The sequence below is a fragment of the Chryseobacterium sp. KBW03 genome (genome assembly GCF_003852415.1).
GTDB classification, from domain to species: domain Bacteria; phylum Bacteroidota; class Bacteroidia; order Flavobacteriales; family Weeksellaceae; genus Chryseobacterium; species Chryseobacterium viscerum.
On sequence record NZ_QAJO01000002.1, the window covers coordinates 1 to 230,686 of the forward strand.

Here is a 230,686-nt window from a genome sequence, read left to right on the forward strand (position 1 = left end):
CCGAAAACCCGAAACGCGAACCGCGAAACTATAATTCATAACTCATTATTCATTATTCATCATTCATAATTCATAATTAGACCTCCCCTAGCCCTGATAGGAATGGTTACCCCGCAGCTTGCGTTGGAGGGTTGGTAGGTTTGAGGGTCGGAGAGCGCTGGGGCGAGGAGTAGAAATGGATAGCAGGAATAGCTCCTAAATAAAAATCATATATTATATATAGTATGGAAAAAACATGTTTACCTATCTTAATCCCCCTTCAATAATGGTTATTTCTTTCTGATGATTCACCTTTTCAACTATAATAATAGATGTAATAGTCATAAAAACAGGTGAACATTTTTTTTGATTCATTACATTTGTACTGCATTCCGGATTCTAAGGAATGAAATGTGTTTTATATATGATAGAAAGAAAATATAAAGAAACGGTACATACTGATAAAAACCACAACGAATATATTACAGTAACCCACGACGAAAATAACGTCAGAATCTATACTTTGAAAAATGGGTTAAAGATTTTCCTTGCTCAAAATTTTGATGCTCCGAGAATACAAACCTTTATTCCGGTAAGAACGGGAAGTAATAATGATCCTGCTGATAATACAGGGTTGGCCCACTATCTCGAACACATGATGTTTAAGGGAACTTCTCAGCTGGGGACTCAAAACTGGGAAAAGGAAAAAGAACTTATTGACCAGATCTCGGGATTGTATGAAGAGCATAAAGCTGAACAGGATCCTGAAAAGAAAAAGGAAATCTATAAAAAGATAGACGAAGTTTCTCAGGAAGCCAGCCAATATGCCATTGCCAATGAATATGACAAGGCTATTTCTTCTTTGGGCGCCAGTGGCACCAATGCTCATACCTGGTTTGATGAGACGGTTTATAAAAATAATATTCCGAATAACGAGCTTGAAAAATGGCTGAAAATAGAGAAAGAAAGGTTCTCCGAAATTGTACTCCGCCTTTTCCATACAGAGCTGGAATCTGTATATGAGGAGTTCAACAGGGCTCAGGATAATGATACAAGACTTGTGAATTATGAATTGATGGATGCTCTTTTCCCGACCCATGCTAATGGGCAGCAAACAACATTAGGAAGGCCTGAGCATTTGAAAAATCCTTCCATGAAGGCTATTCACAAGTATTTTGATGAGTATTATGTTCCTAATAATTATGCTATAGTAATGGTTGGGGATCTGGATTTTGAAGAAACTATTCAATTAATTGACCAATATTTCGGGACCTTACCTTATAAAGAGCTTCCTAAAAAGACACCGGTTACTGAACAGCCTATTACAGAAGTTGTAACCAGAACGGTAAAAAGCCCTACTACTCCACGGACTCAGCTGGCATGGAGAACAGATAGCTACGGAACAAGAGAAGCCATGCTGGCAGATATCGTTGCCAACATTCTTAGCAACAGAGGGGAAGCCGGATTACTGGATCTTCACATCAATCAGACGCAAAAAATGCTTTGGGGGCAGGCCTTTTCTGTAGGTTTAAAGGAATACGGCTATTTCTCCATCGTTGCGGTTCCCAAAGAAACCCAAACCCTGGAGGAAGCAAAAGATCTGGTATTGGAAGAAATTGAACTGATCAAGAAAGGTGAGTTTCCGGACTGGATGCTGCCAGCCATCATCAATGATTTCAAACTTCAGAGAATGAAAGCTCTTGAAACAACGGAAGGACTGGCCACCAATCTTTACGACACTTATATAAAAGGCAGAACCTGGGAACAGGAATTGAATGAAATGGATGAGTATGCTGCTTTTACGAAGGAAGAAGTAATCAGCTTTGCCAATGATTTTTTCAAGGAAAACTATGTTGTCATTAATAAAGAAAAAGGAGTTAACGACAGGCTGATCAGAGTTGAAAATCCGGGTATCACTCCTATTAAGATTAACCGTGACAGCCAATCTGAGTTTTTACAGGAAATTTTATCTGAGAAAACTGAAGATATAAAGCCTGAATTCATCAATTATCAGAAAGAGATTACCACTGACGATGTGAAAGGAAAAAAGCTGAGCTTCGTTACCAATAAATATAATGATATAGCACAGCTGCATTTTATCTTTTCTTTTGGAAGTGACAATGACAGAGATCTTGCAATTTCAACTCAACTGCTTCAATATTTGGGAACGGATACTCTTTCGCCTGAAGATTTAAAAAACGAATTTTTCAAAATCGGGATCAGTAATGATTTCAAAACCACACATGATCAGCTGATCATCACATTAAGCGGGCTGGAAGAGAATATAGAAAAAGGAATTGCCCTTCTGCAACACTGGATGCATGAGGTGAAACCTGATCAGGAAATCTATAATCAGTTTGTAGGAACTGTTTTGGAAAACCGCCAGGCCATAAAAAAGGATAAAAACCGTATCATAACAGCCCTAAATAATTATACAAAACTGGGCAGCAACTCTCGTTTTACAGATGTTATTTCGAAAGAAGAGCTTGAAAGCAGCAATTCTGAAGTATTCACCGACAGAATGAAAAAGCTTTTCAAATATCCTTATCAGATATTTTTCTATGGCAGAAATTTTGAACACTTCAAAGGATATATCGGTCAGTATATAGAAACTGAAAGCCTTCAGATAGCTGAAGCCAAACAATATCCGGAACCTGCAACGGGAGGAAATGTCAATTTCATCAACTACGATATGGTTCAGATGGAAATGAGCAAAATCGGAAAAGGAAATCTGGTGAACCCGCTTCAATTTGGAAAGGTCAATGTCTTCAATGAATATTTTGGAAGAGGATTATCCTCTATTGTTTTTCAGGAGATCCGAGAAAGTAAAAGTCTTGCCTACTCTGCCTACGTTTCTTACGCAGCCAACTCTGAACTAAACCATCCTGACTATGTGACCACTTATATCGGAACACAGCCGGACAAATTGATGATTGCTGTAGATACTCTGAATGAACTCATGGAAGAACTTACTGAAGTGACTACCCAGTTCGAGAATGCGAAGAATGCGGCTCTGAAACAGATTGCCTCAACAAGAGTTACCCGAAATAATATCTTTTTCAATACTTTGAGGTTGAAGAGGCTGAATATTTATCATGATTTCAGAAAGGATATCTATGAACAGATCCAGAATTTGAAATTTGAGGATATTAAGTATTTTTATCAGACAGAAGTCAAATCCATACATTTTAATACAGCCATTATCGGTAAAAAAGAAAACCTCGATATGGAAGCTGTTCAAAAAATGGGAACATTTAAAGAAGTAAGTCTGAAAGATATTTTTGGACATTAAGAATAAAAAAACCGCTCAACATTGCTGTCGAGCGGTTTTTTTATTTTTAAATGAATTGCAATTCATGATTCATAATTCCTTTACGTCATCATACAATCCCCATCTCCATCCTGATAATCCGGATTAAAATCTTTGGGAAGCAATTCCAGCAACTGTTGGTGAAACAGATATTCTCTTTTAAAATTACGTTCATAGATGTAAGAAAATTCTCTTGACTGCTGTATCGCTTCGTTCAGTCTGGTCTGATAACTGGTAAAACCTTTCACTTTATTTTTAATCATGAAATATTTTAAAAACCGTACTACCTCATCTAATTCAGAATCTGAAAAAAGGTAAGGAATTTTAAGGTATCCATCGCGAAGCTGCAGCAGCAAACAAGCTTTAAGCTTATTATTCTGATCTAAAATCTTCACCCAAAAATACTTAAATGTGTCAGCAAAACTTGAAAAGAGATATTTCTCGTCTTTCTTACCTTCCAACACCCATGGATTGTCTATAAAAATATTGATTTCTTCAGCACTGCGCCTGCCTGAAAATCTTGGCAGAAAATCTGCACTTTCCTTGTCAATCCTGTCAAGAACTTCATAGTTGAAGTCCGGTTTCTGTGTCGATAAGTTTTTTATTGAGATCAGACCATTGGCAGCAGTATCCAGGATTTGAAAAAGAGGTTTTAAGGATTGGGTTGCTGGTTTTTTTTCAGGAATCATCTTAGCAGCGTCAGTTCTGAAGTAATACCTCTTCCCTTCTTTAGGAAAGACATATTCAAAAACACCCATAATATTATAGAGAGCCTCTGCTTCTTTGGTGAATTCAGTAATGGCAATTCTCCCTTCATACTCTTCAAAAACCTTTTTTAACAATGCTTTTGCCGGTCTTTTTTTTCTGTATTCAGAGTTTACATACAAAGTGCTTAGCCATGCGTAACGGATTTCTTTTCCATCAATGATGAAACTATCCGGAAAACATCCTACATACCCAATCAGTTTTTCTTCAAAGAAAGCCAGAATAAGCAAAGTGTCTTCGTCTGATGCTTTGGGATTTCTAATGTGAGACAGCGCACGATGCTTGGTAATCGGAAGAAAATCATAGTGCTGGAAAGTTCCGGAGGATATAAAATCTTCCAGTTCTTTTCTGTTGAATGTTTTCAGCGCTATCATTCTCTTATAATCGTGTTTTTATTGATCAGCTTTTTCAGTCTGAAGTAAGCTATTTCTTTTTTCAGGATCTGTTTTCCGCTCTCTCCCATTTCCATTGGTATTCTTTGGAAGTTTCTACTCACACTGTCCAGTTTTACGCCTGCACAACCAAAACTGCAATAGATTTCTTCATTTTTAAAGAGTTCATCAAAGAAATCTTTCTGTACTTCAAAATCGGTAAACGGAAATGCAAAACTTTCATAGAGGAATCCGTTTTCTTTTAAATAAGCAAAAGTCTTATCCGTTGTTTCCATCTGTTCTTTCAAGGATAAATCTCCGTATTTAGGATGATCCCAGCTGTGCGAAGAGATTCCGAAACCTTTTCGGGTAAGTTCTTTTAATTCTTCTGTGCTTATATAAGGCTGATATTCTTTTGAATACGCTTTAAAATCTACCTCAAGTTTTTCGGCAAGCCAGTCTAAAGTATCTTTTTCCTGATAATTGATTGCTAAAATTTTCTTTTGTAAAAAGCGTCTGTCTACATTTTTAAGCGATAAGACAAAATAAATTTCCGGGTCTATGGTTTTCTTTCTCTCAGCAGCATCTGCAAGAAGGCTGGCCTTGCATCTGAACATCATATCTTTATTGTCTATGAAAGCCGGATTTACAAAATTGCAGGCATAAATTCCCTTCCTTTCCAAAATGGGAGCCGCAATATCATAAAACTCTCTGAAACCATCATCAAAAGTCAGCAGGGCAATCTTTTTCTTAGGTTTAAAATTTCCGGACATAAATCCTTTGAACTCCTCCCAGTCTACAAACTGAAAGTTCTTTGCCATATGATCCAGATCGTCTTCAAACTGTTTTGTAGTCTTATAACGGATCACATGTTTTATATGCGGAAGTTCTTTGTCTGAGACACTGTGATAAAGAGGCAGACAGTAATCCAGCGGAAAAGATTTCCCGATATTATCTGATTCAAAAGCTGCCAAAGCATTGATGATCCTGTCTTTCATCTTATTTAAAATAAAAAAGAATCTATTCAAAACTCAATTCAAATAGATTCTTAAAGGTATAACTTTTATAAATTATTTTATCACCTTCATTTCATCAACAAGCCACTTTGAGTCAGCGAACTTCTCGATGATGAAAAGGATATATTTTGTATCTACCATGATGTTTCTGCTGAAACGCGGGTCATAGTTGATGTCACTCATCGTTCCCTCCCACTGTCTGTCAAAATTCAATCCAACAAGGTTTCCGTTGGCATCAAGAGCAGGACTTCCGGAGTTTCCTCCTGTAGTGTGGTTGGTTGCGGTGAATCCCACAGGAACATCACCCGTTTTATCTTTATAGTTTCCGAAATCTTTTTTGTTGTAAAGGTCAATCAGTTTCTTTGGAACGTCAAATTCATAATCTCCAGGAACGTATTTTTCCATTACTCCTGCAAGGTGAGTCTGATACCCATAAGAAACGGCATCTCTAGGAGTAGAACCTTTTACTTTACCATACGTTACACGAAGCGTAGAGTTAGCATCCGGGAAGAATTTTCTGTCTTTATCCGTCTGCATCTGCTGAGCCATGAACTTCTTCTGTAAAGCATCAATTTTTGCCTGCATTGAAGTATATTGAGGATCTGCAGTTTTCATATACGTTTCTTTCATAGAAACATACAACTGATAAATAGGATCTTTCTTTAAAGTTTTGATTAATTTATCCTGATTAGAAAACGCTTTATCAATATCAGTAGTCAATGCTGCTCCATTTACAGCCGTTCTTCCTGTGATGATAGAGTTTTTAGACATTTCTTCTATTACAGGCATATTCGGACTTTCGTCTTTATACTTGTTGAATCCGGCAGGTAAAAATTGTGGCGCTGTTTTATTAACGTACAAAGCCAATAGTTTTGCTGTTACTTTAGCATCAAGTTCAGCGCTGTAATCTTTATAGAAAGAGGTTAATTTTGTTTTTAACTTCGATACTTCCTTTTCATCCATTCTCCCTGCTTCCACAGAGGCAACAAAGTCATAATAATCACCAGCAAGCTTCAATGTTTCAGCATTTCTGATCACTTCTGTGTAATAAGCATTGTTTAATGCATAAGGAGCCTGGTCGTTGTACAATTTGTTCAACTGATCCAAAGTCGTTTTAATCTCTGGGTTTTTAGCCACCAAAGAACCTTCATACATTACTTTTTTCTCAACAGCATTTGATTTTTTCAATCCTTCTACTTCACCGATCCATTTTTTCCAATAGTTCGCTACTGAAGCAAATTTTGAAGCATACTTGATACGTGTTTCATTATCAACACGCATTTTTTCGTCTAATGTTTTCAAAGCGACATCACGTACAGCAATTCTTGCAGGATCAATATCCTTCATGATTTTCTCTACGCCTATTGCAGGAAGATATTCTGTAGTTTTTCCCGGAAATCCGAATACAAAAGTAAAATCGTTTTCGTTTTTATCTTTTATAGAAACCGGTAAATAGTGTTTTGGAACGTAAGGTACGTTGTCTTTTGAGTATTCTGCAGGTTTATTGCTCTTGTCTGCATAAATTCTGAACATAGAGAAGTCTCCGGTATGTCTAGGCCAAACCCAGTTGTCTGTATCACTTCCGAATTTCCCAATGCTTTGAGGTGGAGCTCCTACCAGACGGATGTCTTTATACGTTTCGATCGTGTAAGCATAGTATTTGTTTCCATAATACATAGGCTTTACCAGAATCGACTGGTAAGATTCAATTTTCTGAGCATTTTTATAAACCTCAATATTATTGTTGATCTTTTTAGTAAGTTCCGGCTCTGTAAGGTTATCCGTACCTTCTAAAATCTGATCGGTAGCTTCTTTTATATCTACAATAAAATCTACTTTTACTCCCGGATTAGGAAGTTCTCCTTCTGTATTTTTTGCCCAGAATCCATTTGAAAGGAGGTCATTCTGAACCGTAGAATGTGCCTGGATCTGACCGAAACCACAATGGTGATTGGTTAAAAGCAACCCTTTAGGCGAAATAATCTCTGCAGTACATCCGCCATTAAACTGTACTACCGCATCCTTTATACTTGGTTTCTGGGTATTGAAAATATCTTTTGCAGAAATCTTCATTCCCAAATCCTTCATTTCCTTTTCATTCAGCTCTGTAGGAATCCACATTCCGCCATATTGTTGTGCAAATGCCATTGCAGCCGGCAAAAGAAATACAGATAAAAGTATCTTTTTTGTCATAATCAAAATTTTGCCCGAATTTACGAAGAAAAATAAGAATAGCCTTTATAAAACGGGCGGAAAAGTTCTTAAGAAGTGGTTTTTGTAAAATGGGTTGATGATTGTGTTAAAAGTAGAAATCTGAGTCAGGATCTATCTAACGGACAACTTTCAGTCAGCAACTTTCCCCTTTGAACGTATCTAAACCTCTCCTTCTATGGCTCAGTTTTTGTTCATTGGAGGTAACTTTATTATTAAAAACATATTTAAATCTATTATTATGATGAAAAGCAAAGTACTCATGCTGGGAATTGCATCCACTCTATTCCTTGCTTCATGTTCTAAAAAAGAAACCACTGAAACAAACGGTACTACAGATTCTGCAACAGCGGTTCAACCTGCTGCTACAGACAGTATAACAAAAGCAACGCCTACAGCAGCTGGTGATACTTCGGAAAATGCATTGGACTGGGCTGGTACTTATGAAGCGACTGTTCCATGTGCTGACTGCCCGGGAATCAAGACTTCTTTAACATTGAACAATGATAAAACATTTAGTATTACTGAAGAATATCTCGACAAAAATTCAAAGAATCAGGATAAAGGATCTTTTGTATGGGATACTACAGGAAGCATGATTACTTTAAAAGGAAAATCTGTAAATTATAAATATAAGGTTGGTGAGAACATTCTGTTCCAGCTGGATATGAACGGAAAAGAAATTGACGGTCCTGTCTTCAAGAAAAAATAAAGGCTCAGGCCTTTATTTTTTTGTTCTTACATCATTAAAATTGATACCCTTTAATTTTAGGATCATCTACCAACCGTTTGGTTAATTCTTCATGATGGCTATTTCTGCCTGTAACTCTCCAGATAACGGTAAAGCCCTCCTGTGAATACTGCTGTCTGATCATCAGATAGGCTAAACGATTTTCTTTAAAGATATTTTCACAATATTTAATATCCCCTGAGCTGCTCACTGCTATTCTGTATTCTCTTACTTTATTATAATTATCAATAAAACTCTGAAGATAAGTTAAGGCACTTAGAATGATCAGAACCAAAGCAGTTCCCAACATTGCAATATAAACGTATCCGGAACCTACCGCCATTCCGATGGAAGCTGTTGCCCAAATGGTAGTTGCTGTCGTAATACCTTCAATTTTATTATCTCCTTTGAAGATGACACCTGCACCCAAAAATCCAATTCCGGTAATGATATTGGCAGCAAGGCGGTCCGGATTGGCGACTCCTATTTTAATGGAAAGAATGGTAAACAGGCAGGCTCCGAAGCAGACGAGAATAAAAGTTCTGAGACCCGCAGATTTATTACGGTATTCGCGTTCAGCACCAATGAACAGTCCTAAAATAACAGAAATAAGGATAAGCAGTAATTCATTTTTGACAGCGTAATGGTCCTGAAGAAAATCCATAATTTTTAATTTAAACCTAGAATAAATTTACAATAAAATACGATCGAGAAACGATTTTTGCTGCGGAGATTTTGTGCTTTCACCTCAAAAAATTTATTTCACAAAAAAACTTTTGTAATTTTACATTTTAATAGTTACAATTCTCTCATATAAAAGAGTTACAAAAGAGAATCAACAAAAAGATTGTAATCAGAACCCTCCTATGAAAAGCCTTATTTTTGCATTATTTACGGTATTATCCGGAATGACATTTTTACATGCCCAAAAAGTATTTAATGAGAATTATTCTTTTAAAAGTAGTGGATCAACCATTGCTTTTGTACCCATTATCAACAATTTTAAAGATAATGACGATATTACAAAGAAAATTTTAAGGGATACTCTTCAATTAAAATTTAATGATGCAGCTGTTTTACGGGCTAATATGGATACAAAGGTGATGGATATTTTAAAGAAAGTCGCTGAAAAAGATTATAAATCCAAAGAAGTAAAAATGTTTCCCAATCTTACAACTATAATAAGTACTGAGGAAATGAATTATATTAAAGAAAAATTCGGCAGTGCGGATTTATTGCTGCTTCCGGTTGTTTTCAATGTCAACCAATCTATGGGAATGACTTTTGGGAATTCACTATTCCGGCTATATGACCTTAATAATGGCGATTTTATTCAGCAGTTTTCAGAAAAAATCAATGTTAATATAGGAGATCATGCCGGTTTTGCAATAATGACCGGTATGCTTATCAGCGGTGAAAAATATCACTTGCTAAAAAATATCAAAAAATAATACTTATATAAAATTATGGATAAAGAAATTTCACACTTCTGGTTAGGGTATTTTAAAAATGAAGAAGACTTTTATAGTTTCGTAGAGGAGGATGAAAATTATTATATAGAAGAGGAAAGCGAAGATCAGTATGTTTCCAAATTTGCAGAATCTCAGAACATCAAATGGTTTGATGATGACTTTATAGAGTATGGTTTTGAGGATGAAAGACTTGGACTTTATGACAAGTTTGCAGAATATTCTTACGCTGACCAATGGCTTCCGATCCTGGAACAAAAACTGAATGAACTAAGTCTGGATACTCCAGTGAATGCCATTATTTTTGCAACCAGATTTGCTATTCCTAATCCTGTTTCTACAGAAAATGATGATTTTTCCCTGCATTATGTAGGTCAAATAGAATACGACGTTTAATACCTAGAGATAGATACAATAAAAAACTTCCGCCAAAAGACGGAAGTTTTTATTATATCATTAAGGTATGATGTAGTATTTATTAATGCGCTTCTAACCAATTATCCCCTACTCCAATCTCTACTAACAAAGGAACCTGTGTTTTTAAGGCATTTTCCATTTCAGTTCTGATTAGTTTTGAAGCGGCTTCAATCTCATCCGTTGGAGATTCAAATATCAATTCGTCATGTACCTGAAGCAGCATTTTCGTTTTTAGCTGTTGTTCACCGAGTTCCTTATCTATTTTAATCATGGCAAGCTTTACAACATCTGCAGCGCTTCCCTGAACGGGTGCATTGACTGCATTTCTTTCTGCGTGACCTCTTACCACAAAATTGTTGGAATTGATATCTTTCAGATGGCGTTTTCTGCCTAAGATAGTTTCCACATAGCCCATCTCACGTGCTTTACTCACCTGCTCTGCCATATATGCTTTCAGTTTTGGATAAGTTTCGAAGTAAGCTTCGATCATTTGCTTGGCTTCTGTACGGGATAATCCGGTTTGTTCTGCCAATGCAAAAGCGCCCTGTCCATAGATGATACCGAAGTTGACGGTTTTAGCCTGACTTCTTTGGGTTTTGGAAACTTCTTCCAAAGGAATTTTAAAGAGTTTTGCGGCTGTGGAAGCGTGAATATCCTCTCCATCCTGGAAAGCTTTGATCATATTATCTTCTCCAGAAATTTCAGCAATTAAACGAAGTTCAATCTGTGAATAATCGGCAGAGATAATTTTCTTTCCTTCTCCAGAAACAAAAGCGCCACGAATCTGCTGCCCTCTCACAGTACGGATCGGAATATTCTGCAGGTTCGGATTGACACTTGCCAAACGTCCTGTAGCAGCTGTCGTCTGTGAGAAATTGGTATGTACTCTGTTGTCTTCCTTATCAATCTGTGAAGGCAAAGCGTCTACATAGGTAGATTTTAATTTCTGATAGGTTCTGTATTCCAGAATATGTTTGATGATCTCGTGTTTTGAGGACAATTTCTGCAGAACATCTTCTGAGGTTGCATATTGCCCTGTCTTTGTTTTTTTAGCTTTTGGATCCAGCTGCATTTTTTCAAACAGAATTTCGCCCAACTGTTTAGGTGAATTCATATTGAATTCTTCTTCTGAAAGTTCAAAAATCGTAGCTTCTAATTGCTTCAGATCATTTTCAAGGTCAATACTTTCCTGTGCCAGCCATTTTTCATCCAGAGAGATCCCCTCCAGTTCCATTTTTGCCAGTACTTCCATCAGCGGCATTTCAATATTGTAGAAAAGTTCTTCCAGATTTTCTTTTTTCAGCTGTGGTGCGAAAAGTTCATAGAGTTGGAAAGTTACGTCTGCATCTTCTGCCGCATAATCGGTCTGTGTTCTCAGATCTGCATCTCTGAAGCTGCCTTGTTTCTTACCTTTCTTTCCAATAATGGTTTCAATAGATACTGGCTTATAGTTCAGGTATACTTCCGAAAGATAATCCATCCCATGTCTTCCATCCGGATTCAGCAGGTAATGGGCAATCATCGTATCAAACATAGCCCCTTTGACGGTGATGTCGTACTGTTTTAAAACTTTATAATCGTATTTCAGATTGTGAGCAATTTTCAACAGGTTTTCTTTTTCAAAAAACGGTTTGAAAATCTCCAATGTCTGCAAAACTTCTTCTCTGTTTTCAGAGAGAGGAATATAGTAGGCAAGTCCTTTTTTATAAGAGAAACTCATTCCCACCAATTCTGCTTCCAGTTCGTTTAGTGAAGTAGTTTCTGTATCAAAGCAAACTACTTTTTGCTGCAGCAGGTTATCTACAAGCTTTTTCTGTGCTTTTGGATTATCTATAAACTGATACAGATGATCGTTCTGTTCAATGCTGGATTTTGTAGAAGTTGCCTGTTCCAGCTCTTCAAAATTGGCAAAAAGATCCAGCTGCATTGCCTGCCCTTTCAATTCTGCTCCGGTAGGAGTCTGCTTCACTTCCACTTCGCTCACGACCACTGTTTCGGCAGGTGCAGAAGCAAAAGCTCTGTAAAGATTTTCGTACAGTCTTCTGAATTCTATTTCATCAAAGACTTCTTTTACTTTTTCAAAATCCGGAGTTTCAAGATCGTATTGTTCCTGGTGAAACTCTACGGGTACATCACAGATAATAGTTGCCAGTTTTTTAGACAAAATACCACGCTCTGCAGAGGCCTCCACTTTTTCCTTCAGTTTTCCTTTAAGCTTATCAGTATTAGCTAGCAAAGTTTCAATATTTCCGAATTCTTTCAGGAATTTCATCGCTGTTTTCTCCCCTACTCCTTCCAGTCCTGGAATATTATCCACCGCATCTCCCATCATGGCAAGGAAATCAATAACCTGTTTAGGGTCTTCAATCTCATATTTTGCCTTTACTTCTTCCACTCCAAGAATTTCGATATCGCCTCCTTTTAATCCTGGCTTATAAATTTTAATTTTATCGGTCACCAGCTGTGCAAAATCTTTATCCGGCGTTACCATGAAAGTGGTATATCCTTCTTTTTCGGCTTTACACGCTATAGTACCTATGACATCATCAGCTTCATATCCTTCTACTCCCAGAATCGGAATATGCATGGCTTCCAGAATTCTATGGATGTATGGAACAGCAATTTTGATCGCTTCAGGAGTCTCGCTTCTGTTGGCTTTGTACTCTGAGAAATCAACAGTTCTCACACTCGCCTGCCCTACATCAAAAACAACTGCCAGGTGGGTAGGTTTTTCTCTTCTGATCAATTCGATCAAAGAATTCGTAAAACCAAAGATGGCAGAAGCATCCAGTCCTTTGCTGGTGAGTCTCGGATTCCTGATTAATGCGTAATATCCTCTGAAAATCATCGCATAGGCATCGATGAGAAACAGCCTTTTATCTTGTGTTGCGTCCATATTTTGAATAATGAACAAATATATGAAAATAGGAGTAAAAGTTGGTAGTACAGGATAAGGGTTTCGGGGTATTGAGTTTCGGAATGAAGGTTACTAGGCTTGAGATCGTGAATAGTGAATTTACTTTACTTGTCAATTTTTTGTATTAGCAATCATTCGCCATCTAACAGTCATGGTTTTCGAAATTTATCTGCTCCATTTTGCTTCGGTATTTTTCCATTTCTTTGGTGCTTACTATTACTTTCTTCAGCTGTACCGGAAGTTGTTTTTTGCCGTCAGGAGCTATCCAGGTTCCATTCATCATGTCACCTTCTTTTTTTATAATCATCAATCCGGTGAAGTGTTGTTCTACCATTGCAAACTGTTTTTGAGTACCTTCTGTAACATTAAGTTCTAACCAATTGCTAACGTTATCATACTTGTACATTGCGTTGTAATAAACACCACTTCCACAGTCACTGTCTACGGACTGAAAAAATAATGTGATCGCCATTTTCCCATTAACAGTTCCCTTGTATAAAGTAGAAGAATTTTGTGCCTGTAAGGAAATAAAAGTCATTGTAAAAGCAAGAATAAATAGAATTTGTCTGAACATGTTTGTTAGTTTTTAATAGATGGTTTTTGATTATTGATAAAAAAACAAACAGCATACCAATGGTATACTGTTCTTTTTTTCTTTAAGCTGCAATGGATTATTTACCTCCTGAAGAAGGCCATAGTCCAGCGTACTGAGAAGTACCGTAGTCAATAGTTTCAGCACTGATTACGAAGCTGATCAGCATACTGTTGCTGTCTACTGCATCGAAATCTACTTCGTGCTGAATTACATATCCGTTCTCCCAGTTCAAAGTGATCAATGTTCCTTCTTCGTGAGATTTGTTGAATGTAATTTCTCCTTTTGTTGGCTTGTATTTACCGTTTAACAAGCTTTCAAGGATGTCAGATTTTTCAGTAGCTTCTACTGTTACTTTGATCAATGCGTTAGAAGGATCTGATGCTACACGTCCTGATACGTCTGTAGATCTGGATACGCTGTAGTTCATTTTTAATAATTTTTGTCCTTCTCCTCCGTTGAATTTTAAAATTCCTCTTGAATTTCTTTCTGCCATGATTGTAAATTTTAGTCGTTAGTAATAAATTGTTATTCGATAATTATATAACAAAGATAACCTCCTTACTTTTGAAAAAAAAGCTTTTGAACAGAAATCTGAAAAAGTGTAGTAGTTCTACGATTTCATGTCGTAATTCTACGACAAAAGGATTAAAATAAAAACCCAACACACTATAAATAAACACCTTAACTGCAACTAAAAATCAAAAACAAAACACATAATATTACACTAATAAGAGATTTTTTTTGTTAAAAAGCGTCTTTTTATGAGGTAAAAAATCTCTTCCACTGATCTCCCAATTATACAGTTTGAAAACCAAAAATAAAACTCTGATGGGTTGTTATTTTTTATAATTCTGCATAAAAAAACAGAACAGTATACTCGGATGAGTGTACTGTTCTGTACCAATTTTATTTTTACTAAGATGATGAATAGGCTTAATTACCTGCTGAAGGCCATAGTCCAGCGTACTGAGAAGTACCATAGTCAATGGTTTCTGCACTGATTACGAAGCTGATCAGCATACTGTTGCTGTCTATTGCATCGAAGTCTACTTCGTGCTGGATCACGTATCCGTTCTGCCAGTTCAAAGTGATCAATGTTCCTTCTTCATGAGATTTATTAAAAGTAATTTCTCCTTGTGTAGGCTTGTATTTACCGTTTAGCAAGCTTTCAAGGATGTCAGATTTTTCAGTAGCTTCTACTGTTACTTTAATAAGAGCGTTAGAAGGATCTGATGCTACACGTCCTGATACGTCTGTAGATCTGGATACGCTGTAATTCATTTTTAACAGCTTCTGTCCTTCACCATTATTGAATTTTAAGATTCCTCTTGAATTTCTTTCTGCCATGATTGTAAATTTTGATCGTTAATAATATTTTGTGATTCGGTGATTGTCTAGCAAATATAGAGGCTCTTTTCTGCTAAAAAAAACTTTTGAATATAAATCTGAAAAATTGTAGTAGTTCTACGATTTCTTGTCGTAATTCTACGACAATAGATTTAACAAACCGACTCAAAACTCGATCAATAAATGATTTTAACTTATTGAAAAAGAATTGTAAAAATGATAATTTTACACATAAGTGAGAAATATTAAGATTTTTTTAATAGAAAATTAGTCTATTTTAACAGATCAATTTTTCACAAAAATAGCAACCAGTCAACACTGATTGCTACTATTATTTTTTATCTGAAAATATTTTACTGCTGCGTGTTTCTTCCTTCTTTTATGGAACGAACCAATATTTTATTTTTTCTTAGCAGAAAATCAGGCATCAGATCCACCGGAAGATAAAAAGGACTTTCTCCTTTTTTCTGCAGCTCTTCTACAATACCTGGGTTCCAGACAAGGATTTTATCCATATCTACATTCAGTTCATCGGCAACTACTTTCAAGCTGAAACCTGCATTGATCTCCGTTTCTGAAAGTGCAGCATCGGTTACTTTTCTGTTTCCATCCTCAAAGAAAACCTTATTGATTCTCGAGGAATTGTAGTTACTCAATACACTCTGAAGTTCTCCGGTAGCATAGCATGCGTTCAGGTATTTCTTCACATGATTAATGGTTTCTCCCGGAAGATATTTGTAGAACTCATGGTATTGAGAGGAACCGGCAGCCTGCATTGCTTTGGCAATATTTCCCTCACCACAGTTATAAGCAGCCACAACGGTAACCCAATTGTTATATTTTTTATAAAGGTTGCTTAAAGAAATAGCCGCCGTTTTGGTACTTTTATAGAGATCGGTACGGCCCTGCTCTGTAAGTCCATACTGGTTGGCATGTGCCGTCATCAGCTGCCAGACCCCTACTGCCCCTGCTCCGGAGGTGATATTTCTGTTAAAATGAGACTCTATCAGGGCAAGATTTCTCAAGTGCTTGGGAAGCCCCTTCTGAAGAAGTAACTGTTCAATAAATTCTACAAGATCTTTATTCGCATTGATGATTCCTTTGTACTTTTTCACACTGCTTTCCGAGGTATCGGAAGCGGCAAGAAACTGTCCGTTTACCAAGATAACGGATCCTAATAATAGAAAACCTGTAAAGATATTTCTGACAATTGTTTTCATTTTAATTTTATTTATAAGCAAAAAGGCAAAAAACTGATGTGCAGATCTGCCTTTTTGCTTCATCATTTAATCTACTTTCCAGCTTAGCTGTTCTTCTTCATTATTCCAATCCACATGAATGGTTTGTCCGGATTTCACTTCTTCTCTTACAATCATTTTAGAGATCGGTCTGGCAAGCTGTGCCCGAATCACTCCGGAAATCTGTCTAGCTCCATATTTGCTGCTGAATCCTCCCAGCGCAAGGTTTCTTACAGCATCTTCAGTGATTGTTAAAGCAATTCCCAATCTCGTTAATGAAGTATGAAGCGATTTCAACTGAATATTAAAGATTCTTTCCGCAATTGATTCTGTGATCGGTGCAAAAGGAATAATCTCTGTAATTCTTGCAAGAAATTCAGGTCTGAATCGTCCTGAATTTGACATGATCTGCATCAGTGATGATGATCCCGGGATTTTACCTTCTTCAAACTGTTTTACAATTTCTTCACTTCCGATATTGGAGGTGAATAGGATCAATGCATTGCTGAAATCTCCTTCTTTTCCTAATTTATCATGAACTTTTCCTTCGTCCATAATCTGAAGGAATACATCAAAAACAGAATGGTGGGCTTTTTCAATTTCGTCAAACAAAACAACGGTATAAGGCTGTTGTCTGATTTTATTCACAAGCATACCTCCTTCTTCGTATCCTACATATCCCGGAGGCGCTCCGTATAATAATGCTGCGGAATGTTCTTCTTTAAATTCTGACATATCAAAACGTACCATTGCCTTTTCATCATTGAAAAGCAATTCTGCCATTGATTTTGCCAGCTCTGTTTTACCGGTTCCTGTAGGCCCCAGAAGGAAGAAAGATCCTATAGGCTGCCCCGGTTTATTCAATCCGCTTCGGTTTTCAACGATAGCATCAGAAAGGATTTTTAATGCATGATCCTGCCCTACGACTCTGTTCAGGAGAAGAGATTCCATATTCAGGAGTTTTTCTTTTTCCTGAGCCTGAATCTTCCCGATCGGGATATTTGTTTTAGCAGCCATTACAGCAGCCAGTTCCAGTCTGTCTACTTTTTCTCTTTTCTTCGCAGCATGCTGTAGAAGCTCTGTATAGGTATCTTCAATAATCTTCTGAATCTGATCTACCGGCATAGAATTGTCTATTGACGGCTGTTCGCTCAAGGAACCCCAAAGAATTGGGCTTATCTTGTCTCTCAGCAGGTTATAGGTCCAGATCAGTTCATCAGCTTTATCTTTGTTGTCTGCGTATTCTTCTTTTAATAGGGCATCATAGCTTACTTTCCAGCTGTCAAGTTCTTTTTCAGAAAGCTCATCAAGCATTTTGATGGCCGCCATTGTTCTGTCTAATAAGTCGATTGCAGCATCCGGTAATTTTTTACCTTTTGCATATCTTTTTGCCAGACGTACACATTCCGGAATAGCTGTTTTTTCCACTTCAATACCGTGGTGTTTTTTGTATCCTTCAAGAAGGACATCAATCATTTTCACACAGGTCTTCTCATCCGGCTCATGAACGGTTAGCACTTCAAAACGGCGGTTAAAAGCCTGTTCCGGCTCTATAATTTTTCTATATTCTTCCTGAGTTGTAGCTCCAATTACGGTAATCTCACCTCTGGCGAGCTCAGGCTTGAGAAGGTTTGCAACGTTTCCGATGCTTCCTTTCGGGTCTAGAAGGGTATGTATTTCATCAATGAAAAGAATAGCTTTTTCAATTTTCTTACATTCATTGATTACTTTTTTCAGGCGGTCTTCAATTTCGCCTTTATAAGAGGTTCCGGCTAATAATGCTCCGGTATCCAGTTCCAAAAGAGTACCGTTTTTAAGCATTTCAGGGACATTTCCTTTGGTAATTTCAGTAGCAAAACCTTCAACCAATGCCGTCTTTCCTACGCCCGGTTCTCCAATGATAATCACATTCGGTTTGCTCCTTCGGCAAAGGATCTCTACCAGCATTCTGAGTTCTTTATCTCTACCGATAATATTTTCAACTTCTCCTTTTCTCGCCTGTGCGGTTCTGTCTACACAATAGCTTTTAATGGAAGGGAAAGAAGAATCTGAATAGTCTGAACCATTTGAAAATAGTGAAGAGAAATTCCCATCCTCTGGGACCGTAAACGGTGTATCTTTTCTATATAGATTGAATATCTCATGCTCCCGCAATGGAAGTGATTTCAGCTGCTGAAGTGAGAATACAATCTGTGGTTTTACGATTGCTGTAAGAATACATATTGGAGTAATTTCATCCAATCCTAACTTTAAACGGATATCGTCAGCTTCTTCTACAAGGGTATCTACCGCATCATCCTGCCCTACTTCATCAGGAAGATGATTGGTCTTGGGATATTCTTCAATGCGGACATCTGCCCATTCATAGAAATAACCTGGATCTTTATCTATACTTTTCAGGAATTCATTCAGCCCGATATCTTTATGCATTAAAGCCTGCAGGATATGCGGGCCGCCATAAGTTCCATTATAATTTTCTTTCGCTATCGACTGAGCAATGTGAAATAGCTGTTTTACTGTTTCGTTGGTTACTAGTACTCCCATTTATAATTTTCTTATATTAATATATTTGCGTTCTGTTTTAATGTGCTTCAGATTTGATGGTATTGATCTGTATTTTTCATCCCTGATTAACAGAGAATCAAAAAACGTTCTTTTATCTAGCTAAAATTAAATATTTTATTCTAAACGACATAAAGATAGTTAATTCTTCAATCAGAGAAGTAACAACCGTATTTTTTTCTTTTTCAGGATGATTCCGGTATTATAATATCCTCACAAATTCTTCTCCTGAATCCTATTTTATTTACATATTCAAAAAATATAACAGCATCAGACTGATCCACTGAAGTCCTATGTAGATATAAAATATCATCGCTGAGGGTTCTGCCAGTTCATTTAACTTTTCAATAAGTGTTGTTTTAATGATATCGGAAAAGTCCGCGTTTTCTGCTCCCAGATTCAATTCATCAAACTTTATTTTATTTAAAGCATAGCCTAAGATGCGTTTGAGAATTTTATTTTCTGAACTGTTTTTAAATTCATTCAACAGTTTCACTTTGGCAATGGCAAAATCTGCACTGGTTCGGATTACCGTTGGCTGTTTTGCTTTAAATATATTGATGATTTTATCTATAAAGGGAACAACAATGGTCTTTGAATGATCCTGCAACAGTTTATTGATCACCACAGACATCACATATTTTGTGGCAAAAACAATCGTAAAAAACGGGGCAATAATCATCAGCAAATAAAAAACAGCTGCAGAAACGGGTTTGGCCTTAATTGTTATTATTAAAAATGCAGGAATCCCTGTATGCCCCAATGCCGGACCTAAACGGTCTGACAAAATATAAATCCCCAATATAAGGGTGATGAGCGTGGAGAGAATTCCTATTGCATAGATTTTCAATATACTGAAGATGAATACTGCGGATAATTTGGAAAAGTATTTCAGGTGATCAGTGATTTTGTTCATTATTGCTTTTTCGGTTATTATAGTTTTTGCTGCACATTCAAGTCAAAAAAGACCGCCTTAAATAGGGACAGTCTTTTTCTTATGAATGTTGATAATGTGTATAAATTCTAGCTGGATGGCCAAAGTCCTGCATATTGGGAAGTACCATAGTCAATGGTTTCAGCACTGATTACGAAGCTGATCAGCATACTGTTGCTGTCTACTGCATCAAACTCAACCTGATGCTGGATAACATATCCGTTCTGCCAGTTCAAAGTGATCAATTTTCCTTCTTCGTGAGATTTATTAAAAGTAATCTCTCCCACTGTAGGCTTGTATTTACCATTTAACAGGCTTTCAAGGATATCAGATTTTTCAGTAGCTTCTACGGTTACTTTGATAAGAGCGTTAGAAGGGTCTGATGCTACACGTCCTGATACGTCTGTAGATCGGGATACGCTGTAGTTCATTTTTAACAGCTTTTGTCCTTCACCATTGTTGAATTTTAAGATTCCTCTTGAATTGCTTTCGGCCATGATTAGTAAATTTTAATCGTTAGTAATATTTTGTGATTCAGTGATTGTTTAGCAAATATAGAGGCTCTTTTCCTCTAAAAAAAACTTTTGAATATAAATCTGAGAAATTGTAGTAGTTCTACTACTTATTGTCGTAATTCTACGATAATAGATTTACATATGTTTTTATAACATCCATGAATAAAGCGTTTTAAGATATATCCCATTTTTAAGATAAAAATGATTTTTACACCTGAAAGAGAAATAATCACAGGATTCAGGATTTAAATTTGCCCTCATAGTTTCTAATTTCATCTTCACAGCACAAAAAAAGCAGAAGTATCGACTTCTGCTTTTGATATCATAAAATGAATTTCTTAATGCTTAGTATATTCCGGTTGTTCTCTCGGAATTCTTGTCGGTGTAAAATACTCATTAAGCCAGTAGAACGTCTGCCCGTTTTGCTGGATCTTTACAGCAGGGTTATTTCTGTTGGCAAGCATTCTGTCTGCCAGATTTTTATAGTGTTGGAAATAATTTCTTACCGTTTCATTAGGAACAATTTTCGATTTCTTCCAGCCTTTCAGTTTGTACTTAGCCATCAGCTCTTCTTCAGAAAGATCAAAACCTGTACTCATACCAATAGCATAAGACATTGGCAGCTCATAAAGATCTCCTTTATCCAGGAATTTGATCGTTGGATTGTACTTCTTCAGCAGTTTCACATACTCTTTCACTGCTCTCGCCTGATTAAAGTCTGCACGGTCTGCCTGAGTATTTCTGTATACTTCGGTATAAAAAGTTTTTAAGTTATCATACTCAGATTCAGAAATAAGAATTCCTTTTTCTATTCCCGGTGTAAAGTCTTTCAGATCTTTTGGAATGTAACCTTTTACAAGGAAAGGACTTCCGTAGTTGATCAGCTGGGCTGCAATTCCCGCAGAAACCGGATTGGTAAGTCCTGGATATAGATATTTATATTTTAAATCAACATCTGTTCTTCCTGCTCCTACCGATGAGTGGAAATATTCATTAAGTGACTTATCAACAGTCTGATTGTCTAAAGTAACCTGTGAAATAAGACTGTCAACAGATTTTTTCAGGAATCCTGGAGTCGTTATATCTCCTTTTTTAGGGAAAATAACAAATCCCTGAGACATACTCTGTTTAGGATAAGCCAGAGAGAAGAATCCGGCGTCACCTTCTACCAGGCTAAAATTATTCTTGGTAAGAACATCATACTGGTTGATGATCTTTTGCTTTTTAAGTTCAGCAATATTTTTGGCGGTATTGGTAACCACATTTTCTGCCATCAATACAAAATCATTATAGTTGTCTGATGATCTTGCATTGGTCTGGAACATGATCAACCTTGCCTGAGCCTGAGTCAATGAGCTGATTACACTGTACATATTTCCGCTCTGGTTGGCAGAGGTTCCTACAGTGACTACAATATTGGTTTCATCAGAAACGTTTGAAAGAAGGTTTCCGGCTGCCGTAAGAGCTTCTCCTACCGGCTGATACCCATTATTGCTTGCGCAGTTCATTTCATTCGTTTTCTGATCAATAAACGTAGAGATCTTACTGTAATCTGTACTAAGATTGGACACAGAAATATTCTCTCCACAAGGGTTATTTTTGTATAAAACCACACCGTATTTAACATTATTAAAATAGGATGGCTTTTCGAATCTAAGCTGTAGATCCTGCAATAATGATTTTACGATAGGGGCATAAGGTGCATTTCCTGCACTTACATCCAACGCAAAGACAATATTGATATTTTTATCTCTTTCTGTAATCTCTCTGTAGCGGTCAAAATAAATAGGTTCACCCAGAACATTGGATACAAAGTTCTTGCTGTAATCTAAAATATTGGTGAAGTATTTTGTTTTGGAATCAAGGGTTGGGGCTTCTTCTAATGGCAGGCTTACAGGGAAAATATTTTCCAGAGGTTTTCTTTTGTTCACATCTGTAAGAAGAATTGCCGTTTTGTTTTCGGCGTCTGATGCAGATCCTCCAGGATATCCTTCATGAATTCCCAAGGCAGAATCGTTGATCCCTGTTGTATTTTTAAGTTTAATAGCGGAACGTTCTCCCCAGGTAGAGATCACATTGGAACTCACCCATCCGTAAAGACCTTTACCGATGCTGTCTATATCTATTGAAGGTTTTTTACCTACTAAAAATCGTTTGTTATTTTCAGCCTGTTTGTAAACATATACAATTTGTCCGTTTGGAATTTTCACCTTGGCTGCTTCAATAAGACTTGGTGAATTGAACACCATAATGGAGTCATTTTTATAGTACCTTTCAGCATTCTTGATGACTTCGCTGTTACTTGGCACTACTGCTACTCTTACAGGATACCCTGTTTTTTCACTTTTTAAAGCATTGTTCCAAAGAAGAAGGTCAGATTCCGGAATCCAGCCATATGTTTTGATTGATTTTGACGAAACTTTTTTCATTAAAGCATCCGGAACATATTCCGCTACTTTTACCATCCCGTCTCTATGTTTTAAAACCATTAATGGCTCAAGGAATTTCACTTCTTTGTAAGACTTCTCGTCATCTTTATCCAAATAAGCTGTATTTCTTGATCTGTCTGAAATAACAATCCATGGAACTGACTTTTTAGGATAACCGTTAACGACAGGGGAAGCATCCACCTGCCCGTACTGTGACGGCTCCGGGGTTTTCTTTGACGGTAGCTTTACCTGGCAACTCGTCAATAATACTGATAACCCTATATAATATGCTGCTAGAGGAAATTTATTTTTCATCCTATTTTATCTTTTAATGATTGGCGCATCCGTAATATCGGACGATATTATTTGCTTTGGTTGATTTCTACTTTTGTTACACACTCCTGCTTATCATCCAGGTTTACTTTTACCGTCTGGATAACCGTGTTTTTATCAAACTGAAGACCTGCACAATACATGTAGAAGTTATTCACTTTACTGTCATTTACCTTTACTACTGTATTTTCATTGTTACACAGGTAAGTTTTCAAAAGGTAATTATAATGCATATTGAAGCTGTTTCCATTGGCAATCTGCTGCAGGTGATACTTGAAATCATTATCTACTTTTGCATAAGAGTCTTCTACAGACACTTCATCTTCTGCAAGAGCATCATAAGCCGGAAGAATTTTGATACGGTGATAGATAGGCTCCTGAGTTTCTTCAGTGTACAGGGTTACCAGATAATCTCCAGGTTTTTTATAAGAATAGATCGTAAATTTATCCTTGGCATCTGTATTTCCCGATTCTCCGAATTTCCATGCAAACTGCTTGGCATCAGAAACGGCCCGAAAAGTTACGTTCTCATTTTGCATAGCCTGAGTGACAGCTTCGATAGTTGTTGTCGATTTTGCACTATCTTTAGGCTTCGGAACGCTTCTTGCGCCTACCATTACAGGGAAAGATTTCGTATACTTATTGTCAACGATCAAGCTCACCTGATAATACCCCGGTTTATTATAGAAGTGAATTCCACTGTTTTTATCTGAAGTTGTCCCATCTCCGAAATTCCATCTTTTGGTTTTTGCAAACTGGGTTTTATCTTCGAATAAAAGGGTGTCTCCTACCGCCAGTGAAGACGGATAAACCACTCCAACAATATCATCGGCTGAATGGATTACTTTTTTCTGCAGCCATAGAACAACCAATGCTGCGATGAGCAAAGTTGCAATAACACCGATAATAATGTTCTTCTTGTTCTTTTGAAAATAATTCATAGTTAATAATTGTGATGTGTTTTATGTGTAGTTCCTAGTATTTACTGCTTATTGTATTCTTGCTTTCAGATCCTGCTCACGCTGATAAAGCTTATTCTGTTTATCTTTAAATCCAATTCTGCATTCATCTACCTGTTTCTGGAAAATTTTGATGTCTTCCGAGGTTGTTGAAATGACTTTTTTATCATCAAAATACATTTTGTAGAATTTGGCGATCTGAGGGTAGGCATCTTTTCGGATATCAACAACGTCGGTACCATTGAAATAGCTGTTAAGGTCGTTTACCCCTAATTGAATATTATTTTCCACAAAAGGCTGTGGTCCATCATTGGTCAGTTTTGTGATCATGGTATACGTACTGTCCATGATTGGCAGAACAACTTTTTGGTGTTGTTCAAATTCGGCTTTCTGCTCAAGGTTCTGAATACCTCTTACATCTTCATCTGAGAAGGGAGATACAAATCCTTTTAAAAAGATCACTCCCAAAAATAACATCGCAGTCACAAGCATCAGTATTAAATAAAAAAACTGATAATGCCTTTCTTTCTTAGATAGTGTGATTTGTCCTTGCATATCTTTTCTTTTTATCTTCTTCTTTTACTTCCGGTGAAATTTCTCGTAGGGTCTTTTCTAAGCTCATTGTTGGTCACTTTTATTTTACCCATACATTCATCGAGATCTCTTAAAACGGTTTTCTTCTGATACTCCACTTCAATGATCTTAGCTTTCAAAGTCATCATCGGTACAATCTGCTTCATCAGTACAGCATAATGCTTAAAGCTTTGTACGCTGTCTTTACCCATAATATTTTTAGCATCCCTCACATTATCCATAATACTGGTTCTTAGGAATACATCATTCTCCACCTTATTGATACTAAGCTGGTTCATTTTGTCGTAAATATCATCAATGTGATCTCTCAGTACGTCACTTCGAAGCATCAGTTCTTTATACGCTTCGGCTTCCCGGCTGATCCCTTCCCGCTGTATATCATAACTCTTAAAAAAGAGAAATAAGCAAGCAAAAGTTACAACCGACAATGCGACAAAAGACAGTATAAACTTCCAAATGCCTATTCTGACGTCAGATTTGTTTAATTTTTTTTCCCTGTTAGAAGACATAATTTGCGATTTGTTTGGCCTGTGAAAGTATAAAAAAAAAATTTTATGCACAATACGTAATTTCCCTAAGCCTGTTTCGTGAAAACCCTGATTAACTTAATATTAATTTCCTCTTTGATAAGTTTTTCATACATTAGACCTCTAAATTTTAAATATCATTTGCCAAATCGATATTAAGAATGAGCAAAATATTATCTAATACCGTACGTTTTTCCATCGCTGACAGTGATTTTTATTTTAAAAAAATAATGATCAAAACACTGATGGAAAATCCTTTCTATATGCTTCTGAATGATTGTAATAATGGACATGAGCTGGTCAACAGAATCTACAGAAGACAGGAGGATGTGTTCATTATTGAACTTTTTATGCCGGTATTAAGCGGGATTGAAGCAATCAAATACATCAGAAAAAATAATTCGGAAACTCCTATTATCACCTATTCCGGTACTTATCAGGAAGATATGGCCGAAATTCTTTCGAAGATTCCTAATATCTATTACTGTCAGAAAAAAAGCACCATCATCAAGGACATTATCAAAGGGGGCATTGCTTCTGAAGATTTTGACTACCAAGCCTATTCCAAAGAATGGGAGCAGCAACCCCTTGCTGTACAGGAATATATGGACAGGCAGAAAAAAGGACAGGAAGAACTTTCTCCGGCAGAAATACAGCTGATGAGATTCTGCTATGAAGGATTCAGTAATAAGGAAATAGCAGAAAAACTTAACCTGAGCACCAGGACTATTGACACCTATATCAACCGGCTTACAGAAAAGCTGGGACTGAAAACCAAGCTCCATCTTATCCGTTTCTGCGTGGAAAATGGATATTACAATTCCAGTTTATAAAAAATTCTGATTTCAGATTCAAAATTTTAAATTCCGGATATCGGGTGAAGGCAGATTATTTTTTTTTTCAAACGCTGCATTTAAGATAAAAATCCCCTCAACACCTATTATTAAGCCATTTATTAAATTTTATTCATCAAAATTCTGTACCTTTATACCGCTATATTATTTTATTATTAAATTAACTTAGCCCTGCATTAATATGGTGTATACATTCAAAGCGCAAGTATTTGAATAAAAATATTTTGTCACTAATTTGCTAGTATTCAATTTTTTTAACTAAATTTGCACACCTAAAATTTAAAATTAAAATAAGGAAATGACAAAGGCAGAATTGGTAAACACCATCTCAAATAAGTTGGGAACAGAAAAGAATGAAACACAGAAAGTTGTAGAAGCTTTTATGCAGGAGATCAGAACTTCTATGTATAATGGGGATAACGTTTATCTAAGAGGTTTTGGATCTTTTATCATTAAAACAAGAGCTGCTAAAACAGGAAGAAATATTTCTAAGAACACTGCAATTGAGATTCCTGCTCATAACATTCCTGCTTTCAAACCTTCAAAATCTTTTGTTGAGAAAGTAAAAACTAAAGTTGCAGTAAAATAAGAACATTAACTGAATATTAACTAGTTACTAAAAAATTAAAATTATGCCAAGCGGAAAGAAAAGAAAAAGACACAAGGTTGCGACTCACAAAAGAAAGAAAAGAAGAAGAGCAAACAGACATAAGAAAAAATAATCTCTTTTTTTCGAGATTTACAATATAATAATATAGTTGGTGGATTTAAATTTAAAAAAGTTCACTGACTATATTTTTGTTTGCAACTATATAAGATTCTTCGGATGATGGAGGGTTTAAAATATTATTTTAATAAACATATAATGGTTTTCATTCAAAATCCTTATATTTAATAGATGAATTAATCGACAAAAAACATCCAATCCCTATAATCTTAACAATTTTATCTTATTAAAAAATGAAGAAAGAACTAATAGTTTCGCATGAAGATGATCTTACAAAGATTGCACTGCTGGAAGACGGAAGACTATGTGAACTTCATGAGCAAGAAGACAAAAGCGATTTTATAGTTGGAGATCTGTTTATAGGAAAAGTAAAAAAACTTGCGCCCAATCTGAATGCAGCATTCGTCAATATAGGATATGACAAAGATGCATTTCTGCATTATCAGGATTTGGGACCTCAGTATCTTACATACAGAAAGTTTTTGAAAGATACTATTTCTAAAAAACAAAGCACTTCGAGCTTAAAAAATTTCGAGATACAACCCGAAATAGACAAAAACGGAACAATAGATAAAGTAATTGCCAAGGACGATCTGGTCCTGTTACAAATTACTAAAGAACCAATTTCTACAAAAGGTCCTAGAATCTCTACCCAGATTTCACTGACAGGACGTTTTCTGGTTTTAATTCCTTTTGACAATAAAGTTTCTATATCCAAAAAGATCAGAAGTTTTGAGGAAAAAGAAAGACTGAGAACCCTGATTGACAGCATCAAACCTGAGGGATTCGGCGTTATTATCAGAACTGTAGCGGAAGGAAAAAAAGTAGCCGACCTTCACAATGACATGAATCAACTGGTTCAGAAATGGGAAAGCACTTTTAAAAACATCCAGAAAAATAAAGTTCCGTCTAAAGTTTTAAGCGAAGAAGACAAAGCTTCAGCTATTTTAAGAGACAATTTTAATCAGGATTTCGTGAGTATCATCTGCGACGATGAACAGATGGTAAGCGAAATGACAAATTACGTAGAAGTAATTGCCCCTGAGAAGAAAAACATTGTCCAGTTTTATGATTCTCATATTCCTCTTCTGGAATATTACAATGTTGAAAAACAGCTTAAACAGAGCTTTGGAAAACACGTTAACATTCCAAGTTCTAAAGGCGCTTATCTTGTTATTGAACACACAGAAGCACTTCACGTCGTTGACGTCAACTCCGGGAACAATATTACCACCGGAACCGCTGTCAACAAAGAGCATGCACTGAAAGTGAACAAAATGGCCGCTACTGAGATCGCACGACAGCTTCGCCTCCGCGATATGGGAGGGATCATCGTTATCGATTTTATAGATATGCCAAATTCTGATCACCGAAGAGATCTCTACGAGCACTTAAAAGAGGAAATGAATCGCGACAAAGCTCGCCACAAAATACTTCCTCCCAGTAAATTTGGTCTGATCCAGATCACCAGACAAAGAAACCGTCCGGAAAAACAGATCGAAACCAAAGAAGAAAACCCGAACAAAGACGGAGAAATTGTTGCTCCGATTGTCATCGTGGAAAGAATGGGTGAAACCTTAAGAAACATTCTGCAGAAAGAAAAAGGAAAAGTCTACCTGCATGTACACCCATTTGTGGAAGCCTACCTTACAAAAGGCATCAAAAGTATCCAAATGAAATGGTTTATCAAATACAAAAAATGGGTAACCATCGTTCCAAGAGATTCTTTTAAATATTTAGAATACAAGATCTACAATTCCAAAAAAGAAGAATTGATAGAATTTTCTAATTAAGACAAAATTCAAACCTCCGAATAATCGGAGGTTTTTTTATTATGTTTGCCAATAACAAAGAAAACAAGACAGCTCCCACAGTAATTTTTATATCAAAATTAACGACCACCGGGACCATTGATACTGCTTTCGAAAATGGCACTTTAGTACATAAAAAACTGATTAAGAAGTAAAACTCATTTCTTTTCAAAAGTATTTACTTAATTTTAGTAAATACTTTTTTATTTATCATGAGCAGAGAACATCACTACAAAACGATCATTCAGTGGACAGGAAATAAAGGAACCGGAACAAGCGGTTATAGAGACTACGAAAGAAGCCACGTAATTTCAACAGAGAATAAAACCGTAATTGACGGCTCTTCTGATCCTGCATTCCGTGGTGATAAAACGAAACATAATCCGGAAGATCTGTTTCTGTCTTCTCTTTCTGCCTGCCATATGCTTTGGTATCTTCACTTCTGTTCTGAAGCCGGTATTATTGTAACCTACTATACTGATGAAGCAACAGGCATAATGACGGAAACAGCAAGTGGAAGCGGTCATTTTACAGAAGTAACTTTACATCCTGCAGTAACTGTTGCGGAAGCATCAATGATAGAAAAGGCAGAGCAGCTTCATCACAAAGCCAACGAATATTGTTTCATTGCCAATTCGGTTAATTTTCCGGTAAAGCATATCCCCATTATGTTAGTTAAATAAATTAATAATCAAAAATTATATCTAAAAACAATGATGGATAGTATACTTTAACAATAATAACTCTAAAAAACTCCACAAAAAGAGAATTATTTAATGAAAAATCAACAATAATAACGTTTTACTATCAATAAAAACACAATAAATTGAAAATATTTATCAATTTTATTCAAAATGTAAAGTTTTTTTCCTATTTTTATATAAACAAAACAAACCATGATGAAACCAAGATTGACCATTTTTGATGAACCCATGCTTTACACTGAGGGATTATCAAGACTGCTTACACAAAGCAAAATTTTCAGCACAATTGACACTTGTAATTCTTTAGAAACCCTCTCCAAAAACTTAAAAAAAGATCCTCCGGAAATGCTTGTTATGAGCTCCAATATGCTAATGCTCACGGAAATCTGCAAGTTGGTAGAAAGTATTATCTCTGAACATAAAAGTACTAAGATCACTATCATTGGAAACTCATATGATATGATCGATATCCGGAAACTCTTCAACAAAGGGATTAAGGCTTATCTCGACAAAAACTGTACATATGATGAGTTTCTGAAATCCATTAATGTTTTACTTCTTAATGAGATCTACATTTGTGACCATGCGAAGGAAAGAATGATCAATTTCATCAGTAGTGAACAGGAAAAACCCAATCCTCACATCAAAGAACCGCTTACCCGCCGCGAAATGGAAATCCTTAAACTGATATGTGACGGAAACAGCAGTAAAGATATATCTGAAAAACTTTTTATCAGTATCAACACGGTAGAAACACACCGAAAAAGAATTCTTTTGAAACTCAATGCGAAAAACTCAGTCGGAATTGTAAAATATGCTATTGAAAACCATATTATTGACTGAAAATCTCCCATGAACAACTCAAAAAATTCCAAACTTTACAGTCTGGAATTTTTTTATGCCTGAATTCGGTCTTATGAATCAGACAGACAGCTCATTATTAAACTTTATTTTTTTAAGGCCGAAAGTGAGGCAAAGAGATCAGAAACTGAGGAATGAAAATGTGTGTGTTACTTTTATCCTTGATGTTTTATCTGCAAACAACTCAAATTTCTAATCTCAAGCTCACATCCTGGAACTTTAAACCTTAAAACCCGGACTTTATAGTAGTAATAATCATCTTTTATTTGAAAAGCCCATCTATATAAATGTCAATGAAAATGATAAACAATATTAAACTTAAAAACATTAAACCTTACTCATAATCCGGCATTTCTCCATTGCTGAAAAGTGAAGCACGGGTAAGATCTGTCAAGCTACTGGTCAGGTCGATTACCATCACATCTCTCTGGGAAATATTATCATTGGAAGTATTCATAAAAATGACCTGTGCATTATTCGGTGAGAATCTCGGATCAAGATCATTGGTACCCATCACTTTTTCGCTTTCAGCAGAGATATCACTTACGACATCGCTAACCATATTATAAATGAAGATATGTGAATCAAGCTGACGGTAGTTTCCGCTTCCATCCACATACCCTGAAACATCACGGGTAAACAGAAGAAGCTGTCCATCTACAGAAAAATTCAGCCCACCACTCGCTCCTACAGAGCCGGACAATACCGTTTTAATGATATTTCCTGTGGTATCTATCACATAAATTTTCGTGTTATAACCGTTGTAATCATTGGTTTTCAAAGCAATTTTACTTCCGTCATAGCTCCAGTCACATTCGGAGATCAGACTTCCGTCCGGAGTGGTATAGACCAGGCTCAGGCCGCTTCCGTCTTTATTGATCCTGTACAGCTTATTAAAGTTTGAATAAATAAGCTCTTTACCATTTGTACTCCAGGCAAAATCCATCTCATAGTTATTAAAACCTGCCACAGGCACCGTTGTTACTTTAAAAGGATTAGAACCATCCGGATTGGCAGTATAAATATGAGTGCTTCCGCCTTCTGTACGGAGAAATGCTATGAGACCTGCATTATTGTTTTTACGTGGCCGCCAGCTGTTGTAGGAAGAATTGGTAAACTGGAAGTTATTTCCCTGATCGTCGCTGGATATGATGACGAAGTTTCCATTCTGTTTTTGTGCATAATGATACCGGTTGGATGGAACCGTGTTGGTCGTAAATTTACTGATAGAGCTTAAAACTGGCTGGTGAATGCCGTCCGAAACAGACACCTGCCAGAAGTAACTTACACCAAACTTCAGATTTGAAAGCGTATAATGATTCGCTTTCAAATCATTAACCTGAATCACATTAGTGTCAAGATTATTTTTAATTGTCAAACTGTATTTCAAGACATCCGCTGTATCGGGATCTGTTGCGCTCCAGGTTAATTCAACGCTCAAAGGTTGATTGACTGCGTTATCTATCGGACTTAACAACTGTGGTGTAGCGGGAGGAGAATTCAATGATGTATCATCATCCATCTCAAAAACTACCGTTACCACCTGATTTTGATTCTGTATATTGACAGACTGGAAGCTGGTAATGTATCCTGAAAGTTCTGCTTTCACAGAGTAATTACCTACGGGCATGGCAGCGATCTCAAAAGAACCGTCCGTACCACTGAATACCGTCTGTGTCGTAGGATTGGTAAAAATTTTCACATTAGGAATCGGCACATTACTGCCTCTTTTTACGACTTTTCCTTTTAACATTCCTGTTTGAGCCTGCTCTACAAGGTCTTCATTGCATGAAAACAGACAAAAAGCAAAGATGAATATGCTGAGTATTTTAATTATAGTTTTCATAATTCGTGTTTTTATTTGTTTCCGAAGTAAAAGTTGATTCCTATACCAAAGCGTAAAGCCTGATCTTTTCTTTTTCCATTCACAAGGCCTTCCCAATTGTCTTTGAAGCCCAGGTCATATTGAGCGGAAGCTCTCAGTGAAACATTCTGGCTGATCATATATTCCAGCCCGCCACCGACTTGTGCTTTATATTGAGGTTTATATTTTGAATACATCGCTCCTGCCCCACCGTATATGTATGGGCTAAATCTGTATTTTGGGAAAAGCAGATATTCCAGGTTCACTTCAGGACCGTAATAGTTTCTTTTCACAATATTTGAATTTTCCAGCGTAAAATAATTACCGTTCACTTCTACATTCAGGTAAGGAGTAAGGAAATATTTGAATCCTACTTTGCCTCCAACGTTCATTTTAGGGTCTACATAATCGTCTCGGACTTTCTGACCTTCAACATTGGCAAATACGGAAAATTTCTGTCTGTAATTATCTGGAAATCTGCCACCGACTGCTCTTCCGTTATTTTGTTCCTGTTCACTATTGTATTCGTTAATTAATGCCTGATATGGCCCATTAGCATCCACAGCTTTTCCCCATATTTTATCTCTTATCCCTTCTACAATAAGAGATTTCACAGCTTTTTCAATAGCTTCGGTTACAGCTAGCTGAACGGGCTCATTCTGGGTGAGACCTACCTCAGCTTCCAGGAGTCTTTCCGTATCAATATATCTGAAAAAACTTCCGTTGACGCTGGTTGAAAGTATTGTTTTGGAGGTATAAACAGTCTTAAGAATCTCTCCGTTAAGCGTAGAAACAGCACGAAGGTAAATCGTAATCCTGTCCTGGCGGTACTGTGTGGAAGCTCCGATACCGAAATATCTTGCTCCAAGTCCTCCGGTCAGAATATTGCTGTCATAAGAAATGACACCGCCTTCAAGAAGAATTCCGGCGTACAAAAGAGGGGGAAGTGACTGGCTGTTTTTGTCTGCATCCTTTATATACTCCTGTCGTGTGGAGCGGATGATTTGTCTTTCATTGAGAAGATTGGCAATATTTTCCCTTTCGATAGGGATAAACCAATGGCTGTCTTCTAATGCTTTGATGAGGATGGTAGTGGTTCCCTGAGGAACTGCCGTACTCCAGTTGTTTCCGTTTTCGGAAGGCTTATACTGGCCGGTCTGGTCTCGGAATTTGTAGACTCCTATTACAATCTTCTCTTTGGGAAGCGGGAGGTTTTTCAATTCTGCGGTAGAAGATGTGACCTCTCCCATCGTTGGTTTTTCGGGATCCGAAGGTAAACCAAATATTGAACTACAAGCCTGCAGAATGCATAGCAGGAAACTACAGAAAAAGATTCTGGTGTAAGTGTAGGTTGTCATGGTAAGTTATTTTTAGTTATTTCCTATTTTGGGATTACGATCTCGGACTGATCGCCATTGCTGGTATCCAAAATATTGATTAAAAGTCCCTGATTAGTATTGGTGATCTGCAAATAAAGTGATCCAAAAAGATAATTTCCGGGCTTTATATTTCCGTCACCAAACTGTTCATCAAACAGTTTTCTTGAAAGTTCACTGAGAATTTGTCTGTTGAGACTCTGGGTAAAGCTGTCAAGAGAGTTTACACGATCCAGCAAGTTGCTGTAATCATTTTTTTCATCAAATTGATTTTGTGCATTAGCAGAGCTTAAAAGCCACTGATAATTAAACGTATCTCCTCCAAAAGCCGGATTTACCGGTTTATAGACGAGCTGCTGAGATTTTCCGTAGAAAATACCCGCGATAAAGGTCAAAATAATGATAAGGGTTTTCATGGCGGACATTTTTAGTAAATGAATTCATTTTTAATAAGGTTTTTCTTTGCGTTAAATTCTTTGATATATTTTAAGCTGTAGGTCAGCTGTTCTTTTAAATAATCTTCTGCAGGATTGGTCATAAAACTGTAAATAATTTTATCCTCAATCTGAATATTGATCTGGCCGCTTGTCCCACGAAGGGGAAGTTCTGTAATGGTAACGGCACTGCTGCTCTTATCCGGCAGCTGGCTATACTGCATATAAAACAGATCATAAAAGTCTTTCCCAACCTTTGTTTTGGTTTCATCAATGGTAAGTCCTCTCAGCTCATAGGCAGCGTCTTCTTCTATCTTTGCTGTTTTCTTTTTAAAAAGATCGCTGTTAAGCTCCAGGCTGTCTTTGGCTACCAATTTCTGGGTTTCTTCATCCCTGATATAAAGGAAAGCTTTCAAGGCATCTTTTGATTCAAGATTGACGCTGATCTCTGACAGTACTTTGACTTCATTGGGATTAACCGAAAATTTACCACTCTGCTGATTGTTTGAAAGGTTTCCTCCGTTTCCTTTTTTAATAGAAACCAATAGATAATTCAGTTCCTTATAAACGGCGGTATTATTCATTACAACTGCTTTCAATATAATCTGATTTTCAAGGAGACTGCTCTCTATCCTTGCATTTACTTTTTTATCTTCCTGCCCATAAGCCCATACAGACAGGAAGGTAAAAAAAGTGCTCAGGCTTAGGGAATATAAAATTTTCATCATTCGTGTTTTAATAATTTCTCATGAAAACTGTTTTATTGTCTCCCTTTACATTGATCTGAATTCCATCCGAAATACTGTTGCTTCCTGTAACATCAATAATATTATTGTTCCCTTGTGCAGTAACGGCGGCTTTTGTTTCTTTATCTGTAAATGAGTTGATAAAATAGAGGGTATTGAAATCTCCCAGCTGTTTTACTACAATATTTGTATGGGCGTTAAGAGAAAGCTCGGCATTGTTATAATCTCCTATCTGAATGATATTGGAACCGTAAGAACTCTGATCAATCTGCTGCCTGGCTATAAGATTTAAGATTGTATTACTGTTGACCTTATCCCAGTCTATTTCCTGTGCCTGCAATCGCAGTAGCGCGAAAAGAGTAATAGCACTCCATTTTAAAGTAGACATGGCCTATTTTTGTATTATACATGCATGCAAACCGGAGAAAAGTGAAGGTAAAAAAGGAGAAACCCTGTAGTTTCTCCCTTACAATTTCTAAGATTTACAGTATGTGTTATAGGGCTTAATTGGACTGATTCACAATCATTGAGTTTCCATTACCCATCTGAGTTCCTACATGGATGTGAGAATCACCACTTTGAGTTACCCAGGTAAAGTTACCGTTACCCATTTGAAGGTCAATAGCTGTGTTAGAATCTCCTATCTGGAACTGATAAAGTTGGTTGGCATTACCGGCTTGTATTCCCACAGAGGTATTATCATCTCCTACCTGAACTGAAGCAGCAATATTTCCATTACCTACTTGTGCGTGAGTAGCACTGTTATCATTACCATCCTGATACTGAACGAGAACGTTATTGGCTCCTACCTGAACTCCGCTAGCGTCATTTCTTCTTCCCAACTGAATTTGATATGCATCATTACCACTACCTAGCTGAATAGCTGAAGCGTCATTTCTTCTTCCGTCCTGATATTGAACGACAGAGTTACCCAATCCGATCTGTACTGAAGAAGCATCATTTCTTCTTCCGATCTGAGTTTGCTCTGTAGAATTAAGTATTCCAAGCTGCCAAGTTGAAGCAGAGTTTCTGTTTCCCATCTGGCTCACATCATTTGTGTTTCCGACACCTACCTGATCCACATCTATAGAGTTTCTGTTTCCGATACTTTGCGCAGTGTTGACATTCAAAATTCCAACCTGATCAATGTCTGCAGTATTACGATTCCCTGTTTGTGTTAAAGAATTGATGTTTAAAAGACCAGTCTGGTCTACAGTAGCAACATTTAAGTTTCCTGTTTGGGTAGTCACATCAATATTAAATTGAGCAAACCCGAAACTCATGGCGAATAGTGTAAGTACACCTGTAAGTAAATTTTTCATCTTAGTAAAAATTAATTGGTTAATAGTAAGGCAAAGGTAGCTTCTCCATCAAAGTGAAAAACCACCATCAAAGTGTAAATTTCAAAAGTCACTGTTTACGGGTGCAAGGGTCACCAATTGCCGTTGTAAGGAAATCATTGTTTTCAGTGAGGGGAAAACACGATCCCCATTTTCAGTGCTAAAAGTAAGTCAGTTCATGGTGAATATTGAGGTTGCGTTGACCATTATTCTCACTCATTATCCCCAATTTCCCATCAGCCTTGAAACATCACAGTTAAGGGTTTTAAACACTTTACAGTCATCAGCTCCTCAAATTCACTTTCAAAATAAAATTGACTATTGCTATTAAAAATTAAGGTTTAAAGTTTAAGATGTAACGTTCTTTATTCTTTGCTAGCTGCTCATCATCCATTTGTGGAACAAAATCGATCACAAAACATCTTTTCACGCTAATATTTGCATAGGTTAATTAATGTTAAGGCCCTTATTTCTTCAAGATATATTGCTAAATTTGAGCTATGGAAAATTTTGGAAAAGATTTATTGAGAAAAATAAAAAGCGTGGAACTTCCCGGTGAACACGCCCATGGAGTCTTCTCTCCCCCCTCCCGTCCCGTTTTTACTTATGATGAAGTATTGGCAAAAAACCCCAAATTTGCAGCTGTCAATATTGTATTATATCTGAAAGACAACGAGTGGTATTTTCCATTGATTCAAAGAACGATTAATGAGCACGACAGACACAGCGGACAGATATCGCTGCCTGGAGGAAAGCGTGAGGAAATGGACAGGGATTTTGCTGAAACCGCAGTAAGAGAAACTTCTGAAGAAATCGGAATTGATAAACATTATGTAAGGATTATCAGAGAAATGTCTCCCATCTATATTCCGCCAAGCAATTTTTATGTATACCCCTATATTTCCTATACTAAAAAGAACCCTGCTTTCGTTCTACAGCATAGGGAAGTTGTTGAAACCATAGAATTTCCTATCACTTCCTTCTTAAACCTGTCGGATACCCCCGAAATGATGGACCTTCCGAATGCAAGCGGACATGAAGTCCCAGTCATTAATTTCAACGGATATATTATCTGGGGAGCTACAGCGATGATATTAAGTGAATTCAGCCAGTTGCTGAAAAAAATGTAACTTTGCACTACCGTGTTTAATTGAGAGATGGCGAAGAAAAATATTTTCACCGATGCATTCGGAACCCCTTATTTTTTGAAAAGGTTTATTATTTTTATTTTAGGAGTTGTATCATACAGAAGATTCAACGGCTTTAATAAGTTAAAAATAACCGGGACAGAGCACCTTGTGGATCTTCCGGACTCTAACGTACTTTTTGTATCCAACCATCAGACCTATTTTGCAGATGTGGCAGCCATGTACCATGCTTTCTGTGCTGTAAACAATGGATACCTGAACACGATCAAAAATCCGATCTATCTCTTGAACCCAAAGATTGATTTTTACTATGTTGCAGCTGAAGAAACCATGAATAAAGGAATTCTTCCCAAAATCTTCAAAGTTGCTGGTGCTGTAACGGTAAAAAGAACATGGAGAGCAGAAGGGAAAAATGTCAACAGAATGGTAGACATGAGTGAGGTAGACAATATTATGAAGGCATTGGACAATGGCTGGGTAGCTACCTTCCCTCAAGGAACTACTTCCGCTTTTGCACAGGGACGAAGAGGAACAGCCAAATTGGTGAAAAATCAGCGTCCTATTGTCATTCCTATTAAAATAAACGGATTCAGAAGAGCTTTTGATAAAAAAGGACTCCGCGTAAAGGTAACCGGTGTAAAACCTACGATGGAATTCAAGGCTCCTTTGGATATCGATTACGATAACGAAAAAGCACCGGAAATTTTATTGAAAATCATGACTGCCATTGAGCAGACAGAGGATTTCAACCTATTACACAGTTATGATGAAGAACTTAAAGCTAAAAAATTAGAACAAAAGGACTCAAATAATTAAAGTAAAGACAAAAAATTATGAACAAAATACTTGGAATCTTATTCGCAGTCATAGTATTAGTTTCATGCAACAGCCAAAAGGTATATTCGGATTTTGATATCAGCTATTCGAAAAGTGGCGGCATTGCTCCTATTTATGAAAATCTGCTTATAAAGGGTAATAATGTACATTATTCTTTTGAAGGACAAGGAAAGAAACATAAGCAGGATTTTAAAATTTCCGATGAAGATTTAAAGAAACTGGATCAGGTTCTTTCTCAGAATAATTTCAGAAGAATACAGGAAGACCGTAAAAAATTGTACGACAATATTTCAACTTCCATCAACATCAAGAAAGGTCCTAATGAAGGCAGTAAATCAGATGCCAGTATGATCATTACAAACTATCAGACCAATTGGAACAATATTCTTGAAGCTTTCCAGCAGATCATTAATACTAATGTTAAAAAACAGTAAATACAATTGAAAACCCACTTCATTGCTATTGGCGGAAGCGCCATGCATAATCTTGCGATCGCATTAAAAGACAAAGGATATCAGGTGACAGGTTCTGATGACGCTATTTTTGAGCCTTCAAAATCCCGATTAGAAAAGAAAGGAATCCTACCTCAGGAATTAGGCTGGTTCCCGGAAAAAATCACTCCGGATATTGATGCTGTCATTCTTGGGATGCATGCACATCAGGATAATCCTGAGCTGGCAAGAGCAAAGGAACTGGGACTGAAAATATATTCTTATCCGGAATTTTTGTACGAGCAGTCTAAAAATAAAACCAGAGTTGTCATTGCAGGGTCTCATGGTAAAACAACCATTACCTCAATGATCCTTCACGTTTTGAATTTCCACCAGAAAGAGGTGGATTTCATGGTAGGAGCTCAGCTTGAAGGTTTCGACTGCATGGTAAAGCTGACACAGGATAATGATTTCATGGTATTGGAAGGTGATGAATACCTTTCTTCTCCTATCGACCTGCGTTCAAAGTTTTTACTGTATCAGCCGAATATCGCTTTAATGAGTGGTATTGCATGGGATCACATCAATGTTTTCAAAACATTTGATGATTATATTGATCAGTTCAGAAAATTTGTGGCAAGCATTACAGCAGGTGGAGTTCTGGTGTACAATGAAGAAGATGCTGAAGTGGTGAAAGTAGTGGAAAATGCTGAAAACTATTTCAGAAAAATTCCTTACAAAACTCCTGAATACGAAATCAATAACGGTAAAGTCTATTTAAAAACCGAAATGGGAGATGTTCCGCTTTCTGTTTTTGGGGCACACAACCTGTTGAATATGGAAGGAGCAAGACATATCTGCCGACAGCTCGGCATTATGGATGAAGATTTCTATGAGGCTATTATGAGTTTCAAAGGAGCATCCAAGCGTCTTGAAAAAGTAGAAAGAGAGGATAAAGGAATACTTTATAAGGATTTTGCCCATGCACCTAGTAAGGTGAAAGCAGCTGTAAAAGCATTTGCAGAACAGTTTAAAAAGGATAAGAAATATGGATTTCTGGAGCTTCACACGTATTCCAGTTTAAATCCGGCTTTCCTTGAGCAATATGACCATGCAATGGACGGTCTGGAAGAGGCTGTAGTTTTCTATTCTGAAGATGCGTTGAAGATCAAAAGAATGGAGCCTATCTCTCCGGAGTTTATCAAAGAAAAATTCAAAAATGAAAAGCTAAGGGTTTTCACAAATGCTGAAGATCTTCATGCCTACTGGAATACATTGGATAAAACAGATGGTGTTTATTTAATGATGAGTTCCGGGAATTTCGGTGGTCTAGATTTAACAAAATAATGGTCATCTATACAGAGATAATTTAAAATTCTCAACATAATAAAAAACTCCTTTCAGCTGAAAGGAGTTTTTTATTTTTTTAACAAAACAAATTATCACAATAATTCGAATATGATTTATTTATTTTATCATAAAATATTTATTAATATGAAATATTCATAAATAAACAAATACAAATATAAATTTAATTTTAACAAAAAACCACAATGCATTAACAATCAGTATATTGCATTTATTATCGTAAAATATTTTTATATATTTGGTACACAAAAAAGCATAAAATGAAAAAAGCTATCTTGTTTATTATTTTACCTTTTACCGCAAGTGCTCAAGTTGGGATTGGAACAAATACTCCGACAAAAACCCTTGATATCAACGGAGAATTACGTATCCGTACTTTACCTATAGGGGTAGCTGCCGATGATATACTCTCTACTGACGCCTCTGGAAATGTAAGAAGGGTTGCCAGAACTGACCTTAGTGGCGGATCATCATCCGGATTCAATAATTCCATACTAGGATATGATCCTAAACCAGTCGCTACGAGACCTCAGCCACCAGGTTCAGTACCGGGAGGTGGTACTGCCACTGAACTCGGCTGCAAGAAATGGGCAGGAAATAATCACACCTATTGTGCCTATCAGCTTTCACAGGCTATTAACTGGTTCAACGCATACAGCTTTGGGAAGCAAATGGGCGGATACCTTGTTACCATGCCTAATGACGCTGAGAGAACCTGGGTGAATACCAATATCGTAGCTTCCGGAACAGGCTATAACTTAGCCAACAATGTATGGATTGGCTTTAATAAAATTCAGAGACCAGGAAATCCGGATCAGCTCCAGTGGATTACAGGGGAAGAATTCAGAATCAACTGGTCTACAAACCCTGCCACTACAGAAAACTGGTTTAATCCCGGAGAGCCTAACAATTCAGGAGGAGTGGAAGGAGCCACCCACATATTTGCAGGCAGTGCAAATGCTGAAAGAAGATGGAATGATTTGAATGGTTCACTGACTGCCAATTCCAGTATTTCTATGAACCAGCTTATTATTGAGTTTAATGAATAATAATCGCACCTATGAAAAAATCAATTTTACTATTCATTATATTACCTTATCTCGCAAGTGCCCAGGTTGGAATTAATACAACCACTCCTGCAAAAACACTTGACATCAATGGAGAGCTGCGAACCCGTACTTTACCCCAAGGTACTGCAGCTGATGACATACTCTCTGCCGATACCAATGGAAATGTAAGAAAGATTGCCAGAACTGACCTTAGTGGTGGAACAGCATCCGGATTCAATAATTCTATATTGGGATATGATCCTAAACCAGTCGCAACAAGACCTCAGCCACCAGGTTCAGTACCGGGAGGGGGTACAGCCACTGAGATCGGCTGTAAAAAATGGACAGGAAACAACCATACTTATTGTGCTTATCAGCTTTCACAGGGAATCAACTGGTTCAATGCATACAGCTTTGGGAAGCAAATGGGAGGTTATCTTGTTACCATGCCTAATGATGCAGAAAGGATCTGGGTTGCAACCAATATCGTAGCTTCCGGAACAGGCTATAACCTGACCAACAATATATGGATCGGCTTTAATAAAATTCAAAGACCTGGTAACCCGGACAGACTTCAATGGATCACCGGAGAAGAGTTCAGAATGAACTGGTCTACCAATCCTGCCACTACAGAAAACTGGTTTGCAACAGGAGAACCTAATAATTCCGGTGGAACTGAAGGATCCACTCATATTTATAATACTGCCGGAAACACAGAAAGGAGATGGAATGACTTAAGCGGAGCAACCACTACTTTTACCGGCTCAGCAATGAACCAGCTTATCATTGAATTCAGTGAATAAAAAATAATAAAAAAGCTTCAGATTATATTCTGAAGCTTTTTGGTGAAAATATAAGTATTGTGTTTTAATAGGTTATAAATTTTTTTGATTATTTTATCCAATACTGAATAATACGGCCTTCATAATTACCTGATTTAAGATTTAAATTATGTGGTCTCCAGTTTGCCCAGCCGTTATTACAGAAGCTTGCGCCTCCATAATCATCTGTACTGTTTGAACAGGTTCCAATATGATGGTTAAGCTGGCTTTCGTTATTCATATATAATCCAAAAAGATCATTCACATAATATTTATTGAAAGTGTAAGTCTGCCCACCCGGATAGGTATAAGTCAGATTATTGGCAGGGGTATTGTTGGATGCATATCCATTTCCTCCAAAAATTCCGGTGAAGAAATTAGCCTGACTGTACAGCCCTGGTATATTCAATTGAAAGTCAACACCATTTAATTTATATAAAGTAACCCCTGTAACAGGTTTCCCAAAATCAAATCCGAATATTTTTCCTTTGGTTGTATTTCCATAGGTAGTATAGTTCCCCGTTGCCAGGTTGCCGTCCGCAACAATGGCGTTCAAATAATTATTTTTTACCCAGTTATCATTTATAGGAGCAACTGTAGAGCTTTCTATATCAGATACAGTAGTACCTGTCTGCCCTTTTTCTTTGATTGAAAAACGATATTCTTTTGAAGTGGAAGTACTATTACCTATATTACTCACAGCTGCCGCCGGTAAAGAAAATGCATATTCATTAAAGATCCCGGTTTCTGTAGTTACTGCGTTTCTGGCTGCCTGAGTAGCCCATGACTCATTCTGTGTTTGTTCTACTACCAAAATCTGTCGTTCGGAAAGAGATTTAATTAAGGTCCAGCCGCCATTAGACATATCACAATAGGTTTTATAGGGGTTGGAACTTGCATCCTTCACCCAATAGTAGCCGTCTGTTGTTTTTCCGGCACTAAAAATTTCAAGGCATCGGTTGGCAGGGTTGGCAAAGGTTCCTACTGTGGTACCAAAAGTAACATTAAAAGTACATACCTGAGGATTTGCACCATTGGTGGTAAAAGAATAGGAATAAGTCCCGGCTCCGGCTGGAATTCCTACTCCATGCAGTGTAAAGCTGGTACTGGCTGCTGTAATATTTTCGGTTGTTGTAAAACTTACACCGTTATTAGTGGAGGTAGTAATATTAACAGTTCCTGCAGTATTTACATTAGAAAGAGGAATACTCACTGTATTGGTATTATAGTCAAGCTGTACCGGACTGTTATAGATTCCTGAGACAGAAGATCCTGAGCAGATAATACCGTAACTTACCTGAGAGCTTAGGACGTTTACCGTTTTAGAAGTACATGTGGTATCTGTAATTCCTTCATATGAAAAAGAAAGGGTATCTGTTTGCGGGCCTGTAACAGGTGTACCTACCCCATTGAGATTGATAACATATGTTCCTGCCCCGGGAAATACTCCTGATTTTTCGAAATAATATCCATTGGGTGTTTTGGCGAGAATATTATAAGTACCACCAATGGTTACTGTAACTGATACTGACACGTAATTATTATTATTTAATGGTGTTCCCTGTGTATAGCTTCCATATACTTTAACTGAATTACAATCTGTTGTATAGGCTGCTTTCTGACCGTTCCCACACAAGCTTATCCACGCTGTATTTCCAGCATTATAATAATTATAACATTTCTGATCTGTATTATAAATAATAAGACCGTCTTCTGTTGCAGCCGCACCAATAGCATCTCTTTGTGCAGTTGTAAGAAGTGGAAAAAGAATTCCGGTATTATTATTTTTAGACATTACATGAAGGGCTGCTTTCGGATTAGGGGTTACTGTATTTATACCTACCTGAGACAACAATCGCAATGAGATTAAAAAGATAAGAAGAGAATAGAGTTTTCTGTGTTTTTTCATTTATTTGAAGATTATTAAAATATTAGAACATCAATTGTAGTATATTTTACAGGGGTTATGTATCCTGCAATAGAATACTTTATATGAAAACTTAAATTCTACTAAAAAATATCACCTGAATATTTTTACTAATTTTATACAGCTTTAGTATTTTTATTAATTTTACAGCATCAAATAATCGTAGAAATTTTATTGGTCTTTATTTATATTGATTACAACCTCAGTAAACAATCAATTTGTATTTGCTGCAAATCTAGAGGTTTGTATAAATCAGGTAAACAGAAAATCAGTCAAAATTCAATATCAACTGAATAAAAGATAAGATATTGTTTAAAAGATATTTAAATAAAATATTTTTGAAAATTATTTGGAAAACACTTTTTAATGGAAAATTTTTATTTAGAAAATATTGAAAGTCTTAAAAAAAGATTTATTCAGCAGTACAATATTCTGACCTATTGTATACTCATTATACTCATTTTTGTTTTTCAGTTCTATATTTATATCCCCAGGATGTCGCATTATCTTTTAGGCGGACTTATTTTCCTGATTTACAGTAATTTTCTGATAAAAAACAGATATACTGCCAACCAGATCATAAGAGCATACATGATTATTGCACCAGCCTATCATTTTTATATTATGCTTACTTTTTGGAATAACTCAATCAGTTTATTTGCAACCTTATTTCCGCTTCCCCTTGCCGCTTATGTATTCTTTTCAAAAAAATCAGCGGTCAGGTATTTATTCTATATGCTGGGGAATATTTTGGCGTGTTACATCACCTTAACTGTGTTTGACATACATTTTCCAAAATACGCTCACAACGAGGTCATTTTTTCGGACATTCTCAACTTCATATATACTTTTTCGGTCATCATTTTGCTATTTATTTATCATGACAAGCTTAATAAATTCCAGATCCTTACCGGTAGCAAAACTGAGCTGGATTTCAATGTCCAATCAATAGATCAACATTCAGAATTTCAGGACACGGACAAATCAGTAAAAAAAGAAAGTACAATAGATCAGAAAACCGTTAATGAGGTATTTGAAAAACTCAACTACATTATGAGTACAAAAGAACTATTCAAGGATCCAAAGCTTAACATTTCAATGCTGAGTATCCAGTTGAATATGAATTATAATTATCTTTCCAAAATCATACGAAATAAAGGATATCAGAATTTCAGTGCTTACCTGAATGAATATAGAATTAATTATGTAAAAAAGCTTATATCCGAAACTGATCTTCAAAAAATCACCCTGATGTATATCTACACTGAGGCTGGATTTTCAAACCAAACTACCTTCAACAGGGTATTTAAACAAATAGAAGATATAACCCCTTCAGAATATATTCATAAGAAATTTCCTTCTCAGGATATTCAACACCCAATTGATATTTAATCAATACAGCAAAAAACAATACAATATTTCATTGGTATAATAAATTACAAGATTATTCCTTAAAAAAATAAAGATTATTTTTAGTTTTTATATTCTTATCTTATTTTTTTATTATTGGTCAGCTCAATACTTTTTATGGAGCCTAACGGTGAAATTTTTATCGTTTTACTTCCTTTAGCCAGATAAATATAATACATACTGTTGGATCCTATCAGATGAACCAGCTCAGATTTTTCATCGCCATAATCTAATGTATAATCATATTTAAGTCTGTTTTCCTTTATTCTTTTGGTTAATGTCATTCCTTCGCCCCATCCTATTCCTACGAAGAAAGACAATAGCATCATGGCCAGAAATCTTACAAACATATTGGTAAAATGATTCTCAATAGCCTCTTTACTCATACTTTCATGCTCTTTAAGAGATGCCATTTTCAGTGCCCATTTTTTATTCTTACTACTTTGTTTTGATAAATAAGACGGAAAGGCAAATGAAGACGCCACTATAATAAGGAGAGCGATCAATATGGCCGGGTGAGATGCCAACGTAGCAATGGGGCTGATCAGGATGTCCATTATGGTGGAGTATTTTAGAATATTAATGCCTATCTGGTAGTAGAAGACACTTTCCTTTAATATTCCCATCACGACAAGAAAAAGATATCCGAACGGAAGTGATCTTTGAATTCCTTCTGAAAATTTCATGTATATTTTCGCTGGTTTTAGTTTTAATATTTGATCAAATTGATATTCCTGAAAGATTTTAACAAAAAACTTAACTTTCCAGTACATCAAATGATTCTTATCCACGAAAATATAAAATTATCCTCAATTTGAAAGTATATTGATCTATCTTTCACATTCTCTGATCAGTTTTCTCAATATTTCCTCTGTAGAAAGTTCACTATATTGATGAATAGACTGTCCTATCCAAATTCCTACGAATTCAAGATTCTGCAGAGATTTTGCTGCTTTGCGTAAGGCGTTGGTCAGTTTGTTCTGATAAGGATATGGTAAAATGTATTCTGAGTCCTCAACTATCTCTATAAATTTGTTTCTCACTCCTCTGGCATACCTTCCGGAGAAACTTTTCGTTAACATAATCTCATCTTCCCCTACCCTTTTAAGCCGTTCTTTTTCAAAAGGCTGCAAGGCACTTTCCTGAGAAGCCAACAAAAGATTCCCCACCTGAAATCCTTGTGCTCCCAAATCTTTCACAGCCTGTAAGGTTTTTGCTCCATAAATTCCCCCAGCATAGATCAAAGGTACTTTTACATGATCATAGACTTGTGATAACAAAGACAATCCTCCGATCTGAGGAATATTTTCAGCTTCGAAACTTCCTCTGTGGCCACCCGCTTCTATCCCCTGAACACAGATGATATCAATACCGGATTTTTCAAGAAGTAAAGCTTCTTTTACAGAGGTACAGGTTCCGATAAGAATGACTCCGTTTTCTTTTAATTTTTGAATACTCTGATCATCAAGATTCCCAAACGTAAAGCTTACAATCTTGCAGTCTTCCTCAATAATGGCATCCACCTGCTCATGATAGCCGTTTATGCTGAGGTCCTCAAGATCCGGAAGCTTTACATCAATATGATTCTCTTGGGCAAGCTGCTCGATAAAGCGTTTGGTCCTAACAAATTTTTCTTTTAAAGCCTCTGTTACTTCAGGAATGTGATGGACAAAAATATTCGCGGCAAAAGGTTTGTCTGTAAATTTCTTCGTTTCCCTGATAAGCTCTATAGATTGATCCCCTGACAGATCTGCCAGTGCCAGTGATCCTAAACAATCTGCTTTTGCAGCTGCAGCCACCATCTGTACCGTACTTACTCCAAACATCGGAGCCTGAATCACAGGATATTTCACCCCTAATCTTTTACTGATTGTATCCGGCCAAAACATAAGAATTATTTTTATAAAAATTTACGAAGAATGAAGCAATCCCTATGATTAAATAACATGATATTGCTCACAATTTATCGTTTAAGGTTCTTGAAAAGTGGTAAAGGCAGGCTTATCTAGCCTTCCTGAGCTCTTTGTAATACAACTTTGATTCTGGATCAAGTTTTTCTGTAGCATAAGAAAATATGACAGCGGGCATTGTTTTCGCGTAAGTAGTAAGAAAACTTTCTAATTTATTTTTGTCTTTTTTCCCAGCTTCTCTTACCCAGCTTCCTACCGCTTTATTCACGAGTTCGTTGGGATCATTCACAAGTATTCCCGCAATAGCAAAAGTATCATGTACATCATTTTCCCTGATAAATGCATGAGTACTTACAATAGCTGTTCTTCTTTCCCACGGACTATCGGACTGGGCAAGCTGGTATAAAATATCCCTGGGCTTATCAATAAGGTATTTTCCGATAACATGACAGGCTGCTCTGTCAACAAAATCCCAGTTATTCAATCGGTCGTGGCGGTTCAGATACAGATCATACAGCTGTTTCTTTTGATCTTCAGACGTCTTTTTATTTCTGGCCTGAAAATCCATAATACTCACCGCTCCCATTCTTACTTCATAGAAATCACTATCAAGAAGTTGATTGATCTCTTCCAAAGACATTGCAGAAAACTCTTTAGCCGTAGTAAAGACATCTCCGAATTTTACTCCGAAGCTTTTGGTAATACCATCGTTTCCCTTGAAAAATTTCTCAACTTTATCGGTCTCTTTTTCATTCTTAAACAAGGCGAGTGTATCTATAAATTCTTTTGCAGTCATGGGTAGTATTTATTTAAAATCCCACAGACTTCAGAATACCTTAGATTTTTGATCTGTACATTCATGAAAGCTGTGGGAGCTATTGTATTTTAAATTTTCAAGACTAAATATCTGCTACAGAATTTAGCATTTTTTGTTCCCATTCAGGATCTTTAGGATCAAAGAATAATCTTTTTCCTGTATCTAAAGAACGGACAACATTCATTTCATCTTCTGTCAGTTCAAAATCAAATACATTAAAGTTTTCTTCAATTCTTGATGGTGTCACCGATTTTGGAATGACTACAAATCCTTCCTGCAGGTGCCATCTCAGGATTACCTGAGCAACTGTTTTACCATATTTCTCTGCGATCGCTTTCAGATCCGCATTACTTAAAAGATTGGCATTTCCATTTCCTAGCGGGCTCCACGGCTGCGTTACGATATTATTTTCTCTGTCATAGACCTGCAATTCTTTCTGCTGGAATACAGGGTGCAGCTCAATCTGGTTGATTACAGGCAAAACAGTAGAGCCGGCTTTTAATTCCTCCAGTTTTTCGATTGTAAAATTACATACCCCTATTGCTTTGATCTTTCCTTCCTGATAAAGTTCTTCCAAAGCTTTCCATGTTCCCAGGAAGTCTCCATACGGCCAGTGAACAAGATACATATCAAGATAATCCATCTGTAATCTGTCTAATGTTCTCTGGAAAGCGCTTTTTGTCTTTTCATATCCATGATCCTGAACCCATACTTTTGAGGTGATAAACAAGGCATCTCTGTCTACCCCGCTATTTTTTACCGCAGCACCCACTGCTGTTTCGTTTTGATAAATAGCTGCAGTATCAATCATTCTATATCCTGTCTGAATCGCTTTGATTACTGCATTCTCACATTCTTTCAAGTCTTCCATCTGCCATACTCCAAAGCCTAAAGCTGGAATATCCACTCCGTTATTTAAAGTTACCACAGGCTGTCCTGTATAGGTTTTCTTTTGCATAAGTCTTTATTTTAGTTATTAATATAAAGTGATAAACAAATTTGCGACAAAAAATCGAAAATTCTGCTTACCAATTTTACTGTTTCTGTTAAAAAATTGTTATTTGATGGGTAATTAATAATCAATGAAAATTTATTTTGCTAAACTACCCCGTCTTTTTGCTTTGCAAAAATCCACCCCTTCAGAGAAAGGGAATGGATACTCAACACAATACCTCTACTCCCGCTTCTAACTTCTAATGTATGCTCCAACTGGTATCCCATCGCTATTTTCTTTATTTTTGTTTAAATTTTAAAAATCATGTCACAAAATATCAGACTGGCTGCTGCAGAGGATTATCCGAGAATTATGGAAATCTGGGAATCGGCTGTAAAAGCAACCCATGATTTTCTTACTGAGGAGGATTTCAATCATTTCAAGGAAGTTATTCCGAGAGATTATCTTCCCAATCTGGAAGTCTATTTAATTATTGAAAATGATGAAGCGAAAGGTTTTGCTTCTGTAGCGGAAGGGAATCTGGAAATGCTTTTCATTCATAATGACACCCGTGGAAAAGGCTATGGAAAAAAACTTTATCAGTTTATGAAAGAGCAGACAGGTCTTACCAAAGTAGATGTCAACGAGCAAAATCCACAGGCTGTCGGGTTCTATGAAAAAATGGGTTTCAAAAAAGTGGGAAGATCAGAAAAAGATGGCTCAGGAAAGGATTATCCACTTATTCATATGAGCTTGTAAATGGAAAAATTTGCTTTTAAAAAATTAAATTCTGATGTAGAAATACCTTATCATTTACTACTGCTGGCCGATGAAACCAAAGAAGCTATTGATCAATATATTTTCAAATCCGACCTTTATCTTTTACATGACGGGATCGAAAACATTGCGGTGATGGCATTGTACAAAAACAGTGATACAGAACTGGAAATTAAAAATGTGGCAGTGATTGAAAGCTACAGAAATAAAGGAATAGGAAGTATCCTGATTAATAAAGCCAAAGAAATTGCGAAAGAAAACCATTATAAAACACTGACTGTTGGAACGTCGGATACCGGCTTCCAACAGATCAGATTTTATGAGAAAAACGGTTTCATCAAACAAGGAATTCTGAAGGATTTTTTTATCGAAAATTATCCATTCCCTATCTATGAAAACGGTTTGCAGATGCGGGATATGATCTTACTTGCCCATCACCTTGCGGAATAGTCCTTTGATATGTTCTATTTCCGTTTGGTAATTGGTATTTTTTCTACACCCGAAATAAAGTGTGTTTTCAAGCTTTTTCTTTCCTTCCCAGATCAGCTTCACATCACCACTTTCGATTTCATTTTTACACAAAAAGTCTGGGATAACCGCTAATCCGGTTCCGCCTTTCAGACAACGGATGATTGAATTGAGGTTAGGAACGATATAATTCGGGCGGAAATTCGGTTTATGACCGAAATTCAAGGTCCAGAATTGGAAAAGGTGCTCCATATCTCCGGTTGTTCCGTACCATTTTTCGTTCTTCAGCCATTCCTCGATCTGCTCAGCATCTTTTGTTTTCAACACTTTATTGAAAGCTGCTTTATCAACATCTTTTCCCCCTACCAGAATAATCTGCTCAGAAGAGAATGCTTCATGTTCTATATTGGGTGAAGATCCTTTTTTCGGTGTAATGATAAGGTCCAGAATTCCTTTATCCAGCTGATCAAGCATTTCAGGATATTCTCCAAAACTGATGATCAGGTTAAAAGGTAATGAAGAAACATATTGCTCCAGCGTTGTCTGGAACGTCTCAAAACACATCCCCACACTAATGGTTGGGGTATGCTTCTCTGTGGATTTCTGAAAATTCTTCTCTACATCCTCCAGTTTGGTAAGAGGCTCAGCCACTGCATTGAATAATACTTTTCCACGCTCTGTCGGAAGCATTTTTCTTCCGGTTCTGTCGAACAATTTATATCCTACATAAGCCTCTAATGAACTTAAGTGAAGGCTTACTCCCGGCTGGGATATGAATAAAGCGTCCGCAGCGCCCGTCAATGTCCCGGTTTTATAGATCGCCTTGAAAGTACGATACCATTCTAAATTGACCATGACTTAATTATTAATATTATAATGCAAAATTACAAAATAATTATAATACTGATATCATTTTTTAAAACATATCAATTTGTTGATCATTTTAATGCACCATTTTTTTGTTTTAGTAAGGTCGGAAAACTTGAGCCTGAAAGAGGGAAGCCGTAACTTCCCTCGTATGTCTGCCAGACTCTTCATTTTTATTACCTGAGCTCCTATTATTTTACGATCTGAATAATCGTATTCTGAAATTTTTCTGGTTCGTCTTTATGAATCTGGTGGCTCGACTTTTCAAATAAGAATAAGTCCTTTTTAGGTGCTTTTACTTTTTGAAAATATTCAGTGGTAACTCTGGTAGAAGTTTGGACATCGTTTTTACCAACAAAAAAATAAATAGGACATTCTACTTTCTTTAAAGTTTTTGGAAGGTCAATATTCATGACTTCGTTCCATGCTGGAGACCATGTTTTTGACCACTGCAGAAACCCTTTTTTGAAATCGTCACCTGTCACATACTTCTTACCATCTTTATAAAAAAGCCATTTTCTTAAATAAAATAAGTCTTCATCAACTTTGAAAGGAATATGTACACTTGCCAATTCTTTGCTGGCAACAGGGTCTTCTTTAAAATAATCTTTTAAAATTCCAAGTAACTCTTTCTCACTCACCAATTGGCTGACAACCGGATTTACTGCAAAATAGGCGTGTAAAAGCTCTGGATGATTTCTAACAATATAAAAACCTAAAGCATTTCCCCAAGAGCTTCCCAACAGATATATTTTTTCCTGTTTTAATTCTTTTCTCAGAAAATTAATAACCTGATAAGTATCTTTTCCCATGAGCTCAACGGAAGGCTGAACGGGAGAGGGGTTCAGTTCAAGAGTTTTTCCGGCATCTCTCTGATCCCATTGAACAATGGTAAATTTATCTTTTAAGAGATTCGTAAAAGAGTCTGCATTTTTCCGCATTGAACTTCCCGGACCACCTGATAAGAATAAAAGTATAGGTTTACTGGCGTCATCTGTTTTAATATCTATGGCTTGTTTTATTCCACCAATTTCAGGGGTAAGAAGGGTATCTATTTTTACTTTCTGTAATTGTGCTAAACTCAATACGGATAATAGTAAAAAAATAAAAAGAACTGCTTTTTTCATGATTTCTAAATTTTAATTTGACTTGAATAATCTATTGCAAATATCCTTCAGAGAATCTTCAAAAAAGTATCAATAAAAATAGTCGAACTGATTTTAATGAATAAATGAGTTCGACCATTTACATAGAATAGTACGAATAATTACAAAACACTGAAAATCAATTATTAAAAACCAAAACAAGGGTTTAAACTGGTCTATTTTCAATGCAATATGAAAAGACAATTTCGAATTAAAATTTGTTGAATATAGATGTAAAAACAAACAAGCGGAAAAATACAGTCCTAAAAAAGGAAGCAAATATTCTATTTATTATTTTACTGATGCCTTTTTATTGCTTAAAAAATGAGCATAATAATTAGGAATCCCACTTTTCTCAATCCCGAGCAAAGTTTGTTCGAGTGGATAGGCTATCTGTACAATTTCCGGAGTAATATTTTCCTCATCTAAAGTTAAAATAAGATAAGAAGCCAAACGGTTGTCTTCTTTGGACCTGCCTACAGAACCGGCATTCACAGCCCATCCATTATTTTCAAAATGTTTTACAAATGATAAATGGGTATGCCCCATCACAATGACATCAGATTGAGACTCTTTCAGCATGTCGGAAAAAACCTCGTCATTTTCAGATTCATACAGATAAGTATCATTGCTGGTAAGACTGGAATGTACAAGTTGGATATTCCAGTGCCTGTTCCCTATCTTATAGTTTAATTTTAAATGAAAAGGGAGTGCTGATAAAAACCTTTTGTTTTCTTCTGTAATATGCTTTTTGGAATGATCAATGGCAATAAACCGGGCTTCAGTTTCTTCTTCCGAATGTTTAGATAAAGGAATAACAGGAATATCAAAAGCAATTCTTTCATCATGATTTCCCATCAGACAAGGGATATTTAAGCTTCTTATCTTTTCAATCACTTCATTTCCCCAGGGAGCAAAATCCACCAGATCTCCAAGACAGAATTTCTGACGAATCCCTCTTTTCTCTATATCCTTCAACACCGAATCCATCGCAGGAAGGTTTCCATGCACATCACTAAAAACTGCAATCTGTATCATATTCACTCTATTTGTCACAACAAATTTACAAGAGAGCCCTGATAACAGGATCAAAAAGCAGTATGACATTTCACATGATTGACAAAATTTAAATTATCATTATTATGATAGTAACGTATAATTTATATTATTTTTATTATACAAAGATCCATCCTAACTTTGCAGAGTAAAATTTAAACAATCATAAAAAAATGAAAAAAGTATTAATCATCAACGGAGGACAGAATTTTGGACATTCCGGCGGAAAATATAATCAAACGATTGCAGAAAATACATTAGCCGTTCTTAAAGAATTTGATAATGTAGAAGTAAAGATAACCAATGTAAGCGAAAACTATGATAAGAATGAAGAAGTACAGAAGTTTGTCTGGGCAGATTATATCATTTACCATACTCCGATCTGGTGGTTCCAGCTTCCGAATGGATTGAAAAAATATATCGATGAAGTTTTCACAGCAGGTCATGCCAAAGGAATTTATATGAGTGACGGAAGAAATGCCGAGAATCCTGAAATCAACTATGGAACAGGTGGAATGCTTGGCGGCAGAAAATATATGCTGACTACAAGCTGGAATGCTCCTGCAACAGCCTTTACTTTACCCGGAGAGTTCTTTAGTGAAAAAAGTGTAGACGATGGACCATTATTTGGTTTCCATAGAATGAATGCTTTTGTTTCTTTAGAAAAAATGGAAAGTTTTCACTTCCATGATGTAGAGAAAAACGCAAATATAGAGCGTGACATGAAGCTTTATAGAGACCACGTAAGAAACGTATTTGAAAAAGAATTGAAACCGGAACTGGTATCATGAAAAAAGTACTGATCACAGGTATTACCGGCTATATTGGCGGAACTATCGCAAAAAAACTCCTTGACAGGAATTATGAAGTAATAGGGCTGGTTCGTAATGAAACTCATGTAGAGGAACTGGAATCATTAGGAATCAAAACTATTGTGGGGAATATCCATGATGAAGATCTTATAAAAACAGCTGTTTCTGATGCAGATGCTGTCATCCATAATGCGGATTCTGCTGATGATGCCTATACAGCAGATAACTTTATCAAAGCATTGGAAGGAAATCATAAAACTTTCATATTCACTTCAGGTTCAGCTATTTTTGGAGGAAAGGAGAATGGTAAAAAAAGTGACTTTATCTTCAGAGAAGATTTTCCTTTGCAGCCAAGATTGGAAATGGCATCAAGGGTATTGATCAACAATTACGTCCTGCAATCGGCAAACAAAGGGATAAGAAGTATTGTTATTGTTCCTACAATGGTTTACGGAGAAGGTCTGGGAATAAAAAAAGACAGTATTCAGATTCCGGCTCTTATCAATTTTTCTAAGGAAAAAGGACATGGTGTCTATTTTGGTGAAGGTGAGAATATCTGGTCTAACTTACATATTGAAGACCTGTCAGAACTGTATGTACTTGCCTTGGAAAAAGCAAAAGGAGGCTCTATCTATTATGCTGAAAATGGTTCATCTTCTTTAAAAAACATTGCAGAAAACATCAGCAAAAAGTATAACTTAAAACCTGCAAAGTCATTAAGCATTCAAGATGCTGTTAATAAATTTGGTCCTGCAGGAGGCTATTTCGGCTTTGCATCTAACAGCAGATGCAGCTCAGATAAAGCCAGAGCAGAACTGGATTGGAAACCTATCTATAACTCAATTGAAAATTTTATTTAATTATGAAAATTCACCTTACAGCCATTATAAAAGCCAAAGAAGAACATCAGTCAGAAGTATTGGAAGTTCTTCAGAATATGGTAAAAGAAACAAGAAAGGAAGAAGCCTGTGAGCTTTACAACCTTCATCAGGGAATTGAAGACAAAAACGAATTTGTTTTCTACGAGATCTGGAAAAGCGCGGAAGGATTGGCTCAACATAATCAGCAGCCTTACATCCAGGCATTCGGAGCTTTGGTAGATGAAAAGCTTCAGGAAAAACCACAGATTTATACCACCAATATTATTTAATATGAAAAAATTAGCGTTTTTAATGCTGGCTATCTTCACGATAGGATTCATGCAGGCACAAACCAAAAAATCAAAAAATATGAAAAAGAAAATTTTATTCGTCGTAACCAGTCATGATAAAAAAGGGAGCACTGGTGAAGATACAGGATATTATTTGGGAGAAGTTTCTCACCCGTGGGAAGTTCTTCACCAAGCAGGATATGAAATTGACTTTGTAAGCCCAAAAGGCGGAACTCCTCCGGTAGATGGATTTGATTTGAAAGATCCTGTAAACAAAGAGTTCTGGGAAAACAAAGAATATAAGAACAAGATTGATCATTCTATGACACCTTCGCAGGTAAATCCAAAAGAATATTCAACCATCTTTTATGCCGGAGGACACGGAGCTATGTGGGATTTTGCAGATAATACGGAACTGGCAGATATCGCTTCAAAAATTTATGAAAACGGAGGTATTGTAGCAGGGGTATGTCATGGTCCGGCAGGTTTGGTGAATATCAAACTGAATAACGGAAAATATCTTGTAGACGGAAAGAAAATCAATGCTTTTACCAATGAAGAGGAATCTGAAGTAAAACTGACAAATGTTGTTCCTTTCTTATTGGAAGATAAACTGAAAGAAAGAGGGGCAAAATTTGAAAAATCGGGACTTTGGCAGAATCATGTTGTTGCAGATCAGAGAGTGATCACAGGTCAGAATCCACAGTCTGCAAAAAGCGTTGGAGAAGCAATTTTAAAAGAATTAAAGAAATAACAGTCAATTTTCAACCACAACAAAATAATCGATAAACTGATTGAGATTATCTCAACAATCAAATTATTTGGACTTTGTCATTCTGACGAAGGAAGAATCTCATTAACAATCAATCATCTGAGATTCTTCATTACATTTCATTTCATTCAGAATGACATTTTAGCAAATAAAAGGTTTGACGGGGTGGTAAATAAAAACAATCAATTTTAAAACAAACAAAATGGAATATAGAAAACTAGGAAACACTGATTTGGAATTATCAACAATCACACACGGTGCTTTTGCTATCGGAGGTAATATGTGGGGAGGTAATGAAAAACAGGACTCTATCAACTCTATTCACGCATCATTGGATCATGGAGTAACTTCTATCGACACGGCACCTTTCTATGGTTTCGGATTGAGTGAGGAAATGATCGGGGAAGCCATTAAAGGAAAAGACCGTTCAAAAATTCAGCTTTTAACAAAATTCGGGCTGGTATGGGACGGAAGCAACAACGGAAAAGGAGAGTTTTTCTTTGATGCTGAAGACGAAGGAAAAACGATTCCGGTCTATAAAGTAGCTTCTAAGGAAAACATCATCAAAGAAGTTGAAGAAAGTTTAAAAAGATTAGGAACAGATTATATTGACCTTTTACAGCTTCACTGGCCAGACAGTACAACTCCTATCTGCGAAACAATGGAAGCAATGGAATTATTGATCCAGCAAGGAAAAATCCGTACCGCAGGGGTAAGTAATTACAGTGTAGCCCAGATGGAAGAAGCCAACAGAACCTTAAAGCTTGCCAGCAATCAGGTTTCTTACAGTATGCTGAACAGAGCCATTGAAAACGATCTTGTTCCTTATTCTTTGGAAAACAATTCAGGAATTATTGTGTACAGCCCTATGGAAAGAGGTCTTTTGACCGGTAAATATTTCAAGGAAACTCAATTAAAAGATAACGATCACAGAAACGGATATTTTTCACAGTTTGATTTGAATAAGGTAAAAACTTTCTTAGAAAAAATTGAACCTATTGCACAGGAAAAAGGAGCCAGCCTTTCTCAGCTGGTTTTAAGATGGACTACGCTGCAGCCGGCAATTACAGTCGTATTGGCAGGAGCAAGAAATGCACAGCAAGCCATCGAAAACGCAAAAGCAATGTCTATTGACCTTTCACAGGAAGAATTGAACTTTATCAATTCAGCTTTAAGCGAAATTTAAATATAAAGGCTGGAAGATGGAAGAAGGAGGAGGAAATTACTATCAGCCTTTTGACTAATAGCATTTATCTGATTCAATAAAGATTTAATTTAAACAGAACCTTGCTTGTATCAGACTTCATAAACTTCCCTCTCCCATCTTCCAGCCTCCTTCCCCTAAACATCATAGAAAATGAAAAAGAATCTGATCAAAATGTTCGGGTTAGTAACTTTATTGACCTTAAACAGCATTACATTAAAAGCTCAAACGCTTGTCAATCCGGAAGATCAATCATGGTATCCTTCTGCTTACGGAGCACAGGACGAAATCGGAGCTGCCAATCTATTGACTCCGGAAGTTGTAAAACAGGCTTTAGGACTGGTAAAACATGGTAAAACGCTAGCACTTGCTGTTCCTATTGATAAAAACCTTCCGGCTTTCAGACACAGAAGCTTCAATCTATACAATATTCAGCCTGGAGAACAGGGAGGGAAAAGCATAGGCCCCAATAAATTCACCTTCAATGATGAATTGGTCAATGGATGGACCGGAGTGGGAACACAGCTTAACGGTATCGGGCACATTGGTATTGACAACACGTATTACAACGGAAATAAAGCAACAGATTTTGTAACCGTAGAAGGCGTAAAAAAGCTGGGTGTTGAAAAAGTACCGCCATTCGTTACCCGCGGTGTAGTCCTTGATATGACTGCTCATTATGGAAAATCAATTGTACCCGGAGGAACAGAATTTACTGTAGAAGACATCAAATCTGTTTTAAAGAAACAGGGACTTACCCTAAGAAAAGGAGATGTCATTCTTTTCAATACGGGATGGCTTGAATTGATTGGTAAAGACAACAAACAGTTTCTGGAAACAGAACCGGGAATAGGAATGGAAGCTGCAAAATGGCTTGCCGATCAGGGAATTGTTGCTTTTGGTGGAGACACCTGGGCTTCTGAAGTGTATCCCAATCCGAAAACCAAAGAAGAATTTCCAATCAATCAGTTTATGCTCGCTAAAAAAGGAATCTATAATCTGGAGCTGATTGACAGCCGTCCTTTGGTGAAGCAAAAAGTCTGGGAGTTTTTATTCGTACTGGGACAGCCTCTGTATGTAGGATCTACTCAGGTGAATGTGAATCCTGTCGCAATTTATTAATTTAAAATACTTACAGTATGAGGTTGTTTAAACTTTTATATTCATTACTTTAGACACAAAAGTTTTAAACATTTAAGTTTTTTCAGAATCAGGCCTTATGCGTAATAAGTACACCTAAGTTTTGTGAAAATCTTTGATTTTCATCTTGTGTGAACTTTTCTGCGGTATCATTTTAAACTTACTTAAATGAACTCAAGTGTTTTAAGATGAAACCTTTTGTGACTTTTGTGGTTTGGTAAAATTCAAACAACTTTTATATCCGAGAAACGGAGAGACAATGTAATTCCGGTTTAAAAAATAAAATTAACCTTTAGATTTATTTTTAGAATTAATACCCAAACCGTGTTACACTGTCACTTTGCTTCTTGCATTAAAATGGCCTTTCAAAACTGAAAGGCCATTTTGTTAAATAAAGTAAATATCCGTAGATAATGCAGTCTTCCTTATTTTCCAACCGGAAGATGAGTACTCACTGCAATTCTGTTCCATGCATTGATCGTTACAATAGCCATAATAATCTGTGCAATCTGGTTATCATCAAAAAACGACTTTGCTTTTTGATATGTTTCTTCAGTTAATCCTTTGTCGCTTATCAATGTAATTTCCTCTGTCATCGCCAAAAGCACCTGCTCTTCTTCTGTAAAGAATTCTTTTGCTTCTGTCCATCCGTTCAGAATAAAAATTCTTTGAGGGGTTTCCCCATATTTGATGGCATCTTTTGTATGCATATCAAGACAAAAAGCACATTTATTGATCTGTGAAGCTCTGATCTTAATCAGTTCCTTCTGAATGTGTGTCAATGAAATTGTTTGTAGATATCCTTCCAATCCAAGCATCGCTTTATACGCTGCTGAGTCTACTGTTGCAATATTTAATCTTGCGCTCATTATATTATTATTTTTTGGTTAATTGATCTATACTTAAAGAATATTGTTGTTGAACGGCCAATAAAAGAGCCGCAGCACTTGCCACCCAAACAGAATAGTTCAATGGAGCTTTTGGTCCTGATGCAATGGTCATGGATATGGCAAAAATCAACAGCAGCAGACTACTTCCGTAAGCAGCAATTTTAGTTTTAAATCCTACAATCAGCATCAGAGGAAAAAGGATTTCTAAAAAGGTAGCGGCATATGCTGAAAATGTACTTAAAGCTTCCGGCAGAAAAAACGTCAGCTGTCTTGTATATTCTTCAAAACTGGCCATGTTTCCCCATGATGAGTTTTCTTTGCTCCATAACCCAAATCGGTCTGCCACTGCAGAAAGCATGGTTACCCCAAGAGCAAGTCTTAAAAATAGCTGCGGAAATTGATTTTTTGTATCTGTCATTGTATTGGCTTTTAATAACATGACAAATTTCCGGTTTCTGATCCGTAAAAATCTTAAACTGGTTTAAGAACGTAATTTTGCCCTGATTTCACTCAGATATTCTGGCGTAAAACCTAAAAAGGAAGCAATTAAGTATTGTGGAATTCTTTGGATGAACCAAGGATACAACGTACTGAAATGCACATAATATTCTTCTTTTGTCATCTCATAAATATAACGGATTCTTTTTTCGGCAGCAGCATACGCTGTTTGATATACCATTCTGAAATAACGTTCCATAATGGGATGCTTTTCCAATAGAAGTTCCTGAGACTGAAAATCAATGGTTAAGATTTTGGAATTTTCTACAGACTGAATATTAAAGCCTGATTTCATCTGTTTTTCAAAAGCAAAAGTATCTGACATCCACCAGTTTTCGATAGCAAACTCCGTGGTTTGTTCTACTCCTTTTTCATTGACAAAATACTTTCTCAGACATCCTTCCAAAACAAAATACTTCAACTTACAAACATCACCTTCAACCATCAGGTTTTCTTTCTTTTTCACTTTTAAAACCTGAAAAAAAGAAATGATGGAAGCAAATTCCTTGTCATTGACCGTAATGAATTTATCTAAATGTGCTTTGAAAGTTTCCATTGTAAAATTTAGTAACCAAACTTAACTTTATTTTTTTAGTTTTACAATGAGAAAATATTGAATCATGGAAATCATTGCTAAAATTCTGATCGCAGTCGTTGCACTGGAACATATTTATATTCTTTGGATGGAAATGTTTGCATGGGAAACAAAAGGAAAAGAAGTTTTTAAAGCTGCTCTTCCTGCGGAAATGTTTAAACCCACCAAAGGATTAGCCGCTAACCAGGGCCTTTACAATGGTTTTCTGGCTGCCGGATTGATCTGGTCATTTCTGATTAAAGATCCGCAATGGCAAACGAATGTAGCACTCTTCTTTTTAGGATGTGTAGCCGTAGCAGGAATCTATGGAGCTATTTCAGCGACTAAAAAAATATTTTTCGTTCAGGCTTTGCCCGCTATCTTGGCCATTATTGCCATTTTACTAAAGTAATTTCATTGTCCCTATTTTTAAAGATCTTCTTAAAAATATTTACATGATCAATACCCTCTTATCTTTTATGATAAGGGAAAAATTGCCATGAATATCTCCTTCCTTCATAAGACTTAAAACCAGCTTCTTACGGCTCAAAAAATCCATTTAATATAAAATTCGTAAATTTGCATCGTCATAAAAGATTGATACACAGTTTTTTTATATTGACCTGCATTGTGATGAGGTGCAGAAATTCAAGTTGTTCAGTACACATATCCGTAATTACTTCATCAGTAATTTAATTGTAGAATCGATGTAAAAGATTAAGTTCTTTTTACACGATACACTCTTTTTCTAGAGTATAATCTATTGAAATATTTAAAATAAACATAAAGCTTAGATGCTTTGTGGCTTTATTTTTTTGTGAAAAGCTTCTATCATGATAAGAAGCTTAGTAGATTATTTTATGCTATCGTCATCACCAGAACAACAACGTAAAATGGGGTATAATGAATTGGTGTACAATTTTTTATACCATTAATTAAAAAAAATCTGAATATGGAAAAAAATGAAAACAGTAGAAAAGTAAAACTTAAAGTTGAAGATCTGACTATTATTTTTGGTAAAAACAAAGAGAAAGCACAGGAACTTTTAGACAAAGGTTTTTCCAAAAAGGAAATTCTTGAAAAAACAGGCTGCACCATAGGAATCAACAAAGCAAGCTTTGAAATCTATGAAGGTGAATTCTTTGTCATCATGGGATTGTCAGGAAGTGGAAAATCTACTTTACTGCGCTGTCTTAACAGGCTGAATGAGCCCACTTCAGGAAAAGTATACATCAATGACGATGATATTACGAGTAAAAACAATAAAGAACTTCTGGAAGTAAGAAGAACGGAAATGAGTATGGTGTTTCAAAAATTTGGATTGCTGCCTCACCATACTATTTTAGACAATGCCGGTTTCGGGCTGGAAATCAGAGGAGAAGACAAAGCTTCCCGTGATGAAAAAGCACAGAAAGCACTGGACATTGTAGGATTGAATGGTTTCGAAAATCAGTATCCTTCCCAACTTTCAGGAGGAATGCAGCAGAGAGTAGGATTGGCAAGAGCTTTGGCCAACGATCCTGAAGTCCTGCTGATGGATGAAGCTTTCTCCGCACTGGATCCTTTGATAAAATCTGAAATGCAGGATCAAATGCTTGAGCTCCAAAATACATTGCAAAAAACCATCGTCTTCATTACCCATGACCTGGACGAGGCCATTAAAATTGGTGATCGTATCGTTATTATGAAAGATGGTGTCATAGAGCAAATAGGAACAGCGGAAGACATTTTGACTAATCCTGCAAGCGACTATGTAAAAGCATTTGTAGAGAAAGTGGATCGTAAAACAATTATCACCGCCAGATCTTTGATGTTCGACAAAGCTACGGTGGTACGTTTCAGAAAAGACGGTCCTGAAGGAGCTTTAAGAAAAATGAGAGCAACAGGATTGGAAAACTTACCTGTTGTAGATTTTCAAAATAAATTTCTGGGGTTTGTGACCCTTAATGATGTCGTTCAAATTGCAAAAAAGAAAGAACCTACGGTAGAATCAATTATCAACAGCAATGTTCCTTCAGTCTATCCGGAAGTTACTGTAGAAGAAATGCTACCGTTAATTTCAGGAAATAAATCGGCTATCGCCGTGGTAGACGAAAACAATAAATTTTTAGGTCTTATCACTCAATTATCTCTCATCATAGAAGCTACTAAGTTTAACGAAGAAGAGATCATTGAATTAAAAGAAATCGCAAACAATCAATAAGATGAATAAAACTATAGATATAGGTCAATATGTAGAAACTGCAATCAATTGGCTCACAGAAAATGGAAAACCTGTATTTGATGTCATAAAACACGTGGGAAACTCTTCTATTATGGGAATTGAATGGGTTTTGGTACACACTCCCTTTTATGTTATCATTCTCTTTTTTACGTTGCTGGCATTATGGAAAGCCGGAAAAGGCATCGCTGTTGTCACGGCAGCCGGACTAAGTTTAATATTTTTAATGGGATTATGGAAAGAAACCATGGAAACCCTGGCCCTTATTTTTGTAGCAACCATTACGGCCCTTATTATTTCTATCCCTCTGGGAATTTGGGCTGCCAAAAGTAAAATAGCCGCAAAAATTATCCGCCCTTTACTGGATTTAATGCAGACAATGCCTGCATTTGTCTATCTGATTCCAGCTGTACTGTTTTTCAGTATCGGTAAAGTACCCGGAGCTTTTGCAACCATCATTTTTGCAATGCCGCCTGCGGTACGATTAACAACATTGGGAATTGAAGCCGTTCCGAAAGATATCGTAGAAGCAGCCAGAGCTTTTGGAGCTACCAACCGCCAGATTCTGTTTAAAGTAGAACTTCCTTTAGCCATGAAAACGATTTTAACAGGGATCAATCAAACCATACTGTTATCCCTATCCATGGTTGTTATTGCAGGAATGATTGCTGCAGGTGGTCTAGGTGAAAAAGTATTGGAAGGAATTAATAATCTGGATATCGGATTAGGATTTGAAAGTGGTTTATCCGTTGTGATTTTAGCCATTATCCTTGACCGGATTACCCAGGGATTTGTAAAGAAAAAACAATAAGATGAAACAATTAAAATATCTATTTTTTCCCTTTTTAATAGTGGCATTTGCTGCCTTAAATTCGTGTGAAAATATAAAAAACTCTAAATACATCACCATAGGAATGGTAGATGGCTGGGCGGAAGATGTTGCGATGACCCACGTTGCTAAAGCCATTTTGGACCAGCAGGGATATCATGTTATTATCCAAAAAGCCTCTACAGATATGATTCTGGCTTCGATGAACAATGAAGATACAGATCTTTTCATGGGAGTATGGCTTCCATACACGCACGCTAAAAAACTCGCTAAATTTCCGGGATTAGTTCATCTTGGAACCAATTACAACAACGGCCGTATAGGATTGGTCGTTCCGGAATACGTTCCGGTGCATTCCATTGAAGAACTTAATCAACATCAGGAGCAATTCGAACATAGAATCATTGGAATTGAGAAAGGAGCCGGATTAACAACCGGAACGGATAAAGCTATTATTGATTATAAACTGGATTATAAACAGATCAACTCCTCTACCATTGCCATGATCACCGAGTTACAGAATGCCATACAACGCAAACAATGGATTGTGGTAACAGGATGGCAGCCCCACTGGATGTTTGGTAAAATGAAGCTTAAGTTTCTTGACGATCCCAAAAAGATCTTTGGTGAAGCAGAACAGATTAAAACCTATTCCAGAAAAAGCTTTGGTAAAGACCATCCGGATTTAGCCAAATTCTTTTCCAAAGTCCATTTTGATGATGAAACGATGTCTGATCTTTTAATGAAAATGGAACAGAGTAAAAATAAAGAAGCCACCGCTAAGGAATGGGTGGAAGACCACTCTGAACTGGTCAAATTATGGCTGGATAAAAATTAATATAACGATACAATTTGGTATTACTTAAAATCCTCAACTCTCCATGAGTCTGAGGATTTTTTCATCAACATAGATTATTTGATCTTTTCTCTATGAAGCAATATTTATTAGTAATCGCAAAGGCGCAAAGAAATTTAATAACATACTGCTTTAAGGCGCAAGAAAATCAAAGATTTTCAGCAAGTTTGTTTCAATTAAATTCAACAGAACTAAATTTTATCAAAGATAAAATCCTTGCGCCTTAAGACATATTTAAAGCAAAATTCTTGCGTCTTTGCGTTTTCCAATATCTCATAACGATCCCATTGATTCTTTAATTTTTTCCCGATGGATTATTCCCCAATTGACTAATGTTTCTGTTACAGGAAATACAGATTTCCCATATTCTGTCACCGCATACGTTACCGTGATGGGTTTCGTATCCTGAATGGTTCTTGTGATCAGGAGATTAGTTTCCAGTTCTTTTAATTCTTTGCTCAGCATTTTAGCGGAAATCCCCTCAATACTGCGTTCCAGTTTTTTAAAATGAATCATCTGATCCGGTCTGTTCGTCAGATATCGTAAAATCATCAGTTTCCATTTTCCTCCCAATACATCCAGGCTGTCACGCATTGCGAACAATTCTTCTGTACAGTTTGCTTCTCTTTCGATGCCGTTTTCTATGATTTTTGCCATAATAGTTTCATGAAGGTAACTAGTTACCATTAGTTAACTAGTAGCAAATATAAACTATTCCCTCTTTACATTTGTGTATCAAATTAAACGTATGAAATTGCATGATTTCTAAAATATAAATATCTACGTATGAAAGCAGTTATTTTAAATAAAAACGGAAAACTGGAAGATGGTTTTGCCGAGCAGCCCCAACCCAAAGGCAATGAAGTTTTAATCCAGATCAAAGCAAGCGGTTTCAATCCTATCGATTACCAGATGCTTGAAAACGAACTCGAAAGAAAACTGATCAGTTCCCCGATATTGGGAAGAGAATCATCGGGAATTATAGTTGACAAAGGTCCCGAAGCGACACAATTTAATATTGGTGACGAAGTTTATTGTGGCAGCGGTTCCATGGGAAGCAATGGGACTTATGCAGAATATATAACAGTCCCTGAATCCATTGTTTCGTTGAAACCAAAGAATATTTCGTTTGAACAGGCGGCTTCCATTCCTTCGGTAGGACTTACTTCTTTGCAGATCTTTAACCGTTTGAAACTAAATCCCGAAAATACCATTCTTGTAACAGGTGCAACCGGAGGAGTCGGTTCATTTTTAATCAAACTTTTATTAGCTCATGATATCCGGCAGATCACAGCAACTGTTGGCAGTGAAGAAAACAGACGGGTTCTTCTCAATATGGGACTAAAGGATCATCAGATTATTAATTACAGAGAAGAAAACCTTATTGAAAACATTTTAAAAGCCAATAATAATCAACCTTTCGAGTTTGGGATTGATCTGGTAGGAAATTACATGTCAGAAGTGACTGCAGAAGTTTTGAAGATCAACGGAACTTATGTAGATGTAACTGCTTTAGTCACCAAAGACGCTCATGAAACCCTTTTCAACAAAGGAAGCATGATTATGAATATCTCCAATTATACTTATGGAATGATCAAAAAATATGAGTATTACAAAAACAGTCTACTTGAAATAAAAAGCCTCATCGAAACCGGAACTATTACCCCACCTCAGCATAAGATAATAGGAAATCTTTCTTTGGAAACCGTTCTGCAGGCACATTCTATTTTAAAAAACAATCAGACCCAAGGTCATAAACTCATCATGAAACATTAATCTATGAACAAAATACCAAGACGAATCGTAACAGGAATTAAAGACGGAAAATCTATCATTATAGAAGACCAGCAGGTAGAAAATGCAGTGGAGCATTTTCCGGGACTTATCATTTCAGATGTTTGGAATACGCAGACAATGCCGGCAAGCTTAGACATTGAGACCAGAATTCCCAACACAGGATTTCCACAGACTCCTAAAAATGGCACTTACTTTCGATATGTAGTCGTTCCTCCCGATAAAGATTTAGGGGTTGAATGGAAGAAAAATGAGCCTCATCCCATGATGCATCAGACTCCGACACTGGATTATATCATCATCATTTCCGGCGAACTCTACCTCATCATGGAAGAAGGAGAAACTCTTCTAAAACCTGGAAATATTGTCATTCAAAGAGGGACTAATCATGCATGGAGCAACCGCTCTGATGAACCTTCTATTCAGCTGGCGGTTTTGATCGATGCAGAGATTTAAATTAAAATTTATTTTGTTGGAAAAACGCAAAGGCGCAAAGAAGAATAAATTATATGTTATTTTTAAGACGCAAGAAAATCAAAGATTTTCAGCAAAAAATGATCTATAAAGTATTAGGAATGTACAATTTTATCGCAGAGAAAATCCTTGCGACTTAAAGACGGATAAAAAAAGAAAAACTTTGCGCCTTCGCGTTTTCCAACAAAACTTAGAAACATAAAAAAACTCACGCAGATTTTACATAAACATCTGCGTAATCTGTGCAATCTGCGGGAAATAAAATATAAACAGTATTCAATTTTATCGCAGAGAAAATCCTTGCGACTTAAAAACGGATTAAGGAAAAATAAAACTTTGCGCCTTTGCGTTTTTCCAACCAAAACCATCCGATTACAAAGCCGAAATTTCCAACAGTTTCTGCTTCATTTTTTCAGGCGTCATCTGCCCTTCCTGATAATAGACCAAATTCTGATGCTTATCCAGGAATACCCATAACGGATACACAGGCTGATTTTTATTCTTAGACAAAGCAAGCGCCAACTCATGAATTCCGGAATTTCCATTCTGCAGATATTCAAACTCCCGATTCTGGAAATGGATTTTCTCCTTCGTTTTCTCTGCCTCGAAATTGACAAAATAAAAATGATCGTTTAATATATTGACCAGCTCTTTATCTTTACTCAAGCGAAAAGATTCAATTTTACAAACGGCACACCAATCGGTATAAAGATGAATGACAACCGGCCTCGGATTTTCTTTTTGCTGAACCTCAAGATCAGAAAAAGTGCCTGTCTTCATCTGAGACAGATAAAAACAGGGCACTAACATTAAAAATAAAGCTATTTTTTTCATCATAAGGTATATTTTACCCCAAGAAATCCTCTGATACGCTGCATGGGTGCATAGCCGTATGCGGTATCAAATGTATAATGGTTGGGATTGTTGATAGGGTCATCGACATGTTTATCAAATGGGTCAAACGGTCTCATCAAAGGGTCTTTAGGAGTAAAATTGAATAAATTTTTCACTCCGCAATACACCTCAAATCCTGATTTGAAACTCTTGGACACCTGAATATTGGCCAAAGAATAGAATGGTGAATATTCCGGGCGGTAGTCATTTACTAAAACAGGAAGTCGCATCGGTCCGTAAAACTGTCCGGTAAAATCTACCGTCAGATTGTTCGGAAATTTATACGTCAGGTTATAAGTTCCACTCCACTTTGGAGCATGCAATTGCTGTGTTTTCTGATTTTCATTATCAAATTTTTGATAGACATCCAGATAAGTCACTCCCAGATTGACACTCAGAGGAAACTGAAAACTAAAATCCACATTCAATGAAGCTCCTCTCGAAATTCCATATCCATGCAGGTTGTCATAAATAATTTTAGTAGGATCAGAATCAAAATCACCTACAATTTTATTGCTGAAATAGGTATAAAATGCAGAAGCATCAAGATTCACCATTCGGTTTCCTACAGGAATTTTCCAGATATAATTTAGGTTTCCGTTGACAGATCTTTCGGGTTTCAGGTCTGTTTTTACAACCACTTCCCGGGAGCCTGTCAATGCTGCATGATCTTCTGTAAATAAATTGACAACTCTGAATCCTGTTCCGAAATTGAAACGCAGGGTGTGATATGGGTTTGGGGAAAACTTCCATGCGAATCTCGGTGAATGAATAGAATGATGTACTTTATCATAATCATATCTGTATCCCAGCAACAAAGTGTTTTTTTCATTGATTTCCCATTGATCCTGGATAAAAGCTCCCCAGATCGGAGACTTCATCGGTGCATTTGTGATCCCGTCTGGCGCTAAAGTTCCCGGTGTATTATCATCATAAAATGTTCTTTTAAAAGTAAGTCCGGCCGTGATATCGTGTTTTCCGAAACTTCTGTCCCAATAGGTCTGAACAAAAGCTACCTTTTGTGTGGCATTGAAAGGATTGGTTCCGTAAAACGAATTCTGGTCATGGTAATTGTAAGAAAACTGGGTCACGATATGTTCTTTCATAGGCCACTCGTACAATCCGAAAACCTCTGCCCTGTTCGTATAAATACTTTCTCCGTAGACCTGATCACTACCACGGAAAGATTTGTTCCATTGCATTTCTCCCCCAAAACGATCTTCATACAGGTATCTTAAAGCGAAACTTGCCTGGCGGTTTTCTTTTCTTTTAAAATTCCATTTGTTGAAGACAGAAATCCTACTCTGCAAAGTAGCATCTGTAAAATTATCTTTATTCTGATCTATTCTTTCTTGAAAGCTGAAATAATTTAAACTTAATAATGAAGCTGCATTCTTTCCTACATTGAATTTGGTCGAAAGATCCACATTGTTTTCAAACCAACCGGTTGTCATCAGATCAACACTCAGCTTGGGAGCCGTCAGTGCATTTTTGGTGATAATATTGATCACTCCTCCCATTGCTTCAGAACCGTAAATGGAAGATGCAGGACCTTTTACCACTTCTATTCTATCCACCAGGCTATTCGGAATTCCGCTCAGTCCATATACCGTGGAAAGAGAACTTACAATCGGCATTCCATCAATCAGGATCATAGTGTATGGCCCTTCCAATCCGTTGATATGAATATCTCCTGTATTGCACACAGAACAATTCAGCTGAGGTTTTACTCCATTTACCATCGCAATAGCCTCAAAAATACTTGGTGTCGGGTTTTTCTGAAAAAATTTCTGACTGTAGATCTCAACCGCTACCGGGCTTTTTGATCTACTCATTGGTTTTATGGTTCCCGTAACCACTACATCCTCTATGTTACTCGTCTTGATTTCTCTTTTGGTAACTCTTGCAGAATCAATGCTTTTGTTCTGCTGTAAACTTAAGCTGTCTGTCTCCTGGGCAAAACAATATGATGATAAAAAAGTAATAGAAAATAATATTCGCTTCATGAAATTAAAATTGTTAGACAAATCTAACAATTATTTTTTAAATACAAAACTTTATGGAAAAAATATTGATTGAGCCAATTCATGAAAAATGATTAAATTTGAGAAACTACATATGAAAGTAAAATGAGATATCATCTAGCGGGAAATATCCCACCAAAAAGACATACGATCTTTAAGTCTCCAGAAGATAAATTTTACTATGAACAGCTCTTCGGTACAGAAGGCTTCCATGGTATTTCTTCTCTGTTATATCATATCCACCGCCCTACACAGATCAAATCTATCGGTGAGCCGAAAGATGTTACTCCCAAAATAGCTGTGGAAAAAAACATCGCCCCAAGAATGTTCAAAGGGATGAATGTTACTCCTGAAGATGATTTCATGGACAGCCGAAAAATCCTTTTGATGAACAATGATCTGAAAATGGGATTGGCAAAACCAAGAAAATCAATGGATTATTTCTACAAAAATGCGGAATGTGATGAGCTCTTATATGTTCACCAGGGAACAGGGATTTTAAAAACATTTGTAGGAGATCTTGAGTTTGTAACCGGAGATTATCTTATTATTCCAAGAGGAACAATCTACCAGGTAGAGCTGAAGTCTGATGATACTGTATTTTTTGTATTGGAAAGCCACTCACCTATTTATACTCCGAAAAGATACAGAAATGAATTCGGGCAGCTTTTGGAGCATTCTCCATTCTGCGAAAGAGATATGATTGCTCCTGCTTTTAAAGAACCTATTGACGAAAAAGGAGAATTCTTAATCAAAGTAAAAAAAGAAAACCAGATTACGGATTTTATCTATGCCACACATCCGTTTGATGTGGTAGGCTGGGACGGATATTTTTATCCTTATAAATTCAATATTAAAAACTTCGAGCCTATTACGGGAAGAATTCACCAACCGCCACCGGTGCACCAGAATTTTGAAGGACACAATTTCGTAGTTTGTTCATTCTGTGCAAGAATGTATGACTATCATCCGCAGGCTATTCCGGCACCTTATAATCACTCTAATATTGATTCTGATGAGGTACTATTCTATACAGAAGGTGATTTCATGAGCCGTAATCATATTGATCTGATGGACTTCACCCTTCACCCAGGCGGAATCGTACACGGACCCCACCCAGGAGCGATGGAAAGAAGTATCGGTAAAAAATTCACAGAAGAATATGCGGTAATGGTAGACCCATTCCGTCCCTTAAAAATTACAGAAGAAGCTTTAAAAGTGGAAGATCCTTCCTACAAAACTTCATGGCTGGAATAATTATTTCCAGAACCAAAACAGTTTTAACTTTTTGATATCAACCATAAAAGTCACAAAAGATTAAACAATTAGGCTTTATAAAGTGAATTCTATTTGCTTCAAAAGAGCACTAAAGTTTTTGAAAATCAAAGATTTTCTTCTAATGTGTACTTTATATGGCATTATTGAACACTTTCTTAAGTGAACTAAAGTGTTTAAGTATAAATCTTTGTGACTTTTGTAGTGAAAAGTTCTAATAGATTTATTTAACAGTAAAAAGTCTATCAGGTTCATATCAAAAAGTACTACTGAATACATACAAAAGACGCTTTAAATCCTTTATTTAAAGCGTCTTTTTTCGTAAATTTGTAAGGTATGGTTAACATATTTGACCATCATTATTTTTCATAACGCATCCTAAGTAATGGTGGTTTAAAACAAAATCAATATTACATGTTAGAAAGAATCAGATTAGAAAGTTTACGCCAAAAAGTAACCACAGCAGAAAATGCTGTAAAAATCATTAAAGACGGTATGACCATAGGGTCCAGCGGCTTTACAAAAGCAGGTGACAGCAAGGCTATCTTGCCGGCACTCGCTGAAAGAGGAAAAACAGAAGACCTTAAAGTCACTTTGATGACCGGAGCTTCACTCGGCCATGGTACCGACGGAAAACTGGCCGAAGCTAATGTTTTAAAGAAAAGAATGCCCTTCCAGGTAGATCCTATCTTAAGAAATAAGATCAACAGCGGAGAAATTCTCTTCATCGACCAGCATTTAAGCGAAAGTGCCGAACTTCTTCACACTAAAAATCTTCAGAGCATTGACGTAGCAATTATCGAAGCTGCTTATATTGAAAGAGACGGAAGTATTGTTCCTACCACTTCTGTGGGAAATTCAGTGACATTTGCCGCTTTGGCTAAAAAAGTGATCATCGAGATCAATACGGAAGTTCCTGAAGAAGTCTACGGAATCCACGATATTTACCAGGCAGAAGATTATCCTTACAGAAATGTTATTCCTATTGTAGCCCCATGGAACAAAATCGGGAGAAAAAGTATTCCTGTGGATCCTGATAAAATTGAAGCTATTGTTTTTACCAACCTTAAGGACAGTCCTGCCGATATTGCAGAACCGGACGAAAAAACAACCGCTATTGCCAAACACCTTCTTGGTTTCTTTGAAAATGAAGTACTTTTAGGAAGACTTACAGATCGACTACTTCCGCTTCAGGCTGGTATTGGTAAAGTAGCGAATGCCGTGCTTACAGGATTCAAGGACAGTAACTTTTATGACCTGACGATGTTTTCAGAAGTCCTTCAGGACAGTACTTTTGATCTGATAGATTCCGGTAAATTAAGTTTTGCTTCTGCCTCATCCATTACCGTTTCCAAGGAATGCTATGAGAGAGTCCTGGGAAACCTTTCAAAATATAAAGACAAGTTCGTTTTAAGACCTCAGAATATTTCCAATACTCCGGGACTGATCAGAAGATTAGGAGTAATAGCCATCAACACTGCTATTGAATTCGATATCTATGGAAACGTAAACTCTACCCATATCGGAGGTACAAAAATCATGAACGGAATTGGAGGTTCCGGAGACTTCGCAAGAAATGCTTATTTAAGTATTTTCGTTACCCAAGCTGCTTCAAAAGGCAACAATATCTCCCATGTCCTTCCAATGGTCTCTCATACCGATCATACAGAACATGATGTAGACATTCTGGTAACAGATGTCGGATTGGCTGATCTAAGAGGATTGGCACCAAGAGAAAGAGCACAGAAAATTATTGATAATTGTGTTCACCCCGATTATAAGGAAGAATTACAATCTTACTTCGACAGAGCTTGCGAAAAAGGAGGTCATACCCCTCATTTGCTACAGGAAGCATTCAGCTGGCATCTGAGATTCTCCGAAACAGGAAGTATGAAGCAGAAAACAACAGTTGAAATTTCCAATTAAAAATTTCATCAAATAGTATAAAGAAAAGGACTGAATGCCAAGGTATTTAGTCCTTTATTTTTAGATTTATCCAAATCTGCTCCACATGACAAAAGTCTTTCTATTATAGTTAAGATATTTGAAATCGGTGTTATTATAAATATTATCTTTGAAAGAAGAGGTATTTTATGAACAATATAAATACTCTGAACACCTTTAAAAAGAACAAAATATGAATAATTACATCAGCGCAGAAGAAGCAATATATACCATAAAAAGTGGAAACCGTGTCTTTTTTCACGGCAGTGCATGTACTCCCAATTACCTGATTGATGAGCTGGCAAGACAGTCTAATCGTTTGCAAAATGTGGAAATGGTTTCCATTACCCAGCAGGGCAATGTGGAAATTGCAAAGCCGGAATACAAAGACAGTTTTTTCATCAACTCTTTATTTGTTTCTACTCCTGTGCGTGATGCAGTAAATTCCGACAGAGGAGACTTTGTACCGGTCTTCCTAAGCGAAATTCCTATTTTATTCAGAAAGAACATCCTGCCTCTGGATGTAGCAATTATTACGGTTTCCCCTCCTGACAGACACGGTTTCTGTACATTGGGAACTTCTGTAGATATCGCGAGAGCAGCTGTGGATACTGCAAAGATTATTGTTGCCATTGTGAATCCCAGAATGCCCAGAACACACGGAGACGGTATGATCCACATCAGCAGAATTCATAAACTGGTTTGGCATGAGGAAGAACTTCCAACAGTAGATTATGGTTCAAAAGTAGGCGCTGAAGAAATGCTTGTAGGAAAAAATGTGGCTGAACTTATTGAAGATAGGTCTACCCTTCAGATGGGCATCGGGACCATTCCTGATGCAGTTTTGAAATGTCTTACCAATCACAAAGACCTGGGAATCCACACAGAGATGCTGAGTGACGGAGTTATTGACCTGATCCAGGATGATGTGATCAACAACAAATACAAAGGGTACAACGATAACAAAACCATTACAAGTTTCTGTTTTGGAACCAGAAAACTCTATGATTATGTGGATGACAATACTGTATTTGCCTTCAGGGATGTAAGTGAGGTCAATTTCCCGATCAATATCATGAGAAACAAAAAAATGGTAGCCATCAATTCTGCCATTGAAATAGACCTTACGGGACAGGTTTGTGCTGATTCTATCGGAACGATGCAGTACAGCGGAATCGGAGGACAAATGGACTTTATGCGCGGTGCAGCTTTAAGTGATGAAGGAAAACCTATCATAGCCATTACCGCCAGAACGAAAAAAGGAATTTCAAGAATTGTTCCTTTCCTTAAACAGGGAGCAGGCGTAGTAACAACCAGAGGTCATATCCATTATGTTGTTACCGAATACGGAACGGCTTATCTCTATGGAAAGAATCTTCGACAGAGGGCGCAGGAGCTCATCAGCATTGCCCATCCGGACGATAGAGAAATGCTGGAGAGAGCCGCCTTTGAAAGATTTAAACATTGATAATCAAAACATAAGAATTTTTAAGTTACTTTTACGTCTGAAACGGTAAAACATATTTTGAACCGGCATCCGTGAAATCATAAAAAAGCGCTAATATTTTGGCAGTATTTTTGATAAAACTCTTTCAAAAACAAGGAAATTGAAAACTATATATAATTCGATACGAGAAGAAGTTGTAAAGCATTCTAAGGTAAGGAATTCTGTTTTGGGGAATGTGAATGAATGGAAAAGAAGCCATTATATTATTCTTTCCGAAATTATTAAAGATGAACTCTCTGAAGCTGAGGAACTGAAAGGAGGAAAAAAATTTGAAATTGGAAATACCATTTCCCATGTCACCCTTCAGCGATTTTTTGAAAACGATTACCAGGACAAAACACATAATGATCTCAGGTTTTTAAAAACCCTGGACAAGATCTGTATTTTCTTAGGGTACAAGGATCTTAATGATTATATCCTTTCTATAAGATACAAGAAACAGAACGATGAAGAAACTGATGATCAGTCCTATCTTACACAGATGGTGTATGACTACTGTGCAACAGCTTTTGAATTCTGTAAACAGTTTCCCAATCATAATACCAAACTTTTTAAAGATCTGGTTTTTGATGACTCTCCATTCTTGGAAAGGGTTTCGCAGTTCAGCAAAGAATTGTGTGATAAAGACTTCCATCTGGTTACCAAAAATAACAGATCCAATTATGAAGTTTTTGACATTCAGGTTGTCACTGATGAACCAGATAAAAAAATACTTGAGTCTCAGGAGTTCTGGAATCTACTGCTAAAAGTAGGAGAAACGGGAGAGGAACATTTTGTTAATCAGCTGAGTACTCAGATTTATTTCATCCGAAAAATAGACAATACCTGGAAGATATGGGATAACTATAATCCCGATGCCGGTATGCTCAACAGGAAAATTGAAACAGTCTAAAAATAAAAAGCCGTAGAGAATCTCTACGGCTTTCATGTTTCGAAACATTTTTTCTCACTTGTATTTTGTATTACAAATGTAGGAAGACGATTTTAAACGTAAGAAACTTAAATATACTTAAGTAAACTCTTCTTTAACGTTATGTTAAATATATTCAATGAATACAAGGGAATATTTTCGCCATATCTAAGAATTTTGTAATTTGCATACCAATAAAATAAAAGTAAAAGAGAAAATATGTCAACACTTACATTTGCCGAGAAAATTGCTCAAGCAGAAAATTTCTTACCGATCAACGGTACAGATTACATTGAGTTTTATGTAGGAAATGCAAAACAGGCTGCCCATTATTACAAAACCGCTTTCGGTTTTCAGTCTGTAGCTTATGCCGGTCCTGAAACAGGAGTAAGAGACCGTGCATCTTATGTGCTTCAACAGGGAAAAATCAGATTGGTATTAACTACCGGATTGAAGTCTGATTCTCCTATCAGTGAGCATGTAAAAAAACATGGTGACGGAGTAAAAATTTTGGCACTTTGGGTAGATGACGCTTATGCAGCTTTCGAAGAAACAACTAAAAGAGGTGGAAAACCTTATTTAGAGCCTGTAACGTTAACTGATGAGCATGGTGAGGTAAGAATGTCGGGAATCTATACATATGGAGAAACCATTCACATGTTTGTTGAAAGAAAAAATTATAACGGAGCTTTTATGCCTGGATATGAAAAGTGGGAAAGTGATTATAAGCCTGAAGAAGCAGGTTTACTATACGTAGACCACTGTGTAGGAAATGTTGACTGGAACAGAATGATCCCAACAGTTGAATGGTATGAAAAAGTAATGGGATTTGTGAATATTCTTTCTTTTGATGACAAGCAGATCAATACAGAATATTCTGCATTGATGTCTAAAGTAATGTCAAACGGAAACGGATTTGCAAAATTCCCTATCAATGAGCCTGCAGAAGGTAAAAAGAAATCTCAGGTAGAAGAATATCTTGACTTCTACGAAGGTGAAGGTGTACAGCACATCGCTGTGGCTACGAAAGACATTATCCACACCGTAACTGAACTAAAAAAACGTGGTGTAGAGTTCCTTTCTGCTCCGCCAGAAGCTTATTACGATATGGTGCCTGAAAGAGTGGGTCATATTGATGAAGATCTTAAAAAACTTCAGAGCTTAGGTATACTTATTGATCATGATGAAGAAGGGTACTTACTACAGATCTTTACTAAACCTGTAGAAGACCGCCCTACTCTATTCTTCGAGATTATTGAAAGACACGGTGCACAGAGTTTTGGTGCCGGAAATTTCAAAGCTTTATTCGAAGCATTGGAGAGAGAGCAAGAAAGAAGAGGTAATCTTTAATTTTACGTTAAAAATATAAGTTTTGTCAGAATACCGTATTCTGGCAAAACTTTTTTATAAAACACAGTATATGAGAAAAATTTTAATCGGGACTCTTTTTCTGGGAACATTAGGGCTTAAAGCTCAATATGGATCCTTGAATGAAATCCTTAACCGACTTGAACAAAGAAAGGGCATCAATCAGCATCTTGAAAATGTAAATGTTGACAACAAAAAGTTCGTTTTCATCAAAGATGAAGCCGATCATACAGAACGGGACTTTATTATTATCAAAGGGAATAATGCCACTTACGTAGAAGTTTTCGATGATAAAGCTACAGGAGAAAGCAGTTCCAATGTTTTTACCGGTGATATTATCAGGAAAAAAAATATTATTTCTTTAAGAGCAGACATGCTTGAAAACAAAAAAATCCCAATGCCTGTTACCAAAACTCTATTATTGACCCAGCAGGACAATATTCTGTACCTCATCGATGTCAATACCAGAGATCGATGGATTGATGAAGCATCTTACTCAAAAAAAGCAAAATAAATATTCTGAGGAAATCTCTCAGCGTGATCTTTAAATCTAACTAAAATCTAAACTTATGAAATCATTTGTAGACTATTCCTCAAATTCGGATTTTTCCATCCACAATATTCCTTTCGGAGTCGCAGTTTTTAACAAAGAATATATCGGATGCTGTACAAGAATCGGAGATCAGGTAATTGATCTTGCGACCTTGTACGATCTTGGGTATTTCGAAGATATTGAAGGATTAGACGACAATGTTTTTGAAGCCTATACCATCAACGAATTTATCGAGCTTGGTAAACCTGTTACCAATGCCATTCGTACTAAAATTCAGACCTTATTACAGGAAGGTTCCATTTTATCAAAAGATCAGAAAACGATTGAAGAAGCTTTCTACGACCTGGATAAAGTAAAAATGATGATGCCTCTTCACATCCCGAATTACACTGACTTTTACAGCAGTATCGAACATGCTACCAACGTAGGAAAAATGTTCCGCGATCCTGAAAACGCTTTATTACCCAACTGGAAACATTTACCGGTAGGTTACCACGGAAGAGCTTCCTCTATCGTAGTTTCAGGTACGGAAATCAACCGTCCAAAAGGTCAGATGAAGCCTGCAGATGCAGACAAGCCTGTTTTCGGACCATGTAAACAACTGGATTTCGAATTGGAAATGGCTTTTGTCATCAACAAAAACACGGAGATGGGAGAAAGTATTTCTACAAAAGAGGCAGAAGATGCTATTTTCGGAATGGTAGTTTTCAATGACTGGTCTGCAAGAGATATTCAATCATGGGAATATGTTCCACTAGGGCCATTCCTTGCGAAAAACTTCGGTTCTTCTATTTCTCCATGGGTAGTTACTCTTGAAGCTTTAGAACCATTCAGAACAGCTTCCCCAACTCAGGATCCTGAAGTTTTGGATTATCTAAAATTTGAAGGTGATAAGAACTACGATATCAACCTTGAAGTATATATTCAGCCTGAAAACGGAGACCAAAACCTAATTTCCGAAAGCAACTATAAACACATGTACTGGAATATGACCCAGCAACTGGCTCACCACACTGTAAACGGATGTAATGTGGAAGTGGGTGACCTGTATGCAAGTGGTACTATCTCAGGAAGTGATCCAAAATCTTTCGGTTCTATGCTTGAACTGACATGGAGAGGACAAAATCCTTTATCATTAAGCAACGGCGAAGAAAGAAAATTCATTGAAGATAACGATACCGTTACCATGAAAGCTTGGGCTGAAAAAGATGGTGTGAGAGTAGGTTTCGGTGAAGTTTCCGGTAAAATTATTCCAACACTTTAATAACTATTTAAACACTTTAGTTTTTAAGTTAAAAATTATGATAAAATCAAGTTCACTTTAGTTTTTGAAAATCTACGATTTTCATTTTTTCCTTCACTATGATTACTCAAAAAATAATTAATGATCTGTCTTATAAAGTTGTTGGAGCTTGTATTGAGGTCCATAAATTAGCAGGTCCTGGATTATATGAAGAAGTTTATCATCAATGTTTGGAAAAAGAATTTAAATTATTAGGTTTAAAATATCAAAGTGAACTTGAAATACCATTTTTCTATAAAGGAAGCTATATAGATTGTAAATTAAAATGTGACTTTTTGATTGAAGATTTGATTGTTTTAGAAATAAAATCAGTTGCTGAAACTCATCAGATTCATAAAGCACAAACTATGAACTACATGAATCTCTTAAAGCGACCTCGCTCAATTTTAGTTAATTTCAATGTTACCAACCTTTATCATGAAGGCTGTGAGTTCTTTGCTTCTAAACTATTTAAAGAACTTCCAAAAGAATGAAAATCGTAGGTTTTCAAACTTAAGTGCTCTTCAATATAGCATTGTCATAAATAACTAAAAATAACTTAAGTGTTAAAAGAAAAAATATGAAAACAGTAATCCCCTCCGAGATAACCTCCGTACAACTGCAGACGATCATGCAGACGGCTATTTCACCACGCCCGATTGCTTTGGCTTCTACAGTGGATAAAGATGGTACGATCAACTTATCTCCGTTCAGTTTTTTTAATATGTTCAGTACAGTTCCTCCGATTTTGATTTTTTCACCATCAAGGAGAGTACGTGACAATACAACGAAACACACGCTGGAAAATGTTCTTGAAGTACCGGAAGTCGTTATTGGAACAGTGAATTTTCCAATTGTACAGCAGATCTCTTTAGCTTCTACAGAATATGAAACCGGAGTGAATGAGTTTATCAAATCTGGATTGACAATGAAAGAGGCAGATCTTGTACAACCTAAACTGATTGAAGAATGCCCCGTAAACTTTGAATGTAAAGTTTTAGAGGTAAAATCGTTGGGAGATCAGGGAGGCGCCGGAAATCTTGTGATCTGTGAAGTTCAGAAAATCCATATCAGAGAAGAGTATCTGAATGAAGCAGGAAATCTGGATCAGAAAAAACTGGATATGGTGGCCCGTTTAGGCAGCAATTGGTATTCCAGAAGCAACGAAAACAGTCTTTTTGAAGTTCCAAAACCTTTGGTAACGAAAGGAATTGGCTTTGATCTGCTGCCGGATTCTATTAAGTACAGCAAAGTGTTTACGGGAAATGATCTTGGAATGCTTGCCAATACAGAAATATTACCTGCGGGTGACTTCCATGCTGATGAAAACATTCATGCTGATGCCCAGAAACTACTTCTGGAAAGCAGAGTTGAAGAAGCCTGGATTTTACTCACTATCCAATAAAAAAGCGGCCTGAAATTTCAGGCCGCTTTTTTTATTTTATGTGGGGAGTTGGATGCCGGAGGCTGGGAGTTTATAAAGTCTACTGAAAACTATTTCCCAAATTAATAATCATTTGGAAAATAGTTCTATTTTGATTTCAATAGATATGGAACACCGTTACTAGCTTCCAGCTTCTATTTTCCAGCTTCCCTACTTATATTTTACTTCGCTTTCAATGATTCTGAAACAGTAATTTTTCCTTTTTCAGCAAAGTCTGTTGCTGTACCATTTTTATCAATGGAAACATTCAGGTTGTCATTTTTAGCGTCATAGTAAATGCTTGTAGCATATCCTGGACAATCATGCTGCTTACATCCCGTCAGCTTATAAATTCCGTTGTCAGAAGTAACAGGACTTTCCACATTGAAATTCTTTACCATTTCATCATATTGGGTTCCCACTAACTTTTTCAGCCTTTCTGTGATGCCCTTGTCTTCAAAGAATTTAATATCATGGGGATACTTTCCTACATTTTTAGTAATAATATTGGTTGCTCCTGAAGCAGCAGAAGGAGATGCAACAGAATCGTTTTTTGGAGTAGATACAGAATCTTTCGGCGTTACTGTGGCCAAAGTATCTGTGCTTACAGAAGATTCTGTTTTTGCTTCTTTTTTACATGAAACAACACATAATGACAGCGCAAATGCGCCTGCAATAATTTTTTTCATAATTATACTGATAAGGTGGTTAATCTGTTATAACGTAATTTCAAACGTTTTATTTCAATTTTTTATTTATAAAATCAATACACTTCTCGGTTACGGTATTCAGATCTTGTGGTAAAACGGCTTCTATCCATGGTTCTTTGGCACCAAAGGTATGGTTGGCATTTTCAATCAGAAACAGTTCAGAATTGGGGTGAAGGATATGAAGATGTTCGGCTTGCTTCACCTCCACTGCTTCATCCTCTGTTCCATGAATAATAAGCATATGAGCCTTGGCCATTTCTGTAGCCCGCTCTACATCAAAACGATGAATATTGTTCTCATAATCTTCATAAAACTGATAGTAGTGAGGCATTTCTTGTTTGGTACGTCCGTTCAGCGCATAATATACCCCGTTATTTTTCCAGTTTTCGAAGGCTTCTCCTTTTGGAAAACGGTCTAAAGTATCTACACTGGCCAATGTAATCAAACCATTGATTCTTTCGTCCTCAAAAGTTTTAACAATTGAAATGCCTCCTCCTCTGCTGTGTCCGATCAAAATAATCTTTTCATCATCAACATGCGGATCTCTGCTAAAATGATCAATAACGACTCCCAGATCAGAAAGTTCCTTAGAATAATTATTATGGCCAAAAGCTTCAAGATCTGCAAAATCCGTCGGATTATCCGTTGTTGTTCCGTTGTGCGAAAAATTAAACTTAACGAAGAAAAAACCTGCTTCAGCAAACTTTCTGGCCATCAGATCCCAGGCTCCCCAATCTTTATACCCTTTATATCCATGAACGAATATTACGAGTGGAAGCTTTTCTTCAGTGTCTGTATAAAAAGCATCCGCAAGAAAACCTTTTGTTTCTTTATTTTCTAAATATATATTCTTTTCACTAATTACATTCATAAAACAAATGGGGCTTATTTAATAGTATGTACACTTATATCATGTATTCAAATTGAAATTTATGAAAAAAACTCTGTTTTTCAATCTTAATTCCTTGTTTCTTTTTATCTAAAGTCAAGCTGAAGTTTATAAAAATAGCCTTATTTTTGTTTGAACGGTAACCGTGATGCGTTACATTCTGCCCCTGAGAGAAGGAGGATCTCTTCCCGCTCTGGCAGAAGCTGATGATGATTTCAAATATGTATTAAAATTCCGTGGTGCAGGCCATGGGGTAAAAATGCTGATCTCCGAACTTTTAGGCGGAAAAATTACCGAAGCATTAGGACTTAAGATTCCTGAACTTGTTTTTGTCAATCTTGATGCCGATTTCGGAAGAACGGAAGCTGATGAAGAAATACAGGATCTTCTGAAATCTTCCGAAGGTCTGAATCTTGGATTACATTATCTTTCCGGTTCTATCACCTATGATCCTGGAGTAAATGTTGATCCGCTTCTGGCTTCGAAAATAGTGTGGCTGGATGCTTTCATTACCAATATTGACCGTACTTTTAAAAATACAAACATGCTGATGTGGCATAAAGAACTTTGGATCATTGATAATGGTGCTTCGTTCTATTTCCACCATTCATGGCAGAATTTTGATACCGCAGCAAAAACGCCTTTCAAATATGTGAAAGACCATGTACTTCTTCCAAAAGCAAAAATGCTTGACGAAGCAGACAAATTTGGCCACGAAGTACTGAATGACAAATTTTTCAGAGAACTTGTCAATATGATTCCTGAAGACTGGTTACATTGGAATGATGCCGATGAAACACCTGATGAAATCCGTGAGATCTATTTTCAGTTTATGAAAACCAGATTAGAAAATTCTCAAATCTTTGTAAACGAAGCGAAAAATGCAAGAGGATAAAATATATGAATATGCGGTAATACGCCTGGTACCTAAAGTTGAAAGAGAAGAATTTTTCAATATCGGATTGGTGATGTTTTCCAAAAAAGAAAAATTCATCAAAGCGGAATTCTATTTATGTCCGGATAAATTCAAACTGATGCATAGCAAGCTGGATTATGATGATGTTATCCATAATCTGGAAAGCTTTCAAAAGATTGCCAGTGGAGATAAAAACGGTGGTCCTATTGCTCTCCTTGACATCCCGGAACGCTTCCGCTGGCTGACAGCTGTAAGAAGTGCTGTTGTACAGACCTCGAGACCTCATCCCGGAAAATCCAAGGATCTGAATGCTACTTTTGGTAAGCTTTTTGAGGAGTTAGTAAAATAACACATCCTAAAAAATTTATTATGAATTTATCGATAAGCAACATATTAAACTACAGGTTTTTAACAAACCTGTTTTTTGTTTTATTTTTAAGTCTTTCCAATTTATTTTTTTCTCAAAACTTTTCACAAGTTCCCAACCCGGCACCTTCCGTAAAAAGTACATTACTTCCCGAAATAGCCAATCTGTCTGAAGATATTGTATATAAAACCAATAGTAAAGGAAATCCTGTTAAACTGGACGTTTTTACACCCAAAAACATTTCAGCCAGCCAGCAGCTTCCTGTTCTGATCTATGTACATGGAGGCGGATGGGTTGAAGGTGATAAGATAATCCATTCGGATAATTATGTTGAAACTACCATTGCCAAACTGATGGCAAAGCAGTATGCTGTAATCAGTATCAATTACACTCTTCTGAATGACAGCACTCATTTTCCGTTACCTTTGGAAGACACTAAAGATGCCATAAGATGGGTAAGAAAGAATGCAGAAAAATACCATTTCGACAGTAATAATATCGGGCTTTTCGGAGCCTCAGCAGGAGCTCACCTTTCTCTGCTTGCGGCCTATACCCCGGATAATACTTTTATTGGAAACCCGGAGCTTTCCTCTTATTCTGCCAAAGTAAATTATGTGATTGATCATTATGGACCCGCTGATCTGAACAAGTTATTCCATACCAAACTGGGAACAATTCCTGTAGCCTTGATTGGGCTGATGTCGAAAAAAATTGTCAGTTTACAGCAAAATCTGGTAAAGGGACTTTCCGGCTACGATGTCAGAAAAGATCAGGACAGAGCGATCAATTATTTAGAAACCATATCTCCTGTTAATTTTGTTTCAGGAGGTGTCCCAACCTTAATTGTTCAGGGAAATAACGATAAAATTGTCCCTTTAAGCCAATCTAAAAAGCTTCACAGAAAACTCAACAGGGCAAAAATTCAGAATTCTTTAATCATCGTTGATGGCGGAGTACATGGTTTTGGTACTACTGATAAAGCTTATCTGGATCAACTTACAGATCAGATGGTAAATTTCATTCTTTCACAGAAGAAATAATATACATAGAGCTATTTAAAATAAAATCAATTCATTAAAAACCAGCATAATAAATAAAATAATAACAACAAATTTGCTATATTGATATACATATTGATATTTTTTAATTGAGAATTAATTACCTTGGCTATTGTTTAAACTATTTATAACAAAAATGCCAATAATTTAATTATTCATTAATAAAAATAAGTGATATGGAATATTTAAATAATATCAATGCTCTTACACTCATATTTGCTTCTGTTCTTATTTTTGCCATAGCGTACCGATTCTATGGTATTTTTATTGCTAATAAAGTTCTAAGGCTGAATGACCAGAATGTAACTCCTGCTGTAGAGTTTGCAGATGGTAAAGATTACGTAGCCACCAATAAAAATGTGCTTTTCGGGCATCATTTTGCTGCTATTGCTGCTGCCGGACCATTAGTAGGTCCCGTTCTCGCAGCACAGTTTGGGTATCTTCCCGGTGCATTATGGATTCTGATCGGTTGTGTATTGGGAGGCGGGGTGCATGACATGGTTGTACTCTTTGCATCCGTGAGACACAAAGGACAGAGTCTTGCGACTATTGCTTCGAAAGAAATCGGAAAAGCAACAGGAACGGTAGCCGGTTTTGCGATTCTTTTCATTCTTATTCTTACGCTTGCGGGTTTATCTTTGGCCTGTATTAATGCGATGCATGAAGCCTCATGGTCTCTTTTTACGGTAGTGATTACCATGCCCATTGCCATCATTATGGGACTGATAATGCGTTATAAAAAGAACAGTGTTTTGTTTGCAAGTATTTTAGGCGGTATACTTTTGATTGCCGGAATCATTGGAGGTCACACTCTGATGCAGAATCCTACCATGAATAATCTGTTTTCCTGGGATATTAAAACAATTTCTATCGCGATTCCTCTGTATGGTTTTATTGCTTCTGTATTACCTGTTTGGCTGCTTTTGGTTCCCAGAGATTATCTTTCTACCTATTTAAAGATAGGAACGATTATTATGCTGGCAATCGGGGTAATTGTCATTCATCCAACAATACAGATGCCGGCGATTACAGAATTTGTAAATGGCGGAGGCCCTATTATTGGAGGTCCGGTACTTCCTTTTATCTTCATTGTGATTGCCTGTGGGGCGATTTCCGGATTCCACGCTGTGATTGCGACGGGAACGACTCCGAAAATGCTTACTAAGGAAAGGGAAATTCTTTTCGTAGGATATGGAGCAATGCTTGTAGAAGGTTTTGTAGCTTTGATGGCACTTATTGCAGCCTGTACATTGATGCCGGGTGATTATTTTGCGATCAATACGCCTAAGGAAGCATATGATTCTTTTCTTGCAACACACCCTTCTCTGCACGGGGTAGACATCGATTATTATTCCCAAAAGATAGGCATTGACCTGTATGGCAGAACCGGAGGCGCGGTTTCTCTGGCGGTAGGAATGGCTCATATCTTCAATAAAATCCCTTATATGGATCAACTGACTGCGTATTGGTATAATTTTGCGATTATGTTTGAAGCGGTATTTATTCTTACTGCCATTGATGCAGGAACAAGGGTTGGACGTTTCTTTTTACAGGAAATGCTGGGGTCTGTGGTTCCAAAATTTAATGATAAAAACTGGATTCCCGGAATTATTATCAGCAGTCTTCTTTTCACTTTTGCCTGGGGATATCTTGTATACACCGGAAACGTAAACAGTATCTGGCCGTTATTTGGGATCAGTAATCAGCTATTGGCTGCCTGTGGACTTATCGTCTGTACAACGATGCTGATAAGGATGAACAGGGGAAGATATGCTTTATGCTCGGCTGTTCCCGGAGTTTTTATGGCCATCATTACATTCTGGGCCGGTTATATTCAGGTGACCGCTATCTATATTCCAAAAGGACAATATTTACTGGCGGCATTAGCGGCAACAGCAATGATTCTTATGCTTATTGTATTTATAGGAGCCTTCAGGAAGTGGTATCAGCTTCTTCGCATCAATACAACGGAGATTGATCATTATGGCGAACCGGTGAAAGAACTGGTAGAAAGATAACATTCATATTATTATAAAGAAAAAACAGTTCAGAAATTCTGAACTGTTTTTTTATAAGAGCTGTTTAAACTTATAAAAAATGTAAGATATATATTAAAACCATTAAGAAGGATTTAAGAAATAAAGTATAGTTAAGATGAATCATTCTGATTGTAAGCTTAAAGCGAAGCTTATCTTAATACTCTTAACACCTTAATACAGTCTTAATGTTTCCAAAATAAAGGTTTAAACAAGTTTATAAGTATGATCAGTTATTGTATTTAAAAATTGAAATTAAGTCTTGCAAAAACATACCTTCCATTCTGTCCAAACTGTGAAGTGGAACGTGAATAGATGAACTGATCGTTATTCGTAGAAGCAGCAAGGTTTTTCGTTGGATAAATATCAAATAAGTTATTTACTCCCAATGTCAATCCTACATTTTTCGTAAACTGATAGGCCGCAGACAGGTCAGTAATAATCTTATCTCCGATCTGTTGGTGCTCATTAAAATCAATGATACCATCTCCATTTACATCAATAATATCAGCCCCTGTCACTTTTCCAAAATAGGTGTTTCTCAGATAGAAAGTAGCACTTTTCCATGTAAGAGTATGGGAAAGACTGGCTTTCACTCTTGGCACTGCTTCTTCCAGATACACTCTTGATTTTTCTGAGAAATATACTTTCTCAAGCTGTGGCGACTGTAAAAGTCCTGCAGAATGGATATCTCCTACCTGCTTGGTTTTGTTAAGGTTAATAGCAAAGCTGTTATCCAGCTTAAATCCTGAGAATCTTGCATTATGGGAGATGACAACATCCAACCCTTTTGTTTCTGTATCAATTGCATTGGTAAAGAACTGTGCAGCATTGATTCCTAATTGATCATAAGCTTCCTGTGCTTTCTGAGGAACATTTGCTCTTAAAAACTGGTCGGTAAGGATGACACGGTTATCAATTCTTGTGAAATATCCATCGGCAGTAAAGCTAAGTCCTACTGAAGGAATTTTGTAGGTAAATCCTACACTTGCAGATTTGGAAGTTTCCTGCTTCAGTTTTGGCATATCCAATAACCCGGCAAGTTGAGAATCATTGCTGAAAGTCCCTACTTCCAACAGTTGATTATTCGTAAACAATGTAGATGTTACATTATAATAAATCTGGTGGATAGATGGTGCTCTGAACCCTGTAGAACCTGCAAATCTCACATTGAAATTAGGGGCTACTTTAATTCTTGATGCTAATTTATAATTGAATGTAGAACCGAAATCAGAATAATTTTCATATCTCGCTGCAGCGTCTACCAATAACCAGTTTGTGAAATTGAATTCAACATCTGCATAAGCTGCCACCGATTGTCTGTTTTTATCCACAGCATTCTCAGGCTTGAATCCGTTAAATACCTGTGATCCTCCCGGAAGCGCTGCTCCGAAGAAATCCGTAGGTCTTACAGTATTTCCGTTCCATATATTTCCGGAAGCATCATACATTGCATAAGAAGCTTCTTCGCCCTGAGTAATTTTAAAATTCTCATAACGGTGTTCTGCTCCAAAAGCAACATTGATTCCTTCCCAGACATCATATTTTTTTGAGAAGTCTAAATTGATAGTATTTTGAGAAAATCGTAGTCCACCGGCATTAAATTCAGTAGGGGAAGCAAAACGTAAGGAGGTATTTCCTGTATTTTGAATATTATAGGTAAATGAATTCTGCCCATAGGTGTTACTGAAATCAATATTCCAGCCCTCCCATTTTCCTTTAATTCCGGCAGCCAATGAAATATCCTGAATATCCGTTCCAATCTGTGGAAGATAACCATTAGGATATAATCCTGTAAAAGTTCTGCTTTCTCTGGGTCTTCTGTAAAATCCTCCGGAAGTACCATGCCTTAAGCTATATCCTCCAAAAGTATACACTTTCCAGTTGTCATTGATTGGCAGCTCAGCATTCACAAAAAGCTGGTGGTTATTCAGCTTAGACTGCCCTACCTGCATATTAAAATCCTTTCTGTCCTGCCCTCTGTAAGCCAGTTCCTGGTCTGTGATATAATTTAGCTGATCTGTTGTAAAAGCCCCTGATTTCAGAACGTTTTGCAGTCCGGAAATAGTATTGGCACCCTGGATAGCATTTTGCAAGTCCTGAGAAAAATAGTTTACATTCTGAGCATACTGATGAATGTAATTCACAAGCTGCTGTGAATTGGGTGTATTACCTATATTCGTAAAAAGTGAAGAAAGATTCACTCCATCATTTAAAGCACGCTGTTCAATCGCATTGTAAGCATTATAAATCGGTGAATTTTCAGTTCCTGCTCTGGAAGTAGGATTTCTGAACTGTGAAGACCAGGTAATATTAAAAAAACCACCTTTGGTTCCGATTTTATTCCCATAGTTCAAATCCAGCTGAATATTCTGACCGTCGAAATCTCCGGTATGGTCATTAGCTGTTGGTGTCAGATTTCCTCCGTAGCTGATCTGCCCTGCCAGTTTTCCTGTATCTCTTTTCAGATCGAGATTGATCACTCCGGCAATGGCATCAGATCCATATTGTGCAGAAGCTCCATCTCTTAATACTTCAATTCTGTTTAATGCAAAAGACGGAATGGCATTCAGGTCGGTTCCTACCGTTCCTCTTCCGGGTGTTCCGTTTACATTTACCAATGCGGAAGTATGTCTTCTTTTTCCGTTAACTAAAACCAAAACCTGATCCGGTCCCAGTCCTCTCAGCTGTGCGGGATCCAAATGGTCTGTTCCATCTGAATTGGTCTGAATAGTGGATGTGAAAGAAGGTGCCACAGCATTCAGTATTTGTCCTATATTGGTTTGTGGAAGAATCAGTGAAGATTCTTTTACGTTGAATACATCTACAGGAACCGGGCTGTCTGTTTTAGATCTCGCTCCGGCTCTTGACCCCAATACAACTACTTCTTCTACATTATTGGTCTTTATACTGTCTTTATTTGTTTTTATGCTGTCTTTTTCCTGCCCGTAAGTAAATACACCGAGGAAAAATAAAACAGAGGCCGAAAGAATAGTTTTCTTATTTGTCATAGTTTAGAATTTGATTGAACATTTATGTTTTTACAGGGTGCAAATGTAAAATATATTTATTAGTCTACAAAATAGATAGACTTTGTTTTTATAAAAAATGGTTATTGTTTCTTTCTATCCCTCATTTAAAATTAAGATAATTTAAAGAATTTTCAATAAAAAAACGGATCCAAAAATTGAATCCGTTTTCTATATATTGTATTATTCTGAAATTAAATCTTGGTCAGTTTAGCATATTTCAGGATGAGGTTTTTCTCTCCTTCATGGATGAAAATAACCTTCGCTTTGATATTCTGAGGATCTGTTCCGTCCAGAAAACTCACTTCTCCTATTCCGAAACGGTCGTGTCTCACTTTATCTCCCACTTCAATATCCTGAGACGAAGCTCCGCTTGGGTTGATAATTTTTGCAGTACTTACCGGCTTCAGTTTTCTTACTTCCTGTACCGGTTTTGATGCATCTCCTTTATCTATTGTCTTTTTCTCAACCTTTTTAAAAGATTTCATTTCAGAAGGATGTTCATCAAAAATATTAGATTTCACTCCTGCATTATTGATAAATCTTTTTTCCAAAGCCGGATTAAGGAATTCAATGTATTCATCATCAATTTCACTTAAGAATCTTGAAGGCTCCGCATCTGTAATTTTCCCCCATTGGAAACGGGAAACAGCATATGAGAAAAACACCTGCTTTTCAGCTCTCGTCAATGCCACATAAAATAGTCTTCTCTCCTCTTCCAGATCTTCTCTGGTTGCAGAACTCATAAAGCTTGGGAAAAGATTTTCTTCAAGTCCTACCAAATGAACTACCGGGAATTCCAATCCCTTTGAAAGGTGAATCGTCATCAATGAAACCATATCATCTTCCAGATTCTTATCCTGGGTATCGGCAGAGAGTGCAATATTTTCAAGGAAATTGGAAAGGCTTGGGTCTCCGTCTTCCAGCTGTATCTGCTCCTCAATGAATCCCTGCATAGAGTTCATCAATTCCTGAACGTTTTCTACTCTGGAAATTCCTTCCGGAGTCTGATCATCTTTCAAGAATTTGATTAAACCACTTCGTTTTGCCACTTCCATAGCAACACTGTAAGCAGTCTCTGTTTTCAGTAATACCTGGAAAGCCTTTATCATGGACCAAAAGTCATTCAGCTTGTTTAAAACTCCATTGTTCAACCCTAATTGCGGTGAATACATCGGAAGATCATCCAAGACTTTTGAAACCGCAATATTATGAGCATCTGCAAAAACGATCAGCTTGTTCTGTGTGGTCTCTCCAATTCCTCTTGCAGGATAATTGATAATTCTCATCAACGCTTCAGAATCATTTTCATTGATCAGAAGACGCAGGTATCCAATAAGATCTTTCACCTCCTTTCTTTGGTAGAAAGAAAGTCCTCCATACACTTTATATGGAATATTTTTACGTCTCAGCGCATCTTCAAATGCACGGGTCTGAGAATTGGTTCTGTATAAAATAGCAAAATCGCTGTACTTTCTCTGGTCCCGGTTACGAAGTTCCCAGATATTTCCGGCCACGAAATTCGCTTCATCAGCATCGGAAAGAGATCTGTATATTTTGATCTTATCTCCTTCTTCATTATCACTGAACACGTTTTTCTTAAACTGCTGCAAGTTTTTTGCAATCACAACATTGGCAGCATTTACGATATTCTGTGTAGAACGGTAATTCTGCTCCAGCGATACCGTTTTAGCATCCGTATAATCTTTTTTAAAGTTTAAGATATTGTAGATATTCGCACCACGGAAGGAATAGATAGACTGTGCATCATCTCCCACCACACAGATGTTTTCAAATTTTGAAGCCAGTGCTTTTACAATAAGATACTGTGAGTGGTTCGTATCCTGGTACTCATCTACCATGATGTATCTGAATCTATCCTGATATTTTGCCAGCACTTCCGGAAAACGGGTAAGCAGTTCATTGGTTTTCAACAACAGGTCATCAAAATCCATAGATCCGTTTCTGAAACACTGATCAACATACCGCTGGTAAATCTGACCAATGAATTTCATATTCGCCTTTTCATCAGCCTCCATGAGTTCAGGATTGTTGAAATAGGCTTTTACCGTAATCAGGTTGTTTTTGTAATTTGAAATTCTTGCCTGAACTTTCTTTGGTTTATAAAGATCTGCATCAATATTCATATCCTTCAACACTTTTTTGATCACGTTCAGGGAATCCTGCTGATCATAAATGGTAAAATTGGAAGGATATCCAAGGTAATGCGCCTCAATTCTTAAAATTCTTGCAAAAACCGAGTGAAAAGTTCCCATCCAAAGGCTCCTTGCATTGCTGTCTCCTACTACTTTTGCAATACGGTCTTTCATTTCACGTGCCGCTTTATTGGTAAAGGTAAGAGCCAGGATATTGAAAGGGTCTATTCCATTGTGTATTAAATGGGCAATACGCATGGTAAGTACACGCGTTTTCCCGGAACCAGCTCCCGCAAGCACCATCAAAGGTCCTTGTAAAGAAGTAACGGCTTCATATTGTGATTCATTGAGTCCTTTCAAATAATCCATACAGCAAAAAAATTTTGGGAACACAAAATTAATGTATTCAGAGGAGAATTCAAACTTTCATATAGAAGTTAGATTATTAGAGGTTAGAATTTAGAGACTGGCAGGCCATTGGTGAGAGAAAAGGGTTTGTCATTGAATTGGTGAAATAAAGAAGGCGTAAGAAAAGTATATTTTTTATCTATGGGTTGTAATTTTCGACTTCTTATCATATATTTTATAAAGATCTGTAACAATTAATTCACTTTTCACACTAATTGGTAAACAATTTCTAAATTTTATGAAAAAGCGACTTCTTTCTGCTGCTGCCGTAGCTTTCTTCGGGCTAATGCTGAATGCACAGCAAATCAAATTCGAAGAATATGACCTTCCCAATGGTCTTCACGTAATTCTTCATCAGGATAATTCTGCACCGGTTGTCACGACAGGTGTAATGTACCATGTAGGTGCAAAAGATGAAGTAAAAGGCAGAACAGGTTTTGCTCACTTCTTTGAACACCTTTTATTTGAAGGAACTCCGAATATCAAAAGAGGAGACTGGTTCAAAATCGTTTCTTCAAACGGGGGTGAGAACAACGCCAACACGACCAATGACAGAACGTATTACTACGAAACATTCCCTTCCAACAACGAACAGCTTGGTCTTTGGATGGAAGCGGAAAGAATGCGTCACGCAGTTATCAACCAAATTGGAGTGGATACACAGAGAGAGGTTGTAAAAGAAGAAAAAAGATTGAGAATGGATAACCAGCCTTATGGAAATCTTTTCACAACGATTCAGAAAAACTTATTTACAAATCACCCATACAACTGGCCAACAATTGGTTCTATGGAAGATTTAAATTCTGCTAAACTAGAAGAGTTCCAGGCGTTCTACAAAAAGTATTACGTTCCGAATAATGCTACTTTAGTGGTGGCAGGAGACATCAAGCCTGAGCAGACTAAAAAATGGATCGAAACGTATTACGGAGGAATTCCAAAAGGAACAATTTACCCGAAAGATTTCCCGAAAGAAACCCCTATTACTCAGGAAAAAGAAGTTACGGCTACGGACCCGAACATTCAGCTTCCAGCTTATATCTTTGCCTACAGGACCCCTGCTAACAAAGAAAAAGATGCTTATGTTTTAGATATGCTTTCTTCTTATTTAAGTAATGGTAAATCTTCAGTTTTATATAAAAAATTAGTTGACCAGGAAAAGAAAGCGCTTCAGGTAGGAGCCTTCAATCAGGGTCTTGAAGACTACAGTATTTTCGCATTCTATGCGATTCCGATGGGACAGACTACAAAACAGGTTTTACAGGCTGACATTGATGCTGAAATCAAAAAAGTACAGACTACTTTAATTTCTGAAGAAGATTATCAAAAGCTTCAAAACCAGTACGAAAACCAATTTGTAAATGCCAACTCTAGTATTCAGGGAATTGCTGCTTCATTGGCAACCAATCATGTATTGATGGGTAACACGAATTTGATCAATAAAGAAATCGACATTTACAGAGCTGTCACAAGACAGGATCTTCAAAATGCGGCTAAAAAGTATCTTAATTCTAACCAAAGAATAATCATTAATTACGTACCTGAAAAAAAGTAATCATTTCAACTTCTCAGGTTAAACTATGATTATTTAAAATTAAATTTTTACAAATGAAAAAGCAATTAACATATATAGCTGCAGCGTTTTTCTTTACAGGAATGGTTTCAGCACAAAAAATAGATCTTAATGCAATGCCGAAACCGGGACCTACTCCTGCGATCAACATTGCCAAGCCAAAAACTTTCCAGCTAAGCAATGGTCTTACGGTAATGGTGGTGGAAAACAACAAACTGCCAAGAGTAAGCGCAAGTCTTTCTATGGACAGACCTCCGTACAATGAAGGAAGCGTAACCGGAGTAAGCCAAATCATGGCTGAACAGTTCGAAAACGGAACGACGAACATCAGCAAAGATGACTTCAACAAAAAAGTAGATTATCTTGGTGCTAATCTTAATTTCTCTTCTAATGGAGCTTCTGCCAATTCACTTTCAAAATATTTCCCTGAAGTATTAGGTCTGATGGCTGATGCGATCATTAATCCTAAATTCTCCGCTGAAGAAATTCAAAACTCTAAAGAAAGAGCTGTAGAAGGATTAAAATCTGAAGAGAAAAATGCATCTTCTATCGCTGGAAGAGTTTCTTCTGCTTTGATGTATGGAAAAAATACGTCAAGAGGTGAATTTGAAACAGTTGAATCTATCAACAAAATTCAGTTAGCTGACGTACAAAATACGTATAAAAAATACTACGCTCCGGATAATGCTTACTTAGTAATCGTTGGAGACGTAAAATTTGACCAGGTAAAATCTTTGATCGAGAAATCTTTCAATGGTTGGAAAAAAGCAAATACTCCTGTTGCACAGTTAGAACCGGCTTCTAATGTTGCTAAAACAGAGATCAATGTAGTGGATGTTCCTTCTGCTGTACAGTCTGTTGTTTCATTAAACAACCTGAACAACCTGAAGATGAAGGATGCCAACTATTTCCCTGCAACAATCGCTAACTACATTCTTGGTGGTGGTGGTGAAGCAAGGCTTTTCATGAATCTTCGTGAGAAGAACGGATTTACTTACGGTGCATATTCCAGTATGGTTGCCAGCAAGTATTCTCCACAATTCTCTGCAAGTGCAAGTGTAAGAAATGAAGTTACAGACAAAGCTGTTAAAGAATTCATGAATGAACTTAACGCTATTTCTACTGTAAAACCGGAAGAGTTGGAAAATGCTAAAGCTAAACTGAAAGGATCTTTCATTATGTCTTTGGAGCAGCCAGCTACTATCGCAAGATTTGCTTTAAACCAAAAAGTTCAGGACTTACCTGCTGACTTCTATACTAATTACTTAAAATCTATTGATAAAGTAACTGCTGCAGATGTATCAAATGCTGTAAAAACTACAATTTTACCAAACCAAAGCAGGATTTTCATCGCTGGTAAAGCGGCTGATATTTCTGAAGGATTGGAGAAACTTGGGTATCCTGTAAAATATTTCGATAAGGAAGCCAATCCGGTAACTAAACCTGCTGCACAGAAAGTAGATGCAAGTGTTACCATTGGATCTGTTGCTGATAAATACATCAACGCGATCGGAGGTCTTGCTGCTGTTCAGAAAGTAACTTCTATCACGACAGATGCTACTACAAAAATCCAGGGTATGGATATGACGATGAAACTGATCCAGGCTAAAGGAGGAAAAATGGCAATGGATATGAAAATGATGGGAAATACCGTACAAAAAATCATTTTTGACGGGAAAGACGGATACATGGAAGCTCAGGGACAAAAAATGCCTCTGAATGACAAACAGAAAGCTGATATGTCAGATCCGGAACTTTTCCCTGAACTTACTTTTGCTAAAAGTGCAGAATACAAACTGGCAGGAATCGAAAAGTATAATAACGAAGACTCTTATGTCGTAAAAGGAACTAAAGAAACTTACTATTACAGTGTAAAAACAGGCCTTAAGACAGGTGAAGTAAAAGCTGGAGAAGGAGGATCTATCCCTACAAGTTATGCAGACTACAAAGATGTTTCAGGAGTGAAACTTCCGTTTACCATCATTCAGAATATGGGCGGAATGGATATCAACCTGAGTGTAAAATCTTACCTGATCAATCAGGCTAAAGATTCAGATTTCAAATAGAAACCTCTTATTTTTATAGAAAAAACGGCAACAATTGTTGCCGTTTCTATTTTTATCAACATTTGGCGACATCTTTCTTTGTCATTCAGTAAAAAAAGATTAAATTTGCCCATTCAAAAAGATATCAAATTAATGGATACTATATTTACACTATTGATGGTTCTTGTTATGGTTGCCAGTGTTTTATTGGTAATTATCGTTATGGCACAAAATCCAAAAGGAGGAGGCCTTTCCAGTACATTCGGAGGTGCATCATCTGCACAGTTTGGAGTACAAAGAACCAATGATTTCATGGAAAAAGCAACATGGACTCTAGGCGCAACTATCATCGTTCTTATCCTTTTGAGCGTTGTTATTACAGGTAAGCCGTCTCAGGTAGCCCCTAATCAGCCAGCGAAGAAAGAAGCTCCAGCAAAACAGTCTGCTCCTGCTTCTTCTACAACAACTCCGGCTAAAGCTCCTGTAGCTCCTGCAAAATAAGAAGAATACAATCTTACATACAAAAAAGCAACTCAATTTTGAGTTGCTTTTTTATTTTAATCTGATCTTTTCTATCTGATGCCGAAGCTTCAATCCTGCTTTTAAAAATGAATACTGTACAGGCTTCGATTCTTTATAATATTTATCAATAAAGATCTGCATAGCACCGTAGAATCTCTTGAGATATACTTCATCTTTGATCGTACTTTCTCCCTTGTGATGAAGAATTGAAACTTTTCCATAATAGAAATTCTTATAACCGTTTCTTAAAAAGGTATAGCAAAGATCAATATCTTCTCCATACATAAAGTAAGCTTCATCCAGACCTCCTATTTTTTCGTAAACCTCTCTTTTAGCTAATAAGAATGCTCCTGTGATCACTTCTATTTCAGCAACAGCATCTTCTTCAATATCGTTTCTGTAATAGGTTTTTGAATTGTTGTTTTTAAAATTGGTAAACAGCTTTTCAAAAGAATTAAACATATCCGGTACCGAGCGTTTACTTTCAGGCAGAAAATGCCCTTCTGCATCATGCATTCTTACTCCCAGACATCCGAAAGAAGGCTGCGAATCTGCAAAGTCCAGAAGTTCTTTCATATAACCCCCTTCTAATTCCGTATCAGGATTCAAAAGCAGTATATATTCTCCTTTTGCAGTTTGAACCGCCTGGTTATTCGCTTTTGAAAACCCTCCGTTCGTTTCAGAAGATATAAAATGTACGCTTGGAAACTCAGGAATAAGATTTTCCCATGAACTGTCTGTAGAAGCATTATCGATAACAATCACTTCATATTCCACCTCCTGTATATACTTCTGAAGAGATAAGAGACAGCTTCTGAGCAATCGGGTAACATTATAGTTAACAATAATAACGGACAGCTTCATATTAATCCTTTTCGTTGTATGGCAGCCTGTTGATAATAGATCTTCCTAAAGAAATTTCATCCGCATACTCCAATTCATCCCCTACTGAAATTCCTCTTGCAATGCTTGAAAAATTCACATTGAAGCTCTTAAATTTCTTGTAAATATAATAAGCGGTAGTATCCCCTTCCATGGTGGCACTCAATGCAAAAATAAATTCCTTCACCTTACCGTCATTCAGTTTCTTTTCAATACTTGGAATATTCAGCTGGCTGGGTCCTACCCCCTCCATTGGAGAGATTTTCCCGCCAAGGATCAGATATTTCCCTGTATATTTCCCTGTATTTTCAATAGCAATTACATCCCGTACATCTTCAACAATACAGATCAATTCACCATTTCTTTTTTCATTGCTGCATATTTCACAGATATCAAAATCTGAAAAATTATGACACTCTTTACAATATTTTATTTCGTTGACAAGATTAATCACGGAATTTCCAAGACTTACGGCTCTGGAATTGGGCTGCTTCAACAAATGTAATGCTAATCTTAAAGCCGTTTTTCTTCCAATCCCAGGCAATCCCGAAATCTCATCTACCGCCTTTGCCAACACTTTACTTGGGTAATCCATAGGTACAAAAATAAGGATTAAAGTTGAGGAAATGAGTATGAGAAGGGATGATAAATTGTAAGAATCACCTGTGAATCGTCAATTCGTTTCACTTATGAAAATTTATTCTCGGGAGATCTATTTACTATTGATTTTGCGCAGCAAAAATTGATTCCTGATTATCGATCAACATCCGGCTCCAGAATGTCCCAAAACGATATTTTAAATTTTCCCAATACCCATAAACTCTAAAAAAACCTTTATATTTGCGGCTTAAATTAATATGAAAAAAAACTAACATGGTACTTAACAATCTTAACTATCCTCTGGATTTCAAATTCAAAATCACTACTTTAGCAAGTGACTTCAACATTACTGACAAAAACGGGAATTATGTAGCGTATGTTCGTCAGAAAATGTTCAAGTTAAAAGAAGATGTTATCGTTTTCAATGATGAGAGCAAGTCTAAAGAGCTTTTCAGAATCAGAGCGAATAAATGGATTGATTTCAATGCATCCTATTCTTTGAATGACATTGTTGACAATAAAAACTTCGGTAGATTGGCAAGAAAAGGAATGCGTTCTATCTGGAAAGCAAGTTATGATATTCTGGATGCCAAAGATCAGCCAAAGTTTAAAGTTCAGGAAGACAGTGCCTGGGTAAGATTCTGGGACAGCTTTGTAGGAGAAATTCCTATCATTGGAATGTTCACCGGGTATTTCCTTAATCCTTCTTATACCGTAACAGGTATTGATGGAAAAGCTTATTTTAAACTGAAAAAAATGCCTTCATTCTTTGGAAGAAGATTCCAGCTGGATAGACTGATCGATATTGATGACGAGGAAGAAAGCCTGGTAATCCTTTCTTTATTAATGATGACACTTCTTGAAAGAGCAAGAGGTTAAAAAATAACAAAACCACAAACACATGAAATATTTAATCATTTTATTTTCCGCATTTCTACTGGTAGCCTGCAAAAAGGAAAAAGAAACCGTTTCAGGTTCTGCTCCTGCTGATTCTTTACATATTGCTAAAGACTCTGCTTCAACTGGATCTTCATCAGGAAATATTCTGGTGGGAACCATTCCTTTTCCGAAAGAAATTAAAGAATGTTCTTGCTATTTTGCTGTAAGCAAAGCCGATTTTGAAAATGAAAGATACATCTATGCAGATGATGCCGGGAAAACAGCTTACATGATGCTGGATGGCAAAAGACTGGCTATGAATCTTATTTCATCAAGTGATATGGAAGTAGATGAATTACTGACCAAAGAAATAGAAAATGATGATTATAAGATCTCTGTAAAAGGTAAAAAAGTAAAAGGCGAAGAAGCTTTATTGTTTGAAGGTACTTTGACTATTGAAAAGCCGGATGGCACTACTTTCACAACCCCGATCTACGGGGAGTGTGGATGTTAATAAGAGTGAAATCTTAAAAAGATAAAAAGACAGATTAGCAAATTTGCTGTTTTAGCTTTTTGCCTCCAAATACATACAAAAATGCTTCTGTATCCCACGGAAGCATTTTTTATTTCGTAAATTTGAGAAAAATAAAATTCAATGGAATTATCTAATATAGAACCGCAGATAATCTGGAAAAATTTTTCAAAGTTAAATGCTGTTCCAAGACCTTCAAAAAAAGAGGAAAAAGTAATTGCTTTCATCAAAGGATTTGGTGAAGATTTAGGACTGGAAACTACGGTAGATGAAGTAGGAAATGTCATTATTAAGAAACCTGCCACTGCAGGAATGGAAAACCGTAAATCTATTGTGCTTCAATCGCACCTTGATATGGTTTGCCAGAAAAACAACGATGTGAATTTTGATTTTGAAACAGAAGGAATCAAAATGGAAATTGATGGTGACTGGGTAAAGGCAAAAGGAACTACTTTAGGGGCTGATAATGGCTTAGGAGTAGCTACAATCATGTCTATCCTTGAAAGCTCAGATATTCCTCATCCTGCATTGGAAGCTCTTTTCACGATTGATGAAGAGACAGGAATGACGGGTGCTTTAGGATTAAAGCCAGGTCAATTGGCAGGACAAATTCTATTGAATCTTGATACGGAAGAAGATGACGAGATCGATATCGGTTGTGCAGGAGGCGTTGATGTAACGATTACTCAAAGTTATTCAACTGAAGCATCAAAAGGACAGGTTGTAAAGATCACCGTAAAAGGTCTTCAGGGAGGACATTCCGGAATGGATATTCATAAAGGTTTCGGAAACTCCAATATTATTTTGGGAAGACTTCTTTATAAAGGTTTAGAGAAACAAAATATAGAATTGATCTCTATCGACAGCGGTGGATTGAGAAATGCAATTCCAAGAGAAGGGGCTGCGATTATTTCAGTAAGAAATGCGCAGGAATTTATGGAAGAGGCAACCGCTCTTAAAAAGGATATTTTAGAAGAATTTGCTTCTGTAGAACCAGGACTTCAGATCAATATTGAGAACTCTACATCTTCTGACAAAGCAACTTCTGAAGCAGATTCCAAAAAAATCATCCTTACTTTAAAATCTCTTCACAACGGAGTATACAGAATGAGCCCGGATGTGGCAGATCTTGTAGAAGCTTCCAACAACGTAGCAAGAGTAGAACTAAAGGGTGGAGAACTTAAAATTTTAAATCTTACAAGATCATCTGTAGATTCTTCTAAATATTCAGTAGCTGAACAATTGAAATCTGTAGCAGAACTGGCTGGAATGAATGTTGAATTCAGCGGTTCATATCCGGGATGGAAACCAAAACCAGGTTCAGAGATTGTACAATTGATGGAGAAGCTTTACACTGAGAAGTTCAATGAAAAACCTCATGTAGTAGCTTGTCACGCAGGTCTTGAATGTGGTATCATCGGTGCCAACTATCCTGAAATGGAAATGGTAAGCTTTGGACCAACGATCAGAGGAGCACACTCACCTGACGAAAGAGCCAATATCCCTTCAGCACAAAAATTCTGGAGCTTCCTGAAAGATATTTTAGCGAATATTCCTCAGAAATAGAACATTAAAATTACTATATTGAATATCCAAAGTCTTAAGATTTTGGATATTTTTAATTTTTAAATATAATGAAAAGAATATTACTTCTATTTTATCTGATAATCTGTATTAAAACTTACTCTCAATCACAGAAATTAAGAGGTGAATGGATTTTAGATAAAATTGTACAGCCTGATGGAAAAAATTTAGAGATAAATAATTCCAAGTATTCGTTCAGGCTTTTTTACTTCATTAATCAAGATGAATTAGTTATTTATAATCAAAAATTTAAAGCAAAATTTTATAATGACAAGATCAGTCTTGAAAATCGTATGTTCAAATATTGGTTTGAAGATGATTATCTGGTGATGCAAGAAGGAAATGAAATATCATTATTATTAAAAGAAGAAGATTTTATAAAAAAGTATCCGGAATTTCAGCCCAAAATTGAAGTAAGAAATAATGATAGTTTACTGGTTGCCAACCAGGTAATTCGTCCAATATTTAACCATGAAAAAACTTTTGATGACTTCATAATCCCCCTAATGAAGCAAGAAAACTCAAAAGATATGGATGACTTATATTTTAAAATTGAATATATTTTAACAAAAGATAATAAGATTACTAATATTAAAATACTTGACAAACGTACTCCTCAATATGATACACAATTTGTGCAAGCATTAATGCAGGCAGAAAAATATTTTAAAAATCCCTATGGAGTAGACATGTTAGTAACTGAAGAAAAACATTTCTTAAAATTTTTTCATGATTTGAATGACAAATCAGAGAAAGATTTATACCATATTATTGGAAATGGTTTTGAATACTATAATAATAACCAATTTGAGAAAGCAATTGAAAACCTCAGTAAGCTGGATAAATTACAAATTAAAGATAATCGCTTCATTTCAAGATTTCGTGACGGATATATTAAGTTAGGAATATCATATCTTGCTGTTGGAAAAAATGAACAGGCATGTACCAGCTTCAGAAAAGCTGGAGATTTAACAACTTTTGAAGTTAGAAATTATTTAAAAGATTTTTGCAAATAATATGAAAAGTATCACCGTATTCTGCGGCTCAAGTTTCGGCTCGCATGACATTTACAAAGAACAGGCATTCCTTCTGGGACAAACCTTAGCAAAACAAGATATACAACTCGTTTATGGCGGTTCGGAAACCGGCTTAATGGGAACAGTAGCCAATGGGGCTTTAAGTGAAAATGGTAAGGTAATCGGAGTGCTGCCTCAGTTTTTACAAACCAAAGAAATTGCCCACAAAAATCTAACAGAGCTCATCATCGTGGAAACGATGCATGAAAGAAAGACAAAAATGAATGAACTTTGCGACGGAGTCATCGTTCTGCCAGGAGGTTATGGAACACTGGAAGAACTCTTCGAGATGATCACCTGGGCACAACTTGGACTTCACAAAAAGCCGATCGGAATTTTGAATATTGACGGTTTTTATGATGATCTGATCAAATTGATTCAAACCATGGTGGATAAAGAATTCTTAAAGCAGGTCAACAAAGATATGCTCCTAGTAAGCGATACTATTGAAGATCTGTTGGAAAAGATGAGAAACTATCAGGCTCCTACAGTTTGGAAAGTGATTTCTAAAGATGAAGTATAAAAACAAAACCCGTCCGAAAATTCGGACGGGTTTCTTATTAAGATTAAAAAATATTTTCTAAGGATAAGGAGCAATTGCCACTTCGAGCCCTTCCATGGCATCGGCAATATGTAACTGGCATCCCAATCTGCTGTTCTCTTTCACATGGAAAGCTTCAGCAAGCATGGCATCTTCTTCATCTCCCATTGTTTCCAAACCGGGATCATTAATTACATATACCTGGCATGAAGCACACATCGCCATTCCTCCGCATACACCAATAGTACCTTCTTCTGCCAATTCATAAGCACGGATAATTTCCATTAAGTTCATGGACATATCCGTAGGAGCTACGACATCGTGGGTTACACCTTCTCTGTCGGTGATTTTAATATTAACATCTGACATAATTCTGCAAAACTAGTCAATTTTTTTCACAACTGCCTTCTCTGCTTCTTTACGGCTTCCGTCAAATCCGTCTACACCACTTACGGTTGTATATTTTAGAACGAATTTTTTACCTGGATTTAATCTGTTGTACACACTCTGACACATTAAAGTAGCTTCGTGGAAACCACAAAGAATCAACTTCAATTTTCCAGGATATGTATTGATATCTCCAATGGCGTAGATTCCGTCAATGTTTGTCTGATAATCAAGAGCATTGTTTACAACAATTGCATTTTTCTCGATATTCAATCCCCAGTTTCCGATCTCACCTAATTTTGGAGTCAACCCGAATAAAGGAATAAAATAATCTGTTTCAATATCGTAAGCGTCCTGTCCGTCAACCTGTACTGTAATAGCTTCAACCTTTCCGTCACCTTTAACACCAGTAACTTCAGCAGGAGTAATTAATTTAATTTTCCCTTGGTTTTTCAGATCCTGAACTTTCTCTACAGAATCCAAAGCTCCACGGAACTCATTTCTTCTGTGAATCAATGTCACTTCACTCGCAACATTGGAAAGGAAAACACTCCAGTCCAAAGCAGAATCTCCACCTCCGGCGATTACTACTTTTTTGTTTCTGAAATGCTCAGGTTCTTTCACGAAATATTCAAGACCTTTTTCTTCATAATCAGCAAGATTGTCGAAAGCAGGTTTTCTAGGCTCAAATGTCCCTAATCCACCAGCGATTGCAATTGCTTTACATCTATGAACGGTTCCTTTATTAGTGATCACTTCAAACCACTCATCATCTACCTTTGTATAAGAAACAGCGGTCTCACCTAAAGTAAATCCAGGCTGAAACTGCTTAATCTGCTCCATCAAATTATCCACCAATTCTCCAGCGTTTACTGAAGGATACCCTGGAATATCGAAAATAGGTTTTTTAGGATAAAGTTCTGCCAACTGCCCTCCCGGTTGTGGAAGCGCATCAATAATGTGACACTTCATTTTTAATAAACCAGCTTCAAAAACTGCAAAAAGTCCTGTAGGTCCCGCACCTATGATCAATATATCAGTGGTTATCATAATCTTTAAGATAATTTAATTATACATGTAGCTGCAAATTTACTAATTTTAATGCGAAGCATATTTAATTGATTCTAAATAAAAACCTGAGATTTGTCAAATATCTATCAATTAAGATTTTAAATTTGGCAACGTTTTTGTAAATGTCTTGTTATGAAGAAAATTTTAAACCTTTTTGCAGTACTTATATTCTTTTTAGGTTCGGCCCAGATTGATAACATCGCAGACGGCGAATCTATCACTCTTAGAATTCACTATGGTTTCCTTAATGCAGGAACTGCGAACCTTACGACAAAGCAAACCAACTACAAAGGGGTACCCCATCTCTATGTAAAAGGGACAGGGCAGACTACGGGTGCTGTAAAAGCATTCTTCAAAGTGGAAGATTTATATGAAAGCTTTATCAATACACAGACAGGGCTACCAAGCTTTTATGTCAGAAATGTACGTGAAGGAAGCTACCGCCAGCATTTTGAAACGGTTTTCAATCACGATAATAATACTTTGATTTTAACAGATAAAAAGACGCCTGCCAATGGTTCTAAGGTTTTAAAATCTGTAAAAGGAGTTCAGGATATGCTTTCCTGTTTTTACTATTTAAGAAGTAAAAGCCCCGATGAATTGAAAGTGGGAACCATCATCAATATGAATGTATGGATTGATGACGAGATGTTTCCTTTTCAGTTAAAAGTAACCGGGACAGAAAATTTAAAGACAAAATTCGGTACCATCAATTGCTTAAAGATTATTCCATCTGTAAAGAGCGGAAGAGTATTTAAAGAAAAAGAAGGCGTAACGATGTGGGTTTCCAACGATGCCAATCACCTTCCTATGCTGTTAAAAGCTGAACTGGCAGTAGGTTCACTGAAAGCAAGTATTGATGATTATAAAAATGTAAAATATCCTTTAAAGTTTAGCAAATAAAGAATAATTATTTTTTTAAATAGAGAGCCTGTAAAATTATTTACAGGCTTTTTTTATGTTCAATGTAATAGAATGTTAACATTGATTGTCTTAATTATAGAGGCAGACAAAGGAGCTGCAGCATGTCAATACTTCGTTGAGGTACCTAGCGGATTCGAAACCGAAGTATGGGCATAAGAAACAGACACGTGTAAATTTTTCAATAAAGATCAGTTTTTAGTTACGTTTTGTTTCTTAGGTCAGTAATTAAAAACAAAAACCTCCGGAGCTCCGGAGGTTTGATTTTTTATAGTGTTTTGAACTGTTCCAGTGTTCTGATATCATTTTCGAAGAACATTCTGATGTCACTCATCTGGTAAAGAAGCATCGTGATTCTTTCAATACCCATTCCGAATGCATATCCTGAATATTTCTCAGAATCAATATTCACATTTTTCAGTACGGCAGGATCTACCATTCCGCAACCCATGATCTCCAGCCATCCTGTTCCTTTCGTAATTCTATAATCAGTTTCAGAGTTCAATCCCCAATACACATCAATTTCAGCACTTGGCTCAGTGAACGGGAAGAATGAAGGTCTCATTCTGATTTTAGATTTTCCGAAAAGCTCAGTCGTAAAAAACTGAATCGTTTGCTTTAAGTCTGCAAAGCTTACATTCTCATCAATATACAATCCCTCAATCTGGTGAAAAATACAGTGAGAACGTGAAGAGATTGCTTCATTTCTGAAAACTCTTCCCGGAGATAAAATCCTGATTGGCGGCTGGTTTTCTTCCATATAACGGGTCTGTACGGAAGAAGTATGCGTTCTTAAAAGAATATCCGGATTCTGCTCAATAAAGAACGTATCCTGCATATCTCTTGCCGGGTGATATTCCGGAAGGTTAAGCGCCGTAAAGTTATGCCAGTCATCTTCAATCTCAGGACCGTCTGCTACTGCAAAGCCAATCGATTTGAAGATTTCGATAATTCTGTTTTTAACAAGATTAATCGGGTGTCTTGAGCCCAAATCCAATGGAAAAGCAGGTCTTGTAAGATCTTCTTTTTCTACCACAACAGAAGATTCAGAAGAGCTTTTCAAGTCTTCCAATTTTACAGCTACTGCTTGTTTTAAAGTATTGATCTTCTGTCCGAAATCTTTCTTCTGGTCGTTAGGAACTTCTTTTAATGTTTCGTAAAAATCATTCAGAACCCCTTTTTTACCGTTGTACTTGATTCGGAAGTTTTCGATATCTTCCTTAGAGCTAGCATTGAAGCCATTTACTTCGATCAGTAGTTCTTCTATCTTTTCTATCATTATTTTACCCTTTCAAAATGTTTTGCAAAAATACGACTTTTAAGTTTAAAAATAAGTCCGTTATAAAAAAATCTGCCTCTTTTTCGGGAGGCAGACTTCAATCACTTATTTCACTTAAATAAAAAAATTATTTCTTTTCTAAAGCTTTAACGCTGATCTGAAGAGTTACCTCGTCTTTAATGACACCGTTTTCAGCAGGAGCCTGGAACTTTACCCCAAACTCTTCTCTCTTGATATCTTTCGGTTCAGTAGCTACACTCACCTCTCCATCCTTCACAGAAACATTAGCCTTAAACTGAACTGGTTTTGTAATTCCTTTAATGGTTAAATTACCTTCTAAAAGAGTATTATAATCTCCTTCCGTAGCCGGAGTTACTTTTGTAATTTCATAAGAAGCTGTCGGGAATTTTTCAACTTCAAAGAAATCACCGCTCTTCAGGTGCCCATTTAATTTCCCTAAATCTTCCGGGCTGTCTTTCAAGTCCACAGAAGTTAATGAGTTCATATCAGCAACGAATTTTCCGCTTTCCAGTTTTCCGTCTTTCACTGTCACATCTCCACTTTCAAACTTGATTGTTCCAAAATGGCTCGTATTTTCAGATTTAAATACTTTATATCCCTTCCATTCAACCTTACTGTTTAACGTATCCAAAGTGAACTGGCTACCTTCTTTGGTAGTTGCCACCTCATTACTTTCACTGGTAAGCGGTTTATCTTTTTTACAAGAAACCATTACAGCAGCAATAAATAACGCAGGAATCGCTAACGAAAACAGTTTTTTTCTCATTTTTGATTTATTTTTATTAGTTCCGCTAATATAATAAAAAAAATTATGTTTTCATAAAAACCTTACATTTGTAATATGCTATTAGAAATAAACAATTTATTTTTCTCTCATACCAAAGAAAATCCCCTGTTTCAGAACCTTAACCTAAGGTTTGAAGAAAACAGAATTATAGCACTTGCAGGAGAAAGCGGATGCGGAAAATCTACTCTTCTCAACCTTATTTATGGTCTTCTTGACTGGGAAAGCGGAGAAATTATTTTTAACGGAACACGGCTTTTGGGACCGAAAGGAAACCTCGTTCCCGGAGAAGCAGAAATGAAATTCGTAGCACAGAATTTTGATCTTATGCCTTACGCTACTGTTGCCGAAAATGTAGGGAAGTTTATTTCGAATATCAATTTAAAACAAAAAAAAGAAACCGTAGCGGAACTTCTTGAGGTAGTAGGACTTCAGGAGTTCGCCAATGTGCTTCCCAAATATTTAAGCGGCGGGCAACAGCAAAGAGTGGCCATTGCCAGAGCGCTTTCTGTGCTTCCAAAACTTCTGATTTTAGATGAACCTTTCAGTAATCTTGATTTTCCGAGAAAAATTGAACTCAGAGAACGGCTTTTCAGATATGTAAAGCAGCACGGCGTTTCTTTAATCATCTCTACTCACGAACTTCAGGATATTATGCCATGGCTGGATCAGATCGTCATTTTACAGGACGGAAGACTGATTCAAAATGACAGTCCGGAAGAAACTTACAGACGTCCTTACAACTCTTATGTTGCGAAGTTATTCGGAGAAGTAAATATCTTCAGCGAAACTGAAGCTGAAGATTTCCAGCTTTCAAAATTCTCCTATTATCCTAAAGAAATAAAAATCACTGAAACCGGTCTCGAAGCCGAAGTCCTTGAAAGCCGATTTGCAGGAAACTATTATTGGAACAAAATTAAAGCAAGGAATAAAGAAATAGTGGTTTATACTGATGAAAAATTAGAGGGTTTGATTACTATTTCTTTTATATAAAGCAAAAGTAAATTTATTTACCCGCTGAGTCTTTATTTGCGATTTTATTTTTCACTATACACCACATAAGATCTACGTTTTCTTATACTTACCTATAAAAAAAATACAAACATAAGAATCAGTTATAAAACTTTTTCTTACATTTGTACCTCCAAAGCATAAGGAAATTTTTGGTTATTTCTCTTTCTGCCTTCCAGACGGACATTAGCAATCTTGCAATTAAGTCTTATGAAAGATTACACTGTCCAATTTTTTCCTTTTCTTATTTTTATGGCATACAAAAACAACGTTTTCTTATGCTTTCTTTACAAACTCAGACTTAAGAGCCATCGCTCCGAAACCATCAATTTTGCAATCAATATTATGATCACTTCCTGGTCTTAAACGGATATTCTTCACTTTAGTACCCGCCTTTACAGGTTTTGGTGCTCCTTTTACAGGAAGATCTTTTACGACAACTACAGAATCTCCATCCTGAAGTTCGTTTCCGTTTGAATCCAATATTTTTCCTTCACTAGCTGCCTCAGAAACTGCTTCCTCAGGGTTCCATTCGTAGAAACACTGGGAACAGACCATCATATTATCGCTCGGATAGGTAAATTCGGAGCTGCATTTCGGACAAAGTACTGTATCACTCATATTTTTAATTTTTGCAAAGGTAGAGCTTTTTAGAGGTTGAAGTCAAGAGATAAAGTTCAGTATAATAGATAATAAGCACATGCTAATATAACACAAAATAGTGAATTAATATAAATTAAATAAACTTGCTACAAAGAAAATAAAGTATAGTAATGAACAGTGTATATTTTACTAGCAAATATTTTTCATTAAGCAAAAACATAGGTTTATTTGTTCTAAAGGGAAAGGCTATTGTCAACAAATAAAAAATATAAATATTCGGAAAATATTTACAAATTCAGCATTAAAATGTATTTCTACCACTTAAAAAATCAATAAACAGATTGACTTTACATCAATAATATTAGATTAGATCAGATCACATTACTCCCCCATTCTAAACTCTTCCAATTCCCAAACTCATCACTCAATCTTCAACTCTCAATTAAAAGTCGTATTTTTGCAGATTCAAACAGCGAAGCAAATTTATGGAACTTATTCACAGAAACTTGGCAATCGGAATTCACGATGCCCTACAGGAGACATTTTTTGAGAAAAACAAATATGCCGATAAAGTTATTGAAAGACTTTTGAAAGCAAACAGAAAATGGGGAAGCCAGGACAGAGCTGTTGTTTCTGAAATTTTTTACAATATTATCCGTTGGAAAAAACGCCTTGAATACTATATGGGTGAAGGGGTGAAACCTAACAATATCTACAAACTCATCATCGCCTATTTGCTTTGGAGCAAAACCAATTATAAAAAATTTGAAGAATTTGACGGAATCAAAATCGCCGATATTCTTACAAAGCTTAAAAAGAATAGTGTTCCTACAAAAGCAATAGAACATTCTATCCCTGAATGGCTGGCTGAAACTCTTGAAAAAGAATTGGGGGCTAACTGGGAAAGAGAAATGCTTGCTTTGAACGAGCAGGCTCCTACGGTTTTAAGAGCGAACTCTTTAAGAACAACTCCTAAGGAACTTATTTCGGATCTTTCTGATGAGGGAGTCGTTGCTTTTCCTATTAAAAATTATCCTGATGCTGTTCAGCTGGAAGAAAAGAAAAACGTTTTCCTTACTACAGCTTTCAAAGAAGGATTATTTGAAGTTCAGGATGCCTCTTCTCAGAAAATCGGTTATTTCCTTGATGTACAAGAAGGACAGAGAGTGGTGGATGCGTGTGCAGGTGCAGGAGGAAAAACACTTCACTTGGCAGCAATCATGAAAAACAAAGGTCAGATCATTGCATTAGACATCTTTGAATGGAAATTAGCTGAATTGAAGCGTCGTGCAAAAAGAGCAGGTGCTCACAACATTGAAACCCGTATGATTTCTGACAACAAAGTCATCAAACGTCTTTACGAAAAAGTAGACAGACTTTTGATCGATGCACCATGTTCAGGTCTTGGAGTTTTAAAAAGAAACCCGGACAGTAAATGGAAAATTGATCAGGCCTTTATTGACAGAATTAAAAAAGAACAGCAACAAATTCTTCAGGACTATTCTAAAATGCTAAAAAAAGGAGGAAAAATGGTATACGCAACGTGTTCTATCCTTCCTTCTGAAAACAATATGCAGGTAGAAGAATTCATCAAAAGCAATCCTGGATTCAAAATGGTTAAAGATGAAAAAGTAATGCCTAGCCAAGGGTATGACGGATTCTATATGGCTTTGATTGAGAGAGTTTCTTAATCTAAACCAATGAAATATATAAAACTACTCTATTTTTTGGAGTAGTTTTTTTTGTTTTAAAATCTTTCAAAAAAAATGTAACAATTTTTGTAACATTTCCACTACACTGTCTACTAACTGTATAGATTAAAACCGTATGATGCTGTGGAAAGTTTATAATAACTTTGCAGCAAACTCATTTATTTATGCATACAAGAATTGTTTTCAATTTTCTAGCCGTTTTTTTATACTGTCTGTTTTCTGCGCAGACCTACGAAATTCAGTATACCAGTTCATATAACGGAAAAACAACTGCTGACCAACCCTCCACTATAGTTTGGGTTAATGAGAAAGAAAATTTCATCCTCAACAGCACCATCAAAGAACAAAAAAGCAACTTCCCTTATGAAATCACTAAGGTTGAAAAACCTTCAAACACAATTGTCTCGTATGCTTTTTTAAAACCGGAATCTATTATTTCAACCTCTGATGCCGAATCTGTAGGAAAGCAGGATTTTGAACTCACCAATGAAACAAAAAAAATATTAGGATACAACTGTAAAAAAGCCGTTACAAAAGTCAATTCAAATACCATTGAAGTCTGGTATACCAATGACCTGAAGCTGAAAGGTGGACCTTCTGTTTTGGGACAGAATTTAGGACTGGTTCTGGAAGTTGAGCGAAATAAAAACTCTTTAGTTACAGCCAGTTCCATTAAAAAAATTAAAAATACAGGAATTGAAAATATCCTGAAAGGAAATATACAAACTACTGATCAGCTGGGATATAAAGACCTTCTTTGGAAAAGCAGATTTATCACCCTGAACGTTTTTGAAAATGAAATGATCAATTTCTCTGACGCCTCCAAATCAGACGAACAGATCAAGAGATATGCTAATGGTACCATTATTCTTAAAAAGATAAAATTTCCTGCTATTACAGAAGGTGAAAATATTTTTGTAGAACTGAAACAACAGTCGAACGGAGATGCCTATGACAGAACCGGAACTGTATTTTTCATTCCACAGGATAAAGAAAAGTCTTTTTTTGACGGATTGGAAAAAGGAGCAAAAACACTTCCTGTCTACGAAAACGGAAATGGAAAGCAGTATTACGGAATAATAACTACAGACAGCTACAACCCTGCTATGGAAATGATGAGATTCTTTACCCCTTTTGGAATCCAGAAGTTCAATCATATTCAGCTTAAAGGAAAAACCTGGCAGACGATCAGCCCTTACCGAGAGGATATCACAGAGCTGAAACCGGCATTATCGGGAAAAGAGCTTTGGGTAGGTACATTTATTGGCAATTATGATAAGGGAGGACACAAAGTAAGTCTTGATATTACCATTCACAAGAGTGATCAGAATATTTATAAAAATAATATCGCTATCCCTTTGTTTAATACTTTAAATATTATGGAAATGGCCGGGCAGGATTATTCTACAATGTTTAATCAGGATAAAGGACTGCTTGTTAGCTTCACTCTAAATAAAGATCTGAAGAATGCTCAGCTAAGATATACCACTACCGGACATGGAGGTTGGGAAAACGGAGATGAATTCGTTCCAAAAGCCAATTCTATTGTTCTTGATGAAAAACCGGTATTTTCATTTGTACCATGGAGAACAGACTGCGGATCATATCGTCTTTACAACCCTGCTTCAGGAAATTTCCCGGACGGACTTTCTTCATCAGACCTCAGCAGATCAAACTGGTGCCCGGGAACGGTTACCAATCCTAATTTCATCCCTCTTGGGGATTTGAAAGCAGGAAAACATACAATTCAGGTAAAAATCCCACAGGGGCCCACAGAAGGAACAAGTTTCAGCTCATGGAATGTTTCAGGAACGTTACTGGGAGTCCAATAAAAACAAAACCTTCTTGCATGAGAATTGCAAGAAGGTAAAAACACAAATGATGAAAAAAAATTATTTCGAGCCACAAAGTAAGGGTTAAAATTCATATAATAAATTACCATAGATTAATAAATATGTCATTTTTATTTCGTATGATATTGCATGAATTTTAGCCAACGAAAAAAAATTAATCAAATACATGTTAATTTCAATAAATAGTTAAGAATTTTAACTTAAAAATATAAATTAATTAAAAATTTTCGTTTTTAAATATTTTTTATTGCTATTCATAAACATCACCTTTACATTTGTTCCATAAATAATAAAAATTATGTGTGGAATTGTATGTTTATTCGACGCCCAGCAAAAAACTGAAGTATTAAGACCTCAGATTTTAGAAATGTCAAAAAAAATCCGTCACAGAGGACCGGATTGGAGCGGAGTTTTTCAGGACGAAAAAGTAATTTTCTCTCATGAAAGACTTGCCATTGTAGATCCTACCTCTGGAAAACAGCCTTTATTTACAAAAGACGGAAAAGTAGTATTAGCGGTCAACGGTGAAATCTACAACCATAGAGAATTAAAAGAAGAATTTCCTGATTATGAGTTTCAGACCCAGTCTGACTGTGAGGTTATTCTGGCTCTTTATAGAAAATACGGAAAAGATTTCGTTGAAAAACTGAACGGGATCTTCGCATTCGCATTATACGATACTGAGAATGATGTTTATCTCATCGCCCGTGATCATATGGGAATCTGTCCTCTGTATCAGGGTTGGGACAAAAACGGGAACTATTATGTAGCTTCCGAACTGAAAGCTCTTGAAGGGGTATGTAAAAAAATAGAAACCTTCCTACCGGGACACTTTGTTTACAGCAAAGACGGTGCTGATCTTCAGCAATGGTACACCAGAGACTGGGACAGTTTTGATCAGGTAAAAGAAAACGAAACAGATATCGCAAAGTTGAGAAAAGGTCTAGAGGATGCTGTTCACAGACAATTGATGAGTGATGTGCCTTATGGAGTACTACTTTCAGGTGGTTTAGACTCTTCTGTGATTTCAGCGATTACTGCAAAATATGCCCGTCAGAGAATTGAAAGCGGAGATACACAGGAAGCATGGTATCCAAGACTTCACAGTTTTGCTGTAGGACTTGTAGGTTCTCCCGATCTGGCAGCAGCTCAAAAAGCAGCAAAACATATCGGATCTGTTCATCATGAAGTCAACTTTACGGTTCAGGAAGGACTGGATGCCATACGCGATGTCATCTATCACCTTGAAACGTATGATGTAACCACGATCAGAGCATCCACCCCGATGTATCTTCTGGCAAGAGTGATCAAATCTATGGGAATCAAAATGGTGCTTTCAGGAGAAGGTTCTGATGAATTGTTCGGTGGTTATCTATATTTTCATAAAGCTCCCAATGCAAGAGAATTCCATGATGAAACCGTAAGAAAGCTGGGTAAACTCCACCTTTACGACTGCTTAAGAGCCAACAAGGCATTGATGAGCTGGGGCATTGAAGGCAGAGTTCCTTTCCTTGATAAAGAGTTTATGGATATTGCGATGACTCTTAATCCACAAGATAAAATGATCAATACTGCTGAAGGGAAAATTGAAAAATGGGTATTGAGAAAAGCTTTTGAAGATATGCTTCCAGATTCTATTGTATGGAGACAGAAAGAACAATTTTCAGATGGTGTAGGTTATTCATGGATCGATACTTTAAAAGAAGTTGCTGAAAAAGAAGTGACGGACGAAATGATGGCTAACGCAAGATTCAGATTCCCGCTAAACACTCCTCAGAACAAAGAAGAATACCGATACAGAACTATTTTTGAAGAACATTTCCCAAGTGAAACAGCTGCCGCTACTGTGCCATCTGTGCCATCCGTAGCCTGCTCCACTCCTATCGCCCTGGAATGGGATGAAGCTTTCAAAAAAATGAATGACCCAAGCGGAAGAGCCGTGAAGGTACATGAAACGTCATACGAGTAGAGAATAGATTAGCCAATTATGAATCGTCAATTCGTTGCATTTGTGAATTTTAATCGTGTAAAATAATTCACGATTCACTTTACACGGCAACAACTGCCTATTGACAATCAGGCACAACGGCTAACTCCCTCAGTTATAATTTATCAATCCTGTAGCAATACAGGATTTTTTCTTGAATTAACGATAATAATATAGCATAATTTAACTGACAATCCAAAATAATATCTAATAAATAATTATATTTGGAAAACGAAAATATCAATTATAAAAAAATGAGAAGAAACCTTACTGTTTTATTTGCTTTATTAGCCATAAGTTTTGCTTTTGGACAGGGAAAATATGGCAAATATCTGAATTCAAAAAAGCTTGCTTTAGCTTATAAGAGTGTGAAAGATGCAGATAAAGATGACTACTATCAACAATTCTACTGGCTTGTAAAAGCAGAGCAGCTGAAAACGTATCCTCACCTTAAAGATATAAAACCAATCGTTTTATATGAGTTTGTAAAATATGTAAACCCTCAGAATCCAACAAAAAAACTGGATGGTAGAGCCAAAGAACTAAGGGCTACAGCAGAATTATCATTAAATCAATATTTTAAAAATAAAAAATTTGAAAACAATTCTGTTTTAATGTACAACCTTGAAACGTATGTAGATCCTTCAAAAGGTCAGTATTATACAAAGGTAGATCCTGAAAAAATCAAGGAGCTTGTACCGAAAGAATTATTTGCTTTCAACTCTGTCAACAGAAATGTAGGAGAAGAAAAAACATATTACCTTTGGATCGATAAGAAAAAAGACGATCTGAACATTGTAGATATCATTCCTAACGAAAAAGAAGATAAAGCTTTCTACGCTAGACTGAAACAATATCTTCCAAGCTATAAGTTTTCAAAATATGTCCCTTCTGTAAAAAAAGGAAACAAATCTGATAAAACGGATATCGATTACTATTACATCATGCCGTTTGAACAAAACACTGATAACATTGAATATAAAACAAAGGATTTCAAAACTTTCATCTTAAGCCAGTATAGAAAAGCCGGTGACGAATGGAAAGGAGTAGAAAAACCTAGAAAATAAATCAAAAAGTCCTGTGAAATCTCGCAGGACTTTTTTAATTTTATATGGATTTCCTGATCTAAAGATCAAACCGCTTAAAGCAAGCAATTTCTTCACATAAAAATAAGTCTGGAAGTTTTTTGACTGCCCAGCCTATACCCAATGACAGAAGTAAGCACACAACAGACGTCCATAAAGAAAATACTTCCCCTGATTCTCGCTACTGCTATTTTCATGCAGATGCTGGATTCCACAATTCTGAATACTTCCCTGCCTTCTATTGCAAAAGACCTCAAAGAATCTCCGCTCAATATGCAGAACGCCATTATCAGCTATGTTCTGACTTTAGCGGTTTTTATGCCTGCCAGCGGATTTCTTGCCGATCGGTTTGGGACAAAAAAAATATTCATCTTCTCATTGGTATTGTTCAGCTTAGGTTCTCTGTTTTGTTCCCTGTCTCAAAATCTTACCCACCTGGTTATTTCAAGGGTTATCCAGGGAGTTGGAGGAAGTTTGATGACCCCTGTCGGAAAGCTTGCACTGATCAAAACATTTGATAAAAGCGAATTGCTCAAGGCCATGAACTTTGCCATTATCCCAGCTCTTATTGGTCCCGTACTGGGTCCGTTAGTTGGAGGATATATGGTAGACTATCTTTCCTGGCACTGGATATTTTTGATCAATATTCCCATTGGTATTTTGGGAATTATTTTGGGATTAAAATTCATGCCCAATTATAAATCTGATGATGTAGATTTTGATTTAAAAGGCTTCTTAATCTTTGCAGCCGCCTCTCTCCTACTTTCCATTTCATTGGAACTTTTTGGAGATATGCAGAATATCTCCCCTGTTTTGCTTGTATTCATCATGGGCTTCCTGTTCCTGTACTATTATTATAAACACGCTAAAAGAGGAGGAAATCCTATATTCCCATTAAATCTGTTTCAGGTAAGAACTTTCCGGGTAGGTATTGTAGGAAATCTTGCCACCAGATTAGGAATCAGCTCTGTTCCGCTACTCCTTCCACTCATGATTCAGATTGCGTACAAACAATCTGCTGTAACTTCAGGCTGGATCATTGCCCCCATGGCTTTAACAGCTATCTTCGGGAAATCATCTGTTATTAAAATTTTAGATAAATATGGTTATCGCCAGACTTTAATGGTAAATACGTTCATTATTGGTACCCTGATCTGTCTGCTCGCTATTCCTGATATACACACTTCTTTATATTGGTTTGTGCCTATTATCGCTGTACTAGGTTTTTTCAACTCTATACAATTTACCTCTATGAACACTATTTCTATTGCCGACCTCCGGAATTTCCAGACCAGCAGTGGAAACTCATTAATTTCGGTGAATCAACAGCTGGCCATCGGATTTGGAATAGCATTCGGGCTGATTGTTTTAAAACTATTTGAAAATACAGACCTGATCAAAGGTGAAATTCACAATGCATTCCGGTACACATTTCTCACCGTAGGAATATTGACGATTATATCTGGATTTGTTTTCAGAAGACTTCATATTTCGGATGGAAAGAACATGAAGTCGAAGGAAGAATAGTCAAAAATCACAATTCCGAACATTTGCCTTTTCACTCTTTACCCTTCCTACGAACTTATCACAGATCAATGCTTTTCGTTGATAACTATGATATTTTTGCTTATATAAAAAATCAACAATGTGATGGCAACTAAAAAAGTAGAAATCGTAGTATCTCCACGACCTGCACATTTTGTAGGCGATGGTTTCAGGGTTCATAATTTTATTCCGGGAGCACCTGGTTTAGAAATGAAAAGAATGGATCCGTTCATTATGCTGGATTACAATTCGAAATTTCATTTCAATGGATCAGAAATACCAAGAGGTGTGGGAGTTCATCCGCACAGAGGTTTTGAAACAGTAACCATAGCTTATAGCGGAAAGGTAGAACACCATGACAGTGCCGGAGGCGGCGGCGTTATCGGAGAAGGGGATGTTCAGTGGATGACTGCTGCAAAAGGAGTTCTTCATAAAGAGTATCATGAAACAGAATGGGCAAAAGAAGGAGGAATTTTTCAGATGGTTCAGCTTTGGGTAAATCTTCCGGCAAAAGATAAAATGAGCTGTCCAAAATATCAGGCGATTGAAAACTCTGCAATGGAAAGAGTAGATTTAGGGGAAAATGGTTTTATAGAAGTAATTGCCGGAGAGTATGGCGGTCATAAAGGTCCCGCTTCTACTTTCACCCCACTTCATATGATGAATGCAAAGCTTAAAGCAGGAGGAAAAGCTGAATTTAATTTTCCATCTCATTTCAATACTGCCGCTTTGGTTATTGAAGGAGGTATCATCGTCAACGGTGAGGAAAATGTGAAAACTGATCATTTGGCACTGTTTAAAAATGAGGGCGAAATTTTCACCATAGAAGCAAAAGAAGATTCGATTGTTTTGATCATCAGCGGTGAGCCTATCAACGAACCCATCTTTCCTCATGGCCCTTTTGTAATGAATTCCAGAGAAGAAATCATGCAGGCCTTCGAAGATTTCAATACCGGAAAATTTGGATATCTGGAAGATTAAAAGATTTAAATTTATCTTAATCTTTGATTATTCCTTTTTTTATTAACTTTATATAATGGCAAACCTTGTAGGTTTTAGAAACCTATAAGGTTTAACTGTCATAATGAGCAAATCCTGTTAAAAAAACAGAACGCTCTTAATACAAAATACATGAAAGCAGAATTTGAAAATATCTCTCTCGTAAAAGCAGAAAAAAGATTTGAAATAGAATTCAACGGGCATTACGCATTTATCGATTATCGTGAGACGACCCACCAGATTGCTTTGATCCATACAGAAGCAGAACCTGAATTGGCAGGAACCGGTGCCGCCTCTGCCGTAGTCGAGAAAACACTGAATTATATTGAAGAAAGTGGAAAAAAGCTCCTTCCATTCTGTCCTTACGTTTTTGCTTTTATCAAAAAGCATCCTGAATGGAAACGTATCGTGGATGAGAAATTTGAAGGATATGACAAACTTTAATCCTTCACCAAAACCACTTATTTATTGAATAACATTTTAAAAAGTATCACATCATCATGTCAAATATCGGACTTATCATTGAAGAAAAAGCAGCAGATATCGGAAACTTTCTGGTAGGAAGACTTCTTCCTTTCCGTGAAAAAAGAGCTGTTGGACCTTTCGTTTTTATCGATCATATGGGACCTTCGGAATTAAAGGATTATCAAAACCTTGATGTTCCGCCTCATCCGCATATCGGTTTATCTACGTTAACGTATCTGTTGGAAGGTTCTATTTTCCACAGAGACAGTATCGGAAGTGCTCTTGAAATAAAACCGGGTGCTGTGAACTGGATGACGGCCGGAAAAGGGGTTGTACATTCAGAAAGAACGCCTGAATATTTAAGACACACTGATAAAAGACTTCACGGGTTCCAGATTTGGGTAGGACTTCCGAAGCACCTTGAACAATCGGAGCCTACATTTCATCATAGTGAAGCGGATGATATTCCGGTTTGGGAAGAAGATGGCATTCAGTATAAATTAATTGCCGGTGAAGCATTTGGAAGAACGTCTCCGGTTCCTGTACACAGTAAGCTATTTTTCATTGAGATCAAAACAAAAGAGGCTAAGAAAATAAGCATTGGAAAAGATCTTTACGGAGAAGCTGCCATGTATGTGCTGGACGGAACCGTTACTACAGATGGAAACTCATATGGTTCAAAACAGCTTATGGTTGCTAAAGATACCAAGCTTTGTGAATTTGATATGAGCGAAAACGGAACAGTTTACCTTTTTGGGGGTGAGCCATTTGATGAGGAACGTTTTATATTCTGGAATTTCGTTAACTCAGATAAAGAAAAGCTCGACCAGGCTAAAGTAAACTGGAATGATCAGAATCATGATGCTTTTCCTTTGGTTCCGGGTGACGAAAAAGAATATGTTCCGCTTCCTAAGGCTATTTTAAACAGAAAATAAATTCAGTTCAGATCATGAAAATATTAGCATTTGCCGGAAGTACATCTTCCACTTCTATCAACAGGGAACTGGTAAAATTTGTTCTGAAAGATTTTCAGGATGAAGAAATCAATCTGATAGACCTCAACGATTTCACAATGCCTGTTTTCTCAGTAGATCTTGAAAAGAAAGGTTTTCCGGATGAAGCCCATCGGTTTTTAAAAGTTATTGAGGATTGTGATGTGATCATCTGCTCTCTTGCAGAACACAACCGTTCTTACAGCGCTGCTTTTAAAAATGTCTTTGACTGGTCTTCAAGAATTAATGTAAAAGTATTTCAGAATAAACCTATGCTTCTGATGAGCACGTCTCCCGGAGGTTATGGCGGCGGAAATGTGATGAATACAGCCAAAACATTTTTCCCACAGTTTGCAGCAGATATCAAGGATACTTTTTCATTACCGAAGTTTTATGAAAATTTTGATATGGAAAGCGGAGTGATCAATCCTGATATGCTGAATGATCTGAAAGATAAAATACAAAACTTTAAAAATCAGGTTAAAACGAATGACTAAAGGAAGATTAGAGGCATTCAGCGATGGTGTCCTCGCTATTATTATCACCATCATGGTACTTGAACTCAAAGTACCTGAGGGAAATAGCTGGACAAGTCTCAAACCTCTTCTTCCCAAGTTCCTGGCTTATATTTTCAGTTTTATTTATGTAGGAATCTACTGGAACAATCATCATCATTTGTTTCAGACAGTAAAGAAAGTAAATGGCAGTATTCTTTGGGCCAATCTTCACCTTTTGTTTTGGCTCTCCCTGATGCCAGTTGCCACAGAATGGATCGGCACTACAAGTTTTGCAAAAAACCCTGTTGCAGTCTATGGTATAGGGCTCATTATGGCGGCGATTGCTTATACCATCCTGGAGCATGTCATCATCAAATGCGAGGGTGAAGATTCAAAGCTGAAAGAGGCTATTCACTCGAAATACAAAGAATATATCTCTATTATATTTTATGTCCTCGGGATCGCTACTTCATTTTTTTATCCTTATATTGCCATAGGTTTTTATTATATCGTGGCTCTCATATGGCTGATTCCGGACAGAAGAATCGAAAAAACATTAAAAGAAAATTGATATGGAAACACACGAATATCCCAATGGTAACATTACTGTCATCTGGCAGCCTGAAAAGTGTATCCACTCTGCTATATGCGTAAAAACACTTCCAAAAGTCTACAATCCTAAAAAAAGACCCTGGATAAAAGCAGAAAATGCAACTCCGGAAGAACTTAAAAAACAGATAGACTTATGCCCTTCAGGTGCATTAAGTTATAAATTCAATACAGAAAAATAATGGCGGTAACAGTAAAAGCAAGTTTAGGAAAAACAAAATATTATACCGAAGTAACAGCCGGCGAAAATACGATCATCACTGATGAACCTATTGATAAAGGCGGACAGAATAAAGGTTTTAATCCTATGGAAATTCTGGCTACATCACTGGCAAGCTGTACAGCTGCTACGCTGAGAATGTACATTGAAAGAAAGGAATGGGATGTAGAAAACATCAATGTGGAAGTAGAACTTGAAAATTATCCATTAACAAAAAGAGCAGTTTTCAAAAGAGATATCACCTTTGAAGGTATTCTGGATGAGGAGCAGCTGAAAAGACTGCATACCATTGCTGATGCCTGCCCTGTTCATAAAATATTAACTAACGACATAGAAATACTAACTAAATTCTCATAACATGATCGAAGTAAAACAAAACAACGACGAAAAACACGGAAGTTTTGAAGCTTTCATAGATGGAAGACGCGCAGGAATGATGACCTATACCTGGGCAGGAGAAGAAAGATTTATTATAGACCACACGGAGGTGGAAGAAGCCTACAACGGAAAAGGTGTAGGCAAGGAAATGCTTCTGGCAGCAGTAGATTTTGCCAGGAAAAACGGGAAAAAGATTATTCCCCTCTGTCCTTTCGCTAAAGCAAGTTTTCAGAAAAGTGAGGAACTGCAGGATGTATTAGTGAATTAGTCACTGTTTCCTCCCTTACCATACAAACCTTTCAGAGTATTTCTGGAAGGTTTTTTATTTTTAAAATTTTAAACAAAATCTATATCCAGAGCACTTATAAAAATAAACGGTCGAGCAAATTAACGGTTCGCAATTCACTATAAAACTGACTGCTTTGTAAATTCGCAATTCACGACTGATCTTTTTTATATATTTGCTAAAATTTAAAAATCAAGCATGAATCCAGGAACTATCCTTTTGCTATTTGTTTTCATTTATTTTATCGGCCTTTTGGTGATTTCTTATTTCACCAGTAGGAACTCTGATAACCAGTCGTTTTTTATCGGTAACAAAAAGAGTAAATGGTGGCTCGTTGCATTCGGGATGATAGGAACCAGCTTAAGCGGGGTTACTTTTATTTCAGTTCCGGGAACCGTGGGTAAAATGACCGGCTCCGAATATATTTACGGTGGTTTTGAATACTATATGATGGTTATTGGGTTTTTCATCGGGTATTTTATTGTAGCAGCTGTACTGCTTCCCCTGTATTATAAGATGAATCTGACTTCCATTTACACCTATTTAGGGAGAAGGTTCAATGTGGAAGCCCATAAAATAGGCTCTATATTTTTTATTATCTCAAGAGCCATTGGTGCTACGGCAAGATTATACCTGGTGGTAAATGTTTTACAGATCTTCTTACTGCAGGGTCTTGGAGTGCCTTTCTGGGTGACTTCTCTTATTCTTTTGCTGATGGTCCTTCTGTACACTTTTGAAGGCGGTGTAAAGACAATTGTTATTACCGATACTCTGCAGACTTCTTTTATGATTATCAGTCTTGTAGCGTGTATCGTTTTTATTTTATCAAACCTGAATTTATCTTTTGGTGAAGCGTATACGATTCTGGAACAGAAAAATTATACTCATTTCATCAATTTTGATCCAAATTCTAAAACTTTTTTCCTAAAAACCATTTTGGGAGGGATTTTTATTACGATTGCTATGACTGGACTGGATCAGGAAATGATGCAGAAAAACATTTCTGTAGACAATCTTAAGAATTCAAAGAAAAACATGCTGACCTTTGCTGGAACTCTTCTTTTGGTAAATCTCGCCTTCTTATTTCTTGGAGGATTACTTTATCTTTTTGCGATACAGCACGGCGCTGAATATGGAACTCTTAATTCTGAAACGATAACTAATATTTTTGGATTTAAAGATTCAACAGGAAATATTAAAAATATAATGGGCGATGACCTTTTCCCTGCTTTATCACTTCAGGGATATTTTCCAATGGCTATTTCCGTTATTTTCATTATCGGATTGATTTCAGCGTTATTTCCTTCAGCGGATGGAGCTTTAACGGCTGTAACGAGCTCATATTGTGTAGATCTATTAAACCTTAATGAAGATAAAACCAAAACTGAAAAAGAGAAAAAACGCCTTCGTATGAAAGTGCATTTAATTTTCACAGTAGTTTTCTTCATCCTGATCATGGTCTTCAAAGCATTGAATGACAAGTCTATTGTTTATCTGATTATGGAAATTGCAGGGTATACATATGGACCGCTTTTGGGACTTTTTGCTTTTGGAATTTTCACCAAGTTTCAGATTTCCAGAAAATACTCCATTCTTGCGGTTACTCTTTTAGCTCCTGTATTGACTTATTTCATCAATCTGGCGGTTACAACTTATACAGATTACAGAATTGGGGTAGAACTGATTGTCCTTAACGGGCTCCTGACCTTTATTGGGCTATGGCTGGTCAAAAACAAACAATATTTAAAAGTTGTTTAATCTTTATACAAAATAAAAAAGGCTGTTTTCAATAGAAGACAGCCTTTTTTTATTCAATGGTGGATTGTTTATTCTTTAATCCACTTGATAGTTTTCTCTAAATTCTTAGATTTAACCTTGATCAGATAATCTCCTTTTATCAGGTGAGATAGGTCAAAAGTACCTACTTTATCATGATTCAATTTGTTATTTTCCTGGTTGAATACTAATCTTCCGCTTACATCATACACTGTAATATCATACACTTCATTTGATTTGGAAAATTTGATATTCAGAAGTCCTTTACTTGGATTAGGATATACTACGAATACATCTTGATTTGCAGCTGCTTCACTCACTCCCAACGTCTGAGTAATCGTAAAGTTAATAGGATTAATGTTGTAGAAAACATTTGTTTCTGCTGCTACCATAATTCTTGCTTGTGTAGTAGTCACATTAGGAATGGTAATAGTTTGAGAACCGTCATTCGGAGTGGAAGCTAAGATCACAGTAGGATACGTAAGACCTCCATCTGTTGAAAGGTAAATATTTACAGTAGCAGCATTCACAGGAAATGCTGTTGTATTTGCTACATCCCATGTTATCGTCTGAGTAGAATTACCTGCCCAGCTTACAGCTGTAGTCGGAGCCGTTACAGTGAACGGTCCTGAGTTTCCATCAACGGTAATGATTGCATCATCATTGGCAACGCCTGCACAGCCTGCATTATTATCTCTTACAGTCAGTCTGAATTCCATCGTTCTGGCATAAGATGGTAAAAACTCTCCTTTGCTTACTGTATTATTGATCACATCGGTAATTTTCGGGAAATATCTGTAAGGAACCGTTACAGGAACAAATGATCTGAATATAGCAGCATTTAATGTTGGCGTATTCCAGTCACCTTGCGGGCCTACATCATTCTGCTCCCAGCAGTAAGTAAGTGGATTGTTGTCTATATCTGAAGCGGATCCTTCTAGTCTAAAAGGTGTACTTTTAGGTATGGTATAATCACCTCCGGCATTTACGGTAGGAGCAAAATTGTTAGAAGGAATTGTTACCTGACATGATGTTGACTGAACTTTCGCCGTGATAGATTGGAATGATTTGGTATGGAAAATAGGAATACTGTTAGCTGCTAAGTTATTGACACTTCCACAGATACCGGCATAAGCCATAATGGTAATTCCACTTCCCGGCTCTACAGCATTGGCTGCACTACGGTTACCATTGCAGCTTCCTGTGACTGCATTAAAAGTATGTGGACCTCCAAACTGATGTCCTACTTCATGGGCAACATAATCAATATCATAAGGATCCCCCACAGGATTAGATGAACCGGTGATTCCTCTTCCTTTATTGGTAGCATTACAGATTACTCCCAGTCCTGCTAATCCACCACCACCAGTACTGAAAGTATGCCCGATGTCATAATTGGCATTTCCTATAAGTAAATCAATCTGAGTCTGGCTTTCGTTAATTAATGTACCCGCAGCATTATTTCCATTAAATGGGTCTGTGGCTGCATTGGTAAAGACTACATTGGCTTCATTATCAACCAACACCAATCTTGAAGCTACTTCCTGCTCATACACTCCATTTACTCTGTTCACAGAAGTTACAATTGCTGAAAGCGTTTGTGCAACAGTAGGCGTAGCTGAACCTGTTGCTGCTACTGCATATTCTCCTGTACAGGCTACTGCAAACCTAAAAACTCTAATTTGAGTTCCTACGCTTGGAGATGTGGTTTTTTGAGCGTTTTTTTTTCCCAGTGGAGAATCTTCTTCATCTTTTACTCCACAAGACCTTGGAGTTTTATCAATTAAGTCACTTTTCTTATAAATGATATAATTGTTAATATCCAGTTTTGCATAAGGATCAATATAAGTATCTCCAGCTACCACAGATTTTATCTGTGCATGGAATCCCAGTTCGGTAAAATCAAGTTTTATAGTAGCGTATTTATCATCCATTCCCTGTCCTGTAAAAGTAACGATCTGAGGGAATTGGCTGGCAAGTCCTGGAGCCATTACAGAAGATTTCCAGATTCTGAACTTTGCTTTTGTACCATCAGGCATTGGTAGTACAATAATGGGTGCTTTATCTTTACGATCACTGTCTTTCAATTCCGGAACGGAATTAAAATAGCTTTTCATTCCAGCTACATCCAAGGTATAAGTCAATGACTTTTCCGGTTGTACTGTTCTGTTTTTAGGATCTGCCTTAATAGACCTTTCACTGACCACTGTAAAGAAGTCCTGTGCCTTCCCTGAGGAAATGGATATGACGAATATCCCCAGATAAAATAATTGTTTAATTTTCATATATAATGGTATGTAATTTTTATTAATCCAAACAATAAGACCAAAAACTAAATAATTATTAGTTAAAGATCAATAATTCAAATAATATAGAATTATAAAACTAGTTAAATTATTCCAATTATCATATATTAAAATTCAAAAAAAAGCAATGTTCAATTGCAAAAAAGCAACAATCAGGCTACCACAAAGCATTCAACTTAATAAGTAAATTTTTAATTTTTCTCTTTATCAAAATAACTGATTTTATAGACTTTTAGCGTTTTACTTATCTTTGAAAACGATAATATAAATCCATTAGAAAATCCATTAGAATAAAAAAACAAAACGATTAAAGATTCCGGTTATTTCAATCTGGAAGACAGCCAGGCGGGAACACTATTAAGCTTTAAGTTTGTTAATAATATCGTTACTGAAATTTCCGTTTACCTCAACAAAGGCTGTTAAAAGCAGGAAAATATTCAAATCAGTCAAAATCCGGATTTTTATATCTGGATTTTTGCATTTCCATAAGCCGGTAAAAAATTGTAAATTCGCATGTAAATAAATCAGATATAATGAGTAAAAGTATTGAAGAGTTAAAAACTCTTACTACGCAGATCAGAAGAGACATTTTAAGAATGGTTCATGCTGTAAATTCTGGTCACCCAGGTGGAAGTTTAGGTTGTACAGAATTCTTCACAGCCCTTTACGGAAAAGTAATGAATTATACTTTGCCTTTTACAATGGAAGGTAAAAATGAAGATCATTTCTATCTTTCAAACGGACACATTTCTCCGGTATTCTATTCTACTTTAGCTAGATTTGGTTTTTTCCCGGTGCAGGAATTAAGTACTTTCAGAAAATTAGATTCAAGATTGCAAGGTCACCCTACAACTCATGAAGGTCTTCCGGGAATCCGAGTGGCTTCAGGGTCATTAGGACAAGGTCTTTCTGTGGCTTTAGGTGTAGCTGAGGCTAAGAAATTAGATGGAGACAACTCTTTGGTATATACTCTACATGGAGATGGAGAATTGCAGGAAGGTCAGAATTGGGAAGCTTTCATGTATGCTTCTGCTAAGAAGGTGGATAACATCATTTCTACAATTGACTATAACGGACAACAAATTGACGGAAGCACAGACAATGTACTATCATTAGGAAATCTTCATGCAAAACTGGAAGCTTTTGGATGGACTGTTTTGGAAGAGAAAAACGGGAACGATCTTGAAGCGGTAATTGCTATTCTTGAGAAAGCAAAAACAGAAACTGGAAAAGGAAAGCCGGTTGTTATTCTTCTTCATACAGAAATGGGTTACGGAGTTGATTATATGATGGGTTCTCACGCTTGGCATGGTAAAGCTCCTAATGATGAGCAACTGGACACAGCATTCAAGCAATTGTACCTAGAAGCTCCAGCTGATTATTAATTATTAAAGTGAAAGCTAAATTATTTTTTTTACTATTATTCATATCCATCAAATTATGGGGCCAGCGTTCCGTGGTTTTAAAATATGAACTGGATTATCAAAATGATAATAAAGTATATGTTGATAAGGATAATGAAATGATCATAAAAGAAATTAGCGCAGACGTTCCATACAATATTGAGATTATAAAAAACAGAAAATCTAACTATTATGGAGGGAGCATCAAAAAAACCTTCAACTTAGTAGTAGCTTCTAATTATAATACTGAGGTTAAAGATGTTGTAAATACCTATGAAATTTTATACAATGAGAATCAAGGAATCACAAGTATAAATGGCTTTACCTGTAAAGAATATGTAGTTCTAAAAAATAAAGAAATTTATTTCCGAGTACTTATTGATAGTGAAAATTCTATAAATAATACAGAATTACTAAATTTTATGACAAGCATTCCTTTTTCACAAGTTATTTTTCCCAAAGGTTTAATTATAGGCATTAAAAATGAAAAAGGTAAAATGTCATTTGAACTTAAGAAAATTACCAGTATCAATTTCAAAATTATATACGATATTGAGAATGACATCAAAAAAAACAATGAATTGGAACGTAAAAAATCACAAAAATTCAAATCTAGCGGTGTTTATTATACTCCCCCTAATTAAATTTAAATAAAAAAAATGAAATATACATATACAGAAAAAAAGGACACTCGTTCAGGATTCGGAGCAGGATTAGCTGAACTTGCAGATAAAAACCCTAATGTTGTAGCACTTTGTGCAGACCTTATCGGTTCTTTGAAAATGGAGAAATTCATTGAAAAAGCTCCGGAAAGATTCTTTCAGGTAGGGATCGCTGAAGCGAATATGATTGGTCTTGCTGCAGGTCTTAGCATCACAGGGAAAATTCCTTTTACAGGAACTTTTGCTAACTTCTCTACTTCAAGAGTGTATGACCAAATTCGTCAATCTGTTGCATATTCTAATAAAAATGTAAAAATCTGTGCATCTCACGCAGGTCTTACTTTAGGAGAAGATGGTGCTACCCACCAGGTTCTTGAAGATATCGGAATGATGAAAATGCTTCCTGGAATGACGGTAATCAATACTTGTGACTATAACCAGACAAAAGCTGCTACATTGGCGATTGCTGACCATGAAGGTCCGGTATATTTAAGATTCGGAAGACCGGTAGTTCCTGTTTTCATCCCTGAAGATATGCCTTTCGAAATCGGAAAAGGAATCATGCTTCAGGAAGGTACTGATGTAACGATTGTTGCAACAGGACACCTTGTATGGGAATCTCTTCTGGCTGCGGATGAGCTTGAGAAAGAAGGTATTTCTTGTGAAGTAATCAACATTCACACGATCAAGCCTCTGGATGAAGAGATCATTTTAAAATCTGTTGAAAAAACAGGTAAAATTGTAACGGCTGAGGAGCACAACTACCTTGGTGGTTTAGGAGAATCTATTGCGGGTATGCTTGCAAGAAAAAGACCTACAAAACAAGAATTCGTAGCGGTAAATGATACATTCGGAGAGTCTGCAACACCTGCGGAATTGATGAAGAAGTATAAAATAGATGCTGCTGCAGTGAAAGAAGCTGTAAAGAGAATTTTAGCTTAAGATAAGCTATTTTATATAGACAAAACACGGCGGTTTCAAAGAAACCGCCGTGTTTTTTTATTGTAAAAAGTTGATTGCCGCTGATAACCACCCCGTCAAAAATTCTTTGAATTTTCGCCACCCCTCCGGAGGATGGGAATGGTAATACTTATGATCGTCATTTGAACCTCAACCTTACTTTTTGTTACTGATTTATTGTTCCTGCTGATTTAGGGGAATTCCTACAGCAATCAGAACAGGAGATAAGATTTCCTGTATGTACTCATCTTCTCTTCTGCCGGAAGCTTTTGAACCGGAAAAATAATTGCTGATTCTATAGTTCTTTACAAACTGATTTCTCTTCTTTCCGATCGAATAATAATACGTTCCTCTTTCATCATTAACAAAATAGGTCATTTCATCAAAGTTCATGAGCTTTTTGGAAATCAACAGTTTTCTGTAAATACACTTCTCAGATTTATCAAATACATATTTCACAGGAACTCTGAAAACCAGGTCAAACAGAAAGTAAATCATGTAAATTACCCATATTCCCAACGCGATATTAAACTGGTCTCTGGACATTTTATCCATAAAATAATAGATAATCACTGGAAGGGTAATCACCCCCAGAGCAAGCCACCACACCAAAGTACGCAGGAAATTGTAATTGGGCATAAAGCTTATTTCACTTCCGTTTTCTTCAAATTTATAACGGTCTGTTACGTTCATTGTCTGCTCCGTTGATGTTCATAATATCTTCTGTTTCGTTTACCATTTTCTGTATTCCTTTTTGGGTAATGGCCTGTCCTATCGTAAGTTTCTTTTCCTTACCCTCTACTTCAAAATAAATAGACAGTATTACATTGGTGGTAATAAAACCCATATATTTTGTTGCCAGTACATGAAAATTTCTGAAATTCTCTATCGGATAGGTTCTTGCCGGAACAAAAATGGTGTGTTTTCCTGTAATGGTCATTCGGTCCATATCAATGATGAATTTCTTGGTAAAAAAATTAATCGAAATAAGCACTACCACTGCAATAAGAACGTAGCTAAGAGTTCTGACACTATTAAAGAGTAATCCTGCTACGATCAGAAAGAAAATACAAAGCACCATTACAAATACGGGCTGATTTTTAAAGATATATTGGTTTCCTTCTTGTTTGTAAAATTTGTAATTGTTCATAATTAATATAATTGTTGTTGATAATTTGATTTGGGGTTTACTGTTATAAAAATAGCTTTATCATAGATTCCATCTATTCAAAACGTTGGGCAATTTCATCCTCATTAAGGGTTTTCAGAGTATTCAGATCTGTTCTGAAATAAGTATCGTGAATGGAGAAATAGGCATCCATTTGTATATTGGTCTGGTCTGCTGCTTTTTTCCAGCATGTATAAAACCACTGTTCAAACAGGCGGGACTTTTCATCATTATATTCATCCAGAATTTCATCAAAATCATCCTCTTCATAATCATCCTGAAAATCTGAAGCTTTCTGCCATATTTCTTCTGGAATCAATGCAGTCCACTTTTCATCATTATTCTTGTTCTTTTTTGCAGGCAGGGATATTGTTTCTGTTGTGATTTTACCTTTACTGTCAACACCCCAGAAGACGATATTCAGATATTCAAATTCATATTCAAAATAAAAAGCTTTGATATCGGATTGAGTAGTGCCATGAAGGTAATTAATTCCTTTACCTTCCAACAAGTGAATCAGATCTTCAGTAAGCGGTACACTGATGTTATTCAGATAGTGTTCAAGTTCAATATTAAGTTTCTTAAGATCTTCCATAGCTGTATTCATTTAAGAATTCAATATTATCTCGCGATTTCCCTTCCTACCCATTTCTCAAGCTCTGAAAACATGTCATCGATAGTCAGAACTTTCAGATCCGGATGATTTTTCAACCATTGGGCATGAAGCGCTGTTAAGTCTTCCTCAAGGCTGTAAAATGAATCATTTTTCAAGGTATCTCTTGTGGGATTGGAACCAAAATATTCGCTTTCCAAAAACGTTTCCAATTCCTCTTTCTTCAAACTCTCTACCTTTGAGGACTGTTCCAGAAACAAATCTAAATGTTTCTGAGCTCCTATTTTCTTTAACCCTTCTCCAATGATCTTGTTAAGTTCTGCCGACCATCCGGAGTTCCACACAAACTGAGAAAAATTTCCGTTTTTATACTGACTGATGTAATAATCAACATAGTAACTGGTAATTGAATCTTCATGCATATTCTCTTCTTCAATTCCTTCTTCGTCTAAGAGGCTTACCACAGAAATATTGGAGCGGATTATATCATAAGGATCGCTGCTTTTATAAGAGGCTTCTGAGACAATTATTTTATCGGTCTTCATATGTATATATTTAAAGTGTTTTTTTAATTCCTCATTCTTTTAATTGCCCCAGGTAGCCATCCAGTCCAGATATTCACTTTTGTATTCATTATCATTGAGTCTGATGATAATATCCTGCAGATCTTTTGTCTCAAACTCATACTCTGAAACCGTAAATATCAGGAAAACATCTTTGCCTGTGATTTGTGTAAAAAAGTTTTCATTTTTAAGTTTCTCCAACACTTCGATGCATGTAGAATAAAGTGTAGTCTGAAAACCTTCAAACCACTGATCATCATCGTCATGTTTATCCAGTTCCGTCCTCAATTGAGTACAGATTTCATTGAATTCTTTATCGGCTCCTTTCATTTCATAGATCCATTCTGCCGGCTCATATTTATAATAAAGAATGTCGTCTTCATCTGCCGTTTCCATTACTTTCATTGTATTGGCAGCAGGACATACCGTCATTGCTCCCTCGTCACTGTACAATGCAAAGCTGTAAATTCCTTCGGCTCCATGTTTTTCATACACTTCTAAAAAAGCCTTCTTAGCAGCATTTTCTATCTGCTGTTTCAAAATTTCAAAATCCATACTTCTTTTCTTTTTTAAAATGGGCGGTAAAATTACCTTTATCCTGCCAAATCAACGCATTATATTTTCTAGAAGTCTAGCCAGTTTCATGATTATGGATAATTTATTTTAGAATTTTATGATCATCAGACTTGCAATTTCTTCGATCAATCCTCAAAAATGTAACTATGGTCAAGAATATATCCTACTTCTCTGAGAATATTTTTTTTCTTTGATATTCTGTTATATCATATCTCAATCCAGTGATATTTCCGAGAAAATTTGTTTGTATAAGCATAGATATTTCTTGCATGATAAGAATTATCAATGATTTTCTGAGCCCAAAATCTTCATTTCGATAATGATTACCCGAACATTTTTGGGCAAAAGTCTATAGAACTAAAAATTTTCTCACCAAAAAAGACACTAGAACCCTGATTTTCAATACTCATTTAGCTTATTGTACAATAGAATATATTCCCGTACAACATATTATAATGATCTGATATTTTCTTTACATGATCAGACTTCACTTTATACTTTTCCAAATTTCAGATATTTCACCAAATCCAAGCTATAATCCACGTCAAAATTTGTATTTGTGCATAGAATAAAAAACAAATGAATTGCACATTTTATCTCCTCGAAGTGATCTAAATATTTATAGTTTTACCCCAATCAACGTTGACGAAATACATTCTACATCTTTGCATTGTATGTGTACAGTACATGAAAATATGTGAAGTATTCAATCCCAATGTCAGGGTTTATATGGCACAAATGATTTTACACAACACAACAAAAAATTATCAACATGAAAAAATTAAATGGAATGAAGAGAGACTTCTCTTCTTTAGAAAACAAGAAGTTAAATGATTTATCAAAAATCAACGGAGGTCTATTGATGGCTGAAACAACCATGCAATGGACACATGAAACAGGAAGTGGTTCTGATACAGGTGTATACAGAGATAATAAATTAGTAGCTGTTATCACAGAACCTGCTTAAGCATTACATTTAAACTATTAGGAGCTAAAGAGAGAATTTCTCTTTAGTTCTTTTGGTTTAATACGAAATCAGAGTATCAATTAAAAATTTTTCAAAATGTATAGTTGTACAAAAAAATACTTTAAAATTAGTAGCATTTTTTTTGTTGCCAGCTACTTTATTTTAACTTCATGTCGAAATAATAAACTTGATTACATTGCATATTACAACAGTGTAAATTCAATTGACAGTATCTACAGAATGAAGAATGATACTCTTACTGCTATAAAAAAATTTAAAAGAGTATTCCGAAATTTTGAGCCACGAAATGATGAAAGAATGGAAGAATACGAAAACTATATTAAGTTTTCAGATAAATACAATAAAAATTTTGGAGGAAAAAAAAGTCTATATAAACTTATACCCTTAGTTGCTCCATATTGGAAGTTCAAACGAGAAGATACAGATTTTTTTAAACTATATAAAAAATATGGTATTGATAGTATTACAGTAGAGCAGAAGGTAGTAGAATGGAAAAATTCGTTAAACAAGCAACTTATTGATTCTTTTAGAATTGCATTTATCAGAGATCAGGCAAAGGATTCAATAACTGGTCAACAATCACTAAATAATTTTAGAAAAAATGCTGCATTGCTAAAGTGGACATTAAGAAACTATGGCTACCCATCAATGCAAAAAATAGGACTTGAAACAAATGATGGTGTTTTTATGCCAATGTTGATTTATTTAAATCATATGGCACAAATAGAAGACTATGAGTATTTCAAAACTAAACTATTGAACTATGTAAAATCCGGTGATCTACCACCACGGGATTATGTAGAAATGGTAGAAAGACATGTTCAGGTTAATCATTTAAAACCTGTATATGGTGTAAAAAGTACTGATGAAGAAATTATAAAAGATTCTGTGAATATTAATTACAATAGAAAACTTATCGGCCTACAAAGTCTTAAAGTTAGAAGAAAAATAACAAAAGAATTTTTAAAAAATAATTCAAAGAAAAAATGATATTAATAATTTCTGATAATAATGATATTTCAACTACAGAAGTTATCAAATGGCTTTTAGTAATGCAGAAAAAATTTATCCGAGTGCATGAGGACGAAATATTTGAAATCAAAATTCGGAATAAAAGTATTTTTTTAGAAAGTGCCCGGAACACTTTTTTTCTTAATGATATACTTAGTGTGTGGTATAGAAGGGGAGGATTGAATTTTAAACGTCTTCGATATAAAAATAAGGCTATAAATATCAACATGAATGAAGCACAGCACTGGCTAGAAGATTATGTGAAGAAAAAACTTGAATCTGTAAAGCATATCAATAAAGAAAGTAATAGTTTGGTAAATAAACTCTTGGTATTAGAGGAAGCTGAAAAAGTAGGTTTAGATGTTCCGCCATACTTTATATCTGAGAATACTGATGATGTTATTTTGGGAAAAACAATAGTAAAAACCATAGCAGGAAACCCTATGCTAGAATTTTTCTATAAAAATTCAAATGGGATGATGTTTACTTCAGTAGTTGAAGAATATGAAAAAGAAGATTTCTTTCCTACTCTCTTTCAGGAAAAAATTGAAAAGGATTTTGAGATAAGAACTTTCTATTTAAATGGGAAATGTTGGTCGATAGGTATTTTTTCACAAAATGACGAACAGACAAAAGTTGATTTTAGAAATTATAACTATAAAAAGCGCAATAGAAATATAAGATATAATCTTCCAATCGAGATCGAAGAAAAAGTTCATCAGCTGATGCAGCTTCTTGATCTGAATTGTGGTTCTTTGGATTTTATGAAAAGTGGAGATAAGTTTTATTTTTTAGAGGTAAATCCAATAGGGCAATTTGGATATTTATCAAAAATATGTAATTACTCATTAGAAAAAGAAATAGCAGAATACTTATGAAAAATAGATTTGGAGAAAAGCATAAACTCCCACTAACATTTAAAAATATAACGAAATTTGGTAGTAAAGCTAATGCAAAACTTACCAGTGATACCGTATGTTTTTTAGAATCTAAAAAATATAGCTCTGATTTTTACATTCGTGAAAAACCCTTTAAACCACTTACAAGGTTATTATGAAAGCATTTACTTTTATATTCTATTCGTATTTAATAATTATGGTTTCATTTTTAAAGGCACAGAATACCAGCTTTATATATGAGCTTAATTATAAGCCTAATTCTGATAGCTTGAAAACTGAAAAAACCGTTTTCTATTTAGATGTTAAGGATCAAGAATATGTATTCCGGTCAGATAAATTTCGTGAATCTGATTCATTAAGGGCAAAAAGAGGTTGGGGAAACGGATTTGATATGGAATATAAAAATAAACAGCTTTATGTTTATAAAAAAGGCGGTAGCCGAGGGGTTTTAAAATATGTCTTTGTTCCTTTAATTTATAATATTTATGCTATTCCTGTTAATGAAGAATTTCATTGGAAAATTATTGAAGAAAAAAAGAAAATTGGCAATTACAACTGCCAAAAAGCAGAAGTAGAATATGGAGGAAGAAACTGGACTGCATGGTTTACAAACGAAATCCCTTTACAACAAGGTCCATATGTTTTTTATGGACTGCCAGGGCTGATTGTAAAAATTTCTGATGAAAAATTTGATTATGATTTTGAGCTCATTCAAGTAAGAAACTTTAAATGGAAAGAGCTTTATACAGATAAGTTTCAAAAGAAAATTAGTTGGGAAGACTTTCAAAAACTTCAAAAAAACTACTACACCGAACCATTATCTATGATCAAAAAATCTGATATAACATCTTTTGATGAAAACGGAAATATAATAAAAACCAACTTTAAAGAAATGAGAGAGAATATTCAAAAAAGAATTCGGGAGAAGAATAATCCTATTGAGTTAAATTATAAAGTAGAATATAAATAACTAATATATATGAATAAATTAAGTTTAATTCTGGTAGCATTAACTTCCTTTTGTTTCGGGCAAAAAATGAGTTTTATTTATGAGGTAAATTACCGATTAAGCCACCAAATGTCCGATCAGTTTATTACCCAAACTATGATTTTAGATTTTGTAGACAAACAATCTATCTTCAGAGAAAGTATGGATCGAAAATCTGATTCATTGAAAATGAATAATGGTTCACCAATGCTTTCTTCAGGCTTTGAAAATCAATTTTATATAAAGAAAGATCTTTCAAAAAATAAAATATCAAAAATAATCACAAACGGCCAATTCTGCTATTTTCTCCCTATTGAAGAAACCATAAAATGGGAAATATCTTCAGAAAAGAAAAAAATTGGAATATATAATTCTCAAAAAGCCGTTACTACCTACGGAAATAGAGAATGGACAGCATGGTTTTCTAATGATATCCCTATTAATGACGGTCCTTATATTTTTAACAATCTACCCGGATTGATTATTTCTATAACAGACAGCAGTGGAGATTATAAATTCGACCTAATACAAATTAAAAAATCCGTCAACTTATTTAATGCCAGAGAAAAAGCAATAGTCATTGATTGGAATAAATATGATCAATTAGCAAAATCATATTATGAGAACCCCAATGCTGAAATGGAACAAAAAATCAGAAATGCAAAAAAGGTCATCATGCAAGATGCTCACGGAAATGTTATTGATTTTGATATTAGGCAAATGAATAAAGACGAGCAAGAAAATATCAGAAAAAACAATAATCCTATTGAACTCAATCATAAAATCGAATATCATAAACTTTAAAATAATATAGATTCTCCAAGAAAGCAATTAATCTCTACTTAATTAACTTATGAACTATTTTAATCTATTCAGCAACATCCTGATCACCAAAGGAGCAACCCGGATACTCATCTCAGACCTGCAGAGAAATGCGTCAGAATTGTATCCATTGGAACTGTATGAGCTTATAGCAGAGCTGAAAACTCATTCTATTGAAGATATCCTGAAAGGTTATGATAAAGAATCCAGATCAATTGTTCAGGAATATATCAATCTCCTGCTGGAAAAAGAATATGGATTTGTCACTGAAAGCGATTGGGACAGAAACTTTCCTCCCCTTTCTTATGATTATCATGAACCCAGCATCATTACAGATCTCTTTGTAGAAATGGAAGACATTGAGTTACTGAAAAAAATAAAACCTTCTATAGAAAACCTTGGAAGTAAGCATTTGGTTATTTACAGTATAAAACCATTAACAACAAAGGAATTTATAGAAATTGATGATATCTTTAAAACCTCAGTATTATCAGGAATAGAAATATTTTCTCCCTTTCATCAGGAAACAAACCTATCTTTTATACAGGTCCTTCAAAAAAATACAGTCAGAATATACAGCCTCATTTTCTACAATTGCCCGAAATCTCCTTTCAAAGCTAAAGATGAATATAGATTCTCACTCCATTTTCTGGAAGATGATCTGAAACTATTTGCCTGTGGAAAAGTGGAACTGAAATATTTCAATACCAACCTTCCAAAAGTGCTGGAAGCCAAGAACTACAATTCCTGCCTGTATAAAAAGATAGGCATTGACAGAAACGGTAATATCAAAAACTGTCCGCTGATGATTGAAAGTTTTGGAAATATCCATAATCACAGCCTTGAAGAAGCAATAGTTCAACCTGATTTCAAAAAATATTGGAATCTCACCAAAGACAATATAGAAATCTGCAAGGACTGTGAGTTCCGATATGTCTGTACAGACTGCAGGGCATACACCGAAAATACCGCTAAAAACAAAAAGGGACTAGATGTATCAAAACCTTTAAAATGTGGCTACAATCCCTATGCGGGAAAATGGGAAAACTGGACAAAGAATCCTTTAAAGCAAAAAATTTTTCATTCGCTGGAACTCAGATAATACTTTTTCTCTTGTAGGATTCAAAAACCGCTTTTAAATTTCATTTAAAAGCGGTTTATTATCTTATTGTAAATTGATTAGATCTTATTTGAAAAATTTCCATTTCGGGATAATGGCAAGCATTCCGAATCCTGTAAACAGGAAAAGATTGGTAACATCTGTATACAAAAATGTAGACAGATAATAATTGTGCATAAAGAAGTGCATCACCAGCAAAGCTGGAAACATAAAGATCCCTGCTTTTCTGTAGAAGAACATCAATACCAGCCCCAGCATCATCAGTACATCAATTGAAAAAATAACGTAGAAATACCACCTTGGAATCTGCAGGTATTCATGCTGCAGATATTCATCCACATCAATTCCCAAGCCCATTATGGTAAACAACATCAAAGCTGCAAATGCCAGAACAAATCCCCATCCTTTCTTCGGATCTTCGTCAAAATAACTGTATTCTTCCATACCTACAAAAATAAAGAACTTATGAGAGATTTCATAAGTTCTTTTATAATTATTCGTTTAAAATTTGACTTACACAGAGATAGCGTTGATCAGTCTGTTTTTGTCACTTAAGAATTCTTCCATAGAAATCATACTTTCAGTTCTCATTACGTCCTGAATGTCATCTATCTGGTAAATAATTCTTTTAGCATCATCAGTATTCTTGGCTCTTACTTTACAGAAAATATTATATTTCCCGGAAATAACGCTAGCCTCAATTACGTTTGGTAAAGTTGACAATTCTTTCAATACTTCCTGAGTACGGTTTGATTTTGTCAAAAGGATACCTATGAAAGCTGTAAAGTGGTAATCTAATTTACCATAATCGATATTAAGAGATGATCCCAAAATAATACCTGCATCTTCCATCTTTTTCACTCTTACGTGAATTGTTCCAGCAGAAACGTCCATCTGCTTTGCAATTTCAGTAAAAGGCATTCTTGTGTTTTCTACTAAGAAATCAAGAATCTTCTTGTCTATTTCGTCCAGTTGATAGTTCATATTAGTTAAATTACAATTTCTTTAAAAAATCTATGTATTTTTTGCAAATTTACGAAAAATAATTTAACTAAAAAATATATATCAAATATTAACAATAATTAACACAGATGATAAAAATCATTAAAATATTCTAATTATTTAGCATTCGATTTTATAGAATCTGTTTTTATTTCACCTTTTGCATCTGAAGTTTTTTTATCTTTTTTCTTCTTTTTAAACAAAGAATTGAAGCTTTTACTCCACACAACCCCTCCACCATAAGCTTGGTTAGCAGAACCGTTTGTACTCACCATTCCGATGTTCGTAGGTTTGGAATAAGCACGTATAACCAGCGTACCGTCATTCTTTTTAGACAAATCATACTCTACAGACCCTTCTGTAGACAAATAATTGTTTTGTGCGCCATCTGTCTTCGATAATGGGATACCCAAACCGGTTTTTATATTTACTCTTGGAGAAAGAGCTACACTCAATCCGGCATTTGCTCTGTCACCAAAATTTGAATTCTGGTCCCCTTTTACATAATTCAGGTCAATCTGAAATTCATTACTCATGGTATTAAGTACAGATCCCAGCTGTTTCAGTAACATATTGTATCCGGAAGATTCTGCTACATTTCCTACATTCACATCCACCCCGCCGGAGTTTGATACGTTGAAGGTACTCAATAGCAGGACGGAACCAAACTGAAGGACTTTCTCTCCTTCCTGGCTCATTTTCGCCGCAAGAGTTTCCCTTACCTGACTGGATACATCCATAGCGGTTACATTAAGATCAATATGAGGGTCTACCAACGACTGGGTAATATGAGCCTGAAGCAAAATACTGATAGGTTGCAGTTTCCCCATGCTTAAGTATTCCCCGGCATTGGAAACCATCCTCATATAGTTGGCATTAATGTCTAATGCGGGTTTCATAGCATCACCATCCCATCTGATACTACTGTTCCTTTCTATCTGGAAAGTTTTATTAAGAATGGCTTTGGAAACAAAGGTTCCGTTATCTACTTTATAGGTACCGCTCATCGCAATATTCCCCTGCCTGTTCATGTGGAATCTCAACGGGTCCGCTGATCCTTTTACGGTAATATTTCCAACATCATCACCCACCAGTACATTTACGGTGGTTCCTTTATCTACAGCCAGATTGAAATCAATATTCATATTGGCTCCCGTTTTTTTCTTTTCTTCCAGCGTAATCAGACCGTCTTTTCCTTCTTTCAGGAACCTCAGCATTTTGAATTCCTCAACATTGGAAGTGGAACTGGAATTAAAGGTAAAGGTACTTCCGTTAAGTGCCTTCATATTAGGAGTGGTGATACTCAGTCCCGAAACGGGTCCGTCTACGTAGAGATCCCCCTGCCCGTAGACTCTTCCCCAGAACAGGTCAAAATCTTTTTGTGAGGTATTCAGCATCAGCAGGTTGTCTGCTCTCATTACGAGAGACACCCCCATTGAAGAAAGGGTTTCAAACTGAATCGCACCGGAAATATTCCCTTTGGAATTGCTTCTTCCGTCATGCACCTCAATATTGTTGAGAATCGCAAGACCTTTCGTCAGCTGAATCACAGTGTCATCAAACGCGTAATCTACTCCCGTGAATAACAATTTTAATCCAAAATCTTTTAAAGCAATATCTCCATTGTAATCCAGATTGCTAAGCTTTCCATTGATTTTAAGATCTCCTGTAGCCTTACCACGAATGTTTCCAAAAATAGTCTGTACAAACTGTTGGGTAAATGACAGGTCAAAATCACGCATTTCTGCGGTAAGATCAATGATCGGCGAAGAAGTATTATTATTGACAGTTCCTGTCAGATTAAGGCTGTTATTTCCAAGTACTCCCGCAGAGTGTACTTTTACATCAATATCATACACATTCAGAGAGAATCCATTAGTGGCAGAAATAGAGATATCCCCCATATCATTGCCATTCATCTTAATATCATCAATGGTAAGATCTACCAGTGGCTGCAGTGTGCTTTTATCCATTTTGATTTTCACACTTCCATTGGCAAGCCCCTTTATATCCATGGTGTTTCCTCCGGACTGCATTTCAAGAAGCTTTTCCACAGAAAAGTCATTGATATCAGCATCTACGTAGAAATCTTTTGCCGATTTAAACTGTGCTTCTTTAATAAACAACGCACTTTTATCAGAATAAACCCTTAGGTTTCTGATATCAAAATCTCCGGTTTCTCTTCTATATGTAATGGAATGATTCAGTTCCGGACTGGTATCAATAGCCCAGGTAACTTCATTAAATTTCACTTCAGTAGGTTCAAACCTGAATACATAATCTCCTGCTGCATCCGTAGACTGATCTACATTGATGGCATATTCTTTAAGCTTTTCATTCAATTCATCATCAGGGCTTCCGTGTTTAAATACGGTCGCTAAATGAAGAGTATTTCCGTTTTCATTATTTCCTTTAAGCTCAAAATCTTTGATTACGTTTTTGTTGTAAACCACTCTATTGATCTTCGCATACAACTGCTGGTTAAGGTCTGCTGTATTAATTCTAACTTTAACACTATCAACCATAGCACTGTCTCTGTTGAGATTCTTGCGGTCATTCACTTTATAATCAGGATTGGAAGCTGCCAGCGCTTTATCAGCATCGGTAATTTCCTCTTCCTTCGTCATGATATATTTCAAAGAAGCTGCATCCAGATTCAGAATCAGGTTATTTGAATTTCCGTCATATTCTCCTTCCACCAATGCTCCGTTCGGCAATCTCAGGTCAGGTAAAAAGTAATTGACCAATCCCTGCTGAATATCAAACTTCAGGGCAAAATTCTGCCCATGGTACAATTTTCTCGGTGGCGGTCCTACCAAAATTCGTCCTACCCCATTTTCTACCATTCCGACAAGATCTGCCAGGCTGTATCTTCCGGATATTTTACCCGTAGCTGCTCCCGGCGCATCTACATCAATCACACGCCCTCCTGCTTCTACGAATGTTTTCAATTTGGCATTCGGAATATTATATTTTTGAGTAGCCGTAGCAAAGTGAAGATTATTAGCGTCGACATCTAAAGTAAGATCGTTAATGGAAGACATGGCCATCTTCCCATCAACCTGACCGCTTACCACCTGGCTGCCAGGTTTATTGGTAAAATAGTTCATGTTCAGGTAAGTAACGTCTGCATTCACATCCATTGCTACTCTTGAAGTACTGAAATCTATCAATCCTTTGATCGTAGCTTTTGCCTGCTCATCATTGACGGTGATAAGTCCGTTGTATTTTTTATGATCCAATAATCCGTCCAGATAGAGATTATTGATCGTTTTATCCATAATTTCAATACTCGCAATCTGAGATTTGGTTGTCAGACGCATTGTATTCACATCAAAGCTCTGCCCGTTCAGATCAAATTTACCGGAAATTAAACCTACTGTTTTATTTTTTGTAATGACGGAGGTATTAAGATCTTTTACATCAAGATATCCTGAGTATTTAGGCATCGCTGTACTATAGCCTGTCAATGTCAGCTTAGAAATTTTAGCCTGCCCGATTCCTGTCATTAAGTTTCCGTTATCCACATAGATCTGATCCGGATTTACTCTTGCCGTTCCGTTGTACTTTAACTTTCCGAAATCATCTGCAAAGTTCTTCATCTTTTTGGAGATAAAGGAAGGCATCATTGCTTTTAAATCTTTATACGTAAAATCTGTAGAAAGGTCTTTCGTTTCAATCGCAAAATGTCCTTTCAGCAGATTGTCAACCTTCATTGTTTTGGTTGCAATATTAACATCAGGGTTTCTGATCAGAAAGTTTTCCAGGTGAAATTTATTTAAAGGCCCCGTCATCGTTCCCGAAAGATTAAACGGTTTTATATTATCCCAGTTCGTTACAAAATAACTGATATCGTAACCGCTTATCTGGCTTCCCTGCTGAATATTCATATCCCATCGTACCCTGTCAGCAAAGTCTGACCATGAACCGTCATGAAGATTAAATTTAATATTCCCCTGAAGTAAAGTATGGTCTGTATTCAGTGTAAGATCTTTTAACGATAAAAACTGTTTCGTTAAAGACAGTTCTGTGGAAAAGGTATCTACAATATGAGATTTCCCCCATCTTGAAGTGACAAATGACATGTTATTGATCAAGGCTGAAACATTCGGACCGTTGACCTTAACATTGGGTGCTTTTAAATTGAACTTGGTCGCTGTAAGCCATTTCCCTTCTTCTCCGGGAGAGTTTTCATTAACAATAGAAACTTTAGAATCAATGATCTGTACTCTGGAATTCAGCTCAAAAGGAGGTTTTTTAGGATCTCTTTTTTTCCCATCATCAAAGAGTTCTGTAAATCTTACAAAGTTGGAGATACTGTCTCCTTTATAGGTAATAACTTTTACATCAGCATTTACAAGGGTCAGAGAATTGAAACTTAGAGAATTGCTTTTTCCGGAGATGGCATTTACTGCAAGGGATATCCAGTCAGAATCTGCACGGAATTCACGGGCTGTAATAAAATCAAATCCTTTATAATCTTTTACTTTTAAGCCTTTTATGGTTACATCACCAAAGTAGTTTACATCTACACTTTCTGTGGAAAAACCTGATTTAAAATCTTTATTTACAATCTGAAGAGCCTGATCTGCTGCCCATTGTTTTGTGACCGGAAGATTGATGACAACAAGTATTCCTCCAACAAGAACAATACCCAGCCAAAAGAGAATCAAAAGGAGTTTTGCCCACCATGTATAGCTGGTAACATCCTTCACCGCCTGCTTCCCAAACTCTTCAGCTGTTTCCACAGGATGATGTAGGGCATCTGAAGCCAGCTCAGATGCTTCTTTCACTGTCTCCCGCACTTTTCCTTCTACATTTTCGACAGTTTTTTGTACCTGATCCCCTAGGTTTTCAGCTACTGATTTTTTATTCTTATTCTCGTTATTATTCTCTAACTTTGCCATTATTATGAGCGACTCTATAATTTTAGGTATTGAATCGTCCTGTGACGACACCTCAGCAGCTATCATCAAGGGAAATTCTATTCTTTCAAACATTGCCGCGAATCAGGCCATCCACAAAGAATATGGAGGTGTTGTTCCTGAATTAGCTTCACGGGCCCATCAGCAAAATATTATCCCCGTTGTTGAAAAATCTTTTTCTAAAGCAAATATACAACAAAATGCTATCTCTGCTATAGGATTTACACGTGGACCTGGACTTTTAGGATCTCTTCTTGTAGGAACATCATTTGCTAAGTCTTTGGCTATGAGCCTTAATGTTCCATTGATTGAAGTAAATCACCTTCAGGCACACATTTTAGCCCATTTCATCGAAGATGCAAATCCTGTGCCGCCTACCTTTCCTTTCTTATGTCTTACCGTAAGCGGAGGGCATACCATGATTGTATTGGTAAAAGACTATTTTGACATGGAAATCATCGGGAAAACCATTGATGATGCCGCCGGAGAAGCTTTTGATAAGATCGGAAAGATTTTTGATCTCGACTACCCTGCCGGACCTATCATTGACAGACTCGCTAAAGAAGGAAATCCTGACGCTTTTACATTCAATAAGCCAAAGCTGGAAAACTATGATTATTCTTTCAGCGGAATTAAAACTTCAGTATTGTATTTCATTCAGAAAGAAGTCAGAAAAAATCCGGATTTCATCAAGGAAAATTTAAATGATCTCTGTGCTTCTGTACAAAGGACTATTATCGAAATTCTGATGAATAAACTTGAGAAAGCAGCCAAAGATCTCAATGTGAACCAAGTTGCTATCGCAGGTGGTGTCTCTGCCAATTCTGCGCTGAGAAAAACAATGGAAAACAACAAAGAAAAGCTGGGCTGGGATATCTACATTCCCAAATTCGAATATACTACAGATAATGCTGCAATGATCGCCATGGTAGCGAAACTGAAATTCGAGAGAGGAGAGTTTACCGATTTGAGAACTTCAGCAACAGCAAAATATGATTTATGAAAATACTCTTAGAAGAAAAAATACTGGGGACACAGTCTAAAAAAAATTCAAAATATTACTGGGTATTAGAAACCATTACAGGAAAAAATGATAACCAGGAAAATTCTTTAGACTATTTTCCATCAAATTCTGAAAAAGGATACATTCAGGATATAAAAGAAGAAATTTTAAAATCAATAAATTCTGAACATCTTTTTAGTTTTCCTTACACTCCCAAAGAAGGAGATTATTTGTCTATTAAAAATAATTTGAGAAAACAGGAATACTTAAATCTGATTTTTATTAATAATAATTGGATTGAAGAAATATTCATGTGTTCTTATCGGGACTGTGATACAGACATCTATACAACTATCAAAACAGGAGTTGCATTTTTAACCCAGGATATATGAAATTATTTTACGGAGAAATAGCAGATCAAAAAGTGATCATCAACGATGAAGAGCAGCAACATATCATAAAAGTTCTTCGGATGAAAGATGGTGAAGACATTCATGTGACAGATGGAAAAGGAAAGCTGGCTGCCGGAAAACTTTTGATAGAAGGTAAAAAAGCGGGTATTGAAGTTTCTGAGATCAAAGAAAACCTGCCGGGATTCAATCCAAAGCTTCATATTGCTATTGCTCCGACCAAAAATATTGACAGAATCGAGTTCTTTGTGGAAAAGGCTGTCGAGATGGGTATTTCTGAGATCACCATTCTTGTAACTGAAAAAACGGAACGTAAAAACATCAATATTGATAAGATCAGAAAACAGGCTATTGCTGCATCAAAGCAAAGTTTGAGATTTCATTTTCCTGTGATCAATGATGCGGTAAAGCTGACAGACTTCCTAAAAAACATTGATCCGGAACATACTTTTGTAGCGCACTGTCATGAGAATCTGGAAAGAATTGACCTTAAAAATATTCCTCAACTGGAACAGCTTACTTTTTTAATAGGCCCTGAAGGTGATTTTTCTGAAAAGGAAATTGCATTTCTGGCAGAAAATAAAGTAAAAGCAGTATCTCTCGGAAATCAAAGACTGAGAACAGAAACTGCCGGAGTTTTCGTAGCAGCATGGAATTATTACAATATGATATAGATATTGAATCAAAAAAATAGTTTTCGAGCTATTGACAACAATAATAAAGGAGGCTGCTAACCTCCTTTTTTTATTTATTTCCAATCAATATTATTTTCTCTAAGATATTTTTCAAAAATCTGCTGTCCGCTTCTGATGGAATTGACCGTCCAAAGGATTTTCATTCTCAAAAGTTTCTCTTCATCTAATTTATACTCAATACCAGATTTTATAAGCTTTTGTTTCAATTCATACATACAGATGGAAGCTGCCACAGATACATTAAAACTTCTCGTAAATCCATACATCGGAATGGCCAGCGTTTCATCTGCAAAATCCAGAATTTCCTGAGATACGCCTTCCATTTCAGTTCCGAAAACCAAAGCAATAGGTTCTGTGATCTCATATTCGGGAAGCATTTTAGCATTATTTTCCAAAGAAACCACCACTATTTTGTATCCTCTGTCTTTAATATTCTGAAAGGATTCCATATTTCGGGGAAGCTTTTCTACCTCAACCCAGGTATCTGCGCCTTTTGTAACCCGAAGGTTGGGCTCAAAGCTGTATTCTTCCTGTAAAGCCACTACTTTATGAAAACCACACGCTTCCACAGAACGTACAATGGCTGCGGCATTTCTAAACTGATAAACATCTTCTACAACCGGAAGCACAAAATCTGAACTTTCCTGGGAGAAATGTTCAATTTTCGCCAGTCTTTCTTCTGTTAAAAACTGCTTTAAATATTCAAAAGTAGGTGCTAAATCACTCATCTGCATTTAGTTATTTTTTTCAATAGCCTAATGTAATACCTACGATTATCATCTTATTATCATAAAATTTTACCGTAAGCGTTTCATTCATTTTCAAATCTTTGCAAATTAACGTAATTTTGGGCTATGAACCCTAATCGGGCTCCAATTCTTAATTAAAAATAGTACATGAAGCGAAAAGTCCTGCTCATCTATACCGGTGGAACCATCGGGATGGAAAAAGATTATGAAACCGGAAGTCTCCGTGCCTTTGATTTTGGTAATATATTTGAAAAGATGCCTGAAATGAGACTCATGGAATGTGAAGTCTTTGTTCATCCTTTCGAAACACCGCTTGATTCTTCGGATATGGGGCCTGAAGAATGGAGAGTTATCGCCAACTATATTCATAAAAATTATGATGACTACGACGGTTTCCTGATTCTTCACGGAACAGATACCATGTCTTATACAGCATCAGCATTAAGTTTCATGCTAAAAGGATTAAGAAAACCCGTGATTATGACCGGATCTCAGCTTCCCATTGGTGACCTGAGAACGGATGCCAAAGAAAATCTTCTGACGAGTCTTTATTATGCCAGCCTTTATGAAAATGATGAAGCAGTCATTCAGGAAGTTGCCATTTATTTTGAGTATAAATTATTAAGAGGGAACAGAACCCTGAAATATTCTGCTGAGTATTTTGACGCCTATGCAAGTCCGAATTACCCTATATTAGGACAGTCCGGAGTGCATTTGAATATTATCAAAGACAGCTTATTTCGTTGTGATCCTGAAGTAGAATTTCATGTTGATGAACATATTTCAGAAGATATTTTATTCTGGAGAATTTTTCCGGGTATGCATCTGAGCCATTTCAAAGAGATCCCAAAAATGAAGGTTCTTATTCTTCAGGTTTTTGGTTCCGGAACGATTTTCAGCAGTGCAAAAACGCAGGAAACCCTTCAGGAAATCAGAAACAACGGAACTGAAATTGTGGTGGTAAGCCAGTGTATTTCAGGAGGTATCTCTTTCGGAAAATATGAAAATAGTAATATTTTCTCCAGAATAGGTGCCATCAGCGGAAGAGACATGACTGCGGAGACGGCGATCACCAAAGCAATGCACCTTATTGACAACCCAAGTTACTCCGGAAGCTTTGCAGATAATTTCACCAGAAGCCTTTGTGGAGAAATTACAGATTAAATTGCAAGAATAATTTGGATATTAAAGAAAATACACTATTTTTGCAATCTCAAAAAGAGAGGTGTCCGAGTGGTTGAAGGAGCTACCCTGGAAAGGTAGTATGCGGGTAACTGTATCGAGGGTTCGAATCCCTTCCTCTCTGCAAAGAAAACTAAAGCCTGTGCTAACATTAGCACAGGCTTATTTTTTGGGTAAAACTCTTTACTTTTTTATCATTTTTTGATGGCAGATCTCTACCCATTTACAAAAGGGTTATCCGTTCTTCTTTAATAGGTATTTATACCCAACTCCATAATTGGTCATTTGTACTATACCATATCTGTTTCGTTCTTTGTTACTTTGGAATATAAAATAACCACAAAAACCAACTTAACATGACATCTACAAGTGTAAACGCAAATTCCTCAGGCAATGTGCAACTTGGAAACGGAGCACAGTTCTGGGTATATCTTTCTCCTCAAAACGAAACATCCAAGATGATTTCTACATGGAGAGTTACATTCTCACAGGGAAACTGGAGTGATTCCATTTCAAGTGAAAATCCTACCAAGCAAATTCACACCCCTAATCTTTCAGGGATCTTTGATATTAAGGTAGAATTATTAAGTGCATCTACCGGTACATGGCGCCAGATTCCGCCTCAGGCCGGAAGTTATAATGAAATAGGCTGCAACTCCAATTGCGCCTCTATGGTAGGGATCGTTGCTGATAGCACAAAACCTCCTATTGGAGCGATCAATGCTCATTTTTGGACCACATGGGATGCCATGTGTAAGACAGGAAAAAACTAAACTAAAAATCACAGTCCACAGTTCCATAAATCAGAATTGCCACAGTATTTACTATTGTGGCAATTTGATGTGAAATAACAAAATTTCCCATAGCTCATTTTTCACTACATTAGCCTATTAAAATATGATTTGATCAATATGTATAAACTACGAACAGCCTTCCCTTTGCTGTTATTTTTAGCTGTTTTTCTAGTTCCCCAACTTACAAAAGCCAGTGCTTACTGGATGGAAATTCATGGGTCGGGAAAATTAAAAGATCCTGTAAAAATTCAGGTCTGCTATGGCTTTATTAATGATCTTAGTGAGCGCCACCGTACTACCGGACCGGAATTTAATGAGATTAAGAATTTCAAATTCTATATTCTTAACATCAAAGGAGAAAAGTCAAAGCTTGAATTACAAATGGTGGGAGATCATTGGGAAGGAACTTTCACTCCTGATAAAGAGGGAAGCTACCGGATTCTAGGAATGAATGATCAGCTGCCTGTGCTGCTACGTTCTAAAAATCCTCAGGAAAATGTACGTCCTATCGATTTTATGTGTGGTGATTACCATGTTGGACAGCATTCCAATATGGCATCCCCTACCCAGTTTATGGATATTATTCTTCAGGAAAAGAATGGTGTTTACACGGTTTCTCCATATCGGAATATGAAACCCGTAGAAAAGGGAACTCCAATCAGAATATTCAACCCTGAGAACTGGGAAAAGAATATTTCAGTTGATGAAAATAATCAAGCCGTTTTTAAACCGACTCTTCCGGGATTGTACGTAATCAGGCAAGACTGGCAAGACAATACTCTAGGAACATTTCAGGGGAACACCTATGGAAAAATACGGTATCGTAATAATTATTGTCTCTGGATCAACTGATCTTCTTTAAATCGACAAAATAAAAATCCCGGATCATGTGTCCGGGATTTTCAATGATTATCATCTTATTTAAAACTTTAAAGAAACGCTTCCAAGAAAACGCGATGGAGCCTGAGGTGTCAAACGTACAGACCACGCTTTTTCATTGGTAATATTATCGAATTTCAGTCCTACTCTATATTTTAGCTGATCATAGAATATCCCCAAATCAAACATTTTATAAGATGGAATAATGACTTTGGCCGTTTGTGTATTCGTCTGATAGGAAGATGATCCCATATTTCCACCACCACCTATTCCAAGGCCTTTCAATTTACCTTCAGAAATCCTGTAACTGATCCAAAAATTGTACATATTGGCAGGTCCTGACAATGCAGGTCTTAAACCATTAACGGAAGGATTGGCATTGGTATATTTACTGTCGTTATAAGCATATCCTGCTACAATATTCAATCCATCAAACGGGTTGGCAGTAATTTCAGCTTCTATTCCTTTGCTTAGCTGTGTTCCGTCCTGTATTGAATAGTTGATATCATCAGGATTGGTTCTTAAAATATTATCTACACGGATGTTATAATAGCTTAATGTTCCTACCAGTCTGTGGTTGAAAATATCTGCCTTCACTCCAAACTCTAACTGATTGGCATACTCTGGTCTGAATGTATTTCCATTAATATCTACTCCACTTACATTATTAAAACCATTCATATAATTTCCAAACAAGGAAAGTTTATTCTTTAATACTTCGTAAACAATTCCCATCTTAGGTGAAAGAGCCGTCTGTCCATAAGGTCCCGATTGGGTTCCACTATTGCTCAGTCCTCCTTTGATCTCTCCTGTTGTGATATCATATACTCCTTTAAACTGAAACCGGTCTACCCTCAAACTGGCCATCACCATAAGCTGGTCGGTGATATTGAATACATCTGATACATACGCAGCATAGGTATTATCACTATTATTTTCTTTTCTGAAAGCAGACGTTGCGGTAAGGGCATCAATTATATTTTGATTGACTCTAAAATCTGCTGAAGGATGAACAAAGTTGAACACTTTGGTATTGGTATGATAACGGTCAAAATGATTGGAATTGTTATAATAATCCAATCCTACAACCATTCTGTTTCTGAAACGTCCGATATGAAAATCTCCAATAAAATTCTGCTGTATATTGGTCGCAATAAACGAAGTTGTACCAACCATCACCTGAGCACTTGCTGTAGAGTCTGTTTTCCCGTTAATCGCAGAAATATACCCATTGATTGTAGATCTTGCGCGGGATAATATAGTCTGTGAGGTCCAGTTTTCAGAAACTTTATAATTCAATTGAGCAAAGATGTTCATCATCTGTGTTTCATACGCCAGATCATCACCCAGGAATTTTTTATAGTAGGGAAACTTCATATCCGCAATAGACTGGGTTTTGTTGCTTCCTGTATAAGGATTAAAACGAACAACGGATGTTCCCTTTGCCTGGTTGAATTCCACATCCAGAAGAAGCGACATACGATCGTTGATCTGATAAGAAAAACTAGGAGCAATGGCTAAAGAATTGGTAAATCCGAGGTCCTGAAAACTCTTTTCAAACGTTCCTGCAGCGTTAAGACGGAAAAGAGCTGTTCTATCTTTGTTTACCGGAGTATTCACATCCACTGTCAATCGGTTATAACTCCAGCTTCCTCCTACATAGCCTACTTCCCCGCCAAATTTATTATACGGTTTTTTCGTTACTCTATTGTATACACCGCCATAGCTGCTGGCTACACTTTTCCCAAACAAGGTAGCCGACGGCCCTTTAATAGCTTCTATACGTTCCAAATTTACAGGATCAATTACTGAAAATGCAGCTCCCGCCACACCGTTTCGTGCGTTAGGTTCTGTTTCGAATCCTCTTGAACGAAATGTTACTCTTCCCTGATTGGCAATCATAGGAACTCCGGCTCCCGGCACATTTTTGGAAATACTTCCAAGATCTACCGCCACCTGTTCTTGAAATAATTCTTTGGTAACCGTGTTGTAGACTTGTGGATTTTCTAAATTTTTCAACGGCAGCCTTGCTACAAATCCGCTTTCCTTTTTGGAAAACCTATTTGTATTTTTCATTATGACAACCTCCTGTATCGCCTGAATATTTTCTTTTGTCAGCTGATAGTCAAGTTTTGTATCTTCACCTGCTTTCACTTCAACAGAAAGACGGACTTCTTTGCTTCCAAGAATCTGTAATTTTAAAGTGTATGTTCCCGCGTTAAGGTTTGCAAAATGATAATTCCCATCATCATCTGTCAGGGTCTGGCGGTCTGTTTCCAACAATGAAACTGATATAGCTCTCAGAGGCTGCCCATCTACCATATTCACCTTTCCGGTTATGCCTCCCTGTAAATCCTGAGCATACAGAGTTGTAAAACTGAGCAAAGAGAATAAGAAGATTAGAAATCGTTTAAGCCATTGTATTTTGTGGTGGGTTGCAATATCATTCCGTGTGGTAATTCCAGAATGAGCCATATGCCCCAATGAGAGCACACATTCATTTGATTGTATCATTTTTCAGCCTTATTTAAAATAATTATAAATAAAAGTGCAAAATAAAGAAATAGCAAATTCTCCCACAATATTAATTTGAACTATTCTAAATAAATTTTAAATCCTCTTGAGTTTGTGCTTAAGTTAATGCATGGGGATAATAAGTAAACCAAGTAGTAAGAGATGTTCTTGCTTTAACTTATTTATGGAAGCACCGCTTTACCGCGAGTTGTTAACAAGTTATCCACATGTTATCCGCAATTTATTTTATTCCTAATTCTATCCTAAATCAGGTCCTTATTTTGTCTTGTTTTTAAATAGTATTAAAAGATTTTGAATAAACATTTTATGAACAAAGCTTCTAAATTTGGCAGGATAAAGTATTCTTTCTGCGTATCAACAGTATCCTTATCCGTTTCATGGTTTCGCAGTCATTTTAAGTCAATTATAAAACAGTTATCTATACTATTGAGCATGAAGAAAATTTTTGCAGGGCTATTTTTATTGGGATGCATAGGAACTTGCATCAAGGCACAGATCAGTCCCCCCGGATTGGGAGATGCCCATAATGCATTCTGGGGTGCTTTCGGAGTGAAGCGACAGTTGGATTCTTTAGGTAAGAAACAGGCTTTAAGCTATATTGCTATCGGAAGAAAAAGCAGCCCGGATAACCATAATTTATTTTCAAAGCAAGCTATCATTGTTTTAAATCATGAGGTATATCATTCCTTTGCTCCTCATCAACAATACAGCTATGCGATCAGCTACCGCAGGCAGCCTCAGTATGAAAGCACAGCCCCTTATGACAAAGAAAATACAGAACAGGAATTCAGGATATACGGAAGATATGCCTACACTTTTGAACTTGGGCAACAATGGAAACTGAAAAATACGGTGCGGCAGGAATTCAGGAAGTTTTTTGATGCAGACTTTCATAAAGTAGAGGAAGATTTTCAACTGCGAACCCGTATCAAGAGTCAATTGACTTACAATTTATCCCCTAAAAACAATCAAAAGCTGGCATTGAGTGCTGAAGCTCTGTTTTCTATAAGTCATCTCAATGAACCAAATTCTGAGTGGGGATCATTCGGATACCGTGAAATGCGTATTGCAGCTTATTATATGTTTACAATTCCCAATTCTCCTTTTACAGTAGATGTAGGATATATGGATGACCTGATCAGAGGCAGCAAAAGTATTCATCATGGTGGCGTTCATTATCTGGCTGCTGATGTGATCTGGAATATCCCTTATAGAAAAAGATAATCTATAAAGAACATATAACAAAATCCCAATCATTATTGATTGGGATTTGTTTGAAAAACATAAGTTTTTCCGCAATATAATTAAGTATGAATGTTTGGTGTAAAATCTTAATTGCACAAGGTCAGAAACTGGCGGCTCATCTGTACTTTGAATTTCGCCTCTGATCTTGAACTGGCATAAATAGTTTGTTTAAAAGCATGCACATTTTTCAGTTTCTGATCTATGAATTCAGCAATCTGCACAATGGAGAAGAGAAAATCCCTATATACCGCCATATTAACCGTCTGGCCATAGTAGGGAAGATAAGCCTTTAAAAAAGGAATGGCTTTCTGATGCCTATTGTAGCTGATACAAAACCCTACCCCTTCTACCGATGTGATGACAGCATAGTTATTGATATAGTCCAGAATATTTTTACTGCTATCCAGGGCATTGGCATTTTTTGAACAAAACTTATTGATCTTATCGAGAATATGCTGGGCATATTCCATCATCGAAATATTTTTAAATTCAAATACATGGTGCATCGCATTGGCTGGCGAGTTTCCGTTTTCACAATCAATACAGAAAGAGATTCCGATTTTCTCATGGTAAGGAAAAAAGCAGTCTTTAACTTCTATGGAAGCATCCTGCTTTAACCTGTCTTCTGCAAAATTGTAATAGACATAGGGGCTGTAAAGTTCAGCCAGCGCTTTCAGATAATCTGTTTCGCTGGTGTTATGATATTCTTCAAACCATTTTTCAAGGTTATCGTAATAATTACTTTCAAAGTCGTTAAAGTTTAAGTAAAATGGCAATTCCATAGCTCTGTAATTTTGATATGACAAAGCTATACTCGTAATGCGACAAAACTTGACGTAATATATTTTTTGTAAAAAAGATTTGAAAGATTGTTAAGTCAAGGATTAGTCATTATTAACGCTAATGTTCGCAAGGTTTGTTAGGTAACGTTTTATATTTTGTTCGCAAAGGCACTTCTTTCAGCCAGGATCTTAGTTTATACATTGCTTTTGCGATCGGATTTAAAAACAATAAAATATCTTAGCGAGCTTCGCGTTAAAATAAAAACTCATAAGCAAAACAAACTGACTCATTTATTTATCATAGTTTTTCATGATGTATTCAAAATAATGAATCATTTTCAGGTAGTTTTCGATGCTGAGATATTCGTTGGTACTGTGAATGCTCTGCTGTTCTGCACTATTGATCTTAATGGGCATAAATCGGGATACGTTTTTGCTCACAATCTCATATTTACCGGCATCTGTCCCTGCCATGGTAAGGTATGGAGTAACAATCGCTCCGGGATGAATTTCCTTCACTCCGGCTTCAATTAATTTAAAGGCTTTTGTATTGGTTGGAGAAATTGCGGAAGCTTCTCTTGTATTGTCAATTTCTTCTACCTCAACATCAAAACCTTCAGTCGCTTTAGCAATGTGATCCCTTACATCTTTCACCGAATTTCCGGGAAGGAGTCTGAAATTAACGACAAATTCCACTTCAGGAGAAAGCACATTGGTACCATCACTTCCTTTCATCATGGTGAGAGCGGTTGTCGTTCTTACCAATGCATTGGTCGTATTATTTTTGGTAAGCTGGGAAATCAGTACAGGTTTTAACAACCATTGATTCGCCAGTGCCATTCTTGTCGTAAAGGGCATTTCTCCTCCAATATTATTAAAAAACTCTTTAATGAGTGGCGTGATTACAGGTTTCATCTGATGATCTTCCAGACGCTGCATAATAACGGCGGCTTTTCCAATAGCGCTTTCCATAGGAGGCATAGAAGAATGTCCGCCCAGTCCTTTTACTTTTATTTTTGCGGAAAGAAATCCTTTTTCAGCACATCCCACAACGGCAACATCTGTATCTATTCCCGCTACATTTCCCTTTCTCATAATCAGTCCCCCTTCGTCATAAACGGCATCGAAATTCAAACCTTTTTTCTTAAAGTAATCGGCAATCTGAATTGCTCCTTTTTGTCCGCCCACTTCTTCATCAAAACCAAAAGCCAGATAAATATCGCGCTGCGGAATCTGTTTGCTTTTGATCATAGAATTCATAGATTCCATTAAGGAAAAAAGCATTCCTTTCATGTCGATCGCTCCTCTTCCATAGATCCTTCCATTGGCAACCACTCCTGAAAAAGGGGAATATTCCCAGTCTTCTGATACTTTTGCAACAGGATCCAGCGGCTTATCATCCGGACGGAATATGTTTTCTTCATTATTTTTGATATTGGCATCTCCCGGAGGAACAACATCCATATGGGAAAGGAATAGAATAGGTTGCAGAGACGGATTGCTTCCTTTAAGTCTGAACACCAATCCATACTGGTTCACTTCAACATTTTCTGTATTCTGATATACTAAAGGATAAGATGTTTTTAAATAGGTTTTGAACTGATCAAACGGTGCATAATTGAATTCACCCAAACTTCCGGTAGAAACGGTAGGAATTTTTATTCCGCCCGAAAATCTCATTACGGCAGAATCATTTTTTACAGGTTTCCACCCCTCACCTGCTCCGATATTATTTTTCTTAAATGGATAGGTGTAGGTTTTGATTAATACTACAGCAGCCAGAATAATAATGATTCCCAAAAGGAGTAAAAGAATTTTTTTCATAGCGGTTACGTTTTTGTGAAGTGGTTTGATCCTATAAATATAGCAAAGTATTTGGTCTTTAACAATTCACTTTGAACTTTCAAGGGTAAAACACTTTAAGAATTCACAACGGATAAAACTATATGAACCTGTCCCCATGATGAAAATAAGATCGTCATTAGGACAAAAAATAGTATGAAGAATATTCTGCACATCATTTCCAGCGCGAGAGGAAATCTATCCTACAGTAAAGGTCTCAGTTCGGCTATCGTTGACAAACTTTTGCAACAAAACAGGAATCATCAAGTCACTGTACAGAATCTGGTGAAGGATGCACCACCGTATGCGGATGAAGAATCAATCTATGAGTTTTATAAAGATCCTGGATTGTATGATGAAAAAAGTAAACGGCTTCTTTCATATGCCAATACGATTGTGGATGAAGTACGTGAGGCTGATATTATTGTCATTGGAACTCCTATGTTTAATCTGGGAATCTCAACCCCTTTGAAAGCATGGCTGGATCAGCTGATCCGGGCGGGAGTTACGTATGTTTTTGATGAACAGTGGAACCGTTTGGGACAGTTTAAAGATAAAAAAGTGTATCTCGCTGTTGCTTCCGGCGGAAGAAGTGCTGAAGATGCTCCGGATTATATTTCTGCTTATCTCAAAGATGTTTTCAGAAGTTATACCGGAATTACGGATGTTGAAACGTATCGTGTGGAAGGGACTATGGAAAATGGTTTCAATCCAGATTATGAAAGTATTCTGAAAGACTTTTGATCATAGATACTACTGTTTTAAAATTTTATTTTTAACGCAAAGTTTTTAATTGTGAATCTTGAATAGAAGGAAGCAAAGATGGAATCAACAAGTTGATTGGATGAAGCTTTGAAATTAAAAGAATATTTTTTTTTAAAGCAAAGGCGAAAAGGGTTTTAATTCTGATGTGTTTTTTAAGGCGCAAGAAAATCAAAGATTTTCAGCAAGGAAATGATGATAGAATTCTCGTGCCTTAAAAAACTTTTATTGTCATACCTATCTTGGTGGTTTATTCTGCATAAATTGAACGATATTTCATTTTTCTAATTCAGGATTTCGTTCATTTGGGTTAAAATGATCGGTTTTCCGTCGGTCACTACAATGGTGTGTTCATGTTGGGCCATATAGCCACCTTTGTTTCCTACCATTGTCCAGCCATCTTTTAATTCTACAGCAATATTGGAATCGGTAGAAATAAAAGTTTCAATCGCCACGACAGAGTTTTTCTTAAAACGTCTGGAATCATAGCGGTTTCTGTAGTTCAGCAATTCATCAGGCTGCTCGTGTAAGCTTCTGCCTACTCCATGCCCGGCAAGGTTCTTAATGACTTTAAGACCTCTTTTCTTCGCTTCTGTTTCCATTAAATGTCCTATATCTGCGATTTTCACCCCGCCTTTTATGTTGCTGATCGCTTTTATCAAAATATCTTTAGATGCTTCCACCAATTGCTGATGTCCATGAATATCTTTTCCAATCACAAAAGAACCTCCATTATCCGCCCAATATCCACCCAGCTCAGCAGAAACATCAATATTGATCAGATCGCCTTCTTTCAAAATCCTTTGATCTGTCGGAATACCGTGGCAGAATTCATTATCCACGCTGATACAAGTCCAGCCCGGGAATCCATACGTCAGATAAGGAGCAGACTTTGCCCCGAAATCTTCCAGAATTTTAGCGCCATACTCATCAAGATCTTTTGTGGTCATACCCGGTTCAGCATAATCCATCATTTTCTTCAAAGTATAGGCAACGGCTTCACTTACTTTTTGCATTCCGATCATTTGATCTTCGTTGGTGATTGACATATTTGTTTGATTATTGTTGATTGTTACAAAGTTAGGAAATTAAAATATTCCGATACGTACCGTTTTAAATCCTATTGAACAAGTAATAAAACTTTATGAAGAAAAAATCGCGTTGTATGAACGTATTCTGAAAGAAAAGGATGAAATGATGAGCAGACTGGAAAAGTTGCTTGAAAAATAACAGACAAAAGAATAAAAACCACTGCTGATACAGTGGTTTTTCTATTTTTGGACACGAGCGAGACGCTCGCGCCAGCGTTTTTTTTATTCTATAATCTTTTTATAACAATTCTCCCCATCATGGTAGCCAAAGCAAAGTACAATATTCTTATCTTTTTTCTCAAAAAAAGTAGTATAAGTCATATCAGTATCATTCACATCTTCTGGAAAGGCAATTAAATCTTTATCAAAATTTAAATAAAAATCATTAAACTCTATTGTGTTACCTTCTAATTTGTATTTCGAATTGTAATTCAACAATTTCTTCCCTTTTATATTGTAAATTACTCTGTTATAAACCCCATCCTTGTTAATCGTTAAAGTGTCGTATGTATTCTTGTATGATATGGGTGAATATTTTCCATATATATCTTCATTACTAATATTTTGGCAAGAAAATAAAAAAGGTAATAAAATTAAACTTATACTTTTTTTCATATTTATTAAATTTAAGTTGTTCGATTTAAAATCTAGGTCTTGTTAGTATGGTGGTGTTATAGCTTGTTTAAAAACGTTCTTTAAGGTTGGGTTAATTACTTTTTTTTGAATTTCGGAGTTGCTTTCAGTCCATATATAAGTCTGATATGTATTTCCAAAGCTTTTTAACTTTCCTTCGATTCTTTCAAAATTATTTACTGGTAATCTATAAAACAACGACTCTTGTGACTTAGAATCAGTCATTAAAAAAAGTGTTTCATCTCCTAATTTATACCAAGACACATTTGATCTTCCCCACATTTGCTCATACCAATCAAAATTTGCTTTGATGGGGTTAGCTTGAAGATAATCCATTTTAACAACTCCTTTTGAATCTTTTGAATTTAGTGCTTTTTGTCTTGCTAAAGAAGAATATGGAGACGATGGCTTATCTAGAGAAGCAAAAGGACCATCATTAGAATCATTAAAATCACTAAATAGACTGCGAGCAGTTCCACTTCCTCCAAAATATTCAATTGCTATAGTTTCCCATCCTACATCTTTTCCTCTATGAGTATAACCTCTAATAATAGATTCTCCGTCTTTAATAATATTTGAAGCTCCAGTTTATCGACTAACTACTTTAGTGTCTCCATTTCTTTGATGGTAAAAATCTATTTTATTTCCACCTAAATTACTAATCATCTTGCCATTCTTATCATACTCATTATACAATCCCGTAAATACATTTCCTCCCGAAGATTCACTACTTGTAGACATCGTTGCTACATAAGCTGAAAACATCGCTTGTGCTACCTCTTCTCTATAAACAGTTCCTGTTTGAAAAGCATCATTCCCATCAGGATCAATAAATAGCACAGGATTATTTACCGCATAGTTATAAGGACTTAGAGAATTGTAATTCTCAGACATCGCATCCATCACCCCCCATCTTCCCAGATCGGGCATCATCATTCTCGCTCCATAATCATACATACCTGTTTCCTGCAATTCTTTCCCATTATATTTATAAGAGTAATAACTTCCAAAGCCAGATGTGCTGAACGAATTTGAAATATGGTTTAATCCAAATGGATAGTAATTGTTGGTGTCTGTAACTTCAAGAACTCCTTCTCTGTTTTTTGCAAAACTTATCCTGAGTGAACTGCGTTCGCAGCCTTCATAAAAACCTCTCTTTAACTCGTCTGTCAAGTGGTCTCTGTACTGGTAAATATAGCGGTTTCTTCAGAACAAATAAAACAAAACCACTGCATCAGCAGTGGTTTTTTGTTTTTATTATTGGACTCTCACGCCAGTTGAAAACATTCAATTTACCTGTATTTTTTCAGTATTTTCTTTATCCAAAGCTTTTTGTTTGAAAATTCTTTCTCTACTTGTTTTACCTGTATAAATAACCAAACATAGAATCAAAGTCATTATGATAAAGAAATAATAATAATATTTTTTATCATAATCATTATACTTGTTAAAATCGTGAAATCCATCTTTATACAAATAATAACCTATGATAAGTCCAATTGTTATACTGACCAAAATATAGGAATTTCCAGAAAGTGTAGTATAATTATTATCATAATATTGGTAAACCAAATTAGAAAGATTCACTATTAAAAAAACAAATATAATAGTAAAAATTAAGAAAGTTGTAAACTTAGCTAATGCCTTATTTCTGTTATCCGCCTTATAATAATAAATATAGATGTGGTAAAAAAGTAATCTTATAAATTTAATCATATGAAGTTAAAATAAAGGTTTATTATTATTGCCATGCTGTTCTATTAAAGCCATTCCTCCAAAGTATAATAATGATGCTGCAGCCCCATAAGGTCCTATAAAACCCACGGCTCCCATTATACCGTCAGCAATAGCTCTTGCATTTGAGATATTTCCCTGTTGCCATTGATAACCTGTATTTAATAAACCAATAGCACCAGCAGCTCTTCCTGTCCATTTTAAAACTGTTGAGGTTCTACTCAAAGTTTGGGCTGATAGTGGTAATCTTGTGCTTATCGTTTCAGCAAAAATACTACTTTTTGTTATACTTGAAGCTGCATTCCATTTATTTAAGCCCCAAGAAACTAAGTGAGAAGACCCTTCAACAGTTCCTGCAATGGATGTAATTGTTTTAGGGTGTCCTTGTACCCAGTTAAAAACTCTATCTGCAACTTTTTCATAATCTATAGGGTTGTAATTAGCAATTTTTGCTCTATGTATTCCTCCAAGATCTATGTCTGAATAGATATCATCACCCATTCTATAAGCATCTTGGGTAGCAGTACCCGTATACCATGTCAGCTCCGTATCCCCAAAGCTAAGTCCAGACATAGATCCTCCGTTATTAAAATAATTAAATATGGATGCTGCTGCTTTTCCAGTAAAGGTATAACCACCACCGCCCTGGCCTTCATTACCTAAGGCTTCGGTTCTTATCATTGCTCCCCCCTCATTACGATAGAATAATGGCATATTCTGTTCATTTGAACTTAAGCCGGTTCTAAACATGAAATCTGCAACAGCACTTCCATTAGTGTATCCTCCCTGCAGGTTATCTACGGTAAGTCTTCCATCCGGATCTGTAAACCTTATCGGATTATTATTCCCATAATGGTAGGGGGTAAATCTTCTGGATGCTTCAGCTAAGGGATCTATAACACCCCATCTTCCTAAATCCGGCAAATACATTCTTGCTCCATAATCAAACATTCCTGTTTCCTGAAGTTCTTTCCCATTATATTTTAAAATTAGAGCATTGAATTTCAATGCTCTAATTTGTTGCCAATATGTTTGGAATATTCCCCTTGTTTATATTCTTTAATTAGATTCTAAATTATTTTCAGTTGGTGATGTAAAATCAAAAAAAACTTTTGAATAGTCTTCTGCGAAAACAAACAGCCTACTCGTAATATTATATCTTACAACAACAAATTTTACATATTCAACAGATTCGTTTTTAATTAAAAGAAGATTATTTAAGATCTCATATGTTAATTCTTTTATACTTTCGCTTTTAGCTAATTTATTTCTTCCTTTATAGGACATAATTACATCATGCAACAATAAAGGATGATTTGAATATGAAATTTCAAAATCATTTAATTGAGGATCATATTCTTTTATTTTACAATATATCAATTTTTCCAATAACATTTTGTTTTATTGTTAAGACATCGGGTTATATTTAATTGTTTATATCCCGCCATAATATTCCTAATATTTGAGTCTCTTTATCATTGATAAATATAGTAAAATCCTTTTCGTTATAATCAAAGTTAGAAATAATCACACTTTTACTATTAAATATATTAAGATTGTTTAATAGTTCATCATAGCCTTGAATTTTTAAATTTTCATTTACAGTATTATTGATTTCATTTCTTACAGAATATATAAAATATGCTTTATTTTTATCGATAAGAATATATTCAAATTTATCTATTGATTTTAAATAATTATATATGGTTACATATAAATCATTATCACTTTGCTTTTTAAATAAGTTCAATATTCTTTGAAAGTTGCTTTTTTCCATTTAGTTGTGTTTTACTATTCCAGAAATTAATACTTCTTGTTTATTTAACGGGATAAGGCCTTAAAATTTAGCAGCACCGACAGAGACAACGTCCATAGCTGCTCTTTTACTTTTCCCAAAAGCTTTCCAAGAACTTTCCAATTTTTTTTATCAGTATTATTTGGTTTAGAGTTATTTACTTTTGAGTCCCTGTTGCTGGCACATGTCTATCGTTTGTTCCAATCGTAAGTCTATATTTATTTTTCATGTTATAAAATAGTTGCAAACCCTATAATGAAAATATTTTAACTTTTTTAAAATTTAACAAACCCTTACAAAAGTAAGGGTTTGTTGTTTATATGGTACGGGCGAGGTATTCGCATCACCGGGAGCTTCTTTTATTTGTAAACACGAGCGAGATGCTTGCACCAACGTAAGATAGATAATTAATACTCTAACTTATTATATTATCACTTTCATCAATGTCATCTTCTAAATATCCAATAACTTTATCATAGTTTTCACTTAAATAGAACATTCCAGAATAATTTCTCCCCTTAATAGTAACTCCTTTTAATAATATTCCAGAATCATTTCTCAACCCAATAAGTAGCTGATGCATTTGCTTTGCAAGGTTATAATTCTTTTTATTAATAGCCATTCCCTCTCTAATACTATATACACCAATCATATTTTCCCTATAAAATCTTCCATCATTTAATTTTATATGATAGTCATTAATTTCTCCTGATAGATTAATGTTTTTTTTTATTAAGTTAAAAATATCTTCTTTTGTTGTCATTTTTATGGTTTTATGTATTCAACATTAGCTCTTATTACTGGTCCAAAAATTAACCATTCATTCTCTTGCATTTTCATTCCTGTTTCGGATACATTAGGGATCGCATTAACTCCAATTTTAAATCTTTTTGATAATATCACGCCTTCTGATTTTCCGCTAACTCCTTTAGCAAAATATCTTGCCGTTTCTTTATTTGTTGTCCAAGACGTCCAAACTGAAATATTATCACTCATTGCATGATCATCCATATCCCAATGTGCTCTATGAATATTTTCAGGCCTTAATCCATTAGGTATAGCAATTCCAAACAATGCTTCATTATACATAGTAGCCTGTATTTCAGAATGAGAAGATGATGACACTCCTCTATATAGTAATATACCATTTCTATTATTATCACCCTTGGAAATTTCTCCAGATATATCAGTAGCACCTGTAAGAGGTATATCATAACCACTAGCATGTGAACTATCTCCATTAAGCATTAAAGGTAAACTCCATAATCCCAATCTTGCATAGCCATCTATTTCTGCCACGGTTGAGCCAAATTCTACTGGAGGAGCGAAACCTTCAAATGTAGCAGCTCCGATAGAAATAACACCAACAGCCGCACGTTTACTTTTACCCAATAGCCTTCCAATGAAATTACCTATTGTCTTAAAAAGACCGGGCTTAGGTCCTTGCTTTCCACCACCTCCGCCTTGGCCTTCATTACCTAGGGCCTCATTTCTTATCATTGCTCCACCTTCATTACGATAGAATAGTGGCATATTTCTTTCATCTGTTAAGCCATTTCTGTTAAAGAAGTCCATAACAGCACTTCCTGGAGTATATCCTCCCTGCAGGTTATCTACGGTAAGTCTTCCATCCGGATCTGTAAACCTTATCGGATTATTGTTTCCATAATGATAAGGGGTAAACCGTCTGGATGCTTCAGCTAATGGATCAACTACGCCCCATCTTCCCAGATCCGGCAAATACATTCTTGCTCCATAATCAAACATTCCTGTTTCCTGAAGCTCTTTCTCTTTCCCATTATATTTAAAATTAGAGTATTGAATATCAATACTCTAATTTATTACCAACACGTTTGAAATATTACCCTAACGTGTTTGGAACATTATCTAATTAATATACTCTTGACAATGGAATAAAACTTAAAACAAAAAAAGTGATAATTCCTAAAATAATTCCTAAACTAATCCAAGCATATTTATGTCTTATTTTTTTTGGCTCTTTATCAAATTCATCAAAGTACTTTAAATATTTATTATTCTTAAACAGTAATTTCTCGTTAATAATCCAAGGCAAAACTAACAGTCCTATTATAAATATCCATTTATAGGAACTTCCTGGTTCCCAAAAGATTTGTATTAACGATTTTCCTAATACTGCCTGAAAAATATTAAATAAACCATATTCTATAAGAATTATTAAGCCACCCATTTGAATAGCTGCCCAAATGCTATGTAATCCCGATACTTTATCATTAAAAATAACATCGTCAGTAAATTGGTTCATATCTTCAATTCCTCTTTTAGAATAAAAGTTTTTTATTGCAGGAATTTTATAAAGCAATCTAAAAGGATCTATATAAGATAATAATCTATATATAATCTTGTAAAAATTAAAAATTGTGTAGTGTACATAATTCCAAACTTTTTCCATAATTTTTCTATTTTAATAATATTTATACTACAATTCTATATATAACATAAGAAACTAAATAGTAATAATATTCAATTTTTTTGCACATTTTTATTTGACTTAATAACTAGGTTTATTTAATATATCACTTGCCCATTGTTCTGCATAATCACCACCATATACACCTCCTACAATACCTCCTACAATACCTCCAATTGCGCCACCAATTGCAGCTCCTGGGGCTGCCCCTACGCCTGCAAAAGCAGCTCCAATAGCTCCTCCAATTGGAGTTAATACTTTTACACCAAGCCACGCTCCTACTGCAGCTCCCGCCATTCCTCCTGCTACATTAGCTGTTGCTATCTGAGCCTTAATCCCAAACTTTCCACCATCTTTATACATACCGTATCCTATTTGTGCAGCACTGATTCCGTATCCTACATAACCTGCTCTTTTGGCATATTTTCCAAGCATTGCAGTATTCCTTAAATAATCGCTTCTTAGTCCAATTAGTGATCCTCTGGCTCTTCCTGCATATGCGGTGTTTCTCATTTGTCCAAGATTATCAATCCAATATCCGCTATTATATAGAGATGTTCTTCGATCAGCAAGATATTTAAATCCTCCTCCAGCAGTACTAGCTCCCCAGTCTGCCCAATTTTTATAGGCATCCAATGGAAGCTCCTTAAATTTTGCACTATATCCTATGCCAAGGTCAATTTCTCCATGTATATCTGCCCCGCTATAAGCAGTTAAAGAAGGGGTTCCTGTCCACCATGTCACATCATTATCACCAAAACTAAGTCCAGACATAGATCCTCCATTATTAAAATAATTAAATACGGATACTGCATCTTTTCCAGTGAAAGTAAAACTTCCACCGCCTCCACCTTCACCATCTTTTCCTAAAGCTTCGGTTCTTATCATTGCCCCACCTTCATTACGATAAAATAGCGGCATATTTCTTTCATCTGTTAAGCCATTTCTGTTAAAGAAGTCCATAACAGCACTTCCTGGAGTATATCCTCCCTGCAGGTTATCTACGGTAAGTCTTCCATCCGGATCTGTAAACCTTATCGGATTATTGTTTCCATAATGATAAGGGGTAAACCTTCTGGATGCTTCAGCTAAGGGATCAATAACTCCCCATCTTCCCAGATCAGGCATGTACATTCTTGCTCCATAATCATACATCCCTGTTTCCTGTAATTCCTTACCATTGTACTTATAGTTATAGCTTGGGTTCCCTACAGAAGGGTTGGAAATTCCATGTTTTAGTCCAAATGGATAGTAATTACTTTCCTCAAGAACTTCCAGGCCACTTCCATTTTTGAAATAGCTTACCCGTACATTTCCCAAATGGTCGGTATAATTGTAAATGTACTTATTATTTTCAAAATTATAGTAACCTTCCGAAGTAGAAACAAATTTTAATGACGGAGGTAATGGCTGGCTGGTTTCTCCTGTTTCTTTGTTATCATACTGAAATCCATCTAAATAATTGGTTTCAATATTACCCAGAAATGGGGTATATTTTTTAGCAACTTTTACTCCATCTGCTCTATAAGTATATTGAATATCTTTTGTAATAATGCCTTGTTTGCCTTCAGAAATTTTTATAGAATAAGGAAGATTCAGATAATTATATTGTATTGCACTGATATTTTTATCCTTCTGATTAATCATATTTCCGTTGTCATCATAATCTATCAGCTTGCCACCTGCGGGATATCCATTATAATTTTGTGCCGCATCAGATGCTGAAATCAGTCTGTTCCCGGAATATGTATAGAAAATATTATCTATATATTCTGATGAATTATTACTTCCTTTCATATTTCTCTGAAGCCGGGTAATATTTCCATTAAGATCATATGCTATTTCTTCATTATAAAAATGATTAATAGGAACAGAAGTTGTCGGCTCCTGATAATACCCTGCTGTAAGCCTGTTTAAAGGATCGTAAGCATAAATATATCTTTTCAAAAGATCATCTACAGAAGTTTTCCAATCTATTTCAGAAATATTGCCACTGAATCTCGCATAGTATGGGTTCGTTGAATTTTGATATTTTATCTCATACCCAAAAAGCTTTCCGTTTAGGTTCGCTGGATCATTAATTTTTGTGATCCACCCTCTGATGTTATAAGTGTAATCTACTGTCTGAAGAGGAGAGGCAGCAGATGTTCCCCCTACTTTTTTAGATTGCAGCTGGGAAAGTTCATTATACTTATTCTGAGTTAAGATTTCAGGAGTGTTGCTGTCTACCTGATGGGTATGGGTAAGCAGCCTGTTTTGGTTATCATAAGTGAACGTTTGTGTAATAACTCTCTCCGTATCTGTATTTAGTCTTTTGTGATAGGCTTTTGTCTGAAGTGGCACTCCTGCAAAATCAAGTTCAGATTCTGTTCTCGTAGAGCCTCCCAGGTGATTAATAGAATATCCTCCAACAGATCTTCCTTTGGTATCGTAGTAATTATAGTTTTTAGTCCAGTTGTCATCTTCTATATTCTTTACCAGACTCATGACAGGCAATGTTCGTGTGCTTACATTTCCGGAAAGATCATCTTTTAAAACTGGTTTTCCGAAAATTGCCGATGGAAATGGAGGATTGAAACTGTATCCAGGATAGGTATCATAGTAGTTTACTGACAACAACTTAACCCAAACGACATTAGGATAGGTTTGATCAGGGTCATAAAAAACATCCATACCTTCACGGTTAAAGAATGGAAAATTAGTTCTTTTAACATTGTTGTAAACAAAATTATTAGCTAAATCCTGTTCCGAAATCCTGCTTCCTCCGGCGGAGATTCCTGTAAAGGCAACTCTTCCGAACTGGTCATATTTAGTGTATAACCATTGTCCTTTTTTCTTTAACTCAGCATCCTGGCTTCCTACCAATCTGTTTTGTCTGTCATAGATCATATATTCCCATCCTTTTCCAGGAACTTTCTTTTCTACGAGTCTGCCCTTATTATCATATTTGTACTGATAACAGAGATCATCAAGGATCTGTTGGGTGATGATATTGTTATTGGAAGTAATCGGAGCTTCTGCTTTCGGGGAAATGACATAGACAAGTTGGCCATAATCGTTGTAAAGATAGTAAGTATCTACATTCTCTGTAGCGGTAATGACTTTTCTTACCAGAACAGTTTGTCCCAATCCATTGGTAAATTCGATAGATTTGTTACCGTCTTCATCCGTTGCTGAAGTTTTCACCAATACTTTTTCATTATACAAAGAAACGGTAGGAACAGAAGAAATTGTAGTTGCATTGACCCATGAGTTGGTGAAGGAAAACTTCTTTACTTTATCTGGGGTTTTGTTGACTTCATAGGTTGCTTTTCGGGTATGTCCGGAGTTCATTGCCCATTCACTTCCAGGACTTGCAGTTTCCAGAACTCTGGCTAAAGGAGAAGCTTCCAGTTTTTGTTCGGAATAGGCATTGGGAACTCCATAATAAGTGTTAGCTGTGGCTTCAGAAACATTCTGTATTCCAAGATTGGAGGTTGCCATAGGGACCGGTAAAATGCTTCTGGTCTGTCTTCCCAGCTGATCGTAGGTAACCGGCATTACAATATCCTGCCCTAAAGGAGTAGATTTTACCTGAATGGTCTGCTTGGGTCTTCCCAGACCGTCAAAATATTGTATGGTTTCTGATTTTTTACTGCCATCTTCAGAGAGAGAAACTTTGCTGTAGACATAGTTCTCTGTCATTGTCTGTGCAAAAGCAGACAGAGAAAGAGCCAAAGCGAAAGCTGAAAAATATTTTTTCACCTTCAGTCTTCCGGTATGGATGATGTTGATATTGTTTTTCATCGTTTAGTTTTTGTTGTTGTACTGGTATTCTTTCACCGTAATTCCTTCGTTATTGATGACTTTCTGAAGTCTGTTGAAAGAATCATACTGATATTTTGCCATCATCCCATTAGACGAAATCGTAGTGGTCATCCCAATCATCGGGTCATAGGTATAGGCTGTGATCACGAAGTTTTTAAGTGCAGCATCTTTTCTGAAGGTGTTCAGTGCATTGATCAGTGCTGTTTCTTTTGCCGCTTCATTAGCCGGAAGGGCATCTGCATCTTCGTTGGAAGCATTGACAATGGCTGTGATAAGAGCCCCCGGAATATCCGACAGTTTTGCGCCCTCTATTTTAGCAATCGGCATGGTCTTATTGTATCCCCAGATTACAGTTGTCGGAGTTCCTCCTGCAGAGGAATCCGCAGCATCCGGAAATGCTCTGTACTGAACAAGATTTCCTTTGTCATCATAAATATCATTAACTGCATTTTTAATGGACTGGGTAAGATCATCAGGTAAAAACCCTATGACAGAGGTTGGATATAAATGGGAGGTATCATCATAGCGATTTTCTGTTTTAGAAAGGGTAACCCCATTCTTTTTGGATTCAGTAGTAATAATCCTGTCCCTGATTCCTGCAACAAACAAACGCATGGCAGCTGGCTTTGGATATTTATAATTTTCTTCCAGAATATCTCCTTCAGGAGTAATCGTCTTTTTGCCTGTAATATTAAGGTTTATGGTTTCTCTTGTGGATTCTATCGTTGAAGAAATAGCATCCTGACCAACAAAAGAAGTCGTGGTATTGGTCTGCTTCGTCACAATAGAGTTTTTTACCGGAAAACCTGAATTAGTATTATCATCAAGAGAGTATGGGAATCCTGTTGGAGTTAATTCGTAGGTATTTTCTTCTTTTGCCACCATAGTATTGCTGGCATCAAAAACTTCTTTTTTATCCAAAAGGCCATTAATCAATATATTATAGTGAGAGAAATTAGTAGAAGGATTTTGGTTATCAGGATGATCCATTAAAGTTTTAAAATAATACCTGGCATATCCTTTATTCTGACCAACGGTTTCTTTCACATTTTTATAGACAACAGTATGATCTTTAAGCCAGATCCCATAACCACTTGTTTTAGAATTATCATCAAACTGCTGATAAGAATAATAACGGGTCTCAGAATCTACAGGAATTCCATTTTCAAGAAATTCTATTTTTTTGATTCTAAACCCACTTGTTGTTGTATAGTTGGGAAGCGGAATAGATCTGTATCTGATTCTTTTAATGGTAACCGTACCGCCGCCACCTGTTCCCGAGACTTTGAAAGTATTAGTTCCCGGCATAAATTTTTTATTCCCGTCGCTTCCTATCACTCCGGAGGTCAGTTCAACAGCCAGATTAGGAATTGTCCCGGGTTCCCATACCGGAGAATCTGTATAATAAGCCCCCACATTCATGCAGTATACCAGATAGCTTGCTCCTCCAGAATCGTCTGGATTAGGTGGAAGATTGAAGGTATAAGTATCTGTAAAATGAGTATCAAAATTAAAGGTTCCAATATCTTCCAATATTTGGGCATCGTGGTCCATATATTCATATGGTACGACATACTGTTCACCAGAATTAGACCAAGGATCAAATATATGGGTCTTTTTAGCCTCATATTGATTAGGTTCAAATTCATACCGGGTTTGTCCTCCTGTAGGGTATTTTATGGTATTCAAAAGCCCTACTTTTATGTATCTTTCACCTCCCGGCCCGTTAAGACACAGACAGTCAAGCCCTGACCAGTTATTTTCTGAAGAAGGCAGTTCAATATATTCAAAACTGGTTTTTTCAAATTGGGTGGAAGTCCCATATTTTTGGATAGAAGTAAGTTTCCTTTTTTCATTAAAAATCAGTTCTCCCAGATCTAGAGGACAAGAAGAGGGAGTAGGATCAGTATATATAAAGACAGCTTCCTCATTTTGCAGGGTATATTTCTGGATCACTTTTCCGGCTTTATTTTTCAGTGCTACAGTGTGCAGCTGATAAGGGTCGGAAACCCTCTTTCTGATAGCCTCATCAAGATTATAGCTGAATTCTATAGACCCAAAATCAGGTGAGGTCACTTTACTAACCTTTAAACTTTTCATAGGAAGAGTTTGAAGACTTGGAACATAACTATCCTCTATATATTCGAATAGTAATTGTTCGATCTGATGAACATCTTTTATTTTAGTAAGGTAATAAGTCGAAGCATAAGATCTATAAATTTGAGATTTTTTGAAAATATTCTGGTCTTTATTATTAAAAAAATAGGTATTTCCTGATGGGTCAACAACCTTAAAAGTGTCATCAGCCATATAAGTGAAATCCAGATTAGTCTCAGTAATAGGAAGCGTATATTTCCCTAATTGCGGGTCGTTTTTTAATAAGAATTTCCCGTTAAATCCCATAAAGGAATAGTAATAAGTAGTGGAAGGTTCATTGTCATTTCCCAGAGCTGTTGCTCTGTAAATAATGCAACTTGTCCCATATAAGGACCAACCCAATCCTACATCAGAAGCTTTGCTTGTTTTAGCAGAATTATTGGGATGGTAAGATATTCCGACATTGAGACCTATTCCCGGGTTATGGGTAGCCAGTGCAAAGAAAGGAATATTAATATCCGGAACCCCTGTGGATAGTGATATCGGAGCATTGATGAAACTTTGTATCGATGTAGCGGAAGGTGCCGAGGTGAAACTTTCGCCTGATGCACCTTGTGAAAATAATAGACCTGTACACAATGTAAACAGGAATACTATGATCTTATATTTTTTTCTCATAATGTTATTTCTTGATTAATTTGGCATTTGCGGTTTTATTCGTATCCGTTTTTATCGTCACCAGATAAGCTCCCTGAATCAAAGCCTGGGTATTGATCTTAGTTACCTTGTTCTTGGTTTTTATACTTTGAAGCTGCCTTCCACTCATATCATACAAGAGAATATCTGCTTCTTTAAAGTCAAAGCCTATTTCTACGTAAGCATAATCTGATACTGGGTTTGGATAGATTTTGATATCATGTTTTTCGATTAATTGATCAACCTGTTTGTCTCCCAATTTTACAATCTTCCAGTTCTCTTTACCCAGTTCTTCGGCACTGGTTCCAGCAAGAATAATGGAACCATCTCTATTCAATTTTAAATCAGAAAGTCTTTCTTCCTTCTTTCTGGATTCTCCGGTGATATGTTTTCTCCACTGTTCATTGCCATTCTGATCAAGATACAGCATCCAAAACGTTTCATCATCCGTTTGTATTCTTCCTTCAGCCTGAGTGTAGCCTCCTAATAAGATTCCTTTGGAAGATTTATCATCTGCAGAATGAAGGACACTCATACTCATTAAAATATCACGGTTCTTGAAGTTGTAGGATTTTTGCCATTGTTCTTCCCCTCTTTCATTTAAAGAAACCAGCCAAAGATCTGTTCCTTCTTCTATGCCTACTGTTTTATTTCCTGATCTTTCCGATCTGGATTCGCCGCCAATGATGAAACCATTTGAAGTTAAAGCCAGAGTTCTGATATGATCATCCCCTTTCCCTCCAAAGTTCTTTTCCCATTCTACTTTTCCGTTCTTGTCTAATTTGACAATCCAGTAGTCGCCCTCACCAAAGTTGTCGCTTTGTTTTGAGGTTGCAGATAGTAGGTTGCCGGTTGCCGGTTTTTCAGACGGAGTATTATTATTGATCGTTGATTGCTGATGGGTTGTTTTAACGGATCCGCTTCTCGAATATATTCCCAGTAAGGCTCCACCGTCCTTCGTTGGAATCATTTTCTCTACTTCGTCTAAGCCTTTTCCGCCTAAAATTAATTGTGACAATTCTTTTCCATCCTTATCCAGTCTCGTAATCAAGACGTCTTTGGAACCGTAACCTTTTGAGGAATTTTGTACATTTCCGGCAACAAAGAACCCTAAATCGGTCGTTTGAATCACGGCTCTGGCTTCTTCATCGGAAGAACTTCCCAACGTTTTCTGCCATAGTTCATCTCCGAATTCATTGATTCTGATCAGCCAGATATCTGAGCCTCCTTTGGAATCCTCTTTTTTATCCAATCCTTTTCCTGAATAAGAGGTTCCGGCTAAGAGAAATCCACCATCCTGTGTGGTAACGGTTGCTGATAGATAATCATGATTGGTTCCGGAGAAATATTTTTCCCAGACTTCATTTCCTTGCTGGTTGAGTTTTACCAAATGGAAATCGTAGCCGTTGTTTTGTTTGCTTCCTGAAGTCTGCTGCTTATTGCTTTGAATCGAGCTCCCAGTGATTAGATACTGTTGATCAATGGTTGTGGTGACCTGGCTTAGAAAATCCTGAGTAGAGGATTTGATATCTTTCTGCCATACCACTTCCTGGGCAGATATGCCCAAGACCGTGCATAAAGTGAATGCACCGATATAGAATTTTTTCATTCTCTCGTTGTTGTTTTCTGAGTTAGTAATTAGTTTATTTAAAACCGCACAAATTTAACACTTTTTAAGACATCAAAATCACTTTAATACAGTTTACTGTAAATCATACTATTAATAATTAAATCTTCTTTATGATAGATTAAAATTTGTCTTATTCTCATGCAAAATTATCTCTATGAAGCGACAGAACTTGTCGCATAAAAATAAAAAGGGCCAATCCTAAAAGAATTGACCCTAAAACATTAACTGTTTATTGATTGAATTATGATATTTTTATTTCCAGCCGCCCCCTAAACTTTTATAGATATCGACTACTGTACTAAGCTGTTTCTGTTTTGCTTCAATAAGCTCCATTTTAGCATCCAGCGCATCTCTCTGGTTCAAAAGAACTTCAAGATAATCTGCTCTTGAATTACGGAACAATTGATTGGCAATATCAATAGATTGATCCAGCGCTTTGGTTTCCTGTGATTTCAACTGATAATACTGATCTATATTTTTAACCTTTGACATGAGATTCGCAACATCCAGATAAGCATTCAAAATCGTTTTATCGTATTCGTATAATGCCTGGATCTGTTTTGCATCTGCAGTTTGGAAATTGGCTTTTATCGCACTCTTATTAATCAGTGGCCCTGCCAGCTCACCTGCCAGATTATAAGCAATTGATTCTGGTAACTTAACAAGATAAGATGGTTTGAAAGCCTCCAGCCCTAATGTTGCAGAAATTTCCAAAGAAGGGTAAAATTCTTTTCTTGCCGCTTCCACATCCAGCTTTGAAGCCTTTAATTCCAGCTCTGCCTGCTTGATATCGGGACGGTTTGCCAGTAACTGCGATGGAATTCCGGTATACACTGTCGGAGGAATGGTAGACATAAAGTTTTCCTTTGCTCTCACAATTGGCTGTGGATATCTTCCCAGCAAAGCATTGATTTCGTTTTCCTTCTCAGTGATTTGCTGACGGATCGTATATTCTGCGGCCTTAGATTTTGCCAATTCTGCTTCAAATTTCTTTACAGCCAGCTCCGTTGCAGCGGCAGCTTCCTTCTGAATTTTAGAAATTTCTAATGCTCTTTGCTGAAGCTTGATATACTGTTGTATGATATCCAATTGGTTATCTAGAGCCAACAATTCGTAATAATTGTCTGCCACTTCTTCAATAAGATTAGACAACACAAAGTTTTTACCTTCTACTGTAGAAAGATAATGAGCTACTGCAGATTCTTTTTCAGTTCTGAGTTTTTTCCAGATATCAATTTCCCAGCTTGCATTCAACCCTGCTTCAAAATTTCCCAGCGGATCCGGCATTTCCTTTCCGGGTTCTATTTCCGTAGTGGCATCACCAGCTCCTTCGCTCGTATAGCGGCCTGCTTTTTTCAACCCGGCACCTATTCCTGCAGAAACAGTTGGAGTAAGTCTACCCTTTTTAGCTAAAACACCACTTTTGGCAATTTGAATCTCCTGAAGGGTGATCAATAGCTCCTGATTATTTTTCAAAGCAGTTTCAATCAGGGTTACCAGGTTTGGATCAGTAAAGAACTGTCTCCAAGGAGTCGTTCCGCTATTGTTGTTAGCGTCCTGCTGTTCTTCCTGATTAAAGTTCTGAGGAATATTTTCTTTTACCTCGTCTTTTATGACAGTCGCCATCGGCGCCTTACAACTTGCAAGAACAAGTGATAAGGCAATGGCTGTGATTATATTTTTAGTCTTCGAATTTTCCATCATGTTCATAAGGTTCAGTTTGTTCTGTTAAAGGATTCTCTTCTTCATATTTTGCCAGTCTTGACTTGTCTGCAATGGTTCCGAAGATGTAATACAATCCTGGGATAATCATCAATCCGAAAATAGTTCCGATCAACATCCCTCCTGCCGCTGCAGTACCAATCGTTCTGTTACCAATTGCTCCCGGTCCTGTTGCAACTACCAATGGAATCAATCCGGCAACGAATGCAAATGATGTCATCAGAATCGGACGGAAACGAATAGCGGCTCCTTCAATAGCGGCTTTTGCTACAGGAATTCCTTCTTCGGCTTTCTTCTGTACGGCAAACTCTACAATCAACACGGCATTCTTACCTAAAAGTCCGATTAGCATGACCATGGCCACCTGTGCATAAATGTTATTCTCCAATCCTAAAAGTTTTAAGCATAAGAATGCTCCAAAAATACCTACCGGAAGGGATAAAATTACCGGAAGCGGAAGGATAAAACTTTCATATTGTGCAGAAAGGATCAGATAAACGAATCCTAAACACACCAGAAAGATAAATACCGCTTCATTTCCACGGCTTACTTCATCTTTGGAAATACCTGCCCAGTCAATACCAAAACCTCTCGGAAGGGTTTTATCCGCCACTTCCTGAATAGCCTTAATCGCCTGTCCACTACTGTATCCAGGTGCCGGAGTTCCACTCACCTCTGCAGAGTTATACATATTGTGTCTGGTAATCTCAGATAATCCATATACTTTCTCCAGTCTCATGAAGTCTGAGTAAGGAACCATCTGATCTTTATCATTTTTAACATACAGCTTCAACAGATCTGTTGGTAAGGCACGATATTGTGGTCCTGCCTGAACAATTACCTTATACGGTCTGTCGAAACGGATGAAACTCGTCTCATAGTTGGACCCAATCAATGTGGATAAGTTATCCATCGCTTTTTCAATGGTCACTCCTTTTTGCTCTGCAAGATCATTGTCTATTTTAAGCATATATTGCGGGAAACTCGCTGAATAGAATGTAAATGCCGACCCCAGTTCCGGACGCTTCTTAAGCTCCTTCACAAAGTCATTACTCACCTGCTCCATTTTATGATAATCTCCACTTCCTGCTTTATCCAGCAAACGAAGTTCAAAACCTCCTGCAGCTCCATATCCCGGAACGGAAGGCGGTTGGAAGAATTCAATATTGGCACCCGGAATATTTTTGGCTTTTTCTTCCAGCTTTTCGATGATTTCTGCAGCAGATTCTTTACGTTCTTCCCAACTTTTAAGGTTGATCAGACACGTTCCTGAGTTGGATCCTGTCCCTTCGGTCAAAATCTCATATCCTGCAAGAGATGAAACAGACTGCACACCGTCAATATCTTCTGATTCCCTCAAAAGTTCTTTGGCAATCTGATTGGTTCTTTCTAATGTAGATCCCGGAGGAGTCTGAATAATCGCATAGATCATCCCCTGATCCTCTGCCGGAATAAATCCTGTAGGTAAAGAGTTACTAAGGAAGAATGTAGCGGCACAAAATGCTAACAATAACGGCAATGTTATTGTCTTTTTTGTCACTGTTTTATTCAGCATCTTCTCATATCTTCCTGCTCCTTTTGTAAATACGTTATTGAATTTATCAAGGAAAACAGTAATCGGAGTTTTCTTCTTAGCTTTTCCGTGGTTATTTCTTAAGATCAACGCACACAATGCCGGTGTCAAAGTAAGAGCTACAACCCCTGATAAGATAATAGATGAAGCCATTGTGATAGAGAACTGACGGTAGAATACCCCTACCGGACCAGACATAAATGCAATCGGGATAAATACAGATGCCATTACCAGCGTAATTGCGATAATTGCTCCACTGATCTCATGCATCGCCTCTTCTGTCGCTTTCAATGGGGAAAGATGTTTCTCTTCCATCTTGGCGTGAACGGCTTCAATCACTACAATCGCGTCATCTACAACAACCCCGATCGCCATTACCAGGGCAAAGAGGGAAATCATATTCAGGGTAATGCCAAAGGCTGACATGACTGCAAATGTTCCTACCAAAGAAACCGGAACTGCCAAGGCTGGAATCAAAGTTGAACGCCAGTCTCCAAGGAATAGGAATACCACAATGGCAACCAAAACGAAAGCCTCAAATAAAGTATGGATTACTTTTTCCATGGAAGCATCCAGGAATCTTGAAACGTCATAACTGATGTCATAATGCATTCCTTTAGGGAAGTTATTCTTTTCAAGATCTTTCATCAAAGCTTTTACGTTTTTGATAACGTCACTTGCATTGGATCCATAGGATTGTTTTACCGTGATCGCAGCGGAAGGTTTTCCGTTCAATGTAGAATAAATATCATACATGGAACTACCGAATTCTATATCCGCTACATCTTTTAATCTTACCGATTCTCCATCCGGTTTTGCTTTTAAAATGATGTTTCCGTAATCTTTTTCGTTGTTGAAACGACCCGAATATTTTAGGATGTATTCAAATGACTGAGAGCGCTTTCCGGAACTTTCTCCCGTTTTACCCGGAGATGCTTCCAAACTTTGCTCATTCAGAGATTCCATTACTTCATCAGCTGAAATATTGTAGGCCGTTAATCTATCCGGTTTAAGCCAGATACGCATTGCATATTCACGGGTTCCCAGGATGTCGGCAAAACCAACACCACCTACTCTTCTCAATTCAGACATTACGTTGATATCTGCATAGTTGAAAAGGAATTTCTGGTCAGCTTTAGGATCATCACTATACAAGTTAATGTACATCAACATGTTGGGTTCCTCACGGGTGATCTTTACTCCTTCACGCACTACAAGTGGCGGAAGTTTATTCACTACTGAAGATACACGGTTCTGAACGTTTACTGCAGCTACGTTAGGATCTGTCCCCAGATCAAATACAAGCTGAATGGAAGCTTCTCCATCATTCCCGGCATCTGAGGTCATATATTTCATACCCGGAACTCCGTTTAATCCTCTTTCCAAAGGGATCACTACGGATTTAATCAACAATTCGTTGTTAGCTCCTGGATATTCTGCGGTAATATTTACTTTAGGCGGAGAAATGGACGGGAACTGAGTCACTGGAAGCTTTACCAATGACAGGACTCCCATAAATACGATAATCAATGAGATTACAATAGACAGAACAGGTCTGCGAATGAATTTTTTAAACATACAACTTCATTTTAGAGACCACTACTCTGCTTTTAATTTCAATGACTGAAGAACTTTTTTAGGGTCCTGGAATTTTGTTTTCACCTTCTGATCATCCTTCACTTTCTGAACTCCCTCCAGAAGAATCTGATCTCCTTTTGATATTCCTGAACCTACAATATAAAGATCCGGAAGTTCATAAGCTACTTTAATGTTTCGGGATTTTGCCACTCCGTTTTTGTCAATGACAAACACATATTTCTGATCCTGAATTTCATAGGTAGCTTTCTGTGGGATAATCAAACCGTTATGAACAGGCATTGTCATCTGGATCTTTCCTGTTTCTCCATTTCTCAGAAGCTTATCTGGATTTGGGAATTTTGCTCTAAAAGCAATATTTCCTGTTTCGTTGTCAAATTCTCCTTCAATAGTTTGAATTTCTCCTTTCTGCGAATACATTTCGCCGTTTGCCGTGATCAAAGACACCTGATTACTGCCTCTGTCTGCAGCATGCGTCTGATAACTTAAATACTCAGGTTCAGAAACGTTGAAATACGTATAGATACTTGTGTTATCTGATAACGAAGTCAACAAATCACCTTCATCTACAAGACTTCCCAGTTTCAAAGGAATTCTGTTGATAACCCCTGAGAACGGTGCTTTGATATCCGTAAAAGAAAGGTGGATCTGAGCGAGTTTCATTTCTGCATTGGCAGCATCCAGTTTGGCTTTTGCCATTGCTTTTTCATTCTTGGAAACAATATTATTTCCTGCCAGTGTACTTGCATTTTTCAGTTCGATAGAAGCTTGTTCTACCTCTGCTTTTGCTTTTAATAATTCTGCCTGATACAGTTTAGGCATAATTCGGAACAAGGTCTGTCCTGCCTGTACATATTGTCCTTCATCTACAAAGATTTTCTCCAGGAAACCTTTTTCCTGAGCCCGAACTTCAATGTTTTTTACCGATTGAATCTGGGCTACGTATTCTTTGTTGATTACAGTATCCATTACTACAGGGGATGTCACCGGAAAGATGGTAACTTCTTCTTTTTCTTCTTTTTTCTTATTGCAGCCAACCGCCAACAGAAGGGCACTCAGCGCAATTCCCGAAGCAACTCTTTTTATCATAATTCTAGAGCTTATATAAATCGTTAATGTTTTGAATAGAAATAAAACGGTAATAAAAGGGGGTACGATGTAATGATTACCAACATATACAACGCAAAGTATATCCACCTGGAATCAGGCAGAAAATGAATAGATCGATGAAATTTTAAATTCTGATAGAACGGATAAGAATAAATCTTTTGGCAGTAAGGCCAAAGACAAAACCGTGAATATCTGATTGAAATCGTTTGTAGCTTTTTAGTCCAAAAATATAAACAAGACTAAAAACTCCTGCGAAAACAACAACAGCCTGCCATATATCAGACAGCTGGAAATCATTCTCGGCAAGTTCTAAAGTAGAATTATCTACATTGTCGGACATTTGTTGAACAGAAAGTTTTTCAAAAGTCTGATTCAAACGGTTAGCTTTTTTGGGCAAATGATGAGAAACATGACCGTTATAGTCATTGCGAAGAGTTTTAACATCAAGTCTGCTTTCTACTACAAAGAGCAGAAAAAGACCGGTTAAAAAGTATACTATAAAGTTTCTCATTTTGAAGTTGCAAATGTACACCCAGATTATGACATTATCATCATGGATTAACAAAATTTAACTATCCTTTAAAATACCTGAATATAAAAACCTGATAAATATTAAATATTTCCTTTATTCAAGCACATTCTGGACAATTCTGACATCTCATCTGTGCAAATTTTAGTTTTCAAAAACTACACCATTTTTGTTGATTTAAGGAAATTTTAATTTTAAATCTGTTGCGTTTTTGAACATTTTAAAAGCAAAAAAACCTCTATTACAAAGTACTTTTTTGACTGAATTAAAAGAACTTAACCTAACTTTTATCATGATTTCATATAATTAATATTAACTTATTGGTTGTCTCTCTTTTTTGAATTACTTTTGCCGAAAATTAACACAAAACAAATGAAAAATGAAAAAAATTTACAATACCTTACTAAAAATAAGACGCTTAAAAACCCTTTACTAGCTTCTATTTCCCTGATTTTTCTACAATAATTATTATTTCCCGTATTCTACAAAATGATTCAAAAAACAGTGAGATAAATCCACTTTGATTTATATTTCCTGTTAGTTTATGAAAAATTAACACATATTTATTAAAAATATTTGTAGATTTATAAGGTATTAACACCACAATTCATGAAACACTTTAAAATCACTTATCACTATGAAAAAATTATTACTACCAATCCTTTTTGGATTGACCGTTCTTTCCCTAACAGCGTGTAAGCATCCCGGAAAAGAAGCTGAAACGATTGCTACAGCTGCACCCGAAAATACAGACAATATTTCCAAAGATGTGTATGTTGACAGCTATGGAGAAAAGATAGAAGTCACTATCAATAACACTAAAAATACAGCAACAATACATTTAAACGGTAAAACTTTTGATCTTAAAAAAAGTGATGCTTTACCTGAGTATACTGCCTCCAATGAAGAGTATCAATACTCTGATATTAAGGGTAATATAACTTTTTTGAAAAAGAATGTAGATATGGTTCTGTTCCATCTTAAACAGGCAAAAAAAGAGTCAGGCCCAGCTAAAATGGCATCGTATTAGCATAGGGATTAGCATTCATCTAAAAAAAATAAACATTATGAAAAGTTTATATTACTACTTATCAGCACTTATTATCGCAGCATTTTTAGTTGTTTCTTGTAAGACACAAAATGCAGAAAAAACAACTACTGATATTACAGGAAAAACTTGGAAACTTACAGAGCTTAACGGGAAACCCATTGAACTAAAGAATCCTAAAAACAATCCATATTTCAAGCTTGACATGAAAGAGATGAGATATCAGGGTCACGCAGGATGCAACGGATTGGGAGGAACTTTTGAAATCAAGCCTGATATCATGAGAATTAAATTCAATCAGGGAATGTCTACGATGATGGCTTGTGAAGATTTGGATATTGAAAACCAATTTACAAAAGCAATCCTTGCAGCAGATAACTATTCTGTGAACGGAAATACTCTTACTTTAAATAAGGCAAGAATGGCTCCTTTAGCCAAATTTGTTCTTCAATAATATTATTTCACTTAAATAAAAATGCAAAGACGCCTCATTGATAAGGCGTCTTTTTTATGTTGTTTTATCAACTATTTCTTATTGTATTTTATATAACAGATTAAAAGGCACGTATTCACCAAAACGGCAAATGAGTTTGATAAAATAATAGGCAGCTCATCTTTTTCAAAACCATACCATACCCATAATGACAGCCCTGAAATAAGGACTAAAAGCATAAGTAAAGAAATATCTTCCACATTCTTTTCTCTGATCACTTTTACAAGCTGTGGGATCATAGAAACCGAAGTAAGAACTCCGGCAATGATACCTAATATATTTTCATTCATAGATTTACGCTTTGAATCTGTACACTAAGGTACACTATTTAAACCTGTTCAATGAAACTTCTTCATGCAATGGAATATCTTCTTCAATAAAACGGAATAAATCTCTTGAAAAATAGCATCCATTGAGGATTCCGCGAGCTCCAAGTCCATTAAAAACATACAGATTACTGAATGTCTCATGCCTGCCAATAATCGGTCTTCGGTCTTTTACCGTAGGACGGAAACCAAAGTGCACTTCTTCCACTTCAAAATCGTAGGGATAAAATTCAGAAAGTCCCTTCACCAATTGTGCAACCGCTGATTCATCGATATGATGATGAAGCTGCTCCCTATCATAAGTTCCACCGTAAAAATAAAGCCCGGTTCCGGTTGGAAATAAAAAGTGTTTCTTTTTAATGGTTATATTTTCAGGAATCGGTTGGGAAAGTTTCACTTTTATATGATGTCCTTTATTGGGAACCACTGCTATTTCTGAAAAATATGGATTATCTTTTACTCCCATTCCTTCGCAGAAAATTATATTTTTGAAAGAAATATCTTTATAAACCGATTCAGAAGAATTTAATTTGCTATAATCGAATTTTTCTTTTATCCAATGATCATTTTTTTCAAAATAACTGAATAAACCACTAAAAAATCCATTAACATTAAGCCTGGCAGATTGATTCACCTTTCCGGTCTGAAAATCGTTTTTTACTACCTCTAAACGATCAAAATTTTTATCAAGAAAAGCAGATAATTCTTCATTTCCTGATTTTTTCAACCATAAATTCTGCTCGTTCTCATCATGAAAGATTCTTCGAATGGAGGCATTGATCAGATAATTTTCTCCTGTATAGGATTCAATTTCTTTAAGACTGTCCTTAAGAAAATCTATTTGTTCCTGTGCTTTCCAGAATGTTGTGAACTTCTTTAGAACAACAGGATTGATAATTCCTGCTGAAACCTGGGAAGCACTTTTTCTTCCTTCTGAAAAGATCACAAAAGACTTTTTATTTTTAATGAGCTGATGAGCCAGAAAAAGCCCTGCATATCCGTCTCCTACAATAATATAATCTACATTTTTCATATGAGAAATTTCATTTATTTAAAGGTCATATGCAATCGCCTATATCATTGATTATTGATTAGCAATAAACAAAGGGCGATTTCATAATAAAAAAAACCTGAGTAAAAATACTCAGGTTTTCTATAAATATCAAGTGAAATCTAGTAATTCCACATATCATTTTCCATGTCAAGAATCTGTGCCTTGATTCTGTCACTTTCTTCCAGCTGCTCATCAGCATTTTTAGGAATATAGTCTTTAATAGTACCATCTCCTAAACCGCTTGAAGATTTATAAATGATAGAAGAGAATCTTCTTGCATTGATAACATCATCGAAGGATAGATCAGCAGATGAATTTTTTCTATTGAAAACATAATTATTTGCTAAAATATCTCTTGCACTTGGATAATAGATCCAGAATAAGTCGATCAATTCATCAGCACCAGCTAAAGGCTGACCGTCAGGACCAATTCTTCCAACAGATGTAGGATCTGGTCCCATAGCTGCAATACCAAGAGGTCTGTATTTCATTTGACCGTCTCTCTTATCGATAAACCACATACCCATCACTTTAAGAACTTTCACCTTATCAGTAGTTGTTCTGATGATATCTGTTAATCTTTTCTTCTCGTCCTCTGTAAGCGTTCTTCCAGAGTTAAGGATATCGATAGCTTCTTCGTCAAGTCTTACACTTTCCAATCTTTTCTGAATGGCTTCAGGTGTAAGTCTTGTAACGAAATTTTCATCATCATAAACTTCTTTGATGTCACCTTTAAGTGCTCCATCAAGCAATAACTGATATAAGGATCTTGTAGAACTTGAAAGAAGTCCATCTGGATTGTCATAATAGAATGGCTGGTTGATCTTATCATTCATATCAATGATCTCCCAAACAAACATACTCTTGTAAATATCTTTGTCATCAACAAAACCATATTCAAGAGGTTTTACTTTATTGCTGATAACAGTATCCCCTGCTTTTCTCATTGATTCAGACCTCATTTGTCTAAACTCCTCGGGAGAAGCAGCATTCAGAATAGTTTGGGAAAACGCGAATCCCGAAACTAAAACTAAAAGGGTGCTAATATATTTTTTCATAATATGATTTTACAAATTAACCTTATTGTACATTAATAATTACAGGTGAAATCTCCTTAAGCCTCTGGTTTCCAAGTCCTGTAGCAGTTGCCTGAATATCATAGATCTGAACTACATCGCCAGGTCTAAGATTTCTAAGCATACCTTCTGCTCCGGATAATGAACTACCTTGAATCAGAGTACCTGCTTTTCCTGGAAGCTTGATGATAAAGCTATTTACAGTAAATGAAACAGGGAAGTCAAAGTCTGGTAAAGTAGCTGAAATAATCTGGTTAGGTATAGAACCTGCCGGCATAAAGTTTACTGCTTTACCTCTGATCTGACCCTGAGGTCTAGGAATATTCTTAATTCTATATTCAAATACCTGAGAAACAGTCTTGCCATATGGATCAGTTCCTGATAATGTTAATTTAACTACATTTCCTGTAGTAGGAGTAACATCCCATTTACCTGTACCTGTACTTTTCACAGTAGCTCCTGCAGCAGATAATGAAAGTCTTGAATTGTCAGCACCTAAGATTGATCCTGAAACAGGGTTCTCAAGTCCTCTATACATTACATTCATTTTATCTGCAGAAAGTAATAATCCTTTTTCAAGTTTTACTTCTCTTGGTCCTGCAATTACATTATACGTATGCGTCCAAGGGAAAGGTTGTGATTTACCTGTAGCATCTGTCAATGTAATAGTACCTCCTAATTTATGCTCACCAATTCCAGAACCTGAAATATTAATAATCCCTTTACCATTTTCTACTTTGCTTACTCCAGAGATGCTGATCTTATTACTGTTAGAATAAGTACCCAACATTACTTTTACTTCAGCTTGTTTTCCTGCCTGGATATCCACCGGACCAGAAACAATAGGCTCATAGCTTGAGAATTTAATACTCGCATCTACTTTTTCCTGAAGTAATAGTGCCAATGCATCAGACTGTACGTTTCTGGCATCATTTTGGATAATTTCCAAATTAGATATTGCAGCAATTAACGGCTGATGGTAAAATTTATTTTGGAACCAAGTCTTTTCGTTTGGAGATTTCCCTTTAGGATATTCTGCAATAAGAGACTTGTTAGCTCTTTCAACTAAATCTTTAAGCTGAGCATTATTACCAAAAGTAGCATTGATGTAGTTTCTTACGTCATCAATTTTAGCTTTTAGATCTAATGCATTCTTTGATGGAGAATTTTCATCTCCTTCTTTAAAGAAATATTCAGTAGTTGCTTCGTTATTGTTAAGTGCAGCAAAGTTCTCACTTACATCAATATCTTTTCCTTGAGCATCTTTTTCATGAAATTCAGACTGTTTTTTCAACAGATCTTTGATATCCTGAGAAGATTTTACCAATACATCAATCTTAGATTTCAGTACTTTATACTGAGACCAAGGCTGTGCGTAAGTATCAGGAACCTGCTGAGCTTTAGCTTCCAGCGTTCTTTCAAATATCTTTTCGTTCTTTTTTTCTGTTAAAGTTCTGGTTTCATTCAATGCTCTGGTAGAGTCATAGTATGATCTGATGATTTCTGCATCAATATTTAGGGCCATCATCGCGATGAACACCAAATACATCAGGTTGATCATCTTCTGACGAGGGGTCTTTTTTCCTTGTGCCATTCTCTTTTCTTTGTTTTTTGATTAAGTAGTTAAATTTAGAAATGGTTTAGGAATTAAGACTTCATAGCAGTTAGCATACCACCATAAACTCTATTTAAATTATTAAGATTAGAAGTTAAACCTTGTAGTTCTTGATTGAATTTCTCAGACTGCTCTGCAGATTTCTGCATGTCTGCTACATATTTGTTAGCAAACTCAGATTGTTTTTTACCGCTTTCCAATTGCATTGTATAAAGAGCGTTCATACTTTCCATATGCTGCGCTGCTTTATTTAATTGGTCATTGTATTTATGAGTAGAAGCAGAAACATCAACAGTTTGGTTGATCTGATCTACAGAGTTTGAAAATTTATCAATTCCTGTTCTTAATCTTTCAAATAATTGAACATCTAATCTAGCATCTTCAAGCATTTTGTCCAATTTAGTAGAAAGAGAGTTTTCTAATTCAGCAAATTGAGCTGCAGCATTATTATTTCTAGAAGAAACATTAGAGTGTAAAGGATTTGGGTTAGCATGTTTATCTAATAACTCAGGATAAACATTTTCCCAAGCATAAGACTCTTCAGATTTTGGAGGGTCAAATGCAAAAATGATAAAGATAATCGCCTCAGTAATAAGCCCTACTGTAAGAGCGATATTACCATTAATTGGTCCCAAGGTAATGTGAGTAATTTTAAGCCAAGCTCCAAGAATTACAATTGCAGCACCGAATGAATAAAAGAAATTCATCCAAGCATCTTTAGTCTTAAACATATTGAGTTAGTTTTTTTAATGTTAAATAAAATTGTTATTGAAAAATTGTCTGATTAATTTCTGTTAACTCTTCTTGGCTTAACAGCTGCTTCAGGAATATCCTGTACAGTTCTGAATCCGATATAGCTTCTTGCGGAATCTTTTCTTTCCCAATCTCTAGCACCTGTCATCAGGGCATATCCTATATCTTTCCAAGATCCACCTCTTACAGATTTCTTCGTATCTTTTTTATCCTTAGTAGAAGGATTTAATGTAGAAGAGAATCCACCTGAAGAGTTGTTAAATGAAGATAATGTCCATTCAGAAACGTTTCCAGCCATATCAAATAACCCAAACCCATTTTTCTTAAATTTCTTAACTGGAGCTGTATATGTATAAGTACCTTTTTTCTCGTCTTCCATGTAGTTACCTCTCTTCGGTTTGAAGTTAGCAAGGTAACAACCTCTGTCATCCATTAAATATGGACCACCCCAAGGGTAAGTAGCATTTTGCATTCCACCTCTTGCAGCATATTCCCATTCTGTTTCTGTTGGAAGACGGAACTCTAATGGTCTTTGTTTTTTTCTTTTTAAACTTTCGTTGTAATCAGTTTTCAATTTAGATCTGAAGTTACAATAAGCTCTTGCCTGATCCCAGGTTACTCCAACTACAGGATAGTCTTTGTAAGCTTTGTGCCAGAAATACTGTTCAAACAATGGCTCATTGTAAGCAAAGTGGAAATCTTTTACCCAAACGGTAGTATCAGGATAGATCGCGATACTTTCGCTTTTCAGATAATTAGCTCCTCTTTCGTTATCAGCAACTGCAGCGTCCATATCTCCCCAACGGTAAGTATATTTAAGCTTGCTTACATCTAAAATTCTTTCGTTTCCAATTCTGGAAGAAGAAGGTAGATACAGAGATTCTAAAACTTCTGCGTATTCTACATCCGGATATTTTGTTGTGCTCCAATGCAAAGGAATTTTCCAATCCAATCTTTTGCTGGCATCATAACTTCCGTCTTCTCGGCCCCCCTGGCCTTCCATATATTCTTGATAAGGTGTTAAGTTTTCTTCTTTTTTAGCAAGATATGCATAGTCTCCAATGCTAGCTCCTTTACGTCCGCCTTCATCACCACCTTCTCCGGCAGCTTCAGCTAGTAAAGTTCTCGCAATAGAGTCTCTTACATAATTGATAAATACTCTGTACTCCGAGTTGGTAGTTTCTGCTTCATCCATGAAGAAAGAAGAAACAGTAACAGTCTTCAATGCTGACTTTTCAGGAGTATTTGTTGGATCCTGGTCTGCTAAACCAGCAACAAATGAACCTGCAGGAATTGCGACCATTCCGTATGGTCTTTCCGCAACAAATGATTTAGTTTTTTCTCTTGGTATCAATTCTCCTTTTGTTCCTGGCTTCCCTACAGAAGAGCTGCCACCACCTGAACAAGATACCGATGCTACCGACGCAGACAATAATAAAAGAAATATCCTTTTCATGTTAATTTTTATAATTAAGCCGTAAATATATAATTTTTTTAAGAAACTTTTAAGATTTTTTTTGAAATAACGGAAGAAATCTAAATTTATTTTATTTACAACAACTTTTTACTCCACGGTTACAGATTTTGCAAGGTTTCTCGGTTGGTCTACGTTGGCTCCTCTATATACTGCAATGTAATAAGCAAGCAGTTGCAGAGGTACGGAAGCAACAATAGGAGAGAAACACTCTGAAGTTTCAGGGATTTCAATAACATAATCTGCCATTTCACTCACCTGACGGTCTCCTTTATTCACTACAGCGATAATTTTTCCTTTTCTCGCTTTAATTTCCTGAACATTACTTACAATTTTATCATAGTGACCTTTTTTAGGCGCTATAATTACAATTGGCATGTTTTCATCGATCAGGGCAATCGGACCGTGCTTCATTTCTGCAGCCGGGTATCCTTCTGCATGGATGTAAGAAATTTCTTTTAGTTTTAATGCTCCCTCTAAGGCAGCAGGATAATTGTATCCTCTTCCTAAATAAAGGAAGTTGGTCGCTTTCACAAAATCTTTTGCAATATTCTGAGTCAGCTCATGGGTCGTATTCAACACTTCTTCAATTTTCTTAGGAAGAGCATCAAGCTCAGCAATTAAGCTCATAAATTCAGCATTTCCTAAGTTTCCGTTGTGTTTTCCTAATTTAAATGCAATTAAAGTAAGAATAGTAAGCTGTGCTGTAAATGCTTTTGTAGAAGCAACCCCAATTTCAGGACCAGCGTGTGTATATGAACCTGCATCAGTAATTCTTGCAATGGAAGAATCTACAACATTACATATACCATAAATAAATGCACCTTTTTCTTTTGCCAGCTTCAAAGCAGCCATCGTATCAGCTGTTTCTCCAGACTGAGAAATGGCAATCACCACATCTTTATCTGTAATGATAGGATTTCTGTATCTGAATTCTGATGCATATTCTACTTCAACAGGTATTCTTGCGTATTCTTCAATAAGGTATTCTCCGATAAGACCGGCATGCCATGAAGTTCCACAAGCAATGATGATAATTCTGTTAGCGTTTTTGAATCTCTCAAGGTGATCCCAGATCCCAGCCATTTTGATTACTCCTTCATCAACAAGAAGTCTACCTCTCATTGTATCATGTACAGATTTAGGCTGTTCAAAGATCTCTTTAAGCATAAAATGCTCATATCCACCTTTCTCAATTTGTTCAAGGCTCATTTTAAGCTCCTGAATTTCCGGCTCAATTTTAGAGTTATCATTGATGGTTCTTATATCTACTCCATTTTCAAGAGAGATCGTTGCCATATGTCCTTCTTCAAGATAAATGGCTTCTTTTGTAAATTCTACGAAAGGTGAAGCATCAGATGCAATAAAATATTCTTTATCTCCGATTCCTATGGCAAGAGGAGATCCTAATCTTCCTACGACCAATATCCCCGGATAATCTTCATGAAGTACAGTAATTGCATATGCTCCATATACTTCATTCAACGCATATCTTACAGCAGTTGGGAAATCTATTTCTGGATTAAGATCCATAAAATATTGAATAAGGTTTACCAATACTTCAGTATCTGTTTCCGATTTGAAGGTAAATCCTTTTTCAGTAAGCATTGTTTTAATGGTATCATAATTTTCGATAATACCATTATGTACAATTGCTATTTTTCCGTTGTTTGACAAATGCGGGTGGGAGTTTCTGTCACTTGGAACACCATGGGTAGCCCAACGGGTGTGTCCCATTCCAATTTTATACTTCCCTTTTAATTCTTTCGAAATATTCACCAAATCCTCGACCTTACCTTTTGTTTTTTCAACTTCCAGTTTATTATCTGGACCTTCTAAAACAATCCCGGCACTGTCATATCCTCTATATTCCAATCTTCTAAGACCATTGATTACAATTTCGTAAGCGTCTTGAAAACCTGTATATCCTACTATTCCGCACATATTATTTTGTCTAGTGTTTTTTTATTGTATTCTATTTTTTTGTAGCGTAAGTCACTTTCAGCTGGACTCTGTTCGCATTCGTTTTATCTGATGAACCTGTAAAAATAATTCTATTCATATCAAATGCTCTTGTCGTATTACGAACTCCTAAAAGGTTTCCTGTAGCATTTGCAGCAAATGTTCCAGCATTGATCCAAAGTGGTTTATTGGTTATCAGCTGTTCAACTCCATCAACTGTTTCTTTTTTTCCTTCAACAAGATCCTTGATTGTTTTTGTCACTACAAAATCGTAATAACCTTTACTCTCATTATAACTATATAAACCAAGCCCGGCTAACAAATCTGATGTAAAGGCCAGTTTTGAGAAATCAACAGTACCATCAGCTTTCATTGGATTCACTGCAAATCTGCGGTCTTCCGTTGAATTTGTATTTTTCCAGCTTGCCGGATCTAAATATACTCTGATCTTAGCACTTAGAATACCTGCTTTGTCTTTGTTATAGATGTCTCTAAGAGCAGCAATGGTAGCATCAGGAATTTTCACTACTGCAGAAGGACCTCCCATTCCCTGAACGTAAAGTTTCGCGTCCCCAATATCAGTATTAATTGATGCCAATGCGTTTGCTGAAGGAGTTCCACCTCTATTGTATTCATACTGCCCGATATGAGCATTAATACCTCCTACATTGAAAGCAAGCGTTGTTTGCGGTCTTGTAGTTGTTCCGTTATCTGTTTTATCATATTTATAATACATGATAAGCTGCAAGTCGTTAGGAGAGAACTGGTAAAGGTATTTATCAGTTTCATCCACAGAAATTCTTATCCCTTTAAAATATCTGATAAAGTTAGAAGCATCCTGAAGTTCAGGTTTTCCTTTTTTATCAAGAATATGAGTCTGGAAAAAGTCTGTATTGCTCAGTTTCATTCTGTATCCAAGATTTCCTGTAAATACAACAGAATTATCAGATTTTTTGGTAATAGATACAGAGCTTATGTTTCCGTTAAATACTCCTGAACCTAACAGTTCACCAGTACTTACACTCACATTGGAACGTTTAAAAATATCGTTGTTTGAGTCTAAGAACGTAGTAACTTCATGTACATTGATCTTCATTGATTTTGAAGCCCCTCCTATTTTACCGTATTTACGAACAGGATATGTTTTCTTCTCTATCGAAACCGCTGTAGCCACTCCATCTACGGGGAAATCACTTTTATCGAATGTACTAGTCTTTAATGAATCACTTTCAAAGAAATAAGTATTAGAAATAGTATTTGCTGGAGGTCTTACTACCAAAACAACAGAATCTACCTTTGGATTGGCACCATTAAAGTCAAAATTATCTACCGGCATTCTTAGCTGAGTAATGTAAGAAGCTTTCTGCATTCCGAAGTTGCCTTCTGTAAAAGCACCAAGCACACCTACTGTAAGGGCACCCCCACTTTCATTTAATCCGTTGATCAATCTGGCTGCATCACTTCTGATGGAATCATTATTATTGTAGTTGTATGCAACAACGTCATATGAAATTTCATTCCCTTGTGCTGCATCATTGTTAAATAACTGTTCTCCAAGAGAATCCGGATCAGGTTCGCAGTTATAAAGGATTGTACTTCCGAAAATCGCCAGTAAAAGTACGGCGAATGTCTTTTTAAGATTATGAGTCATTAAAAATGTGTTTTTAATAAAGTTGATTTATAGAATCTATATCCAGATATTCCGACTTTTGGATAGTTGTTTCGTTGAAAGCCTTATCCAGGTCTTCATCCAGAAACTCGTCACCTTTCACAACGGCATCTACATAGTTCATACTTTCGATAACAAAGCTTTTAATCGTTGGGTTATCTAACGCTTTTAATCCTGAAATATTATCGAACTTTAGTTTTTCGTCGATCTTTTTATCCAGGTCAGCATCTTTCTCATTGTAAAGAGAAAGTACAATTTTCGCGTCTTTGAAGTAAGTATCTGATTCGTAGTAAGTTTTAAGATAAATTGGAACAAAAGAAGACATCCATCCGTTCAAATGAATAACATCTGGTACCCAGTTTAGCTTCTTAATGGTTTCAATAACCCCTCTCGCAAAGAAAATAGCTCTTTCGTCATTATCTTCGAAAGGGTTTCCTTCATCATCGAAATAATATTGTTTTCTTTTGAAGTATTCTTCATTATCAATAAAGTAAACCTGAAGTCTTTCCCCCGGAAGAGACGCTACTTTAATGATTAGAGGCTGATCCAGATCATTGATAATGATATTCATCCCTGAAAGGCGGATTACTTCATGAAGCTGGAACTTTCTCTCACTTATTTGTCCAAATCTTGGCATAAAAACTCTTACATCATTGCCTTCTTGGTGCATCTTAAGTGCCATTTTGTTTACCACTGCAGCCATATTCGTGTCTTCTTGATATGGATACATCTCTGTAGTAATGTACAGTATTTTTTGATTCGGCATAAACTTTCTATCTAATTTTTGTAAAAATGCTTTAATGTGCAAAATTACAAAAAAACATCCAACATTATTTTAATTAACATTTTTTTACGAAAATTCCCTTTTCCAAATTATTAAAACTGCATATTATTATGCGATATTTTTACTATTTTTGAAATAGCATTAAAATAAACTATGGAAGTTATAAAAAACAGGAAAGTCCTTCAGGATTTCATTGAAAGACAGAAAGAAATGGGAAAAAGAATTGGCTTTGCTCCTACTATGGGTGCTTTACATAAGGGTCATCTTTCTCTGTATGAAGAGGCAAGAAAAGAGAATGACCTTGTTATTTCTTCAGTTTTTGTAAATCCAACCCAGTTCAACAATCCTGAAGATCTTGAAAAGTACCCAAGAGATATCAACAGAGACATTCTGATTCTTCAGAATTCAGGTCTTGTGGATGCTGTTTATATCCCTGAGGTAACAGATATTTACCCTGAAAAAGCTGAGAGCCAGCGTTATGATTTTGATGGATTGGAAAATGAAATGGAAGGAAAATCAAGACCGGGACATTTTGACGGAGTAGGAACTGTTGTAGAGGAACTTTTCAGACAAATAAAGCCCGATAATGCTTATTTTGGAGAAAAAGATTTCCAGCAGCTCGCTATTATTAAAAAAATGGTAGACAAGAAGCACATTCCTGTTAAAGTAACGGGAGTTTCTATTTACAGAGCAGAAAACGGATTGGCGTTAAGCTCAAGAAACCAAAGGCTTCATGAAGATCGAAAAGAAGCTTCTAAAGTGATTTATGAGACGTTAAAAAAAGTAAACGACTGGTTTAAAACCGTTACCATACCGGAAATCAAAGAAAGAGTTGCTGATATTTTCGACAACCAGCAGGGAATGAAACTGGAATACTTTCTTATAGCAGATGAAAAGACACTACAGGAAACAGATTTCTTCTACAAGGACAGAAATTTCAGAGCTTTTATAGTAGTAGTTGTGGACGGAGTGAGACTTATTGACAATATGCATTTAGATTAAAACATAAAAGAAAAATCAAAGGATTCTCCTTTTAATAAAATAACAAAAAGCAGCTCTGATCGTAATATATGATCAGAGTTTTTTATTTTTTATACCTTAAAATAAAGATTAAAACGGAGATATTGGCCTAATGCTAAGTATAATGTGATTATAATTGTATCTAAATATAAAAGAATATATGTACAGACTTTGATTAATAAAAAAAATCAAAGGCCTCCTGAGGGAAGCCTTTGAAACACCAAATCACAAAATATTAATATGAAAAAAATTTACTTTTCAGTAAACTTGTGACCCGGCTGGGATTCGAACCCAGGACCCATACATTAAAAGTGTATTGCTCTACCAGCTGAGCTACCGAGTCGGCCACAATTAAAATGAAATAAATTTCAATATTAATTATAAATTTTTCTTTGCAGTGCCTGCGACTGGACTCGAACCAGCACATCCTTAGGAAACCACCCCCTCAAGATGGCGTGTCTACCAATTTCACCACGCAGGCAATAAAATTACAAAATTTAGTAATTTTTATTGCTAGTGACCCGGCTGGGATTCGAACCCAGGACCCATACATTAAAAGTGTATTGCTCTACCAGCTGAGCTACCGAGTCGGTCACCTATTTAACAAGTTTTCATTAGAGTAATGTCCCTTGTTTTAAGTGGTGCAAAGATATGACTTTTTTCTTTATCTCAAAACTTTTTCGCAAATTTGTTTAAAAAAAATTCATGGTAATTTCATTGATCGGATACATGGGAAGTGGCAAATCTCACATTTCCAAAATATTAAGCGAAAAAATCAATTTTAAACTCATTGATCTCGATAAAGAGATTTCCAGAAGAAATAAATTAACCATTCCTGAAATATTTGAAAAGAAGGGGGAAATTTACTTTAGAAAGCTGGAAAGAGAGGCCCTGGAAGAGATATTGGCTTCGGAAGAAAATTTAGTTTTAAGTTTAGGTGGGGGAACTCCTGTTTATTATAACAACATGGAGATCATTAATCATAATTCTAAAAGTATTTTTCTGAGAACTTCTGTAGGTACATTGGTTGAAAGACTTTCAAAACAGAAGGAAAAAAGACCTCTAATTGCTAATATTTCTGATGAAGACCTCCCGGAATTCATCGCTAAGCACTTATTTGAAAGAAATCAATTCTACAGTAAGGCTCAGTTTAGCATAGGGACAGATTCCAGGGAACCGGAAGATATTGTTAACGAAATAGTAGAAAAGCTCTATCTCTAGAGCTTTTCTATTTTTATTTTAATCTTCCTTTTCATCCCCATTATTGGTCTCTCCAAAGAAATCATCCCAATCTGTAAAATCAGAAGCAATATCATTTCCTACATAGTCGTCCATTTCTCTTCGATCTTTCTTGGTAGGTCTTCCCTCCCCTTTGTTTCTGTAATAGTCTTGTGACATTTTGCGAATTTTCAGCAGTTCGTACTGTTCCTTATCGGTCACATCCTGGATATGAAGCGGGACTAATTTGGCTCCAATTCTACTTTTAGGTATCTGAATGACCTTTATTTTATAGTCAATTTGATTCTTACGGATTTTAATAGTATCTCCTTCTTTTACCTCCTTAGATGACTTTACGGCAGACGTTCCTATAGAAACTCTATTCTTTTTAATCTCCTCTGCTGCAATATTTCTCGTCTTATAAAAACGAATGCTCCATAAAAATTTATCTATTCTCATAATTTTTTATACTTTTGCCGTTATATTATTTGTAAAGTAATTAAAGTTTTTTGAAATGAAAAAAATATTTTTATATATCCTTGCAGGATCTTTGTGTTTTTCTGCTTGTAAAAAAGATGATGATGTGTCAACCTATGTAGAGCCGGAAGACATTACAACACAAAACACATATGATGATCAAGCCATTAAGAAGTTCATGAATGAAAACTATCTCGATGCACAGGGAAATATAAAAGCTTTCAGTTCTACGGATACTTCAGATGATAATGAAAAGAAATTATCTGACTTAGATTATAAAACACTTCCTTCGGGAACTATTTATATCATTAGAAACGGAGCGCAGCCTTCACCAGCTGATGAACAAGCTATTGGCAGCACAGATATTCTTAAAGTAATGATGAAAGCTACCACGTATCTTGCGATCAATACAGACGGACAGTCTTTATTTACTGCTGCTACAGATTTCATGAATACAGTAAACGGAACCGGAATTCCTGCAATTGATCCTAAATATTATTATACATCTCCAAATGATCCATTAATCAAAAATGCAACTACTGATGCTGCAAAACAGCAAAGTTATTATATGATTGAAGGTTTCAGTGAAGCGATGCAGAAGTTTAAAGCATTTAATAACTATCCTAGCGAAACGCCTTACAACTTACAGGGAGTAATTATTGTTCCTTCAAGAGCTGCTTTTGCAAGAGATCCTTACTTCCCTTACAATTATCCAGGGTACAGCCAGGTGATCTCATTGAGAAATAAAACTTTTGTTTTCAACTTCCAGGTATATAACAGATCAACAAGACCATAAGTTATAACATAAAGGTTTAAATAAAATAATAAATAACCCCCGCAATACGTATTGCGGGGGTTATTTATATCTCTATTGTGGCTAAAACTAAGGTCTTGCCTTTTGCTTTACATTTCCTAAAATATCCGGGAAGTAAAGGTCTGCAAGGTGATCAAATTCATCTCCTCTCATAAACATGGTAGCATCTACCTCTTCATAAGAGCTTCTTCCCGCAGCAGCAATCAGTTCATTACAGGTGTGAAGTGTATTTTTATGGAAGTGATACACTCTTTCTGCTTTATCAGTCACATCAAGCCCTTTAATAAGCATTTTATCTTGTGTAGCAACTCCTGTAGGACAGTTGTTGGTATTACATCTCAACGCCTGAATACATCCCAAAGAGAACATAAATCCTCTGGCATTGTTACACATATCAGCTCCCATTGAAATGGCTCTCAGAATATCAAGGCTGGTAAGAACTTTCCCGCTCGCAATCACTCTTAATTTACTTCTTACGTTGTAATTATTAAGTGTTCTGTTGACAAATATCAAAGCGGGCTCCAATGGCATTCCTACTCCATCTGAAAATTCCGGTGGTGCTGCTCCTGTACCTCCTTCTGCACCGTCTATGGTAATAAAGTCTGGATAAATTTTCAAAACATTCATTTGTACACAGATATCTTCAAACTCTTTGGTATCTCCGATACAAAGTTTAAATCCAACCGGTTTTCCTCCTGAAAGTTCTCTCAAATGCTGTACGAACCTCAACAGTCCTGCTGCATCAGAAAATGAAGTGTGTGAGGGTGGTGAAATAACAGTCATACCGGGTGTTACGTGACGAATTGCAGCAATTTCCGGAGTATTTTTCACGCCCGGAAGTACTCCACCGTGTCCCGGCTTTGCTCCCTGCGATAATTTGATCTCAACCATTTTCACATTGGGAAGCGTAGCATATTTTTTGAAGAGTTCAGGATTAAATTTCCCTTCCTCATCACGGCATCCGAAATACCCTGTTCCTATCTGCCAGCATAAATCACCTCCTTCCATGTGATGGGGTGAAACTCCTCCTTCTCCTGTGTTGTGATAGAAATTTCCTTTTTTTGCGCCTCTGTTCAGTGAAATCTGAGCTCTGTCGCTCAATGCTCCGAAACTCATTGCGGAGATATTAAGCAGAGATGCATGATAAGGCTGTGTACACTGCTCTCCTCCTACCCAGACTCTCGGAAGTTCTTCTGAAGGGGATTTTGCATAAATAGAATGCTTAATTCCTTCATATTTTCTGTGATTAACCTCCAGCTGTGTACCAAAAGCTACGGTATCACTTAAGTTTTTAGCACGTCTGTATACTGCAGAACGCTGATTTCTTGGAAATGGTTTCCCGTCTGTTTCCCTCTCAATAAAGTATTGTTGCATTTCGGGTGAAATGCTTTCGAAAAAATATCTGAGATATCCCAATACAGGAAAGTTCCTCAAAATAGCGTGTTTCGATTGGTAAGCATTGTAAACACCCAATGCATAGATTGCGGATAACAGTGTTGGTATCCAATAATGCGTTCTGATCAGCAGTGCTATAATCCATGTAGCAACTACTAATACAATTCCCCAAGATAAAAACTTATCTCTCATGAATGTAGTATTTAAAGTTTAAAAATAAATTTAGTGGAAATTTTGCAAAGAGCCTATGCTTTTGCTAAAAAATTTTGGTAGGAAGATTGCACTGAAACCGTGCCATCTGACAGGATTTTTTCTAAATTTAGAAATTCGATTTGATTGACGAATGCAGGATCAAAGTCTTTCTGGACTCTCACATAATTTTCTGTGAAGCCAAACATTTTCCCGTCTTTATTTTCATGCTCCCAAAGAACAGGAAGCGTTTTTCCAAGTTGTGTCTGATAAAATGCCATTTTCTTCTTTTCAGAGAGAATTCTCAGCATTTTATTACGTTTTTTTCTTTCTGGTATCGGAACTACTCCTTCCATATCAGCAGCTTCTGTATTTTCTCTTTCAGAATACGTAAATACATGAAGATAGGTAATAGGAAGTTCATTAAGGAAATTATACGTTTCCATAAACTTCTCCTCAGTTTCTCCCGGGAATCCTACAATAACGTCTACACCAATAGCCGCATCAGGCATTACCTCGCGGATTTTGTTGACTCTGTCATTATATAATTTGGTAAGATAACGACGTTTCATCTTTTTCAAGAGGTCATCGCATCCCGACTGTAATGGAATGTGAAAATGCGGAACAAAGCTTTTGCTTTTGGAAACCAGCTCAATGCTTTCATCTTTCAAAAGGTTAGGCTCAATAGAAGAAATACGGATTCTTTCAATTCCATCTACTCTATCCAATTCTGAAATAAGATCAAGAAACGTATGCTCATGTCTTTTATTTCCGAATTCACCTTTACCGTAATCTCCGATATTTACTCCCGTAAGAACAATTTCTTTGATGTCTTTTGCCGCAATTTCTGCTGCATTTCTAAGAACATTCTCAATAGTATCCGAACGTGAAATTCCTCTGGCTAATGGAATCGTACAGTAAGTACATTTATAGTCGCAGCCATCCTGTACTTTAAGGAAAGCTCTGGTTCTGTCACCAATAGAATAACTTCCGATAAAGAAGTCTGTCTCTTCAATTTCACATGAATGAACGACTCCTTCACTCTCAGATTTCTCTAAATCGTCAAGGTAGCTCAGAATATTGAATTTTTCTTTTGCCCCTAAAACAAGGTCAACGCCTTCAATCTGTGAAATTTCTTCAGGTTTCAGCTGTGCATAGCATCCAACAATGACTACCAGCCCTTCCGGATTGGCTTTCATTGCTCTTCTTACGTGAAGTTTACATTCACGGTCTGCATTTTCTGTCACAGAACATGTATTGATAACATACACATTCGCTTTTTCATCAAAGCTTACCTTATCATAACCTGCATCTGTTAATTGACGGGCAATAGTAGATGTTTCTGCAAAGTTTAGTTTGCAGCCAAGTGTATGAAACGCGGCAGTTCTGTGAAAAGTAGACATTTGTTACTCCTGAATTTTATGGGTGCAAAGATAGTAATTTTAATAAGAACGCAAGATCGATTCAATCTATTGTTTATATTCGTCCCTTACTTCGGGCTGTTTTGAAAACAGACGGGGGATGAATTGGGCTCCGGCTGACTATTGGAAATTTTGCTTTTCATTTCAGTATTAAACTCTTGAGAGCGGTTTTTTGCAATAGATAATGTACCCCAGTCTTCATTTTTCATCATTTTAGCAATATAAACAACCTGTCCAATATGATAGGGGTAATGAGCCAACTGTCGGAAAACAGCATCAATAACAGAATGTGCCTCTCCTCTTATATAAATTGTTGAGTAGATATTTTCATCATTTATCTGATTCAAAGCTTCAAAAAGACATTTCCAGCCTTTTTCCCAGTAATCAAGAACCTCATCTTTTGTCTTAAAAGTATTGACAAATTCTTCATCGCGATGACGCCAGGATTTCTCACCGTCTTCTGTCAGGAAGTTTGTCCATCTTGAAAGCATGTTTCCTGCAAGATGTTTTACGATAATGGCAATAGAATTACTTTCTTCGTTGTACTGCCAGAACATCTGCTCATCCGTCAACCGGTCAAATGTCTTATCACCAAGTGATTTATAGTATTCGAATCGTTTTATAAACAGGTCTTTCATTCTTTCTATTTTGATCCCTAATTTAATAACTTTTAAAAATAAAAACCACTTCAATGAAGTGGTTTTATCTATGTATTATATTTTTTGTTACTCTCTGTTTTTTACTAATACCCAACCTGTAAATTTGATTGCCGTATTCTTTTTATCATTTTCATTCCATGTGATAGAATACCAATAGGTTCCGGTAGGCACTACTCTTCCGCCCTGAGTACCATCCCATTTATAACCATTTGATTTGTCTGCCTGGAAGATTTTATTTCCATATCGGTCAAAAACATTCATGATCAGGTTCTGTTTTCTTGCTAACGCGGAATAATCTATTACATCATTCATCCCATCTGCGTTAGGGGTAATCACGTTGACCAGATTAGGGACAACAATTCCTATCTCTATTGGATCACAGTCGTAAGCATCTTTTACTAATACTTTATGGTCTCCTCTTGAAAGATTATTGAAAACATTGGAATCCTGCCAAATAATATTATCCATTGAATATTTATAAGCCGGGGTTCCTCCTATTACAGATATCGTCACCGTATTATTGGAAATATCAATACCGGAAACAACAGGCTGGTCAGAAGGCAGTACTTTTACAGTTTGTGTGGTAATACACTCTCCGGTTTTAAGTTTCACCCAATACACTCCGATTCCTGCTTTAATAGTTCGCGTCGTAGCTCCGGTACTCCATTCATAGCTTTTAAATCCTGCTCCCGCATCCAGTGTGGTCTGATCTTCTGCACAAATGGTTACATCTTTCAGAGTATCAGAATATACCGGTGCAATAACGACTAAAGTAATTCTGGCTACTGTATAACATCCCTGAGCATTAGAAACTCTTACGTATACAAATCCATTAGGAGCAATATAATTAGTAGGGGTAAGAATCTCATTAGTCTGACTGACAGCATCCGTCAATGAAGGGTAATATTTTTTTGTTGGATTTGTCTGACCCGTTACTGAAGCATTCACAAGATTGAAAGAGGCAGTAGATGGATTGGATTCGATGAAACATGATCTCAAGGTGACCTCATTCACTACCACTACCGGATAGAATTTCAAGGTAATCTGAGCAACGGCAGTACAGCCAAATTCTGATATGATCTTTACATAAATAATCCCTTCTGCAGAGACAAACGCCATAGGAGTGGTAATTTCATTGATCCCGGCGTTAAGATCTGCCATCGTATGATAATATTTTTTAGTAACGTTTGGATTGTTAATAACATCTGCTGTCGTCAAATCAAACAAGGCTGTTCCTGCATTATTATTGTTACATTCGGTCAATGTTACATTTTTAGCTGTAATAGAACCGTCTTTGAATTTAAATTTTCCAACCTGTTTGCATTTATTAAGTGGATTGGTCGCGTTCGTTGGATCGGTATAATTGATACTGTAATAATAAACAGTAGTTGTATTTACCGTTATTGGAGCTGTAATAGGATTATTTCCCGTTAAGGCATCATTCTGAGTCAGATGATAGCTTACATTAAAATTTTGATTTCCGTTAAGAATTCCCATAGACAGCGTAGAAAAATCAAATAAAGCTGTAGGAGAACATATTACAACTTCTCTTGGGTCTGCAGGGTTCGCAGCCGGAATCCCAGGAGGATTAAACGGCTGGGTCTGAATACCCGGATCTGTGAACGGAGAAGCCAGTGTTGCTGTTCCTCCCCATGTCAAAGAAAATGGAGCTGTCGTAGAACTCGTTGCACTCACCCAGTTATCAATGAATAAATAATAGGTTTGCCCCGGTAAAACATCCAGGTATTTACAGTAAGGTGTAAGAGAACCTCCGGCAGCACTCAGAATGGTGCTTGTCATATTTAATCCTGTAGCAGGACCTGGGCCGATAACCGTTGCCGCATTACAACGTATTGGTGATCCCAAACTTCCACAGGTTACATTAGGACCAAAAATAGCCCAATCGTAATCGGCATCAGGGTTATTCGGAACAAGATCAAAAGTAAGTGTACCTCCGGTAGCAATCGTAATTTTATACCAAATTGAGTTGTGCTCTCCAGTAAAGTCTATACAGCTTCCTGAATTGACAAGCTCTTTTATGTTACCATATCCTGTAGGGCTGTAGGTGATATTTGAGTTTCCGCAAACAGACAATGCAGTGGCACAATCCGCTTGAGCATAGAAAGTATGAGAGATACACAGAAGTATGAAAAGTAAAAGTTTTCTCATATATTAATGTTTTTATGGTTACATTAGTGAGGCATCATATTGATAGTCAATGCACACCAAATATACCTATATTTTAATTACAAACAATGAAATCAGAATAATTTTAAATTATTTCAAATTAAAACATTAAATAATTAAACATATAACAAAAAAACCATCATTTTATACTGGTAATATTCCCACACAGGTTTTCGAGGTGGAGTATTTTATCGAAAGGACTTTTCACTTCTTTCAAATGCTCTTTATCCTGAATAAAAGTATATCTGGAAGCAATAGAATTCATATCAGAAACAATCACCAGCCAGCATTCATCCACTGAGGTGTCGTAGTAGGGAAATTTTTCGTTCTTTTTTTCTATGAGTTCCAGAATCTTTTCTGAGCAGAGTTCATCAAAAAGATTCATATTGTATTCATGCGTGATAAAAACATTTCTCCGGTGAAAGGATTTTCTTATACTCTTTACACAGCCTACTCCCTTATTCCGCTTGATACTTTTATAGATACTGATGATATTATCCTGCTGTACTTCCAGGTTATCAAATTTAGTTTCCGGATAGAATTCTAAAAAATAAACACCACGATATTTCGTAGTGTCTTCCTGTTCTAATAATATTTCTGCCTGACGAAACATCTTATTCAAAGTACTTTCTACTTTCTTCATTTCCAGATGATTGATCACTTCAGTCAGTTCTATTCCAATTTTTTTGTCGTTTAATTTTGCGATAAAGTCTGGACTCTCGCAGGTAAGGTTTTCAAATTTAACTTCGGGGAAATGATGCATAAAAGAGTTGAGAAGAAGGATCTCCGACTTCTTTCTGTATTTTTCACGATCATGAAGCAGAGATTCGTCTATGGTACGGTGATATTTCTCCATGGGCTTTTTTTTCAAATGCCGATTCAGATAATATAAACTCAGATTCTTGATCAGATCTTCCTCAGAAAATGTCTTTTTCATGTGTGATTTTTTTATTTAATTAAGAACACATGCTGCCATTGGCTTTCACCACTAAAAGTTTTTGATAATCAAAATTTTACACTCTTAAAGGTAAGTAAAAAAAGCATTCAATACTTCATTTTAAAATTAATTTATCTGTTAATTAATGTAAAGTTTATTTTCATTATTAATACCTTTGGCTTTTTAAACACAAACACACATTTATGGATTTTAGGAATTTCAGAATACCCTACAACATCAATCCTCAATATTCAAAAAAAACCGCTTATTTCTCGATGGAATTTGCTCTTGAGCAGGTTCTGAAAATATATTCGGGAGGGCTTGGCTTTTTAGCAGGATCTCATATGAGAAGCGCCTATAATCTTAAGCAGGATCTTATCGGAATCGGTATCCTATGGAAATTCGGTTATTATGACCAGGCAAGAAATCATGATCAGACTTTACAGCCGGTATGGACAAGGAAAATGTACAGCTTTCTCGAAGACACCGGAATAAAATTTCAAATCGAAATTCACAGTGCTCCTGTCTGGGTAAAAGTATGGTACCTTGATCCTGAAATTTTCAATACGGCCCCTATGTTTTTTCTTTCAACAGATGTTCCGGAAAATGATCATGTTTCCAAAACAATCTGCCACAAATTATATGATGCGAATGAGTCTACAAAACTGGCACAATATATTTTATTAGGAAAAGGAGGTGCAAAGTTACTGGATGAAATGAATACTGAAAGGGATGTTTATCACCTTAATGAGGCCCATGGACTTCCTGCAGCATTCCATCTGTTAAAAAAGTACAACGGAGACTTGAATAAGGTTAAAGAAAAATTGGTTTTTACCACCCATACTCCTGAAGAAGCGGGTAACGAAAAGCACAGTTTCAGACTATGTTATGATATGTCCTATTTCTCCGGCTACAGCATGGAAGAAGTAAAAAATATTGAAGGTTCCGACGATGACCGTTTCAATCATTCTCTTTGTGCATTAAGAATGGCAAGAATCGCCAATGGAGTTTCCCAGCTTCATGGTGTCGTTTCCCGAGCGATGTGGAGTAAATATCCGGGAATCTGCGAAATCACATCGATCACCAATGCCCAGGAATTTAAATATTGGTCAGATAAGCCTTTATACAACGCAAAAGATGAAAATGATGCAACGGTTTTCGATTACCGCAAAAAGCATTTAAAGAAAAAACTGTTCAGCATTGTAGCAGACCAAACAGGAAATTTATTTAATCCCAATATTTTCACCATTGTCTGGGCCAGAAGATTTGCAGGCTATAAAAGAGCAGATCTTCTTTTACATGATAAAGAAAGATTCTACAGACTTTTGAATAATCCAAAATATCCCGTACAAATCATTTGGGCAGGAAAACCTTATCCAATGGACTATTCGGCTATTTCTACCTTTAATACACTGGTGGAAGAAAGTAAAAACCACAAAAGTATAGCCGTTCTTACGGGTTATGAACTTTCTTTAAGTAAATCTTTAAAACAGGGTTCTGATCTGTGGCTTAATAATCCTAGGGTTCCAAGAGAAGCGTCTGGTACTTCCGGTATGACTGCAGCGATGAACGGGTCTGTCAATTTATCCACAGATGACGGATGGATTCCAGAATTTGCAAAACATAGAGAAAACTCTTTCGTAGTTCCAAAAGCTGATTATCAGAATATGAGCATCTACGAACAGGACAATTATGATTTAAACAAATTATATGAAATTCTTGAAAATGAAATTCTTCCGATGTATTATGACAATCCAGATCAGTGGAGAAAGATCCAGCACAACGCTATGGATGATGTGAAAGATCATTTTAATAGTGACAGGATGGCGGATGAATATTATAGAATTCTTTATAATGAAGCGAAATAGTAATTTTGCTTTCTATAAAAAATGCCTGGAAAAAATTTCCAGGCATTTTTTATAAGTTTATTTACTTTTTTTCTTTGCAGGTACTTTCAGGCCTTCTTCTCTCGCTTCAGAAATACCAATGGCAATGGCTTGTTTTCTATCGGTCACTTTCTGTCCGGAAGAAGATTTAAGTTTCCCTTCCTTGAATTCGTGCATTACTTTTCCTACTTTGTCCTGAGCTTTTTCTGAATATTTAGTCTTGCTCATGATGAGATTTTTTTTTAAGATTTTGGCAGGGATACCCCTAATTCATATACGCAGGCGTGCTTCAAATATTTTGAACGCTCTCTCGATGTTACCGACTCAAAATGATCATTCTTGATTACAATGATCGGATCTTCTATATTTTCAATTTCAAAATTGGCAAAATAGCGCTCATCCGGGCTGGTCTTATCATTTTTAGCCTTTATTTTCTGCAGTTCATCTGCATATTTTCTGAATCCGGGGTCTGAGGAATGGATAAATTTGTATTCATCACCTGCATATACATAGTAATGAATCTTTTTCTCAATTAAACCTCCTTCATCTGTAATTTCGGGATTATCATTTCCATCTCTAAATACTACTTCCACCAATGTACCTCCTTTCTTATGAGCACATTCTTCGGCATCATTAAAACTTGAAAAACCTGTATAAACAATCTGGTCTTTCAATACATAACGGTTTAGTTTCTGGTTATATGCATTTGTTTCCATAATTATTATTGAATTTGATTTATAATTATTACATATTCAATTTTTTTGCCAAATTGCCTTTTTTCTGAATTTCATTACTGAATATTTTTTATTACTTTAGAGTTGAAAAACTAAAAATATTTACCATGAAAAATGTCAAAAAAATGTCAAGATTACAATTAAAGGAAGTACACGGAGGTGTTTTACCCGGAATGAGAAGATGTGTAGACGAAGTTACCTGTAAGCTAAGAACCTGGTGGATTGGAGGAGGATTAGATTCTCCCTGCACTGCTACGTACCCTTTCTGTGCGCCTGAAGGATATTACCCGCCAGAAACCGGAGATCCGGGAACGATGCATGAAGCTTAATGACAATACAGAATCAGGACTTGAAGTCCTGATTTTTATTTTATATGGTTATATAAGTAAGAATTATTAAATTTGGAAGTATTAAAATTAGAAATGAAAAAACTCCTCTTAACTCTTACTGTTGCAGCTGTATTCCAAAGTGTATCAGCACAGGAAATCACTTTAGATAAAATATATTCAGGATATTACCGTGGAAAAGGGATCGCAGGGATCACTTCCATGAAAAACGGTGAAAATTATCTGGTCATCGAATCATCGGGAATTGCAAAATATTCTTACAAAACTTCTCAGAAAGAGGGAAATCTTGTAAACGGAAGATTTGAAAGCTATATTTTTTCTGATGATGAATCTAAAATCCTTTTACAGACAGGAAGCCAGCCTATCTACAGACATTCTTTTCTTGGGAAGTTTGATGTAAAAGATTTAAAATCCGGAAAAGTAATCAGCCTGAACGATGGTAAAACAGTTCAGGAACCAACATTTTCACCAGATGCAACGAAAGTAGCATTCATTTCTGACAACAATTTATTCTATCAGGACCTTTCCTCAGGAAAAATCACCCAGGTTACTACTGATGGTAAAAAGAATTCCATCCTGAATGGTTTGGCAGACTGGGTATATGAAGAGGAATTCGGACATGCAAGACAGTATGAATGGACCAAAAATTCTGATGCCATCGTGTTTGTAAAATCTGATGAAAGCCAGGTTCCGGAAATCTATATTCCGATCTACGGAAAAAGTCTTTATCCGGCTGAAATGCGTTATAAATATCCAAAAGCGGGTGAGAAAAACGCTGTAGTTTCTGCACAGTTGTACCGTCTTGACAATGGGAAAACAACACCGCTGAATTTAGGTTCTTTCAAAAATTATTACATCCCGAATGTATTCCAGACAGCAAAAGCTGATGAAATTGTTTTAATTACTTCTGAGAGAATTCAGAATGCTTCAGATATTTTAAAAGTAAATACAAAAACAGGAGCGGTTCAGAAATTATTCACCGAAACGGATGATAAATGGATCGATACCGATAGCCCAACTCTTGAATTCCTTGAAGATGATTCTTTCCTTTGGGCTTCTGAAAGAGACGGAAACCGCCACCTTTACTGGTATGACAAAGATGGTAAGCTTAAAAAGCAAATCACAAAAGGCAACTGGGAGGTAACTGACTATTATGGATTCAATCCAAAATCAAAAGAAATTTACGTTCAGACTACCGAGAAAGGAAGTATCAATAAGGTTGTTTCCAAAGTAAATATTGAAAGCGGAAAAGCTCAGCTGATCTCCAATGCGGAAGGAAATAATTCTGCTAACTTCAGCAAAAACTATAATTATTTTATTGAGACCTCTTCTACTGCATCAAAACCTTACACTTATGTTTTAAAAGACGGTAACGGAAAAGTGGTAAAAGAACTTCAAAATAACAACGATCAGCTACAGAAATTAAAAACGGATAATTTTGCTGAAAAAGAATTCATCACGATTCCAAATGCTGCAGGCGATCAGATGAACGCGTGGATCATGAAGCCTAAAAACTTTGATCCTAATAAAAAATATCCTCTGTTTATGTTCCAGTACTCAGGACCGGGCTCTCAGCAGGTTGCGAACTCATGGGATAACGGAAATGCAATGTGGTTCAATCATCTTGTGCAAAAAGGATATATTGTAGCTTGTGTAGACGGACGTGGAACCGGTTATAAAGGAGCTAAATACAAGAAAGTAACCTACATGAACCTAGGAAAATATGAGATTGAAGATCAGATCACTGCAGCAAAGTGGCTTGGAAACCAGTCTTATATTGATAAAAGCAGAATCGGAATGTTCGGATGGAGCTTCGGTGGTTATATGACCAGTTTGGCAATGACTAAAGGAGCAGATGTTTTCAAAGTGGGAATTGCTGTAGCACCGGTAACCAACTGGAGATATTATGATTCTGTATACACGGAAAGGTTCATGAGAACACCTCAGGAAAACCCTGATGGATATGATAAAAACTCACCAACAGAATATGCCAATCTGTTGAAAGGAAAATTCTTACTGATCCACGGAACGGCTGATGATAACGTTCACTTCCAAAACTCTATGGAATTCTCTGAAGCTTTGATTCAAAACAAAAAACAGTTTGATTTCATGGCTTACCCTGACAAAAACCACGGAATTTATGGTGGACAGACAAGACCGCAACTGTATCAGAAAATGACGGACTTCATCCTGAATAATTTATAATCAATCTTACAGATTAAAAATAAAAAATACCTTTCAAGCTTTGAAAGGTATTTTTATTTAGTACTATAAATTTATCAAGGATATTTTACAGCTTTATCAAGTTCTATAGGATTATTAAAGGCTTTTAATTTTTTTCTTTCGTTGGCCTCAGCGGGTTTCAGTTCCTCTTTTGTAAGGATCGTCCCATCATCAAGCTGTAATTTCTTTCCTTCAGGTAAAGTCAGTCTTCCATTCATTATATATTTGAAAGGGTTATCATACAACTCTAATCTCAATTTATTCAATTTAGCATGATCCACAGGAATTGCTCTGGAAATAGAATTCTCTAAAGAAATCCGTTTGTATGAATCCTGAATTTTTTCACTTTTAATGATTTTGAAATAATAGTTCTTTTTCACATCATATAATTCCATAATCAATCCGGGTAAACCATTAAATTTATACGGTCCATAAGGAATTGGGATATCTTTGGAAAACCATGCTACCCAACTTCTTCCTCCAAACTCAGTTACCGCTTTTTGAACCTGGTACCCACCAAATGTTTTGGTACTGTCTGAAATTTTCCAGTTCTGCTGTGCCTTTTCATTAATTTTATAAAAATTCACATCCCCTATATATTCATAGTTCTGATATTCATTGCTATTATTTTTTTTTATCAGAAATGAAGTCAGTTTGTACCCTTTATAGCCGTATTGATTTTTAGCTGCAAATAATGAATCATTGACATAATAGAATCTATTATAATAGGCGATATCATCGGGTGTAGTATCAAGATTAAAATTTTCCTTTATTAGGTTTTCAGAAGTAGAATCCTTCTTAGAAGTTACTTCATATATAAATCTGTTACTTTGTGAAAAACAAATAAATGTTCCAAATAATAAAAATAGTAGCTTTTTCATAATTTAATGTTTATCCCATCATCTCTGATATGAAATATTCAAGATCTGCCCTGTCATATTCTATAGGATATTGATATCCGTTAATAAAAATATCCGGTGTAAAATTAATATCATTGATGTTTCTCCATTTTTTCTGATTATTTAAGATAGAGATGACATTCTCCTGATTTTTAAACAAATGAGAATACTTGTTGTTCCAATTATTAATTTCTTTTTTATCTGTTCTTATATTGTACCACTCTTCCAGTGCCACAAAAAACATTGTTTTATCTTCCGAGTTTTCATAGATACAGGCCATATTTATATATGTAGAACGTAATTCCTCAGAAAAATTGTCCAGATCTGCATCTAATACCAGTCGAATATTAATTTTATTGCTGTAGTTATATATGATCCTCATAAATGTAGGATAAAATTCTTTACAATATTTACACGAAGGATTGGTCACTAAAGTTAATGTTAAATTTGAATCAGCAGTTCCAAAATTAAAAGAACTTAAAAAATCATCATTAAGTGTTTTCTTTTGAATTGCAAGATTATTTCTAAAGAAAGTATAATTCTTTTTAAACCTTGAATTTTTTACAATCTCTTCTTTCAGTTTATTATTCCAGTTTATTTTTTCCTTTAAATAAAGAAGAAACAAAGCAGAAGCCAAAACAAAGAGCCCATACAAAACAATAGAAAACGGATTGATCTTTACAAATGGGTTCGGTAAAAAGAACAAAAGAGCCAGCTGGGCATACACACAGACTATGATACCAATACAAACCGGACATAGTTTTTTAATAACAATAATCTGGTAGTACAATGAAACAAATGAAATGGGTATAAAAAGGTAAAATATATACTTATATATAAAATAATAAAAACTCAGATCTTTGTAAATAGCTAAAACTATAAAACTAATAATTTGAGAGAAAAAGAATAATAAAGAGATCTCAGATATATCGAAAAATTTCCACTTCTTATAATTAAATACATAATCACAATCTGTTTTCAACATTTTATTCTGACATACCCCTAAAGGTATGATTGTTCCCTTACCATGAGTTTTTTTGTAGGCTTCATAAGAAAAAAAAATCCCTAAAAATGAAAGCGATAAAAATGCGATCCCTGTATACAAGAAAGAAAAATCCAATAATAAAACAGATAATACGAGAGCACCCAATAAAATAGCACTCCATAAGAAAAGGTTATTTTTCTTCTTTTCGTTATAAAAGCTTTCTGATTTATCAACTAATAAAACAACATTAGACGCTGAAATATCATAGTTTTTTTTGTCTTCTAATTTAAAGCCTTCATCATTAATAGAAATAAAGTTTTTGGGCAACAATTCAATATCTTCTTCATCTATTTCAAAAACAGAACAATCAATATTAAAAAAATGTAGCGTATCGGAAAAAGACAGAATATTAGGAAATTCCGGATGACCATTTAATTGATATTCAAACTCATTCTTATCAACATGAATATCAATAAGACTTAAATAGCTGGTTAATATATTAGTATTTTTTGACATAAATATAAAAGTTAATCAGCAATAGAAATTCTATTGCTGATTATTTTTAAAGGTTGACTAACAGCAAGAACCTCCGCATCTTGCACTACCATCTCCAGCACAGCCAGCTTGTACACAACCGCACTCTACTTCTCCACCTCCAATTCCAATTGGTCCTGGCCCTTGAATGATTTTTCCTCCTTTAAGTGATCTTAACTCATTTCTTGACAAACTTGCTTTCTTAATTTTTAAAGAATTGCTTTTCATAATGTTTTAATTAAATATTCTGTGTCATTATTGACTTTTCAAAACTATAAATTAAATCTTCCAATAAAATAAATAGTCCAGGCATTTTTCTGGTATATTTCTTGCAAAAGTTGTACATGTTTTGCATATTTGTAATAGACATTAAGAAATAATGAAGCAAGAAAAACTAAAAAACCTACGAAAACTCAAAGGCATCTCTCAAGAGAAGATGGCGAAAATTTTATCTACTGATCCTTCAAATTATTCCCGGAAAGAACGGGGTGAAGTAAGGATACATGAAGATGAATGGAAGAAAATAGCTGAATCGCTCAGTGTTCCTATTTCTGATATTAAAGAAGAGGAAGAAAGAGTAATCAGTAATAATAATTCCACATTCAAAGATACTTCCCAATATCAGTACACTCAAAACTTCAATTCTTCATTAATTGAAAATTTACAAGACTATATTGGCTTCCTAAAACAAAAGATTAGTGAATTAAATGAAGAAAACCAAGTACTAAAATCTCAAAATGGATTTTAGCCCATAGATTTTTCTATAATAATCTAATTGTATAGTATCATTTATGAATAATTAATGTCCCTTTCATTTTTCATGAGAGGGATTTCTTATTTATTTCATTAATCGTTTAGGCAAGTATTATTTATTTTATCAATTAAAATTAAAAACTTATTTTTGGGAAATTTGAAAATTGAATATATGAAGACTAAACATCCTAAAGGGCTGCCCTTTCTCTTTTTTACAGAAATGTGGGAGCGTTTCGGGTACTACCTGATTCTTGGAATCTTTGTTCTGTATGTTATTGAGCCTACCGGAATGAAAGGAGGGCTTGGGCTGCCAGACAAAACTGCTGATGACATTTTCGGAACCTATATTGCACTAACTTATCTGACTCCATTCATTGGAGGATTCCTTGCAGACAGAGTTTTAGGATATATCAAATCTATTTATATTGGTGGTTTTTTAATGGCTGCAGGATATATAGGAATGGGTGTTTTTAAGGATTTACCTTTGTTTTATACCTCGCTGGCTTTAATTATTATTGGAAATGGTTTCTTTAAACCAACTATTTCGACCTTATTAGGAAATCTTTATTCTGAAGAACCTTATAAAGCCAATAAAGACTCCGGGTATAATATTTTCTATATGGGAATCAATATCGGAGCATTTATCTGTAACATTATTGCAGCTTTCATGCGTAACAAGTTCGGTTGGGGCGAGGCTTTCATCACTGCTGGAGTCGGAATGCTTATTGGTATGGTTATTTTTACGATCGGAAGAAAGCACTACATTCATGCTGCACAGATGAAACCTGTACAGGAAGGAGATACAAAGCTTTCAGAAATTATGCTAAAAGTATTTGTTCCCGCTATAGTTGCCGGTGCAATAGGCTGGTTTATTCCCAACAATATCTTCGGAAGTGACAGTACGGATGCCTTTATCTTTGCATGCGTTCCTGTAATTTACTTTTATGCCTCTCTTTACTTTAAAGCTAAACCTGACGAAAAAGCACCTATCGGAGCATTACTTTCTGTATTCCTGATCAGTATGTTCTTCTGGGCTGTTTTCAAGCAGAACGGGACAGCTTTAACGAGATGGGCAAATTATTATACGGACAGAAGTGTTCCTGCCTCTCTTGAAAAGCCATTGGAAGGAATCTATATGGTGGAAGGAAAAAGCTATGAGAACAAAGAAACTCCTGTTTATGACAATCAGTTCCGTTCTCAAAAGGATGACAAAGGAGAAACGAAAAAGGAAACAGGAAAAGATGTTTACTTTAAAAACATTTCGCCTGAACAGCGTGCCGCCCTTGAGAAAAATCCAGAGAGCAAAGTATACCTTTACAATACTGAATTATTTCAGTCTATCAATCCGTTCTGGGTTATTGCACTGACCCCTGTTATTGTAGGATTCTGGGCCTTGTTGAGAAGAAAAGGAAAAGAACCACTGACCCCTACAAAAATTGTCTTAGGGCTTTTTATATCAGGACTTTCCTGTCTGGTGATGGTTTTAGCTGTCATGGCTGGAGATAACGGAACAGTAAAAGTTTCCCCTCTATGGCTGGTAGCCAGTTATGGTGTCATTACCATCGGTGAATTATGTCTGTCTCCAATGGGACTTTCCTTTGTATCGAAACTGTCTCCTGCGAGGATTACAGCATTGATGATGGGAGGTTTCTTCCTGGCCAACTCTGTTGGTAATAAGCTTTCAGGAATCTTAGCAAGTACGTGGTACAATTACGAAAACAAGACCAATTATTTCCTTGTGAATTTTGCTTTGTTAATATTTGCTACACTTTTAGGTCTTTCTATGTTAAAAAGACTGAACAAAATCATGAAGGAAAAAGGGCATTAATCCCTGATATTATAACGATTAGCAAGCTGCGGAACTCCTCCGCAGCTTTTTTATTTAAAAATAAAATTAAAACCTTGCCAAAAACCTAAAATAAACTATATTTGTCAGTCTTAACAAAAATTAACAATAGAAATGGATAATATTGAAGCATTGAGTCCGAAACCGGATGAATTTGTAGAGAGTAAGAATTCCAGGCATCCTAAAGGATTATGGGTTCTTTTCGGAACAGAAATGTGGGAGCGTTTCAACTTTTATGGAATGAGAGCTCTTTTGACGCTCTTCATGGTAAATTCCTTATTAATAAAAGAAGCTGATGCAGCGATCATCTATGGTGGATTTCTAGCTTTATGTTATTTAACACCTCTTTTAGGAGGGTTTATTGCTGATAAATATATTGGAAACAGATTTGCCATTATCATTGGTGGGTCATTAATGGCTATCGGTCAGTTTCTATTATTCATCAGTGCTTCTACCTTCTCGGCAGATTTGGGGAGTTCCAAAATGATTATGTGGCTGGCTTTATTCGTTATTATTTTTGGTAACGGATTCTTCAAACCGAATATTTCTTCAATGGTAGGAAGTCTTTATCCAAAACAGGAAAAGTCTAAACTGGATTCTGCTTTCACCATTTTCTATATGGGGATCAACATCGGAGCCTTCCTAGGTCAGTTTATCTGCCCATACGTAGGAGATGTAAAAGATGCTGCAACGGGAGTAAGAGATATTTTTGCTTTCAAATGGGGATTCTTAGCAGCTTCTATTGCAATGGTAATCGGAACAATAACATTCTTTATCCTTAAAAACAAATATGTAGTAACTCCGGAAGGAAGACCTATCGGAGGATTGCCTAAAAACAATACAAGTGCAGACTTCGAAGAAGGAGAAACGCAAACGGCTAAATTCTCAGGTCAGTCTTTAGGAATTACCGGGGGGATATTTATCATTCTCTTCTTTGCTTTCAGATATCTTCTTGTAGGAGAATTTGGATTTAAAGCAGTAGAAATGGGCCAGCTAATCAAAGGAATTATTTATCCTTTCATCTATGCAGCGGGTATTTCTTTAGCATTCCTGATCATGTCTTCTGCTGAAAACAAGATTGAGAAACAAAGAATCTGGGTAATCTATATTGTATCGTTCTTTATTATTTTCTTCTGGGCTGCATTCGAGCAGGCAGGTTCATCTTTAACATTTATAGCAGATAACCAGACAGACAGAAATATTTTTGGATGGAATATGCCTCCTTCAATGGTTCAGATCTTTAACGGAATTTTCGTAGTTCTATTAGCAGTTCCTTTCAGTTTATGTTGGGATAAGCTAAGAGCAAAAGGAAAAGAACCGGTATCTCCATTCAAACAAGCGATGGGATTAGCATTAATTGCTCTTTCTTATTTCATCATTGCACACAATGTAAAAGATCTTGGAAACTCGGGCTTATTAGCAATCAAATGGTTAATGCTTTTATACTTCATCCAGACTTGTGGTGAGCTTTGTCTTTCTCCAATTGGATTATCATTAGTAGGTAAACTGGCTCCAAAAAGATTTGCTTCATTATTGTATGGTGTTTTCTTTATCTCTAATGCTGCCGGATATGCTTTGGCAGGTTCATTGGGAGCACTTATCCCTGCAACAGGTGATAAATTCAAAAAAGCTCAAGAAATAGGAGTTAACCTTCAGGATGTTTTAGATAAAAAAGTAACTCTAACCGCTGACCAGGTAGCTGCTTTTGATAAAGCTCAACTTCCTTTACACAACCCTACTTTTGTAGGATTTGAAATTCATAACTTATTCGAATTCTTCATGGTATTCGTAGTACTTTGTGGTATCGCTTCTGTGATTTTAGGTTTAATTTCACCTATCTTAAAGAAAATGATGCACGGTGTAAACTAACTGCATTAACAAAATATGAATAAAACCTCTGCTAAGTCAGAGGTTTTTTTTATTTTCGTATGATGGAAATTTCCGAAGATTCTTTATTCCAATCCGTAAAGGAAATTGTTAGACAGTCGCGCGAAAAGGTTTTTCGAATTGCGAATTCTACGCTACTGCTTACCTACTGGCAGATTGGAAAACTTATTGTAAAAGATGAACAACAGGGAAAAGGAGTTGGTTATATGAACCTATCCAATATGCAAAAGTTTTACACAGCATTCCCAATTGTTGACACATTATCTCAACAATTGAGCTGGTCCTATTATAGATTCCTTTTACCCAAAATCGTAAAAAAGCAATTGATTTGCCAGCAAATATCTTTTGTACCTCCCCAAAGAAGAAAAATAAAAACAAATTATTGATCAGGACAGAATCCGTTTTGAACTGGATCAGAGAAATAAAAACCCTAATTAAAACAATCATATATCATTATGAGCTTAACTTTAGATGAAATACAAAATTTCAAAGGAAAATACCCTAGGCAAATCTGGAGCCTGTTTTTCTCTGAAATGTGGGAACGTTTCTGTTTCTACGGAATGCGCGGAATGCTGGTTTTCTTTATGATCTCCCAGCTTAATTTCCATGAAAAAGAAGCCAATCTTCAGTATGGTGCCACGCAGGCCTTTGTGTATGCTTTTACCTTTATAGGCGGCCTTTTTGCAGATAAAATCTTAGGATTCAGAAAATCCCTGTTTTGGGGAGGTCTTCTGATGATCGTAGGAAGTTTAATTCTTGCCACAGATCCACATAAGTTCTTTTTCTTAGGAATTGCATTCACTGTGGTGGGGACAGGTTTCTTCAAACCTAATATTTCATCAATGGTGGGACAGCTTTATAAACCTAATGATTCAAGAGCTGATGCCGGTTTTTCACTTTTCTATGCAGGAATTAATCTTGGAGCATTATTAGGAGGTTATTTATGCATTGCAATTGGGAAAGGAGAATTCCTAAGTAAAATCATTGCAGAAGAAATGAGATGGCATATTGCTTTCGGACTGGCTGCAGTAGTAATGGTGATAAGCTTAATTAACTTTGTGTTTACACAAAGAACATTAGGGACTATTGGTCTTCAGCCGGGACATCCTCTAGCAGAAACCAAAGCTGCTCCAATACCAAAATGGAAAGAATACGGAGTATATGTTCTCTCTTTAATTTTTGTACCCATCATTATGACTATGGTTGCAAAAACAGAATACACAGATTATTTCATGTGGACCATCGGGCCATTGACATTAATCTATTTATTTTATGAAATGTCTAAAGTAACCGCTTCAGAGCGTAAAAAGCTTTGGGCAGCTCTGGTTTTCATTATATTTTCAATTGTATTCTGGGGAATCTACGAACAAAGTGGAGGTTCTTTAAGTATTTTTGCCGCTAAGAATCTGAACAAAGATCTTTTCGGATTAGATCCTAATGGGGTAAATAACTCAGGGGGGGCTTTCTTCATCATTTTCCTCGCTCCATTGATCGGGCTTCTTTGGATATGGCTGAATAAAAGAAAAATTGAACCCAATACGATTATCAAATTTGGTTTAGGATTTATATTTCTGGGATTAGGATATTATGTCTTATTTGCTACCCGATTATTTGCAGACCTTCAGGGAATTACTTCATTGAATTTCTTCACCCTTGCATTATTAATCATTACTCTTGGGGAACTATGCCTCTCTCCTATCGGATTATCTATCATGACCAAGCTTTCTACGAAGAATCTTCAGGGAATGATGATGGGAATGTGGTTCCTTGCTTCGGCTTATGGGCAATATGTTGCTGGGATTATTGGAGCGAGTCTTGCTACCTCAAAAGAAGGTTCTACCAACTATAATGCTTTGATCACTTATACTGATGGATATAAACAATTAGGATTGTATGCGGTAATTGCCGGAGTGGTCTTAATTTTGATATCTCCGTACGTGAAAAAATTAATGCAGGAGGTCAAATAAAAAAATAAGTAATTATGCTTATTTTTACATAAATATCACAATATGAAGAAAATTTTAAGCATAGTTCTCTTATTACTATTGAATTTCAGTTTTGCCCAGATAAAGTGGATGACCATTGAAGAAGCTTTAAAAGCTCAAAAAGAAAATCCAAAAAAAATATTGATTGACTTTTATGCAGACTGGTGCGGTCCCTGCAAAATCATGGACAAAAAGACTTATGGACATCCTGTGATTGCTCAGATTTTAAATGAGAATTACTATCCTGTAAAATTCAATGCAGAAGAAAAGAAGAATGTTGAAATTTTCGGAAGAACATTTTCCAATCCTAATACTGAACATAAAAAAGGAAAAAATTCCCTGCATGAATTTACACAGTACATGAATGTAGGAGCAGTTCCAAGTACAGTATTTCTGGATGAGCATGGTGATCCTATCACTATTCTTCAGGGAGAATTGTCAGCCAAAGAACTTGAACCCTATCTGGAACTGATTTCTAAGGATTTATTTAAAAAAATTCGTACCAGAGAACAGTGGGAAGATTACCAGAAAAAATTTAAATCTAAGATCAAAGATTAATCCGAACCCCGGTTCAGATTTTTAAAGTATATCATGAAGGCTTCCATTTTTTTGGAAGTCTTTTTTATTGCTACTCACTTTAAATACAGTGTTTTCCCTTTACAAATTCAATAAAAATCCTCTAATGAATTTTTTGACAAATTACAATCTTTGTTCAAGAGTTAAGAAGCACTCTAGTATAATATTTAACTAAAAAACAAAGACATCATGAAAAATTCAAACATCCTGAAATTAGTTCTATTGATTTTAATGTATCAATATTCAAACGCACAAAAAATAGAAAAAGCGACTGTTATAAACTCTCCTAAAACAGTGATGCTATCCAAAAACAAACGGACCGACATTGCCATTGCACAATATACGGGAGGCAATATGATATTTTCAATTCCTAAAGAAACATTTCAAAAAGCAGTACAGGAAGCTGTAAAAGAGATGAATCCTAATATTACGGTGGATGATATTAAAATTGCAAAATCCAATATTGAAACCTATTATTTAGGAATCGTAACTCATAACAATTCCAAGGAAACAGCCACAATATTCCTGCCATTGGGCAATACAGGTAATTCACCTGACTATTTTTTTGTTCCCGGACCTGGGCATGTGGTTACCTGTATTAATATTACAGGATGTCCCTATAATTGTAGAATTGTAAAATATGGTTATCAAAACCAGTATACAGGCTGTAATTGTGGTGGCTTTGATCCCGGTGAACTTCCTGCAAATGGAAATACATCTACTTTAAGCTGTAATTTCAAGATCAACAAGGTCATTTTAGAAAAAGAACTGTGTATGGCTATTAAAATAAAAATAAACGCTTTTCAAGAATAATGATTCTCCCAAAACAGCGTTCTTTTCAACAAAAAAACCTCTTAAAAAAAATTTAAGAGGTTTTTATTTGTTCTAAGTTTTAACGATATTCGCACTGTAAAATTATTATCTGGAACTTAAGACCTCAATAGAATACGTCAAAGGCATCGGTCCTGAAAGAGCCAAACTCATCAAAAGTGTGTTAGGCTTATCTACTGTAGAAGATATGCTCAACTTCTATCCTATCCGCTATCTGGATAAAAGCAAGATTTATAAGATATCTCAGCTTCAGGAAGAAAGCAGCCAGGAACTACAATTTAAGGGAAGAATTACTCAGGTACAGGAAATCCAGACTGGTAAGACTAAAAGATTGTCTGCAAAATTCAATGACGATACCGGCAGTATGGATCTGGTATGGTTTCAGTATTCAAAATGGCTGAAAGAACAGCTTCCTATCAACAAAGAGGTTTATATTTTTGGAAAGATCAATGTTTTCAACCGTCAGTTTTCTATGCCGCACCCGGAAATAGAGGCTGAAGAGAGTAAAGAAGGTGATACGAGGCTTAAACCCATATATCCAAGTTCTGAAAAACTGACCAAAAGAGGTTTAAATCAACGGTTTTTTCAAAATGCTTTAAGAAATATCTGCAAAGAGATTCCGAATCTTATTGAAGAAAATTTCCCGGAATACCTGATGAAAACCTTTACATTCATGTCAAGACAGCATACTTTTCTGAATATTCATTTTCCTAAGGATATGGAGCATTTTGACAAGGCTGATTTCAGATTAAAATTTGAAGAATCATTCTTTTTTCAGTTGGGATATGGTTTAAAAAAACTTCATCATAAGACCCAGTCTTTTGGGAACTCATTTCCCATTATAGGGGATCATTTCAACGATTTTTATGAGAATTATCTTCCTTTTGAGCTTACCAATGCTCAGAAAAGAGTTTTAAAAGAAATCCGTATGGATATGAAAAGGCCGATTCAGATGAACAGGCTTTTGCAGGGAGATGTGGGTTCCGGAAAAACGATGGTAGCGCTTCTCACTATGCTTATCGCCATGGACAACGGTTTTCAGAGCTGCCTGATGGCTCCCACAGAAATTCTTGCCCAGCAGCATTATAACGGAATCAAAGAACTGCTAGAAAAGACAGGGATCAATATCCGCATTCTGACGGGTTCAACTAAAGCAGCAGAGAGAAGAATTATACATGAAGAGCTTGAAAACGGTACACTTTCTATTTTAGTAGGAACCCATGCTGTGCTAGAAGATAAGGTTAAATTTAAAAACCTTGGACTCGCCATCATTGATGAGCAGCATAGATTTGGAGTTGCTCAACGGGCGAAACTTTGGGCAAAAAATAAAATTCCTCCTCATATTTTGATAATGACTGCTACTCCTATCCCAAGGACTTTGGCAATGAGTTTTTATTCTGATCTGGATGTTTCTGTCATTGATGAAATGCCGGTGGGAAGAAAACCAATCATAACCGCTCACAGACGTGAAAAAGACAGAGTGTATGTTTATAACTTCTGTAAAGATGAAATAAAAAAAGGACGACAGGTCTATTTTGTATATCCGCTCATTGAAGAATCTGAAACGTTGGATTATAAAAACCTCATGGAAGGACTGGAACACGTCATGGAGTATTTTTCAGAATACAACGTAACCATGCTGCATGGAAAAATGAAGCCGGATGAAAAAGATGCTGCAATGGCCTATTTTGCTTCCGGAAAAGCCGAAATTATGGTCGCAACTACAGTGATTGAAGTAGGGGTAAATGTTCCCAATGCTTCTGTAATGGTGATTGAAAGTTCTGAAAGATTCGGGCTTTCACAGCTTCATCAGCTGAGAGGGCGTGTGGGAAGAGGTGCTGAGCAGAGCTACTGCATTCTGATGACTTCGGATAAATTGTCCAAGGAAAGCAGAACCCGTATCAAGACAATGACTGAAACAAATGATGGTTTTAAGATTTCTGAAGTGGATATGCAGCTTCGTGGTCCCGGAGACATTCTGGGTACACAGCAAAGTGGTGTGGTAGATTTTAAGAGACTTGATCTCATTAATGATTCAGCGATCATTAAAACAACAAAAAATACGGTAGAAAAAATCCTGGAAGCTGATCCTATGCTTTCCAGACCAGACAATCTGATTATCAAAAACTATTATATCAGATACTACAAGGGAAAAAATAAGTGGAGCAAAATATCATAAAAAAACCGCAGAAAAAAGATTTCCTGCGGCCCCCTTATAAAACTGTTATTTAGAAGAAATTACTTTTGGTCTCTCTATAAAAAATTTATTTTAATAGTCTTGGCTTAATATTTTGTGATGTGGTGTGAAAATATTTATATAAAATATATTATTTGAATAAGGTAAGGCCGCAACTATTAAAATAAATTTATAAAAAAACAAAATGAATTATTTTTTTTCCAACTTGCTTATTATAAAAACTAACTGTGTATAGGTGGAGATGAGGGAATGAAACGAATAAAAAATATCTCCAACTACTTTAAGTTTTCATGATTGTACCGTTTTGTTTAAAGATCTTCTGTGCTTTAAAATTGGAAAATTAATATAATCCATTTTGTTAACTAACATCGTGATTTATATAATTTTGTTTTTAGAAACAATTACTTCTCATTCATGAGTATCTTTTTCTATATAATGAAATTTGTGTCTGAGTTTACTTTTACAAATGTCAGAATATTAATTCGGATGCCTTTTATATTATTTTAATTATTAGTTATAAAATTTTCACTTATTTGTGAATAGTATGCATCAAATATGATTTACATTTTTTTAATATTGAATTAATAAATCCTTTATACATCATACTTTCAAAATAAAATTATCTTTATTCAATCCTGAAGTATGATACTGCCAATTGATGGTAATAATATCCGTAAGAGCTTTTTTAAACCTTTCAAAACACTCTGGTTTTTTCATATAAATATTGGCTCCTTTTACAAAAATATCTTCAATGTCATCTTCTGAAATCGGTTCAGAAAAAATGGCTGTTACCATGTTGTTGAATTTCACATTTGAATCTATTTCCTCAAGACATTCCAGACATTCTTTTCCGGGAATCGTATATTTTATGAAAACAAGCTCTGGAATTACAGCATCCTCATTATTCAGATATTTCATCAGATCTTTTCCGTTGCTGAAGCATTGAACTTTTATAGAGATTTTCAACTCTTTCAAAATGTTTTTAAAAAAAATCAAGGTGCTTTCATCGTTATCTGCTACTATTACGTTCAGAAATTCTTTATTCATACTGCATTTTAGGGTTTATTGCCGTGCTTTGGGCTCTTCTTCGTCTTCCAATAATCTTTTGAAACTGAGAGGGAGTGATTCCTGTTGTATTTTTAAATTGGGTACTCAAATGTGCCACACTAGAATAGTTCAGTTTATGGGCAATTTCTGTAAGGCTTTGCTTATTTCTTATGATCAGAGCTTTCGCATGCTCTATCTTTTGCAGAATAATAAAATTCTCGATAGAGGTATAGGCAACTTCCGAAAATAGGTTGGAAAGATAACCATAGCTGTGGTTCAGTTTCTCAGAAATATATATCGATGCTTTTACCGGTATGATCTCATTAGAAAAGACAAGTTCTACGATAGCATCTTTTATTTTTTGTACCAGAGCGGTTTTTTGACTTTCTATGATCTCAATACCATACTCTTCAAGATTTTGTTTAAAAAGATTGTGTTGTTCTTGTGTAAGGGGCTCATAGAATTCTACCTCACCGAAGTTCAGCAGCCTGTACTTCAGTCCGTGTTCTTTAAGTTTCTCGTCCAATATCTTTTTGCAAAGAGCATTGAAATCAAATTTAACATACATTTTCATCCTAGTATATATAAGCCGTTTAATTTTAGTAAATATAATAATTTATTTCAATTAAATGTGAAATAGGTGTATATTTTTTTATTTTGACGTATATACGCAAAAACTCCTGTATTATTGAATACAGGAATTTAAACACTAAGGATGAAAAAAATATACTGATAAAAAGCTGAGTCAGCTCAAAACCAAGCATATGAATGTATTGTTATAAGTGATTTGGTTCTGAAGCAAAGATGATTCAAAAAAAGAAGTCACTTGTTATAGAATTACAGGATAAAGTTACAAAATTTTAAGTCAATTATAAGTGAATTAGAAATTCCATCAGATAATCATCCATTACATATCCGTTCCCGATATCAAAAACACCTTCACCATAAACCCTGTATCCTTGGGACTCGTAGAAGTTTCTGGCGGAATTGAATTTATTGACATTCAAAATAATTCTATGATTTCCGTTTTCAGAAACTTTTTCATTCAGAAACTGAAGTGCTTTTTTACCAAATCCTTTTCCCTTACTTTCCGGGACAAGATAAATACGGTGAAGCTTGGTTGTATTTTCTTCATAATTATGCTCGTAACCGATAAACCCTTCATAGCTATCACTGTTTTCATCCTGAATCATATAATAATGGTAATGAGGATTTTGAAAATGAGTTAGAATTTCGGTTTCAGAATACATTTCAGAAAGCATATACTCCATCTGTTCTTTGGAAAGAATATCTGCGTAAGCATTTTCCCATGATCTGCGTGCCAGATCCTGGATTAGCTGAATATCCACTGCTGTTGCCTGTCTTAATTTCATGATTTATTATATTATGATGATTAAAAAAAGTGAAAAGCCTAAACTTTTCACCTTTTATATTTTCAATAGTGCATTGTTGAATTTTAAAGCAATATTAAAATTCATTTTCCCCAATCCATTATGAGATGGTTGCCATTTCAGCTTTAATTTTTGCATGAAGACCTTCTGAAGCTACTACTAAAGGAAGTCTCAAGTAGTTTTTGATGATCCCTTTTTCAGTCAAAATCACCTTAATACCGCAAGGATTCCCTTCTGCAAAAATTAAACGGGTAATATCAACCAGTTTATTGTGAATTTCATAAGCCTCTTTCACTTTACCATCGAAAGCTAATTGTACCATGGTAGAGAATTCTTTAGGATATGCCTGCCCAATTACAGAGATTACCCCATTTCCTCCAGCCAGTGTTACGGGTAATGTATATTCATCATCTCCGGAAACCAAAGAAAACCCTTCAGGCTTATTTCTCAGAATATCAAAATACTGTAAAATATTGGGTGCAGCTTCCTTAATCATGAATAAATTAGGGAATTCTTTTGCAAGGCGAAGCGTTGTATCTGCGTCTACATTCTGCCCGGTTCTGGAAGGAACATTATAAATAATAATATTCTTTCCTGTGGAAGCTAAAGCTTTGTAGTGCTGATAAAGACCTTCCTGATTCGGTTTATTGTAGTATGGAGATACTGAAAGTACGGCTTCAAATGCAGAAAGATCTGCTTCTTCAATCTGTTTTTTGACGTCAAGAGTATCGTTGCCGCCAATTCCCAAAACCAAAGGAAGACGTTTATTATTCACCTTAATGATATGCTCAATTACCTGTTTCTTTTCCTCTGCAGAAAGCGTTGCGGCTTCTGCCGTTGTTCCCAATACAACCAAATAATTGGTTCCGTTTTCGATATTGTATTCAACCAGTTTTGTTAAACTATCGAAATCAACGGATAAATCTTCATTAAAGGGCGTTACCAGCGCAACACCTACTCCTTTTAAAATGCTCATCTGTTAGAATTATTTTTGTCAAATTTAATAATTTACAGTAAGAATTTGTAATAAATAATAATGTTTTATTATACATATAGTTATATTTGCATATACTAAAAGAGATTATGAAAAATAAATTCTTGTTACTAGGAATTGCTCTGGCGTCCCTTACAGCATGCAAAACGGCTTCTGTGCCGCAGCTTGTGAATGTAAAGACTCAGAAAAATATTTCTATTAATAATGAGCTAAAAAATGATGAGGAGTTTGTAAAATTTATTGAGCCTTATAAGCAGAAACTGGATAAAGAAATGAACCAGAAGATCTCCCACACCAGTGTAGATCTTACCAAGCAGGGTGATAACAGCAATCTGGGCAATCTTTTAGCAGACTATACATTTGAAGGAGGTAATGAATGGATAAAAGCTCATCTTAAACAAAACGTAGATGCTGCAGTGATCAATATCGGAGGAATCCGTACTACCATTGGGAAGGGAGATATTTTACTTAAAAATGTATTTGAAGTAATGCCATTCGAAAATGAGGTAGTGATTGTGAAAATGAAAGGAGCAGATTTACAGGGTCTTTTTGAGTATTATGCGAAAACGCAGGTCAACAATCCTGTTTCTCATTTATACATTGAAACAAAAAATGGACAGATCATCAAATCCTTAATCAACGGCAAAACAGTAGATCCGGCGAAAGACTATTATATTGCTACCTCAGACTATCTTGCTCTGGGAGGAGACAATATGAAGTTCTTTGCAAAAGGAGAATCAATCTCAACAGGGATTAAAATGAGAGATTTATTTATCGATTATTTTAAGAAAACTCCTGAAGTGGTAGTTAATTCTGATGTTCGTTTAAATTTTATCGGGAAGAAATAATGGATAGAAAAAGTTTTTTAAAAGCAATAGGAGGTGGATCTTTGGCAATGGCTTTAGCTCCCAATATGATGATGGCGGAAGAGTTAAAAATTCTTGACTTAAAATCTGCAAATAAACTAACGATCCTTCATACCAATGACCAGCACAGCAGAATAGAGCCTTTTGATGAAAGCTATACAAGAAATCCTAATCAGGGAGGTTTTGCAAGAAGAGCCAGCTTAATTCAGCAAATCAGAAATCAGGAAAGCAATGTACTGCTTCTTGATTCCGGAGATATTTTCCAGGGAACTCCTTATTTTAATTTCTTTGGAGGAGAACTGGAGTTCAAACTAATGTCCATGATGAAATATGATGCCTCTACCATGGGAAATCATGATTTTGACAATGGTCTTGATGGATTTTTAAAAGTACTTCCTCATGCGAAGTTTCCTTTTATCTGTTCCAATTATGATTTTAAAAATACAATTCTTGACGGGAAAACTTCTCCCTACCAGATATTCAATAAGAATGGAATCAAAGTAGGAATTTTTGGAGTGGGTATTCAGCTGGATGGCCTTGTAGGTAAAAAACAGTATGGAGAAACCGTTTATTCCAATCCGATTGATGTTGCACAGCATTATTCAAATTTCCTGAAAAATGATCAGAAATGTGATCTGGTGATTTGCCTTTCCCACATCGGTTACGATTATAAAGATGAACCGAATAAAATAAGTGATAAAATTTTAGCGGCCAGTACAGAAAATATTGATATTATCCTGGGAGGCCATACTCATACATTCTTACCGGAACCTCAATCCTATACCAACAGAAAGGGCAAAAATGTCCTAGTCAATCAGGTTGGATGGGCAGGTCTTCTTTTAGGTAGAATAGATTTTTATTTTGATACAAACAAAAACATACAGCATATTTCCTGGAATAATCAGGTAATAGACAGCAGCATAACCGCATAATATGAAAAAACTCTCAATAATTTCTCTTGGTATTTTAGCATCCCTGCAGTTTACAAAAGCGCAGGTCATCTCATCAAAAAAATGGGCAGATCTATTTTCCTATAACAATGTCTTAGCGATGAAAGAAGACAATGGGAAAATCATTGCCGCTACAGAAAACGGAATATTCTATTATACAATATCAACAGGGGAAATTACGAAGTTGTCCAAAGCCAATGGACTGCACAATATTGGAATAACAGCTTTCGATTATAATCCGCAGACTAAGATAGGACTTGTAGGTTATGAAAACGGTTCTATGGATGTCATTACTCCACAGGAAATCAAATATATTGTTGATATTCCTATTGCTACAGGCTATAATGGGAATAAAAAGATCAACCATATTTCCATCACCGGAAATCAGGCGGTCATATCTGCTGGCTATGGACTTTCCATATTTAATCTGAATAATAAAGAATTTGGAGACTCTGCATTTTTCCTGAATGGCGGGGTTTATCAAGCAAGTAATGAAGCTACCATCTTCGGAAATAAAGTATATTCTGTAACCAATACAGGGTTGAAAAGCCATCAAATGAATACTACTTTTCCGGTGTATTCAACATGGACAACTGAAGTTCCGGGAGCTTTCAAACACATAGATTCAGAATCTGAATTAGTTTATTCTAATGCTACAGCAGCATATATCTATAACAATGGTACTCCAACACAGCTTCCCACAAGCTTTGGAAACATCCGCGATGTAGTTATTACCTCTAATAGCATTGTGGTTACCGATAACAGAGTCTACACTTACGGTATAAACGGAGTAGCACAAAATGCGGTAAGTCTTGGTGAAGAATGTAATACCGCACTAACAGCTGGTGGAAAAATCTTTGGAGGAACCGTATTATCCGGGATAAAGGATGAGGGAAATAACACCTTTAAACCATCAGGTCCTTACTTCAATTTTGCCTATAACATTAATCTTTTCGATAATAATCAGCTCTTAGTTTCTTCTGGTGCCAGAGCCAATAATTACAACCACCCGGTTATTCTTCCGCAGGGTCCAGGTTTTTATTATTTCAATGGTACAGAATGGATCTATCCTTCATTCTTTGTTAAAAATCCACCAACTTTTGTTAATGTATTGGATGCTATAATAAGCCCTTACAACAACAATGAGGTACTATTTACCAATTATACGATGTTTGATAATGGAGTATATAGAATGAAATATAATGCCACAAGCAAAGATTTTGAGCTGGTAAAATATTATAATCTTGGTGCACAGCCTTACTACAGACGTCCTGTAGGTTTTGCTACAGATACCCAGAACAACCTTTTTGTTTCTTTTGGATTTAATGACGGAAACCCTTCTATAGGAATCTATGATAAAGCGTCTGATGATTTTATCATCAAGAAAATTGTTCTTGCCAGTGATGGTATACAAAAGACCGTTTTCCACGAAAATATGTTATGGACTCCACTCCCGAGATCTAATAACTTCTGGGTGTATGATTATAAAAATGCAACCAATCTTTCTGATGATACAGATTATATTTTGGGTACTGCTAATGGGTTTAATAGCTCAGGAGGAATTTTATCTGTAGCATTTGACAAGTCCGGAGACGCATGGATCGGTACAGATGGAGGCTTAAGAATAATGCCGAATGCAACATCTGAAATAAAAAGCTCACAACCTAAAGTAGAACCCATAGTCATAGAGCAAAATGGTCTTGGGGAAGAGCTTTTCAGAGATTCAGCTATTCTACAGATTGCTGTAGATGCGGGAGATTACAAGTGGGTATCTATTGATGGTGGTGGTGTATATTACCTATCTTCCGATGGTCAGAGAACAATAAAACATTTCACTAAAGAAAATTCTCCACTTCCTACAAACAGTGTTACCGATATAAAAGTTGACAAAAAAACAGGTAAGGTATATTTTGTAACATATAATGGTATTGTAACCTACCAGGGAGATGTTGCAGATGTAACTTCTAATTTTGGAGATGTTATGGTTTATCCTAACCCTGTTGTATATTCTAATTTTAAAGGAAAAGTTACGATAAAAGGTCTTGCAGAAAAAACCAATATAAGAATCGTAGATGCAGCAGGAAACGTAGTACACTCTGCAGTGGCCAGAGGAGGTTATTATGAATGGGATCTGAACAATCAGAAAGGAACAAGAGTAGCTTCAGGAATTTATTTTGTATTGATGACCAATGAAGACGGATCAGACAAAGCTACAGCCAAAATAGGAGTGGTTAATTAATGAATTCACAAAACGGTTTTTTACTTTCATTTATAAAATATGGAGAAAATGATGCTGTACTGCATTGTTTTACAGAGGAAGAGGGTTTTCAAAGCTATTTTCTAAAAGGAATTTATTCTAAAAAGAACAAAAAGAAAGCCCTGCTGCAACCGTTGAGCCAGCTTAGCTTTTCTATAAATCCAGCCAGGGGAAATGGCATACCGTCTGTTTCAAAGTTTGAACTGGTAAAAAATAATGACATTTATACGGATATAAAGGTCAATACTGTTATTTTCTTTATCTCAGATTTTTTGAGCCATATCCTTAAACATGAAAATAAAAATATTCCCATTTATTTCAGTATTGATCATTTGATCAATGAACTGATCAACAAAAATTATCAGGCACATCTGCTCTTTTTATTGGCTTTTTTAAAAATTCAGGGAGTTGCACCGTTACTGAGTGATGGACATTTTTTGGATCCGGAAACCGGAACTTTTTCCTTAGCCATCAACCATCAGCTGTTCAATGAAGAAATTTCCACCCTATGGAAAGAAGCCCTTTGCGCAGAAGACTTTTATGCCACAAAAATACACCCTTCATTGAGAAAAGACTTTCTCGACAGCCTTTTGGTGTATTATCATTACCATATCACAGACTTCAAAACTCCGCCCTCATTGGAAATAATACAACAGATATTTGAGTAGATCAGAAAACCGGTTTACCAATCAGCAAATCTGTTTTTTACGACTTTTCTGTTTTTTCAACATCATCCGGCATTTCGGTTTCAGATTCTGCAATTTCTTTTTTGGAGAATCTCGGTTGCAGGATCTTGGCAATAAGTCCCGTCCAGCCTGTCTGATGGGAAGCTCCTACTCCACGGCCGTTATCCCCGTGAAAATATTCATAGAACAGGATATAATCTTTAAAATCGGGGTCTGTCTGAAATCTTTCATACTGCCCATGAACCGGGCGTTTTCCATTTTCATCCTTTAAAAAAATCTTTGCAAGCCTTCCGTTCAAAGAATCAGCAATCTGATCCAGATTTGAATAGTTTCCACTTCCTGTAGGATATTCCACCAAAAAATCAGGACTGTAGTAGAAGAAAAACCGCTGAAGACTATCGATAATCAAAAAATTAATAGGAAACCATATCGGACCCCGCCAGTTGCTGTTACCTCCAAACAGTCCGCTGTCACTTTCTGCCGGGGTATATTTCACTCTGTAATCCGTTTCGTTCAATGTTAAAGTATAAGGTTTGTCCTCATATTCTTTGGATAAAGCTCTTACTCCATAATCACTTAGAAATTCACCCGGGTTCAACATTCTGCTCAACAGCCTTTTCAAACGATGCCCCCGAAGCAAAGATAAAAGGTGCTTGGAATCCTGCCCTTTGACTTCCCATCTTGAAACCAGAGAAGCCAGCTCAGGTTTATTATCCAGTACCCATTTCATTCTTTTTTTAAAATTGGGGAGATTTTCAATCATTTCATCATCAATAACCTCAACGGCAAACATCGGGATAAGCCCTACAATAGTCCTTAATTTCAAATACATATGAGTTCCGTCACTGGAAGCTATCGCATCATAAAAAAATTCATCCTCTTCATCCCAAAGGCTAAAGTTTTCATCTCCCATATTATCCAATGAATGGGCAATCGACAGAAAATGTTCAAAAAACTTCGTGGCCATTTCTTCGTACACATTATTGTAAAGTGCCAGTTCCAGTGCAATCCGCATCATATTCAGGGCAAACATAGCCATCCAGCTTGTTCCATCCGACTGTTCCAGCTGTTCTCCGTTTGGTAAAACAGAATTCCGGTCAAAAACACCAATATTATCAAGTCCTAAAAAGCCTCCTTCAAAAATATTATTACCATTGAGATCCTTTTTATTAACCCACCATGTAAAGTTCATCAGTAGCTTCTGAAAGGCACTTTCCAGAAATTCAAGGTCTGGTTTGTTTTTTAAATATTCATCAATTTTAAAGACTCTGAAAACAGCCCATGCATGTACAGGCGGATTGACATCACTAAAATCCCATTCATAAGCAGGAAGCTGCCCGTTGGGATGCATATACCATTCAAAAAGGAAAAGTTTCAATTGATGCTTTGCAAAATCCGGATCAATCAGTGAAAAACTGATAGTATGAAATGCCAGATCCCAGGTTGCATACCAAGGATATTCCCATTTATCAGGCATGGAAATAATATGTTCATTATTAAGGTGCTTCCAGCCGTAGTTTCTTATTTTTTCCCTGGATTTGGGAGGTGCTATTTCGGCAGGATCGCCTTTCAGCCATTTTTCAACATTGTAATGATAAAACATTTTGTTCCAAAGCATTCCTGCAAAAGCCTGTCTTTGAACCAATTTTTCATCTTCTGAAGAAATTCCTTTCTGGATTTCAGCATAAAATTCGTCTGCTTCTTTCTTCCTTTGTTCAAAAAGGATATCAAAATCACCAAACGGTTCTCTTAAATCTTTATCTGACAGTCTGAATTCAAATATTTTGGATTCCTTTCCTTTAAAATCTTCATCAATAAAAAAAGAAGCCTTGGTTCCAGTATTCTGAGGATTTACAGACTGAGAATTTCCTGTCATCACAAAATTATTGATCCCGTCTTTGCTGTATCTTGATTCATTGGAAGAATGATACAGCCTTTCATTATTGGTTTCATTATTACAAAACAGAGTTTTTAAAGATTGTTTTGCATATACATTTTTAATATCTATATCCTGATGATTTACCTTAATGCGGTCTGCATCTTCTGCATACAATTGAGGCTTATAGTCATCATATCCCCAATTCCATGTATTTCTGAACCAGATTGTCGGCAATATGACAAGGGACGCTTTTTTTTCAGATTTATTGGTAATTGTTATCTTAACTAAAATATCATTTTGACTTTCTTTTGCGTATTCGATAAAGATGTCAAAGTATTCATTGGTATCAAAAATCCCGGTATCGATCAATTCATATTCCGGTTCCTCTTTGTCTCTTTCTGCATTTGTTTTTAACAGATCTTCGTAAGGGAAAGCATTCTGAGGATATTTGTACAGCATTTTCATGTAAGAATGTGTGGGTGTAGAATCCAGGTAATAAAAATATTCCTTCACATCTTCACCGTGATTTCCCTGGCCGTTAGTCAATCCAAAGAACCGTTCTTTTACCATTTTATCCTTTTTATTCCAGAATCCCACAGAGAATACAAGCTTCTGAAGGTCATCACAGATTCCGCATATGCCTTCTTCACCCCAACGGTATGTTTTGGCTTCTGCCGTATCATGATTGGTATAATTCCAGGCATCTCCGTTTTCACTGTAGTCTTCACGAACAAGCCCCCACTCACGGTTACTGACGTAAGGGCCCCACTTTTTCCATGAAATATCTGAAATTCTCTGTTTTTCTGACATAAGCGATAATTATAAGTAATGAGTAATAAGCAATGAGGGATATTATGTCTCGTTGTAAAGGTGTTCACATACTGATGACAATAGCCCCAAAAATTTGAACGTTAAATCTTAGACCTTGAACTTTACCCTCCCGTAGAAAAGCTCTCAAACGTAGTCATCCCGCCATCAACGAAAATGCTGGTTCCGGTAATATAGTCAGCAAGATCACTGGCCAGAAAAACAGCTAAATTTCCGATGTCCTGCGGTTGTCCGATTCTGTTATAAGGAATTAAGGTAAGAAGTGAATTGAGCGCTGCCTGGGTATTCCACGCATTTTGGTTAATAGGGGTCTGAATAGCCCCCGGACAAATAGAATTGACACGGATTTTATCTGCACCATATTCCTGAGCAAGAGTCTGCATCAGCATTCTGACCGCTCCTTTACTCGCCGCATAATTGGCATGCCCGGCCCATGGAATAATTTCATGCACCGAACTGATGTGAATAATTTTTCCACAAGCAACAGAACGGGAAGGATCTATTCCCCGGCGTAAAAATTCTTTAATAGCCTCTCTTGCACAAAGAAACTGCCCCGTCAGATTAACACCGATAACGGCGTTCCATTGGTCCAAAGTCATTTCGGTAAACTTTGCATCTTTCTGAATCCCTGCATTATTCACAAGGATATCTACAGTCTGATACTCTGAAACAACATCCTGAAACATTTTGACTACCTGATCTTCCTTGGAAACATCACATTGATAGGTCATTCCTTTTCCTCCGGCATCAGTGATTTCTTTCAAAACAGCCTTGGCTTCTTCTGTAGACCTTTCCGATGAATGATTGACGATGACTGTTGCCCCTGCTCCGGCTAATGATTTCGCAATTCCCGAACCAATTCCGCTGGAAGCTCCTGTGACCACAGCCACCTGATTTTGAAGTGATATTTCCATGTTTTATAATTTGATGTTACTCAAAGTTATGGAAAGATATCAGCAGATGAAAAATTATGATTTTAAAATTTTATTAAAGTTTTTTATACATCAGATATTGAGGGCCACTTCTTCCCATTCTTGTTTTACCGTCATAGATGTATCCGGACTGAAGGTAAATATGGTAAGCAGAATCATTTTTCTGGTTGACGGCAAGGACAATTTCGTTGCAGGAATTGAAATGATCCTTCACAAAATCACCCACTTTCGCCATAGCAGATTTTCCTATTCCTTTCCCCTGCATCTGCGGGTTCACAGATAAGGAACGTACTAAGACAGAGCTTTCATTATCTGTCAGCTCAAATTTATCTTTTCCAAAATCCAGGACAAAAAAACCAACAGGAAGATCATTTTCAAATATAGTTACCGGAAATGCATCTTCATCATCCCTTTCGCTGATGTTTTGTAAAGCTTGCTGAGCTGTCGCAGTAAACTTCATCTGATTTTCATCCAAAGCATAACTGACCCCGGAAAGGTCTTCTTTTTTAAAGAATTCTAAATGTATCATAATTCTAGTGATGGTAGATATCTTCATACATTACCCCTGCACGGATTTCCACGGGAAGTTTATTTTCCTCCGGAACAATTGGACAATTGTAATCGTAAGCGTTATAAGCACAAAAAGGATGATAAGATTGATTAAAATCCAATACAATGGTGTTTCCTTTCGGTATTTTAAGATCCATATATTTTCCTCCTCCATACGTTTCTTTTTCATTGGTAGCATCGCGGAACGGCAGGAAAAGATAGTCTTTGTATTTTTCCTGCTTGATCAAAGCCAGACTCTGATATAAAGTGACAGTATAAGGTTTGCCGTCTAATGTAAATGTTGCTTTTCCGTATTCCTGATAAGATTTTGTTTTCCCTGAAGAAGTGGGAAGCTCAAAAGGCTTGGTATCTTCTGATTTAACAAAATTCGCAGTTACTCTGTATTTTGCATCAAAAGGAAAGAAAGGATGTCCTTTAAAGTTTTTAAAATTATCTCCCCTTAATGGAGTTTCTTTTGGATTGCGATATTCCGCATTAAGTTCCTTCTGAAATTTCTGTACCTCTTTCTCTTCCTTTGACATCTTTTTTTGAGAAAAAGCCCATAACGGAAGAAGTAAAAAGAGTACTATATATTTTTTCATACGTATAAAATTATAAGTAAAACTATGAATTTTCATAACAACAAAAGTTAAAATTATAATAAAAAAATACAATCTGTAATAAATAAAATAAGCGTCTTTGAGTCTAGCATACTTTTTGAAAAACAAAGCTCATGGACAGAAAAAAATTCATTAAGACGAGTGCATTGATGATATCAGGTTTTTATTTTCTTCAATCCGAATTATTTCATGCTGCAGAAAGAAGAAATAATAAGGCACAAGAAAATACTGATGTTCCGATTGTAATCATTGGCAGCGGATATGGAGGAGCTGTATCTGCCTTACGTCTTTGTGAAGCCGGAAAAAAGGTAGTGATGCTTGAAATGGGTCTTAACTGGGAAAAAGCCGGAATTCCGTTTTCTAATCTTCTGAAGCCCGGAAAAAGTTCTGCATGGCTGAAAAAGAAAAGTATTGCTCCTTTCATGAATATTTTTTCTTTAACTCCTTTTACCGGAACATTGGATCGTCTGAGTTTTGACCACATCAATATCTGGGTAGGAAGAGGGGTCGGC

The 230,686-nt window shown here is 36.2% G+C and carries 209 protein-coding genes, 4 tRNA genes and 2 pseudogenes (1 of these 215 cut by a window edge); 107 read left to right on the forward strand and 108 right to left on the reverse strand.

Annotation, left to right across the window (positions count from 1 at the left end; genetic code table 11):
• Positions 1 to 403: 403 nt before the first annotated feature.
• Complete coding sequence (locus DBR39_RS01975) at positions 404 to 3,271, forward strand: M16 family metallopeptidase (protein WP_124530632.1); 2,868 nt, start codon at positions 404 to 406, stop codon at positions 3,269 to 3,271.
• A gap of 80 nt (positions 3,272 to 3,351) precedes the next feature.
• On the opposite strand, the gene DBR39_RS01980 is transcribed toward DBR39_RS01975, so the two are convergent.
• The 3 genes from DBR39_RS01980 to DBR39_RS01990 form a co-directional block, all read right to left on the reverse strand.
• A complete protein-coding gene (locus DBR39_RS01980) occupies positions 3,352 to 4,428 on the reverse strand; it encodes a GNAT family N-acetyltransferase (protein ID WP_124530633.1) in 1,077 nt (358 codons plus the stop codon).
• Positions 4,425 to 5,423, reverse strand: a complete 999-nt coding sequence (locus DBR39_RS01985; RefSeq protein WP_124530634.1) for a polysaccharide deacetylase family protein — start codon at positions 5,421 to 5,423, stop codon at positions 4,425 to 4,427. Before DBR39_RS01985 ends, DBR39_RS01980 begins: the two co-directional genes overlap by 4 nt.
• Positions 5,424 to 5,495: 72 nt before the next feature.
• Positions 5,496 to 7,634, reverse strand: a complete 2,139-nt coding sequence (locus DBR39_RS01990) for a S46 family peptidase (RefSeq protein WP_124530635.1) — start codon at positions 7,632 to 7,634, stop codon at positions 5,496 to 5,498.
• Positions 7,635 to 7,893: 259 nt separating this feature from the next.
• On the opposite strand from DBR39_RS01990, the gene DBR39_RS01995 reads away from it, so the two are divergent.
• Positions 7,894 to 8,364: a copper resistance protein NlpE gene (locus tag DBR39_RS01995; RefSeq protein ID WP_228447743.1), complete on the forward strand. Its 471-nt coding sequence runs from the start codon at positions 7,894 to 7,896 to the stop codon at positions 8,362 to 8,364.
• A 34-nt stretch (positions 8,365 to 8,398) separates the two neighbouring features.
• Here DBR39_RS01995 and DBR39_RS02000 read toward each other — a convergent pair whose 3' ends face one another.
• The gene (locus DBR39_RS02000; protein ID WP_124530636.1) at positions 8,399 to 9,046 is read right to left on the reverse strand and encodes an MgtC/SapB family protein; all 648 of its coding nucleotides are present in this window, start codon (positions 9,044 to 9,046) and stop codon (positions 8,399 to 8,401) included.
• Between the two features lie 202 nt (positions 9,047 to 9,248).
• Here DBR39_RS02000 and DBR39_RS02005 point away from each other — a divergent pair, with 202 nt between their 5' ends.
• Both DBR39_RS02005 and DBR39_RS02010 read left to right on the forward strand, forming a co-directional pair.
• Positions 9,249 to 9,833, forward strand: a complete 585-nt coding sequence (locus DBR39_RS02005) for a hypothetical protein (protein WP_124530637.1) — start codon at positions 9,249 to 9,251, stop codon at positions 9,831 to 9,833.
• A 15-nt stretch (positions 9,834 to 9,848) separates the two neighbouring features.
• Entirely contained in the window at positions 9,849 to 10,247 is a 399-nt protein-coding gene (locus DBR39_RS02010; RefSeq protein ID WP_103232707.1) for an immunity 22 family protein, read from the forward strand.
• An 82-nt stretch (positions 10,248 to 10,329) separates the two neighbouring features.
• Here DBR39_RS02010 and polA read toward each other — a convergent pair whose 3' ends face one another.
• The 12 genes from polA to tssO form a co-directional block, all read right to left on the reverse strand.
• Entirely contained in the window at positions 10,330 to 13,164 is a 2,835-nt protein-coding gene (polA, locus tag DBR39_RS02015) for a DNA polymerase I (RefSeq protein WP_124530638.1), read from the reverse strand.
• Between the two features lie 163 nt (positions 13,165 to 13,327).
• Positions 13,328 to 13,759 (reverse strand): hypothetical protein, encoded by a 432-nt coding sequence (locus tag DBR39_RS02020; protein WP_124530639.1) that lies wholly within the window; start codon positions 13,757 to 13,759, stop codon positions 13,328 to 13,330.
• A 97-nt stretch (positions 13,760 to 13,856) separates the two neighbouring features.
• Positions 13,857 to 14,273 (reverse strand): type VI secretion system tube protein TssD, encoded by a 417-nt coding sequence (tssD, locus tag DBR39_RS02025; protein WP_109738676.1) that lies wholly within the window; start codon positions 14,271 to 14,273, stop codon positions 13,857 to 13,859.
• 440 nt (positions 14,274 to 14,713) lie between these two features.
• A complete protein-coding gene (tssD, locus tag DBR39_RS02030; RefSeq protein WP_109738677.1) occupies positions 14,714 to 15,127 on the reverse strand; it encodes a type VI secretion system tube protein TssD in 414 nt (137 codons plus the stop codon).
• A 353-nt stretch (positions 15,128 to 15,480) separates the two neighbouring features.
• A complete protein-coding gene (locus DBR39_RS02035; protein WP_124530640.1) occupies positions 15,481 to 16,347 on the reverse strand; it encodes a lytic transglycosylase domain-containing protein in 867 nt (288 codons plus the stop codon).
• Between the two features lie 66 nt (positions 16,348 to 16,413).
• Positions 16,414 to 18,909: an ATP-dependent Clp protease ATP-binding subunit gene (locus DBR39_RS02040; RefSeq protein ID WP_124530641.1), complete on the reverse strand. Its 2,496-nt coding sequence runs from the start codon at positions 18,907 to 18,909 to the stop codon at positions 16,414 to 16,416.
• A gap of 262 nt (positions 18,910 to 19,171) precedes the next feature.
• Positions 19,172 to 19,843 carry a hypothetical protein gene (locus tag DBR39_RS02045; protein WP_124530642.1) on the reverse strand — a complete coding sequence of 224 codons (672 nt, stop codon included), beginning with the start codon at positions 19,841 to 19,843 and terminating at the stop codon, positions 19,172 to 19,174.
• A 107-nt stretch (positions 19,844 to 19,950) separates the two neighbouring features.
• Positions 19,951 to 20,358, reverse strand: a complete 408-nt coding sequence (tssD, locus tag DBR39_RS02050) for a type VI secretion system tube protein TssD (RefSeq protein WP_103231497.1) — start codon at positions 20,356 to 20,358, stop codon at positions 19,951 to 19,953.
• 356 nt (positions 20,359 to 20,714) lie between these two features.
• Positions 20,715 to 23,120 (reverse strand): type VI secretion system protein TssR domain-containing protein, encoded by a 2,406-nt coding sequence (gene tssR / locus DBR39_RS02055; RefSeq protein WP_124530643.1) that lies wholly within the window; start codon positions 23,118 to 23,120, stop codon positions 20,715 to 20,717.
• 47 nt (positions 23,121 to 23,167) lie between these two features.
• A complete protein-coding gene (locus tag DBR39_RS02060) occupies positions 23,168 to 24,079 on the reverse strand; it encodes a PKD domain-containing protein (RefSeq protein WP_124530644.1) in 912 nt (303 codons plus the stop codon).
• A gap of 48 nt (positions 24,080 to 24,127) precedes the next feature.
• Positions 24,128 to 24,652: a type VI secretion system transmembrane protein TssO gene (locus DBR39_RS02065; RefSeq protein ID WP_103231494.1), complete on the reverse strand. Its 525-nt coding sequence runs from the start codon at positions 24,650 to 24,652 to the stop codon at positions 24,128 to 24,130.
• A gap of 11 nt (positions 24,653 to 24,663) precedes the next feature.
• Complete coding sequence (tssO, locus tag DBR39_RS02070) at positions 24,664 to 25,200, reverse strand: type VI secretion system TssO (protein WP_124530645.1); 537 nt, start codon at positions 25,198 to 25,200, stop codon at positions 24,664 to 24,666.
• Between the two features lie 179 nt (positions 25,201 to 25,379).
• Between tssO and DBR39_RS02075 the strand changes: the two genes are divergently transcribed.
• The 5 genes from DBR39_RS02075 to DBR39_RS02095 all read left to right on the forward strand — a co-directional run bounded on the left by DBR39_RS02075 (position 25,380) and on the right by DBR39_RS02095 (position 30,157).
• Complete coding sequence (locus DBR39_RS02075; RefSeq protein ID WP_103231492.1) at positions 25,380 to 26,051, forward strand: response regulator transcription factor; 672 nt, start codon at positions 25,380 to 25,382, stop codon at positions 26,049 to 26,051.
• A 319-nt stretch (positions 26,052 to 26,370) separates the two neighbouring features.
• Positions 26,371 to 26,661: an HU family DNA-binding protein gene (locus DBR39_RS02080; RefSeq protein ID WP_002984212.1), complete on the forward strand. Its 291-nt coding sequence runs from the start codon at positions 26,371 to 26,373 to the stop codon at positions 26,659 to 26,661.
• A gap of 371 nt (positions 26,662 to 27,032) precedes the next feature.
• Positions 27,033 to 28,592 carry a ribonuclease E/G gene (locus tag DBR39_RS02085; protein WP_109738679.1) on the forward strand — a complete coding sequence of 520 codons (1,560 nt, stop codon included), beginning with the start codon at positions 27,033 to 27,035 and terminating at the stop codon, positions 28,590 to 28,592.
• Between the two features lie 230 nt (positions 28,593 to 28,822).
• Positions 28,823 to 29,293, forward strand: coding sequence for an OsmC family protein (locus DBR39_RS02090; protein WP_124530646.1), 471 nt, complete (start codon positions 28,823 to 28,825; stop codon positions 29,291 to 29,293).
• Positions 29,294 to 29,506: 213 nt separating this feature from the next.
• Positions 29,507 to 30,157: a response regulator transcription factor gene (locus tag DBR39_RS02095; protein WP_228447744.1), complete on the forward strand. Its 651-nt coding sequence runs from the start codon at positions 29,507 to 29,509 to the stop codon at positions 30,155 to 30,157.
• A 352-nt stretch (positions 30,158 to 30,509) separates the two neighbouring features.
• On the opposite strand, the gene DBR39_RS02100 is transcribed toward DBR39_RS02095, so the two are convergent.
• The 6 genes from DBR39_RS02100 to DBR39_RS02125 all read right to left on the reverse strand — a co-directional run bounded on the left by DBR39_RS02100 (position 30,510) and on the right by DBR39_RS02125 (position 35,917).
• Positions 30,510 to 32,021 (reverse strand): carboxypeptidase-like regulatory domain-containing protein, encoded by a 1,512-nt coding sequence (locus tag DBR39_RS02100; RefSeq protein WP_124530647.1) that lies wholly within the window; start codon positions 32,019 to 32,021, stop codon positions 30,510 to 30,512.
• 11 nt (positions 32,022 to 32,032) lie between these two features.
• Positions 32,033 to 33,397 (reverse strand): CsgG/HfaB family protein, encoded by a 1,365-nt coding sequence (locus DBR39_RS02105; protein WP_124530648.1) that lies wholly within the window; start codon positions 33,395 to 33,397, stop codon positions 32,033 to 32,035.
• 23 nt (positions 33,398 to 33,420) lie between these two features.
• On the reverse strand, positions 33,421 to 33,831 hold the full coding sequence (locus DBR39_RS02110) for a curli production assembly/transport component CsgF (protein WP_124530649.1): 411 nt from the start codon (positions 33,829 to 33,831) through the stop codon (positions 33,421 to 33,423).
• Positions 33,832 to 33,842: 11 nt separating this feature from the next.
• Positions 33,843 to 34,577 carry a curli production assembly/transport protein CsgE gene (locus DBR39_RS02115; protein ID WP_228447745.1) on the reverse strand — a complete coding sequence of 245 codons (735 nt, stop codon included), beginning with the start codon at positions 34,575 to 34,577 and terminating at the stop codon, positions 33,843 to 33,845.
• 7 nt (positions 34,578 to 34,584) lie between these two features.
• Positions 34,585 to 34,983 (reverse strand): hypothetical protein, encoded by a 399-nt coding sequence (locus DBR39_RS02120; protein WP_124530650.1) that lies wholly within the window; start codon positions 34,981 to 34,983, stop codon positions 34,585 to 34,587.
• A 115-nt stretch (positions 34,984 to 35,098) separates the two neighbouring features.
• The gene (locus DBR39_RS02125; protein WP_124530651.1) at positions 35,099 to 35,917 is read right to left on the reverse strand and encodes an RIP homotypic interaction motif-containing protein; all 819 of its coding nucleotides are present in this window, start codon (positions 35,915 to 35,917) and stop codon (positions 35,099 to 35,101) included.
• Positions 35,918 to 36,435: 518 nt separating this feature from the next.
• On the opposite strand from DBR39_RS02125, the gene DBR39_RS02130 reads away from it, so the two are divergent.
• From DBR39_RS02130 to DBR39_RS02155, 6 genes are all read left to right on the forward strand, one after another.
• Positions 36,436 to 37,065: an NUDIX hydrolase gene (locus DBR39_RS02130; RefSeq protein ID WP_124530652.1), complete on the forward strand. Its 630-nt coding sequence runs from the start codon at positions 36,436 to 36,438 to the stop codon at positions 37,063 to 37,065.
• Between the two features lie 27 nt (positions 37,066 to 37,092).
• Positions 37,093 to 37,899 carry a lysophospholipid acyltransferase family protein gene (locus DBR39_RS02135; protein ID WP_103231483.1) on the forward strand — a complete coding sequence of 269 codons (807 nt, stop codon included), beginning with the start codon at positions 37,093 to 37,095 and terminating at the stop codon, positions 37,897 to 37,899.
• Between the two features lie 17 nt (positions 37,900 to 37,916).
• Positions 37,917 to 38,354, forward strand: coding sequence for a hypothetical protein (locus DBR39_RS02140; protein WP_124530653.1), 438 nt, complete (start codon positions 37,917 to 37,919; stop codon positions 38,352 to 38,354).
• 6 nt (positions 38,355 to 38,360) lie between these two features.
• Positions 38,361 to 39,698, forward strand: a complete 1,338-nt coding sequence (locus DBR39_RS02145; protein WP_124530654.1) for a UDP-N-acetylmuramate--L-alanine ligase — start codon at positions 38,361 to 38,363, stop codon at positions 39,696 to 39,698.
• Between the two features lie 281 nt (positions 39,699 to 39,979).
• Positions 39,980 to 40,768 carry a C-type lectin domain-containing protein gene (locus DBR39_RS02150; protein WP_124530655.1) on the forward strand — a complete coding sequence of 263 codons (789 nt, stop codon included), beginning with the start codon at positions 39,980 to 39,982 and terminating at the stop codon, positions 40,766 to 40,768.
• Positions 40,769 to 40,779: 11 nt separating this feature from the next.
• Entirely contained in the window at positions 40,780 to 41,571 is a 792-nt protein-coding gene (locus DBR39_RS02155; protein WP_124530656.1) for a C-type lectin domain-containing protein, read from the forward strand.
• 88 nt (positions 41,572 to 41,659) lie between these two features.
• On the opposite strand, the gene DBR39_RS02160 is transcribed toward DBR39_RS02155, so the two are convergent.
• On the reverse strand, positions 41,660 to 43,498 hold the full coding sequence (locus tag DBR39_RS02160; protein ID WP_124530657.1) for a fibrinogen-like YCDxxxxGGGW domain-containing protein: 1,839 nt from the start codon (positions 43,496 to 43,498) through the stop codon (positions 41,660 to 41,662).
• Between the two features lie 384 nt (positions 43,499 to 43,882).
• Between DBR39_RS02160 and DBR39_RS02165 the strand changes: the two genes are divergently transcribed.
• Positions 43,883 to 44,908 (forward strand): helix-turn-helix transcriptional regulator, encoded by a 1,026-nt coding sequence (locus tag DBR39_RS02165; protein WP_124530658.1) that lies wholly within the window; start codon positions 43,883 to 43,885, stop codon positions 44,906 to 44,908.
• A 95-nt stretch (positions 44,909 to 45,003) separates the two neighbouring features.
• Here the strand turns inward: DBR39_RS02165 and DBR39_RS02170 are convergent, their stop codons facing one another.
• The 4 genes from DBR39_RS02170 to DBR39_RS02185 form a co-directional block, all read right to left on the reverse strand.
• Positions 45,004 to 45,612 (reverse strand): hypothetical protein, encoded by a 609-nt coding sequence (locus DBR39_RS02170; protein WP_124530659.1) that lies wholly within the window; start codon positions 45,610 to 45,612, stop codon positions 45,004 to 45,006.
• Positions 45,613 to 45,756: 144 nt separating this feature from the next.
• Positions 45,757 to 46,815, reverse strand: a complete 1,059-nt coding sequence (locus DBR39_RS02175; protein ID WP_124530660.1) for an NAD(P)H-dependent flavin oxidoreductase — start codon at positions 46,813 to 46,815, stop codon at positions 45,757 to 45,759.
• 112 nt (positions 46,816 to 46,927) lie between these two features.
• Entirely contained in the window at positions 46,928 to 47,632 is a 705-nt protein-coding gene (locus tag DBR39_RS02180) for a DNA alkylation repair protein (protein WP_228447746.1), read from the reverse strand.
• A 103-nt stretch (positions 47,633 to 47,735) separates the two neighbouring features.
• On the reverse strand, positions 47,736 to 48,611 hold the full coding sequence (locus tag DBR39_RS02185) for an aldo/keto reductase (protein WP_124530662.1): 876 nt from the start codon (positions 48,609 to 48,611) through the stop codon (positions 47,736 to 47,738).
• Positions 48,612 to 48,911: 300 nt separating this feature from the next.
• On the opposite strand from DBR39_RS02185, the gene DBR39_RS02190 reads away from it, so the two are divergent.
• Both DBR39_RS02190 and DBR39_RS02195 read left to right on the forward strand, forming a co-directional pair.
• Complete coding sequence (locus DBR39_RS02190) at positions 48,912 to 49,346, forward strand: acetyltransferase (RefSeq protein WP_124530663.1); 435 nt, start codon at positions 48,912 to 48,914, stop codon at positions 49,344 to 49,346.
• Positions 49,347 to 49,814, forward strand: a complete 468-nt coding sequence (locus DBR39_RS02195) for a GNAT family N-acetyltransferase (protein ID WP_124530664.1) — start codon at positions 49,347 to 49,349, stop codon at positions 49,812 to 49,814.
• Here the strand turns inward: DBR39_RS02195 and DBR39_RS02200 are convergent.
• The 3 genes from DBR39_RS02200 to DBR39_RS02210 all read right to left on the reverse strand — a co-directional run bounded on the left by DBR39_RS02200 (position 49,788) and on the right by DBR39_RS02210 (position 52,882).
• Entirely contained in the window at positions 49,788 to 50,687 is a 900-nt protein-coding gene (locus DBR39_RS02200; RefSeq protein ID WP_103231470.1) for a LysR family transcriptional regulator, read from the reverse strand. The genes DBR39_RS02195 and DBR39_RS02200 overlap by 27 nt on opposite strands.
• Before the next feature lie 203 nt (positions 50,688 to 50,890).
• Complete coding sequence (locus tag DBR39_RS02205) at positions 50,891 to 51,826, reverse strand: alpha/beta fold hydrolase (RefSeq protein WP_103231469.1); 936 nt, start codon at positions 51,824 to 51,826, stop codon at positions 50,891 to 50,893.
• Positions 51,827 to 52,135: 309 nt separating this feature from the next.
• Positions 52,136 to 52,882, reverse strand: a complete 747-nt coding sequence (locus DBR39_RS02210) for a metallophosphoesterase family protein (RefSeq protein ID WP_124530665.1) — start codon at positions 52,880 to 52,882, stop codon at positions 52,136 to 52,138.
• A 191-nt stretch (positions 52,883 to 53,073) separates the two neighbouring features.
• Between DBR39_RS02210 and DBR39_RS02215 the strand changes: the two genes are divergently transcribed.
• From DBR39_RS02215 to DBR39_RS02240, 6 genes are all read left to right on the forward strand, one after another.
• Positions 53,074 to 53,691: an NAD(P)H-dependent oxidoreductase gene (locus DBR39_RS02215; RefSeq protein ID WP_124530666.1), complete on the forward strand. Its 618-nt coding sequence runs from the start codon at positions 53,074 to 53,076 to the stop codon at positions 53,689 to 53,691.
• A complete protein-coding gene (locus DBR39_RS02220; protein ID WP_124530667.1) occupies positions 53,688 to 54,572 on the forward strand; it encodes an NAD-dependent epimerase/dehydratase family protein in 885 nt (294 codons plus the stop codon). Before DBR39_RS02215 ends, DBR39_RS02220 begins: the two co-directional genes overlap by 4 nt.
• Positions 54,573 to 54,574: 2 nt before the next feature.
• Positions 54,575 to 54,862, forward strand: coding sequence for a putative quinol monooxygenase (locus DBR39_RS02225; protein ID WP_124530668.1), 288 nt, complete (start codon positions 54,575 to 54,577; stop codon positions 54,860 to 54,862).
• 1 nt (position 54,863) lies between these two features.
• The gene (locus DBR39_RS02230) at positions 54,864 to 55,616 is read left to right on the forward strand and encodes a type 1 glutamine amidotransferase domain-containing protein (RefSeq protein WP_228447747.1); all 753 of its coding nucleotides are present in this window, start codon (positions 54,864 to 54,866) and stop codon (positions 55,614 to 55,616) included.
• A gap of 220 nt (positions 55,617 to 55,836) precedes the next feature.
• Positions 55,837 to 56,820: an aldo/keto reductase gene (locus tag DBR39_RS02235; RefSeq protein WP_109738687.1), complete on the forward strand. Its 984-nt coding sequence runs from the start codon at positions 55,837 to 55,839 to the stop codon at positions 56,818 to 56,820.
• A 171-nt stretch (positions 56,821 to 56,991) separates the two neighbouring features.
• Positions 56,992 to 57,960, forward strand: coding sequence for a cyclase family protein (locus DBR39_RS02240; RefSeq protein WP_124530669.1), 969 nt, complete (start codon positions 56,992 to 56,994; stop codon positions 57,958 to 57,960).
• Positions 57,961 to 58,403: 443 nt separating this feature from the next.
• On the opposite strand, the gene DBR39_RS02245 is transcribed toward DBR39_RS02240, so the two are convergent.
• The 3 genes from DBR39_RS02245 to DBR39_RS02255 all read right to left on the reverse strand — a co-directional run bounded on the left by DBR39_RS02245 (position 58,404) and on the right by DBR39_RS02255 (position 59,922).
• Positions 58,404 to 58,847: a carboxymuconolactone decarboxylase family protein gene (locus tag DBR39_RS02245; RefSeq protein WP_103234818.1), complete on the reverse strand. Its 444-nt coding sequence runs from the start codon at positions 58,845 to 58,847 to the stop codon at positions 58,404 to 58,406.
• A gap of 7 nt (positions 58,848 to 58,854) precedes the next feature.
• On the reverse strand, positions 58,855 to 59,286 hold the full coding sequence (locus DBR39_RS02250) for a DoxX family protein (protein ID WP_228447748.1): 432 nt from the start codon (positions 59,284 to 59,286) through the stop codon (positions 58,855 to 58,857).
• Positions 59,287 to 59,349: 63 nt separating this feature from the next.
• Positions 59,350 to 59,922 (reverse strand): Crp/Fnr family transcriptional regulator, encoded by a 573-nt coding sequence (locus tag DBR39_RS02255; protein WP_124530671.1) that lies wholly within the window; start codon positions 59,920 to 59,922, stop codon positions 59,350 to 59,352.
• Positions 59,923 to 59,986: 64 nt separating this feature from the next.
• Here DBR39_RS02255 and DBR39_RS02260 point away from each other — a divergent pair, with 64 nt between their 5' ends.
• From DBR39_RS02260 to DBR39_RS02275, 4 genes are all read left to right on the forward strand, one after another.
• Complete coding sequence (locus DBR39_RS02260; RefSeq protein ID WP_124530672.1) at positions 59,987 to 60,352, forward strand: DUF1304 domain-containing protein; 366 nt, start codon at positions 59,987 to 59,989, stop codon at positions 60,350 to 60,352.
• Positions 60,353 to 60,892: 540 nt separating this feature from the next.
• Positions 60,893 to 62,143, forward strand: coding sequence for a glycine betaine/L-proline ABC transporter ATP-binding protein (locus DBR39_RS02265; RefSeq protein WP_124530673.1), 1,251 nt, complete (start codon positions 60,893 to 60,895; stop codon positions 62,141 to 62,143).
• A 1-nt stretch (position 62,144) separates the two neighbouring features.
• A complete protein-coding gene (locus DBR39_RS02270) occupies positions 62,145 to 62,972 on the forward strand; it encodes an ABC transporter permease (protein WP_076356605.1) in 828 nt (275 codons plus the stop codon).
• Between the two features lies 1 nt (position 62,973).
• On the forward strand, positions 62,974 to 63,828 hold the full coding sequence (locus DBR39_RS02275) for a glycine betaine ABC transporter substrate-binding protein (RefSeq protein ID WP_124530674.1): 855 nt from the start codon (positions 62,974 to 62,976) through the stop codon (positions 63,826 to 63,828).
• Between the two features lie 291 nt (positions 63,829 to 64,119).
• Here DBR39_RS02275 and DBR39_RS02280 read toward each other — a convergent pair whose 3' ends face one another.
• Positions 64,120 to 64,503, reverse strand: a complete 384-nt coding sequence (locus DBR39_RS02280; RefSeq protein WP_103231610.1) for a winged helix-turn-helix transcriptional regulator — start codon at positions 64,501 to 64,503, stop codon at positions 64,120 to 64,122.
• A gap of 129 nt (positions 64,504 to 64,632) precedes the next feature.
• Here DBR39_RS02280 and DBR39_RS02285 point away from each other — a divergent pair, with 129 nt between their 5' ends.
• Positions 64,633 to 65,622 (forward strand): NADP-dependent oxidoreductase, encoded by a 990-nt coding sequence (locus tag DBR39_RS02285; RefSeq protein ID WP_124530675.1) that lies wholly within the window; start codon positions 64,633 to 64,635, stop codon positions 65,620 to 65,622.
• Between the two features lie 3 nt (positions 65,623 to 65,625).
• Positions 65,626 to 66,096 (forward strand): cupin domain-containing protein, encoded by a 471-nt coding sequence (locus DBR39_RS02290; protein WP_124530676.1) that lies wholly within the window; start codon positions 65,626 to 65,628, stop codon positions 66,094 to 66,096.
• Between the two features lie 390 nt (positions 66,097 to 66,486).
• On the opposite strand, the gene DBR39_RS02295 is transcribed toward DBR39_RS02290, so the two are convergent.
• Positions 66,487 to 66,951 carry a thioredoxin family protein gene (locus tag DBR39_RS02295; protein ID WP_228447749.1) on the reverse strand — a complete coding sequence of 155 codons (465 nt, stop codon included), beginning with the start codon at positions 66,949 to 66,951 and terminating at the stop codon, positions 66,487 to 66,489.
• A complete protein-coding gene (locus tag DBR39_RS02300; protein ID WP_185147116.1) occupies positions 66,948 to 69,014 on the reverse strand; it encodes a TonB-dependent receptor plug domain-containing protein in 2,067 nt (688 codons plus the stop codon). The genes DBR39_RS02295 and DBR39_RS02300 overlap by 4 nt, the downstream gene beginning before the upstream one ends.
• A 123-nt stretch (positions 69,015 to 69,137) precedes the next feature.
• On the opposite strand from DBR39_RS02300, the gene DBR39_RS02305 reads away from it, so the two are divergent.
• The 9 genes from DBR39_RS02305 (at position 69,138) to DBR39_RS02345 (ending at position 79,276) form a co-directional block, all read left to right on the forward strand.
• Positions 69,138 to 70,289, forward strand: a complete 1,152-nt coding sequence (locus tag DBR39_RS02305; protein WP_077414097.1) for a homogentisate 1,2-dioxygenase — start codon at positions 69,138 to 69,140, stop codon at positions 70,287 to 70,289.
• 432 nt (positions 70,290 to 70,721) lie between these two features.
• On the forward strand, positions 70,722 to 72,233 hold the full coding sequence (locus tag DBR39_RS02310; RefSeq protein ID WP_124530677.1) for a succinate CoA transferase: 1,512 nt from the start codon (positions 70,722 to 70,724) through the stop codon (positions 72,231 to 72,233).
• Between the two features lie 211 nt (positions 72,234 to 72,444).
• A complete protein-coding gene (locus DBR39_RS02315) occupies positions 72,445 to 73,719 on the forward strand; it encodes an acetyl-CoA hydrolase/transferase family protein (protein ID WP_124530678.1) in 1,275 nt (424 codons plus the stop codon).
• 139 nt (positions 73,720 to 73,858) lie between these two features.
• Positions 73,859 to 74,650, forward strand: coding sequence for a hypothetical protein (locus DBR39_RS02320; RefSeq protein ID WP_124530679.1), 792 nt, complete (start codon positions 73,859 to 73,861; stop codon positions 74,648 to 74,650).
• Positions 74,651 to 74,887: 237 nt separating this feature from the next.
• Entirely contained in the window at positions 74,888 to 76,018 is a 1,131-nt protein-coding gene (gene hppD, locus DBR39_RS02325; RefSeq protein WP_124530680.1) for a 4-hydroxyphenylpyruvate dioxygenase, read from the forward strand.
• Positions 76,019 to 76,088: 70 nt separating this feature from the next.
• Positions 76,089 to 76,550 carry a hypothetical protein gene (locus DBR39_RS02330; protein WP_124530681.1) on the forward strand — a complete coding sequence of 154 codons (462 nt, stop codon included), beginning with the start codon at positions 76,089 to 76,091 and terminating at the stop codon, positions 76,548 to 76,550.
• Positions 76,551 to 76,605: 55 nt separating this feature from the next.
• Positions 76,606 to 77,853 (forward strand): fumarylacetoacetase, encoded by a 1,248-nt coding sequence (gene fahA / locus DBR39_RS02335; protein ID WP_124530682.1) that lies wholly within the window; start codon positions 76,606 to 76,608, stop codon positions 77,851 to 77,853.
• 98 nt (positions 77,854 to 77,951) lie between these two features.
• Complete coding sequence (locus DBR39_RS02340; protein ID WP_124530683.1) at positions 77,952 to 78,365, forward strand: GxxExxY protein; 414 nt, start codon at positions 77,952 to 77,954, stop codon at positions 78,363 to 78,365.
• 86 nt (positions 78,366 to 78,451) lie between these two features.
• Positions 78,452 to 79,276: a flavin reductase family protein gene (locus tag DBR39_RS02345; protein ID WP_124530684.1), complete on the forward strand. Its 825-nt coding sequence runs from the start codon at positions 78,452 to 78,454 to the stop codon at positions 79,274 to 79,276.
• A 200-nt stretch (positions 79,277 to 79,476) separates the two neighbouring features.
• Here the strand turns inward: DBR39_RS02345 and DBR39_RS02350 are convergent, their stop codons facing one another.
• Complete coding sequence (locus tag DBR39_RS02350) at positions 79,477 to 79,983, reverse strand: hypothetical protein (RefSeq protein WP_124530685.1); 507 nt, start codon at positions 79,981 to 79,983, stop codon at positions 79,477 to 79,479.
• A gap of 49 nt (positions 79,984 to 80,032) precedes the next feature.
• Positions 80,033 to 80,875 (reverse strand): alpha/beta hydrolase family protein, encoded by an 843-nt coding sequence (locus DBR39_RS02355; RefSeq protein ID WP_124530686.1) that lies wholly within the window; start codon positions 80,873 to 80,875, stop codon positions 80,033 to 80,035.
• A gap of 166 nt (positions 80,876 to 81,041) precedes the next feature.
• Here DBR39_RS02355 and DBR39_RS02360 point away from each other — a divergent pair, with 166 nt between their 5' ends.
• From DBR39_RS02360 to DBR39_RS02375, 4 genes are all read left to right on the forward strand, one after another.
• A complete protein-coding gene (locus tag DBR39_RS02360; RefSeq protein WP_124530687.1) occupies positions 81,042 to 81,788 on the forward strand; it encodes a HipA family kinase in 747 nt (248 codons plus the stop codon).
• Positions 81,775 to 82,158 carry a DUF3037 domain-containing protein gene (locus DBR39_RS02365; RefSeq protein ID WP_124530688.1) on the forward strand — a complete coding sequence of 128 codons (384 nt, stop codon included), beginning with the start codon at positions 81,775 to 81,777 and terminating at the stop codon, positions 82,156 to 82,158. The genes DBR39_RS02360 and DBR39_RS02365 overlap by 14 nt, the downstream gene beginning before the upstream one ends.
• Before the next feature lie 20 nt (positions 82,159 to 82,178).
• Positions 82,179 to 83,216, forward strand: coding sequence for an alpha/beta hydrolase (locus DBR39_RS02370; protein WP_124530689.1), 1,038 nt, complete (start codon positions 82,179 to 82,181; stop codon positions 83,214 to 83,216).
• Positions 83,217 to 83,410: 194 nt separating this feature from the next.
• On the forward strand, positions 83,411 to 85,252 hold the full coding sequence (locus DBR39_RS02375; RefSeq protein WP_185145136.1) for a carbon starvation protein A: 1,842 nt from the start codon (positions 83,411 to 83,413) through the stop codon (positions 85,250 to 85,252).
• Between the two features lie 260 nt (positions 85,253 to 85,512).
• Here DBR39_RS02375 and DBR39_RS02380 read toward each other — a convergent pair whose 3' ends face one another.
• Together DBR39_RS02380 and DBR39_RS02385 are read right to left on the reverse strand one after the other, a co-directional pair.
• Complete coding sequence (locus DBR39_RS02380; RefSeq protein WP_124530690.1) at positions 85,513 to 88,281, reverse strand: TonB-dependent receptor plug domain-containing protein; 2,769 nt, start codon at positions 88,279 to 88,281, stop codon at positions 85,513 to 85,515.
• A gap of 212 nt (positions 88,282 to 88,493) precedes the next feature.
• Positions 88,494 to 90,824, reverse strand: coding sequence for an ATP-dependent helicase (locus DBR39_RS02385; protein ID WP_124530691.1), 2,331 nt, complete (start codon positions 90,822 to 90,824; stop codon positions 88,494 to 88,496).
• Between the two features lie 277 nt (positions 90,825 to 91,101).
• Between DBR39_RS02385 and DBR39_RS02390 the strand changes: the two genes are divergently transcribed.
• From DBR39_RS02390 to secG, 3 genes are all read left to right on the forward strand, one after another.
• The gene (locus tag DBR39_RS02390) at positions 91,102 to 92,415 is read left to right on the forward strand and encodes a M16 family metallopeptidase (protein WP_124530692.1); all 1,314 of its coding nucleotides are present in this window, start codon (positions 91,102 to 91,104) and stop codon (positions 92,413 to 92,415) included.
• Positions 92,416 to 92,468: 53 nt separating this feature from the next.
• Positions 92,469 to 94,499 carry a M16 family metallopeptidase gene (locus tag DBR39_RS02395; protein WP_124530693.1) on the forward strand — a complete coding sequence of 677 codons (2,031 nt, stop codon included), beginning with the start codon at positions 92,469 to 92,471 and terminating at the stop codon, positions 94,497 to 94,499.
• Between the two features lie 132 nt (positions 94,500 to 94,631).
• A complete protein-coding gene (secG, locus tag DBR39_RS02400) occupies positions 94,632 to 94,979 on the forward strand; it encodes a preprotein translocase subunit SecG (protein ID WP_103231614.1) in 348 nt (115 codons plus the stop codon).
• A 51-nt stretch (positions 94,980 to 95,030) separates the two neighbouring features.
• On the opposite strand, the gene DBR39_RS02405 is transcribed toward secG, so the two are convergent.
• Both DBR39_RS02405 and recR read right to left on the reverse strand, forming a co-directional pair.
• Positions 95,031 to 95,870 carry a glycosyltransferase family 2 protein gene (locus DBR39_RS02405; RefSeq protein ID WP_124530694.1) on the reverse strand — a complete coding sequence of 280 codons (840 nt, stop codon included), beginning with the start codon at positions 95,868 to 95,870 and terminating at the stop codon, positions 95,031 to 95,033.
• On the reverse strand, positions 95,866 to 96,477 hold the full coding sequence (gene recR / locus DBR39_RS02410; protein WP_109738695.1) for a recombination mediator RecR: 612 nt from the start codon (positions 96,475 to 96,477) through the stop codon (positions 95,866 to 95,868). Before recR ends, DBR39_RS02405 begins: the two co-directional genes overlap by 5 nt.
• A gap of 278 nt (positions 96,478 to 96,755) precedes the next feature.
• On the opposite strand from recR, the gene DBR39_RS02415 reads away from it, so the two are divergent.
• The 5 genes from DBR39_RS02415 to DBR39_RS02435 all read left to right on the forward strand — a co-directional run bounded on the left by DBR39_RS02415 (position 96,756) and on the right by DBR39_RS02435 (position 101,076).
• A complete protein-coding gene (locus DBR39_RS02415) occupies positions 96,756 to 97,361 on the forward strand; it encodes a hypothetical protein (RefSeq protein WP_124530695.1) in 606 nt (201 codons plus the stop codon).
• A gap of 22 nt (positions 97,362 to 97,383) precedes the next feature.
• Entirely contained in the window at positions 97,384 to 97,875 is a 492-nt protein-coding gene (locus DBR39_RS02420) for a hypothetical protein (protein ID WP_124530696.1), read from the forward strand.
• A 141-nt stretch (positions 97,876 to 98,016) separates the two neighbouring features.
• Positions 98,017 to 99,459 (forward strand): aminoacyl-histidine dipeptidase, encoded by a 1,443-nt coding sequence (locus DBR39_RS02425; protein ID WP_124530697.1) that lies wholly within the window; start codon positions 98,017 to 98,019, stop codon positions 99,457 to 99,459.
• A 68-nt stretch (positions 99,460 to 99,527) separates the two neighbouring features.
• Complete coding sequence (locus tag DBR39_RS02430) at positions 99,528 to 100,493, forward strand: tetratricopeptide repeat protein (RefSeq protein WP_124530698.1); 966 nt, start codon at positions 99,528 to 99,530, stop codon at positions 100,491 to 100,493.
• A gap of 1 nt (position 100,494) precedes the next feature.
• On the forward strand, positions 100,495 to 101,076 hold the full coding sequence (locus tag DBR39_RS02435; protein WP_124530699.1) for a TIGR00730 family Rossman fold protein: 582 nt from the start codon (positions 100,495 to 100,497) through the stop codon (positions 101,074 to 101,076).
• A gap of 57 nt (positions 101,077 to 101,133) precedes the next feature.
• On the opposite strand, the gene DBR39_RS02440 is transcribed toward DBR39_RS02435, so the two are convergent.
• Together DBR39_RS02440 and DBR39_RS02445 are read right to left on the reverse strand one after the other, a co-directional pair.
• Positions 101,134 to 101,463 carry a 2Fe-2S iron-sulfur cluster-binding protein gene (locus DBR39_RS02440; RefSeq protein WP_103234879.1) on the reverse strand — a complete coding sequence of 110 codons (330 nt, stop codon included), beginning with the start codon at positions 101,461 to 101,463 and terminating at the stop codon, positions 101,134 to 101,136.
• A 12-nt stretch (positions 101,464 to 101,475) separates the two neighbouring features.
• Complete coding sequence (locus tag DBR39_RS02445; RefSeq protein WP_109738698.1) at positions 101,476 to 102,531, reverse strand: NAD(P)/FAD-dependent oxidoreductase; 1,056 nt, start codon at positions 102,529 to 102,531, stop codon at positions 101,476 to 101,478.
• Between the two features lie 153 nt (positions 102,532 to 102,684).
• Between DBR39_RS02445 and DBR39_RS02450 the strand changes: the two genes are divergently transcribed.
• The gene (locus tag DBR39_RS02450) at positions 102,685 to 103,455 is read left to right on the forward strand and encodes a DUF3108 domain-containing protein (RefSeq protein WP_124530700.1); all 771 of its coding nucleotides are present in this window, start codon (positions 102,685 to 102,687) and stop codon (positions 103,453 to 103,455) included.
• Positions 103,456 to 103,741: 286 nt separating this feature from the next.
• Here DBR39_RS02450 and pheS read toward each other — a convergent pair whose 3' ends face one another.
• Both pheS and DBR39_RS02460 read right to left on the reverse strand, forming a co-directional pair.
• Positions 103,742 to 104,752, reverse strand: coding sequence for a phenylalanine--tRNA ligase subunit alpha (pheS, locus tag DBR39_RS02455; RefSeq protein WP_124530701.1), 1,011 nt, complete (start codon positions 104,750 to 104,752; stop codon positions 103,742 to 103,744).
• Positions 104,753 to 104,879: 127 nt separating this feature from the next.
• Entirely contained in the window at positions 104,880 to 105,539 is a 660-nt protein-coding gene (locus DBR39_RS02460) for a YceI family protein (RefSeq protein ID WP_124530702.1), read from the reverse strand.
• Positions 105,540 to 105,614: 75 nt separating this feature from the next.
• Between DBR39_RS02460 and DBR39_RS02465 the strand changes: the two genes are divergently transcribed.
• Positions 105,615 to 106,550: a sulfate/molybdate ABC transporter ATP-binding protein gene (locus tag DBR39_RS02465; RefSeq protein WP_124530703.1), complete on the forward strand. Its 936-nt coding sequence runs from the start codon at positions 105,615 to 105,617 to the stop codon at positions 106,548 to 106,550.
• Positions 106,551 to 106,844: 294 nt separating this feature from the next.
• Here DBR39_RS02465 and DBR39_RS02470 read toward each other — a convergent pair whose 3' ends face one another.
• Positions 106,845 to 107,189, reverse strand: coding sequence for a zinc ribbon domain-containing protein YjdM (locus DBR39_RS02470; protein WP_124530704.1), 345 nt, complete (start codon positions 107,187 to 107,189; stop codon positions 106,845 to 106,847).
• 467 nt (positions 107,190 to 107,656) lie between these two features.
• Here DBR39_RS02470 and DBR39_RS02475 point away from each other — a divergent pair, with 467 nt between their 5' ends.
• The 14 genes from DBR39_RS02475 (at position 107,657) to DBR39_RS02540 (ending at position 121,557) form a co-directional block, all read left to right on the forward strand.
• Positions 107,657 to 108,862: an RsmB/NOP family class I SAM-dependent RNA methyltransferase gene (locus DBR39_RS02475; protein WP_124530705.1), complete on the forward strand. Its 1,206-nt coding sequence runs from the start codon at positions 107,657 to 107,659 to the stop codon at positions 108,860 to 108,862.
• Between the two features lie 185 nt (positions 108,863 to 109,047).
• The gene (locus tag DBR39_RS02480) at positions 109,048 to 110,715 is read left to right on the forward strand and encodes a GLPGLI family protein (RefSeq protein WP_124530706.1); all 1,668 of its coding nucleotides are present in this window, start codon (positions 109,048 to 109,050) and stop codon (positions 110,713 to 110,715) included.
• A 319-nt stretch (positions 110,716 to 111,034) separates the two neighbouring features.
• Positions 111,035 to 112,705: an asparagine synthase B gene (gene asnB / locus DBR39_RS02485; protein WP_124530707.1), complete on the forward strand. Its 1,671-nt coding sequence runs from the start codon at positions 111,035 to 111,037 to the stop codon at positions 112,703 to 112,705.
• Positions 112,706 to 112,947: 242 nt separating this feature from the next.
• A complete protein-coding gene (locus DBR39_RS02490; protein ID WP_228410086.1) occupies positions 112,948 to 113,790 on the forward strand; it encodes a hypothetical protein in 843 nt (280 codons plus the stop codon).
• A gap of 141 nt (positions 113,791 to 113,931) precedes the next feature.
• Positions 113,932 to 115,335 (forward strand): MFS transporter, encoded by a 1,404-nt coding sequence (locus DBR39_RS02495; RefSeq protein ID WP_124530708.1) that lies wholly within the window; start codon positions 113,932 to 113,934, stop codon positions 115,333 to 115,335.
• A gap of 123 nt (positions 115,336 to 115,458) precedes the next feature.
• Complete coding sequence (locus tag DBR39_RS02500) at positions 115,459 to 116,334, forward strand: pirin family protein (RefSeq protein WP_124530709.1); 876 nt, start codon at positions 115,459 to 115,461, stop codon at positions 116,332 to 116,334.
• Positions 116,335 to 116,484: 150 nt separating this feature from the next.
• Positions 116,485 to 116,796 carry a GNAT family N-acetyltransferase gene (locus tag DBR39_RS02505; protein WP_124530710.1) on the forward strand — a complete coding sequence of 104 codons (312 nt, stop codon included), beginning with the start codon at positions 116,485 to 116,487 and terminating at the stop codon, positions 116,794 to 116,796.
• A gap of 56 nt (positions 116,797 to 116,852) precedes the next feature.
• Positions 116,853 to 117,752, forward strand: coding sequence for a pirin family protein (locus DBR39_RS02510; protein WP_124530711.1), 900 nt, complete (start codon positions 116,853 to 116,855; stop codon positions 117,750 to 117,752).
• Positions 117,753 to 117,766: 14 nt separating this feature from the next.
• The gene (locus tag DBR39_RS02515; protein ID WP_124530712.1) at positions 117,767 to 118,306 is read left to right on the forward strand and encodes an NADPH-dependent FMN reductase; all 540 of its coding nucleotides are present in this window, start codon (positions 117,767 to 117,769) and stop codon (positions 118,304 to 118,306) included.
• Entirely contained in the window at positions 118,299 to 118,877 is a 579-nt protein-coding gene (locus DBR39_RS02520; protein WP_124530713.1) for a TMEM175 family protein, read from the forward strand. The genes DBR39_RS02515 and DBR39_RS02520 overlap by 8 nt, the downstream gene beginning before the upstream one ends.
• 1 nt (position 118,878) lies before the next feature.
• Complete coding sequence (locus DBR39_RS02525; RefSeq protein WP_124530714.1) at positions 118,879 to 119,097, forward strand: (4Fe-4S)-binding protein; 219 nt, start codon at positions 118,879 to 118,881, stop codon at positions 119,095 to 119,097.
• Complete coding sequence (locus tag DBR39_RS02530) at positions 119,097 to 119,492, forward strand: OsmC family protein (protein WP_124530715.1); 396 nt, start codon at positions 119,097 to 119,099, stop codon at positions 119,490 to 119,492. Before DBR39_RS02525 ends, DBR39_RS02530 begins: the two co-directional genes overlap by 1 nt.
• 1 nt (position 119,493) lies before the next feature.
• Entirely contained in the window at positions 119,494 to 119,781 is a 288-nt protein-coding gene (locus DBR39_RS02535; protein ID WP_002984420.1) for a GNAT family N-acetyltransferase, read from the forward strand.
• A gap of 216 nt (positions 119,782 to 119,997) precedes the next feature.
• Complete coding sequence (locus DBR39_RS02540; protein ID WP_124530716.1) at positions 119,998 to 121,557, forward strand: sodium:solute symporter; 1,560 nt, start codon at positions 119,998 to 120,000, stop codon at positions 121,555 to 121,557.
• A 68-nt stretch (positions 121,558 to 121,625) separates the two neighbouring features.
• On the opposite strand, the gene DBR39_RS02545 is transcribed toward DBR39_RS02540, so the two are convergent.
• The gene (locus DBR39_RS02545; RefSeq protein ID WP_124530717.1) at positions 121,626 to 123,860 is read right to left on the reverse strand and encodes a reprolysin-like metallopeptidase; all 2,235 of its coding nucleotides are present in this window, start codon (positions 123,858 to 123,860) and stop codon (positions 121,626 to 121,628) included.
• A gap of 551 nt (positions 123,861 to 124,411) precedes the next feature.
• Here DBR39_RS02545 and DBR39_RS02550 point away from each other — a divergent pair.
• The 3 genes from DBR39_RS02550 to DBR39_RS02560 are packed head-to-tail and all read left to right on the forward strand — an operon-like array spanning position 124,412 to position 126,888.
• On the forward strand, positions 124,412 to 125,266 hold the full coding sequence (locus tag DBR39_RS02550; protein ID WP_262697052.1) for a transketolase: 855 nt from the start codon (positions 124,412 to 124,414) through the stop codon (positions 125,264 to 125,266).
• Between the two features lie 8 nt (positions 125,267 to 125,274).
• Positions 125,275 to 125,928 carry a hypothetical protein gene (locus DBR39_RS02555; RefSeq protein ID WP_124530719.1) on the forward strand — a complete coding sequence of 218 codons (654 nt, stop codon included), beginning with the start codon at positions 125,275 to 125,277 and terminating at the stop codon, positions 125,926 to 125,928.
• 15 nt (positions 125,929 to 125,943) lie between these two features.
• Positions 125,944 to 126,888, forward strand: a complete 945-nt coding sequence (locus DBR39_RS02560) for a transketolase family protein (RefSeq protein WP_124530720.1) — start codon at positions 125,944 to 125,946, stop codon at positions 126,886 to 126,888.
• Positions 126,889 to 127,080: 192 nt separating this feature from the next.
• Here the strand turns inward: DBR39_RS02560 and DBR39_RS02565 are convergent, their stop codons facing one another.
• The 5 genes from DBR39_RS02565 to DBR39_RS02585 form a co-directional block, all read right to left on the reverse strand.
• Positions 127,081 to 127,599 (reverse strand): hypothetical protein, encoded by a 519-nt coding sequence (locus tag DBR39_RS02565; protein WP_228447750.1) that lies wholly within the window; start codon positions 127,597 to 127,599, stop codon positions 127,081 to 127,083.
• Positions 127,577 to 128,056, reverse strand: a complete 480-nt coding sequence (locus tag DBR39_RS02570) for a hypothetical protein (RefSeq protein WP_124530721.1) — start codon at positions 128,054 to 128,056, stop codon at positions 127,577 to 127,579. The genes DBR39_RS02565 and DBR39_RS02570 overlap by 23 nt, the downstream gene beginning before the upstream one ends.
• Positions 128,057 to 128,129: 73 nt before the next feature.
• Positions 128,130 to 128,669 (reverse strand): hypothetical protein, encoded by a 540-nt coding sequence (locus DBR39_RS02575; RefSeq protein WP_124530722.1) that lies wholly within the window; start codon positions 128,667 to 128,669, stop codon positions 128,130 to 128,132.
• 26 nt (positions 128,670 to 128,695) lie between these two features.
• Positions 128,696 to 129,232: a DUF4375 domain-containing protein gene (locus DBR39_RS02580; protein ID WP_124530723.1), complete on the reverse strand. Its 537-nt coding sequence runs from the start codon at positions 129,230 to 129,232 to the stop codon at positions 128,696 to 128,698.
• 39 nt (positions 129,233 to 129,271) lie between these two features.
• Complete coding sequence (locus tag DBR39_RS02585) at positions 129,272 to 129,805, reverse strand: DUF4303 domain-containing protein (RefSeq protein ID WP_124530724.1); 534 nt, start codon at positions 129,803 to 129,805, stop codon at positions 129,272 to 129,274.
• An 811-nt stretch (positions 129,806 to 130,616) separates the two neighbouring features.
• Between DBR39_RS02585 and DBR39_RS02590 the strand changes: the two genes are divergently transcribed.
• From DBR39_RS02590 to gwsS, 6 genes are all read left to right on the forward strand, one after another.
• Positions 130,617 to 130,793 (forward strand): hypothetical protein, encoded by a 177-nt coding sequence (locus DBR39_RS02590; RefSeq protein ID WP_185147117.1) that lies wholly within the window; start codon positions 130,617 to 130,619, stop codon positions 130,791 to 130,793.
• 318 nt (positions 130,794 to 131,111) lie between these two features.
• On the forward strand, positions 131,112 to 131,804 hold the full coding sequence (locus DBR39_RS02595) for a hypothetical protein (protein WP_228447751.1): 693 nt from the start codon (positions 131,112 to 131,114) through the stop codon (positions 131,802 to 131,804).
• Entirely contained in the window at positions 131,801 to 132,703 is a 903-nt protein-coding gene (gene gwsG, locus DBR39_RS02600; protein WP_124530727.1) for a grasp-with-spasm system ATP-grasp peptide maturase, read from the forward strand. The genes DBR39_RS02595 and gwsG overlap by 4 nt, the downstream gene beginning before the upstream one ends.
• A 175-nt stretch (positions 132,704 to 132,878) precedes the next feature.
• Positions 132,879 to 133,694, forward strand: a complete 816-nt coding sequence (locus DBR39_RS02605; protein WP_124530728.1) for a GLPGLI family protein — start codon at positions 132,879 to 132,881, stop codon at positions 133,692 to 133,694.
• Positions 133,695 to 133,703: 9 nt separating this feature from the next.
• The gene (locus DBR39_RS02610) at positions 133,704 to 134,516 is read left to right on the forward strand and encodes a GLPGLI family protein (protein WP_124530729.1); all 813 of its coding nucleotides are present in this window, start codon (positions 133,704 to 133,706) and stop codon (positions 134,514 to 134,516) included.
• Between the two features lie 49 nt (positions 134,517 to 134,565).
• On the forward strand, positions 134,566 to 135,636 hold the full coding sequence (gene gwsS / locus DBR39_RS02615) for a grasp-with-spasm system SPASM domain peptide maturase (RefSeq protein WP_124530730.1): 1,071 nt from the start codon (positions 134,566 to 134,568) through the stop codon (positions 135,634 to 135,636).
• Positions 135,637 to 135,720: 84 nt separating this feature from the next.
• Here the strand turns inward: gwsS and DBR39_RS02620 are convergent, their stop codons facing one another.
• The 3 genes from DBR39_RS02620 to DBR39_RS02630 all read right to left on the reverse strand — a co-directional run bounded on the left by DBR39_RS02620 (position 135,721) and on the right by DBR39_RS02630 (position 141,563).
• Positions 135,721 to 136,098, reverse strand: coding sequence for a hypothetical protein (locus DBR39_RS02620; RefSeq protein WP_124530731.1), 378 nt, complete (start codon positions 136,096 to 136,098; stop codon positions 135,721 to 135,723).
• 69 nt (positions 136,099 to 136,167) lie between these two features.
• Positions 136,168 to 136,638, reverse strand: coding sequence for an Lrp/AsnC family transcriptional regulator (locus DBR39_RS02625; protein ID WP_034696982.1), 471 nt, complete (start codon positions 136,636 to 136,638; stop codon positions 136,168 to 136,170).
• Positions 136,639 to 136,772: 134 nt separating this feature from the next.
• A complete protein-coding gene (locus tag DBR39_RS02630) occupies positions 136,773 to 141,563 on the reverse strand; it encodes a translocation/assembly module TamB (protein WP_124530732.1) in 4,791 nt (1,596 codons plus the stop codon).
• 4 nt (positions 141,564 to 141,567) lie between these two features.
• Here DBR39_RS02630 and tsaD point away from each other — a divergent pair, with 4 nt between their 5' ends.
• The 3 genes from tsaD to DBR39_RS02645 are packed head-to-tail and all read left to right on the forward strand — an operon-like array spanning position 141,568 to position 143,668.
• The gene (gene tsaD, locus DBR39_RS02635; protein ID WP_124530733.1) at positions 141,568 to 142,584 is read left to right on the forward strand and encodes a tRNA (adenosine(37)-N6)-threonylcarbamoyltransferase complex transferase subunit TsaD; all 1,017 of its coding nucleotides are present in this window, start codon (positions 141,568 to 141,570) and stop codon (positions 142,582 to 142,584) included.
• A complete protein-coding gene (locus DBR39_RS02640; RefSeq protein ID WP_124530734.1) occupies positions 142,581 to 142,976 on the forward strand; it encodes a hypothetical protein in 396 nt (131 codons plus the stop codon). Before tsaD ends, DBR39_RS02640 begins: the two co-directional genes overlap by 4 nt.
• Entirely contained in the window at positions 142,973 to 143,668 is a 696-nt protein-coding gene (locus DBR39_RS02645) for an RsmE family RNA methyltransferase (protein ID WP_124530735.1), read from the forward strand. Before DBR39_RS02640 ends, DBR39_RS02645 begins: the two co-directional genes overlap by 4 nt.
• Before the next feature lie 74 nt (positions 143,669 to 143,742).
• Here DBR39_RS02645 and DBR39_RS02650 read toward each other — a convergent pair whose 3' ends face one another.
• Entirely contained in the window at positions 143,743 to 144,423 is a 681-nt protein-coding gene (locus DBR39_RS02650) for a TrmH family RNA methyltransferase (RefSeq protein ID WP_103231623.1), read from the reverse strand.
• A 162-nt stretch (positions 144,424 to 144,585) separates the two neighbouring features.
• Here DBR39_RS02650 and DBR39_RS02655 point away from each other — a divergent pair, with 162 nt between their 5' ends.
• From DBR39_RS02655 to DBR39_RS02670, 4 genes are all read left to right on the forward strand, one after another.
• Positions 144,586 to 145,602 (forward strand): asparaginase, encoded by a 1,017-nt coding sequence (locus DBR39_RS02655; RefSeq protein WP_124530736.1) that lies wholly within the window; start codon positions 144,586 to 144,588, stop codon positions 145,600 to 145,602.
• A 55-nt stretch (positions 145,603 to 145,657) separates the two neighbouring features.
• Positions 145,658 to 145,744, forward strand: a tRNA-Ser gene (locus tag DBR39_RS02660).
• 232 nt (positions 145,745 to 145,976) lie between these two features.
• Complete coding sequence (locus DBR39_RS02665) at positions 145,977 to 146,393, forward strand: hypothetical protein (protein WP_103231625.1); 417 nt, start codon at positions 145,977 to 145,979, stop codon at positions 146,391 to 146,393.
• A 138-nt stretch (positions 146,394 to 146,531) separates the two neighbouring features.
• Entirely contained in the window at positions 146,532 to 147,266 is a 735-nt protein-coding gene (locus tag DBR39_RS02670; RefSeq protein WP_124530737.1) for a hypothetical protein, read from the forward strand.
• A 69-nt stretch (positions 147,267 to 147,335) separates the two neighbouring features.
• Here DBR39_RS02670 and DBR39_RS02675 read toward each other — a convergent pair whose 3' ends face one another.
• The gene (locus DBR39_RS02675; RefSeq protein WP_124530738.1) at positions 147,336 to 149,807 is read right to left on the reverse strand and encodes a TonB-dependent receptor; all 2,472 of its coding nucleotides are present in this window, start codon (positions 149,805 to 149,807) and stop codon (positions 147,336 to 147,338) included.
• Positions 149,808 to 150,260: 453 nt separating this feature from the next.
• Between DBR39_RS02675 and DBR39_RS02680 the strand changes: the two genes are divergently transcribed.
• Complete coding sequence (locus DBR39_RS02680; RefSeq protein WP_185147118.1) at positions 150,261 to 151,052, forward strand: DUF2490 domain-containing protein; 792 nt, start codon at positions 150,261 to 150,263, stop codon at positions 151,050 to 151,052.
• A 107-nt stretch (positions 151,053 to 151,159) separates the two neighbouring features.
• On the opposite strand, the gene DBR39_RS02685 is transcribed toward DBR39_RS02680, so the two are convergent.
• Together DBR39_RS02685 and DBR39_RS02690 are read right to left on the reverse strand one after the other, a co-directional pair.
• Positions 151,160 to 151,855 (reverse strand): hypothetical protein, encoded by a 696-nt coding sequence (locus DBR39_RS02685; RefSeq protein ID WP_124530740.1) that lies wholly within the window; start codon positions 151,853 to 151,855, stop codon positions 151,160 to 151,162.
• Positions 151,856 to 152,146: 291 nt separating this feature from the next.
• Positions 152,147 to 153,679, reverse strand: a complete 1,533-nt coding sequence (locus tag DBR39_RS02690) for a M20/M25/M40 family metallo-hydrolase (protein WP_124530741.1) — start codon at positions 153,677 to 153,679, stop codon at positions 152,147 to 152,149.
• A 174-nt stretch (positions 153,680 to 153,853) separates the two neighbouring features.
• Between DBR39_RS02690 and DBR39_RS02695 the strand changes: the two genes are divergently transcribed.
• On the forward strand, positions 153,854 to 154,441 hold the full coding sequence (locus DBR39_RS02695) for an FMN-dependent NADH-azoreductase (protein ID WP_124530742.1): 588 nt from the start codon (positions 153,854 to 153,856) through the stop codon (positions 154,439 to 154,441).
• A gap of 302 nt (positions 154,442 to 154,743) precedes the next feature.
• Here the strand turns inward: DBR39_RS02695 and map are convergent, their stop codons facing one another.
• Positions 154,744 to 155,508, reverse strand: a complete 765-nt coding sequence (gene map / locus DBR39_RS02700) for a type I methionyl aminopeptidase (protein WP_124530743.1) — start codon at positions 155,506 to 155,508, stop codon at positions 154,744 to 154,746.
• A gap of 88 nt (positions 155,509 to 155,596) precedes the next feature.
• On the opposite strand from map, the pseudogene DBR39_RS24440 reads away from it, so the two are divergent.
• A pseudogene (locus tag DBR39_RS24440) lies at positions 155,597 to 155,689 on the forward strand (XRE family transcriptional regulator); the annotation flags it as partial.
• A gap of 83 nt (positions 155,690 to 155,772) precedes the next feature.
• On the opposite strand, the gene DBR39_RS02710 reads toward DBR39_RS24440, so the two are convergent.
• From DBR39_RS02710 to DBR39_RS02785, 16 genes and pseudogenes are all read right to left on the reverse strand, one after another.
• Positions 155,773 to 156,165, reverse strand: a complete 393-nt coding sequence (locus DBR39_RS02710; RefSeq protein ID WP_103231633.1) for a hypothetical protein — start codon at positions 156,163 to 156,165, stop codon at positions 155,773 to 155,775.
• A 42-nt stretch (positions 156,166 to 156,207) separates the two neighbouring features.
• A complete protein-coding gene (locus DBR39_RS02715) occupies positions 156,208 to 156,519 on the reverse strand; it encodes a hypothetical protein (protein WP_124530744.1) in 312 nt (103 codons plus the stop codon).
• A gap of 252 nt (positions 156,520 to 156,771) precedes the next feature.
• Positions 156,772 to 157,356 (reverse strand): RHS repeat-associated core domain-containing protein, encoded by a 585-nt coding sequence (locus tag DBR39_RS02720; protein WP_228447752.1) that lies wholly within the window; start codon positions 157,354 to 157,356, stop codon positions 156,772 to 156,774.
• Positions 157,357 to 157,905: 549 nt separating this feature from the next.
• Positions 157,906 to 158,925: an RHS repeat-associated core domain-containing protein gene (locus DBR39_RS02725; RefSeq protein ID WP_228447753.1), complete on the reverse strand. Its 1,020-nt coding sequence runs from the start codon at positions 158,923 to 158,925 to the stop codon at positions 157,906 to 157,908.
• 51 nt (positions 158,926 to 158,976) lie between these two features.
• On the reverse strand, positions 158,977 to 159,306 hold the full coding sequence (locus DBR39_RS02730) for a hypothetical protein (RefSeq protein ID WP_124530746.1): 330 nt from the start codon (positions 159,304 to 159,306) through the stop codon (positions 158,977 to 158,979).
• A gap of 37 nt (positions 159,307 to 159,343) precedes the next feature.
• Entirely contained in the window at positions 159,344 to 159,694 is a 351-nt protein-coding gene (locus DBR39_RS02735) for a hypothetical protein (RefSeq protein WP_124530747.1), read from the reverse strand.
• 433 nt (positions 159,695 to 160,127) lie between these two features.
• The gene (locus DBR39_RS02740) at positions 160,128 to 160,475 is read right to left on the reverse strand and encodes an enoyl-CoA hydratase (RefSeq protein WP_124530748.1); all 348 of its coding nucleotides are present in this window, start codon (positions 160,473 to 160,475) and stop codon (positions 160,128 to 160,130) included.
• Positions 160,476 to 161,332: 857 nt separating this feature from the next.
• Positions 161,333 to 161,521: pseudogene (locus DBR39_RS24580) on the reverse strand (RHS repeat-associated core domain-containing protein); the annotation flags it as partial.
• Between the two features lie 82 nt (positions 161,522 to 161,603).
• On the reverse strand, positions 161,604 to 162,143 hold the full coding sequence (locus DBR39_RS02750) for a hypothetical protein (protein WP_124530750.1): 540 nt from the start codon (positions 162,141 to 162,143) through the stop codon (positions 161,604 to 161,606).
• Positions 162,144 to 162,242: 99 nt separating this feature from the next.
• Positions 162,243 to 165,947 (reverse strand): DUF6443 domain-containing protein, encoded by a 3,705-nt coding sequence (locus DBR39_RS02755; protein WP_124530751.1) that lies wholly within the window; start codon positions 165,945 to 165,947, stop codon positions 162,243 to 162,245.
• 3 nt (positions 165,948 to 165,950) lie between these two features.
• Positions 165,951 to 168,743: a hypothetical protein gene (locus DBR39_RS02760; protein WP_124530752.1), complete on the reverse strand. Its 2,793-nt coding sequence runs from the start codon at positions 168,741 to 168,743 to the stop codon at positions 165,951 to 165,953.
• Positions 168,744 to 168,747: 4 nt separating this feature from the next.
• Positions 168,748 to 170,370, reverse strand: a complete 1,623-nt coding sequence (locus DBR39_RS02765) for a T9SS type A sorting domain-containing protein (RefSeq protein WP_124530753.1) — start codon at positions 170,368 to 170,370, stop codon at positions 168,748 to 168,750.
• Positions 170,371 to 170,643: 273 nt separating this feature from the next.
• Positions 170,644 to 172,101, reverse strand: coding sequence for a TolC family protein (locus tag DBR39_RS02770; RefSeq protein WP_109738713.1), 1,458 nt, complete (start codon positions 172,099 to 172,101; stop codon positions 170,644 to 170,646).
• The gene (locus DBR39_RS02775; protein ID WP_124530754.1) at positions 172,073 to 175,264 is read right to left on the reverse strand and encodes an efflux RND transporter permease subunit; all 3,192 of its coding nucleotides are present in this window, start codon (positions 175,262 to 175,264) and stop codon (positions 172,073 to 172,075) included. The genes DBR39_RS02770 and DBR39_RS02775 overlap by 29 nt, the downstream gene beginning before the upstream one ends.
• Positions 175,265 to 175,285: 21 nt before the next feature.
• Positions 175,286 to 176,368, reverse strand: coding sequence for an efflux RND transporter periplasmic adaptor subunit (locus tag DBR39_RS02780; RefSeq protein ID WP_124530942.1), 1,083 nt, complete (start codon positions 176,366 to 176,368; stop codon positions 175,286 to 175,288).
• Positions 176,369 to 176,516: 148 nt separating this feature from the next.
• Positions 176,517 to 176,903 (reverse strand): hypothetical protein, encoded by a 387-nt coding sequence (locus DBR39_RS02785; protein WP_103232168.1) that lies wholly within the window; start codon positions 176,901 to 176,903, stop codon positions 176,517 to 176,519.
• A gap of 655 nt (positions 176,904 to 177,558) precedes the next feature.
• On the opposite strand from DBR39_RS02785, the gene DBR39_RS02790 reads away from it, so the two are divergent.
• On the forward strand, positions 177,559 to 177,951 hold the full coding sequence (locus DBR39_RS02790) for a multicopper oxidase domain-containing protein (RefSeq protein WP_124530755.1): 393 nt from the start codon (positions 177,559 to 177,561) through the stop codon (positions 177,949 to 177,951).
• A gap of 37 nt (positions 177,952 to 177,988) precedes the next feature.
• The gene (locus DBR39_RS02795; protein ID WP_124530756.1) at positions 177,989 to 178,423 is read left to right on the forward strand and encodes an META domain-containing protein; all 435 of its coding nucleotides are present in this window, start codon (positions 177,989 to 177,991) and stop codon (positions 178,421 to 178,423) included.
• Positions 178,424 to 178,494: 71 nt separating this feature from the next.
• On the opposite strand, the gene DBR39_RS02800 is transcribed toward DBR39_RS02795, so the two are convergent.
• The 9 genes from DBR39_RS02800 to DBR39_RS02840 form a co-directional block, all read right to left on the reverse strand.
• Complete coding sequence (locus DBR39_RS02800; protein WP_124530757.1) at positions 178,495 to 178,752, reverse strand: SemiSWEET transporter; 258 nt, start codon at positions 178,750 to 178,752, stop codon at positions 178,495 to 178,497.
• Between the two features lie 34 nt (positions 178,753 to 178,786).
• Entirely contained in the window at positions 178,787 to 179,821 is a 1,035-nt protein-coding gene (locus DBR39_RS02805) for an NAD(P)/FAD-dependent oxidoreductase (protein WP_124530758.1), read from the reverse strand.
• A 140-nt stretch (positions 179,822 to 179,961) separates the two neighbouring features.
• The gene (gene gldN, locus DBR39_RS02810; RefSeq protein WP_124530759.1) at positions 179,962 to 180,900 is read right to left on the reverse strand and encodes a gliding motility protein GldN; all 939 of its coding nucleotides are present in this window, start codon (positions 180,898 to 180,900) and stop codon (positions 179,962 to 179,964) included.
• Between the two features lie 22 nt (positions 180,901 to 180,922).
• Positions 180,923 to 182,512, reverse strand: coding sequence for a GldM family protein (locus DBR39_RS02815; RefSeq protein ID WP_124530760.1), 1,590 nt, complete (start codon positions 182,510 to 182,512; stop codon positions 180,923 to 180,925).
• A gap of 53 nt (positions 182,513 to 182,565) precedes the next feature.
• Positions 182,566 to 183,264 (reverse strand): gliding motility protein GldL, encoded by a 699-nt coding sequence (gene gldL / locus DBR39_RS02820; protein ID WP_103232175.1) that lies wholly within the window; start codon positions 183,262 to 183,264, stop codon positions 182,566 to 182,568.
• 53 nt (positions 183,265 to 183,317) lie between these two features.
• Positions 183,318 to 184,742 carry a gliding motility lipoprotein GldK gene (gene gldK, locus DBR39_RS02825; protein WP_124530761.1) on the reverse strand — a complete coding sequence of 475 codons (1,425 nt, stop codon included), beginning with the start codon at positions 184,740 to 184,742 and terminating at the stop codon, positions 183,318 to 183,320.
• Between the two features lie 108 nt (positions 184,743 to 184,850).
• Positions 184,851 to 186,704 (reverse strand): glutamine--fructose-6-phosphate transaminase (isomerizing), encoded by a 1,854-nt coding sequence (gene glmS, locus DBR39_RS02830; protein WP_124530762.1) that lies wholly within the window; start codon positions 186,702 to 186,704, stop codon positions 184,851 to 184,853.
• A 31-nt stretch (positions 186,705 to 186,735) separates the two neighbouring features.
• Entirely contained in the window at positions 186,736 to 188,373 is a 1,638-nt protein-coding gene (locus tag DBR39_RS02835; protein ID WP_124530763.1) for a DUF4270 family protein, read from the reverse strand.
• 13 nt (positions 188,374 to 188,386) lie between these two features.
• Positions 188,387 to 189,157, reverse strand: coding sequence for a glycogen/starch synthase (locus tag DBR39_RS02840; protein ID WP_124530764.1), 771 nt, complete (start codon positions 189,155 to 189,157; stop codon positions 188,387 to 188,389).
• A 171-nt stretch (positions 189,158 to 189,328) separates the two neighbouring features.
• On the opposite strand from DBR39_RS02840, the gene panC reads away from it, so the two are divergent.
• Positions 189,329 to 190,177, forward strand: coding sequence for a pantoate--beta-alanine ligase (gene panC / locus DBR39_RS02845; protein ID WP_124530765.1), 849 nt, complete (start codon positions 189,329 to 189,331; stop codon positions 190,175 to 190,177).
• Positions 190,178 to 190,465: 288 nt separating this feature from the next.
• On the opposite strand, the gene DBR39_RS02850 is transcribed toward panC, so the two are convergent.
• The 3 genes from DBR39_RS02850 to DBR39_RS02860 all read right to left on the reverse strand — a co-directional run bounded on the left by DBR39_RS02850 (position 190,466) and on the right by DBR39_RS02860 (position 190,785).
• A tRNA-Lys gene (locus tag DBR39_RS02850) sits at positions 190,466 to 190,538 on the reverse strand.
• Between the two features lie 55 nt (positions 190,539 to 190,593).
• Positions 190,594 to 190,676, reverse strand: a tRNA-Leu gene (locus tag DBR39_RS02855).
• Positions 190,677 to 190,712: 36 nt separating this feature from the next.
• Positions 190,713 to 190,785 (reverse strand) — tRNA-Lys (locus DBR39_RS02860).
• 115 nt (positions 190,786 to 190,900) lie between these two features.
• Between DBR39_RS02860 and DBR39_RS02865 the strand changes: the two genes are divergently transcribed.
• The gene (locus DBR39_RS02865; protein WP_103232181.1) at positions 190,901 to 191,416 is read left to right on the forward strand and encodes a shikimate kinase; all 516 of its coding nucleotides are present in this window, start codon (positions 190,901 to 190,903) and stop codon (positions 191,414 to 191,416) included.
• An 18-nt stretch (positions 191,417 to 191,434) separates the two neighbouring features.
• On the opposite strand, the gene DBR39_RS02870 is transcribed toward DBR39_RS02865, so the two are convergent.
• Positions 191,435 to 191,872 carry an RNA-binding S4 domain-containing protein gene (locus tag DBR39_RS02870; RefSeq protein ID WP_103232182.1) on the reverse strand — a complete coding sequence of 146 codons (438 nt, stop codon included), beginning with the start codon at positions 191,870 to 191,872 and terminating at the stop codon, positions 191,435 to 191,437.
• A 55-nt stretch (positions 191,873 to 191,927) separates the two neighbouring features.
• On the opposite strand from DBR39_RS02870, the gene DBR39_RS02875 reads away from it, so the two are divergent.
• A complete protein-coding gene (locus DBR39_RS02875) occupies positions 191,928 to 192,686 on the forward strand; it encodes a hypothetical protein (RefSeq protein WP_124530766.1) in 759 nt (252 codons plus the stop codon).
• A gap of 87 nt (positions 192,687 to 192,773) precedes the next feature.
• On the opposite strand, the gene DBR39_RS02880 is transcribed toward DBR39_RS02875, so the two are convergent.
• The 5 genes from DBR39_RS02880 to DBR39_RS02900 form a co-directional block, all read right to left on the reverse strand.
• Positions 192,774 to 194,291 (reverse strand): FMN-binding glutamate synthase family protein, encoded by a 1,518-nt coding sequence (locus DBR39_RS02880; RefSeq protein WP_124530767.1) that lies wholly within the window; start codon positions 194,289 to 194,291, stop codon positions 192,774 to 192,776.
• A 53-nt stretch (positions 194,292 to 194,344) separates the two neighbouring features.
• The gene (mtaB, locus tag DBR39_RS02885) at positions 194,345 to 195,691 is read right to left on the reverse strand and encodes a tRNA (N(6)-L-threonylcarbamoyladenosine(37)-C(2))-methylthiotransferase MtaB (RefSeq protein ID WP_124530768.1); all 1,347 of its coding nucleotides are present in this window, start codon (positions 195,689 to 195,691) and stop codon (positions 194,345 to 194,347) included.
• Positions 195,692 to 195,777: 86 nt separating this feature from the next.
• On the reverse strand, positions 195,778 to 196,347 hold the full coding sequence (locus DBR39_RS02890) for a DUF1572 family protein (RefSeq protein WP_185147120.1): 570 nt from the start codon (positions 196,345 to 196,347) through the stop codon (positions 195,778 to 195,780).
• Between the two features lie 87 nt (positions 196,348 to 196,434).
• Positions 196,435 to 198,537, reverse strand: a complete 2,103-nt coding sequence (locus DBR39_RS02895) for a T9SS type B sorting domain-containing protein (RefSeq protein ID WP_124530769.1) — start codon at positions 198,535 to 198,537, stop codon at positions 196,435 to 196,437.
• A 157-nt stretch (positions 198,538 to 198,694) separates the two neighbouring features.
• Positions 198,695 to 199,492, reverse strand: a complete 798-nt coding sequence (locus DBR39_RS02900) for a hypothetical protein (protein ID WP_124530770.1) — start codon at positions 199,490 to 199,492, stop codon at positions 198,695 to 198,697.
• A 203-nt stretch (positions 199,493 to 199,695) separates the two neighbouring features.
• Between DBR39_RS02900 and glgP the strand changes: the two genes are divergently transcribed.
• On the forward strand, positions 199,696 to 201,360 hold the full coding sequence (glgP, locus tag DBR39_RS02905; RefSeq protein ID WP_124530771.1) for an alpha-glucan family phosphorylase: 1,665 nt from the start codon (positions 199,696 to 199,698) through the stop codon (positions 201,358 to 201,360).
• A gap of 57 nt (positions 201,361 to 201,417) precedes the next feature.
• On the opposite strand, the gene DBR39_RS02910 is transcribed toward glgP, so the two are convergent.
• Positions 201,418 to 201,606, reverse strand: a complete 189-nt coding sequence (locus DBR39_RS02910; protein WP_103232618.1) for a DUF6496 domain-containing protein — start codon at positions 201,604 to 201,606, stop codon at positions 201,418 to 201,420.
• Between the two features lie 14 nt (positions 201,607 to 201,620).
• Positions 201,621 to 202,094 (reverse strand): hypothetical protein, encoded by a 474-nt coding sequence (locus DBR39_RS02915; protein ID WP_124530772.1) that lies wholly within the window; start codon positions 202,092 to 202,094, stop codon positions 201,621 to 201,623.
• A gap of 125 nt (positions 202,095 to 202,219) precedes the next feature.
• Here DBR39_RS02915 and DBR39_RS02920 point away from each other — a divergent pair, with 125 nt between their 5' ends.
• Both DBR39_RS02920 and DBR39_RS02925 read left to right on the forward strand, forming a co-directional pair.
• Positions 202,220 to 202,441 carry a bacteriocin-like protein gene (locus tag DBR39_RS02920; protein ID WP_124530773.1) on the forward strand — a complete coding sequence of 74 codons (222 nt, stop codon included), beginning with the start codon at positions 202,220 to 202,222 and terminating at the stop codon, positions 202,439 to 202,441.
• A gap of 93 nt (positions 202,442 to 202,534) precedes the next feature.
• On the forward strand, positions 202,535 to 204,664 hold the full coding sequence (locus DBR39_RS02925; RefSeq protein ID WP_124530774.1) for a S9 family peptidase: 2,130 nt from the start codon (positions 202,535 to 202,537) through the stop codon (positions 204,662 to 204,664).
• Positions 204,665 to 204,738: 74 nt separating this feature from the next.
• Here DBR39_RS02925 and DBR39_RS02930 read toward each other — a convergent pair whose 3' ends face one another.
• The 3 genes from DBR39_RS02930 to DBR39_RS24120 are packed head-to-tail and all read right to left on the reverse strand — an operon-like array spanning position 204,739 to position 207,292.
• Positions 204,739 to 205,563 (reverse strand): GLPGLI family protein, encoded by an 825-nt coding sequence (locus DBR39_RS02930; RefSeq protein ID WP_124530775.1) that lies wholly within the window; start codon positions 205,561 to 205,563, stop codon positions 204,739 to 204,741.
• Between the two features lie 10 nt (positions 205,564 to 205,573).
• Positions 205,574 to 207,082: a thioredoxin domain-containing protein gene (locus DBR39_RS02935; RefSeq protein ID WP_124530776.1), complete on the reverse strand. Its 1,509-nt coding sequence runs from the start codon at positions 207,080 to 207,082 to the stop codon at positions 205,574 to 205,576.
• Positions 207,083 to 207,139: 57 nt separating this feature from the next.
• Positions 207,140 to 207,292 carry a hypothetical protein gene (locus DBR39_RS24120; RefSeq protein WP_185147121.1) on the reverse strand — a complete coding sequence of 51 codons (153 nt, stop codon included), beginning with the start codon at positions 207,290 to 207,292 and terminating at the stop codon, positions 207,140 to 207,142.
• Between the two features lie 187 nt (positions 207,293 to 207,479).
• On the opposite strand from DBR39_RS24120, the gene DBR39_RS02940 reads away from it, so the two are divergent.
• The 8 genes from DBR39_RS02940 (at position 207,480) to recG (ending at position 217,157) form a co-directional block, all read left to right on the forward strand.
• Positions 207,480 to 207,848 carry a helix-turn-helix domain-containing protein gene (locus DBR39_RS02940; RefSeq protein ID WP_124530777.1) on the forward strand — a complete coding sequence of 123 codons (369 nt, stop codon included), beginning with the start codon at positions 207,480 to 207,482 and terminating at the stop codon, positions 207,846 to 207,848.
• A 177-nt stretch (positions 207,849 to 208,025) separates the two neighbouring features.
• On the forward strand, positions 208,026 to 209,681 hold the full coding sequence (locus DBR39_RS02945) for a peptide MFS transporter (protein WP_124530778.1): 1,656 nt from the start codon (positions 208,026 to 208,028) through the stop codon (positions 209,679 to 209,681).
• A 132-nt stretch (positions 209,682 to 209,813) separates the two neighbouring features.
• Positions 209,814 to 211,568 carry a peptide MFS transporter gene (locus tag DBR39_RS02950; RefSeq protein ID WP_124530779.1) on the forward strand — a complete coding sequence of 585 codons (1,755 nt, stop codon included), beginning with the start codon at positions 209,814 to 209,816 and terminating at the stop codon, positions 211,566 to 211,568.
• A gap of 59 nt (positions 211,569 to 211,627) precedes the next feature.
• Positions 211,628 to 211,972, forward strand: a complete 345-nt coding sequence (locus tag DBR39_RS02955) for a hypothetical protein (RefSeq protein WP_228447754.1) — start codon at positions 211,628 to 211,630, stop codon at positions 211,970 to 211,972.
• A gap of 69 nt (positions 211,973 to 212,041) precedes the next feature.
• Complete coding sequence (locus DBR39_RS02960) at positions 212,042 to 213,553, forward strand: peptide MFS transporter (RefSeq protein ID WP_124530780.1); 1,512 nt, start codon at positions 212,042 to 212,044, stop codon at positions 213,551 to 213,553.
• A gap of 42 nt (positions 213,554 to 213,595) precedes the next feature.
• Positions 213,596 to 214,129: a thioredoxin family protein gene (locus DBR39_RS02965; RefSeq protein WP_124530781.1), complete on the forward strand. Its 534-nt coding sequence runs from the start codon at positions 213,596 to 213,598 to the stop codon at positions 214,127 to 214,129.
• Between the two features lie 207 nt (positions 214,130 to 214,336).
• The gene (locus DBR39_RS02970; RefSeq protein WP_124530782.1) at positions 214,337 to 214,960 is read left to right on the forward strand and encodes a hypothetical protein; all 624 of its coding nucleotides are present in this window, start codon (positions 214,337 to 214,339) and stop codon (positions 214,958 to 214,960) included.
• A 109-nt stretch (positions 214,961 to 215,069) separates the two neighbouring features.
• Positions 215,070 to 217,157 (forward strand): ATP-dependent DNA helicase RecG, encoded by a 2,088-nt coding sequence (gene recG / locus DBR39_RS02975; protein ID WP_124530783.1) that lies wholly within the window; start codon positions 215,070 to 215,072, stop codon positions 217,155 to 217,157.
• 618 nt (positions 217,158 to 217,775) lie between these two features.
• Here the strand turns inward: recG and DBR39_RS02980 are convergent.
• The 4 genes from DBR39_RS02980 to dapA all read right to left on the reverse strand — a co-directional run bounded on the left by DBR39_RS02980 (position 217,776) and on the right by dapA (position 220,589).
• Entirely contained in the window at positions 217,776 to 218,222 is a 447-nt protein-coding gene (locus DBR39_RS02980; protein ID WP_124530784.1) for a response regulator, read from the reverse strand.
• Positions 218,215 to 218,796 carry a helix-turn-helix domain-containing protein gene (locus DBR39_RS02985; RefSeq protein ID WP_124530785.1) on the reverse strand — a complete coding sequence of 194 codons (582 nt, stop codon included), beginning with the start codon at positions 218,794 to 218,796 and terminating at the stop codon, positions 218,215 to 218,217. Before DBR39_RS02985 ends, DBR39_RS02980 begins: the two co-directional genes overlap by 8 nt.
• 295 nt (positions 218,797 to 219,091) lie before the next feature.
• Complete coding sequence (locus DBR39_RS02990) at positions 219,092 to 219,595, reverse strand: GNAT family N-acetyltransferase (RefSeq protein ID WP_124530786.1); 504 nt, start codon at positions 219,593 to 219,595, stop codon at positions 219,092 to 219,094.
• Positions 219,596 to 219,713: 118 nt separating this feature from the next.
• Complete coding sequence (gene dapA / locus DBR39_RS02995; protein WP_124530787.1) at positions 219,714 to 220,589, reverse strand: 4-hydroxy-tetrahydrodipicolinate synthase; 876 nt, start codon at positions 220,587 to 220,589, stop codon at positions 219,714 to 219,716.
• A gap of 107 nt (positions 220,590 to 220,696) precedes the next feature.
• Here dapA and DBR39_RS03000 point away from each other — a divergent pair, with 107 nt between their 5' ends.
• From DBR39_RS03000 to recO, 4 genes are read left to right on the forward strand one after another with little or no spacing between them, the layout of a single operon-like run.
• The gene (locus tag DBR39_RS03000) at positions 220,697 to 221,455 is read left to right on the forward strand and encodes a 5'-nucleotidase C-terminal domain-containing protein (RefSeq protein ID WP_124530788.1); all 759 of its coding nucleotides are present in this window, start codon (positions 220,697 to 220,699) and stop codon (positions 221,453 to 221,455) included.
• Positions 221,455 to 222,405, forward strand: a complete 951-nt coding sequence (locus DBR39_RS03005; RefSeq protein WP_124530789.1) for a bifunctional metallophosphatase/5'-nucleotidase — start codon at positions 221,455 to 221,457, stop codon at positions 222,403 to 222,405. Before DBR39_RS03000 ends, DBR39_RS03005 begins: the two co-directional genes overlap by 1 nt.
• A 1-nt stretch (position 222,406) precedes the next feature.
• Positions 222,407 to 224,662: a hypothetical protein gene (locus DBR39_RS03010; protein ID WP_124530790.1), complete on the forward strand. Its 2,256-nt coding sequence runs from the start codon at positions 222,407 to 222,409 to the stop codon at positions 224,660 to 224,662.
• Complete coding sequence (gene recO, locus DBR39_RS03015; protein WP_124530791.1) at positions 224,662 to 225,348, forward strand: DNA repair protein RecO; 687 nt, start codon at positions 224,662 to 224,664, stop codon at positions 225,346 to 225,348. The genes DBR39_RS03010 and recO overlap by 1 nt, the downstream gene beginning before the upstream one ends.
• Positions 225,349 to 225,385: 37 nt before the next feature.
• Here the strand turns inward: recO and DBR39_RS03020 are convergent, their stop codons facing one another.
• The 4 genes from DBR39_RS03020 to DBR39_RS03035 form a co-directional block, all read right to left on the reverse strand.
• Positions 225,386 to 228,055, reverse strand: coding sequence for an MGH1-like glycoside hydrolase domain-containing protein (locus tag DBR39_RS03020; protein WP_124530792.1), 2,670 nt, complete (start codon positions 228,053 to 228,055; stop codon positions 225,386 to 225,388).
• 122 nt (positions 228,056 to 228,177) lie between these two features.
• On the reverse strand, positions 228,178 to 228,987 hold the full coding sequence (locus tag DBR39_RS03025; protein ID WP_124530793.1) for a glucose 1-dehydrogenase: 810 nt from the start codon (positions 228,985 to 228,987) through the stop codon (positions 228,178 to 228,180).
• 73 nt (positions 228,988 to 229,060) lie between these two features.
• Positions 229,061 to 229,534, reverse strand: coding sequence for a GNAT family N-acetyltransferase (locus DBR39_RS03030; protein WP_228447755.1), 474 nt, complete (start codon positions 229,532 to 229,534; stop codon positions 229,061 to 229,063).
• Between the two features lie 4 nt (positions 229,535 to 229,538).
• Complete coding sequence (locus tag DBR39_RS03035; RefSeq protein ID WP_124530795.1) at positions 229,539 to 230,156, reverse strand: DUF1684 domain-containing protein; 618 nt, start codon at positions 230,154 to 230,156, stop codon at positions 229,539 to 229,541.
• A gap of 131 nt (positions 230,157 to 230,287) precedes the next feature.
• Here DBR39_RS03035 and DBR39_RS03040 point away from each other — a divergent pair, with 131 nt between their 5' ends.
• Positions 230,288 to 230,686: the beginning of a GMC family oxidoreductase N-terminal domain-containing protein gene (locus DBR39_RS03040; RefSeq protein WP_124530796.1), read on the forward strand. It continues 1,182 nt past the right edge of the window; 399 of the gene's 1,581 nt are visible here — the first part of the coding sequence; it begins with the start codon at positions 230,288 to 230,290; its stop codon lies beyond the right edge, outside the window.

Bases quoted from the DNA above. Each gene is read 5' to 3' on its own strand.
- DBR39_RS01975 (WP_124530632.1), top strand. From the start codon at position 404: ATGATAGAAAGAAAATATAAAGAAACGGTACATACTGATAAAAACCAC.
- DBR39_RS01980 (WP_124530633.1), bottom strand. From the start codon at position 4,428: ATGATAGCGCTGAAAACATTCAACAGAAAAGAACTGGAAGATTTTATA.
- DBR39_RS01985 (WP_124530634.1), bottom strand. From the start codon at position 5,423: ATGAAAGACAGGATCATCAATGCTTTGGCAGCTTTTGAATCAGATAAT.
- DBR39_RS01990 (WP_124530635.1), bottom strand. From the start codon at position 7,634: ATGACAAAAAAGATACTTTTATCTGTATTTCTTTTGCCGGCTGCAATG.
- DBR39_RS01995 (WP_228447743.1), top strand. From the start codon at position 7,894: ATGATGAAAAGCAAAGTACTCATGCTGGGAATTGCATCCACTCTATTC.
- DBR39_RS02000 (WP_124530636.1), bottom strand. From the start codon at position 9,046: ATGGATTTTCTTCAGGACCATTACGCTGTCAAAAATGAATTACTGCTT.
- DBR39_RS02005 (WP_124530637.1), top strand. From the start codon at position 9,249: ATGAAAAGCCTTATTTTTGCATTATTTACGGTATTATCCGGAATGACA.
- DBR39_RS02010 (WP_103232707.1), top strand. From the start codon at position 9,849: ATGGATAAAGAAATTTCACACTTCTGGTTAGGGTATTTTAAAAATGAA.
- polA (WP_124530638.1), bottom strand. From the start codon at position 13,164: ATGGACGCAACACAAGATAAAAGGCTGTTTCTCATCGATGCCTATGCG.
- DBR39_RS02020 (WP_124530639.1), bottom strand. From the start codon at position 13,759: ATGTTCAGACAAATTCTATTTATTCTTGCTTTTACAATGACTTTTATT.
- tssD (WP_109738676.1), bottom strand. From the start codon at position 14,273: ATGGCAGAAAGAAATTCAAGAGGAATTTTAAAATTCAACGGAGGAGAA.
- tssD (WP_109738677.1), bottom strand. From the start codon at position 15,127: ATGGCAGAAAGAAATTCAAGAGGAATCTTAAAATTCAATAATGGTGAA.
- DBR39_RS02035 (WP_124530640.1), bottom strand. From the start codon at position 16,347: ATGAAAACAATTGTCAGAAATATCTTTACAGGTTTTCTATTATTAGGA.
- DBR39_RS02040 (WP_124530641.1), bottom strand. From the start codon at position 18,909: ATGGGAGTACTAGTAACCAACGAAACAGTAAAACAGCTATTTCACATT.
- DBR39_RS02045 (WP_124530642.1), bottom strand. From the start codon at position 19,843: ATGAACAAAATCACTGATCACCTGAAATACTTTTCCAAATTATCCGCA.
- tssD (WP_103231497.1), bottom strand. From the start codon at position 20,358: ATGGCCGAAAGCAATTCAAGAGGAATCTTAAAATTCAACAATGGTGAA.
- tssR (WP_124530643.1), bottom strand. From the start codon at position 23,120: ATGAAAAATAAATTTCCTCTAGCAGCATATTATATAGGGTTATCAGTA.
- DBR39_RS02060 (WP_124530644.1), bottom strand. From the start codon at position 24,079: ATGAATTATTTTCAAAAGAACAAGAAGAACATTATTATCGGTGTTATT.
- DBR39_RS02065 (WP_103231494.1), bottom strand. From the start codon at position 24,652: ATGCAAGGACAAATCACACTATCTAAGAAAGAAAGGCATTATCAGTTT.
- tssO (WP_124530645.1), bottom strand. From the start codon at position 25,200: ATGTCTTCTAACAGGGAAAAAAAATTAAACAAATCTGACGTCAGAATA.
- DBR39_RS02075 (WP_103231492.1), top strand. From the start codon at position 25,380: ATGAGCAAAATATTATCTAATACCGTACGTTTTTCCATCGCTGACAGT.
- DBR39_RS02080 (WP_002984212.1), top strand. From the start codon at position 26,371: ATGACAAAGGCAGAATTGGTAAACACCATCTCAAATAAGTTGGGAACA.
- DBR39_RS02085 (WP_109738679.1), top strand. From the start codon at position 27,033: ATGAAGAAAGAACTAATAGTTTCGCATGAAGATGATCTTACAAAGATT.
- DBR39_RS02090 (WP_124530646.1), top strand. From the start codon at position 28,823: ATGAGCAGAGAACATCACTACAAAACGATCATTCAGTGGACAGGAAAT.
- DBR39_RS02095 (WP_228447744.1), top strand. From the start codon at position 29,507: ATGATGAAACCAAGATTGACCATTTTTGATGAACCCATGCTTTACACT.
- DBR39_RS02100 (WP_124530647.1), bottom strand. From the start codon at position 32,021: ATGAAAACTATAATTAAAATACTCAGCATATTCATCTTTGCTTTTTGT.
- DBR39_RS02105 (WP_124530648.1), bottom strand. From the start codon at position 33,397: ATGACAACCTACACTTACACCAGAATCTTTTTCTGTAGTTTCCTGCTA.
- DBR39_RS02110 (WP_124530649.1), bottom strand. From the start codon at position 33,831: ATGAAAACCCTTATCATTATTTTGACCTTTATCGCGGGTATTTTCTAC.
- DBR39_RS02115 (WP_228447745.1), bottom strand. From the start codon at position 34,577: ATGATGAAAATTTTATATTCCCTAAGCCTGAGCACTTTTTTTACCTTC.
- DBR39_RS02120 (WP_124530650.1), bottom strand. From the start codon at position 34,983: ATGTCTACTTTAAAATGGAGTGCTATTACTCTTTTCGCGCTACTGCGA.
- DBR39_RS02125 (WP_124530651.1), bottom strand. From the start codon at position 35,917: ATGAAAAATTTACTTACAGGTGTACTTACACTATTCGCCATGAGTTTC.
- DBR39_RS02130 (WP_124530652.1), top strand. From the start codon at position 36,436: ATGGAAAATTTTGGAAAAGATTTATTGAGAAAAATAAAAAGCGTGGAA.
- DBR39_RS02135 (WP_103231483.1), top strand. From the start codon at position 37,093: ATGGCGAAGAAAAATATTTTCACCGATGCATTCGGAACCCCTTATTTT.
- DBR39_RS02140 (WP_124530653.1), top strand. From the start codon at position 37,917: ATGAACAAAATACTTGGAATCTTATTCGCAGTCATAGTATTAGTTTCA.
- DBR39_RS02150 (WP_124530655.1), top strand. From the start codon at position 39,980: ATGAAAAAAGCTATCTTGTTTATTATTTTACCTTTTACCGCAAGTGCT.
- DBR39_RS02155 (WP_124530656.1), top strand. From the start codon at position 40,780: ATGAAAAAATCAATTTTACTATTCATTATATTACCTTATCTCGCAAGT.
- DBR39_RS02160 (WP_124530657.1), bottom strand. From the start codon at position 43,498: ATGAAAAAACACAGAAAACTCTATTCTCTTCTTATCTTTTTAATCTCA.
- DBR39_RS02165 (WP_124530658.1), top strand. From the start codon at position 43,883: ATGGAAAATTTTTATTTAGAAAATATTGAAAGTCTTAAAAAAAGATTT.
- DBR39_RS02170 (WP_124530659.1), bottom strand. From the start codon at position 45,612: ATGAAATTTTCAGAAGGAATTCAAAGATCACTTCCGTTCGGATATCTT.
- DBR39_RS02175 (WP_124530660.1), bottom strand. From the start codon at position 46,815: ATGTTTTGGCCGGATACAATCAGTAAAAGATTAGGGGTGAAATATCCT.
- DBR39_RS02180 (WP_228447746.1), bottom strand. From the start codon at position 47,632: ATGACTGCAAAAGAATTTATAGATACACTCGCCTTGTTTAAGAATGAA.
- DBR39_RS02185 (WP_124530662.1), bottom strand. From the start codon at position 48,611: ATGCAAAAGAAAACCTATACAGGACAGCCTGTGGTAACTTTAAATAAC.
- DBR39_RS02190 (WP_124530663.1), top strand. From the start codon at position 48,912: ATGTCACAAAATATCAGACTGGCTGCTGCAGAGGATTATCCGAGAATT.
- DBR39_RS02195 (WP_124530664.1), top strand. From the start codon at position 49,347: ATGGAAAAATTTGCTTTTAAAAAATTAAATTCTGATGTAGAAATACCT.
- DBR39_RS02200 (WP_103231470.1), bottom strand. From the start codon at position 50,687: ATGGTCAATTTAGAATGGTATCGTACTTTCAAGGCGATCTATAAAACC.
- DBR39_RS02205 (WP_103231469.1), bottom strand. From the start codon at position 51,826: ATGAAAAAAGCAGTTCTTTTTATTTTTTTACTATTATCCGTATTGAGT.
- DBR39_RS02210 (WP_124530665.1), bottom strand. From the start codon at position 52,882: ATGATACAGATTGCAGTTTTTAGTGATGTGCATGGAAACCTTCCTGCG.
- DBR39_RS02215 (WP_124530666.1), top strand. From the start codon at position 53,074: ATGAAAAAAGTATTAATCATCAACGGAGGACAGAATTTTGGACATTCC.
- DBR39_RS02220 (WP_124530667.1), top strand. From the start codon at position 53,688: ATGAAAAAAGTACTGATCACAGGTATTACCGGCTATATTGGCGGAACT.
- DBR39_RS02225 (WP_124530668.1), top strand. From the start codon at position 54,575: ATGAAAATTCACCTTACAGCCATTATAAAAGCCAAAGAAGAACATCAG.
- DBR39_RS02230 (WP_228447747.1), top strand. From the start codon at position 54,864: ATGAAAAAATTAGCGTTTTTAATGCTGGCTATCTTCACGATAGGATTC.
- DBR39_RS02235 (WP_109738687.1), top strand. From the start codon at position 55,837: ATGGAATATAGAAAACTAGGAAACACTGATTTGGAATTATCAACAATC.
- DBR39_RS02240 (WP_124530669.1), top strand. From the start codon at position 56,992: ATGAAAAAGAATCTGATCAAAATGTTCGGGTTAGTAACTTTATTGACC.
- DBR39_RS02245 (WP_103234818.1), bottom strand. From the start codon at position 58,847: ATGAGCGCAAGATTAAATATTGCAACAGTAGACTCAGCAGCGTATAAA.
- DBR39_RS02250 (WP_228447748.1), bottom strand. From the start codon at position 59,286: ATGACAGATACAAAAAATCAATTTCCGCAGCTATTTTTAAGACTTGCT.
- DBR39_RS02255 (WP_124530671.1), bottom strand. From the start codon at position 59,922: ATGGAAACTTTCAAAGCACATTTAGATAAATTCATTACGGTCAATGAC.
- DBR39_RS02260 (WP_124530672.1), top strand. From the start codon at position 59,987: ATGGAAATCATTGCTAAAATTCTGATCGCAGTCGTTGCACTGGAACAT.
- DBR39_RS02265 (WP_124530673.1), top strand. From the start codon at position 60,893: ATGGAAAAAAATGAAAACAGTAGAAAAGTAAAACTTAAAGTTGAAGAT.
- DBR39_RS02270 (WP_076356605.1), top strand. From the start codon at position 62,145: ATGAATAAAACTATAGATATAGGTCAATATGTAGAAACTGCAATCAAT.
- DBR39_RS02275 (WP_124530674.1), top strand. From the start codon at position 62,974: ATGAAACAATTAAAATATCTATTTTTTCCCTTTTTAATAGTGGCATTT.
- DBR39_RS02280 (WP_103231610.1), bottom strand. From the start codon at position 64,503: ATGGCAAAAATCATAGAAAACGGCATCGAAAGAGAAGCAAACTGTACA.
- DBR39_RS02285 (WP_124530675.1), top strand. From the start codon at position 64,633: ATGAAAGCAGTTATTTTAAATAAAAACGGAAAACTGGAAGATGGTTTT.
- DBR39_RS02290 (WP_124530676.1), top strand. From the start codon at position 65,626: ATGAACAAAATACCAAGACGAATCGTAACAGGAATTAAAGACGGAAAA.
- DBR39_RS02295 (WP_228447749.1), bottom strand. From the start codon at position 66,951: ATGATGAAAAAAATAGCTTTATTTTTAATGTTAGTGCCCTGTTTTTAT.
- DBR39_RS02300 (WP_185147116.1), bottom strand. From the start codon at position 69,014: ATGAAGCGAATATTATTTTCTATTACTTTTTTATCATCATATTGTTTT.
- DBR39_RS02305 (WP_077414097.1), top strand. From the start codon at position 69,138: ATGAGATATCATCTAGCGGGAAATATCCCACCAAAAAGACATACGATC.
- DBR39_RS02310 (WP_124530677.1), top strand. From the start codon at position 70,722: ATGTTAGAAAGAATCAGATTAGAAAGTTTACGCCAAAAAGTAACCACA.
- DBR39_RS02315 (WP_124530678.1), top strand. From the start codon at position 72,445: ATGAATAATTACATCAGCGCAGAAGAAGCAATATATACCATAAAAAGT.
- hppD (WP_124530680.1), top strand. From the start codon at position 74,888: ATGTCAACACTTACATTTGCCGAGAAAATTGCTCAAGCAGAAAATTTC.
- DBR39_RS02330 (WP_124530681.1), top strand. From the start codon at position 76,089: ATGAGAAAAATTTTAATCGGGACTCTTTTTCTGGGAACATTAGGGCTT.
- fahA (WP_124530682.1), top strand. From the start codon at position 76,606: ATGAAATCATTTGTAGACTATTCCTCAAATTCGGATTTTTCCATCCAC.
- DBR39_RS02340 (WP_124530683.1), top strand. From the start codon at position 77,952: ATGATTACTCAAAAAATAATTAATGATCTGTCTTATAAAGTTGTTGGA.
- DBR39_RS02345 (WP_124530684.1), top strand. From the start codon at position 78,452: ATGAAAACAGTAATCCCCTCCGAGATAACCTCCGTACAACTGCAGACG.
- DBR39_RS02350 (WP_124530685.1), bottom strand. From the start codon at position 79,983: ATGAAAAAAATTATTGCAGGCGCATTTGCGCTGTCATTATGTGTTGTT.
- DBR39_RS02355 (WP_124530686.1), bottom strand. From the start codon at position 80,875: ATGAATGTAATTAGTGAAAAGAATATATATTTAGAAAATAAAGAAACA.
- DBR39_RS02360 (WP_124530687.1), top strand. From the start codon at position 81,042: ATGCGTTACATTCTGCCCCTGAGAGAAGGAGGATCTCTTCCCGCTCTG.
- DBR39_RS02365 (WP_124530688.1), top strand. From the start codon at position 81,775: ATGCAAGAGGATAAAATATATGAATATGCGGTAATACGCCTGGTACCT.
- DBR39_RS02370 (WP_124530689.1), top strand. From the start codon at position 82,179: ATGAATTTATCGATAAGCAACATATTAAACTACAGGTTTTTAACAAAC.
- DBR39_RS02375 (WP_185145136.1), top strand. From the start codon at position 83,411: ATGGAATATTTAAATAATATCAATGCTCTTACACTCATATTTGCTTCT.
- DBR39_RS02380 (WP_124530690.1), bottom strand. From the start codon at position 88,281: ATGACAAATAAGAAAACTATTCTTTCGGCCTCTGTTTTATTTTTCCTC.
- DBR39_RS02385 (WP_124530691.1), bottom strand. From the start codon at position 90,824: ATGGATTATTTGAAAGGACTCAATGAATCACAATATGAAGCCGTTACT.
- DBR39_RS02390 (WP_124530692.1), top strand. From the start codon at position 91,102: ATGAAAAAGCGACTTCTTTCTGCTGCTGCCGTAGCTTTCTTCGGGCTA.
- DBR39_RS02395 (WP_124530693.1), top strand. From the start codon at position 92,469: ATGAAAAAGCAATTAACATATATAGCTGCAGCGTTTTTCTTTACAGGA.
- secG (WP_103231614.1), top strand. From the start codon at position 94,632: ATGGATACTATATTTACACTATTGATGGTTCTTGTTATGGTTGCCAGT.
- recR (WP_109738695.1), bottom strand. From the start codon at position 96,477: ATGGATTACCCAAGTAAAGTGTTGGCAAAGGCGGTAGATGAGATTTCG.
- DBR39_RS02415 (WP_124530695.1), top strand. From the start codon at position 96,756: ATGGTACTTAACAATCTTAACTATCCTCTGGATTTCAAATTCAAAATC.
- DBR39_RS02420 (WP_124530696.1), top strand. From the start codon at position 97,384: ATGAAATATTTAATCATTTTATTTTCCGCATTTCTACTGGTAGCCTGC.
- DBR39_RS02425 (WP_124530697.1), top strand. From the start codon at position 98,017: ATGGAATTATCTAATATAGAACCGCAGATAATCTGGAAAAATTTTTCA.
- DBR39_RS02430 (WP_124530698.1), top strand. From the start codon at position 99,528: ATGAAAAGAATATTACTTCTATTTTATCTGATAATCTGTATTAAAACT.
- DBR39_RS02435 (WP_124530699.1), top strand. From the start codon at position 100,495: ATGAAAAGTATCACCGTATTCTGCGGCTCAAGTTTCGGCTCGCATGAC.
- DBR39_RS02440 (WP_103234879.1), bottom strand. From the start codon at position 101,463: ATGTCAGATGTTAATATTAAAATCACCGACAGAGAAGGTGTAACCCAC.
- DBR39_RS02445 (WP_109738698.1), bottom strand. From the start codon at position 102,531: ATGATAACCACTGATATATTGATCATAGGTGCGGGACCTACAGGACTT.
- DBR39_RS02450 (WP_124530700.1), top strand. From the start codon at position 102,685: ATGAAGAAAATTTTAAACCTTTTTGCAGTACTTATATTCTTTTTAGGT.
- pheS (WP_124530701.1), bottom strand. From the start codon at position 104,752: ATGATAGAAAAGATAGAAGAACTACTGATCGAAGTAAATGGCTTCAAT.
- DBR39_RS02460 (WP_124530702.1), bottom strand. From the start codon at position 105,539: ATGAGAAAAAAACTGTTTTCGTTAGCGATTCCTGCGTTATTTATTGCT.
- DBR39_RS02465 (WP_124530703.1), top strand. From the start codon at position 105,615: ATGCTATTAGAAATAAACAATTTATTTTTCTCTCATACCAAAGAAAAT.
- DBR39_RS02470 (WP_124530704.1), bottom strand. From the start codon at position 107,189: ATGAGTGATACAGTACTTTGTCCGAAATGCAGCTCCGAATTTACCTAT.
- DBR39_RS02475 (WP_124530705.1), top strand. From the start codon at position 107,657: ATGGAACTTATTCACAGAAACTTGGCAATCGGAATTCACGATGCCCTA.
- DBR39_RS02480 (WP_124530706.1), top strand. From the start codon at position 109,048: ATGCATACAAGAATTGTTTTCAATTTTCTAGCCGTTTTTTTATACTGT.
- asnB (WP_124530707.1), top strand. From the start codon at position 111,035: ATGTGTGGAATTGTATGTTTATTCGACGCCCAGCAAAAAACTGAAGTA.
- DBR39_RS02495 (WP_124530708.1), top strand. From the start codon at position 113,932: ATGACAGAAGTAAGCACACAACAGACGTCCATAAAGAAAATACTTCCC.
- DBR39_RS02500 (WP_124530709.1), top strand. From the start codon at position 115,459: ATGGCAACTAAAAAAGTAGAAATCGTAGTATCTCCACGACCTGCACAT.
- DBR39_RS02505 (WP_124530710.1), top strand. From the start codon at position 116,485: ATGAAAGCAGAATTTGAAAATATCTCTCTCGTAAAAGCAGAAAAAAGA.
- DBR39_RS02510 (WP_124530711.1), top strand. From the start codon at position 116,853: ATGTCAAATATCGGACTTATCATTGAAGAAAAAGCAGCAGATATCGGA.
- DBR39_RS02515 (WP_124530712.1), top strand. From the start codon at position 117,767: ATGAAAATATTAGCATTTGCCGGAAGTACATCTTCCACTTCTATCAAC.
- DBR39_RS02520 (WP_124530713.1), top strand. From the start codon at position 118,299: ATGACTAAAGGAAGATTAGAGGCATTCAGCGATGGTGTCCTCGCTATT.
- DBR39_RS02525 (WP_124530714.1), top strand. From the start codon at position 118,879: ATGGAAACACACGAATATCCCAATGGTAACATTACTGTCATCTGGCAG.
- DBR39_RS02530 (WP_124530715.1), top strand. From the start codon at position 119,097: ATGGCGGTAACAGTAAAAGCAAGTTTAGGAAAAACAAAATATTATACC.
- DBR39_RS02535 (WP_002984420.1), top strand. From the start codon at position 119,494: ATGATCGAAGTAAAACAAAACAACGACGAAAAACACGGAAGTTTTGAA.
- DBR39_RS02540 (WP_124530716.1), top strand. From the start codon at position 119,998: ATGAATCCAGGAACTATCCTTTTGCTATTTGTTTTCATTTATTTTATC.
- DBR39_RS02545 (WP_124530717.1), bottom strand. From the start codon at position 123,860: ATGAAAATTAAACAATTATTTTATCTGGGGATATTCGTCATATCCATT.
- DBR39_RS02560 (WP_124530720.1), top strand. From the start codon at position 125,944: ATGAAATATACATATACAGAAAAAAAGGACACTCGTTCAGGATTCGGA.
- DBR39_RS02565 (WP_228447750.1), bottom strand. From the start codon at position 127,599: ATGAACGTAACAGACCGTTATAAATTTGAAGAAAACGGAAGTGAAATA.
- DBR39_RS02570 (WP_124530721.1), bottom strand. From the start codon at position 128,056: ATGAACAATTACAAATTTTACAAACAAGAAGGAAACCAATATATCTTT.
- DBR39_RS02575 (WP_124530722.1), bottom strand. From the start codon at position 128,669: ATGGAAGATCTTAAGAAACTTAATATTGAACTTGAACACTATCTGAAT.
- DBR39_RS02580 (WP_124530723.1), bottom strand. From the start codon at position 129,232: ATGAAGACCGATAAAATAATTGTCTCAGAAGCCTCTTATAAAAGCAGC.
- DBR39_RS02585 (WP_124530724.1), bottom strand. From the start codon at position 129,805: ATGGATTTTGAAATTTTGAAACAGCAGATAGAAAATGCTGCTAAGAAG.
- DBR39_RS02590 (WP_185147117.1), top strand. From the start codon at position 130,617: ATGAAGAGAGACTTCTCTTCTTTAGAAAACAAGAAGTTAAATGATTTA.
- DBR39_RS02595 (WP_228447751.1), top strand. From the start codon at position 131,112: ATGGAAGAATACGAAAACTATATTAAGTTTTCAGATAAATACAATAAA.
- gwsG (WP_124530727.1), top strand. From the start codon at position 131,801: ATGATATTAATAATTTCTGATAATAATGATATTTCAACTACAGAAGTT.
- DBR39_RS02605 (WP_124530728.1), top strand. From the start codon at position 132,879: ATGAAAGCATTTACTTTTATATTCTATTCGTATTTAATAATTATGGTT.
- DBR39_RS02610 (WP_124530729.1), top strand. From the start codon at position 133,704: ATGAATAAATTAAGTTTAATTCTGGTAGCATTAACTTCCTTTTGTTTC.
- gwsS (WP_124530730.1), top strand. From the start codon at position 134,566: ATGAACTATTTTAATCTATTCAGCAACATCCTGATCACCAAAGGAGCA.
- DBR39_RS02620 (WP_124530731.1), bottom strand. From the start codon at position 136,098: ATGGAAGAATACAGTTATTTTGACGAAGATCCGAAGAAAGGATGGGGA.
- DBR39_RS02625 (WP_034696982.1), bottom strand. From the start codon at position 136,638: ATGAACTATCAACTGGACGAAATAGACAAGAAGATTCTTGATTTCTTA.
- DBR39_RS02630 (WP_124530732.1), bottom strand. From the start codon at position 141,563: ATGGCAAAGTTAGAGAATAATAACGAGAATAAGAATAAAAAATCAGTA.
- tsaD (WP_124530733.1), top strand. From the start codon at position 141,568: ATGAGCGACTCTATAATTTTAGGTATTGAATCGTCCTGTGACGACACC.
- DBR39_RS02640 (WP_124530734.1), top strand. From the start codon at position 142,581: ATGAAAATACTCTTAGAAGAAAAAATACTGGGGACACAGTCTAAAAAA.
- DBR39_RS02645 (WP_124530735.1), top strand. From the start codon at position 142,973: ATGAAATTATTTTACGGAGAAATAGCAGATCAAAAAGTGATCATCAAC.
- DBR39_RS02650 (WP_103231623.1), bottom strand. From the start codon at position 144,423: ATGCAGATGAGTGATTTAGCACCTACTTTTGAATATTTAAAGCAGTTT.
- DBR39_RS02655 (WP_124530736.1), top strand. From the start codon at position 144,586: ATGAAGCGAAAAGTCCTGCTCATCTATACCGGTGGAACCATCGGGATG.
- DBR39_RS02665 (WP_103231625.1), top strand. From the start codon at position 145,977: ATGACATCTACAAGTGTAAACGCAAATTCCTCAGGCAATGTGCAACTT.
- DBR39_RS02670 (WP_124530737.1), top strand. From the start codon at position 146,532: ATGTATAAACTACGAACAGCCTTCCCTTTGCTGTTATTTTTAGCTGTT.
- DBR39_RS02675 (WP_124530738.1), bottom strand. From the start codon at position 149,807: ATGATACAATCAAATGAATGTGTGCTCTCATTGGGGCATATGGCTCAT.
- DBR39_RS02680 (WP_185147118.1), top strand. From the start codon at position 150,261: ATGAAGAAAATTTTTGCAGGGCTATTTTTATTGGGATGCATAGGAACT.
- DBR39_RS02685 (WP_124530740.1), bottom strand. From the start codon at position 151,855: ATGGAATTGCCATTTTACTTAAACTTTAACGACTTTGAAAGTAATTAT.
- DBR39_RS02690 (WP_124530741.1), bottom strand. From the start codon at position 153,679: ATGAAAAAAATTCTTTTACTCCTTTTGGGAATCATTATTATTCTGGCT.
- DBR39_RS02695 (WP_124530742.1), top strand. From the start codon at position 153,854: ATGAAGAATATTCTGCACATCATTTCCAGCGCGAGAGGAAATCTATCC.
- map (WP_124530743.1), bottom strand. From the start codon at position 155,508: ATGTCAATCACCAACGAAGATCAAATGATCGGAATGCAAAAAGTAAGT.
- DBR39_RS02710 (WP_103231633.1), bottom strand. From the start codon at position 156,165: ATGAAAAAAAGTATAAGTTTAATTTTATTACCTTTTTTATTTTCTTGC.
- DBR39_RS02715 (WP_124530744.1), bottom strand. From the start codon at position 156,519: ATGGATTATCTTCAAGCTAACCCCATCAAAGCAAATTTTGATTGGTAT.
- DBR39_RS02735 (WP_124530747.1), bottom strand. From the start codon at position 159,694: ATGGAAAAAAGCAACTTTCAAAGAATATTGAACTTATTTAAAAAGCAA.
- DBR39_RS02740 (WP_124530748.1), bottom strand. From the start codon at position 160,475: ATGACAACAAAAGAAGATATTTTTAACTTAATAAAAAAAAACATTAAT.
- DBR39_RS02750 (WP_124530750.1), bottom strand. From the start codon at position 162,143: ATGGAAAAAGTTTGGAATTATGTACACTACACAATTTTTAATTTTTAC.
- DBR39_RS02755 (WP_124530751.1), bottom strand. From the start codon at position 165,947: ATGAAAAACAATATCAACATCATCCATACCGGAAGACTGAAGGTGAAA.
- DBR39_RS02760 (WP_124530752.1), bottom strand. From the start codon at position 168,743: ATGAGAAAAAAATATAAGATCATAGTATTCCTGTTTACATTGTGTACA.
- DBR39_RS02765 (WP_124530753.1), bottom strand. From the start codon at position 170,370: ATGAAAAAATTCTATATCGGTGCATTCACTTTATGCACGGTCTTGGGC.
- DBR39_RS02770 (WP_109738713.1), bottom strand. From the start codon at position 172,101: ATGAACATGATGGAAAATTCGAAGACTAAAAATATAATCACAGCCATT.
- DBR39_RS02775 (WP_124530754.1), bottom strand. From the start codon at position 175,264: ATGTTTAAAAAATTCATTCGCAGACCTGTTCTGTCTATTGTAATCTCA.
- DBR39_RS02785 (WP_103232168.1), bottom strand. From the start codon at position 176,903: ATGAGAAACTTTATAGTATACTTTTTAACCGGTCTTTTTCTGCTCTTT.
- DBR39_RS02790 (WP_124530755.1), top strand. From the start codon at position 177,559: ATGAAAAAATTATTACTACCAATCCTTTTTGGATTGACCGTTCTTTCC.
- DBR39_RS02795 (WP_124530756.1), top strand. From the start codon at position 177,989: ATGAAAAGTTTATATTACTACTTATCAGCACTTATTATCGCAGCATTT.
- DBR39_RS02800 (WP_124530757.1), bottom strand. From the start codon at position 178,752: ATGAATGAAAATATATTAGGTATCATTGCCGGAGTTCTTACTTCGGTT.
- DBR39_RS02805 (WP_124530758.1), bottom strand. From the start codon at position 179,821: ATGAAAAATGTAGATTATATTATTGTAGGAGACGGATATGCAGGGCTT.
- gldN (WP_124530759.1), bottom strand. From the start codon at position 180,900: ATGAAAAAATATATTAGCACCCTTTTAGTTTTAGTTTCGGGATTCGCG.
- DBR39_RS02815 (WP_124530760.1), bottom strand. From the start codon at position 182,512: ATGGCACAAGGAAAAAAGACCCCTCGTCAGAAGATGATCAACCTGATG.
- gldL (WP_103232175.1), bottom strand. From the start codon at position 183,264: ATGTTTAAGACTAAAGATGCTTGGATGAATTTCTTTTATTCATTCGGT.
- gldK (WP_124530761.1), bottom strand. From the start codon at position 184,742: ATGAAAAGGATATTTCTTTTATTATTGTCTGCGTCGGTAGCATCGGTA.
- glmS (WP_124530762.1), bottom strand. From the start codon at position 186,704: ATGTGCGGAATAGTAGGATATACAGGTTTTCAAGACGCTTACGAAATT.
- DBR39_RS02835 (WP_124530763.1), bottom strand. From the start codon at position 188,373: ATGACTCATAATCTTAAAAAGACATTCGCCGTACTTTTACTGGCGATT.
- DBR39_RS02840 (WP_124530764.1), bottom strand. From the start codon at position 189,157: ATGCCGAATCAAAAAATACTGTACATTACTACAGAGATGTATCCATAT.
- panC (WP_124530765.1), top strand. From the start codon at position 189,329: ATGGAAGTTATAAAAAACAGGAAAGTCCTTCAGGATTTCATTGAAAGA.
- DBR39_RS02865 (WP_103232181.1), top strand. From the start codon at position 190,901: ATGGTAATTTCATTGATCGGATACATGGGAAGTGGCAAATCTCACATT.
- DBR39_RS02870 (WP_103232182.1), bottom strand. From the start codon at position 191,872: ATGAGAATAGATAAATTTTTATGGAGCATTCGTTTTTATAAGACGAGA.
- DBR39_RS02875 (WP_124530766.1), top strand. From the start codon at position 191,928: ATGAAAAAAATATTTTTATATATCCTTGCAGGATCTTTGTGTTTTTCT.
- DBR39_RS02880 (WP_124530767.1), bottom strand. From the start codon at position 194,291: ATGAGAGATAAGTTTTTATCTTGGGGAATTGTATTAGTAGTTGCTACA.
- mtaB (WP_124530768.1), bottom strand. From the start codon at position 195,691: ATGTCTACTTTTCACAGAACTGCCGCGTTTCATACACTTGGCTGCAAA.
- DBR39_RS02890 (WP_185147120.1), bottom strand. From the start codon at position 196,347: ATGAAAGACCTGTTTATAAAACGATTCGAATACTATAAATCACTTGGT.
- DBR39_RS02895 (WP_124530769.1), bottom strand. From the start codon at position 198,537: ATGAGAAAACTTTTACTTTTCATACTTCTGTGTATCTCTCATACTTTC.
- DBR39_RS02900 (WP_124530770.1), bottom strand. From the start codon at position 199,492: ATGAAAAAGACATTTTCTGAGGAAGATCTGATCAAGAATCTGAGTTTA.
- glgP (WP_124530771.1), top strand. From the start codon at position 199,696: ATGGATTTTAGGAATTTCAGAATACCCTACAACATCAATCCTCAATAT.
- DBR39_RS02910 (WP_103232618.1), bottom strand. From the start codon at position 201,606: ATGAGCAAGACTAAATATTCAGAAAAAGCTCAGGACAAAGTAGGAAAA.
- DBR39_RS02915 (WP_124530772.1), bottom strand. From the start codon at position 202,094: ATGGAAACAAATGCATATAACCAGAAACTAAACCGTTATGTATTGAAA.
- DBR39_RS02920 (WP_124530773.1), top strand. From the start codon at position 202,220: ATGAAAAATGTCAAAAAAATGTCAAGATTACAATTAAAGGAAGTACAC.
- DBR39_RS02925 (WP_124530774.1), top strand. From the start codon at position 202,535: ATGAAAAAACTCCTCTTAACTCTTACTGTTGCAGCTGTATTCCAAAGT.
- DBR39_RS02930 (WP_124530775.1), bottom strand. From the start codon at position 205,563: ATGAAAAAGCTACTATTTTTATTATTTGGAACATTTATTTGTTTTTCA.
- DBR39_RS02935 (WP_124530776.1), bottom strand. From the start codon at position 207,082: ATGTCAAAAAATACTAATATATTAACCAGCTATTTAAGTCTTATTGAT.
- DBR39_RS02940 (WP_124530777.1), top strand. From the start codon at position 207,480: ATGAAGCAAGAAAAACTAAAAAACCTACGAAAACTCAAAGGCATCTCT.
- DBR39_RS02945 (WP_124530778.1), top strand. From the start codon at position 208,026: ATGAAGACTAAACATCCTAAAGGGCTGCCCTTTCTCTTTTTTACAGAA.
- DBR39_RS02950 (WP_124530779.1), top strand. From the start codon at position 209,814: ATGGATAATATTGAAGCATTGAGTCCGAAACCGGATGAATTTGTAGAG.
- DBR39_RS02955 (WP_228447754.1), top strand. From the start codon at position 211,628: ATGATGGAAATTTCCGAAGATTCTTTATTCCAATCCGTAAAGGAAATT.
- DBR39_RS02960 (WP_124530780.1), top strand. From the start codon at position 212,042: ATGAGCTTAACTTTAGATGAAATACAAAATTTCAAAGGAAAATACCCT.
- DBR39_RS02965 (WP_124530781.1), top strand. From the start codon at position 213,596: ATGAAGAAAATTTTAAGCATAGTTCTCTTATTACTATTGAATTTCAGT.
- DBR39_RS02970 (WP_124530782.1), top strand. From the start codon at position 214,337: ATGAAAAATTCAAACATCCTGAAATTAGTTCTATTGATTTTAATGTAT.
- DBR39_RS02980 (WP_124530784.1), bottom strand. From the start codon at position 218,222: ATGAATAAAGAATTTCTGAACGTAATAGTAGCAGATAACGATGAAAGC.
- DBR39_RS02985 (WP_124530785.1), bottom strand. From the start codon at position 218,796: ATGAAAATGTATGTTAAATTTGATTTCAATGCTCTTTGCAAAAAGATA.
- DBR39_RS02990 (WP_124530786.1), bottom strand. From the start codon at position 219,595: ATGAAATTAAGACAGGCAACAGCAGTGGATATTCAGCTAATCCAGGAT.
- dapA (WP_124530787.1), bottom strand. From the start codon at position 220,589: ATGAGCATTTTAAAAGGAGTAGGTGTTGCGCTGGTAACGCCCTTTAAT.
- DBR39_RS03000 (WP_124530788.1), top strand. From the start codon at position 220,697: ATGAAAAATAAATTCTTGTTACTAGGAATTGCTCTGGCGTCCCTTACA.
- DBR39_RS03005 (WP_124530789.1), top strand. From the start codon at position 221,455: ATGGATAGAAAAAGTTTTTTAAAAGCAATAGGAGGTGGATCTTTGGCA.
- DBR39_RS03010 (WP_124530790.1), top strand. From the start codon at position 222,407: ATGAAAAAACTCTCAATAATTTCTCTTGGTATTTTAGCATCCCTGCAG.
- recO (WP_124530791.1), top strand. From the start codon at position 224,662: ATGAATTCACAAAACGGTTTTTTACTTTCATTTATAAAATATGGAGAA.
- DBR39_RS03020 (WP_124530792.1), bottom strand. From the start codon at position 228,055: ATGTCAGAAAAACAGAGAATTTCAGATATTTCATGGAAAAAGTGGGGC.
- DBR39_RS03025 (WP_124530793.1), bottom strand. From the start codon at position 228,987: ATGGAAATATCACTTCAAAATCAGGTGGCTGTGGTCACAGGAGCTTCC.
- DBR39_RS03030 (WP_228447755.1), bottom strand. From the start codon at position 229,534: ATGATACATTTAGAATTCTTTAAAAAAGAAGACCTTTCCGGGGTCAGT.
- DBR39_RS03035 (WP_124530795.1), bottom strand. From the start codon at position 230,156: ATGAAAAAATATATAGTACTCTTTTTACTTCTTCCGTTATGGGCTTTT.